The sequence below is a fragment of the Flavobacterium sp. RSSA_27 genome (genome assembly GCF_051547125.1).
Taxonomy (GTDB): Bacteria; Bacteroidota; Bacteroidia; order Flavobacteriales; family Flavobacteriaceae; genus Flavobacterium.
This window is the reverse complement of the sequence record NZ_JBPTTN010000007.1, coordinates 57,672-243,341: the sequence shown is the minus strand read 5'-3', so window position 1 is coordinate 243,341 and position 185,670 is coordinate 57,672. Positions and strand designations below refer to the sequence as shown.

174 protein-coding genes, 1 tRNA gene and 4 pseudogenes (1 of these 179 cut by a window edge) are annotated in these 185,670 nt (G+C 35.1%); 150 read left to right on the top strand and 29 right to left on the bottom strand.

Features of this window, described 5'->3' with window-relative positions; translation table 11 throughout:
* Positions 1-206 precede the first annotated feature (206 nt).
* Positions 207-1,490: a UDP-N-acetylmuramoyl-tripeptide--D-alanyl-D-alanine ligase gene (locus ACSVH5_RS11695; protein WP_438061603.1), complete on the bottom strand. Its 1,284-nt coding sequence runs from the start codon at positions 1,488-1,490 to the stop codon at positions 207-209.
* A 63-nt stretch (positions 1,491-1,553) separates the two neighbouring features.
* Positions 1,554-3,233, bottom strand: a complete 1,680-nt coding sequence (gldJ, locus tag ACSVH5_RS11690) for a gliding motility lipoprotein GldJ (protein ID WP_438061602.1) — start codon at positions 3,231-3,233, stop codon at positions 1,554-1,556.
* Between the two features lie 208 nt (positions 3,234-3,441).
* On the opposite strand from gldJ, the gene porU reads away from it, so the two are divergent.
* The 5 genes from porU (at position 3,442) to ACSVH5_RS11665 (ending at position 11,870) form a co-directional block, all read left to right on the top strand.
* Positions 3,442-7,272: a type IX secretion system sortase PorU gene (porU, locus tag ACSVH5_RS11685; RefSeq protein ID WP_438061601.1), complete on the top strand. Its 3,831-nt coding sequence runs from the start codon at positions 3,442-3,444 to the stop codon at positions 7,270-7,272.
* 36 nt (positions 7,273-7,308) lie between these two features.
* Positions 7,309-8,454: a type IX secretion system outer membrane channel protein PorV gene (gene porV, locus ACSVH5_RS11680; RefSeq protein WP_438061600.1), complete on the top strand. Its 1,146-nt coding sequence runs from the start codon at positions 7,309-7,311 to the stop codon at positions 8,452-8,454.
* A gap of 121 nt (positions 8,455-8,575) precedes the next feature.
* Positions 8,576-9,058 carry a cytidine deaminase gene (gene cdd / locus ACSVH5_RS11675; RefSeq protein ID WP_438061599.1) on the top strand — a complete coding sequence of 161 codons (483 nt, stop codon included), beginning with the start codon at positions 8,576-8,578 and terminating at the stop codon, positions 9,056-9,058.
* A gap of 169 nt (positions 9,059-9,227) precedes the next feature.
* Complete coding sequence (pdhA, locus tag ACSVH5_RS11670) at positions 9,228-10,226, top strand: pyruvate dehydrogenase (acetyl-transferring) E1 component subunit alpha (protein ID WP_438061598.1); 999 nt, start codon at positions 9,228-9,230, stop codon at positions 10,224-10,226.
* Between the two features lie 6 nt (positions 10,227-10,232).
* The gene (locus ACSVH5_RS11665) at positions 10,233-11,870 is read left to right on the top strand and encodes a 2-oxo acid dehydrogenase subunit E2 (protein ID WP_438061597.1); all 1,638 of its coding nucleotides are present in this window, start codon (positions 10,233-10,235) and stop codon (positions 11,868-11,870) included.
* Between the two features lie 56 nt (positions 11,871-11,926).
* Here ACSVH5_RS11665 and ACSVH5_RS11660 read toward each other — a convergent pair whose 3' ends face one another.
* On the bottom strand, positions 11,927-13,159 hold the full coding sequence (locus ACSVH5_RS11660; RefSeq protein WP_438061596.1) for a glycosyltransferase: 1,233 nt from the start codon (positions 13,157-13,159) through the stop codon (positions 11,927-11,929).
* A 111-nt stretch (positions 13,160-13,270) separates the two neighbouring features.
* Here ACSVH5_RS11660 and ACSVH5_RS11655 point away from each other — a divergent pair, with 111 nt between their 5' ends.
* On the top strand, positions 13,271-13,852 hold the full coding sequence (locus tag ACSVH5_RS11655) for a tRNA-(ms[2]io[6]A)-hydroxylase (RefSeq protein ID WP_438061595.1): 582 nt from the start codon (positions 13,271-13,273) through the stop codon (positions 13,850-13,852).
* Positions 13,853-13,874: 22 nt separating this feature from the next.
* Complete coding sequence (locus tag ACSVH5_RS11650; protein WP_438061594.1) at positions 13,875-16,631, top strand: hypothetical protein; 2,757 nt, start codon at positions 13,875-13,877, stop codon at positions 16,629-16,631.
* A 74-nt stretch (positions 16,632-16,705) separates the two neighbouring features.
* Here the strand turns inward: ACSVH5_RS11650 and ACSVH5_RS11645 are convergent, their stop codons facing one another.
* The 3 genes from ACSVH5_RS11645 to ACSVH5_RS11635 all read right to left on the bottom strand — a co-directional run bounded on the left by ACSVH5_RS11645 (position 16,706) and on the right by ACSVH5_RS11635 (position 20,260).
* On the bottom strand, positions 16,706-18,517 hold the full coding sequence (locus ACSVH5_RS11645; RefSeq protein WP_438061593.1) for an AMP-dependent synthetase/ligase: 1,812 nt from the start codon (positions 18,515-18,517) through the stop codon (positions 16,706-16,708).
* 335 nt (positions 18,518-18,852) lie between these two features.
* A tRNA-Val gene (locus ACSVH5_RS11640) sits at positions 18,853-18,930 on the bottom strand.
* An 85-nt stretch (positions 18,931-19,015) separates the two neighbouring features.
* Complete coding sequence (locus ACSVH5_RS11635; protein WP_438061592.1) at positions 19,016-20,260, bottom strand: bifunctional folylpolyglutamate synthase/dihydrofolate synthase; 1,245 nt, start codon at positions 20,258-20,260, stop codon at positions 19,016-19,018.
* 128 nt (positions 20,261-20,388) lie between these two features.
* Here ACSVH5_RS11635 and ACSVH5_RS11630 point away from each other — a divergent pair, with 128 nt between their 5' ends.
* Positions 20,389-21,084 (top strand): MotA/TolQ/ExbB proton channel family protein, encoded by a 696-nt coding sequence (locus ACSVH5_RS11630; protein WP_438061591.1) that lies wholly within the window; start codon positions 20,389-20,391, stop codon positions 21,082-21,084.
* Between the two features lie 2 nt (positions 21,085-21,086).
* Entirely contained in the window at positions 21,087-21,482 is a 396-nt protein-coding gene (locus ACSVH5_RS11625; protein ID WP_064716242.1) for an ExbD/TolR family protein, read from the top strand.
* A 161-nt stretch (positions 21,483-21,643) separates the two neighbouring features.
* On the opposite strand, the gene ACSVH5_RS11620 is transcribed toward ACSVH5_RS11625, so the two are convergent.
* Both ACSVH5_RS11620 and ACSVH5_RS11615 read right to left on the bottom strand, forming a co-directional pair.
* On the bottom strand, positions 21,644-22,537 hold the full coding sequence (locus tag ACSVH5_RS11620; RefSeq protein ID WP_438061590.1) for an energy transducer TonB: 894 nt from the start codon (positions 22,535-22,537) through the stop codon (positions 21,644-21,646).
* A gap of 394 nt (positions 22,538-22,931) precedes the next feature.
* On the bottom strand, positions 22,932-24,158 hold the full coding sequence (locus ACSVH5_RS11615; protein ID WP_438061589.1) for a Glu/Leu/Phe/Val dehydrogenase dimerization domain-containing protein: 1,227 nt from the start codon (positions 24,156-24,158) through the stop codon (positions 22,932-22,934).
* A gap of 104 nt (positions 24,159-24,262) precedes the next feature.
* Here ACSVH5_RS11615 and ACSVH5_RS11610 point away from each other — a divergent pair, with 104 nt between their 5' ends.
* Positions 24,263-24,856: a TetR/AcrR family transcriptional regulator gene (locus tag ACSVH5_RS11610; protein WP_438061588.1), complete on the top strand. Its 594-nt coding sequence runs from the start codon at positions 24,263-24,265 to the stop codon at positions 24,854-24,856.
* Positions 24,857-24,906: 50 nt separating this feature from the next.
* The gene (locus ACSVH5_RS11605) at positions 24,907-25,740 is read left to right on the top strand and encodes an alpha/beta hydrolase (protein WP_438061587.1); all 834 of its coding nucleotides are present in this window, start codon (positions 24,907-24,909) and stop codon (positions 25,738-25,740) included.
* Between the two features lie 84 nt (positions 25,741-25,824).
* Here ACSVH5_RS11605 and ACSVH5_RS11600 read toward each other — a convergent pair whose 3' ends face one another.
* Positions 25,825-26,415 (bottom strand): chalcone isomerase family protein, encoded by a 591-nt coding sequence (locus ACSVH5_RS11600; protein ID WP_438061586.1) that lies wholly within the window; start codon positions 26,413-26,415, stop codon positions 25,825-25,827.
* A 470-nt stretch (positions 26,416-26,885) separates the two neighbouring features.
* Between ACSVH5_RS11600 and ACSVH5_RS11595 the strand changes: the two genes are divergently transcribed.
* Complete coding sequence (locus ACSVH5_RS11595) at positions 26,886-28,025, top strand: acyl-CoA dehydrogenase family protein (RefSeq protein WP_438061585.1); 1,140 nt, start codon at positions 26,886-26,888, stop codon at positions 28,023-28,025.
* 87 nt (positions 28,026-28,112) lie between these two features.
* Here ACSVH5_RS11595 and ACSVH5_RS11590 read toward each other — a convergent pair whose 3' ends face one another.
* A complete protein-coding gene (locus tag ACSVH5_RS11590; protein ID WP_438061584.1) occupies positions 28,113-28,697 on the bottom strand; it encodes a GNAT family N-acetyltransferase in 585 nt (194 codons plus the stop codon).
* 113 nt (positions 28,698-28,810) lie between these two features.
* On the opposite strand from ACSVH5_RS11590, the gene ACSVH5_RS11585 reads away from it, so the two are divergent.
* The 3 genes from ACSVH5_RS11585 (at position 28,811) to ACSVH5_RS11575 (ending at position 31,268) form a co-directional block, all read left to right on the top strand.
* On the top strand, positions 28,811-29,488 hold the full coding sequence (locus ACSVH5_RS11585) for an SDR family NAD(P)-dependent oxidoreductase (RefSeq protein ID WP_438061583.1): 678 nt from the start codon (positions 28,811-28,813) through the stop codon (positions 29,486-29,488).
* An 87-nt stretch (positions 29,489-29,575) separates the two neighbouring features.
* A complete protein-coding gene (locus ACSVH5_RS11580) occupies positions 29,576-30,175 on the top strand; it encodes a SprT-like domain-containing protein (protein ID WP_438061582.1) in 600 nt (199 codons plus the stop codon).
* Between the two features lie 34 nt (positions 30,176-30,209).
* Positions 30,210-31,268 (top strand): mannose-1-phosphate guanylyltransferase, encoded by a 1,059-nt coding sequence (locus tag ACSVH5_RS11575; protein WP_438061581.1) that lies wholly within the window; start codon positions 30,210-30,212, stop codon positions 31,266-31,268.
* Between the two features lie 35 nt (positions 31,269-31,303).
* Here ACSVH5_RS11575 and ACSVH5_RS11570 read toward each other — a convergent pair whose 3' ends face one another.
* From ACSVH5_RS11570 to gcvP, 6 genes are all read right to left on the bottom strand, one after another.
* Positions 31,304-32,065: an ABC transporter ATP-binding protein gene (locus tag ACSVH5_RS11570; RefSeq protein WP_438061580.1), complete on the bottom strand. Its 762-nt coding sequence runs from the start codon at positions 32,063-32,065 to the stop codon at positions 31,304-31,306.
* The gene (locus ACSVH5_RS11565) at positions 32,065-32,811 is read right to left on the bottom strand and encodes an MlaE family ABC transporter permease (protein ID WP_438061579.1); all 747 of its coding nucleotides are present in this window, start codon (positions 32,809-32,811) and stop codon (positions 32,065-32,067) included. Before ACSVH5_RS11565 ends, ACSVH5_RS11570 begins: the two co-directional genes overlap by 1 nt.
* Positions 32,812-32,857: 46 nt before the next feature.
* On the bottom strand, positions 32,858-33,706 hold the full coding sequence (locus ACSVH5_RS11560; RefSeq protein ID WP_438061578.1) for a glycosyltransferase: 849 nt from the start codon (positions 33,704-33,706) through the stop codon (positions 32,858-32,860).
* Between the two features lie 93 nt (positions 33,707-33,799).
* A complete protein-coding gene (locus ACSVH5_RS11555) occupies positions 33,800-34,321 on the bottom strand; it encodes a methyltransferase (RefSeq protein ID WP_438061577.1) in 522 nt (173 codons plus the stop codon).
* Positions 34,322-34,789: 468 nt separating this feature from the next.
* On the bottom strand, positions 34,790-35,848 hold the full coding sequence (locus ACSVH5_RS11550) for a 3-oxoacyl-ACP synthase III family protein (RefSeq protein WP_438061576.1): 1,059 nt from the start codon (positions 35,846-35,848) through the stop codon (positions 34,790-34,792).
* Between the two features lie 272 nt (positions 35,849-36,120).
* Positions 36,121-38,970 carry an aminomethyl-transferring glycine dehydrogenase gene (gcvP, locus tag ACSVH5_RS11545; RefSeq protein WP_438061575.1) on the bottom strand — a complete coding sequence of 950 codons (2,850 nt, stop codon included), beginning with the start codon at positions 38,968-38,970 and terminating at the stop codon, positions 36,121-36,123.
* Positions 38,971-39,204: 234 nt separating this feature from the next.
* Between gcvP and ACSVH5_RS11540 the strand changes: the two genes are divergently transcribed.
* Positions 39,205-40,008, top strand: coding sequence for a hypothetical protein (locus ACSVH5_RS11540; protein ID WP_438061574.1), 804 nt, complete (start codon positions 39,205-39,207; stop codon positions 40,006-40,008).
* A 51-nt stretch (positions 40,009-40,059) separates the two neighbouring features.
* On the opposite strand, the gene ACSVH5_RS11535 is transcribed toward ACSVH5_RS11540, so the two are convergent.
* The 4 genes from ACSVH5_RS11535 to ACSVH5_RS11520 form a co-directional block, all read right to left on the bottom strand.
* Entirely contained in the window at positions 40,060-42,087 is a 2,028-nt protein-coding gene (locus tag ACSVH5_RS11535; RefSeq protein ID WP_438061573.1) for a M3 family metallopeptidase, read from the bottom strand.
* Positions 42,088-42,167: 80 nt separating this feature from the next.
* On the bottom strand, positions 42,168-42,653 hold the full coding sequence (purE, locus tag ACSVH5_RS11530) for a 5-(carboxyamino)imidazole ribonucleotide mutase (RefSeq protein ID WP_438061572.1): 486 nt from the start codon (positions 42,651-42,653) through the stop codon (positions 42,168-42,170).
* Positions 42,654-42,738: 85 nt separating this feature from the next.
* Positions 42,739-43,893: a 5-(carboxyamino)imidazole ribonucleotide synthase gene (locus tag ACSVH5_RS11525; protein WP_438061571.1), complete on the bottom strand. Its 1,155-nt coding sequence runs from the start codon at positions 43,891-43,893 to the stop codon at positions 42,739-42,741.
* Between the two features lie 53 nt (positions 43,894-43,946).
* Positions 43,947-44,492, bottom strand: a complete 546-nt coding sequence (locus tag ACSVH5_RS11520; protein ID WP_438061570.1) for a hypothetical protein — start codon at positions 44,490-44,492, stop codon at positions 43,947-43,949.
* 98 nt (positions 44,493-44,590) lie between these two features.
* On the opposite strand from ACSVH5_RS11520, the gene hpt reads away from it, so the two are divergent.
* From hpt to ACSVH5_RS11495, 5 genes are all read left to right on the top strand, one after another.
* On the top strand, positions 44,591-45,121 hold the full coding sequence (gene hpt / locus ACSVH5_RS11515) for a hypoxanthine phosphoribosyltransferase (protein ID WP_438061607.1): 531 nt from the start codon (positions 44,591-44,593) through the stop codon (positions 45,119-45,121).
* Positions 45,122-45,190: 69 nt separating this feature from the next.
* Positions 45,191-45,763, top strand: a complete 573-nt coding sequence (locus ACSVH5_RS11510) for an adenylate kinase (protein WP_438061569.1) — start codon at positions 45,191-45,193, stop codon at positions 45,761-45,763.
* A 168-nt stretch (positions 45,764-45,931) separates the two neighbouring features.
* On the top strand, positions 45,932-47,206 hold the full coding sequence (locus ACSVH5_RS11505) for a hemolysin family protein (RefSeq protein WP_438061568.1): 1,275 nt from the start codon (positions 45,932-45,934) through the stop codon (positions 47,204-47,206).
* 84 nt (positions 47,207-47,290) lie between these two features.
* On the top strand, positions 47,291-48,292 hold the full coding sequence (gene obgE, locus ACSVH5_RS11500; RefSeq protein WP_438061567.1) for a GTPase ObgE: 1,002 nt from the start codon (positions 47,291-47,293) through the stop codon (positions 48,290-48,292).
* Positions 48,293-48,467: 175 nt separating this feature from the next.
* Positions 48,468-50,612: a S46 family peptidase gene (locus ACSVH5_RS11495; RefSeq protein ID WP_438061566.1), complete on the top strand. Its 2,145-nt coding sequence runs from the start codon at positions 48,468-48,470 to the stop codon at positions 50,610-50,612.
* A gap of 254 nt (positions 50,613-50,866) precedes the next feature.
* Here ACSVH5_RS11495 and ACSVH5_RS11490 read toward each other — a convergent pair whose 3' ends face one another.
* Positions 50,867-51,685 carry a UDP-2,3-diacylglucosamine diphosphatase gene (locus ACSVH5_RS11490; RefSeq protein ID WP_438061565.1) on the bottom strand — a complete coding sequence of 273 codons (819 nt, stop codon included), beginning with the start codon at positions 51,683-51,685 and terminating at the stop codon, positions 50,867-50,869.
* 235 nt (positions 51,686-51,920) lie between these two features.
* Between ACSVH5_RS11490 and ACSVH5_RS11485 the strand changes: the two genes are divergently transcribed.
* The 7 genes from ACSVH5_RS11485 to ACSVH5_RS11455 all read left to right on the top strand — a co-directional run bounded on the left by ACSVH5_RS11485 (position 51,921) and on the right by ACSVH5_RS11455 (position 57,416).
* On the top strand, positions 51,921-52,604 hold the full coding sequence (locus ACSVH5_RS11485; RefSeq protein WP_438061564.1) for a tetratricopeptide repeat protein: 684 nt from the start codon (positions 51,921-51,923) through the stop codon (positions 52,602-52,604).
* A gap of 60 nt (positions 52,605-52,664) precedes the next feature.
* A complete protein-coding gene (locus ACSVH5_RS11480; protein ID WP_438061563.1) occupies positions 52,665-54,068 on the top strand; it encodes a UDP-N-acetylmuramate--L-alanine ligase in 1,404 nt (467 codons plus the stop codon).
* Between the two features lie 122 nt (positions 54,069-54,190).
* A complete protein-coding gene (gene radC, locus ACSVH5_RS11475) occupies positions 54,191-54,883 on the top strand; it encodes a RadC family protein (protein WP_438061562.1) in 693 nt (230 codons plus the stop codon).
* A gap of 54 nt (positions 54,884-54,937) precedes the next feature.
* Positions 54,938-55,441 carry a type II RES/Xre toxin-antitoxin system antitoxin gene (gene parS, locus ACSVH5_RS11470; protein ID WP_438061561.1) on the top strand — a complete coding sequence of 168 codons (504 nt, stop codon included), beginning with the start codon at positions 54,938-54,940 and terminating at the stop codon, positions 55,439-55,441.
* Positions 55,441-55,899 carry an RES family NAD+ phosphorylase gene (locus ACSVH5_RS11465; protein WP_438061560.1) on the top strand — a complete coding sequence of 153 codons (459 nt, stop codon included), beginning with the start codon at positions 55,441-55,443 and terminating at the stop codon, positions 55,897-55,899. Before parS ends, ACSVH5_RS11465 begins: the two co-directional genes overlap by 1 nt.
* 4 nt (positions 55,900-55,903) lie before the next feature.
* Positions 55,904-56,593 (top strand): YjjG family noncanonical pyrimidine nucleotidase, encoded by a 690-nt coding sequence (locus tag ACSVH5_RS11460; RefSeq protein WP_438061559.1) that lies wholly within the window; start codon positions 55,904-55,906, stop codon positions 56,591-56,593.
* A 58-nt stretch (positions 56,594-56,651) separates the two neighbouring features.
* The gene (locus tag ACSVH5_RS11455) at positions 56,652-57,416 is read left to right on the top strand and encodes a hypothetical protein (protein WP_438061558.1); all 765 of its coding nucleotides are present in this window, start codon (positions 56,652-56,654) and stop codon (positions 57,414-57,416) included.
* A 102-nt stretch (positions 57,417-57,518) separates the two neighbouring features.
* On the opposite strand, the gene ACSVH5_RS11450 is transcribed toward ACSVH5_RS11455, so the two are convergent.
* Positions 57,519-58,796 (bottom strand): replication-associated recombination protein A, encoded by a 1,278-nt coding sequence (locus ACSVH5_RS11450; protein ID WP_438061557.1) that lies wholly within the window; start codon positions 58,794-58,796, stop codon positions 57,519-57,521.
* Between the two features lie 502 nt (positions 58,797-59,298).
* Between ACSVH5_RS11450 and ACSVH5_RS11445 the strand changes: the two genes are divergently transcribed.
* Positions 59,299-60,078 (top strand): rhomboid family intramembrane serine protease, encoded by a 780-nt coding sequence (locus ACSVH5_RS11445; RefSeq protein ID WP_438061556.1) that lies wholly within the window; start codon positions 59,299-59,301, stop codon positions 60,076-60,078.
* A 68-nt stretch (positions 60,079-60,146) separates the two neighbouring features.
* Here the strand turns inward: ACSVH5_RS11445 and rlmB are convergent, their stop codons facing one another.
* From rlmB to ACSVH5_RS11425, 4 genes are all read right to left on the bottom strand, one after another.
* Positions 60,147-60,881, bottom strand: a complete 735-nt coding sequence (gene rlmB, locus ACSVH5_RS11440; RefSeq protein ID WP_438061555.1) for a 23S rRNA (guanosine(2251)-2'-O)-methyltransferase RlmB — start codon at positions 60,879-60,881, stop codon at positions 60,147-60,149.
* 66 nt (positions 60,882-60,947) lie between these two features.
* Positions 60,948-62,399 (bottom strand): SusD/RagB family nutrient-binding outer membrane lipoprotein, encoded by a 1,452-nt coding sequence (locus ACSVH5_RS11435; protein WP_438061554.1) that lies wholly within the window; start codon positions 62,397-62,399, stop codon positions 60,948-60,950.
* A gap of 3 nt (positions 62,400-62,402) precedes the next feature.
* A complete protein-coding gene (locus ACSVH5_RS11430) occupies positions 62,403-65,615 on the bottom strand; it encodes a SusC/RagA family TonB-linked outer membrane protein (RefSeq protein ID WP_438061553.1) in 3,213 nt (1,070 codons plus the stop codon).
* A gap of 85 nt (positions 65,616-65,700) precedes the next feature.
* Positions 65,701-67,410, bottom strand: a complete 1,710-nt coding sequence (locus tag ACSVH5_RS11425; protein ID WP_438061552.1) for a hypothetical protein — start codon at positions 67,408-67,410, stop codon at positions 65,701-65,703.
* 178 nt (positions 67,411-67,588) lie between these two features.
* Here ACSVH5_RS11425 and rpsL point away from each other — a divergent pair, with 178 nt between their 5' ends.
* From rpsL to ctlX, 37 genes are all read left to right on the top strand, one after another.
* Complete coding sequence (rpsL, locus tag ACSVH5_RS11420; RefSeq protein WP_007136570.1) at positions 67,589-67,972, top strand: 30S ribosomal protein S12; 384 nt, start codon at positions 67,589-67,591, stop codon at positions 67,970-67,972.
* Between the two features lie 88 nt (positions 67,973-68,060).
* Positions 68,061-68,537, top strand: coding sequence for a 30S ribosomal protein S7 (rpsG, locus tag ACSVH5_RS11415; protein ID WP_298294574.1), 477 nt, complete (start codon positions 68,061-68,063; stop codon positions 68,535-68,537).
* A gap of 11 nt (positions 68,538-68,548) precedes the next feature.
* Complete coding sequence (fusA, locus tag ACSVH5_RS11410; protein WP_438061551.1) at positions 68,549-70,705, top strand: elongation factor G; 2,157 nt, start codon at positions 68,549-68,551, stop codon at positions 70,703-70,705.
* 11 nt (positions 70,706-70,716) lie between these two features.
* A complete protein-coding gene (rpsJ, locus tag ACSVH5_RS11405) occupies positions 70,717-71,022 on the top strand; it encodes a 30S ribosomal protein S10 (protein ID WP_007803605.1) in 306 nt (101 codons plus the stop codon).
* A gap of 154 nt (positions 71,023-71,176) precedes the next feature.
* A complete protein-coding gene (gene rplC, locus ACSVH5_RS11400) occupies positions 71,177-71,794 on the top strand; it encodes a 50S ribosomal protein L3 (protein ID WP_024981507.1) in 618 nt (205 codons plus the stop codon).
* The gene (rplD, locus tag ACSVH5_RS11395) at positions 71,794-72,423 is read left to right on the top strand and encodes a 50S ribosomal protein L4 (RefSeq protein WP_438061550.1); all 630 of its coding nucleotides are present in this window, start codon (positions 71,794-71,796) and stop codon (positions 72,421-72,423) included. The genes rplC and rplD overlap by 1 nt, the downstream gene beginning before the upstream one ends.
* A gap of 6 nt (positions 72,424-72,429) precedes the next feature.
* Entirely contained in the window at positions 72,430-72,720 is a 291-nt protein-coding gene (rplW, locus tag ACSVH5_RS11390) for a 50S ribosomal protein L23 (protein ID WP_438061549.1), read from the top strand.
* 6 nt (positions 72,721-72,726) lie between these two features.
* Entirely contained in the window at positions 72,727-73,551 is an 825-nt protein-coding gene (gene rplB / locus ACSVH5_RS11385; protein WP_438061548.1) for a 50S ribosomal protein L2, read from the top strand.
* Positions 73,552-73,557: 6 nt separating this feature from the next.
* Positions 73,558-73,836, top strand: coding sequence for a 30S ribosomal protein S19 (rpsS, locus tag ACSVH5_RS11380; RefSeq protein WP_024981511.1), 279 nt, complete (start codon positions 73,558-73,560; stop codon positions 73,834-73,836).
* A 6-nt stretch (positions 73,837-73,842) separates the two neighbouring features.
* Positions 73,843-74,256, top strand: a complete 414-nt coding sequence (gene rplV, locus ACSVH5_RS11375) for a 50S ribosomal protein L22 (protein WP_438061547.1) — start codon at positions 73,843-73,845, stop codon at positions 74,254-74,256.
* Positions 74,257-74,261: 5 nt separating this feature from the next.
* Positions 74,262-75,014, top strand: a complete 753-nt coding sequence (gene rpsC, locus ACSVH5_RS11370; protein WP_438061546.1) for a 30S ribosomal protein S3 — start codon at positions 74,262-74,264, stop codon at positions 75,012-75,014.
* 19 nt (positions 75,015-75,033) lie between these two features.
* Entirely contained in the window at positions 75,034-75,459 is a 426-nt protein-coding gene (rplP, locus tag ACSVH5_RS11365) for a 50S ribosomal protein L16 (RefSeq protein WP_017495016.1), read from the top strand.
* 13 nt (positions 75,460-75,472) lie between these two features.
* On the top strand, positions 75,473-75,664 hold the full coding sequence (rpmC, locus tag ACSVH5_RS11360; RefSeq protein ID WP_031456038.1) for a 50S ribosomal protein L29: 192 nt from the start codon (positions 75,473-75,475) through the stop codon (positions 75,662-75,664).
* Positions 75,665-75,681: 17 nt separating this feature from the next.
* Entirely contained in the window at positions 75,682-75,939 is a 258-nt protein-coding gene (rpsQ, locus tag ACSVH5_RS11355) for a 30S ribosomal protein S17 (protein ID WP_438061545.1), read from the top strand.
* A 2-nt stretch (positions 75,940-75,941) separates the two neighbouring features.
* Positions 75,942-76,310 carry a 50S ribosomal protein L14 gene (gene rplN, locus ACSVH5_RS11350; protein WP_007803649.1) on the top strand — a complete coding sequence of 123 codons (369 nt, stop codon included), beginning with the start codon at positions 75,942-75,944 and terminating at the stop codon, positions 76,308-76,310.
* 11 nt (positions 76,311-76,321) lie between these two features.
* On the top strand, positions 76,322-76,636 hold the full coding sequence (gene rplX, locus ACSVH5_RS11345; protein WP_438061544.1) for a 50S ribosomal protein L24: 315 nt from the start codon (positions 76,322-76,324) through the stop codon (positions 76,634-76,636).
* A 2-nt stretch (positions 76,637-76,638) separates the two neighbouring features.
* Entirely contained in the window at positions 76,639-77,190 is a 552-nt protein-coding gene (gene rplE / locus ACSVH5_RS11340) for a 50S ribosomal protein L5 (protein WP_438061543.1), read from the top strand.
* 3 nt (positions 77,191-77,193) lie between these two features.
* Positions 77,194-77,463, top strand: a complete 270-nt coding sequence (gene rpsN, locus ACSVH5_RS11335) for a 30S ribosomal protein S14 (protein WP_026707007.1) — start codon at positions 77,194-77,196, stop codon at positions 77,461-77,463.
* Between the two features lie 110 nt (positions 77,464-77,573).
* The gene (rpsH, locus tag ACSVH5_RS11330; RefSeq protein ID WP_438061542.1) at positions 77,574-77,972 is read left to right on the top strand and encodes a 30S ribosomal protein S8; all 399 of its coding nucleotides are present in this window, start codon (positions 77,574-77,576) and stop codon (positions 77,970-77,972) included.
* Between the two features lie 19 nt (positions 77,973-77,991).
* Positions 77,992-78,534, top strand: a complete 543-nt coding sequence (gene rplF, locus ACSVH5_RS11325; protein ID WP_438061541.1) for a 50S ribosomal protein L6 — start codon at positions 77,992-77,994, stop codon at positions 78,532-78,534.
* An 11-nt stretch (positions 78,535-78,545) separates the two neighbouring features.
* Positions 78,546-78,896 (top strand): 50S ribosomal protein L18, encoded by a 351-nt coding sequence (gene rplR / locus ACSVH5_RS11320; protein ID WP_438061540.1) that lies wholly within the window; start codon positions 78,546-78,548, stop codon positions 78,894-78,896.
* A 6-nt stretch (positions 78,897-78,902) separates the two neighbouring features.
* Positions 78,903-79,430, top strand: a complete 528-nt coding sequence (gene rpsE / locus ACSVH5_RS11315; RefSeq protein WP_438061539.1) for a 30S ribosomal protein S5 — start codon at positions 78,903-78,905, stop codon at positions 79,428-79,430.
* A gap of 12 nt (positions 79,431-79,442) precedes the next feature.
* Entirely contained in the window at positions 79,443-79,625 is a 183-nt protein-coding gene (gene rpmD / locus ACSVH5_RS11310) for a 50S ribosomal protein L30 (RefSeq protein WP_024981523.1), read from the top strand.
* Between the two features lie 11 nt (positions 79,626-79,636).
* Complete coding sequence (rplO, locus tag ACSVH5_RS11305; protein WP_438061538.1) at positions 79,637-80,089, top strand: 50S ribosomal protein L15; 453 nt, start codon at positions 79,637-79,639, stop codon at positions 80,087-80,089.
* 13 nt (positions 80,090-80,102) lie between these two features.
* A complete protein-coding gene (gene secY, locus ACSVH5_RS11300) occupies positions 80,103-81,449 on the top strand; it encodes a preprotein translocase subunit SecY (RefSeq protein WP_438061537.1) in 1,347 nt (448 codons plus the stop codon).
* Positions 81,450-81,453: 4 nt separating this feature from the next.
* Positions 81,454-81,669, top strand: a complete 216-nt coding sequence (gene infA / locus ACSVH5_RS11295; protein ID WP_007136545.1) for a translation initiation factor IF-1 — start codon at positions 81,454-81,456, stop codon at positions 81,667-81,669.
* Between the two features lie 11 nt (positions 81,670-81,680).
* Complete coding sequence (ykgO, locus tag ACSVH5_RS11290) at positions 81,681-81,797, top strand: type B 50S ribosomal protein L36 (RefSeq protein WP_002987490.1); 117 nt, start codon at positions 81,681-81,683, stop codon at positions 81,795-81,797.
* 2 nt (positions 81,798-81,799) lie between these two features.
* Entirely contained in the window at positions 81,800-82,174 is a 375-nt protein-coding gene (gene rpsM / locus ACSVH5_RS11285; protein WP_200107060.1) for a 30S ribosomal protein S13, read from the top strand.
* Between the two features lie 8 nt (positions 82,175-82,182).
* Positions 82,183-82,566: a 30S ribosomal protein S11 gene (gene rpsK, locus ACSVH5_RS11280; RefSeq protein ID WP_007803677.1), complete on the top strand. Its 384-nt coding sequence runs from the start codon at positions 82,183-82,185 to the stop codon at positions 82,564-82,566.
* 92 nt (positions 82,567-82,658) lie between these two features.
* A complete protein-coding gene (gene rpsD, locus ACSVH5_RS11275; RefSeq protein ID WP_024981528.1) occupies positions 82,659-83,264 on the top strand; it encodes a 30S ribosomal protein S4 in 606 nt (201 codons plus the stop codon).
* Positions 83,265-83,285: 21 nt separating this feature from the next.
* A complete protein-coding gene (locus tag ACSVH5_RS11270) occupies positions 83,286-84,278 on the top strand; it encodes a DNA-directed RNA polymerase subunit alpha (RefSeq protein ID WP_064716169.1) in 993 nt (330 codons plus the stop codon).
* 39 nt (positions 84,279-84,317) lie between these two features.
* A complete protein-coding gene (gene rplQ, locus ACSVH5_RS11265) occupies positions 84,318-84,806 on the top strand; it encodes a 50S ribosomal protein L17 (RefSeq protein WP_438061536.1) in 489 nt (162 codons plus the stop codon).
* A 159-nt stretch (positions 84,807-84,965) separates the two neighbouring features.
* Positions 84,966-86,075, top strand: a complete 1,110-nt coding sequence (gene carA, locus ACSVH5_RS11260) for a glutamine-hydrolyzing carbamoyl-phosphate synthase small subunit (protein WP_438061535.1) — start codon at positions 84,966-84,968, stop codon at positions 86,073-86,075.
* 109 nt (positions 86,076-86,184) lie between these two features.
* The gene (eno, locus tag ACSVH5_RS11255) at positions 86,185-87,477 is read left to right on the top strand and encodes a phosphopyruvate hydratase (protein WP_438061534.1); all 1,293 of its coding nucleotides are present in this window, start codon (positions 86,185-86,187) and stop codon (positions 87,475-87,477) included.
* A 152-nt stretch (positions 87,478-87,629) separates the two neighbouring features.
* Positions 87,630-88,913: a citrate synthase gene (locus ACSVH5_RS11250; RefSeq protein WP_438061533.1), complete on the top strand. Its 1,284-nt coding sequence runs from the start codon at positions 87,630-87,632 to the stop codon at positions 88,911-88,913.
* A gap of 64 nt (positions 88,914-88,977) precedes the next feature.
* Positions 88,978-89,892, top strand: a complete 915-nt coding sequence (locus tag ACSVH5_RS11245) for a dimethylarginine dimethylaminohydrolase family protein (RefSeq protein WP_438061532.1) — start codon at positions 88,978-88,980, stop codon at positions 89,890-89,892.
* Between the two features lie 28 nt (positions 89,893-89,920).
* Positions 89,921-90,856, top strand: coding sequence for a citrulline utilization hydrolase CtlX (ctlX, locus tag ACSVH5_RS11240; protein WP_438061531.1), 936 nt, complete (start codon positions 89,921-89,923; stop codon positions 90,854-90,856).
* 56 nt (positions 90,857-90,912) lie between these two features.
* Here ctlX and ACSVH5_RS11235 read toward each other — a convergent pair whose 3' ends face one another.
* Positions 90,913-91,539 carry a MarC family NAAT transporter gene (locus tag ACSVH5_RS11235; protein ID WP_438061530.1) on the bottom strand — a complete coding sequence of 209 codons (627 nt, stop codon included), beginning with the start codon at positions 91,537-91,539 and terminating at the stop codon, positions 90,913-90,915.
* Positions 91,540-92,083: 544 nt separating this feature from the next.
* Between ACSVH5_RS11235 and ACSVH5_RS11230 the strand changes: the two genes are divergently transcribed.
* The 84 genes and pseudogenes from ACSVH5_RS11230 to ACSVH5_RS10815 all read left to right on the top strand — a co-directional run bounded on the left by ACSVH5_RS11230 (position 92,084) and on the right by ACSVH5_RS10815 (position 182,651).
* A complete protein-coding gene (locus ACSVH5_RS11230; protein WP_438061529.1) occupies positions 92,084-92,452 on the top strand; it encodes a CoA-binding protein in 369 nt (122 codons plus the stop codon).
* A gap of 47 nt (positions 92,453-92,499) precedes the next feature.
* A complete protein-coding gene (locus ACSVH5_RS11225) occupies positions 92,500-93,642 on the top strand; it encodes a DegT/DnrJ/EryC1/StrS family aminotransferase (RefSeq protein ID WP_438061528.1) in 1,143 nt (380 codons plus the stop codon).
* A gap of 29 nt (positions 93,643-93,671) precedes the next feature.
* Complete coding sequence (gene recR / locus ACSVH5_RS11220) at positions 93,672-94,289, top strand: recombination mediator RecR (protein ID WP_438061527.1); 618 nt, start codon at positions 93,672-93,674, stop codon at positions 94,287-94,289.
* Between the two features lie 71 nt (positions 94,290-94,360).
* Positions 94,361-95,164 carry a polysaccharide biosynthesis/export family protein gene (locus ACSVH5_RS11215; RefSeq protein ID WP_438061526.1) on the top strand — a complete coding sequence of 268 codons (804 nt, stop codon included), beginning with the start codon at positions 94,361-94,363 and terminating at the stop codon, positions 95,162-95,164.
* Between the two features lie 11 nt (positions 95,165-95,175).
* Positions 95,176-97,644: a polysaccharide biosynthesis tyrosine autokinase gene (locus tag ACSVH5_RS11210; RefSeq protein ID WP_438061525.1), complete on the top strand. Its 2,469-nt coding sequence runs from the start codon at positions 95,176-95,178 to the stop codon at positions 97,642-97,644.
* Positions 97,644-98,615 carry an SDR family oxidoreductase gene (locus ACSVH5_RS11205; RefSeq protein ID WP_438061606.1) on the top strand — a complete coding sequence of 324 codons (972 nt, stop codon included), beginning with the start codon at positions 97,644-97,646 and terminating at the stop codon, positions 98,613-98,615. The genes ACSVH5_RS11210 and ACSVH5_RS11205 overlap by 1 nt, the downstream gene beginning before the upstream one ends.
* Before the next feature lie 88 nt (positions 98,616-98,703).
* Positions 98,704-100,095 (top strand): UDP-glucose 6-dehydrogenase, encoded by a 1,392-nt coding sequence (locus ACSVH5_RS11200; RefSeq protein ID WP_438061524.1) that lies wholly within the window; start codon positions 98,704-98,706, stop codon positions 100,093-100,095.
* Positions 100,096-100,393: 298 nt separating this feature from the next.
* Positions 100,394-100,792 (top strand): nucleotidyltransferase substrate binding protein, encoded by a 399-nt coding sequence (locus ACSVH5_RS11195; protein ID WP_438061523.1) that lies wholly within the window; start codon positions 100,394-100,396, stop codon positions 100,790-100,792.
* Complete coding sequence (locus tag ACSVH5_RS11190; protein ID WP_438061522.1) at positions 100,789-101,103, top strand: nucleotidyltransferase domain-containing protein; 315 nt, start codon at positions 100,789-100,791, stop codon at positions 101,101-101,103. The genes ACSVH5_RS11195 and ACSVH5_RS11190 overlap by 4 nt, the downstream gene beginning before the upstream one ends.
* 524 nt (positions 101,104-101,627) lie before the next feature.
* On the top strand, positions 101,628-102,914 hold the full coding sequence (locus tag ACSVH5_RS11185) for a nucleotide sugar dehydrogenase (protein WP_438061521.1): 1,287 nt from the start codon (positions 101,628-101,630) through the stop codon (positions 102,912-102,914).
* A gap of 262 nt (positions 102,915-103,176) precedes the next feature.
* Positions 103,177-104,223 carry a dTDP-glucose 4,6-dehydratase gene (gene rfbB, locus ACSVH5_RS11180; protein ID WP_438061520.1) on the top strand — a complete coding sequence of 349 codons (1,047 nt, stop codon included), beginning with the start codon at positions 103,177-103,179 and terminating at the stop codon, positions 104,221-104,223.
* 213 nt (positions 104,224-104,436) lie between these two features.
* Positions 104,437-104,709 (top strand): four helix bundle protein, encoded by a 273-nt coding sequence (locus tag ACSVH5_RS11175; RefSeq protein ID WP_438061519.1) that lies wholly within the window; start codon positions 104,437-104,439, stop codon positions 104,707-104,709.
* A 108-nt stretch (positions 104,710-104,817) separates the two neighbouring features.
* Positions 104,818-105,282, top strand: a complete 465-nt coding sequence (locus tag ACSVH5_RS11170) for a UpxY family transcription antiterminator (protein ID WP_438061518.1) — start codon at positions 104,818-104,820, stop codon at positions 105,280-105,282.
* A gap of 1,089 nt (positions 105,283-106,371) precedes the next feature.
* A complete protein-coding gene (locus tag ACSVH5_RS11165) occupies positions 106,372-108,786 on the top strand; it encodes an SLBB domain-containing protein (protein WP_438061517.1) in 2,415 nt (804 codons plus the stop codon).
* 747 nt (positions 108,787-109,533) lie between these two features.
* Entirely contained in the window at positions 109,534-110,607 is a 1,074-nt protein-coding gene (locus ACSVH5_RS11160; RefSeq protein WP_438061516.1) for a Wzz/FepE/Etk N-terminal domain-containing protein, read from the top strand.
* Between the two features lie 180 nt (positions 110,608-110,787).
* Positions 110,788-110,994, top strand: coding sequence for a DUF2683 family protein (locus ACSVH5_RS11155; RefSeq protein ID WP_438061515.1), 207 nt, complete (start codon positions 110,788-110,790; stop codon positions 110,992-110,994).
* Positions 110,985-111,245 carry a Txe/YoeB family addiction module toxin gene (locus ACSVH5_RS11150; RefSeq protein WP_438061514.1) on the top strand — a complete coding sequence of 87 codons (261 nt, stop codon included), beginning with the start codon at positions 110,985-110,987 and terminating at the stop codon, positions 111,243-111,245. Before ACSVH5_RS11155 ends, ACSVH5_RS11150 begins: the two co-directional genes overlap by 10 nt.
* Before the next feature lie 646 nt (positions 111,246-111,891).
* The gene (locus ACSVH5_RS11145) at positions 111,892-112,314 is read left to right on the top strand and encodes an adenylyltransferase/cytidyltransferase family protein (protein ID WP_438061513.1); all 423 of its coding nucleotides are present in this window, start codon (positions 111,892-111,894) and stop codon (positions 112,312-112,314) included.
* A gap of 8 nt (positions 112,315-112,322) precedes the next feature.
* Complete coding sequence (locus tag ACSVH5_RS11140) at positions 112,323-113,510, top strand: UDP-N-acetylglucosamine 4,6-dehydratase (RefSeq protein WP_438061512.1); 1,188 nt, start codon at positions 112,323-112,325, stop codon at positions 113,508-113,510.
* A gap of 2 nt (positions 113,511-113,512) precedes the next feature.
* On the top strand, positions 113,513-114,655 hold the full coding sequence (locus ACSVH5_RS11135; protein WP_438061511.1) for a LegC family aminotransferase: 1,143 nt from the start codon (positions 113,513-113,515) through the stop codon (positions 114,653-114,655).
* Positions 114,645-115,268, top strand: a complete 624-nt coding sequence (locus ACSVH5_RS11130; protein WP_438061510.1) for an acetyltransferase — start codon at positions 114,645-114,647, stop codon at positions 115,266-115,268. Before ACSVH5_RS11135 ends, ACSVH5_RS11130 begins: the two co-directional genes overlap by 11 nt.
* Before the next feature lie 2 nt (positions 115,269-115,270).
* A complete protein-coding gene (gene neuB / locus ACSVH5_RS11125) occupies positions 115,271-116,293 on the top strand; it encodes an N-acetylneuraminate synthase (protein ID WP_438061509.1) in 1,023 nt (340 codons plus the stop codon).
* Entirely contained in the window at positions 116,290-117,393 is a 1,104-nt protein-coding gene (gene neuC, locus ACSVH5_RS11120; protein ID WP_438061508.1) for a UDP-N-acetylglucosamine 2-epimerase, read from the top strand. The genes neuB and neuC overlap by 4 nt, the downstream gene beginning before the upstream one ends.
* A complete protein-coding gene (locus ACSVH5_RS11115) occupies positions 117,390-118,436 on the top strand; it encodes a nucleotidyltransferase family protein (protein WP_438061507.1) in 1,047 nt (348 codons plus the stop codon). The genes neuC and ACSVH5_RS11115 overlap by 4 nt, the downstream gene beginning before the upstream one ends.
* Before the next feature lies 1 nt (position 118,437).
* Entirely contained in the window at positions 118,438-119,160 is a 723-nt protein-coding gene (locus tag ACSVH5_RS11110; RefSeq protein ID WP_438061506.1) for a cytidylyltransferase domain-containing protein, read from the top strand.
* Positions 119,157-120,080: a Gfo/Idh/MocA family protein gene (locus ACSVH5_RS11105; protein ID WP_438061505.1), complete on the top strand. Its 924-nt coding sequence runs from the start codon at positions 119,157-119,159 to the stop codon at positions 120,078-120,080. Before ACSVH5_RS11110 ends, ACSVH5_RS11105 begins: the two co-directional genes overlap by 4 nt.
* The gene (locus tag ACSVH5_RS11100) at positions 120,073-120,813 is read left to right on the top strand and encodes an oxidoreductase (RefSeq protein WP_438061504.1); all 741 of its coding nucleotides are present in this window, start codon (positions 120,073-120,075) and stop codon (positions 120,811-120,813) included. The genes ACSVH5_RS11105 and ACSVH5_RS11100 overlap by 8 nt, the downstream gene beginning before the upstream one ends.
* Positions 120,814-120,860: 47 nt before the next feature.
* The gene (locus tag ACSVH5_RS11095; RefSeq protein ID WP_438061503.1) at positions 120,861-122,006 is read left to right on the top strand and encodes an N-acetyl sugar amidotransferase; all 1,146 of its coding nucleotides are present in this window, start codon (positions 120,861-120,863) and stop codon (positions 122,004-122,006) included.
* Positions 122,003-122,614: an imidazole glycerol phosphate synthase subunit HisH gene (hisH, locus tag ACSVH5_RS11090; protein WP_438061502.1), complete on the top strand. Its 612-nt coding sequence runs from the start codon at positions 122,003-122,005 to the stop codon at positions 122,612-122,614. Before ACSVH5_RS11095 ends, hisH begins: the two co-directional genes overlap by 4 nt.
* Positions 122,614-123,393, top strand: coding sequence for a HisA/HisF-related TIM barrel protein (locus tag ACSVH5_RS11085; protein WP_438061501.1), 780 nt, complete (start codon positions 122,614-122,616; stop codon positions 123,391-123,393). Before hisH ends, ACSVH5_RS11085 begins: the two co-directional genes overlap by 1 nt.
* Positions 123,380-123,934 (top strand): acyltransferase, encoded by a 555-nt coding sequence (locus ACSVH5_RS11080; RefSeq protein WP_438061500.1) that lies wholly within the window; start codon positions 123,380-123,382, stop codon positions 123,932-123,934. The genes ACSVH5_RS11085 and ACSVH5_RS11080 overlap by 14 nt, the downstream gene beginning before the upstream one ends.
* 7 nt (positions 123,935-123,941) lie before the next feature.
* Positions 123,942-125,489: a lipopolysaccharide biosynthesis protein gene (locus ACSVH5_RS11075; protein WP_438061499.1), complete on the top strand. Its 1,548-nt coding sequence runs from the start codon at positions 123,942-123,944 to the stop codon at positions 125,487-125,489.
* Positions 125,479-126,645, top strand: coding sequence for a hypothetical protein (locus ACSVH5_RS11070; RefSeq protein WP_438061498.1), 1,167 nt, complete (start codon positions 125,479-125,481; stop codon positions 126,643-126,645). The genes ACSVH5_RS11075 and ACSVH5_RS11070 overlap by 11 nt, the downstream gene beginning before the upstream one ends.
* 398 nt (positions 126,646-127,043) lie before the next feature.
* Positions 127,044-127,215, top strand: a pseudogene (locus ACSVH5_RS11065) (DapH/DapD/GlmU-related protein); the annotation flags it as partial.
* A gap of 108 nt (positions 127,216-127,323) precedes the next feature.
* Entirely contained in the window at positions 127,324-127,899 is a 576-nt protein-coding gene (locus ACSVH5_RS11060) for an acyltransferase (protein WP_438061497.1), read from the top strand.
* The gene (locus tag ACSVH5_RS11055) at positions 127,884-129,032 is read left to right on the top strand and encodes an NAD-dependent epimerase/dehydratase family protein (protein ID WP_438061496.1); all 1,149 of its coding nucleotides are present in this window, start codon (positions 127,884-127,886) and stop codon (positions 129,030-129,032) included. The genes ACSVH5_RS11060 and ACSVH5_RS11055 overlap by 16 nt, the downstream gene beginning before the upstream one ends.
* On the top strand, positions 129,025-129,999 hold the full coding sequence (locus ACSVH5_RS11050; protein ID WP_438061495.1) for a glycosyltransferase: 975 nt from the start codon (positions 129,025-129,027) through the stop codon (positions 129,997-129,999). Before ACSVH5_RS11055 ends, ACSVH5_RS11050 begins: the two co-directional genes overlap by 8 nt.
* A gap of 73 nt (positions 130,000-130,072) precedes the next feature.
* Positions 130,073-130,501, top strand: a pseudogene (locus tag ACSVH5_RS11045) (adenylyltransferase/cytidyltransferase family protein).
* Complete coding sequence (locus ACSVH5_RS11040; RefSeq protein WP_438061494.1) at positions 130,498-131,814, top strand: UDP-glucose dehydrogenase family protein; 1,317 nt, start codon at positions 130,498-130,500, stop codon at positions 131,812-131,814. Before ACSVH5_RS11045 ends, ACSVH5_RS11040 begins: the two are co-directional and overlap by 4 nt.
* 10 nt (positions 131,815-131,824) lie before the next feature.
* Positions 131,825-132,808: a UDP-glucuronic acid decarboxylase family protein gene (locus ACSVH5_RS11035; RefSeq protein WP_438061493.1), complete on the top strand. Its 984-nt coding sequence runs from the start codon at positions 131,825-131,827 to the stop codon at positions 132,806-132,808.
* Between the two features lie 3 nt (positions 132,809-132,811).
* A complete protein-coding gene (locus ACSVH5_RS11030; protein ID WP_438061492.1) occupies positions 132,812-133,690 on the top strand; it encodes a glycosyltransferase family 2 protein in 879 nt (292 codons plus the stop codon).
* 119 nt (positions 133,691-133,809) lie between these two features.
* Complete coding sequence (locus tag ACSVH5_RS11025; protein WP_438061491.1) at positions 133,810-134,880, top strand: hypothetical protein; 1,071 nt, start codon at positions 133,810-133,812, stop codon at positions 134,878-134,880.
* Between the two features lie 47 nt (positions 134,881-134,927).
* Entirely contained in the window at positions 134,928-135,785 is an 858-nt protein-coding gene (locus tag ACSVH5_RS11020) for a hypothetical protein (protein ID WP_438061490.1), read from the top strand.
* Positions 135,786-135,987: 202 nt separating this feature from the next.
* Complete coding sequence (locus tag ACSVH5_RS11015; protein ID WP_438061489.1) at positions 135,988-136,806, top strand: glycosyltransferase family 2 protein; 819 nt, start codon at positions 135,988-135,990, stop codon at positions 136,804-136,806.
* Entirely contained in the window at positions 136,807-137,841 is a 1,035-nt protein-coding gene (locus tag ACSVH5_RS11010) for an NAD-dependent epimerase/dehydratase family protein (RefSeq protein ID WP_438061488.1), read from the top strand.
* Positions 137,838-138,791: a UDP-GlcNAc--UDP-phosphate GlcNAc-1-phosphate transferase gene (locus ACSVH5_RS11005; protein WP_438061487.1), complete on the top strand. Its 954-nt coding sequence runs from the start codon at positions 137,838-137,840 to the stop codon at positions 138,789-138,791. Before ACSVH5_RS11010 ends, ACSVH5_RS11005 begins: the two co-directional genes overlap by 4 nt.
* Before the next feature lie 431 nt (positions 138,792-139,222).
* The gene (locus tag ACSVH5_RS11000; protein ID WP_438061486.1) at positions 139,223-139,660 is read left to right on the top strand and encodes a hypothetical protein; all 438 of its coding nucleotides are present in this window, start codon (positions 139,223-139,225) and stop codon (positions 139,658-139,660) included.
* 1,559 nt (positions 139,661-141,219) lie between these two features.
* Entirely contained in the window at positions 141,220-142,416 is a 1,197-nt protein-coding gene (locus tag ACSVH5_RS10995; protein ID WP_438061485.1) for an ATP-binding protein, read from the top strand.
* Positions 142,417-143,286: 870 nt separating this feature from the next.
* On the top strand, positions 143,287-143,835 hold the full coding sequence (gene rfbC / locus ACSVH5_RS10990) for a dTDP-4-dehydrorhamnose 3,5-epimerase (RefSeq protein WP_438061484.1): 549 nt from the start codon (positions 143,287-143,289) through the stop codon (positions 143,833-143,835).
* A 295-nt stretch (positions 143,836-144,130) separates the two neighbouring features.
* The gene (gene rfbD, locus ACSVH5_RS10985) at positions 144,131-144,985 is read left to right on the top strand and encodes a dTDP-4-dehydrorhamnose reductase (protein WP_438061483.1); all 855 of its coding nucleotides are present in this window, start codon (positions 144,131-144,133) and stop codon (positions 144,983-144,985) included.
* 104 nt (positions 144,986-145,089) lie between these two features.
* Positions 145,090-145,959 (top strand): glucose-1-phosphate thymidylyltransferase RfbA, encoded by an 870-nt coding sequence (rfbA, locus tag ACSVH5_RS10980; RefSeq protein WP_438061482.1) that lies wholly within the window; start codon positions 145,090-145,092, stop codon positions 145,957-145,959.
* Between the two features lie 610 nt (positions 145,960-146,569).
* A complete protein-coding gene (locus ACSVH5_RS10975) occupies positions 146,570-148,513 on the top strand; it encodes a polysaccharide biosynthesis protein (protein WP_438061481.1) in 1,944 nt (647 codons plus the stop codon).
* A gap of 746 nt (positions 148,514-149,259) precedes the next feature.
* Complete coding sequence (locus ACSVH5_RS10970) at positions 149,260-150,129, top strand: ABC transporter permease (protein ID WP_438061480.1); 870 nt, start codon at positions 149,260-149,262, stop codon at positions 150,127-150,129.
* A gap of 235 nt (positions 150,130-150,364) precedes the next feature.
* Positions 150,365-150,642, top strand: a pseudogene (locus tag ACSVH5_RS10965) (hypothetical protein); the annotation flags it as partial.
* A 73-nt stretch (positions 150,643-150,715) separates the two neighbouring features.
* Positions 150,716-151,300, top strand: a pseudogene (locus ACSVH5_RS10960) (zeta toxin family protein).
* Entirely contained in the window at positions 151,287-151,433 is a 147-nt protein-coding gene (locus tag ACSVH5_RS10955; RefSeq protein WP_438061479.1) for a hypothetical protein, read from the top strand. The pseudogene ACSVH5_RS10960 and the gene ACSVH5_RS10955 overlap by 14 nt, the downstream one beginning before the upstream one ends.
* 61 nt (positions 151,434-151,494) lie before the next feature.
* On the top strand, positions 151,495-152,883 hold the full coding sequence (locus tag ACSVH5_RS10950) for an ABC transporter ATP-binding protein (protein ID WP_438061478.1): 1,389 nt from the start codon (positions 151,495-151,497) through the stop codon (positions 152,881-152,883).
* Positions 152,884-152,888: 5 nt separating this feature from the next.
* Complete coding sequence (locus tag ACSVH5_RS10945; RefSeq protein ID WP_438061477.1) at positions 152,889-153,965, top strand: DegT/DnrJ/EryC1/StrS family aminotransferase; 1,077 nt, start codon at positions 152,889-152,891, stop codon at positions 153,963-153,965.
* Complete coding sequence (locus ACSVH5_RS10940) at positions 153,959-154,606, top strand: acetyltransferase (RefSeq protein WP_438061476.1); 648 nt, start codon at positions 153,959-153,961, stop codon at positions 154,604-154,606. The genes ACSVH5_RS10945 and ACSVH5_RS10940 overlap by 7 nt, the downstream gene beginning before the upstream one ends.
* 1 nt (position 154,607) lies before the next feature.
* Positions 154,608-155,594 (top strand): glycosyltransferase, encoded by a 987-nt coding sequence (locus ACSVH5_RS10935; RefSeq protein ID WP_438061475.1) that lies wholly within the window; start codon positions 154,608-154,610, stop codon positions 155,592-155,594.
* The gene (locus ACSVH5_RS10930) at positions 155,594-156,505 is read left to right on the top strand and encodes a glycosyltransferase family 2 protein (protein ID WP_438061474.1); all 912 of its coding nucleotides are present in this window, start codon (positions 155,594-155,596) and stop codon (positions 156,503-156,505) included. Before ACSVH5_RS10935 ends, ACSVH5_RS10930 begins: the two co-directional genes overlap by 1 nt.
* Positions 156,498-157,514: an acyltransferase family protein gene (locus tag ACSVH5_RS10925; protein ID WP_438061473.1), complete on the top strand. Its 1,017-nt coding sequence runs from the start codon at positions 156,498-156,500 to the stop codon at positions 157,512-157,514. Before ACSVH5_RS10930 ends, ACSVH5_RS10925 begins: the two co-directional genes overlap by 8 nt.
* Before the next feature lie 66 nt (positions 157,515-157,580).
* On the top strand, positions 157,581-158,471 hold the full coding sequence (locus ACSVH5_RS10920) for a glycosyltransferase family 2 protein (protein WP_438061472.1): 891 nt from the start codon (positions 157,581-157,583) through the stop codon (positions 158,469-158,471).
* 4 nt (positions 158,472-158,475) lie between these two features.
* Positions 158,476-159,432, top strand: a complete 957-nt coding sequence (locus ACSVH5_RS10915) for a glycosyltransferase family 2 protein (RefSeq protein ID WP_438061471.1) — start codon at positions 158,476-158,478, stop codon at positions 159,430-159,432.
* A gap of 1 nt (position 159,433) precedes the next feature.
* Positions 159,434-160,579 carry a glycosyltransferase family 4 protein gene (locus tag ACSVH5_RS10910; protein WP_438061470.1) on the top strand — a complete coding sequence of 382 codons (1,146 nt, stop codon included), beginning with the start codon at positions 159,434-159,436 and terminating at the stop codon, positions 160,577-160,579.
* Positions 160,579-161,457: a glycosyltransferase family 2 protein gene (locus ACSVH5_RS10905; protein WP_438061469.1), complete on the top strand. Its 879-nt coding sequence runs from the start codon at positions 160,579-160,581 to the stop codon at positions 161,455-161,457. The genes ACSVH5_RS10910 and ACSVH5_RS10905 overlap by 1 nt, the downstream gene beginning before the upstream one ends.
* Before the next feature lie 3 nt (positions 161,458-161,460).
* Positions 161,461-162,897 carry an MBOAT family O-acyltransferase gene (locus tag ACSVH5_RS10900; protein WP_438061468.1) on the top strand — a complete coding sequence of 479 codons (1,437 nt, stop codon included), beginning with the start codon at positions 161,461-161,463 and terminating at the stop codon, positions 162,895-162,897.
* Positions 162,897-163,793, top strand: a complete 897-nt coding sequence (locus ACSVH5_RS10895; protein ID WP_438061467.1) for a hypothetical protein — start codon at positions 162,897-162,899, stop codon at positions 163,791-163,793. The genes ACSVH5_RS10900 and ACSVH5_RS10895 overlap by 1 nt, the downstream gene beginning before the upstream one ends.
* Positions 163,790-164,947, top strand: coding sequence for a cytidylyltransferase domain-containing protein (locus ACSVH5_RS10890; RefSeq protein WP_438061466.1), 1,158 nt, complete (start codon positions 163,790-163,792; stop codon positions 164,945-164,947). The genes ACSVH5_RS10895 and ACSVH5_RS10890 overlap by 4 nt, the downstream gene beginning before the upstream one ends.
* Positions 164,934-165,818 carry an N-acetylneuraminate synthase family protein gene (locus ACSVH5_RS10885; protein WP_438061465.1) on the top strand — a complete coding sequence of 295 codons (885 nt, stop codon included), beginning with the start codon at positions 164,934-164,936 and terminating at the stop codon, positions 165,816-165,818. The genes ACSVH5_RS10890 and ACSVH5_RS10885 overlap by 14 nt, the downstream gene beginning before the upstream one ends.
* Position 165,819: 1 nt before the next feature.
* Complete coding sequence (locus ACSVH5_RS10880) at positions 165,820-166,647, top strand: polysaccharide pyruvyl transferase family protein (RefSeq protein ID WP_438061464.1); 828 nt, start codon at positions 165,820-165,822, stop codon at positions 166,645-166,647.
* Between the two features lie 386 nt (positions 166,648-167,033).
* Positions 167,034-168,434 (top strand): UDP-glycosyltransferase, encoded by a 1,401-nt coding sequence (locus tag ACSVH5_RS10875; RefSeq protein ID WP_438061463.1) that lies wholly within the window; start codon positions 167,034-167,036, stop codon positions 168,432-168,434.
* 116 nt (positions 168,435-168,550) lie between these two features.
* On the top strand, positions 168,551-169,984 hold the full coding sequence (locus tag ACSVH5_RS10870; protein WP_438061462.1) for an MBOAT family O-acyltransferase: 1,434 nt from the start codon (positions 168,551-168,553) through the stop codon (positions 169,982-169,984).
* A gap of 488 nt (positions 169,985-170,472) precedes the next feature.
* A complete protein-coding gene (locus ACSVH5_RS10865) occupies positions 170,473-170,805 on the top strand; it encodes a GIY-YIG nuclease family protein (RefSeq protein ID WP_438061461.1) in 333 nt (110 codons plus the stop codon).
* A gap of 407 nt (positions 170,806-171,212) precedes the next feature.
* The gene (locus ACSVH5_RS10860) at positions 171,213-172,091 is read left to right on the top strand and encodes a hypothetical protein (RefSeq protein WP_438061460.1); all 879 of its coding nucleotides are present in this window, start codon (positions 171,213-171,215) and stop codon (positions 172,089-172,091) included.
* Between the two features lie 62 nt (positions 172,092-172,153).
* Positions 172,154-173,302, top strand: a complete 1,149-nt coding sequence (locus tag ACSVH5_RS10855) for a glycosyltransferase family 4 protein (protein WP_438061459.1) — start codon at positions 172,154-172,156, stop codon at positions 173,300-173,302.
* Positions 173,302-174,849: a glycosyltransferase family 2 protein gene (locus ACSVH5_RS10850; RefSeq protein WP_438061458.1), complete on the top strand. Its 1,548-nt coding sequence runs from the start codon at positions 173,302-173,304 to the stop codon at positions 174,847-174,849. The genes ACSVH5_RS10855 and ACSVH5_RS10850 overlap by 1 nt, the downstream gene beginning before the upstream one ends.
* On the top strand, positions 174,839-175,837 hold the full coding sequence (locus ACSVH5_RS10845) for a glycosyltransferase family 2 protein (protein ID WP_438061457.1): 999 nt from the start codon (positions 174,839-174,841) through the stop codon (positions 175,835-175,837). The genes ACSVH5_RS10850 and ACSVH5_RS10845 overlap by 11 nt, the downstream gene beginning before the upstream one ends.
* The gene (locus tag ACSVH5_RS10840) at positions 175,837-176,643 is read left to right on the top strand and encodes a class I SAM-dependent methyltransferase (protein WP_438061456.1); all 807 of its coding nucleotides are present in this window, start codon (positions 175,837-175,839) and stop codon (positions 176,641-176,643) included. Before ACSVH5_RS10845 ends, ACSVH5_RS10840 begins: the two co-directional genes overlap by 1 nt.
* 6 nt (positions 176,644-176,649) lie before the next feature.
* Positions 176,650-177,774 (top strand): glycosyltransferase, encoded by a 1,125-nt coding sequence (locus ACSVH5_RS10835; RefSeq protein ID WP_438061455.1) that lies wholly within the window; start codon positions 176,650-176,652, stop codon positions 177,772-177,774.
* A gap of 41 nt (positions 177,775-177,815) precedes the next feature.
* Positions 177,816-178,886, top strand: a complete 1,071-nt coding sequence (locus tag ACSVH5_RS10830; protein WP_438061454.1) for a glycosyltransferase — start codon at positions 177,816-177,818, stop codon at positions 178,884-178,886.
* A 1-nt stretch (position 178,887) separates the two neighbouring features.
* Positions 178,888-180,228 (top strand): O-antigen ligase family protein, encoded by a 1,341-nt coding sequence (locus ACSVH5_RS10825; RefSeq protein ID WP_438061453.1) that lies wholly within the window; start codon positions 178,888-178,890, stop codon positions 180,226-180,228.
* Positions 180,200-181,216 carry a glycosyltransferase family 4 protein gene (locus ACSVH5_RS10820; protein ID WP_438061452.1) on the top strand — a complete coding sequence of 339 codons (1,017 nt, stop codon included), beginning with the start codon at positions 180,200-180,202 and terminating at the stop codon, positions 181,214-181,216. Before ACSVH5_RS10825 ends, ACSVH5_RS10820 begins: the two co-directional genes overlap by 29 nt.
* Before the next feature lie 43 nt (positions 181,217-181,259).
* On the top strand, positions 181,260-182,651 hold the full coding sequence (locus tag ACSVH5_RS10815; RefSeq protein ID WP_438061451.1) for an exopolysaccharide biosynthesis polyprenyl glycosylphosphotransferase: 1,392 nt from the start codon (positions 181,260-181,262) through the stop codon (positions 182,649-182,651).
* 246 nt (positions 182,652-182,897) lie between these two features.
* Here ACSVH5_RS10815 and ACSVH5_RS10810 read toward each other — a convergent pair whose 3' ends face one another.
* Together ACSVH5_RS10810 and ACSVH5_RS10805 are read right to left on the bottom strand one after the other, a co-directional pair.
* The gene (locus ACSVH5_RS10810) at positions 182,898-184,022 is read right to left on the bottom strand and encodes a lipoprotein N-acyltransferase Lnb domain-containing protein (RefSeq protein WP_438061450.1); all 1,125 of its coding nucleotides are present in this window, start codon (positions 184,020-184,022) and stop codon (positions 182,898-182,900) included.
* Between the two features lie 1,381 nt (positions 184,023-185,403).
* Positions 185,404-185,670 carry the end of a PorV/PorQ family protein gene (locus tag ACSVH5_RS10805; protein ID WP_438061605.1) on the bottom strand. Its footprint extends 720 nt past the window's final position, so only the last 267 of its 987 coding nucleotides appear in the window; its start codon lies beyond the right edge, outside the window; its stop codon occupies positions 185,404-185,406.

Genomic DNA, 185,670 nt, shown 5'->3' with positions numbered 1-185,670 from the left:
CAAAATGAAGGGTTTTTTTGTGTGTTTATGTTTCTATCATCACGGAAATATAAGGGATCAAGTTCAAAAGTTGGGGATTAAGCAAAAAGATTGGATAATCTGAATAAGAAGTAATCAATTTTCTCTCACTCCTCTAAATTGACTTCTAAAGGCTTTTAAAAGGGGGAAAATAAAAACGCAACCTTTTTAAAAGTTGCGTTGCTTGTTCATAAAACATCTAGTGTTCGCTCTAATGCCATCCCTCTAGATCCTTTAATCAGAAATGTCGAATTGACAAAGGGATGCTCTTTGAGATAAGCAGAAAAATCATCAAATGAAACAAAAAAGTGCAGGTTTTGTGCAACAGCTTTGTTTGCAAAAAAATCTTTCCCTACAAAAAAACTCTGGACATCTGACTCTTTAATCAACCTATCTACAATTTGTTTGTGCTCCACTAAACTAGCGGCACCTAACTCAAACATGTCTCCTAAAACTAAAATCTTATTAGGTTTATCCAACTGAACAAAATTATCAATAGCAACCGCCATACTGCTAGGATTAGCATTGTAAGCATCTAGCACAATGGAATTGGTTCCTTTCTCTAACAACTGGGACCTATTGTTCTGTGGAATATAATTTTCTAACGCTTCTTTTATTGCAGCTTGTGGCACATCAAAGTAAGTGCCAATAGCCAATGCAGCATTGACATTGTTAGCATTATACAATCCTATTAAATGCGTTGTAATCACACCAAATTCATGAGTAATAACCACAAAAGGATTTGCTGTAACTTTTTCAATTTTTACATCAGCAGTTGACTGAAGAGTACTAAAAGTAAAGCGCTTGAAATGTACTGATTTTTCTGCCTGAATAGGGTCATCAAGATTAATAAATACTGTTTTATCATTTTGACTCAAATAAGTATACATTTCACTTTTCCCTTTAATAACTCCTTCTACACCACCAAAACCTTCTAAATGAGCTTTGCCAAAATTGGTAACATACCCGAAATCAGGTGTAGCAATAGAACACAAGAACTCAATCTCTTTCTGATGGTTGGCACCCATTTCAACTATACCAATTTCAGTATTTGAATCAAAAGAAAGTAAGGTCAACGGAACACCTATATGATTATTCAAATTCCCTACAGTTGCCTTGGTATTGAATTTTTTAGAAAGCACCACTTGAATAAGCTCTTTTGTTGTGGTTTTTCCATTACTACCCGTTAGTGCCACAATAGGAATATTTAAAAATACTCGATGAAAACGGGCTAAATCTTGTAACGCAACCAAACTATCCTCAACAACTATAGTTCTTTCGTCTATATAATAATTAGCATTATCAATCAACACATATTTTGCGCCCTTTGACAAAGCTTCGGTTGCAAAAGTATTAGCGTCAAAATTGTCGCCTTTTATGGCTACAAAAAATGAATTAGGTCGAATTTTTCGAGTATCTATTGAAATAGAGTCGCAGGCAAGAAACAATTCATGAATTTTCGCAATTTCCATAATCAGTAGTTTTAAAAAAACAAAAGCCCTAATTAGGGCTTTTGTAAATATAATATGTGTTTTTTAATTTCTTGGTGATCTTTTCTTTTGTGCTTTAGGTCCTACACTAGACATTGCGCATCTAAAACCAATATAATCTGTTGCCATATCTTGTGGCAAATATCTTCTTTGAGCTGGATCCAACCAATAGGCTCTGTCTCTCCAAGATCCCCCTTTGTATACTCGAACTTTGTCGTCTATTAAGGTTGTTCTTTTGGTTGATTTGTCATAAGTTTTTGTCATTCTTCCTAAACTATCAATTTGAACATTGTGTTTAGGAGAGTTGTACATTTTTTTAGAATCTTTACTATTTTTAGATTCTTCTCCTCCAAAATCATAGTAACGAGTAGATTGTCTATCTCCATCTCTGTAATCAATATTGTTGCTCTTATCGAAGTTTTGTCTTAAATAAGTTTCGTTTTCATCTACTGGAACCTGAGCAATTTGACCAGGGTATGCTCTAGCTACCAATTTACCATTACTCAAAGTATCATACTTAATAGTGCTTGTAGTAACGATTTCTATTTTTCCGTCTTTACCAATTTTGTTTTTGGTATAGTTATTTCCTCTATAATAATTGAAATCATTCCATTCATTATCGATTATAGGACGATAAACATCTGCAACCCATTCAGCAACGTTACCAGCCATGTCATACAAACCAAAATCATTGGCAGGATATTTTTTAACTTGGTTAGTAATATCTGCTCCATCATCTGACCAACCAGCAATTCCGCCGTAATCTCCGTTTCCTTGTTTAAAATTAGCCAATTGGTCTCCTCTACTTACACGTTTTGCCGAACGAGTGTAGTTTCCAGACCATGGATATTTTTTTTGTCCTTTATAAATATTATATTCTCTTTGTCCTACATCAGCCGCCGCCGCATATTCCCATTCAGCTTCCGTTGGAAGACGATATTCTGGCAATAAAATTCCAGAAGAACGTTGAGCATATACATTTTTGTGTTCAGTTACCTTGCCATCTTTACTAGCTTTTGGAGCTTTTCTTTTAGCTTTATCTTTCAGCACTATTTCTTCATTACCTCCGTATACTGAAGTAGGCGATGCTAAATAGGTCTCAGAACTAAAAGGACTTTCTGCAGAAACATCGGTTATTTTTGCGTTTTTCTTTAGATAACCGGTTTTCTCTAACATGTTTTCATTTACACGGTCGGTTCTCCATTTTGCAAACTCATTGGCTTGAATCCAGTTAACACCAACGACAGGATATTCAGCATAGGAAGGATGTCTTAAATAGTTATTGGTCATCGTTTCATTATATCCTAAACGATTTCTCCACACCAAAGTATCAGGAGATGCTCCTTCATAGATATTTTTATAATTTTCTTCAGTTGGAGGGAAAACTTTTTTCAACCATTCTAGATACTCTAAGTACATAGAATTGGTTACTTCTGTTTCATCCATATAAAAGGATTGAACATGTTGTTGTGTTGGAGAATTGTTCCAATCGTGCATTACATCATCTTGAACTCTACCCATAGTAAAAGTTCCTCCTTCTACAAAAACCAAACCAGGGCCAGCTTGATTTTTATTTTTATAAGCAACGTTTTTCTGACGATCTAAGTTCCATCCGGTTGCTCTTGAAGCATTACTAGAGCTAGATTTCTTACTACAACTAGCTAATCCTGCAATCAGTAAAATTGATGTGATCAATTTTAAGTTCAAAATTTTCTTTACTTTCATACTATTAATAGGTCATAATTTGGTGCCGCAATATAACAATTAACCTTATACCTACAACACCGATACTTAATAATTTAAACGGGGCTAATTAAATTTATTCAATTCCTCAATACCAACGCAAAAATATATTTTTTATTGTTAAAACCTAGAGTAATTAAATTATTTTTACGTATTAAAATATACGCTACTTATACCCGTTATAGCACCCATGAAACACAAATTACTTGTCTGGTTAATCTACTTATTCCCTTTATTAGTATTGGGGCAAAACAAGGTTACAATAACCATTAATTGGTTTCCAATACAAACAATATCAATGGGTCATTATTATGTTCGCATCCCTACTTTTGATAGTACTAACTTTCAGTTTGATCCCATCAATAAATCGCTAAATTTTGTCACATTGCTCCCTAACTCTTCAGAAAATAATTTTTCTTTAACCAACATTACTTACGAGAAAATTAGTACTGAAGAGCTGGGTGATTTATCCATAACTAGCATACCAGCCACTCCAAATGAAAACTTTCAAAAATCAACTTCACGAGACCTGACCAAGACTCTATTAACACTTTCTCCCATAATCAAGGATGCTACGGGCTTCAAAAAAATCACCTCTTTTTCTTATACAGCATCCCCAAATTTGAATCGAATTTCAAACCAATACAAAGTCCTCGCTACCAGTTCAATCAGTAATTCGGTATTGGCTTCAGGAGATTGGTTTCAATTTCAAATACAAAAATCGGGGGTATATAAAATATCCAAGAATTTTTTGCAACAACTTGGTTTTTCTACCAATGGTGTTGATCCCAAAAGAATCAAAATATTTGGTAATGGAGGAAAAATGATTCCGCTGAACAACAACAATACCTATCCACTAGACATAGAAGAAACACCAATTGAAGTCATTGGAGAAAATGATGGTGTTTTCGATAATAATGACTACATTCTCTTTTATGGGGAAGGGACTGACACTTGGAATGAAGAGAGTAAAACCTTCAACAACCTATTTGAAGATCAGTCATATTATTACATCACCGCTTCAGGTGGAGCAGGAAAAAGAATTCAATCGCTAAATCAACCAACAGGAAGTCCAACCCTAAGTCTAACAACATTTGATGACACACAATTTCATGAAGTGGATCAAATCAATATTGGGCAATTAGGCCGGCAATGGTTTGGTGAAAAATTTGATAGTAACAAAGAACATGAGTTCGATTTTGAATTTCCAAATATTGACACAACTATACCTGTAAAAATTAGTACAGAAACAGCTTCCGCAGGCTTTACCCCAACATCATTCCTTATTGCTGCAAATAATTCTCCTATTGGAACCATAAATTTCCCAGCTCTTACTATCAATTCAGGAATTTCATTTTATACAGGTAACCTTCCAATTACTGCTTCTTTTTTAGGCTCCGAAAAAAGCAAAATAAAATACACTTATAATAATGGAGGCGTTCCAAACGCAATTGGCTATTTAGATTATATAAAAGTGGTAGCCAAAAGAAAACTAGTAGGTTACGGCAAGCAATTTCATTTTCAATACGACAATGCTTTTTCTACAGGTGGAATTGTAGAATATATATTTTCTAATGCCTCAACAATAAATCAAATATGGGATGTAACCAAACTCAATGCTATTCAAAAAATTGAAAATAACAATCAAAGTCAATTTAGCTTTAAAGCCAATCTAGGCGAAATCAGAAAATATATTGCTCTAGATTCGAATGACTTTTTAACTCCATCCCTTTCAAAAAAACCAAAAGTTGCCAACCAAAACATTAAAGGAACCCTTTTCAAAAACAATCTTGGTCAATTTCAAGACATCGATTACGTAATTATCACACCGAATTCCTTACTTAATCAAGCCGAAAAACTAGCCTCTTTCCACAGAAATTATTCTAATTTGAATGTAAAAGTAATCCCAACCGAGTCTATTTATCACGAATTTGCCTCAGGAAAACAAGATATTGGGGCCATACGAAATTGCATTAAATATATATACGACAATGCTTCATCTGCAGATAAAAGAATTAAATATGTGAACCTTTTTGGAGATGCGTCCTACGATTACAAAAACAGAATTCCAAATAACAGCAATATAGTACCTATTTATCATTCGCTTCGAAGTAATGCTTCAGGAGAATCATCTTTTGCTTCAGATGATTTTTTTGGATTAATGGATGCTAACGAGGGTAATATAGTTGGATCTTTTGGAGGTGTTGATATTGCAGTGGGACGAATGATTGTAAACGACAGTAAGCAAGCAGATGAAATGGTTCAGAAAGTAATCGACTATCACGATATAAAATCTTATGGAAATTGGAGAAACAACTTCGTACTCATAGGTGATGATTCAGATGTTCCCTCAGACGCTTCCCTACAAGAAAAACAAAATAATTTAGGAGACTTAATCACGACTGAAAAACCATTTCTAAATGTCTCCAAAATTTTACTTGACTCCTATATGCAAGAAGCATCAGCTGGTGGATTTCGATATCCAAAAGCCAGAATCGATTTATTCAATTCCTTCGAAAAAGGCGCATTAGTTTTTAATTATTTAGGACATGGTGGTGAAGACGGATTGGCTGCTGAACGTATTTGGGAAAAATCAGACGGGCAAAACTTGAATAATCCATTCAAATACCCACTATTTGTAACGATTACTTGTGAGTTTTCTAGATTTGATAATCCTTTACGTCCAACGGCTGGTGAATTTACCTATTGGAATCCAAAAGGTGGTGCTATTGCAATGATTACAACAATACGCTCTATCGGACAGTTCAGTGCTGAAAATTTCAACCCAATATTGACTCGGAATTTACTTTCTTTCGGTTCGAGCACTTACACTTCAATAGCAGAAGCCCTGCGTGTTTCTAAAAACGCGAGTCCCAATTCTTCAACAAACGTGGTGGTTTTTATAGGTGATCCTGCTTTGCAATTGGCTATCCCCAAACCTAAAATCAACTTAACAAAAGTGAACGATGTCAGTATTTTGCAACCAATAGACGACTTCAAGTCATTGGCTAAAATGAAACTCTCTGGTGAAGTAACTGATGAAAACAATAATTTACTGTCTAATTATAATGGGGAAATCGCAACAATTATAACTGATAAATTAGTAACTAGAAATACCCTTAATAATGATGGAAATAGTCCCAGCTTAGCATTTTCAGTTTTAGGAGAAGCCATTTTTAGAGGAAATGGCACAGTAAAAAATGGTCAATTTGAATTTAGCTTTGTCGTCCCAAAAGATATTCGCATTCCAGTTGGTAATGGAAAGATTAGTTTTTATTCAAAAAAAGACAATGCTTTTGAAAACCAAACCGGACAAAATACTACTATTAAAATAGGAGGAATTAATGAAAATGCAGTTGCAGACAATATTAGTCCAAAAGTGAAGTTATATATGAATGATGAAAATTTTGTTTCGGGCGGTACAACCAATCAATCTCCAATATTAATAGCGCAATTGGAAGACGAAAACGGTATTAATACTGCCAGTGGAATAGGTCATGATATTGTAGCTATTTTAGACGGAGATGAGAGCAATCCTATTATTTTAAATGACTATTATGAAACCAAACTAGATGATTTTACTTCGGGTACCATAAGGTTTCCTTTTCGAAATCTTTCAATAGGACATCATACCTTAACCCTTAAAGCTTGGGATGTATATAATAATCCTGTGATAAGTGAAATACAATTTTTGGTCGTTGGAAACGAAACTATAACCCTTACAAACGTTTTGAATTACCCCAATCCATTTGTAAGTTATACCGAATTTTGGTTCACTCATAATAGGCCATTTGAACCATTAGAAGTTCAAGTGCAAGTGATGACCATCACAGGTAAAGTGGTATGGTCCAAAAACCAAATTGTTACTACTGAAGGCTTTTTGTCGAGAGACATAAAATGGGATGGTAAAGATGATTATGGAGATCGACTTGGGAAAGGGGTTTACGTTTATAGATTAACTGTGAAATCTGCACTAAATAGCAAGAAAGCAGAAAAAATCGAAAAATTGGTTATCCTTTAATTTATTCTATATTTGTTCAATGATTTTAATAGCATAATGAAGAAATTTATTTTGATTTTTATTGGTTTAGTTACTACTAATTTAGTGGCACAAGAAAGAGCCATTACTACAGGAGTTCCATTTTTATTAATTGCTGCCGATGCAAGAGCAGCTGGTATGGGCGACCTAGGAGTAGCTACTTCTCCAGACGCTTATTCTCAACAATGGAATCCAGCAAAATATGCGTTTGCTATTGACAAACAGGGGTTTTCGGTGAGCTATACACCATACCTTACCGATATTGTAAATGACATTTCATTAGGTCAAGTTACCTACTATAACCGAATAAACAACAGAAGTGCTTTCGCTGGTAGTCTACGATACTTTGGCTTAGGAGAAATTGAACTTCGCGAAAATGCCAATGATATCCCAAGACTAGTATCTCCAAACGAATTCGCACTAGACGGATCTTATTCTCTACAATTAAGTGATAAATTTTCAATGGCTGTAGCAGGAAGATTCATTCACTCCAACCTAAAAGTAGCATCAGACAATGGAGATGCTTCGCCAGCTAGCACATTTGCAGTAGACATAGCGGGCTATTATCAATCCGAAGAATTAGCCTATGCTGACTTTAATGGTCGCTGGAGAGGAGGCTTCAATATTCAAAATTTGGGACCAAAAATCAGCTACGACAATGATGAGTTCAGCACAAATTTCTTGCCTGCTAATTTAAAGATTGGAGGAGGATTCGATTTCATTTTAGACGAATATAACAAAATAGGTGTCAATTTAGAATTCAACAAATTATTAGTGCCCACTCCACAATACGAAAGCACCGATACCAATGCAGAATCGATTCAAAAAACAGAAGATTATCGTAGAATTGGATGGGCTTCTGGAATTTTTAAATCCTTTGGTGACGCACCTGGTGGGTTTAGCGAAGAATTAAAAGAAATAACGTATGCCTTTGGAGCCGAATACGAATACCAAGATGCTTTCTCATTGCGTTCAGGTTATTTTCACGAAAGTGACGAAAAAGGAGCGAGAAAATTCTTGTCTTTAGGAGCTGGATTCAAATATAATGTGGTCAAAGTAGATGTATCCTATTTGTTTTCTGCTTCACGAGTTAAAAATCCTTTAGAGAATACCTTGCGCTTTTCTTTAACCTTCAATTTTGGAGACAAATACGAAAATTACTAGAAAACGCATTAAATTGGTAATAAATCCAAATTTCAAAAGCATTAGCCTTGAAATTTGGATTTTTTTTCCTCAACAATGAACACGACTTTTTTATAATGCCTACTTAATAAAATATAGAATTATGAAAGAAATTAATCTCACAACTTCATTCAAACAATTTGATACAATAATTGAATTACCCAATGAAATTCAAGACTTAATGCAAGAAGCGATTGCTATCCGCAAAAGCGCTTATGCTCCTTACTCAAATTTTAGAGTAGGAGCCGCTTTACTTTTGGAAAACAACAAAATAGTTTGTGGTTCCAACCAAGAAAATGCGGCATATCCTTCTGGTCTTTGTGCAGAACGTGTGGCATTTTTTTATGCGGGAGCAAATTATCCTGGTGTGAAAATAAAGAGTATGGCCATTAGCGCTGCCTCTGACACTAACCCAACTACAGAACCCATTCCACCATGCGGCGCTTGCAGACAAGTTATAGCCGAATATGAAATTAAACAAGACCAACCTATTGAAATTTATTTTATGGGAGAAACAGGTGTAATCTACCAGTCTGATTCACTTAAAAACCTACTTCCTTTTATGTTTAACAAAAAATTCCTCTAATCAGAATAAAAACTGGTAGTTAAATTTTATTGCTTACTAGGAATGTCTTATTTTTGCATTTCGCGATTTTGTGTTGGATTAGAAGTTCAGATTTCAGAAACTGTATTTCTATAAAATAAATTTTACACCATTTCGAATAGTATTAACACTTACAAAAGAATTATTTCAGATGAAAGAAGTTACGAAAGAAGTATATTTAAAGTGGTATGAAGACATGCTTCTTTGGAGAAAGTTTGAAGACAAACTAGCTGCTCTTTACATACAACAAAAAATAAGAGGTTTTCTTCATTTGTACAATGGTCAAGAAGCCGTTTTAGCAGGAGCACTCCATGCTATGGATTTGACAAAAGACAAAATGATTACCGCCTATAGAAACCACGTACAACCAATCGGAATGGGAGTTGACCCAAGAAGAGTAATGGCTGAACTTCTAGGTAAAGCTACAGGTACTTCAAAAGGTATGGGAGGCTCTATGCACATTTTCTCAAAAGAACACCGTTTCTACGGAGGACATGGAATTGTAGGAGGACAAATCCCATTAGGAGCTGGTTTAGCTTTTGGAGATAAATACAACAATACAGGAGGAGTTACTCTTACTTACTTTGGAGACGGAGCTGCTCGCCAAGGATCCCTTCACGAAGCTTTCAACATGGCCATGTTATGGAAATTACCAGTGGTTTTCATTGTAGAAAACAATGGATATGCAATGGGTACTTCAGTTGAAAGAACAGCTAATCACTCCGACATTTGGAAACTAGGATTAGGATATGAAATGCCTTGTGGTCCTGTTGACGGAATGAACCCAGTGAAAGTAGCCGAAGCAATGACAGAAGCTATCGAAAGAGCAAGACGTGGCGACGGACCAACATTCTTAGAAATGAAAACCTACCGTTATAGAGGACATTCAATGTCTGATGCTCAATTGTATCGTTCTAAAGAAGAAATTGAAGAATACAAAAAAATAGATCCAATTACGCAAGTACTAGATGTAATTTTAGATCAAAAATATGCAACAGAGGAAGAAATCGAAGTGATTGACCAACGTGTTAAAGATTTGGTAGAAGAATGCGTAAAATTCTCTGAAGAATCTCCATATCCTGAAGTACAACAACTTTATGATGTGGTATACGAACAAGAAAACTATCCATTCATCCCTCATAAATTATAATCCATTATGGCAACAATTATTACCATGCCTCGTTTGAGCGATACTATGACTGAAGGAACGGTAGCGACTTGGCTTAAAAAAGTAGGTGACAAAGTAAATGAAGGAGATATTCTAGCTGAAATCGAAACAGACAAAGCAACAATGGAATTCGAATCCTTTAATGAAGGAACGCTATTATATATTGGAATACCAGAAGGAGAAACTGCACCTGTAGATTCACTACTTGCAATCATTGGAAATGAAGGCGAAGATGTAACGGCATTAATTGCTGGAGGCGCTACAGCACCTGCACCAGCAGCAACAGAAACTCCAAAAGAGACAGCTGTTGCACCAGCAGCTACTACTACCGCTACAGAACTTCCAAAAGGAGTAATCGTAGTAACTATGCCTAGATTAAGCGATACTATGACTGAAGGTACCGTTGCAACTTGGTTAAAAAAAGTAGGAGATACTGTTGCAGAAGGAGATATCCTAGCTGAAATCGAAACAGACAAAGCCACAATGGAGTTTGAGTCGTTCAACGCTGGAACTTTACTTTATATAGGAATTCAAGAAGGAAATACTGCTCCTGTCGACAGTCTTTTAGCTATAATCGGACCTGCAGGAACTGATATTACTGGAGTGGCAGCTGGCTTTACTGCTGGCGGAACTACCGCTGCACCTGTTGCAACAGAAACAGCAGCTGCACCAGCAACAACAGAAAAAAACATTGAAACTGTTCAAGAGCCAAGCGCCGACGGACAAAGAATATTAGCTTCCCCTCTAGCTAAGAAATTAGCATCAGAAAAAGGAATCCAATTATCACAAGTTAAAGGAAGCGGTGAAAATGGACGTATCACAAAAAGCGATATCGAAAACTTTACACCACAAGCAACTACTGCTCCTCAAGCAGCTCCACAACAAGCACCAGCTGCTAAAACAGAAGCTGTAGCAGCTCCAAAACCTTATGTTCCTGCTGGACAAGTAGCAACAGAAGAGATTAAGAATTCTCAAATGCGTAAAATTATCGCAAAACGTTTATCAGAATCTTTATTCACAGCACCTCATTACAATTTGGTAATTGAAGTGAGTATGGACGAAGCTATGAAATCAAGATCCGTAATCAATACTGTGCCAGATACCAAAGTTTCTTTCAACGATATGGTTATTAAAGCAAGTGCTTTGGCATTAAAAAAACATCCAAAAATCAATTCACAGTGGAAAGAGGATGCTATCACTATCAACTATCACGTAAATATTGGTGTAGCAGTAGCTGTTGAAGATGGTTTAGTTGTTCCTGTATTACCTTTTACTGACGGCATGAGTTTATCACAAATTGGTGCTAGTGTAAGAGATTTAGCAGGAAGAGCAAAAAACAAAAAATTATTACCTACTGAAATGGAAGGAAGTACTTTTACCATTTCTAACTTAGGCATGTTTGGAATTACTGAATTCAACTCTATCATCAATCAACCAAATTCAGCTATTCTTTCTGTAGGAGCAATCGTTGAAAAGCCAGTAGTGAAAAATGGACAAATTGTTGTAGGCAATACTATGATGTTGTCATTAGCATGTGACCATAGAACTATTGATGGTGCGACAGGCGCTCAATTTTTACAGACATTAAAACAATACATAGAAAACCCAGTAACAATGCTAGCATAACAAAGTTTTCTTTATTATAATAATCCCGTTTTGAATTTTTCAAAACGGGATTTTTTTTACTTATTCTTAGCTTCAATCCACTTGGACATATATTTTGTACTAGCAAGCGTATGATGTTGCAAAAGTGCACCGTAAAAATTATTCCGTCGATGTTCGGCAATGGTAGCCAACAAATGCTGTAATCGTTCTATAAAAATACCTTCAAAAAGATCTTTTTGATATCTTTTATACAAAATAGAAAAACCATTTTGTTGTGATGTAAGCCAGCTGGATTTATCAGTATACAATTGAACTGCTGCGTCTACAAATTCTTCAACAGCATCACTAACATAGCCACTCCAAGGTAAATCTCCCTGCATAGATTCTGCACCAATAGTAGTGGTTACATTAGGCGTACCTGTTTGCATCGCTTCTAATAATTTTCCTTTTATACCCGCTCCAAAACGCAAAGGAGCCAAAACTACTTTTGATTGTTGAACTACTTCCTGAGCGTCTTCAGCGCGTCCCATAATAAAAAAATTAGTCTTCGGCTGATGAAGCTGCAGTACTTTTTGAGAAGGATACGATCCGTAAATTTTCAAAGTAGCATTCGGTAGTTTTTGAAGAATTTTAGGCCAAATCGTCTCTTTCAAATATTGAACGGCATTCCAATTAGGCTCATGAAGAAAGTTTCCAATAAAGACAAAACCTTCTCGCTCTTCAAAAGAAGGTAATTTTTTCTCAAAAGAAGCTTCAACTGCATCCAAAAGAATCGGCAAATAAAACAATAGCGAGGGATCAATTTTAAAAACAGTCTGCAGAAGATCCATCTCAAATTCGGATATCATTAATGTCAAATCACATCTCAAAATACACGCAATCTCTCGCTTTGCAACATCTTCAACTAGCAAATCATTGATGGAAAATGGTCGATTTTGCTTAAATGCCTTTTGTCGCGCTATTCGCAAACAATGTAAATCTTCTGTATCTAAAAGTCTAACTGCATCAGGACAATTTTCAATTACTCGCCAACCAAACTGTTCTTCAATCATAAATCGATCAAACAAAACCACATTGGGCTGCATTGCTTTGACAAACGCATCAAAACTAGAATCATTAAGCTTTATAGCGACTTTATGAATACCAAAATTTGATAAATCAACCATAAAATCACTATCTTGAGCTGCACTGGCAAAAGTAACTTCATATCCTTGGTTTTGAAACAAACCAATGAGTTGCATCATTCTACTTCCCGCAGCCGAAGAATTAGGCTCTGGCCAAACAAAACCAATTACCAATAATTTTTTCATGTCAAATTAATTGTGGGTACAAAATAATACTATTTCATTCTGATTCTAGCTTTTTGAAAGAAAAATCAAAACTAAAAAGCTAAATTTGTAATCAATAAATTGAATACTATTATGTTAGGTTTAAAATTAGCTACTGACCCAAGATGGGTAAATATCGTTGAATCAAATATTGAAGAGATTCTAACCGATCATGCTTGGTGCGAACAAAAAGCGGCTTCCAATGCCATATATATTATCATCAATAATTCAGAAAAAGAAGAATTAGTGACCGAAATGACCAGAATTGCTTTAGAAGAAATGGAACATTTTCAAATGGTTCATAACATCATTAAAGAAAAAGGATTGACGTTAGGCAGAGAAAGAAAAGACAATTATGTTAATGATTTAGTCAAATTTGCAAAAAAAGACGGTAGCCGTAACGATGCTTTGGTCGAAAGATTACTTTTTGCAGCAATGATTGAAGCTCGAAGTTGTGAACGCTTCAGAGTGCTTTCCAAAAACATAAAAGACCCAGAACTAGCAAAATTCTACCACGATTTAATGGTAAGTGAAGCTGGACACTATACAACTTTTTTGAAATTTGCCAGACAATATGCTGAAAAAATAGATATTGATAAACGCTGGCAAGAATGGATAGAGTTTGAAAGCTCCATCATTGGAAATTATGGAAAATCAGAAACGGTACACGGATAAATAACCCATACTTTGTTTAAAAATGGCGATAAATATAAAAAACATCTTCTTAAAAACAGTTAAGTATTTAGGAATCGTATGGGGTAGTATTTTGGTTATAATGCTTCTTACCCCTCTTATTTTTTCTGATACCATAAAAGAAGAAGTCAAAAAATACGCCAACACAAAACTTGAAGGTGAATTGAATTACGGCGATGCTAATCTATCGTTTTTTAAACATTTTCCATCATTGACTTTAACCTTAAATGATGTCAATTTAAACGGCTCAACCCCTTTTGAAAAAGAAAAATTTGTATCTGCAAAAGAAATCGCTTTTGGAATCAATGTAACCAGTTTACTTTTTGGAAAAGCTATAGACATTGATCAAATAATTCTTATCGAAGCCAACATCAATGTGAAGGTTGATAAAAATGGTCAAGCCAATTACAATGTGTATAAAGCAAGTGAAGAAGCAACCAAGGAAAATGATGATGAAAGCAGCACAGCATTACAACTTGAGAAAATCGAAATCCTAAACAGCAAGGTAGTTTATGATGACCAATCCACAGCGATTCACCTAGATTTGTTTGATTTTAATTATACCGGAAAAGGAGATTTAAGTTCAGACTTATTTGATTTGTATTCAAAAGTTGCTATTTCTAAAATGAATTTCATCTACGAAAACGAACCCTATTTGATGAATAAAAAAGTAGAGGGTGATTTAATTACAAGGGTTAATGTAAACTCATTGTCTTTTGTTTTTGAAGAAAATAATCTGAACATCAACAAATTATTGGTGGATTTCAAAGGCAAATTTGATTTTCTAAAAGACGGGTACAACATTGATTTTAACATAAAATCAAACGATAGTGAACTCTATGACTTGATTAATGCCTTTCCTCCAAAATTTATTACATGGCTAGAAAAAACAGATGTTAAAGGAAAAACGGACCTGCTTTTGACCCTAAAAGGAAAATACATTGCTTCTCAAAAAATAGCACCGGATTTACATTTGGATTTAAAAATAAAAGACGGTTTTGTCAATTACAATAAAAGTAATTTTCCTGTTTCTAATCTAAATTTAGATTTTAGCGCAAAATTACAATCGCTTGACCCGAACCAATTACTTTTAGATGTAAATGGCATTTCGTTAAATATTGAAAAAGAATACCTAAAAGCAAAATGGCATTCCAAAGGAGTTGAAAATATTGAAATGAATGGAGAATTGTACAGCTTTATTGATTTAGAAAAACTAAATAATGCATTAGGAATTCCAAATCTAACCGTAAAAGGGCTTTTGACTGGAAAAGGAACAATGAACGGAACCTATAATGCAAAAACTAACAGTTTTCCAATTGCTGATATTGCTATTGATCTTAAAAATGGATTTATTCAAACAGAATATTATCCCAATCCTATCACCAACATCAATTGCAATGCTACCATAAAAAATCAAAAAGGATCTATTGATGATTTAAAAGTTAAATTGCAACCCGCTAGTTTTACGTTTGAACAAGAACCATTTACAGTCGAAGCTAATTTAGAAAATTTTAAAGATTTGAGTTATGATGTAAAGGCAAAAGGCGTTTTAAACATCAGTAAAATATACAAAGTTTTTTCTCAAAAAGGATTAGATGTTGATGGATACATTAAAACTGACTTGGCTCTTAAAGGCAAACAAAGTGATGCTGAAAAAGGAAATTATAGTAAACTCAACAGTAAAGGAACACTCGAAATCAGGAATATTGCTGTAGCCACAAACTATCTTCCTAAAAAATTTTTAATCAAAGAAGGCATATTCAAATTCAATCAAGACAAAATGTCCTTCAATACATTTATAGCAAGTTATAGTCAATCTGATTTTAAATTGAATGGTTACTTGAAAAATGTATTTAATTTTTTAAGCCCAAGAAAAGGAACACTAAAAGGTGCATTTACTTTACAGTCAAAATATATTAATGCGGATGAGTTTATGAGTTCTAGAGCAACAACCACAGCTACTGTAAACTCAACTAAAGAGAACCCCGCTAAGTCAACAACTAGTACAGGAGTCATAATTATCCCTAAAAATCTTGATTTGCAATTCAAAGCTATTGCTCAAAAAGTAGATTTTCAAGAATTACATCTTAGCAAAGCCAATGGTGATTTGAAAATGAAAAACGGTAAATTATACCTCCAAAACACCAATTTTGACCTGATTGGGTGTCAAGTTGGAATGAACGGATTATATGAAAGCTTAACAACTAAAAAAGCTTTGTTTGAATACCAAATTAAGGCTACAGACTTTGATATTAAAAGAGCCTATAAAGAAGTTAAAATTTTTCGAGAGATGGCAAGTGCCGCTGAAAAAGCTCAAGGAATCGTTTCTTTAGATTATAAACTTAAAGGGCGTTTGAATGTAAATATGGAACCCGTATTCCCCTCTTTAGTAGGAAACGGCATTTTATCTGTAAAAGATATTAAACTCTATGGAATGAAAATGTTTACTGTAGTGGGAAGCCAAACCAATAACGATAAAATGAAGAATCCTGAACTTTCTAAAGTTGACATTAAAAGTTCAATTAAAAATAATATCATCACCATCGAACGTTTCAAATTCAAATTTGCAGGCTTTAGACCAAGAATAGAAGGAACTACAAGTTTAGATGGTCGACTAAATTTAAAAATGAGGTTAGGACTTCCTCCCTTGGGCATAATAGGAATACCAATAACTGTTACAGGCAACAAGGATAATCCTATTATAAAAGTAGGAAAAGAAACCAAAGATTTAGAGGAAACAGAAGATAAAGAGATTGAATAAGCAACCAGTTTTTGATACAGATTGCACAAAAAAAATACCCCAAAAAGAAGAATCTATTTGGGGTATTGCTCTTATTATTGTCGATATAGAGCTTCTATTTGTTCCTTAAAAGTATCTAAAACTACTCTTCTTTTTAATTTTAAGGTTTGGGTTAGAAAACCGTTTTCTATAGTAAAAGGTACATCAGAAAAAATAAACTTTTTGGGTATTTCATAACCTCCATATTTATTTTTCAAACTTTTTCTAATTTCTATACCAACAAATTCTTGAACAGAAGGTAAATGAATTAGCTTTTCGACATTGGTTTTAATATGTAAAAGTTCAGCAGTTTTGCGCAGCATGGCGTGATCTGGTACAACCACACATATAGTATAAGGCCTACCATCGCCATATATCATTGCTGCCTCAACATATGGCAATAAAACAATGTCTTCCTCCAATGCAGAAGGGAATACATATTTGCCGTTTTCTAATTTAAATTGTTCTTTTAAGCGACCTGTTATGTATAAAAATCCATCTGAGTCTAATTTCCCCCTATCCCCAGTTTTTAACCAACCGTCTTGAGTAAATACCTCTTTAGTTGTTTGAGGCTTGTTATGATACCCAACCATCAAGTTGGGGCCCATAACTTGTATTTCACCATCCTCGCTTTGGTCATCCACAACAGTTTTGTCGATACGTATTTTAATAAATTCAAGTGGACTTCCCACGCTCCCATTTCGGTTCAATTCAGGGCTATTCATAGTTATGGCAGGAGAAGTCTCACTTAAGCCATAACAATTATAAACTGAAATGCCAATGTCTGCAAAGAAATGAGTTACTTCTTCATTCATTTGAGCACTTCCTGTAATACTTGCAACTAAATTTCCACCGAAGCGCTCTTTAATTTTAGAAATAACAAGTTTGGAGCCAAGCCAAAACTTGAGTTTAGTAACCATAGAAACTCTTCCTTCTTTAAGACGATATTCACGTGCGGCTAGTAAAGTACTTTGAAAAAGTCGCAATTTAAATCCACCTTCCTCTTTCATTTTCTGATGAATACCAGAGTAGATTTTATTAAAAACTCGAGGAACAGCAATCAAAAAAGTTGGCTTTACCTTGACAAAATCGTCCGAAAGGGTTTCCATACTGACCATAAATCCAATTGAGCCTCCAAAAAAAAGCCAATTATAAAGTTCAGCTGTCTGACCATAACTGTGCGCCCAAGGCAATATAGACAAACTTACCGAATGTTCCCCAAGATGATTACAATAACGTCTAAAACCAGCTCTTGCATTTGAAGTTAAATTGCCATGTGTAAGCAAAACACCTTTAGGGTCAGAAGTAGTTCCTGAAGTATAAATTAAACATGCAATTTCACTAGAAGCGGGAATATATGATGGAACAAAATTAGTACTTCCTATTGCTTCTAGTTGATGCATACTTTGCTCCCCAACGGTATCAATAATGAAAATATCCTTTAAAATTGTTGAATTCCCCTTTAAACTCTGAACCTGATCATAGATTGCAGGAGTAGAAACAAGTAAGAATTTAATATTTGCATCCTTTATTATATACTCCCAAGTACCGTAATTTTCACTTTCATACATGGGTACAAATCGTGCGCCTAAACCATAACTTGCAAAAGCTGCAATAGCCCATTCAGAACGATTACTAGCGATTATCCCCACAGCATCACCTTTTTGAATGTTCAAATGTGCTAAACCACTTCTGAAATCATTAACACGTTTGCCAATTTCTCCATAAGTGACCCAATTAAAAATTCCGGATACCAAATCCTTAGTTCCTAAAAAAGAATTATGAGCAAATTTTTTTGTAGCCAATTCAAATAAAGAAACAAGGTTGTCGGGTTTTTCGAGTATCATCTCACCAGTGTTATTTTTCATATGTATAATATTTTGTAGACAATTTAGTTGAGATAATGACGAAACTTCAAATATAAAATGCCGTAAAATTTAAAATTATGTAAAGGTAAGGTAATTACATTTTGATGGTTCTATTATAGTATAATTTTAAGAATAAAGAGTAATGAACTAATCAGGCTATAGGTATTTTTCAATAAAAGGTTTTTAGAAGTAAATTTAGATGAGTGAGAAAAATTGATTACTTCTTATTTAGATTATCTAATCTTTTTTCATAATCCCCAACTTTTGAACTTGATCCTTTTTTTTTGAGTAGAGGGATAAAAAAAACTCCAAAATCAAAAGACTTTGGAGTTTCTTGGTGGGCGATGAGGGGTTCGAACCCCCGACCCCCTCGGTGTAAACGAGGTGCTCTGAACCAGCTGAGCTAATCGCCCTATTTTACTAGGTTGCTATCATTTCGTGATTGCGAGTGCAAATATACAACCCTTTTCGGGATGTGCAAGTAAAAATGAAAAAAAATTACAAAATTTCTGCAACCACAAAAGTACTTCCGCCTATGTAGATAAAGTCTGTAGGAGCCGCATTTCTCAATGCTTCTGTGTAGGCTTCTGAAACAGAAGAATATACTTCTCCATTAAGACCAATTAACTGCGCTTCGGTTTTTAGTGTGGTTGCATCTAAGCCACGTGGAATATTTGGTTTACAAAAATAATAAATGGCGTTTTTTGGAAACAAAGGCAAGACTCCTTTCAAATCTTTATCATTTACCACTCCCAAAACGATATGCAATTGGTCAAATTTTTCTTTTTGAATTTGACGCATCACTATTTCAAGTCCATTTTTGTTGTGAGCTGTGTCGGCAATTACTTTGGGTTGCTCTTTCAACTGTTGCCAACGACCTTGGAGTCCTGTGTTTTTTATTACATTCGCCATACCAGTTTGGAGTTGTTTTGGTGTAACCAATATGGATTTGTTTTCGTTCAAAACGGCTATGGTTTGCATTACGGTTTTCTTGTTGTGCACTTGGTAATCGCCTAATAAGTCAGATGGATAAGTACTCGAAATCAAATCCGAGGCCAAATGAATTTCAGCAAAACAACTTTTGGCTTTGCTAATAAAAATAGGCAAAGTTTCTGGAGTGTATTCCCCAATCACTACGGGAATGCTTGGTTTTATGATGCCAGCTTTTTCGCCAGCAATAGCCGCTAGTGTATCACCAAGAAATTGAGTGTGATCTAATCCTATATTGGTGATGATCGAAACTAATGGCGTAATAATATTGGTAGCATCCAATCGACCACCCATTCCAACTTCTATGATAGCAATGTCGACCCGTTCTTTTACGAAATAATCAAAGGCCAAACCTACGGTCATTTCGAAGAAACTCATATCCTGTGCTTCAAAAAACGAACGGTGTTGGTTCACAAAATCACACACAAAAGTTTCTGGAATTTCTTCCCAAGCTTGTTCTGGATTGGCATTCGAAATAATTTTGATGCGTTCTCTAAAATCCGTAAGATGAGGTGAGGTGTACAAGCCTACTTTTAGTCCTGCTTCTTTGAGAACAGAGGCTAGAAGGTGAGAGGTGGAGCCTTTACCATTGGTGCCCGCCACGTGTATGCATCGTAATTTTTGCTCGGGATGCCCCAAGTAGTCGGCTAACAAATGTACGTTGGTCAAATCTTTTTTATAAGCCGATGCGCCTTGCAATTGATACATTGGCAACTGATTGTATAGCCAATGAAGGGTTTCTTGATAATTCATTTTTTGAGCAAAAAAGAGGGGTTTAAAATAATTTTCATTTTTTTTAGTTTAATACTAGAACGAAAAGTATCTTTAGTGCAAAATTGAACTATTTTTTAGAATTAATTCGTAAAAATCAAGAATAAAATATGTTTACTTTACTCTCTCTACAAGCCGACTCACTTACTGCTGCGACTTCTACTGCTGTTATTGAAAATGTTGCTCCAAATACTGAAATCTCGGTATTGGAATTTATTTTGAAAGGTGGGGTTTTCCTAATTCCAATTGCCATTCTATTGTTTTATACCTTTTATGTTATTGCCGAAAGATATATGTATATTGATAAAGCCTCAAAAATAGACGATCGTTTGTTGCGCGATGTGGGAGAGCAATTGCAATCCGGAAATATAGAATTGGCTAGAGCCATCGTTGAACGTTCTACTAATGCTTCAAGCACAATTATAAAAGAAGGAATTCTGGTGATTGGTCGTCCCATCGCAGAGATTGAATCGAATATGGACCGCGCCGCCGATATCGAAATTGGTCAAATGGAAAAGCATTTAGGTCATTTAGGATTAATTGCAGGTATTGCTCCAACACTAGGATTTATCGGAACCATTTCGGGGGTAATTAAGATTTTTTATAGCATTTCAGTTACAGAAAACATCAGTATTGGAAACATTTCTGGTGGATTGTACGAGAAAATGATTAGTAGTGGTGCTGGATTAATTGTTGGAATCATCGCCTACAGTGCCTACCATTTGCTGAACGGAAAGATTGATAATTTTGCGCTAAAAGTGCAAAAACAGATTTTAGAATTTGTAAATATTATTCAAAGAGCATAGTTATGGCGATCAAAAGAAAAAGAAGATTTCACGCCGAAGTAGCGACCTCTTCGCTCAGCGATATTATGTTTTTCTTATTGTTGTTTTTCCTAATCATTTCCACATTGGCCAATCCCAATGTGATTAAAATGACTTTGCCCAAAGCCAAGTCCAACGAAAAAACGAATAAGCAATACATTAGCCTTTCGGTTACCGAAGACAAAAAGTTCTACCTCGACAAACAACCCGTTGCTTTCGAAGACCTTGAAACCACTTTGATGGGAAAAATGAGTGGCGAAAAAGACCAAACGGTCATCGTCCGCATTCCATTCAACCTACAAGTACAAGATTTAGTAGACGTCCTTCAAATCGGCGTAAAAAATAACCTAAAGTTTGTCATAGCCACCAGTCCAAAATAAGAATAATTTGGGCGTGACCCCATAAAAGCAAAGGGGCGAATAGCATAGGTGTTATTCGCCCCTTTTCTTTTCTGCGGTCGGGCTATCCGCGCTACTTCGGTAGCCAGCTCCTATCCCTCACGCATTTTAACTAGTCCCAAGACATATTGTTGTTACGATATCTAATTCAAATTGAAATTATATACAATCTTGCCGACTTGTTTCTCTGGTGCGTTGCTGCTAGCGTCCCATTTGGTGTTCATTGCGGCAATCTTGGCTTGGTCCAAAAGACATTTGGCCGTATTGGTGGTTCCTTTGCTTCCTGCAATGGCGCTTATGGTGTTGCCGTTACGGTCTACGGATACTTCTACCACTACTTTGCCTACTTCGTTGCAAGTGTATTTTGGGACAGGTTTTGAAATGGCTCTGCGGTTGCCTAAAGAATAGCCTGCGCCTCCACCGGAGCCACCGCCGCTTCCTGCACCATAACCACTTCCGGTGCCAATGCCATTTCCGGTTCCGTTGCCACCGCCTGTACCACCGCCAGAACCTCCGGAACCATAATAGTCTTTGGCGCTCAAGCTTCCGTTGGCTTTTCCTTTATTGCCCGCTACTTTATCATCGCCATCGCCTCCTTTGTTGGAGCCTTTTAGGATGCTCGACAAGGCATCGTTGGTAGTGTTGGAAACTTTTGGTTTTTCAACCGCGGGTTTTGGTGTTTCTTTTGGAGTAGGTGCGTTGTTTTTTACTTTCTCTTTTTTAGGAATAACTACACTTTCCTCTGTGGCCGTTTCTTGTGATAAGATGGCCTCGTCTGGAGTTGTTGGTGTGGGGGTAACTTTGGTTTGGTTTTTTACGTCCAAAACCTCGCTTTGGTAATCGGCACCTTGTCCCATTTCGCTATCGCCAAAGTTGACCGTAAGACCACCGCCGCCACCGCCAGCAAGTGCTGTAAAAGAATCGGGGTTGTAGGGAGGCCAAAAACGGATAAAAAATAAAATCAACAGCAGTATTCCGTAAATCGCTACGGAAAAGGCGATGGCTTTTTTCTTATCTGAGGTAACTGGGGATTGCATTATGGTTTTGAATTTTAAGTATGGGTTAAAACGCTGAAAAGTACTAAAAATTGTCAAGAAAAGTGGAGCGTTATATTGAAAATGATAGCAAAAATTGAGGTTGTTGCTCTCTAGCAGTCTGTAGAACGATATTGGTCTAAATAGTAGTGGCCGTATAAATTGGTTTTGCCACGTATTTCACTAATGAAACACAAATTGGACTGTGGATTTAATTCCACAAATTCATATAAACGTATTATTTGTAGCTTGAAAGAAAGTAGCAAATTTCATCTCAATTTTGAGGAATTGTAACTGTAATTTGTGAATTCGTGGCTTTTTTGCGACTTTAAAAAATGAAAGTATAAAAAAAGGTGCGATTGAGGAACCGCACCTTTGGGTAATTTGTATGTTGATTTTACACCAATTGTTTCAAAGCGATTTCGAAAGCCGTCGCGCTGATGTTGGTTTTTGCAGTGCTTAAAGCGTGTGCTTTTACGATTGCATTTTTGATGGTTTCGGACGTGTCTTGAAAGATGGCTTCGTCGGTCATTTGTACTTTTTTCTCCATAAAATAGGCGAAAACTCTAGCCATTCCACAGTTGGAAATAAAGTCAGGAATCAAGCTTACTTTGTGGTCTACATCTTCCATAATTGGGCCAAAAAAGATTTCTTTGTCGGCAAAAGGAACGTTCGCGCCACAAGAAATTACTTCCAATCCGTTCGCAATCAAACTGTCAATTTGAGATTGAGTTACCAAACGAGAGGCAGCACAAGGCGTGAAAATTTCTGCTCCAATAGTCCATATTTTTTCGTTGATTGCTTCAAAAGGAATCATGTTTTCGGAAACCAGTTTGTTGCCGTCTTTGTTTAGGAATAAAGTTCTGATTTCTTCGAATGAAAAACCATTTTCGTTGATTACTCCTCCGTCTCTGTCGATGATTCCGACGATTTTAGCGCCCATTTCAGACAAATAAAAAGCTGCTGCCGAGCCTACGTTACCAAAACCTTGAACAATGGCTTTTTTACCTTTGATATCGCCACCGTAGATGTTGTAATAATGACCAACAGCTTGTGCCACGCCATAACCGGTAATCATATCGGCAACGGTGTATTTCTTAGTTACATCAGGGGAGAATTTTGGGTTTTCGATTACTTTGATTACGCCTTGACGCAATTGCCCGATGCGATTGATTTTGTCAGCTTCGGTAGGTTTGAAATGTCCGTTAAAAACGCCTTCTTGCGGATGCCAAACGCCACATTCTTCAGTCATTGGGATTACTTCGTGGATTTCGTCTACATTCAAATCGCCACCGGTTCCATAATAACTTTTTAATAAAGGAGAAACCGCTTTGTACCAACGTTGTAACACGCCTTTTTTTCTTGGGTCGTTAGGATCAAAGTTGATACCTGATTTGGCACCACCAATAGCTGGTCCTGAAACAGAGAATTTTACTTCCATCGTTTTGGCCAAAGACAAAACCTCGTTCATATCCAATCCTTTTCTCATTCTTGTACCTCCACCAGCAGCACCTCCGCGTAAGGAATTGATTACAGTCCATCCTTCGGCCTCGGTTTCAGAATCTTTCCAATTGAAGATGATTTCAGGCTGTTTATTTTCGAATTTCTTTAATAAATCTTTCATTAAAAATGGGTATTGTTTAGTTGAGCAAATTTACTTTTTTCGACATACGAAAAAAATATTTTGGCATTTTTCAAATTATTTGATACCAATCGGTATCTTTGCGTATGAAGTCGTCAGAAATTACAAAAGGCAAGGTGCTACAAGAAGCAATTACTCTTTTTAATACAAAAGGGTATCGGGCTACTTCGTTGAGTGATATTACCAATGCCACTGGATTAACGAAAGGTGCCATTTATCGCCATTTTGAAAATAAAGAGCAATTGGAAATCGAAGCGTTTCAAAATATGATGCATTCGATTTTCAATACATTGCAAAAAAAAATCAAAGCAGAAAACAACACAAGAGATAAGTTGTTTTGTGTTTTGGAGTTGTTTCAAGACTATATCAATAATCCTTTTTTTAGTGGGGGTTGTCCTTTACTGAATGTGTCAACAGAAGTTGATGATACCACAATGGTATTAAAAGGCAAAGCATTACAAGCTTTAACTGTATTTAGAAATTCGATAGAAACGATTGTTATCAACGGTAAAACACATAAAGAAGTGAATGCTATTGTGAATGAAAAATTGGTAGCCATTGTTATGATTTCTTCGCTAGAAGGCGCGATAATGATGAGCAAATTGCAGGATTCTAATAGTGACATTGAGGCGGTTGTGAAGCATCTAAAAAATTGGATTGTGGCCGATGTATTATTATAAAAAAATTTACTCAAAACGATACCGATTGGTATCAAAAAACACAAAATAAGATGAAATTAAAGAAAGTGATTCAAAAAAACATAGGATTTTACTTTAATATTTTAGCCTATGTTCACCCAAAAATGCTACAGCGAAAAGGTTTTGCACTTTTTTGTAACCCCTTTGCTCACAAAGTGAAGCCACACCAAATGCAATTTTTGGAAAAAGGTATTGCTGAGGTAATTGAGTATGAAAACTATAAAATCCAAACCTATAAATGGGGGAATGGTTCCAAAAAAATACTGTTTGTACACGGTTGGGCAAGTCATTCCTTTAGATGGAAAAAATATGTTGAGCAGTTGTTGCAACAAAACTTTACCGTTTATGCGCTAGATGCTCCCGCACACGGATTGTCTACTGGTAAAATGATTCACGTTGTTTTGTACGCTAAAGTCATCGATTTGTTTCTACAAAGGAAGCCAGATGTTACTGCCATTGTGAGTCACTCCATTGGAGGATTTGCTACAACCTATTATTTAGACCATTACAAGTCCCACAAAATAGAAAAAGCAATCATAATGGGCGCTCCTGGTGAGGCTTCTGATTTTTTTGACTTTTACAAGAAAACGCTAGGTTTGAGTTCAAAAGCTTTGGAGATAATAATCAAGGAGTTTGAGTTGCAATTGGGGCAATTGCCTAGCTATTTCTCTACTGCAAAATTTGCGGAGAACCTTACCATTCCAGCTTTAATCATTCACGACAAAGGAGATGAAGCGACACATCATAATTATTCTATTCGATTAAACAAACACTGGAAAAACAGTCAACTGGTCTTAACCGAAGGCTTGGGTCACGATTTAAAAAGTAAGGAAGTGATTCAAATGGTAGTTAATTTTGTTAGCTAATGTACCTAAATAAAAAGTGCCGTTACTGAAAAAATCAGTAACGGCATATTTTTTTTGGGGCAAAAAGGGGGAAATGCAATGCTTTTATTTCACTTTTCCTAAAAGAGCGTCTTTAAGTTCAGCATCGACTGGATTGTTCGATAACCAAATTCCGAAAAAAGCCTTTTTGAAATCAAAACCAGGAATTTTGCCTTCTAATTTTTTGTTTTTGTATACTGAAATGGATTTTTCAGTGGAAGAATAAATTAAATTAAAAGCATCATTTTCAACAGTTGGTTCACGATTTAATAGTTTTTCTAATAAATCCAACTGCGATTTAAATTTTGGAAGGTTTTCTTCACCAACAGACTTCACCATTCCTTTGTGTAAGGACTTAGAAAGTTTTTGTGAACTTACTAAAGCTGAAGTGATTTGCAAACGAATTCCCATATTGGTATCGCTTTCTAAAATGTCTTTGGCATCTTCAGAGAGTACGGTTAAATACAAAGCTTGTACATATACTTCAGTCCAGAATTTAGTACGAGATCCAAAACCGTTTAATTGTAATTTCTCATTTTCAAAATCAATGGTTCTTGGAACCGTTACCCCATTTAGTGAAAATTTTTCCTGCGCATTTCCGCTAAACGAAGAAAGAATAAAAAAGAATACTAAAACTAATTTTATAAAATTTTTCATAGGATGTGGTATTAAAAATTGAGTGTAAATTTAGGCTAAGATGAGTAGTTTTCAATACTGTTTTATTACATGAAATGCACTATTCAATATTTGATATTGTTTTTAAATTCAATCAATTATAATGTTTGAAGTTTGATTCATTACAAATAAAATTGTAATCAATTTTTGTTAAATAGTTGTGTATTTAGAAATGTTAAAACAAGCTTTTTTAGGTAAAAAGCTTTTTTTTGAGTGGATTTTTATTCAAAAAAAAGCATTCAAATGCCTAGAAACGAGTAGCTTCTTTTTTTTTTGAACACTGAATCAAAGTGTAAACTGGGCATTCTGTGCAAATTTTTAGTGATTTTGTCAAAATATTGTCAATTGTTTTGAACAAACGCTAAATTGACGAAATCGTTTGAGTTTTTGATATATAAATTCTACTTTTGGACACAAAATTTGAATACTTACCTAAAAAAACTTTATACAACATGGATTTTAATCTAACTGAAGAGCATTTGATGATTCAGCAGGCAGCAAGGGATTTTGCTCATACGGAACTGCTACCTGGAGTTATAGAAAGAGACGAACATTCAAAGTTTCCAACGGAGCAAGTAAAAATGATGGGAGACTTAGGTTTTCTCGGAATGATGGTTGATCCAAAGTATGGTGGCGCTGGATTGGATAGTGTTTCCTATGTTTTGGCCATGACCGAAATTGCCAAAGTGGATGCATCAGCAGCAGTAATCATGTCGGTGAACAATTCATTAGTTTGTGCAGGATTAGAAAAATACTGCAACGAAGAGCAAAAAATGAAATACCTAGTGCCTCTTGCAAAAGGAGAAGTTATTGGAGCATTTTGTTTGTCAGAGCCTGAAGCAGGTTCGGATGCAACTTCGCAAAAAACAACTGCAATCGACATGGGAGACCATTATCTTTTAAATGGAACTAAAAACTGGATTACCAACGGAGGTACAGCTTCTACTTATTTAGTAATTGCTCAAACTGATATCGAAAAAGGTCACAAAGGAATCAATGCTTTTATAGTAGAAAAAGGATGGGCAGGTTTTGAAATTGGTCCTAAAGAAAAGAAAATGGGTATCCGTGGTAGTGACACACATTCTTTGATGTTTACCGATGTAAAAGTACCTAAAGAAAACAGAATTGGTGCTGATGGTTTTGGATTTGCTTTTGCCATGAACGTGTTAAATGGCGGCCGACTTGGAATTGCTTCTCAAGCGTTAGGAATAGCTACAGGTGCTTATGAATTGGCCTTGAAATATTCTAAAGAAAGAAAAGCCTTTGGTAAAGAAATTTTCAATCATCAGGCTATTGCTTTCAAATTGGCAGATATGTATGTAAAAATCACAGCCGCCAAATTGTTAATAATGAAAGCAGCTTGCGAAAAAGATGCTGGACAAGATATTGCACATTCTGGAGCTATGGCCAAATTGTATGCTTCTGAAATTGCATTAGAAGTAGCCAATGAAGCAGTTCAAATTCATGGCGGAAACGGCTATGTGGCTGAATACCATGTAGAACGTATGATGCGTGATTCTAAAATTACCCAAATTTATGAAGGAACTTCTGAAATTCAACGTATTGTGATTTCGAGAGGACTGACCCTTTAATTTTAATAAAAAAAATAAACCATTAAAAGTTGCAATCGTTGTAAAAACGATGGACTGCTTTTAATGGTTTTTTTGTTTTTAAATAGTTTACTTCTCTTCTATACTTGGTGTTTTTTCTCGCATATCATACGCCAATACATAATAATCATTTCCATTGAATTGGAATTCATCAATCACTTCCCAAACAAGCTTCTTGGTATGTGCCTTATAAGAAGGAATATTCGTTTTGTTGATAAAGGTTAAAGATAAAGGATATTTCTCCTTCATATGAATTCTCATATATTCAAAAAGCGCTGTGATGATGCCTTGTCCTCTATATTTTTTGTCGATACAAATCGGGCCATATTGAAAGCTATTAGTTGTGGTGATTTCGAAGTTTTTAAAATAAAAACTCGGAAACAGTTGCATCATAAACTCAAAAATTGGCCATTGTTTGAAGAACTCCCAATCAGCTGCAATGATAAACCCAATGATGGCGTCTTCCATTTTCGCAATAAAGAGGCCTTGTTGTTTTATTACTGTTTGGATTTGGGCAATGGTTAAAGCGGTGGTCACAAATCCTCCTTGTTTTTCTACTTCGGTTAAGTTTACAACTAAATTAGCTTTGTGTAGGGCTACAATACCTGGAATATCATCTTCAGTAGCTGTTTTTATTATGATGTTTAATGGCATAGTTTCGGATATTAGTTTTTTAAAAATACAAAATTGAAGTTAAAATCAGCATTGTGTGATAAGCTTTTGCATTTTGCAAAGTCAATTTGTTTCGGTTTTGTTATTTTTGCGGTATGAAAAAAATTATTATTACTGGAACATCTAGAGGTATCGGGTATGAAATGGCGTTGCTATTTGCCAATGCGGGTCATCAAGTGTTGGCCATTTCTAGAAAAACACCTCAAGCCCTAATCGAAAACGAAAATATTACTTGCTTGTCTATCGATTTATCTACCGAAGAGGACTTGTATCAAGTAACCGATTTTTTGGATAGCAGCTGGAAAAATGTAGATGCCATTATACACAACGCAGGTGCTTTATTGAATAAGCCTTTTGCGACCATCACTCAAGCCGATTTTGAAGCCATTTATAGAGTCAATGTTTTTGCAGTGGCAAATCTTACGCGAATCGTATTGCCTTATTTGCAAAAAGGAAGTCACGTAGTAACGATTAGTTCTATGGGAGGCGTTCAGGGCAGTTTAAAATTTGCTGGCTTAGCCGCATACAGTTCAAGCAAAGGAGCAGTGATTACTTTGTCAGAATTATTGGCTGAGGAGTATAAAGAACAAGGCATTGCTTTTAATGTTTTGGCATTAGGAGCAGTTCAAACTGAAATGCTTCAAGAAGCTTTTCCTGGGTATCAAGCCCCACTATCTGCTGCTGAAATGGCTGAATACATTTTCGATTTCACGCTTACCGGAAACAAATACTATAACGGAAAAGTATTGCAAGTCACTACGAGTAATCCGTAAGTGATTTAATTTTCAAAATTCCAAATTCCAAATTCCAAATTCTAAATTCCAAAAACAAAATTCCAAAGTCATAACTTAAAGCTCAATTTGTCAGACACACTTTTAAAATATTTGCCTGAACACGCCGTAAAGCCAGTCTTCGAACTGATTGTTGCGAATCAAGTGCATTTGAAAATTGTCAACGAACGGGTTACACGTCATGGAGATTATAGAAGGGCACATAATGGAAAACATGAAATCACCGTAAATGCTAGCTTGAATAAATACCGGTTCTTGATTACATTAATTCATGAGATTGCACATTTGGTGGCTTTTGAAAAATTTGGTAGAAACATTAAACCCCATGGAGCCGAATGGAAATATACGTTTCAGCGTTTAATGATTCCGTATATACGACCAGAAATTTTCCCAAACCATTTGCTGCCCTTATTAGCTAGGCATTTTAAAAATCCTGCAGCAAGTAGTGATACCGATGCTACTTTGGCCTTGGCTTTAAAACAGTATGATCAACAAAACGATAAAAACTTTATCTTTGAACTCCCTTATGGAAGCATTTTTAGAATTCATAATGGGAAAATATTCCAAAAAGGGGCTTTACGAACTAAACGATACGAATGTGTTGAATTGAATTCCAAACGTATGTATTTGTTTAATCCGAATGCCGAAGTAGAATTGTTGCCTCAGTAATTGAAAGGCTTTATTCTAACAAAAAAGAAATACCATGAACAAAAATTATTATGCTATCTTGATGGCAGGAGGTGTAGGATCTCGTTTTTGGCCTGTAAGCACTACAGCGTTTCCAAAACAATTTCACGATATGTTAGGCACGGGGGAGACTCTGATTCAAAAGACGTTCAGTCGATTGTCACAGTTAATTCCAAAAGAGAATATATTGATTCTTACGAATGAAGCCTACAATGGTATTGTACTAGAGCAATTGCCTATGGTGAGTCAAGAACAAATTGTTTTAGAACCTGCCATGCGAAATACAGCACCTTGCATTTTATTTGCTTCTTTAAAAATTAAAAAGAAAAATCCAAACGCAGTGATGGTAGTGGCTCCCAGCGATCATTGGATTGAAGATGAAATGCAATTTATTGCCAATTTGCAATTGTCTTTTGATTTATGTGAAAGAGAAGACACTCTTATGACTTTGGGTATTTTGCCCACTTTTCCAAATACAGGTTATGGGTACATAGAATACGATAAATTAGACAGCAGACCAATCAAAAAGGTAGTGCAGTTTCGCGAAAAACCAGATTATGCAACGGCTCGAAAGTTCATTCAAAGTCGTAATTTTTTGTGGAATGCAGGGATTTTTATTTGGAGTGTAAATGCGATTTTGAAAGCATTCGAAACCTTTCAGCCTCAAATGTTAGCCCATTTTATGGAAGGGTATTCCATTTATAATACTGCCGGGGAAAATGATTTTATCAAAGCATTTTACCCCTTAGCAGAAAACATTTCTATTGATTATGCTATTATGGAAAAAGCAAAGAATACATATGTTTTATCCGCTACTTTTGATTGGAATGATTTGGGGACATGGGGTTCACTGTATGATAAACTACCCAAAGATGACAAAGATAATGCAGTAGTAAATGCTACAGTAGTTTTAGAAAATGCCTCGCATAATATCATTCGTACCGCAACCCAAAAAACTGTGGTCATTGATGGATTGCATGATTTTATTATTGTAGATAAAGAGGATGTCTTACTTATTTATCCCAAAAGCAAAGAACAGGACATAAAGTTGATTGCCAATAAATTGAAGAAGTAAAAAAGGAGGCCTGATTATAAAATCAAGCCTTTTTTTTACCCTCTTAAGTAAGCCTCTCTGACTTTTTTGAATAAGTTCGAAGAGTAAACAAAATCCACTATGGCTTGATTGTCGGTTTTAAAGATTTCTTCTTTAGTACCTTGCCATTCTTTGATGCCGTTTTTTAAGAATAAAATGTTTTCGCCAATTTCCATTACCGAGTTCATATCATGTGAGTTAATTACGGTTGTGATATTGTATTCTTCTGTGATTTCTTTAATCAAATTATCAATAATGGTTGAAGTATTCGGATCTAAACCTGAATTGGGTTCATCGCAAAACAAATATTTTGGATTGTTAACAATAGCTCTTGCAATGGCAACTCTTTTTTGCATTCCCCCCGAAATTTCGGAAGGTAATTTTTTGTGTGCATCAATTAAGTTTACTCTTTTTAATACAAAATCAACACGGTCGTTAATTTCTGATAGAGAATTATTGGTAAACATTTTAAGAGGGAATCCAACATTTTCTGCTACTGTCATAGAGTCAAACAAAGCACTCCCTTGAAAGACCATACCAATTTCTGTTCGCAATTCTCTTTTTTCCTCGGGTAATAGCTCGCTATAAATTCGACCATCAAAAGAAATAGTGCCTTTGTCAGGATAATGAATGCCTAAAAGACTTTTTAGTAATACCGTTTTCCCCGAGCCACTTTGCCCGATTATTAAATTGGTTTTGCCAGCTTCGAAGAGACTTGATACCCCTTTTAAAACTTTGCTGTTACCGAAGGACTTTTCTATGTTTTTGATTTCTATCATTATCCAAGTAGAATTTGAGTTGCAATATAGTTGAAAAGGATAATACTAACCGATGTCCAAACAAATGAAACAGTACTTGCTTTTCCAACCTCTAAAGCCCCTCCTTTCATGTAATAACCATGAAATGAAGGAACGGTTGCTAATAATAATGCGAAAATTAAGGTTTTAATAAAGGCATATAAAATATGAAACGGAATAAAATCCAATTGTAATCCTGTGATAAAAGCTTCACTTGTTGTATAGCCACCATATACAGATGCCAACCAGCCACCAAAAACTCCAAGAAACATGCTTATTCCTATTAAAAATGGATACATTAATAGGGCAATAATTTTTGGAAAAACCAAGTAGTTTAATGAATTTACTCCCATAACTTCTAAAGCATCAATTTGCTCAGTAACCCTCATGGTTCCAATACTTGATGTGATAAAAGAGCCCATTTTACCCGCCATGATAATAGAGATAAAAGTTGGAGCAAATTCTAATATTACAGACTGTCTAGTGGCAAATCCAATTAAAAAAGTTGGGATTAACGGATTGGTTAAGTTCAACGCTGTTTGAATAGAAACTACGCCACCAACGAAAAACGAAATGAAACAAACGATACCCAACGAGTTAATGATGAGGTCGTCGATTTCTTTAAAGATAAGGTCTTTCATTACCGACCATTTAGTCTGTTTAATGAAAATTTCTTTGATCATCAGGAAATATTTCCCGATTTGTGATAAGTAGCGGAGGAGCATCATAGGTTGTAAAATATTGCCAAAAATAGTGATTAGTTTTTATAGTAGGCTAAAACAGTTTTTCTTTCATTTTTTTCCAGCGGTAGTTTCTAAAAAATTTAGCTTGCTCCGGGGTTACAAATAATGGTTTTCCTGATGATTTTGCTTTCCAAAAACCCATTATGTAATCAATAAATAATAGGGGTTTCCCTTTTCGCATGGCCAATTTTAATGATGAAATAGCCGTGATGATAAATCCATAGCCTAAGCTGTAAAAGGCTTCTCCTTGTTTGTATCTAGCAGCTTTGTTGTAGCTTGCGCCGGTTGGTTTAAGGTGCTTTACATGCAAACTTTCGTCGGTGACTACTTTCCATTTGTAAAATTTGCATAACAATTCGTCTACAGTGTCCCAGCCCATAGCTGGTTTTAATCCACCAATTTGTTGGAAAGTTTCTTTTCGATAAGCTTTTAGTGCACCACGAATATGGTCTTTGTCGGTTAAATTTTCTAATATCCACTCTCCATTTTTTTCGATGTAGCAAAAACCACCGACCATTCCTATGCGTTCATCGGATTCGAAATGTTTGATAATGGTTTCGAAATAATTGGGAGGAAATATTAAATCGGCATCAATCTTTACAATTAAATCATAGTTGTCGTCCAAAGTTTCGAATCCTTTTTCAAAAGCTTGAATGACTTTGCTTCCTGGTAGATGTATGTTTTCTGATGATTTATTGACCAAACTGATGTAGGGATTGTTTTTAGCATATTCCAATACAACATCAGCGGTTCTATCTGTTGAATTGTCATTGACCACCACAATTTTTGAAGGCAAAACCGTTTGCGTAATCAGTGATTGCAGTGTCAAACCAATTAAAGCTTCTTCGTTATAAGACGGTATGACGATATAGTATTTCATAAAAAATAAAATTCCAAAATTTTAAAATTCCAAATTCCTAATGATTGGATGAGTCCAAATTGGAAATTGGAATTTCATTTTTGTGATTTGTTTTTAGGCTCGTTCAGCGTAAATAATATAATATCTTGGTGTAAAAAAACGCAATAGCGGACGGAAGCCTATTTTTTTTACGGGATGTGTAAATTTTTCTCTTGCGATAATTTTCCAGCCTGTTTTTTCTAACAACCAGTCCAATTGCCAATCTTCAAATTCGTGGTAATGTCTGTCCCACATATCCGTTTTACTGCGATAAGCGGGTGAAAACCATAAACGAAGAGGGATTGAAATCAATAATTTGTCGCATTTTACATGTTGTAAAACAGTATATGGATTCAATAAATGTTCAAAGATTTCGAAGGCGGTAAAAACCGTATAGTCTTCAGTTTGTAAGGCGTTTTGATTGTTGTCTAAATCTTCGCCAGTGGTGTTCTTTACAGTATATCCATTTTCTTCCATGATTTTTGAGAAAGGGTTGGGAACGCCTAAATCAAAAATGGTTTCAGAAGTTGAAATGTGTTTTTGTAAAAATTCTAAAGTATGTTTGAATCGTTTATTGGGAAATGTTTTTTCGTACATAGTAATGGGTGTTGACCTTTTGGAAACAAGGCGCAAATATACAAATTATATGTGTTTTGAAGGCATTGTAAACAGGGTGTTCTCTTTTAACTATTTTGCCATAGATTACATTATTTCAGCACAAATTTGAATGCGTTTTGATTCCACAAATTCATATATCGTATTATTTGTAAAATTTAGCATCAATTTCAAGAAATTGTTTAAGCTATTTGTGCATTCGTGGCTACTTTTTTTAAATGAATGCCCTGTATTGTATAGCCCAGATAAAAACGAAAAGCCCACAGCACTGGGGTTTAATTTTTGCTGGTGCGTCAAAGCGACTAAAAGAAGCTCTTGAGGCGCCTTGCAAAAATAAACTCCAGGCGAGGACTTGTAGGGATAGCTGGATTGGCTCCTGAAAAATAGTGATTAGTTCATAGTGATTAGTAATTAGCACAATTTGAGCTAAGGACTTAGGACTAATTACTACTAGTAGCGATATACAAAAGCATTGACATTCATTCCGGCACCAACTGAGGCAAACATTATGACGTCTCCTTTGTGAATTTCGTGGTTTTCGATTTGGCCTTTCGTCAATAAGTCGAATAAAGTTGGTACAGTGGCGACACTGCTGTTGCCTAATTCATGTATACTCATGGGCATAATACCTGCTGGTGGTGATTGCTTGAAGAGTTTATAGAATCGTTGAATTATAGCCTCATCCATTTTTTCATTAGCTTGATGAATTAGGATTTTTTTCACTTCACTAATATCGATGCCACTTTTGTCCAAACAACTTTTCATTGCGGCAGGGACTTTGCTTAATGCAAATTCGTATATTTTGCGGCCATACATTTTGATATAGCGAGTATTCGGATTCAAATCTTGATTGTATGATTTGCCGAAAAACAAATAATTAGCTTCGTCTATGGCAAAAGTGCCGCTTTCGTAAGAGAGCATTCCTGTTTCAGAATCTGAGCCTTCGATAATGGCTGCACCAGCACCATCAGCATAAATCATAGAGTCTCTGTCGTGAGCATCTACTACTCTTGATAAGGTTTCGGCTCCAATAACTAAACAACGTTTGGCCATTCCAGAAGTGATAAAGGCATTGGCTTGCAATACGCCTTCAATCCAACCAGGGCAACCAAAAAGTATGTCGTAGGCTACACATTTTGGATTCTTGATTTGTAATTTGTTTTTAACTCTTGTCGCTAGACTTGGCAAAGTATCCCCTTGGATGGTACCGTGATTGACATCGCCAAAATTATGTGCGTAAATAATGTAATCAATGGTTTCGGGATCTATTTTTGCATCTTCTATAGCTTTTTCAGAAGCAAAAAATGCTAAGTCTGAGGAGTTCAAATGATCCTCTGCGTAACGACGTTCTTCGATGCCAGTAATTCCTTTAAATTTGTCAATCACCACGTCATTAGGATAAGCAAAAGCTGATCCATCTTCGTTTAAAAAAACGTGTTGGTCAAAATCGGTATTTTGAATTTTTAGGCTAGGAATGTAGCTTCCAATTCCTGTTATTTTTATTTTCATCGGTCGTAAAATTGGCATTATCATAGCTAAATTAAGCATTATAAAATAATTCGAGCAATAAAATTTATTATGCACGCATATAATTATCAAATAACCTATTTTTTGTTGAATTATTGTTTATTTTTTAATGAATTATGTGTTTTTTCGAAAATCTCAATCGATTGAAATCGGGTGTTTCTAGTTTTTTGATTTTAGGTACTATTTTTATTTAAAAAAAGAAAAGCCCGACAAATAAAATTATGTCGGGCTTATAGTTGTAAAATTGTTATTTCTTAACTTTCCATATACGCTTCAATAGGAGCACAGCTACAAACTAGGTTTCTGTCTCCATAAGCGTCATCGGCTCTGCGCACAGTAGGCCAGAACTTGTTTTCGGCAATGTAATCCAATGGGAAAGCAGCTTGTTCTCTGCTGTATGGGAAATCCCAAGTTTCGGCGGTTAGCATCGCTAGTGTATGTGGTGAATTTTTCAATACATTATTGCTGTCCTCGATAGTTGCTGCATCGATTTCTTTTCGGATGGAAATCATAGCGTCACAGAAACGATCCAATTCTTCTAAATTTTCACTTTCGGTTGGTTCAATCATTAAAGTACCTGCTACTGGGAAAGAAACCGTTGGCGCGTGAAAACCATAATCCATCAAACGTTTAGCGATATCCGTTACTTCGATTCCTTTTTGTTTGAAAGGACGACATTCCAAAATCATTTCGTGAGCTGCACGACCCATTTCACCAGAATATAAAGTGTCATAGTGACCGTTTAGTTTTTCTTTGATGTAGTTGGCATTTAAAATAGCGTGTTCCGTTGCTGATTTTAATCCTTCAGCACCTAACATGGATATGTATCCATAAGAAATCAAGCAAACTAAAGCAGATCCCCAAGGTGCAGCAGATATAGCAGTAATGGCATGTTCTCCACCTGTTGGAATTACTGGGTTTGTTGGTAAAAATGGAACCAATTGAGGCGCCACACAAATTGGTCCAACACCAGGTCCACCACCACCGTGAGGAATAGCGAAGGTTTTGTGTAGGTTCAAGTGGCAAACATCCGCGCCAATAGTAGCTGGGTTGGTTAAACCTACTTGAGCGTTCATATTTGCACCGTCCATGTATACTTGACCACCATTATCATGAATGATTTTGGTGATTTCGCAAATTGCACTTTCATAAACACCATGTGTAGAAGGATAGGTTACCATCAAACAAGACAATTCATCTTTATACTCAATGGCTTTTTGGCGTAAATCTTCCACATCGATATTTCCGTTTTCCAAAGTTTTGGTTACCACGATTTTCATTCCTGCCATAGCAGCTGATGCTGGATTCGTACCGTGTGCGGAGGAAGGTATAAGCGCTACATTTCTGTGGTGATCTCCACGAGATTGGTGGTACGCACGAATCACCATCAATCCGGCATATTCTCCTTGTGCACCAGAGTTAGGTTGTAAAGTTGTACCAGCAAATCCAGTGATTACGTTCAATTGTTGTTCTAATTTGCGCAACATTTCTTGGTATCCTTGTGCTTGATCTAGTGGAGCAAAAGGGTGAATGTTATTCCATTGTGGGTTGCTCAATGGTAACATTTCTGAAGCTGCGTTCAATTTCATAGTACAAGAACCTAAAGAAATCATCGAGTGGTTCAATGATAAATCTTTACGCTCAAGCATTTTGATGTAACGCATCATTGCTGATTCAGAATGGTATTTATTGAAAACATCGTGTTGTAAAAACGAAGATGTTCTGTTTAATTCTTCTGGGAAGTGGTTGGTTACTGTTAATTCCGTAATTTCAGGAGCTTGAGTTCCTTTTGCAGCAGCGAAAATGCTAACAATTTTGGCTACGTCTTCGATGCTTGTGGTTTCGTTGAATGCAATTGAAACTGTTGCTTCGTCGATGTAGAAAAAGTTGATTTGGTTTTGCTCTGCTACTACTTTGATTTTTTGAGAATCTGCTTTCACTACGATAGTGTCGAAGAAAGCGCTGTTGGTTTGCTCGTAGCCTAATTTAGTCAATTCATTAGCAGTTGTTGCGGCTACAGCGTGTACTTTATTGGCAATATAACGTAAACCTTTAGGTCCGTGGTACACTGCATACATACCTGCCATTACAGACAATAATACTTGTGCTGTACAGATATTTGAGGTGGCTTTTTCACGTTTGATGTGTTGTTCCCGGGTTCCTAAAGCCATTCTCAAGGCTCTATTTCCGTTGGCATCAATAGTTACTCCGATAATACGGCCTGGCATAGAGCGTTTGTATTCCTCTTTTGTTGCAAAATAAGCAGCGTGAGGTCCACCATATCCTAATGGAATTCCGAAGCGTTGTGTAGTACCAATTACAACTGCAGCTCCCATTTCTCCAGGAGGTGTCAATTTTGTTAAACTCAAAATGTCTGCTGCAACGGCTACTTTTATTTCGTTAGCTGCTGCTTTAGAGATAAATTGTGAATAGTCATATACTTGACCGAATTTACCTGGATATTGCAACATCGCACCGAAAAACTCTTCTGAAAATTCAAAAGTTTCGTGGTTACCAACTACCAATTCGATTCCGATTGGTGTAGAACGTGTTTGCAAAACCGATAACGTCTGTGGTAAAATTTCTTCAGAAACGAAGAATTTGTTGGTATTGTTTTTCTTTTGATCGCGAGTTCTTACATCAAAAAGTAAAGCCATAGCTTCAGCCGCTGCTGTACCTTCGTCAAGAAGTGAGGCATTGGCAATTTCCATTCCGGTAAGTTCAATTACCATAGTTTGGAAATTCAAAATCGCTTCTAAACGACCTTGTGCGATTTCGGCTTGGTAAGGCGTGTAAGCGGTGTACCATCCTGGGTTTTCAAAAATATTTCTTTGAATTACAGCAGGAACGATAGCCTGATGGTAGCCTAAACCAATATAAGATTGGAAAACTTTATTTTTATTACCTAATTCTTGAATGTGTTTCGCAAATTCATATTCGGTCATTGCGGGATCCAATTGCAGTGGTGCTTTTAGACGAATGTCATCTGGAAGGGTTTCATAAACGAGTCGTTCTATAGAATCAACTCCAATGGTTTTCAACATGTGTTGAAGGTCATTCTCTCTTGGACCAATGTGTCTTAAAGCAAAAGCATCTGTTCTCATTTGTACTAAATAGTGTTTTTTATATTCTAAAACAAATTGGTCTGTAGTGTAATGTTTTGGATTACTTTTGATAATACAATCATCAGACTTTTTTTGAATTAAAATAGTAGGTGTTGTTTGTTTTGTGTTGCAAAAATAAGTATTATTAATAATTCAAGACGTATTTTGTTGGGTAATTTTTATTGATTTTTCAACTAAATCAATGATTTGTTTACAATTGATTAATTTTGTTTAATGAAGATTTTCAGACATTTATTTCGTTTTTATATCAATAGCAGCGTACACGTGGGCTTGTCTTGTTTGGCTTTGTTTTGTAGTACTCAACAACAGTTATTTTTTTCTTCTCCTTTTTCTTTGTCGCTATTTGTTTTTTTTGGGACAATTTTCGCCTACAATTTTATTAAGTATGAGTCTTTAATCAGAAGGAGAAAAAATGGTATTCGGAAGGAATTAAAAGTAATTGGTTGGTTTAGCGCGGTTGTTTTTTTGGGATTACTCTACTATTACTTTCAGTTGCGATTTCAGACACAATTAGGAGGTTTTTTTATTGTAGCACTCACCTTATTGTATGCTTTACCTTTTTTTCCTAATCGAAGCAATGCCAGAAATTGGAAAGGGATTAAGATTTATATTGTGTCTTTGTGTTGGACTCTGGCTACTGTTTTTTTGCCTGCTTTAGAAGCAGATTTTTCATTAGATGTTATGTTGTTTGTTTATGGTTTACAGCGGTTTCTTTTGGTATTTGTACTCATCCTAATTTTTGAAATCGTTGATTTAAAAAACGATGATCCCTTATTGCAGACCGTACCGCAACAAATAGGAGTGGACCGAACGAAGATCCTTGGTTTTGGCTTATTGGTTCTTTTTTTAGTTTTGGATTTTTGGAACGGGAACTTTAGTTTACTTTCTCTTTCTTTTATCTTAGTTACTGCCCTTTTTTTGGCTTTTGCCAATGAATATCGGTTTAAATATTACACCTTGTTTTGGGTGGAGGCGATACCAGTTTTTTGGTGGTTGGCACTTCGTTTATTGCTATAAAAAAAACCGAAGCATTGCTACCTCGGTTTTTTATATGAATGCTGAAATTGATTAAATCAATCCTGCTCTCTTTAATAAAGCATCCGCCTTTGGTTCTTGACCTCTAAAACGTTTGTAAAGTTCCATTGGCAATTCGGTGCCGCCTTTCGAAAGTATGTTGTCTTTGAATTTTGTTGCCACTTCTTTATTGAAAATGCCTTTTTCTTGAAAATAGGCAAATGCATCGGCATCGAGTACTTCGGCCCATTTGTAACTGTAATAGCCAGAAGAATAGCCTCCTGCAAAAATATGAGAGAAAGAAACCGACATACAGTTTTCGGCAACATCAGGATATAAAGAGGTACCTTCAAAAGCTGTTTTTTCAAACGCTTTGATGTCAGTAATCGCGCTTGGATTGTTACTATGAAAGGCCATATCTAAAATACCAAAACTCAATTGGCGAAGCGTAGCCATTCCTTCTTGGAAACTAGCACTTTCCTTGATTTTATCTACATATTCTTGTGGAATGATTTCTCCTGTTTCATAATGTTTAGCAAACAAAGCCAAAGCTTCAGGTTCGTAGCACCAGTTTTCCATTACCTGACTTGGTAGTTCCACAAAGTCCCAATATACTGAGGTTCCTGATAAACTTGGATAAATAGTATTGGCCAACATACCGTGTAATCCGTGACCAAATTCGTGGAATAAAGTCGTTACTTCATTAAACGTTAGTAAGGAAGGTTTGGTGGCGGTTGGCTTCGTGAAATTGCAAACATTAGAAATGTGAGGTCTTTCGTTTATCCCGTCTTTGATATATTGTGATTTGAAAGAAGTCATCCAAGCACCGTTTCGTTTGCCTTTTCTTGGGAAAAAATCGGCATAGAAAATAGCCACGAGTTCGCCAAATTCATCTTTTACTTCATATGTGGTTACTTCTTCGTGGTATTTATCGATGTCGAAAATTTCTGTAAAGGTCAATCCAAATAATTTATTGGCAATGGTAAACGCCCCGTTCAAAACATTTTCTAATTGAAAATAAGGTTTTAGTTTTTCGTCATCCAAATTGAATAATTTTTGCTTCAATTTTTCAGCATAATAAGCGCCATCCCATTTTTCTAATTGTTCTATGCCATCTAATTCTTTGGCGAAAGCCGATAATTCAGCAAACTCTTTTTCGGCTGCGGGTTTGGCTTTGGTCAGTAAATCATTCAAAAACGATTTGACTTTGTCGGGATGTTGCGCCATTCTTTCTTCCAAAACAAAATGAGAATGTGTTTCATAGCCTAATAAATTTGCTCTTTCGAAGCGTAACTTGGCAATTTTCAAGGCAATTTCTTGATTGTCGAATTCGTTATTTTGAAAGGCTTTTTTACCAGCAGCGATGGTGATTTCTTTGCGCAATTCACGATTGTCGGCATAGGTCACAAACGGAAGGTAACTTGGGAAATCCAAAGTGAAAATCCATCCGTCTAAATCCTTGCTTTTTGCCAATGCACTAGCCGCTTCTATAGCACCTTCTGGCAAACCTTTCAAATCAACTTCATTGGTTAAATGCAATTGGTAGTTATTGGTTTCGGCCAAAACATTTTCACTGAAAGTGAGTTTTAATTTAGCCAATTCCGTATCGATTTCACGTAATTTTAGTTTGTCTTCTTCCGAAAGCAAAGCACCATTTCGAGAAAAACTTTTGAATTTTTTATCCAATAGTGTTGCTTGTTCTGGAGATAAATTCAAGTTGTCTTTTTGCTCGTAAACCGATTTTATTCTTTGGAATAAGGCTTCGTTTAAGGTGATATCGTTGCTGAATTCAGTCAACAAAGGCGAAACTTCTTGGGCGATTTTTTGCATCTCATCGCAAGTTTCGGCCGAATTCAAATTAAAAAAAATAGATGATAAACGGTCCAAAGCGTTTCCTGAAAAATCCAAGGCTTCGATAGTGTTTTCGAAAGTCGGAGCTGCTGGATTGTTGATGATGGCGTCAATTTCCGCTTTTGCCGCAGCGATATTCTCGATAAATGCAGGTTGGTAATCCTCCAATTTTATCTGAGAAAAGGGTGCAGTATTGTATTTCGTTTTGAAGGTAGAGGTTAATATTTCCATATATCGAAGGGACAGGTCGCGACCTGTCCATAACTTTTATTGATTAATAATTTAAAATAACCGATTTGTTCGTCAGTTATCTATTTTTTCAATCCTTCAGCCGCTTTGTTTACGGCATCTTTCAATCCTTCTTTATAAAGAACGATTTTATCTAAAACGCATCGATCAGCACTACCAATGATTTGGGCTGCCAAAATCCCAGCGTTTTTAGCACCGTTTAAGGCCACAGTGGCAACTGGAACACCACCTGGCATTTGTAAAATCGACAATACAGAATCCCAACCATCAATAGAATTACTTGATTTTACGGGAACACCAATCACTGGAAGTGGCGACATCGAAGCCACCATTCCTGGCAAATGCGCGGCTCCACCAGCTCCAGCAATAATCACTGAAATACCTCGTTTGTGAGCGTTTTGGCTAAAATCAAATAATTTTTCTGGTGTTCTGTGCGCCGAAACAATATCGACTTCTACTTCTATATCAAATCCGTTTAGGATATCGATGGCGTCTTGCATTACAGGCATATCAGATATACTGCCCATTATTACGGCTACTTTACTCATTATTTTATATTTAAAGATGAAATGATTGAAAAATTTAAAAAGGAATACTCCAATCTTTAAATCTTTCAATCTTTAAATTTTTTAATTATTTTGAAATTACTCTTATCGTATTTTTAACCTCCTCAGCAATTCTTCTTGCTTCAGCCATATTTTCATTGGCAATGGTAACGTGTCCCATTTTTCTAAAAGGGCGGGTTTGCTTTTTACCATAAATATGTGGGGTAACGCCATTCCAACCTAAAATCGTTTCGATGTTTTCGTAAACCACGTCTCCTGAATGACCTTCGGCACCTACCAAATTGACCATAATTCCAGCCACTTTACTGTCGGTATTGCCCAAAGGTAAATCCAAAATGGCACGTAAATGGTTTTCGAATTGCGAGGTATAACTCGCTTCAATGCTGTAATGACCTGAATTGTGCGGACGAGGCGCCACTTCATTTACCAATATGTCGTCGTCTTCGGTTTGAAACATTTCCACAGCCAAAAGGCCAACGTGGTTAAATTGTTGCGAAACATTTAGTGCTATAGCTCTAGCTTTTTCGGCTACTTTTTCATCGATTCTTGCAGGACAGATTACATATTCTACCTGATTGGCTTCGGGATGAAATTCCATTTCGACTACAGGATAGGTTTTGATTTCGCCCGATGGATTGCGGCAAACGATAACAGCCAATTCGTTTTTGAACGGAATCATCGTTTCGGCTATACATTCTACATTAGGTAACAAATCCAAATCCGAAGCTTTTCGCACCACTTTTACGCCGTTTCCGTCGTAACCAAATTCAGTACATTTCCATACAAAAGGCAGAGCGACTTTGTTGGATGCAACAGCCAATTGTAAAGCATCAAGATTTTCAAATCGAGTGTAGGGAGCGGTGGGGATATTGTGTTGTGTATAAAAATCTTTTTGTACGCCTTTGTTTTGAATCAAACGCAAGGTTTTTGGCGAAGGATACACTTTTTTGCCTTCGTTTTCTAGTTTTTCTAAGGCTTCTAGATTTACTAATTCTATTTCGAAGGTCAGTACATCGACTTGTTTTCCAAAGTTGTACACGGTTTCAAAATCCATCAAATCGCCTTGGAAGAATTGGTTGCAAGCGATTTTGCAAGGGGCTTCATCACTAGGGTCTAGTACATAGGTTTGTATGTCGAATTTTCGAGTGTCAAACAACAGCATCTTGCCTAATTGTCCGCCACCAAGTATGCCTAATTTAAAATCAGAAGAAAAATAATTCATGGTTGTGTGTTTGTAAACGACAAAGATACTTATAATGATTGAAACCGAAAATCCTATTTTATTTTCTTCAATAGCTCTTTGGAAACGGCCTTAAAGGCTGCTGATTGGGTAGAATATTCTTTTTCAATTATAATTTGTAATTCGGGATAAATCCAATCATTCGATTTTCCTAACACGAATAGTGTGCGGATACTGTAGCATTTGGCCGCTACTTTAGTGTCGGAAATCAACCAATCAAAGCAGCATTCCGTTATTAGTTCAAGATGTTTTGGGGTGAGTTGTACGGTCTTTTTTTTGAAATGATTTTCAACCAATAACTGCAATACTTTGGCAACCGGACGAATCGCACTTTCATTGTTGAGTTTGTTTAAATGCGAACAAAAAAAATCCAAATGAGGTTGTAACCATTCAAGTTGACTATAAGCCACTTGTTCCAAAACCCAACAGGCTTTGTATGACTTTTCATCATCAGTAGCAAAGCAAAGTTGTAGTAATTCCTCAAAATGAGCGGGATGCTTCAAAACAAATTGTGCCGCCAGCACTCTTTTGTCTCGATAACCACTTACATAATCTAGATGGGACAACAGTTCAGTGCTCATTTTGGAAGGTTTTAATTTTAAAATACAAATTTAAAATCAATTGTTAAATGTCAAATCCGAATTCTGTATCTTTGCGCATTATTTTAAACCTAAAAATAATGATACAACTTCACGATAAACAATTTGTTCCGTTTATTTCTGCTAACGAAATTGATTTTGCTATTGCCAAATTAGCGGCTCAAATTCAAGACGATTTTGCCGATGAGACTCCTGTTTTTGTTGGAGTTTTGAATGGGTCATTTATGGTGGTTTCAGATTTGATGAAAAAATACAAAAAACCTTGTGAAATCACCTTTATTAAGATGGCTTCCTATGAAGGGACATCTTCTACAGAGAATGTTAAACAATTAATAGGTTTGAATCAAGATCTTTCTGGTAGGTCAGTTGTGATTCTCGAAGATATTGTAGACACCGGAAATACTTTGGTAGAATTAAAAGAATTGTTCAAAAGTCAAAAGGTAAAGCATTTCAAAATTGCTACGCTTTTCTTTAAGCCCGAAGCCTATAAGCAAGATGTTAAAATTGATTATATCGGCATCCGAATTCCAAACAAATTCATCGTTGGCTACGGTCTAGATTATGATGGATTGGGAAGAAACTTACCCGAAATTTATCAAGTGCAAGAATAACTAAAAGTAACTATAACTAATTAAAAGGTAATCTTTAAATGTAAGGTTACCACTTTTAAAATTACAAAAATGATTAACATTGTTTTATTTGGGAAACCAGGGGCAGGAAAAGGAACTCAAGCAGAATTCCTAAAAGAAAAATACCAATTAGTTCACATTTCTACAGGAGATGTATTTCGTTATAACCTGAAAAATGATACCGAGTTAGGAAAACAAGCTCGTGTATTTATGGACGCAGGAGATTTAGTACCAGATGAATTAACCACCAAGATGCTAATTGACGAAGTAAACAAAAATTTGGATGCCAAAGGAATTTTGTTCGATGGCTACCCAAGAACCATTTCTCAAGCCGAAGCATTAGATGCATTTTTGCCAACTATCGGTAGTCAAGTAACTGCGACTGTTGCCCTAGAAGCTGATGACGAAGTACTAGTGGCACGTTTGCTTGAAAGAGGAAAAACGAGTGGTAGAGTAGACGACCAAGACGAAGAAAAAATCAGAAACCGTTACCAAGAATACAATGAAAAAACGGCTCCTTTGATGGAGTATTACAAGGCGCAAAACAAATTTCACGCTGTAGATGGTATAGGGAGCATTCAAGAAATTACCGAAAGACTTACACAAGTTATCGATAATTTGTAGGAGCATTTCCAGCTGTACGTTACAAGTCCTCCTCTTGTGGTTTGTTTTTGTAAAGCATCGCCCAAGCTTCTTTCAGTCGCTTAGCGCTACTAACAAAAACTAAACCACAAGAGTCCGGGCTTTTCTCTTCCATCTGGGCTAAAAAAAGTTTAACTAATAAACATAAAATTGGAAATACTGATTATCTTTTTTCTAATACTCTTAAATGGCGTTTTCTCTATGTCAGAAATCGCACTGATTTCAGCAAGGAAAAACAGATTAGAAACAGCGGCCAAAAAAGGAAATAATAGTGCAAAAACGGCATTAGATTTGGCCAATTCTCCCAATAAGTTTTTGTCAACTGTTCAAATTGGGATTACCTTAATCGGGATCTTGACGGGTATATATAGTGGGGATAAAATCACGAATGATGTAGAGCTTTTTGTACAAGGGTTTGAAATCTTTCAACCCTATGCCCATACCATTGCAGTTGGGATTGTGGTTGTTGTTCTTACCTTTTTCTCTTTAGTACTTGGAGAATTGTTGCCTAAACGAATAGGTCTCAACCACCCAGAATCTATTGCAAAGACTGTTGCGATGCCAATGAAATTTATTTCGATAATCACAGCGCCTTTTATCTGGTTACTCACTACTTCTACAGATGCTATTTTAGATATTTTACAAATCAAACCTACGGCAGACGGTAAGGTAACCGAAGAAGAAATCAAAGCCATTATCAAAGAAGGAACCGAAGGCGGTGAAGTACAAGAAATTGAACAAGATATTGTAGAGCGCGTTTTTCATATTGGTGACCGAAAAGTCAATTCCTTAATGACGCACCGTAAGTCTGTAGTTTTCTTGCCATTCAATGCCAACAAAGAACAAGTAAGGCAGTTAATGTTGAAAGAGCTGCATTCTATTTACCCAGTTTATGGAGAAAATTTTGACGACATAGTAGGCGTGGTGAACTTAAAAAACATATTCTCTAATTTTGAAAATGATAACTTCAATTTGGCGGATATTATGACCGAAGCGCCTTTTATTATGGAACAAACTACCGCTTACACGGCTTTAGAGAATTTCAAAAAAACAGGTATTCATTACGCCTTTGTATCCGATGAGTATGGCGATTTTCAGGGAGTGATTACCTTAAATGATATTTTAGAAGCTTTAGTAGGTGATGCAGCTGAGTTTTATAAAGATGATTTTCAATTAATAGAAAGAGAAGATGGCTCTTGGTTGGTAGATGGACATTATTCATTACACGATTTCTTAACCTTTTTCGAACTTGATGAATTAATCAATGATTATGAAGTAACCACAGTGAGTGGCTTGATAATGACCGAGTTGTCACACATTCCAAAACAAGGCGAAAAATTGATTTGGCAAAAGTTTGAACTGGAAGTCATTGATATGGATGGGGTTAAGATAGATAAAGTAATGGTGAAAGCCTTAAATGGTTAATTTGGTTTAGGTTTAAATGTTTACTGTTGTTGGTTCTCAGAACAATTTTAAACTTTTGAATTTTAAACTTTTATACAAGAAAAAATGACAGAAGGAAATTTTGTAGATTACGTAAAAATATTTGTTTCATCTGGTAAAGGTGGAAAAGGTTCTACGCATTTGCACAGGGAGAAATTTATTCAATACGGTGGGCCAGATGGTGGAGATGGAGGTCGAGGTGGACACATTTATCTAGTAGGTAATAAAGGACTTTGGACGTTGTTTCATTTAAAATTTGCACGTCACATCAAAGCGGGTCATGGAGGAGATGGTGGTGGCGACAGAAGTACAGGTGCTGATGGAGAAGATAAATTTATCGAGGTGCCATTAGGAACCGTTGTTAAGGACAAAGAAACTGGCGAAACATTATTTGAAATTACCGAAGACGGAGAAAAACAAATTTTATGCCGCGGTGGAAAAGGCGGATTAGGTAACTGGCATTTCCGTAGTTCGACCAACCAAACACCAAGATATGCGCAACCAGGTTTGCCTGGTGTTGAAATGGATGTAATTCTAGAGCTGAAAGTTTTGGCTGATGTTGGTTTGGTAGGTTTCCCAAATGCTGGAAAATCAACTTTACTGTCGGTATTGACTTCTGCCAAACCAAAAATTGCCGATTATCCTTTTACCACTCTGAAACCTAATTTAGGAATTGTAGCCTATCGCGATTTTCAATCGTTTGTAATTGCTGATATTCCTGGTATTATTGAAGGTGCTGCTGAAGGGAAAGGATTAGGGCATTATTTCTTGCGTCACATCGAGAGAAATTCTACGCTGTTGTTCTTGGTTCCAGTAGATACGCCAGATATCAAAGCGGAATACGATATTTTGGTTAACGAATTGACCAAATACAATCCAGAAATGTTAGACAAAGAACGTTTGTTGGTCATTTCAAAATGCGATATGCTAGACAATGAATTAAAAGCGGAACTAAAAGCGGAACTAGATGTAGCTTTCAAAGACGTACCCTATATGTTCATTTCGTCGGTTGCCCAACAGGGTTTGACCGAATTGAAAGACAAATTATGGCAAATGTTGAACGAATAATTTCTTTTCAATCAAATATAAAAGGTGTTCTTGAAAAAGAGCGCCTTTTTTTGTTTTATAAAATTCATAAAATTAAGTTAATAAAGGGAATGTAAATTATGATTTTGAGTGTTAACCGTTATTTAAAATGCAAAAATGACTTATATTCGCAATGCTAAAATAAATATGTACTTATATGAAAAAGATTGTCTTATTCTTGACCCTTTGCCTTATGGCTTTTCCTGTAAAAGCAGATGAAGGAATGTGGTTCTTGATGTTCATCGAAAGGTTAAACCATAGAGATATGGAAAAAATGGGCTTGCAATTGACAGCCGAAGAAATTTACAGTATCAACCACCACAGCTTGAAAGATGCAATCGTACAGTTCAACGGGGGATGTACTGCGGAAATAGTTTCAAAACAAGGTCTAGTTTTGACCAATCACCACTGCGGGTATGATGCGATTGCAGAATTATCAACAGAACAAAACAACTATTTAAAAAATGGATTTTGGGCGAAAGACAAAAGTCAAGAAATGAAGCCAAAATCGTTGTTCGTTCGTTTCTTTGTGCGTATGGATGATGTTTCTAAACGTATTTTGTCTAAAGTAAATGATAAAATGACCGAAGCTGAGCGCAATAAAGCGATTCAACAAGAAATTGCTTTGATTGAAAAAGAAAACAGCGAAGGTGGAAAATATACCGTTTCGGTTCGTCCATTTTTTCAAGGAAATGAGTACTACTATTTTGTGTACCAAGATTACAAAGATGTTCGTTTGGTAGGAACTCCAACAGAGAGTTTAGGGAAATTTGGTGGAGACACAGACAACTGGGAATGGCCACGCCACACTGCCGATTTTTCTATGTTTAGAGTGTATGCTGACAAAGACGGAAATCCAGCAGAATATTCTCCAGAGAATGTGCCTTTGCAACCAAAACATTATTTGCCAATAAGCTTAAAAGGGGTACAAGAAAACGATTATGCAATGATTTTAGGGTATCCTGGTCGTACCAACAGATGGATGCCTGCTAATGGAATTGAGCAAAACGTGAAGTATGCTTATCCTGCTTGGGTAGAAGGTGCCAAAACTGGAATGGACAATATGAAAAAGTTTATGACCAAAGATGCTACGGTAAATTTGCAATATGCTTCTAAATATGCGTCTACTGCTAACTATTGGAAAAACCGTCAAGGGATGATTGATGCTTTGACTAAAGCTAAAACGGCTCAAACCAAAACGAAAGAAGAAGCTAAATTTAATGCTTGGGCTAACAAAGCGGAGAACAAAGCGAAATACGGAGACGTTATTGCTACAATCAATAACTACTATGCGCAAACCAACTTAAAAGCGCGTCACGATAATTATTTGACACAATTATTGCGTACTGCGACTTACGGAACTTTGCCTGCTAATTTAGGAAATGGTTTAATCGCTTATGCTAAAGAAAACGAAGCAAAAAGAGCCGAAATGTTGCCAAGATTAACAGCAGCAATTGATGGAGCTTACGGAAGTTTGTACGCACCTCTTGAAAAAGAAGTGTTGACCGCACAATTGAATTTGTATGCTGCAAAAGCGGCTGAATATGGTTTGGCACCAAAAGTAGCTGAAATGAAAGCGGCAAATAATGGTGATTTTACCAATGATGTACACAAAGCGGTAACTTCTAGTATTTTTACTTCAAAAGATGCAGTGCTTTCGTTTTTGAAAGAGCCTAAAGTTGAAACTATTACTAACGACCCTTTGTATGTTATTTCTAATGATTTGATGACTAAAATTAGAGCCAAATCGCCAGAACAAGCGAAAGCTGATGATGATTTTGCTATCGCTTTCCGCAAATTGGTGGAAGGTTTGAGAGAATCAAAATTGAATACGATTCAGTATCCAGATGCGAATTCTACTTTACGTTTGACTTACGGAAAAGTTCGTGCTTTGCCTGCTGACAAACGTAACGATGCTAAAATTAACAATTACACGACTATGACAGGAATGGTAAACAAATACAAAGCGGGTGACGCTGAGTTTGATTTACCTTCTCGTTTGTTAGAATTGAACAAAGCCAAAGATTTTGGTCAGTATGCGGATAAAGTAGGATATATGCCAGTAAACTTCTTGACAGATAATGACATTACTGGTGGAAACTCAGGTTCTCCAGTATTGAACGGAAAAGGAGAGTTGATTGGTGTTGCTTTTGACGGTAACATTGAAGCAATGGCAGGTGATGTTATTTTTGATAAAAAACTACAAAGAACCATCAATTTAGATATTCGTTTTGTGCTTTGGATTATTGATAAATATGCTGGAGCTCAAAATATTATTGATGAAATGACTATCGTAAAATAGTTCAAAATAAAATTGAAGGCAAGAAGGAATATTGTGGCTCTTTAGCCCCGATAGCAGTGAAAATCCTTTGGTGACGGTGTTCGACACCAAAGATTGTAAAGGATAGCGGGACGATGACAACTAGAATGCCCATTTTTTCTGCTCCTAAAAACTATAATAGATAAGACCGTCTTGATTCATTTCAAGGCGGTTTTTTTACGGGATTTAGTTGTTGTTTTGGCAATGAAACGGTAATCTTTAGTCTAAGGAAGACCTTATTGAGATAAAATTTTTGAAAGCATGTCATTTTTTGCTTTCACTTCAATGGTTTCCTGATCTTTGTAATGTTCTTTAAGGTATTGGTAGATGCTCCATTTTCCTTTTTTGTATTCTAAAGCGGTGAGATTTTCTACCCAATCACCGCTATTGAGGTAGGTGACTTGTCCGTGTTCGTTTTCTATTATTTTCATTTGAGGTTTATGAATATGTCCACAAACTACATAATGATATCCTTTTTCAATAGCGATTTCGGCAGCGGTCGTTTCGAAATTGCTGATAAAAGCGACGGCCTTTTTTACACTGTCTTTGATGGTTTTGGAGTAGCTTCTTTTTTCTTTGCCGAACAATTCGCGAAACCAATTGATACAACTGTTGATTAGAATCAATAAATCATAGCCTTTGCCACCCAATTTAGCAAGGATTTTGGCATAGCCTCTGGTGGAAGAATCAAACACATCGCCGTGAAAGAACCAGGTTTTTTTGCCATCGATTTCTAAAATCAATTTGTCGACCAACTCAAAATTTCCCAAAACAAAATCCGAATATTTACGAAGAGCTTCATCGTGATTTCCGGTGATGTAGATGACTCTTGTGCCTAAATTGGAGAGTTTTATGATTTGTCTCAAAACATTCATATGCGCTACAGGAAAGTAACTTTTGCTGAAATTCCACATATCAATAATATCGCCATTGAGAATTAAAATTTGTGGTTGAATGGATTTGAGGTATTGTAGTAATTCTTTGGCTTGGCAACCATACGTGCCCAAATGCAAATCACTAATTACGACTAGAGGAATTTTTCGTTTACTTTTCATATGTGTGAATTATATTTTTTCAAGGACACATATGGTATCGACTTGCTTCTCTTCGGTGTTTGCTTAGGCAAACTTTTGGTTATTATCGATTTCATATAAAGTTTTTACGAAAATAAGAGGGTAGTGTTAGGGGAATGTGATTTTAATTTTTTCTTTGTATTATTTATTTCGTCTTAGTTTATCTTGAATGTAAATTATGCGTCTGTTTACTCTAAAATTTATTTATTTTTGAAGAATGAAAAAATCAGCACTGTTTTTTATTCTATTTCCTCTTTTTATGGTTTCTCAATCTAATTTCGAAACCGCTGAAAAATTGTTCAAAGCTGAAAAATATGCACAAGCAACTCCTTTGTTTGAGTCGGTTTTGAAAGTCAACCCAAATGATTTGAAAGCTCTCGAATATCTTGGCGATATTGCAGGAAAACAAAAGCAATGGGATAAAGCGCTAGGCTATTACAATAAATTAAAAAAAATAAAACCCAATGAAGCCGATTATCATTACAAATGTGGCGGAGTTATGGGGATGAAAGCCAAAGAAGTGAATAAATTCAAGGCTTTGGGGATGATTGGTGACATTCGATCCTCTTTTGAAAAAGCCATTGCTCTCGATCCTAAACACATTGAGGCGAGATGGGCACTCATTGAACTCAATTTGCAATTGCCCGGAATAGTTGGTGGTAGTCAAGCCAAAGCGATACAGTATTCTAATGAGTTATTGAAAATTTCTCCTGTGGATGGTTATTTGTCTCGTGGGCATATTGAGGAGTATTTTGACCGCTATTCGGCTGCGGAAATTCAATATAAAAAAGCGCACGAAATTGGCAATTCAAAAGTCACTTTTCAAAAATTATATCAATTATATTTGAAAAAATTAAACAACCCTAAGAAAGCGCAAGAACTAAAAGGGCAAGCCCCCTAGCCCCCAAAGGGGGAACTCATGACATTATAAATAAAATAGGAATAATTATACTCATTCATTATGAATTCAAATACAAACAATACTGCTGCTGTTCCCCCTTCGGGGGCTAGGGGGCTTCATTTTATAGCTATTGGCGGAAGTGCAATGCACAATTTGGCCTTGGCGCTACACAACAAAGGATATCAAGTAACAGGTAGCGATGATGCTATTTTCGAACCTTCAAAATCTCGCTTAGAGAAAAAAGGAATTTTGCCTGCTGAACTAGGTTGGTTTCCTGAAAAAATTACTACTGATATTGAAGCCGTGATTCTAGGAATGCACGCAAAAGCTGATAATCCAGAATTGTTAAAAGCTCAAGAATTAGGATTGAAAATTTATTCTTACCCTGAGTTTTTATACGAACAATCCAAAAACAAAACCCGTGTTGTGATAGGAGGTTCGCACGGAAAAACTACAATTACTTCTATGATTTTGCACGTGATGCACTATCATAATATAGCAGTAGATTATATGGTGGGCGCCCAATTGGAAGGGTTTGATACTATGGTGCATCTTACAGAAGAAAATGATTTTATGGTTTTGGAAGGAGATGAATATTTGTCTTCTCCAATTGATAGAAGACCTAAATTTCATTTGTACCAACCGAATATTGCTTTGATTTCTGGAATTGCTTGGGACCATATCAATGTGTTTCCGACCTATGAAAATTATGTCAATCAATTCGAGATTTTTATTGACAAAATCACCAATGGCGGAATTTTAGTCTATAATGCAGAAGATGCAGAAGTGAAAAGAGTGGCCGAAGCAGCTACGAATCCGATTCGTAAAATGGCGTATAACACTCCAAACTATGAAGTAAAAGATGGAGTAACGCTTTTAGAAACGCCAGAAGGACCTATGCCAATTGAAGTTTTTGGAGCGCATAATTTGAACAATCTCGCTGGTGCCAAATGGATTTGTCAAAATATGGGCGTAGATGAAGCTGATTTTTATGAAGCGATTGCTAGTTTTAAAGGAGCTTCGAAACGATTAGAAAAAATAGCCGAAGGTAAAGGGAAAGTAGCTTACAAAGATTTTGCACATTCACCGAGTAAAGTAGCGGCAACTACAAAAGCCGTAAAAGAGCAATATCCTGATCGTACGTTGGTGGCTTGTTTGGAATTACACACTTACAGCAGTTTGAATGCTGAATTTTTAAAAGAATACGAAGGAGCACTTGAATACGCGGATGTTGCCGTGGTTTTCTATTCTCCTGATGCTGTAAAAATTAAGCAACTCGAAGAAGTGACCTATGAACAAATAGCCAAAGCTTTCAATAGAGAAGACTTAATTATTTATACTAATCCAGCCGAATTCAAGACTTTTTTGTTTAATCAAAATTTAGAGAATTCAGCATTGCTACTGATGAGCTCTGGAAATTACGGCGGGTTGAATTTTGATGAAGTTAAAAGCATAATAGAATAATAAATTCATTTGTATAAAATAAATGTGCTCTTTGCAAATTGTAAAGAGCACATTTTTTATTTTAAGAAATATACTATATATTTACTTTATAAGTAATCTGTTCATTTATAAACATTTACCATTTGGAAGCAACTAATTTCCCTATTACCCATTGGTCTGAAGATGACAAACCTCGTGAAAAATTGATGCTTAAAGGCAAAAGTGCCTTAAGTGATGCCGAATTAGTCGCTATCTTGATAGGTTCAGGAAGTAGAAATGAATCGGCAGTGGCGCTGAGTAAGCGTATTTTAGCTAGTGTCAATAATAATTTGTCTTCTTTAGGAAAACAATCTTTGGCTCAGTTGATGGAATTTAAAGGGATAGGCGAAGCCAAAGCCATTACGATTGCAGCGGCTTTAGAATTGGGAAGACGAAGAAAAGAAGAAAACCCTCTCGAATTGGTAAAAGTAACTTCGAGTAAAGTGATGTATCAAGAAATGTATCCAATTATAGGGGAGTTAGCTCATGAAGAGTTTTGGGTGGTATATCTTAATAATGCGAATAAGATTATTTTTAAAGCACAACTCAGCAAAGGAGGAATTACAGGAACTGTTGTTGATGTGCGATTAGTATTCAAAATAGCATTAGAACAAAATGCAGTAGCAATAATTTTATCACATAATCATCCATCAGGCAAACTTCAAGCCAGCGAAGCCGATATTCAGGTAACTAAAAAAATTAAAAATGCTGGACTACAGTTGGATATTCCTGTCTTAGACCATATAATTGTCACTGAGCATAGTTATTTTAGCTTTGCTGATGAAGGAATTTTATAATTAACGTATTTAATACGGACATTTGTCTTATATTTGCAGACAAATGTCTTTTTTATGGAAGCTATTAAACTAAATTCTCAAACAGCTATCAATGCAATGGTGCGTTCTTTTGTTTCTAAATTAGAGCAAAGTAGTGGCTACAAAGTGTTGAATAAAAAATTGACGTATGCTGATTTTTTAAAGAATAAAATGCTAATTGTTCACGCCATTCGCGAAGGGATTCCCTATGAATTTTTTAAATTGATTCAAGAACAAACGCCTTTTAATGAAGAAGATTGGGCGCTTTTCTTAGGAATATCCACAAAATCTTTACAACGCTGTCGTGCCAAGGATAGTTTTGTTTTTAAACCTTTGCAATCCGAAAAAATAGTAGAACTGGCCGAAGTCACCACCGTTGGCAGAACCATTTTCGATTCAGAAGAACAGTTTTACAGTTGGCTAACACTTCCTTCATATGCTTTAGGCAATCTAAAACCAATTGAGTTGTTGCGAGATTCTTACGGCAAAGAAATGGTTTTACAAGAAATGATAAAAATCGACCAAGGTATTTTTGTGTAATGGAAGTTTTTCGACTAGCCCGAAAGAAGTATCCCATAGAGTTGTCAGGTAAAGGTGCTTCAATCTGTGGTGCCAGATGGAATTCTAAAGGCACAGAAATCATTTACACAGCAGAAAGTAGAGCACTTGCTATGGCAGAGGTTGTTGTACATTTGTCATTAGCTACTTTGCCAAGCGATTTTGTAATGCTAACCATTGTTATTCCTGATGCTATTGAGGTTTTGGAAGTTAAAATGGCCGATTTACAATCGGATTGGAATGTGTTTCCTTCCTCTTTTCATACGGCTGTAATTGGAGACCGTTTTATTCAACAAAATGATTTTGCGATACTCAAAGTACCTTCAGCAGTGGTTAAAGGAGATTTTAATTTCTTAATTAATCCGTTTCATCAGGATTTCAAACAAATTCAAATTACAGATCAGATTGATTTTCCTTTTGATAAACGAATATTCAAATAATAGTATGCTTTTAAAAAATATAACCGATGTCTTTTTTGATTTAGATCACACTCTTTGGGATTTTGACAAAAATTCTGAGATGGCTTTTGATGCTATTTTCAAAAAAAATCATCCTGATGTGGATACGACCTTATTTATAGAAAAATATATCCCGATTAACCAAGCCTGTTGGAAACTGTATCAAAAAGATCAAATTTCGCATAATCAATTGCGTTATGATCGCTTGAAATTGTCATTTGATGCCTTAGGATATGCCATTTCTGACGCAGCAATTCATCAAATGGCAATTGACTATATTGATTTGTTGCCAGAAAATAACTTTCTATTCGAAGGGACTATCGATATTTTAGAATACTTGCATAAGAAATACACTTTGCACATCATTACAAACGGTTTTGCTGCTGTTCAAGATAAAAAAGTTAGAAATTCTAATTTAGAAATTTATTTTAAAACCATCACCAATTCTGAAATGGCAGGAGTTAAGAAGCCGAATCCTATTATTTTTGAGCACGCACTCGAAGTGGCCAATACCAAAAAGGAGCAGAGCGTAATGATTGGTGATTGTCTCGATGCAGATGTTAATGGAGCGATAAATGCTGGTTTAACAGCTATATTTTTCAATCCAAATCAAGTTCCTGTAGCACCCGAAATCAAACAAGTGAAACATTTATTAGAGTTACAAAATTTCTTGTAACTTTAAACCAAATAGAAAGAGGTTTTTTCCTCTGTTTTTTTACTTTAAAATAATGATAATGAAAGTACGTTTTTTATTCTTTTTCGCCCTTCTGACAAATTTTTCTTTCGCTCAATCTATAAATGATTTTAAAGCGGTTATTGTTCCTTTGAAATTTGATTTTCAAAAAAAAACAAACGAATATCGTTTGTCAACAATGACTAAACACAATTTAACTAAAGCAGGTTTTGAAGCGTTTTATGTAGAAGAACCTAATTCTTATGACAAATGCAGTTTGTTGTATATAGATATCATTAATCTTAAATCTTTCTTAGCAACCAAAATGTATTTTGTATTGAAAGATTGTAACGGAAAAGAAATTTTTAAATCAGCGACAGGTTACTCAAAAGAAAAAGAATATCCTGCAGCGTACACGGAGGTTTTAGATGAGGCTTTTAATTCGTTGTATGCAATGCATTATAAATATACTCCTGGAGCAACTCCAGTAGTTGTAACTCCTGCAATCGTAGTTCCTAGTCCAACAGCAGTTGCCGTACCAGTACCAGTTGTATCCAGTGCTAGTGCACCTGTTAGTACTGTAGTAGCAACTAATATAGCAGCCAATACTACAGTCTATTACGCGCAACCTACAGCCAATGGCTATCAATTAGTAGATACGACTCCAAAAGTTGTGATGAAATTGTACAAAACCTCAAAAAGCGATTATTTTACGGCTGTTAGAGACGGTGTTCAAGGTGCTTTACTTTTAAAAGATAACGAGTGGTTTTTTGAGTATTATCAAAATGACCAATTGATGTCTGAAAAAATAGCGATTAAGTTTTAGTTCGTTTAGAATACCAACCACACATATAAAAAAACGAGAATGATTTGATTTGTCAAAGCATTCTCGTTTTTATTTACTTCTAACCTCTAACCTCTAACTTCATTAGTATCCATACTTCTCCTTCCATCTATTTTTCAAAAACTCTCGAATACTATTTTCTCTCGAGTTGTTACTGGGAACATAAATAGGTGTGTTGCTCAGTGCGTCAGGAAGGAATTCTTGTTCGGCAAAATTGTCCGCGTAATCATGCGAATATTTGTATTCTTCACCATAGCCCAACTCCTTCATTAATTTTGTCGGAGCGTTTCTTAAGTGCAAGGGTACGGGCAAATCTCCCGTTTGTTTTACGATTTGTTGTGCTGTGCCTATGGCCATATACGAGGCATTGCTTTTTGGGGAAGTTGCCAAATATACCGCACACTGACTCAAAATAATGCGGCTCTCAGGATAGCCAATTGTAGCCACCGCCTGAAACGTATTATTAGCCATAATAAAGGCCGTGGGATTAGCATTACCAATGTCTTCACTTGCCAAAATTAACATACGTCTGGCTATAAATTTGACGTCTTCGCCACCTTCAATCATTCGGGCCAACCAATATACTGCCCCGTTGGGATCACTCCCTCGAATCGATTTTATAAAAGCGGAAACAATGTCATAATGTTGTTCTCCCGTCTTGTCATACAAAACCGTATTTTGTTGCACCAATTCCAAAACCCGCTCATTAGTTATAATAATCGGTTCCGAGGCCGACGCATTGACCACCAATTCAAAAATATTAAGCAGTTTTCTACCATCGCCTCCAGATAAACGCAACAAAGCTTCGCTTTCTTGTAATTCAATTTTTTTACTGGCCAAAATGGCGTCTGCTTTCATTGCTCTTTCTAGCAGAGCTTCTAAATCCTGTTTCGTAAAAGCATTCAAAATATACACTTGACAGCGCGAAAGCAAAGCGGGAATCACCTCGAAACTCGGATTTTCAGTCGTAGCACCAATCAAAGTAATCCATCCTTTTTCCACCGCAGCCAAAAGCGAATCTTGTTGCGATTTACTAAAACGATGAATCTCATCAATAAACAAAATCGGATTTTTGGTGGTAAACAAACCGCCACTTTGTTTGGCTTTTTCAATCACATCGCGAATGTCCTTCACGCCCGAATTGATGGCGCTCAATTCATAAAAAGGTCGTTTAGATTCCTGTGCAATAATCTGCGCCAGCGTAGTTTTGCCAGTCCCAGGAGGTCCCCAAAAAAGTAGGGAAGGGATAATGCCGTTCTTAATTTGTTGCGTCAACGAGCCGTTGGGGCCCACCAGATGGGTTTGACTTATATAATCCGTCAAGGCTTGTGGCCGAATGCGTTCTGCTAAAGGTGCTTCCATACCACAAAAATAAACATTTTTATAGTTTTCAGGAGCCTATCCAGCTGTACATTACAAGTCCTCGCACCGCGTTCTTTTTTTTCTAGGCATAAAAGGAGCTTCCTTTGGTCGCTCTTTTCTACCAAGAAAAAAATAGAGCGCGGCACTCCGGGCTTTTCATTTCCATCTGGGCTAAACATACCAAGACGCATTGGGTATGACAATTTAGCATTTCTGCTATTTTGGATGTATTTTTGAGAAGTACTAATGAAGTTTATCGGCTTAATGCTATCAATGCAGTACTTAATAAAAAATGTACAACATATAAGTCATTTTAGTTTTACATTAAATAAGTAAAGTGAAAATAGTAGATTATTTAAGTATTTTAGATTGTTTTTAAGGAAGAGTAGGAACTTATATTTCCTTTTAACCAGCAGTCTTAAAAGCTAATTTAACAAACTTACTTGACTTATATGTTAACTATTTAAACGCTGAATATTTTCTAATATAGCACATTTATCCAATGGAAGAAACCCATTTTCAATTTCGTAATCGCGTAGTCTTATTGCCCCTACTTTTTTTATTGACGATTTGGATGGTCTATTGGATAGAAATTCGTTTTCATTTCGATTTTGATAAAAATGGTATTTTACCAAGAACGATATCAGGATTGCAAGGCATTTTTTTTAGTCCTTTCATTCATGCGGATTTGTTGCATCTGTATAACAATTCCCTGCCATTACTCGTTTTGTTGACAGCCCTATCTTATTTTTATCCTAAACAAACGCTAGCAGTTCTATGCTTCGGAATAGTTTTGTCTGGTGGTATTACTTGGGTTATAGGTCGTCCTAATTATCATATTGGTGCTAGTGGACTCATTTATGTTTTAGTCAGTTTTATTTTTTTTAAGGGAATTCAAACGCAATATTATCGATTGGTAGCACTTTCTTTAGCCGTCGTTTTGGTCTATGGTGGTTTGATTTGGTATGTCTTCCCCGAAGTAGACCATACCATTTCTTGGGAAGGTCATTTAGCAGGTTTTATTACTGGATTTTTATTGTCCATCGTTTTCAAAGCCGAGGAATATCAAAAAATCTACAAATACGACTGGGAGCGCCCGGATTATGACCCATCGCAAGATAAATTTATGCAACGCTTTGACGAGAACGGCAATTTTGTCAACCCACCAAAACCTGAGGTAGAGGAGGAGATAGATCCTATAATGGCGTATTTTACTTCCAATTTACCCATTCATTACGATTGTGTGCCCACACAAAAAAAGGAACCAAAACAAGAGTTTTGATTCCTTTAATATTGAGCAATTCGTGAATTTCTACCACGAACAGTATTCTAAAATCTGCCTTCTACAATCTAACTTCTCTGTCTTACTGCTTCATACAAAAATGCACCACAAGCCACAGATACGTTTAGTGAGCCAATAGTTCCAAACATAGGCAGTTTCGCTTTTTCATCTATGATTTTTAAAACGGATGGATTAATACCTCGGTCTTCGGCTCCCATTACAATAGCAGTAGGTCCAGAAAGCGTTACATCGTACAAACTTTGGTCTGTTTTCTCAGTTGCCGCAACCGTGCTAATACCGCTCGCTTGCAATAAGAAAATAGCATCTTTAATATGGTCTACTTTACAAATCGGAATATTAAATACCGCTCCTGCCGAAGTTTTTACAGTATCTCCGTTTACAGGCGCCGAACCCGACTTTTGAATAATAATACCATTCACTCCGGTGCATTCAGCAGTTCTGATGATGGCTCCAAAATTTCTAGCATCAGATATTCCATCCAATACTAAGAATAAAGGATTTTTACCGTTTTCAAGAACGGTTTCAATCAAAGATTCTAAATCAAAAAAGGAAATAGGAGAGATGGTAGCTACCGCACCTTGGTGATTATTAGGTGTGAGTCGGTTTAGTTTCTCAACAGGCACATAAGAGAAATTAATGTTTTCTCTTTTCATTACCTTCATTAAGTCTTTCATCAATTCGCTACTGGCTTCTTTTTGAATATAGACTTTATCTACCGTGGCCCCCGCTTGAATCGCTTCAATGATCGCTCTTATCCCAAATATTTGATGTTCTTTTTCCATGGGGCAAAGATATAAAAAAAAACCACTCCAAATTTTGGAGTGGTTTTAATGAATAATTAAATAAATTTATTGGTTTACCGTAGTCTTAGTCACAATTGATGGAACTGGACTTGGTGTGTTTGGATTAGCGTTTATCTCTACTTGAGGATATAAGAAACGTTGAGGAGTTCCTGCTTTTCCAGTTTTTAATTGAATTTGTGCAGCATTGTTCGTTCTTCTGTAATCTGTAAAACTTTCATAGGTTCCCATTAAGTAAACATATTTTTCTTGAAGAATTTCTCTTAGTAAAGCATTTTGATCTGTTAATGCTGTTCCAGAATTGTTTTCCATTCCTCCAGCTGCAAAATCAGCAGCTACATATGGCAAATATTTGAAAGTTTCACTTTCATAACCTGAGTTGTCAATTCCAATAGAATAACCAGTATTTAATAAGTTTCTATAAGTATTGTAAGATGTTAATCCAGCAGCAAATCCGCTTCTAGCGTCAACTTCGGCAATGATTAATAACATTTCTCCATAAGAAACCATTGGCATATCAGAATCACTTCCAAATTTACCATTTGTTCCACCGTAATCACCGCCATAAATATTTAAAGAATATGGTGAGAAATATTCTTGATTATAGCAGAATGCAAAACGAGCATGTTCGTCAGTTTTTGCATTCCCTCTATACAAGGCATCAGAAGGGTCAATTAAGCGAGCTCCATAACCATCTCCTGACATGTAATCATCTCTGTCGTAAACAAGAAAAGAGTAATAAGGATTAAAGTCTTGGTAACTAGCATTTCCAAATTGTGCATTGAAATCATCTGTAGGACTTGATAAGCCTAATAATGCATTTGCTTTAGCTTGAGCATAGTTTTTAACATGTAAGTAATATCTAGCTTTTAATGAGTAGGCTAATTTTAACCACTTTGAAGCATTTCCAGCATAGTAAATATCTTTATCTGATGGGATACCTTTACCTGTGGTAGCTTTCAAATTAACTATAGCTTTGTCTAATAGAACTTGTAGGCTATTGTAAATGTCTACTTGCTTGTCATATTTTGGAGTTAAATTATTTCCAGTGATGTCTAATTCACTGTATGGTGCATCACCCCATAATGATGTGATAGTACCCATACAATGCGCTTCGATAACTTGAGCAGCACCCGCTAATCTAGGATTTTGCTCTTTTTGTGCTTTTAAAACAGTTATTTTTGCATTAGTAATACAGTTTACATAGCCATTATTCCAGCTGTCATCAAAAGAGGATGCTGTTGATAAGTTCCAATCGTTTAGTGCAACGTATTGTCTATTTTCTCCATTGGCTTGATTTAACCAAATCATAACATCTCTAGTGTTAGAACTAGTATGAAAGAATTGGTCAGCCAGAAGGATACCTTGGAATAAGTTTCTTGCGTCAGAATCGGTTATTAAATCTGGATCCACATTAGAATCTGAAACATAATCCGTACAACTAAAAATGGTTGTAGCTATGAAACATAGACTTATTGATTTTATAAATAGTTTTTTCATTTTTTAAAATTTTAAGTTAACGCTAAATATTAATGATTTAGTGTTTGGAGCATTGAAGTATTGTAATCCACGTCCATTTGATCCTCCAGTAAGGTTTGATTCTGGATCTTGACCTAAATCAGCTTCAGTCCATAACCATAAGTTTCTTCCTGTACCAGTAAAAGTAATACTTTCAACACCTAAATTTTTCTTGCTTAAATTCAAATTATACGATAAAGAAAGTTCTCTCCATTTGATCCAAGTTGCTGATTTAACAAACTGTTCAGAAACAGGGCCAAATCCACCTCCGAGAGATTGGTACCAAGATTGATCTAATAATACTGGGCCTGCACCAAAATCTCTTAGATTACCTCTGTATGTTCCTGGGGCTTTAGTAACACCAGCATAGTTTACAGTTGCTGTAGTTAAGGTAACTTCGTTCGCAGTTTCTAAAGTTTTACCGAAGTTATTTAAAGCACCACTTGTTCCATCCCATAAATCCCCTCCAATTGAAGCGTCGAATAAAGTGCTAATTTTGAAACCTTTGTAGCTAAAAGAAGTTCCTATTGCTCCTCTCCAATCTGGGTTAGGATCACCAATTATTCCTTCTGATTCAGCTGCTGTTGGGAATCCGTTTGCATCTAATATTAATGCACCATCTGTATCTCTATCAAACTTACCACCCCAAAGCACTCCTAATGGTTGTCCTAAAACAGCACGAGAAGAAGAGCCAGTGAATCCGTTAAGAAATAATGAACTTGTCCCATCAAGTTTGGTTACTTTATTGCGGTTGGTACTCCAGTTTCCAAAAAGATGCCATTTTAATTCTGAACTAGATGATAATAAGTTAGCATCAAACTCTAATTCAAAACCTCTGTTTTGAATAGTTGCAAAGTTTCCATAAAGAGTACTGTAAGTAGAACTTCCATTTAAAGGTACATTTACTAATAAATCTTTGGTTTCATTAGAGTAATAAGTAGCATTAATTGTAAGAGCTTTAAAGAATTGCAAATCAAGACCAGCTTCCATTTCTGTTTTAATCTCTGGTTTTAAATTTTTATTTCCTCCAGTTCCTGCTTGTTGGAATGATCCATTATATGCCCCTGAGTCATATGCTGGTCCCCATCCTTCAACACCCGTAGCCGAGTTAAAATAAGTTGTTCCAGCATAAGGTCTTGGAATTGAAGCTATCTGTCCATAAGTAGCTCTTAATTTACCATCTGTTAAAATGTCGCTTTCAAAGCCATTAGTGAATTTATATCCAAATTCAGCTGTTGGATAAAAATAAACTTTTAAGTTAGGATCATAAGTTGAAGAAGTTTCAAAACGACCACCTAACGTTAAGAATAAAAAGTTTTTATAATCAAATGCAGTAGAAAAATACGCTCCACTTAATTTTGAATAAGTTCTGTCTAAGAAAGTTGTTTTGTCTATTAATAAAGCATTGTCATAAGAAAACCCGTTTGAGTCAATAATGAAATTTTTATAAGAACCTCCTCTTTGATCATAATTTGTTTGCGAAAAGTTAATACCTGTCAAATATGACAATCCAATATTTTCTGTAATTTTAGTATCCCCTAAAGCGATTAAATCTGCATTAAACGATTGATAATCAGTTACGCTTTCGGTTGCTCTACCGTTACCTCCGTTTTCGGCTGAATTCATAGGGAACATGGTAATTCTTTTGTCGCTATATCCATCTAAACCTAGTCTAGCAAGAACAGAAATCCAAGAACTAAATTCATGCTTTAATTCAAATCCGCCAATGTATCGGTCAACTGTATTTGGGTTTTTTTGTACATCAGTTGTCCATAATGGGTTGTTATAGCTTGGGTTTAAATCATTAGCCCAAGTACCAACATCTTGTCTGTAAGCTCTATGACTGTTTAATTGTGCTGAGCCATTTGCTTGTATATTTGTTCCAATGAAATCTCTATTGTCAAAATCAGAAGGAGTTCTATATAATCCTAAATATAAACCAGCTAAGTTAGAACCAGTTTGAACACGATTTGAATTTACTGAAGAATATCCAAATTTCGTTTTGAAAGAGGTTTTATCTCCAATTTTTGATTCAGAAGTAAAGTCGATGCTTGTTCTTTCGTAATCAGAATTTCTGATAATACCTTGTTGGTTAGTATTACCTAGTCCTAAATAAAAGTTGGTATTTTCTCCACCCCCACTAACACTAACGTGGTTATCTAGTAAAAGTCCATCTCCAATTACGGCATCCATATTTGACTTTTGAAAGTTTGCAGTACTTCTTTTGCCTCCCGCTGCAATTGGGTAAATTTTTCTTCCATCATTAGTTAAGAAATATTGTCCAGCTGTATTAAATAAGTCGCTGCCACCTGCTCTAGCTGAGATTTTATCACCATAAGAGTTGGCGTTATTTCTTACCCATACACCATTTGACCCTTGTCCGTATTTGTCTTGCAATTTCATTTCAACGTTTACCTTGTCGAAAGATACTGAAGAGTTAACGTCTACTGAAATTTTACCTTTTTTACCTTTTTTTGTAGTTATCAATATAACACCATTAGCAGCTCTATATCCCCATAAAGCTGCTGCAGAGGCACCTTTGAGAACTTGTACATTTTCAATATCATTTGGGTTAATGTCATTTAAACGGCTTTGTTGTCCAACTCCGTCGGTGCTGCTTCCAATTTCGTCATTTGACACGGGAGTACCGTCTATTACGAATAATGGTTGAGTTGAACCAGTAATTGAGTTTTGTCCTCTAATTTGGATGTATGCTCCAGATCCTGGATCACCAGAGTTTGAAACGATTGCAACACCAGAAGCTTTTGCAGAAAGCCCTTTAATAACTGAAGTTTCTCCAGAATTTGCAATTACATCTCCTTTTACTTTTGAAAAAGAAGAAGCCTTTTCATTTCTTTTTACTTCAATACCTAATGTGTTAATTACAACACTTTCTAGTTCCATGGCAGTGCTAGCCATTTTTACATTGATTAAAGTTGATTTTGCAACAACTTCTTGAGTGTTCATACCGATATAACTAAATACAAGCACTTGGCTTGCGCTAGCTTTAATGGTAAATTTACCATCAAAATCAGTTTGAGTTCCAGATTTCGTTCCTTTAACTAATACACTCACGCCTGGTATTGGCAATCCTGCATTGTCAGAAACAGTTCCTGAAACAGATCTTTCTTGCGCAAAGGTTAATTGCGCCATTAGTACTACTAAAAGTACTAAGAGTCCGTTGAACTTTAGTTTCATTATTTAATTGTTTTGAATTAGTGTGCCAAAACTCATAATAATTTGTTAACATTCCTAATTTTTTTAATATTAATTTTTGCTGATTTTAAAATTTAACATTGTAGCATAAATTGATTATACTATTTAATAAAATGATTTTTTTATAGTTATTTGAACCGTTTATAATGGATATTTTAAAGATTCCATTTTTTGTTTGTGCTACCACTCCAATTCCTAAGTTGTTGATTGTGTTAAATTTATTAAGAATTGTTGAAGTGCTTTCATCTTTATAAATAGCGTAGTCAAATACAGAGTGTATGTATAATGACGGATCAAGAAAATATCTATATTCTGTTAATATACTAGTAAATGCATTTCCTTGTAAACTATTTTCTGCAAACCCTCGTATAGAGTATAGTCCTCCAAATCGAAATAATTCATTGGTTAAGTACTTGTTGCTTTTTAAATAGAAGTTTTGGCTTCTTATGTTCATGCTGTTTTTGGGGTTAATTGTGAAGTTGTGTGAGAGATTTAAATTGATAAAATATTGATTTTGATTGCAACTGTTAGTAAGTATGTTGGTGGCTTCTCTTTGTCCTATGCCAAAGCGAAAATCGATTTTTGTTTTGTCATGGAAAAATTGCGCATTGGGGACAGTTTTTTGGTAGTTGAATCCGATAGTGATGAACTGGTTAGTATAATCGCTAATAGTGTTGTTGGTATTTTGGATATCACTTGATCTTGTGGATTCTATTCCAGCATAAAATTTAGTATTGTAATTTAAAAGATAGTTAATGTCTACAAAAGTTTTAGAATTTTGAAAAGTACTATCTTGTTTAAAAATATGTAGTTGTGCTTTTAGTCCTAGGGGTGTTTTGAAAAGATAGTGTAAGGTGATACCGGTTCGAAAAGTCTTTTGGTCGTTCCCATCGCTTTTCCAATATACAAAAAAATCTTCCCCAGCCTTGAGGAGGTTTTGAAGTTGGATGTCTAAGTATCCATTGATTGTTGTTCTCTTTTCTGTGGTGTTTGCTAATCCTATAAATCCATCAAAAGAGTTGGCTTTTCTTTTTTCTAGATAGACATACACTTTTGTGGAATCTTTGCTTAGTAGTATTTCCGGTTTTCTACTTTGTTTAGCAAAAGGATAGGTGTCAAAATCTGTTTGAATGGCCGCAAGTGTATTTTGATTAAAGGTTTTGTTGATGAATTTTTTATTGATTTGATGGGTGTAGTTTTTAGGGAAGAAATTTTTGTCTTTTTCGTCATCGTTGAATTTTAAAACAATTTGATTGACTTTTCTTTTTGTAGCTAATTTAGTTTCTAGTGTCGCGATTAATCGGTTGTCTTTTGTTGTGATGTTGATTAATTGAAGTTTGGCAAGTGTGTAACCTTGTTGTTCAAATTTTTTGACGGTTTCTTCTAAAAAGGTTGTAGTTTCTGAATATTTAAGAATAAGAGTGTCCTTGTTTGCAAGCTCATTGTCTAGGTCTTTAAGGAAATCATTTTTACCTATATATATATGACTGTATTTTATTTGTTTTTTTAGTTCGAAGATTATAGTAAAAGTGCTGTCATTTTTTTGTGTGAGGGCATTACTGATATTGTTTAGATAGCCAATATTTTGTAGTTTTTTCGAAGTGAAAAGAATTTCCTTTTCTAAAGAAATAATGTTTTTATGGATTTTATTGTATTGAAGAGAATCAATTATTTTGCTTTCTGCCTTTGATGATCCATTAATTGCTAAAATGAATTTTTGCGCCATGCTAGTTTCACAAAGCAGTAGTATAACGATAAAGAAGAGTGTTTTTTTCAATTTTTATATTTGAAATAAATGTAAAGCAAATATCTAATGAAAGTTAGTGATTTCATAATCAAAAATAAGGATATTGAAAATTAATGAATTAACGTTTGTATAGTGAAAAATATTTTATACATTTGCAACCCCGTAAAAAGCGGGAATTTAATATAATAAGAAATTTTTAGTATTAATTATGCCAACAATTCAACAATTAGTAAGAACAGGAAGAACTCAGATAACTAAGAAGAGTAAATCGGTTGCTTTAGATTCTTGTCCTCAAAGAAGAGGGGTTTGTACGCGTGTTTACACTACTACACCAAAAAAACCAAACTCTGCAATGCGTAAAGTTGCGCGTGTGCGTTTGACAAATGGTAATGAAGTGAATGCTTACATCCCTGGAGAAGGACACAATTTACAAGAGCACTCGATAGTATTAGTTAGGGGTGGAAGGGTAAAAGATTTACCAGGAGTTAGATATCACATCGTTCGTGGTGCGCTTGATACGTCAGGTGTTGCTGGAAGAACGCAAAGAAGATCTAAGTACGGAGCTAAACGCCCAAAGGAAGCAAAAAAGTAATTTAAAAAGTTAATTGTGTGATTTTTGTAATGGAATTTTTTATTCTGTTTAAAAAGTTATGCTAATGACAAAAAATTAAAAAAAAGACATGAGAAAAAGAGCGGCAAAGAAAAGACCACTTTTACCGGATCCAAGATTTAACGATCAATTGGTAACACGTTTTGTGAACAACTTAATGTGGGATGGTAAGAAATCAACAGCTTTTAAAGTTTTTTATGATGCAATTGACATCATTGAAACAAAAAAACAAAATGATGAAAAATCAGCTTTAGAAATTTGGAAAGATGCTTTAACTAATGTTATGCCTCACGTTGAAGTACGTAGTCGTAGAGTAGGTGGAGCTACATTCCAAATCCCAATGCAGATTCGTCCAGACAGAAAAATATCAATGGCTATGAAATGGTTAATTCTTTATTCAAGAAGAAGAAACGAAAAATCAATGGCACAAAGATTGGCTTCAGAATGTTTAGCTGCGGCTAAAGAAGAAGGAGCTGCTGTTAAGAAAAGAATGGATACTCACAAAATGGCAGAGGCTAATAAAGCTTTCTCTCACTTTAGATTTTAATTCATAGAGAAATGGCAAGAGATCTAAAATATACAAGAAATATTGGAATTGCTGCTCATATTGATGCTGGTAAAACAACAACAACTGAGCGTATATTATTCTACACTGGAAAATCACACAAAATTGGAGAAGTACACGATGGTGCTGCAACAATGGACTGGATGGCACAAGAGCAAGAAAGAGGTATTACTATTACTTCTGCAGCTACAACTTGTGAATGGAATTTTCCAACTGAGCAAGGTAAAATTTTACCAGAATCTAAACCGTATCACTTCAACATTATCGATACTCCTGGTCACGTTGACTTTACAGTAGAGGTAAACCGTTCGTTACGTGTATTAGATGGATTGGTTTTCTTATTTAGTGCAGTTGATGGTGTTGAGCCTCAATCTGAAACTAACTGGAGATTAGCTGATCAATACCGTGTGCCTCGTATGGGGTTTGTTAATAAAATGGACCGTCAAGGGTCTAATTTCTTAGCAGTGTGTCAACAAGTAAAAGACATGTTGAAATCAAACGCGGTTGCAATTACTTTGCCAATTGGTGAGGAAAATGATTTCAAAGGAGTGGTTGACTTGGTTAAGAATCAAGCTATTGTTTGGCATGATGCTACACAAGGAGCAACTTTTGATATTGTTGATATTCCTGCTGACATGATTGACGATGTGAAGCACTATCGTTCAATTTTAATTGAGGAAATTGCTACTTATGATGAAAATCTTTTGGATAAGTATATGGAGGACGAGAACTCTATTACTGAAGAGGAAATCAATACAGCTTTAAGAGCTGCAACTATGGATATGGCAATTATCCCAATGATTGCAGGTTCTTCTTTCAAAAACAAAGGTGTTCAATTTATGCTTGATGCGGTATGTAAATACTTGCCTTCTCCATTGGATAAAGAGGGAATTAAAGGTATTCACCCTGATGATGCGGAATTGTTAGAAGAAGATCAAACTCAAATCTTGCGTAAGCCAGATGTAAAAGAACCATTTGCAGCATTAGCATTTAAGATTGCTACTGACCCATTCGTAGGTCGTTTGGCTTTCTTCCGTGCTTATTCAGGAAGATTAGATGCTGGTTCTTATGTATTGAATACGCGTTCAGGAAACAAAGAAAGAATTTCTCGTATCTACCAGATGCATGCCAACAAACAAAACCCAATCGAATATATCGAGGCTGGTGATATTGGAGCAGCTGTTGGATTTAAAGATATCAAAACTGGAGATACATTGTGTGATGAGAAGCATCCAATTATTCTTGAATCAATGAAATTCCCTGCGCCAGTAATTGGTATTGCTATTGAGCCTAAAACTAAGGCTGACGTAGATAAAATGGGTATGGCTTTGGCGAAATTAGCTGAAGAAGATCCAACATTTACTGTTAGAACGGATGAGGCTTCAGGGCAAACTATTATCTCTGGTATGGGTGAGTTGCACTTGGATATCTTGGTTGATCGTATGAAACGTGAGTTCAAAGTAGAGGTAAATCAAGGTGAGCCACAAGTGGAATACAAAGAAGCATTTACAAAAACTGCTCAACATAGAGAGGTTTACAAGAAACAATCTGGAGGTCGTGGTAAATTCGGTGATATCGTATTTAGAGTTGAGCCTGCTGATGAAGTGGATGGTAAAGTACCAGTTGGATTGCAGTTTGTTAATGAAGTAAAAGGAGGAAACGTACCTAAAGAATACATTCCTGCTGTTGAAAAAGGTTTCCGTGAAGCTATGAAAACTGGTCCGTTAGCTGGTTATCAGGTTGATAGTTTAAAAGTTACATTGTTAGATGGATCTTTCCACCCAGTGGATTCTGATGCGCTTTCTTTTGAATTAGCAGCTAGAATGGGGTATAAAGAAGTTGCGAAAGCAGCTGGAGCTATTATTCTTGAGCCAATCATGAAAATGGAGGTTATTACACCAGAAGAAAACATGGGAGATATCGTAGGAGATATTAACCGTCGTAGAGGTCAGGTAAATGACATGGGTGATAGAAATGGTGCTAAAACTATTAAGGCTGATGTGCCATTGTCAGAAATGTTTGGATATGTTACAACTTTAAGAACTTTATCTTCTGGTCGTGCAACATCAACAATGGAATTTTCACACTACGCTGAAACACCTTCTAACATTTCAGAAGCAGTTATCAAAAAAGCAAAAGGAAACGCATAATCTTTAAGAAAATGAGTCAAAAAATCAGAATAAAATTAAAATCTTACGATCATATGTTGGTGGATAAATCTGCTGAAAAGATTGTAAAAACAGTAAAAACTACTGGTGCTGTTGTAACTGGTCCAATTCCGTTGCCAACTCACAAAAAATTGTTTACAGTATTGCGTTCTCCGCACGTTAACAAAAAAGCTAGAGAGCAATTTGAAGTAATGTCATATAAGAGATTAATTGATATTTATTCTTCTTCATCTAAAACTATCGATGCTTTAATGAAACTTGAATTACCAAGTGGAGTTGAAGTTGAAATCAAAGTTTAAGTAGTTCTAAAGTAATAAGAACGCTGTTTTTGGGCAAAAAAAATATTTTTTGGATTGTGTGTAAATAAGTTATACCTTTGCACCCACAAAAAAAATAGAATTTGCTTAAAAGCTGCGTTCTATATTTATATTTAATAATTAATAATTAATATTTATGTCTGGGTTAATTGGTAGAAAAATCGGCATGACTAGTATTTTCGATGAAAATGGGAAAAACATTCCTTGTACAGTAATCGAAGCTGGACCATGTGTTGTTACCCAAGTCAGAACCAAAGAGGTTGACGGGTATGAAGCGTTGCAACTTGGTTTCGATGACAAAAACGAGAAACATTCCACGAAAGCGGCTTTAGGTCACTTTAAAAAAGCAGGAACTGTTGCTAAGAAAAAAGTCGTTGAATTTCAAGATTTTGCAACTGAGCAAAAATTAGGAGATCTTATTGATGTTTCTATTTTTGAAGAAGGAGAATTTGTGGATGTACAAGGTGTATCTAAAGGTAAAGGTTTTCAAGGGGTTGTGAAACGTCACGGTTTTGGTGGTGTTGGTCAAGCAACTCATGGTCAACATAATCGTTTAAGAGCGCCAGGTTCTGTAGGAGCTTCTTCTTATCCATCTAGAGTATTCAAAGGAATGCGTATGGCTGGAAGAATGGGAGGAGAAAATGTAAAAGTTCAAAACCTTAGAGTTTTAAAAGTAGTTTCTGATAAGAACTTACTAGTTATTAAAGGATGTGTTCCTGGACATAACAACTCTTATGTAATCATTCAGAAGTAATGGAAGTAAAAGTATTAGATTTCAACGGAAAAGATACTGGAAGAAAAGTTCAACTTTCTGATTCAGTATTCGCAATTGAACCAAATAATCACGCAGTATACCTTGATGTTAAGAAATATCTTGCTAATCAAAGACAAGGTACGCACAAGGCTAAAGAAAGAGCTGAAGTTGCAGGAAGTACTCGTAAGATTAAGAAACAAAAAGGAACTGGTACTGCTCGTGCGGGTAGTGCAAAAAACCCATTGTTTAAAGGTGGTGGAACTGTTTTTGGGCCAAGACCAAGAAGTTATTCATTTAAATTGAATAAAAACTTAAAAAGATTGGCTAGAAAATCTGCTTTCTCTATTAAAGCTAAAGAGTCAAACATCATTGTTTTGGAAGACTTTAATTTTGAAACGCCAAGCACTAAAAATTTCATTAATGTTTTGAAAGCTTTAGAGTTAGAAAATAAAAAATCACTATTTATATTGGGTGAGACCAATAAAAATGTATATTTGTCGTCACGTAATTTAAAGGCGTCTAATGTCGTAAGTAGTTCAGAATTAAGCACTTACGCTATTTTAAATGCTAATAATTTAGTGCTTTTGGAGAGTTCTTTGGAAGTAATTGAAGATAATTTAAGTAAATAATAGGATATGAGCATCATAATTAAACCTATAGTAACGGAAAAAGTAACCAAAGAAAGTGAAGTTTTGAACCGTTTTGGATTCGAAGTTAACAGAAAAGCAAACAAAGTTGAAATCAAGAAAGCTATTGAAGCTGCTTACGGAGTAAACGTTGTTAGTGTTAACACTATGAATGTAAGACCAGACAGAACTACTAAATACACTAAAAGTGGTTTAATCAGTGGAAAGACAAATGCAATTAAAAAAGCAATTGTACAAGTACAAGAAGGAGAAACAATTGATTTTTACAACAATATCTAAGATAAAATGTCAGTAAGAAAATTAAAACCTATTACCCCAGGTCAGCGATTTAGAGTTGTGAATGGTTATGACGCTATTACAACTGATAAGCCGGAACGCTCTTTGATAGCACCGATAAAAAACTCTGGAGGTAGAAATAGTCAAGGAAAGATGACCATGCGTTATACGGGTGGTGGTCACAAGCAGAGATATCGTATTATCGATTTTAAACGTACAAAAGAAGGAATTCCTGCTACAGTAAAATCTATAGAATACGATCCAAATCGTACTGCTTTTATCGCTTTATTAGCTTATGCTGATGGTGAGAAAACTTATGTTATCGCTCAAAATGGTTTGAAAGTTGGTCAGAAAGTAGTTTCTGGTGCAGATGCTCAACCTGAAATTGGTAACACTTTACCTTTAAGTAGAGTTCCGCTTGGAACCGTAATTTCTTGTATCGAATTGAGACCAGGTCAAGGAGCTGTAATCGCTCGTTCTGCTGGAACATTTGCTCAATTAATGGCAAGAGATGGAAAATATGCAACTATTAAAATGCCATCAGGTGAAACAAGATTGATTTTGTTAACGTGTTCGGCTACTATAGGAGCAGTTTCTAATTCAGATCATCAATTAGTTGTATCAGGAAAAGCTGGTAGAACAAGATGGTTAGGAAGAAGACCTAGAACAAGACCTGTTGCAATGAACCCTGTTGATCACCCAATGGGTGGTGGAGAAGGACGTTCTTCTGGTGGACATCCACGTTCAAGAAATGGAATACCAGCTAAAGGTTATAGAACACGTTCTAAGAAAAACCCGAGTAACAAGTATATCGTAGAACGTAGAAAGAAATAATAAGATATGGCACGTTCATTAAAAAAAGGACCTTTCGTTCATTATAAGTTAGAAAAGAAAGTTGAAGAAAACATCGCAGGTGGAAACAAAGGAGTAGTTAAGACTTGGTCTAGAGCTTCTATGATTACTCCAGACTTTGTTGGACAAACTATCGCAGTTCATAACGGTCGTCAATTTGTACCTGTTTACGTTACTGAAAACATGGTAGGACATAAATTAGGAGAATTTTCACCAACTAGATCTTTTAGAGGTCATGCTGGAGCAAAAAATAAAGGTAAAAAATAAGAAGCAATGGGAGTTCGTAAAAGAGAAACAGCAGATGCGAGAAAAGAGGCTAATAAGTCTATTGCTTTCGCGAAGTTAAATAACTGCCCTACTTCACCTAGAAAAATGCGCTTAGTAGCAGATCTAGTAAGAGGTCAGAAGGTAGAAAGAGCACTTAACATATTAAGATTTAGTTCTAAAGAAGCTTCAAGAAAATTAGAAAAACTATTATTATCTGCAATCAACAACTGGGAGCAAAAAAATAGTGACGCTAGTTTAGAAGAAGCTGGTTTATTTGTTAAGGAAATCCGTGTAGATGGTGGAATGATGTTGAAAAGACTTCGTCCAGCTCCACAAGGAAGAGCACACAGAATAAGAAAACGTTCCAATCACGTAACAATCGTGTTGGGAGCTATCAATAACACACAAAGCAATTCTTAAGCAGCATGGGACAAAAGACAAATCCAATTGGAAATAGACTTGGTATCATCAGAGGATGGGACTCAAACTGGTATGGTGGAAATGATTACGGTGATAAATTAGCCGAAGATCACAAAATCAGAAAGTATGTTCATGCTCGTTTATCAAAAGCTAGTGTATCAAAAGTAATCATCGAGAGAACTTTGAAACTTGTAACCGTTACTATCACTACTGCTAGACCTGGTATTATTATCGGTAAAGGTGGACAAGAGGTAGACAAGTTAAAAGAAGAACTTAAGAAAATTACTGACAAAGAGGTTCAAATTAACATCTTTGAAATTAAAAGACCTGAACTTGACGCGTATCTAGTTGCTACAAGCATCTGTCGTCAAATTGAAAGCAGAATTTCTTATAGACGTGCTATTAAAATGGCCATCGCAGCCTCTATGCGTATGAATGCTGAAGGAATTAAAGTTTTAATCTCTGGTCGTTTGAATGGTGCTGAGATGGCACGTTCAGAAGGTTTCAAAGAAGGTAGAATTCCTCTATCAACTTTCAGAGCTGATATTGATTATGCACTTGCTGAAGCTCATACTACATATGGTAGAATGGGAATTAAAGTGTGGATCATGAAAGGTGAAGTTTACGGGAAGAGAGATCTTTCTCCACTTACTGGTATGGACAAAAAACAAGCTGGTGGTAAAGGAGGAGATTCTTCTAGAGGAGACAGAAAGCCTTTCAATAAAGGTGGAAAACCAGACGCTCGTAAAAGAAAGTAAATTTTTAAACTAAAGAAAAATGTTACAGCCTAAAAGAACAAAGTATCGTAAGGTACAAAAGGGTAAAATGAAAGGAAATTCTCAAAGAGGACATGAACTTTCAAATGGAATGTTTGGTATTAAATCTGTACATGAAGATGGAATGTTCTTAACCTCTCGTCAAATCGAAGCTGCACGTATCGCTGCAACTCGTTATATGAAAAGAGAAGGACAATTATGGATTAAAATATTTCCAGACAAACCAATCACTAAGAAGCCTCTTGAGGTACGTATGGGTAAAGGTAAAGGTGCCGTTGAATATTGGGCAGCTGTAGTTAAACCTGGAAGAATTATGTTTGAAGTTGGAGGAGTTCCTTTGTCTGTTGCTAAAGAGGCGTTACGTCTAGCAGCTCAAAAACTTCCAGTAAAAACTAAATTCGTTGTTGCAAGAGATTTCGAAGCATAATCTATATTATATTATGAAACAATCAGAAATAAAAGATCTTTCTGCAGCGGAGTTGCAAGAAAAACTAAGTCAAACTAAAAAGGTTTATGCCGATTTAAAAATGGCTCACGCTATTTCTCCGATCGAAAATCCACTTCAAATAAGAAGTGTACGTAGAACGGTTGCTAGATTAGCTACAGAACTTACTAAAAGAGAGTTACAATAATTGTAATCTGCTGAAAGATGGAAAAAAGAAATTTAAGAAAAGAAAGAATTGGTGTTGTTACTTCAAACAAAATGGATAAATCTATTGTTGTTGCTCAAGTAACTAGAGTAAAGCACCCATTATATGGTAAGTTCGTGTTGAAAACAAAGAAATTTGTTGCACACGACGAAACAAACGACTGTAACATCGGTGATACTGTAAGAATTAGCGAAACGCGTCCTTTGAGTAAATCAAAATGTTGGAGATTAGTTGAAATCCTAGAAAGAGCTAAATAATTATGGTACAACAAGAATCAAGACTAAAAGTAGCAGATAACACTGGAGCTAAAGAAGTTTTAACTATCCGTGTTTTAGGAGGTACCAAAAGAAGGTATGCCTCTGTTGGTGACAAAATTGTAGTTTCTATCAAAGATGCAACTCCAAACGGAAACGTGAAAAAAGGAGCTGTTTCAACTGCAGTGGTTGTACGTACCAAAAAAGAAGTAAGAAGAGCCGATGGTTCATACATCAGATTTGATGACAATGCATGCGTATTGTTAAATGCAGCTGGTGAGATGAGAGGAACTCGTGTTTTTGGTCCGGTAGCAAGAGAACTTCGTGAAAAACAATTCATGAAAATTGTATCATTAGCACCAGAAGTGCTTTAATTCGTTTTAAGATGATAAAGCTAAAAATAAAATCAGGAGATATCGTAAGAGTAATTGCTGGAGACCATAAAGGTGCTGAAGGTAAAGTATTACGTGTTTACCGTGAGAAAAACAAAGCGATTGTTGAAGGAGTAAACATGGTTTCAAAACATACGAAGCCAAGTGCTAAAAACCCTCAAGGTGGTATTGTAAAAAAGGAAGCTTCTATACAAATTTCTAACATTGCTCTTATAGATCCTAAAACTAAGGAAGCTACAAGAGTAGGTATTAGAGTAGAAGGAGATAAGAAAGTAAGATTTTCAAAAAAATCTAATCAAGTACTATAGTAATGGCATATATACCTAGACTAAAAGAAGAATATAAGAGCAGAGTTATTGCTGCTCTTAAAGAAGAGTTCGGTTACTCAAATGTAATGGAAGTTCCAAAATTGGAAAAGATTGTTTTGAGTAAAGGAGTTGGTGCAGCAGTATCTGATAAAAAACTAATTGACTATGCAGTTGAGGAGTTGACTAAGATTACTGGACAGAAAGCGATAGCTACTATTTCTAAAAAAGACGTTGCGTCTTTTAAACTTAGAAAAGGAATGCCAATTGGCGCAAAAGTGACTTTACGTGGAGAAAGAATGTATGAGTTTTTGGATAGACTTATTACTTCATCTTTACCTCGTGTAAGAGATTTTAGCGGAATTAAAGCTACAGGTTTTGATGGAAGAGGAAATTATAACTTAGGTGTTTTAGAACAAATCATTTTCCCAGAAATTGATATTGATAAAGTTAATAAAATATCTGGTATGGATATTACCTTCGTAACTACCGCAAAAACTGATAAAGAAGCAAAGTCATTGTTGGCTGAATTAGGTTTACCTTTTAAAAAGAATTAAGATATGGCTAAAGAATCAATGAAAGCCCGTGAGGTGAAAAGAGAAAAAACGGTAGCTAAATATGCTGAGAAAAGAAAAGCTTTGTTAGAAGCTGGAGATTTCGTAGGTTTGCAAAAATTACCGAAAAATGCTTCACCAGTTCGTTTGCACAATCGTTGTAAATTAACAGGTAGACCAAGAGGGTATATGCGTCAATTCGGTATTTCACGTGTAACATTCCGTGAAATGGCTAACAATGGATTGATACCAGGTGTTAAAAAAGCATCTTGGTAGAAAACTAATATTCAGACGTGAGTAATCACGTCTGTTTTTTCACATTTATAAACTGGTTTCAGGTTCGAATTACTAATTTGTTCGAAAACCGTTACCGCAAATTAATACATATGTATACAGATCCAATTGCAGATTATTTGACGAGAGTTCGAAACGCTGTGGCTGCAAACCACAAAGTTGTTGAAATTCCGGCATCTAATCTAAAGAAAGAGATAACTAAGATCTTATTTGATCAAGGTTACATCTTAAGTTACAAATTTGAAGAGAATTCTGTTCAGGGTTCCATCAAAATCGCTTTGAAGTATGATAAAGATACTAAAGAGTCTGTAATTAAAGATATCCAAAGAATTAGTAAACCAGGTTTACGTAAATACGCAGGTGCTTCTAAATTGCCTAGAATCCTTAATGGATTAGGAATTGCTATTGTTTCTACATCAAAAGGTTTGATGACTGGAAAACAAGCTAAGCAATTGAATGTTGGAGGAGAAGTAATTTGTTACGTATACTAATTTTTAAAGACTAGATAAGATGTCAAGAATAGGTAAAAGTCCAATTGTAATCCCTGCCGGAGTAACTGTTGAAGTTAAAGATGGTATTATTACAGTAAAAGGAAAAAATGGTCAACTAACACAGGAATTCTCAGATATTACTGTTACAGTTGAAGACGGTCAAGTTCAAGTTGAAAGAGCGTCTGATCACAAAGACCAAAGAGCAAAACACGGTTTATACCGTTCTTTAATCAATAATATGATTACTGGTGTTAACGAAGGTTTTACTAAATCTTTAGAGTTGGTTGGAGTAGGTTATAGAGCTTCAAATCAAGGACAAAAACTAGATTTAGCTTTAGGTTTTTCTCATAATATTATTTTAGAAGTTGCTCCAGAGGTTACTGTGGAAACTATTTCTGAAAAAGGAAAAAACCCAATCGTTAAGTTAACTTCTTTTGATAAACAACTTTTAGGACAAGTTGCTGCCAAAATTAGAGGTTTCCGTAAACCAGAGCCATACAAAGGTAAAGGGGTTAAATTTGTAGGTGAAGTATTAAGAAGAAAAGCAGGTAAATCAGCTTAAAAAATAAGATTATGTCATTAACAAAACCTGAAAGAAGACAGAGAATTAGATTCAGAATTAGAAAAACGATTAGTGGTTCAGCTACTAAACCAAGACTTTCTGTTTTTAGAAGTAACAAAGAAATTTATGCTCAATTAATTGACGATGTAAATGGAGTTACTTTATTAGCTGCCTCTTCAAGAGAAAAAGAAATAGGGAAAGGTACGAACATTGAAGTAGCTGCTGCTGTTGGAAAACTAGTTGCAGAAAAAGCTTTAAAAGCTGGTATTGAAACAGTAACTTTCGATAGAGGAGGTTATTTATATCATGGTCGTATTAAATCATTAGCAGAAGGCGCAAGAGCGGCTGGGCTTAAATTCTAATATAGTATGTCTAATAGTAAGTACAAGAATATAGAGTTAGTAAAACCAAGTGGTCTTGAATTAAAAGATCGTTTGGTGAGTGTTAATCGTGTTACTAAAGTTACAAAAGGTGGTAGAGCGTTTGGTTTTTCTGCTATTGTTGTAGTTGGTGATGAAAATGGAGTTGTAGGTCACGGATTAGGAAAATCTAAAGATGTGTCAGAAGCTATTGCAAAAGCAGTAGAAGATGCTAAGAAAAATTTAGTTAGAATTCCTTTGAATGGTCAATCAGTTCCTCACGAACAAAAAGGTAAATTTGGTGGTGCTCGTGTATTTTTAATTCCTGCCTCTCATGGTACAGGAGTTATTGCTGGTGGAGCTGTTCGTTCAGTTTTAGAATCAGTAGGTATTCATGATGTATTGTCAAAATCTCAAGGATCATCAAATCCTCATAATGTAGTTAAAGCAACTTTTGATGCTTTATTGCAAATGAGAAGCGCTTATACTGTTGCTAAACAAAGAGGTGTTTCTTTAGAGAAAGTTTTTAAAGGTTAATTCAAGGAAATTATGGCTAAATTATTAGTAAAACAAGTACGTAGTAAAATCAATTGTCCGCTTACTCAAAAAAGAGGTTTAGAGGCTTTAGGTTTACGTAAAATGGGACAAGTTGTAGAGCACGATTCAAATCCTGCTATCCTTGGGATGATAAATAAAGTTAAACACTTAGTTTCTGTTGAAGAAATTAAATAACAAATACTGGTATGAATTTAAGTAATTTACAACCTGCTGAGGGTTCTACACACAATCAAAATAAGAGATTAGGTAGAGGAGAAGGTTCTGGTAAAGGTGGTACTTCTGCAAGAGGGCACAAAGGAGCTAAATCTCGTTCTGGTTACTCTAAGAAGATTGGATTTGAAGGTGGACAAATGCCACTTCAAAGACGTGTTCCTAAGTTTGGTTTCACAAACATCAATCGTAAAGAATACGAAGGTGTTAATTTAGATACACTTCAACTATTAGTAGATAATGGTATTGTAACTGATACTGTAGATATGTCAGTTTATGTGGCAAATCGTTTGGCTTCTAAAAATGAAATCGTTAAGATTTTAGGAAGAGGTGAATTGAAAGCAAAATTAACGGTAACTGCTCACAAATTTACTGCTACTGCAAAAGCTGCTATTGAGGCTGCTGGAGGTGAAGCGGTAACATTATAATTTTTCAACTCATATGAAGAAATTTATTGAATCATTAAGTAATGTTTGGAAGATTGAAGAATTAAAAAACAGAATTCTTATTACTTTAGGACTTCTTTTAGTTTATCGTTTTGGTGCACACGTTACTTTACCTGGAATTGACGCAACTCAATTAACTGGTTTAGCTGGACAAACAAAAGATGGTATCGGATCGATATTGGATATGTTTACCGGTGGTGCATTTTCTAAAGCTTCAGTTTTTGCTTTAGGTATTATGCCTTATATTTCTGCTTCTATTGTTGTTCAGTTGATGGGAATTGCTATTCCTTATTTACAAAAATTGCAAAGTGATGGAGAAAGTGGCAGAAAAAAAATCAATCAGATTACTCGTTGGTTAACTATTGGTATAACCTTAGTTCAAGGTCCAACTTATATCTACAATCTTTACAGAACGTTACCAAGTAATGCCTTTTTGTTAGGTTTTAATTCTTTTGAATTCTTATTTTCTTCAGTTGTTATCCTGGTAACAGGAACAATTTTTGCAATGTGGTTGGGTGAAAAAATCACTGACAAAGGGATTGGAAATGGTATATCTTTATTGATTATGGTTGGAATATTGGCTAGATTTCCACAGGCTTTTATTCAAGAATTTACAACAAGAGTGACAAACAACAACGGCGGTCCAATGTTATTGGTAATCGAAGTTATTATTTGGTTATTAGTTATTATTTCTTGTGTATTGCTTGTAATGGCTGTAAGAAAAATACCAGTTCAGTATGCGAGACGAACTGCTTCAGGAGATTTCGAGCAGGATATGATGGGAGGTAATAGACAATGGATTCCTCTAAAGTTAAATGCTTCTGGAGTTATGCCTATCATTTTTGCTCAAGCGATTATGTTTATTCCAGCAGCTGTTGCTGGTTTATCTAAGTCAGAAACTTCTCAAACAATCGTCGGTGCTTTTAGTGACATCTTTGGTTTTTGGTATAATTTTGTATTTGCTAGCTTAATTGTTATCTTTACATTCTTTTATACTGCAATCACTGTGCCTACAAACAAGATGTCTGATGATTTAAAAAGAAGCGGTGGTTTCATTCCTGGTGTAAGACCTGGAGCTGAAACATCAGATTATCTTGATAAGGTGATGTCTTTAATTACTTTCCCAGGATCTTTATTTCTTGCTTTAATCGCTGTGTTCCCAGCTATTGTAGTAAGTCTTATGGATGTACAACAGTCATGGGCAATGTTTTTTGGAGGTACTTCATTAATCATTATGGTTGGTGTTGCTATTGACACAATGCAGCAAATTAATTCATACTTGTTGAATAAGCACTATGATGGTTTGATGAAAAGTGGTAAAAATAGAAAAGCAGTAGCTTAATTTTATGGCAAAACAATCAGCAATAGAACAAGACGGATCGATCATTGAAGCATTATCTAATGCGATGTTCCGTGTAGAGTTAGAAAACGGACACATTGTAATTGCTCATATTTCTGGTAAAATGCGTATGCATTACATCAAATTATTACCTGGTGATAAAGTGAAATTAGAAATGAGCCCTTACGATTTGTCAAAAGCAAGAATTACTTATAGATATTAAAGATATTCAAAATGAAAGTAAGAGCATCAGTTAAAAAAAGAAGCGCCGAGTGCATTATAGTGCGTAGAAAAGGCAGATTATACGTAATCAACAAAAAGAATCCTAGATTTAAACAAAGACAAGGATAATTATGGCAAGAATAGCAGGGGTAGACATCCCAAAAAACAAGAGAGGTGTAATAGCACTTACCTATATCTTCGGATTAGGAAAAAGTAGAGCAATTGAGATTTTAGAGAAAGCTCAAGTAAGCCAAGATAAGAAAGTTCAAGATTGGAACGATGATGAAATTGGAGCCATTCGTGAAGCCGTTTCTTCTTTCAAAATTGAAGGGGAATTGCGTTCTGAAATTTCTTTAAACATCAAACGTTTGATGGATATTGGTTGTTACAGAGGTATTCGTCATAGATCTGGTCTTCCATTAAGAGGTCAAAGAACTAAAAATAACTCTAGAACTAGAAAAGGTAAAAGAAAAACTGTTGCGAACAAGAAAAAAGCAACTAAATAATAAGTAATATGGCTAAAGCAACTGCAAAAAAACGTAAAGTTATCGTTGAATCAACTGGAGAGGCTCATATTTCTGCTACCTTCAATAACATCATCATTTCGTTAACTAACAAAAAAGGTGAAGTTATTTCTTGGTCTTCAGCTGGTAAAATGGGATTTAGAGGTTCAAAAAAGAACACTCCATATGCAGCCCAAATGGCAGCAGAAGATTGTAGTAAAGTAGCTCTTGAAGCTGGTCTTAAGAAAGTTAAAGTATATGTTAAAGGACCAGGTAACGGACGTGAGTCTGCTATCCGTTCTATACATAATGGCGGAATTGAAGTTACAGAAATTATTGATGTTACTCCAATGCCTCACAATGGATGTCGTCCTCCTAAAAGACGTAGAGTGTAATACTCAAATTAATTTATAGTATAACCTAGATAGAACATAGATTATCGAAGGATATGACCTGAATTCATAATCTCTATCTTAAACAAATTAAAATGGCAAGATATACTGGTCCAAGTACAAGAATCGCTCGAAAATTCGGCGAAGCAATTTTCGGAGACGATAAAGCTTTCGAAAAAAGAAATTATCCTCCTGGACAACACGGGATGGCTAAAAAAAGAGGAAAAAAATCTGAGTATGCTGTCCAATTGATGGAAAAGCAAAAAGCTAAATATTCTTATGGAATTTTAGAAAAGCAATTCAGAAATTTATTTGAAAAAGCATCAGCTACTAAAGGTGTTACAGGTGAAGTTTTATTACAATTGTGTGAAGCAAGATTAGATAATGTTGTTTTTAGAATGGGAATTGCCCCATCTAGAAGAGGTGCTCGTCAAATCGTTTCCCACAGACACATTACTGTAAACGGTGAAGTGGTTAATATTCCTTCTTACCACCTTAAGCCTGGTGATAAAGTTGCTGTTCGTGAAAAGTCTAAATCTTTAGAAGCTATCGAGCGATCTTTGTCTAATTCAAGTCATGTTTATGAATGGATTACTTGGAATAATGATCTTAAGGAAGGAACTTTTGTTTCTGTACCTGCAAGACTTCAGATTCCTGAAAACATTAAAGAACAATTAATCGTAGAGTTGTACAACAAATAATAATTGACTTAGTCGAAATTTATGGCAATATTTAATTTTCAGAAGCCCGATAAAGTTATCATGATCGATTCAACCGATTTTGAAGGTAAATTTGAATTTAGACCTTTAGAACCTGGTTATGGATTGACCGTTGGTAATGCACTTAGAAGAGTTTTGCTTTCAGCATTAGAAGGATATGCAATAACATCTGTTCGTATCGAAGGTGTAGATCATGAGTTTTCCACTATTTCAGGAGTTGTTGAGGATGTTACCGAAATTATCTTAAATCTTAAACAAGTGCGTTTTAAACGTCAAATTGAAGATATAGATAATGAATCAGTTACTATTTCTGTTTCAGGTAAAGATCAATTAACAGCTGGTGATTTTCAAAAGTTTATTTCAGGTTTTCAAGTTTTGAATCCAGAGCTTGTTATCTGTAATCTAGACAGTAAAATCAAATTAAGTTTTGATTTGACTATTGAAAAAGGAAGAGGTTATGTTCCTGCAGAGGAGAACAAAAAACAGAATGCTGCAATTGGTACTATTTTTACAGACTCTATTTTCACTCCTGTGAAAAATGTAAAATATGCTATTGAAAACTTCCGTGTTGAGCAAAAAACAGATTATGAAAAATTAGTTTTTGAAATTAAAACTGATGGTTCTATTAATCCAAAAGACGCTCTTACTGAAGCTGCAAAAGTTTTAATTCACCATTTCATGTTGTTTTCTGATGAAAGAATTACACTTGAGGCTGACGAAATTGCACAGACAGAATCTTATGATGAAGAATCATTACATATGAGACAATTGCTTAAAACAAAGCTTGTTGATATGGACTTGTCTGTTAGAGCTTTAAATTGTTTGAAAGCGGCTGAAGTTGATACACTTGGTGATTTAGTATCTTTCAATAAAAATGACTTAATGAAGTTCCGTAATTTCGGTAAAAAATCTTTAACAGAACTAGATGAGTTAGTGGCTGTGAAGAATCTGACTTTCGGGATGGATTTAACAAAATACAAACTAGATAAAGAATAATCTAATCCGCCTTTAAGGTGCGATTAAATTCATAAAGCAATGAGACACGGAAAAAAAATCAATCACTTAAGCAGACAGACTGCACATAGAAAATCTATGTTAGCTAATATGGCTTGTTCTCTTATTGAGCACAAACGTATTAACACTACTGTTGCTAAAGCTAAAGCGCTTAAACAATTTGTTGAGCCGCTTATAACAAAATCTAAAGCGGATACTACACACAATCGTCGTATCGTTTTTTCTTATTTACGTAGCAAATATGCCGTAACTGATTTATTCAGAGATGTTGCTGCAAAAGTTGGAGACCGTCCTGGTGGATATACTCGTATTATTAAAGTTGGTAATCGTTTGGGAGATAATGCTGATATGGCAATGATCGAGCTAGTTGATTTTAACGAACTTTACAACGGAGGTAAAAAAGAAGTTAAAAAGGCAAAAAGCCGTCGTGGTGGTAAAGCTAAAAAATCAGAAGAAGCTACTGAGGCTCCTGCTGAGAGTGCTGAACCAACTACTGAAGCTGCTGAATAATTATGAAGATAATCATTCTATAAACAAAATGAGGATAAGCTATTTTTAGTTTATCCTTTTTTTTTGCTTTCTAAGAAAACAATTTTTTATTTACTAATTGTAGATTTACATTGTTTCGCCTTCTTTTAAAATTTAAATTTGCAAAATTTTTAACTACATATGAAATATACAACTAGACAACAAGCTTTACTTTTACTTAGTGATGGAACTATTTTTTATGGTAAATCTATTGGATTAAGTGGTGTCGCTTTTGGAGAGGTTTGTTTTAATACTGGAATGACAGGATATCAGGAGATTTTTACAGACCCTTCGTATTTTGGACAATTAATGGTAGCAACAAATGCTCATATTGGGAATTATGGTGTCAATGACAAAGAGATAGAGTCGGATTCTATTAAAATATCAGGTTTAATTTGTAAAAATTTTAGCTTTAATTATTCTCGACCTGATGCCGAAGAAAGCCTTGAGAATTATTTCAAAAAACAAAATTTGATATGTTTATCTGATGTAGATACCAGAGCATTGGTAGGATATATTCGAGATAATGGTGCTATGAATGCTGTAATTTGCACCGACGGCACACCAATTGAGGAATTAAAAACTACTCTTGCTCAAGTACCTGACATGAAAGGTTTGGAATTGGCTTCTAAAGTGTCAACTAAAACTCCTTATTTCTTTGGAGATGAAAATGCTACTTATAAAGTTTCAGCATTAGATTTAGGAATAAAAACAAATATTTTAAGAAATTTAGCTAAAAGAGATTGTTATATTAAGGTGTTTCCTTATGATGCTTCTTATGAGGATTTAGCTTCTTTTAATCCAGATGGTTATTTTTTATCTAATGGTCCTGGTGACCCAGATCCTCTTGAAAGTGCTATTAGTGTTGCAAAGCAAATTATTGAAAATGATAAGCCATTGTTTGGAATTTGTTTAGGCCATCAAGTAATTGCTCTTGCTAATGGAATTTCAACTTATAAAATGTTTAATGGTCATAGAGGAATTAATCATCCGGTTACTAATTTGATAACTGGTAAAGGGGAAATCACTTCTCAAAATCATGGTTTTGCTGTTAATAGAGAAGAGTTGGAAAATCATGCTGAATTAGAGATTACGCACTTGCATCTAAATGATGGCACCGTTGCGGGTATGAGAATGAAGAATAAAAATTGTTTCTCTGTACAGTATCATCCAGAGGCGAGCCCTGGACCACATGATTCGAGTTATTTGTTCGATGATTTTATTAATAATATCAAGAATTCGAAAAACTAAAACGATATCGTTAATAATTTGTAAAATATTGTGCTTTAATAGTTTATATTTTTCAAAAAATAATGTGTAATTTTGAAAATACAAATTATTAATATAAATTATATACAAAATGAGTATTATAGTTAAAGTTTTTGCCAGACAAATTTTTGATTCAAGAGGGAATCCTACCATTGAAGTTGATGTAGTTACTGAAAATGGTATTATAGGTAGAGCAGCTGTTCCATCAGGTGCATCAACAGGAGAACATGAGGCTGTTGAATTGAGAGATGGTGGCAAAGCATTTTTAGGTAAAGGTGTTTTGACTGCGGTAAAGAATGTGAATACATTTATTGCTGAAGAATTAGTAGGTGTGTCGGTATTTGAGCAAAACAAACTAGATCAAATGATGATTGATTTAGATGGCACTCCAAATAAATCAAAATTAGGAGCAAATGCTATTTTAGGTGTTTCTCTTGCAGCTGCAAAAGCAGCAGCTAATGAGCTAGGTCTGCCATTGTATCGTTATGTTGGTGGTGTTTCTGCCAATACGTTGCCTTTGCCAATGATGAATATCATCAATGGAGGTTCGCATTCAGATGCTCCAATTGCGTTTCAAGAATTCATGATCATGCCTGTAAAAGCAACATCTTTTACACATGCATTACAGATGGGTACTGAAATTTTTCATAATCTAAAGAAAGTTTTACACGATAGAGGTCTTTCAACGGCAGTAGGTGATGAAGGAGGTTTTGCTCCAAATTTAGCTGGTGGTACTGAAGACGCGCTTGATACCATTAAAAAAGCAGTAGAAGCAGCAGGGTATACATTTGGAGACGAAGTGATGATAGCATTAGATTGCGCTGCTTCTGAGTTTTATGTTGATGGTAAATATGATTACTCTAAATTTGAAGGTCCAACAGGGAAAGTTAGAACTTCTGCTGAGCAAGTCGATTATCTAACAGAATTAGTTGCTAAATATCCTATCATATCCATTGAGGATGGAATGCAAGAGAACGATTGGGACGGTTGGAAATTATTGACTGAAAAAATCGGTGATAAAGTTCAATTAGTTGGTGACGATTTGTTTGTAACTAATGTAGAACGATTATCGACGGGTATTGAGAAAGGTATTGCGAATTCTATTTTGGTGAAAGTGAATCAAATAGGTACTTTAACAGAGACAATCGCAGCCGTAAACATGGCAAAAAATGCAGGGTATACTTCTGTAATGTCGCACCGTTCTGGTGAAACCGAAGATTATACTATTGCTGATTTGGCAGTAGCCTTAAATTGCGGTCAAATTAAAACAGGTTCTGCATCACGTTCTGATCGTATGGCAAAATACAACCAGTTATTACGCATAGAGGAAGAGCTTGAAGGAACTGCTTATTTTCCTGGAAAAAAAGCTTTTAATTTAAAATAGAATACAAGTCAATTTATTGTTAAGCCATCTGTTGATTCAGATGGCTTTTTTTGTAAACATTTAACAAGTTGGAGAATAAATTCTTTTTTAAATTAGTTCTAAATTCATTAGATTTGGCAAATATTTAATTAAAAGTATATTCAAATAATATTATGTCAAAAATAGCAACATTAGATATTGATGGGCACAAATTTGAGCTTCCCTTTATTGTAGGTAGTGAAAACGAAGGAGCTGTAGATATTAGTAAATTGAGAGATATATCTGGAGTCATCACAATTGATCCAGGGTACAAAAATTCAGGATCTTGTAAAAGTGAAGTAACTTTTCTTGATGGAGAATTAGGAATTTTGCGTTATAGAGGGTATTCTATTGAGGATTTGGCTGATAGAGCCCACTTTTTGGAAGTTTCCTACTTGGTAATTTTTGGGGAATTACCTACTGCAGAACAATTGAACCAATTTGAAAATGACATTCGTAAGCATACCTTGGTAAATGAAGAGATGAAAAACATCATTGATGGGTTTCCTAAAACTGCACACCCAATGGGAGTTTTGTCTGCTTTAACTAGTGCTTTGACTGCTTTTAATCCAAAATCAGTTAATGTTGAAAATGAAAAAGAGATGTACGAAGCAGTATGTAAAACAATGGGGAAATTCCTTGTTATTGCTACTTGGACATACAGAAAAAGCATGGGTTATCCTTTGAATTATTATGATAATACAAAAGGATATGTTGAAAATTTTATGCGACTTATGTTTGAATTGCCTACAGGACCATATCAAGCCGATCCGATTGTAATTAATGCTTTAGATAAATTATTTATTTTGCATGCTGATCATGAACAAAACTGTTCTACATCAACAGTTAGAATGGTGGGTTCTTCACATGCGGGTTTATTTGCTTCTATTTCTGCAGGTGTTTCGGCTTTGTGGGGGCCGCTTCACGGTGGTGCGAATCAAGCGGTTTTAGAAATGCTAGAAGAAATACATAAAGATGGTGGAGATACAGAGAAGTATTTGATGAAGGCAAAAGATAAAAATGACCCTTTCCGTTTGATGGGATTTGGTCATAGAGTCTATAAAAACTTTGACCCTAGAGCAAGAATTATTAAGAAAGCAGCTGATGAAGTACTTACTACTTTAGGAGTGGAAGATCCTATTCTTGAAATAGCCAAAAAATTGGAAGTTGCGGCCCTAGACGATGAATATTTTAAAACCAGAAGCTTGTATCCAAATGTTGATTTCTATTCGGGAATTATATATAGAGCCTTAGGGATTCCTACCGATATGTTTACTGTAATGTTTGCAATTGGTCGTTTGCCAGGTTGGATAGCTCAATGGAAAGAAATGAGAGAAAATAAAGAACCAATTGGAAGACCTAGACAGGTATATGTTGGATATCCTTTGAGAGAATTTGTAGAAACAGATAAGAGATAATTAAAAGTTGAAAAGCTTCACTACTTTGTGAAGCTTTTTTATTGAGCAAAATCAAAATTAAGTAATGTTAAAAGTATATGTAGCCAACGAAACAGGGAAATTAAAAAAAGTAATTCTAGGAATTGCTAATAGTAATGGACCAACACCAAAAGTAGAAGAAGCGTATGACCCTAAATCTTTAGAGCATATTATTGCAGGGACCTATCCATTAGAAGCTGATATGATTCTAGAGATGAATGCTTTTAACGCCGTTTTTGAGAAATATAACGTCGAGGTGCTACGTCCTAAATTAATTCCAAACTATAATCAAATTTTTACGAGAGATATTGGTTTTGTTATTGAAGATGTATTTATAAAATCGAACATTTTACCTGATCGAGAACAGGAATTGGAGGCGATTCAATACATAATCGATACAATGGACCCACAAAAAGTAATTCGGCCATCCGAGGAGGTGCATATTGAGGGTGGCGATGTAATGCTTTGGGGAGATTATATATTTATTGGAACATATAACGGTAGTGATTATAAAGAGTACATCACAGCTCGCACCAACAGTCATGGGGTTGAGTTTATAAAAAAGCTTTTTCCAAATAAAAAAATTAAAGCATTCGATTTAGTGAAATCCAATTTGGAAGCTCGAGATAATGCCTTACATTTAGACTGTTGTTTTCAGCCTGTTGGACTTAATAAAGGAATTATTTATAAAAATGGTTTCCGAGAAGAAGCGGATTACAAATTTCTTATAGATCTTTTTGGGAAAGAAAATTTATTTCATATTACAAGAGACGAAATGTATGATATGTACTCTAACGTTTTTTCTATAGCCCCCAATGTAGTCGTTTCAGAAAAAAATTTCACTAGACTTAATGATTGGCTTAGAACAAACGATTTTATTGTAGAAGAGATACCCTATGCTGAAATAGCAAAACAAGAAGGCTTGTTACGATGTACAACATTGCCTTTACTTAGAGAATAATATTTTTGCCATATAAAAAACACAAATAATGAAACAGACTACAAATGCGATCTTAATGATTCGTCCAGTTGCATTCAGAATGAATGAGCAAACTGCTGTAAATAATTATTACCAAAAAGTTTTAGATGGACTTTTGCCTGCTACAGTTAATGCAAAGGCTCAAGAAGAATTTGATGCATTTGTTGTTAAATTACGTGCTATTGGAGTTCATGTAATTGTAGTAGAAGACACCTTAATTCCAGATACGCCGGATAGTATTTTTCCAAACAATTGGATTTCATTTCATGAAAATGGTGATGTAGTTTTTTACCCGATGTTTGCCGAAAATAGAAGGCAGGAAAGAAGGGAAGATATTCTAGATATACTTGAAGAGGAAGGCTTTGTGGTCAATGAAATAATGGATTACACCGAGGCTGAACAAGACGGATTTTTTCTCGAAGGGACAGGTAGTTTACTGTTAGATCGTGAAAATGGAAAAGCTTATTGCGCATTATCGCCACGAGCAGATGAAGAGTTATTTATTGAGTTTTGCGAAGATTTTGATTTTGCACCAGTGATTTTTGAAGCCTTTCAAACTGTAAGTGGTGAAAGAAAATTGATTTATCATACCAATGTGATGATGTGTTTAGGAGAAACTTTTGCTGTTTTGTGTGCAGATGCAATTGACGATAAGCAAGAACGCAAGATGGTGATTGATAGTTTGAAAAACGATGATAAACAAGTAATTTTGATTACAGAAGAACAAGTGAATAATTTCGCAGGGAATATGCTTGAAGTTAAAGGTGCAGACGATAGAAGATATTTAGTAATGAGTGCAGCAGCTCATCAAGCATTGACCAAAAAACAAATTACACAACTAGAGGAGCATGTTACAATTTTGAGTTCAAGTTTAGATACTATTGAGGCTTGTGGTGGCGGAAGCGCTCGCTGTATGATGGCAGAGATTTTTCTGCCAAGAGCTTAATTAAATATCTTTTAAAAATACAGTCTGTCAGAAACTATTTTGACAGGCTTTTTTGTTTAAAAATTTGCTTTGATGATGTTGATTAGGGCGCTAACAATATATTGTATTCCAATTGCAATTACTATAAAACCAACAATTCTAGAAATAGCAACAATTCCAGAAGCTCCAAGTGCTTTGGCTAAATAATGTGCACTTCTTAAAATAATATAAATAGTAGCTGAAATTGCCAATATTGCCATTAAGGAAATTAAAATTTCATGTGTTGTTTTATGTTGATGATAAAAAGCAATTAGTAATGACATTGATCCTGGCCCAGCTAGCATTGGTATTGCTAATGGAGTTAAAGCGATATCATTTCTTTGCTGAATTTCATTTTCTATTTTTTTATTAATACCTCTTTTTTTGTTGAATTTTCCAGATAATAATGAGAATCCAGAACTCACAATCACTATGCCTCCTGCAATTCTCAAGGAATCGATACTTATCCCAAAAAAAGTGAGTACATATTGTCCAACCAAATACGAAACCACTAATATAATAAACACATTAATTGCAGTCCATAGTGAAAGACGATTACGTTCGGATTGGGTGTCGTTTTGTGTTAATCCTACAAAGATAGGAACGGTTCCGATTGGGTTTAGTACTGAAAATAAAGCTGCAAAAAGATAAATAAATAATTCCATACCCTTGATTTTAAAACAAAGCTACAATTTTTGTCATGATTAATCTTACTTGTATGTTAAATTATTGTTTTTATCCAGAATCCAAATTCGATAGGATAACGAAACGTAATAATTCAATACAACAAGCGTCTTAGACGATTATTTTGTAGTTTGTATTTATCCAGAAAAGTTTCGAAAGGAAATTAATTCTTTGTTTTGAAGAAGACAGCATAGTTTATAGTTGCCTCATAAATAGGAATAAAAATGAAATTGATTCAATAGTATCCTCTGGAAAAAAAATATACAATACTGATGTAACATTGATCATGAATTATTTTGCACCTTAGCTTTAGCTCTGTTAGTTATAATTAGCTAATAATCAATTTTTTTTCTTTTTTTTGGTTTACTATGGAAACTCTTTTGGACTAAACTATTTTGTATTTGGGATAATTTAGTTGTTATAAATTTCTAATGCCGAAGCTGGGTTCAATACTTTAACGTTAAGACTTCAAATGAAGGGATACTTCTTTAATTTTTAACTACTTTTGCAACTAATATTGGAAAGATGGTAAAAAATAAAAAGACTGTAGTTTTGGGTGCAAACGCTAAACCAGAAAAATATGCGTACAAGGCAATTAATATGTTGGTTGCTAAGGGGCATTCCGTAATTGCAATAGGTCAAAATGCTGGAGAAGTAGCAGGAGTGACTATAAAGACAAAAGCAATTCCTTTAAAAAACATAGATACATTTACGCTGTATTTAAATCCAGTTCGCCAACGTGATTATTACAATTATATTATTGAAGCAAAACCAGCTAGAGTTATTTTTAATCCAGGTACCGAAAACCCTGAATTCTATCAATTATTGGAATTAAATAATATAAAAGTTGAAGTCGCTTGTTCGTTAGTGTTATTGGCTACTGATCAATATTAATAGATAAATCAGTATAGTCGAGCATTTATTAAGAAGGCCTTTGTTACATGAAACCATTTGAAATTTTTCTCTCTGAACCCCATCAAAGTGGAGATGAGCAAGACTACTTGCAAAGGGCATTATTGGCTAATAGTATCACTACCGGGGGTGAAATAGTAACTCAATTTGAATTTGAATTGGCTCGTTTTTTTAATCATGAAGTTAGGGTTAATGCTACTAATTCGGGTACTTCTGCCATACATTTAGGTTTATTGCTTTTAGGTGTTCAAAAAGGTGATGAAGTGTTGTGTCAAAGTTTTACTTTTTCAGCATCTGTAAATCCTGTTTTGTATTTGGGTGCCACACCGGTGTTCATTGGTAGTGAGTCCGAAACTTGGAATATGTGTCCCTTGGCACTCGAAAATGCAATTCAAGAAAGGATGGCTAAAGGTAAAAAACCAAAAGCAATAATTGTTGTGGATTTGTATGGTATGCCGTTTCAAGTAGATGCCATTTCGGCGGTTGCAATTAAATATGAAATACCTATTTTAGAGGATAGTGCAGAAGCTTTAGGCAGTAGATACAAAGGTCGGCTTTGTGGAACCCTTGGTTCGGTAGGTATCTTATCTTTTAATGGAAATAAAATTATAACGACCTCTTCGGGTGGTGCAGTGCTTGTTGCAACAGAAAAGCAAAAAAATAAAGTTCAGTTTTGGGCGAGTCAATCAAAAGACGAAGCACCCCATTATCAGCATTCGGAAGTTGGCTATAATTATGGGATGAGTACCATAGCAGCAGCAATAGGTTTGGCGCAATTGCAGTTGCTTGATCAAAGGATTGAGGCAAGACGCGCCAATCATTTTTTTTATGCCCAACTCTTTGAAACCTTTCAGTGTATCAGAATTCAGACTGAACCTAGGGATGATTTTTATTCTAATTTTTGGTTGACAACAATTCTTATTGATAGTGAATTGTCCGAAGGGAAAACAGCAAATGATTTAAGACATTTTATGCAAAAACAGGGTATAGAAACACGACCTTTATGGAAGCCAATGCACTTACAGCCCGTTTTTAATGGCTATGCATATTTTGGAAATAAATTTGAAGAGGAGTTGTTTCAAAAAGGGCTTTGTTTGCCATCAAGTTCAAATATGAGCCATCAACAAAAAAGTAAAATTCGAAATGCCATTCAAGAATTTTTTCGAGTTTAATTGTGTGGTTTTAATTGTATTTTTGTAAAATGGAATTTTCTTCAAAACTATTAGAAAAAGCGGTCAATGAAATGGCCCAATTGCCTGGAATTGGCAAGAGAACGGCCTTACGCTTGGTGCTTCATTTATTAAAACAGCCTAAAGATCAAACTGTTTTTCTGTCAGAATCTTTAGTGGCGATGCGTACCGAGGTCATTTTTTGTAAAAACTGTCATAACGTTTCTGATACATTTTTGTGTGAAATATGTGCAAATCCAAAGCGCGATCATGAGTTGGTTTGTGTAGTTGAGGATATTAGGGATGTAATGGCTATTGAGAATACCCGTCAGTATCAAGGAGTATACCATGTTTTGGGAGGTAAAATTTCACCTATAGACGGAGTTGGACCTAGTCAGTTGCATATAGCATCATTACTACAGAAAATCAAAGAAGGAAAGGTAAAAGAATTGATTTTTGCATTGAGTTCAACCATGGAAGGAGACACCACAAATTTTTATATATACAAACAAATTGAAGATAAAACACTAGTGGTTTCTGCAATAGCAAGAGGCATTGCTGTAGGTGACGAACTTGAATTTGCTGACGAAGTAACCTTAGGACGAAGTATCATGCAAAGAGTGCCTTTTGAAAGTTCCTTCAAGGTGTAAGGCAATTAATTATACAGGCGAACCCTATTATATTAGTACTGAAAAACTATCTTTGTAGTAAATTTTTTTTCATGAATAAATTCCTATTGATTTTTGCGTTTTTGATGAGTTTAAGCTTTGGATCTTGTATTCCAATCAAGGATTTGACCTACTTACAACAAAAAGAAGAGGAGGTACCAGAAAAAGTTATTGTAGCGCAAGGAGCAAAACCCTATCGATTGCAAACCAATGATGTTTTGAGTATTTCTTTAAAAGCAATTGATCCAAAGTTGGTGGCTATTTTTAACGCAAGCAGTGCTTCTGGTGATAATGGGGTTCAAAATCAAAACTCTGAGAGCGGACTTTATTTTAATGGTTTTAGGGTAGACGATCACGGGAATATTAGAATTCCAATATTGGGAGAGATAAACGTATTAGGTTTCACATTAGAAGAAGTTCGATTGAAAATAGAAAAACAATTATTGGAAGATTATTTTAAAAAAGAAGCCAATATATTTGTTAATGTAAAACTCTCAGGTTTTCGATACACAATAAACGGTGAAGTAGGTAGTACGGGAACTAAAACCTTGTTTCAAGATAGTGTTACTATTTTAGAAGCTGTGGCCAATGCCGGTGATATTACAATGGTGGGAAATCGAAAAGAGGTGACAATTATACGAAAAACACCAACAGGAGTCGCGATGCATGATGTTGATTTAACAGACCGAAATGTGGTAAACTCACCGTATTATTATTTGCAACCGAACGATTATATTTATGTAAAACCTTTGAAACAAAAATCGTGGGGTACAGGTAAAACTGGGCTCGAATCTTTAGGTACTATCATTACCGTTTTGTCATTGGTGACCACCACTTATTTATTATTAAGAAACTAATCTGTTTGTAAATGCTTGATTTAAAAGATTTTTCCATTTTTGAAAATCAATCCACCTTTGATTTTAAAGGCTTTTTGATAAAAATAGCAGGATACTGGAAGTGGTTTTTGATTAGCTTAGTTGTTTCTTTTTTTATTGCTTATCAAGTAAATATTCGAAAAGAAAAAATATATGGTTTGGAAACGGTGATTTCTGTAAAGGAAGAAAATAACCCTTTGTTTACATCCAACACTAGTCTGACTTTCAACTGGGGAGGTATTTCAGATGAAGTCCAAACCATAACTACCACACTGCAATCGCGATCCCATAATGAGTTAGTTGTTGAAAAGTTACAATATTATATAGACTATTTGGTTCAAGGTGAATACAATCTGATTGATGCCTATGGTGCTGTACCATTCGAATTGATTTTGGATAAAAAGAAAGGACAATTAGCAGGTACTCTCATCAGCATTACTTTTGTGTCAGAATCAGTTTATGAGATCAAAATTCCTTTTGAGAACAGTACCGTTTCATTAAATCATTATGTTGATAATACTAAAACTAAAACTGCTGTGGCAGTGGGTGAGTTTAAGAAACGATTTAGAGTAGGTGAAACAGTTTCATTACCTTTTTTGAATTTGAAACTTCAAATTATTGACAATCCAGGATTCTATAAAGGGAACGAATATTTTGTTCGATTTAATGATTTTGATGCAACGGTTTCTAATTATAAAGGGATTGGTGTAAGAGCAGATGATAAAGGGGGTTCAATACTTACGTTAAGCATGCAGGGAACCAACAAAGCACGGTTGGTCGATTATTTGAACGCCACCGTAAAAATGTTAATCAAAAGACAATTAGATAGTAAGAATCAATTTGCTACAAATACGATTGCCTTTATTGATAGTACTTTGGTATCCATGGAGTCCCAATTGAAAGAAACGGGTAATGAATTGAAAACGTTCAGAAAAGAAAAGAATATTATTGATGTAGAAGATGGTGGAGCTAAGTTTTCGGATAAAATCCTAAAATATGATGTTCAAAAGGATGAAATCACACGAAAAATTACGTACTACAATTCTTTGAAATCGTATTTGAAGAATAGTGTGGATTATGCTAAGCTTCCAGCGCCTTCTGTGGCAGGAATTGAAGATCCAAATATTGTAGTTAACGTATCTAAATTAATAGCATTATCCACACAACGATCAGAAATGGCTTATGCCGTAAAAAGTGAGAAGATTTTCAAAGATTTCGACAATCAAATGATGGCGATAAAAAATGTATTATTAGAAAATATTGCCACCGCTAAGCAATCGTTACAATATGATTTGGTCACCATAAACAGTAAGATTGGGGAGTCCGAAAGCGTTATAAAACAATTGCCAGAAGATCAACAAGAATTGATAAAAATCAAGCGTAAATATGATTTGAGTGACAATATTTACAATACATTTTTACAAAAAAGAAGCGAAGCGGATATCGTAAAGGCAGCTAATTTGTCCGATATTCACTTTATTGACCCGGCCAAGGACGTTGGAGGGGGGCTCATTGGTCCAAAGACTTCTGTAAATTATGTTTTGGCTTTATTTTTAGGAATCTTACTACCACTACTAGTGGTTTTAATTATTTTCTTTGTAAATAATTCAATTCAAAATACAGACGAGTTAAGTAACTTGACCCAAATACCTATCATAGGAGTAGTTGGTGTTAATAGAGACAAAACAGGTTTAGCAGTATATGATAAACCCAAATCAGCCTTATCGGAATCCTTTCGTGCGATACGTTCCTCACTGCAATTTATGTATAAAAAACAGAATGTAGATGGGGCAAAAACATTAATGATTACCTCTTCTGTAAGTGGTGAAGGAAAAACATTTTGTTCTATTAATATTGCAACTGTTTTTGCATTGAGTGAAAAGAAAACAGTAATTGTGGGGTTAGATTTACGTAAACCTAAACTTTACGAAGAGTTCAAATTGAATAATGATAAAGGGGTAGTCAATTATTTGATTCATCAAAATACTTTAGAGGAGATAACTAATGCTACCGAGGTGCCTTTTCTCGATGTTATTCTTTCAGGGCCTATTCCACCGAATCCAGGGGAGCTAATTATAAGTGAAAGTATGGGTGAAATGATGGCGGCGTTAAAGCAGAAGTACGACTATATTATTTTGGACACGCCTCCTGTGGGATTGGTTTCGGATGCGCTGGAACTAGATCAATATTGTGATGCAACATTATATATTGTTCGTCAAAATTTCTCTAAGAAAGATATGATTACTTTATTGAATAATAGAGTTAAAAGAGGCGAATTGAAGAACGTAAGTATTGTATTGAACGATTTTGAGAATAAGGCTAAATACGGAACGGGCTATGGCTATGGTTATGGCTATGGTTACGGGAACAATACTTATGGGCAAGGCTATCATGATCGCGAACCGGAGAAAAACTTGCTAACAAAAGTTTTAAATTGGATGAAAAAAGAAAGAAAAGTGTAATGGAGGCGACTATTTTAATCACTGGTGGAGCAGGTTTTATTGGTTCTAATTTAACCGAATATTTTTTAGCAAAAAACTACAAGGTAGTGGTATTGGATAATTTTGCTACAGGACATCGGCATAATCTTTTAGCGGTGGCATCTCATCCTAATTTTAGATTGATTGAAGGCGATATTCGTAAGGCTAGTGACTGTGCGCTTGCGGTTGATGGTGTGGATTATGTACTGCATCAGGCAGCATTAGGTTCAGTACCACGTTCTATAGGAGATCCAGTGACGACCAATGAGGTGAATGTTTCTGGGTTTTTGAACATGTTGGTTGCTGCTAGAGAGGCTAAGGTAAAACGATTTGTTTATGCGGCTAGTTCCTCAACTTATGGGGATTCAGTGGGATTGCCCAAAGTGGAAGAGGTCATTGGGAAGCCTTTGTCTCCCTATGCGATTACTAAATATGTCAATGAGTTGTATGCCGAGATTTTCGGAAAGACGTATGGTATGGAGACTATCGGATTGCGCTATTTTAATGTTTTTGGAAGAAAACAAGATCCAAATGGGGCTTATGCCGCAGTAATTCCAAAATTCGTGAAGCAATTGATGGCGTTAGAAAGTCCAAAGATTAATGGGGACGGGAATTATTCTAGGGATTTTACCTATATCGATAATGTCATTCAAATGAATGAATTGGCGATTACTACAACAAATCCAGAAGCCATCAATACCGTTTTTAATACGGCTTTTGGAGATCGCAATACATTGAATGATTTGGTGAATTATCTTAAAATGTATTTAGGTGAATTGGATGAAAGAATTAAAAACATTCCTATTACTTATGGACCTATTCGCTCTGGTGATATCCCTCATTCGTTAGCGAGTATTGATAAAGCCAAACGAATTTTGGGGTATGATCCTAAGTTCTCCCTTCAAGAAGGATTAAAAGAAGCGGTAAAGTGGTATTGGCATCACTTACAATAGTTTCGTAGGAACGACCAATAGTGTAGCAACGGATTTTAGTCCGTTGATGTAGGTTGAAGTTGAAAATTAAAATGATAAATATCAAAAGATGACGATTACAAAAATATGTTGCATTGGCGCCGGATATGTTGGAGGACCAACTATGGCTGTTATTGCCCAAAAGTGTCCCCACATCCAAGTGACGGTGGTGGATTTGAATCAAGAACGAATTGCAGCTTGGAATGATGCGGACGTCAACAATATCCCAATTTATGAACCAGGTTTGTCCGAAGTAGTACAAGAAGCACGTGGACGCAATTTGTTTTTTTCTACCGATGTGGAAAAAGCCATTGACGAAGCGCAACTGATTTTTATTTCAGTAAATACCCCAACCAAAACCTATGGTAAAGGAAAAGGGATGGCGGCTGATTTAAAATACATTGAGTTGTGTGCACGTCAAATTGCTAAAATTGCCAAAGACAATAAAATTGTAGTTGAAAAATCGACTTTGCCAGTACGTACCGCCGAAGCCATCAAAAGTATTTTAGACCATACCGGTAATGGGGTGCAATTTCAAATTTTATCGAATCCTGAATTTTTAGCGGAAGGCACTGCTGTGAACGATCTGCTGTTTCCAGACCGAATTTTAATTGGAGGAGATACTTCAGCCGATGGTCAAAAAGCTATTCAAGCTTTAGTTGAGGTGTATGCCAACTGGGTGGCGCCAGAGAAGATTTTGACGACTAATGTATGGTCTTCTGAATTGTCTAAATTAACCGCCAATGCTTTTCTGGCACAACGTATTTCTTCTATCAACGCGATGTCGGAATTGTGTGAACAAACCGGTGCTGATGTGAATGAAGTAGCTAGAGCGATTGGAATGGATAGTAGAATTGGTCCGAAGTTTTTGAAAGCTTCGGTTGGCTTTGGAGGTTCCTGTTTTCAAAAAGACATCTTGAATTTGGTCTATATAGCCAAATCCTACGGTTTACATGAAGTGGCCGATTATTGGGAACAAGTGATTATTATGAACGACCATCAAAAAAGACGATTTTCCAACAAAATTGTGCAAACCTTGTACAATACGGTAGCCGATAAAAAAATAGCTTTCTTGGGTTGGGCGTTTAAAAAAGACACCAATGATACGCGGGAATCAGCGGCTATTTATGTGGCTGACGATTTGATTAATGAAGAAGCACAACTTTCGGTTTATGATCCTAAAGTGCCGTTTCGAAAAATCTTGGCCGACTTGGATTATTTAGAATCTAGAACCACAACACAAAATCAAAAACATATTGCTGCAGCAACTACCGCCTATGAAGCTTGTGAAAAGGCTCATGCTATTGCTATCTTAACCGAATGGGATGAGTTTACAACCTACGACTGGCAACAAATCTACGATAGCATGCAAAAACCTGCCTTTGTTTTTGATGGCCGTAATATTTTAAATGCTGACCAGATGAAAGCCATTGGTTTTGTGTACTTAGGAATAGGGGCGTAGGTTTCGGTTAATCGGTTATCGGTTAACTGTTTAATATGTTTATTGGTTTATTGTTTATTGTTTGTTGTTTGTTGTTTGTTGTTTGTTGTTTGTTGTTTGTTGTTGATTTTTGTTGTTGATTTTTGTTGTTGATTTTTGTTGTTGATTTTTGTTGTTGATTTTTGTTGTTGATTTTTGTTGTTGATTTTTGTTGTCGATTATTACTAGTTAGTACTTAATTGATTATCGATCTACTTAGACAAAATTGAGGTTGTTTTTTGCAACAAAACGTTTAATTTTATAGCTTAAAATAGCGGTTATGGAAGAAGATATCCGTTGGAAACAACGATTGGTAAATTATCAAAAAGCACTCGGACAATTACAAAAGTTTATTGCAAAAGGTCAATTAAACGAATTGGAGGATCAAGGGCTGATTCAAGCCTTTGAATTCACCCACGAATTGGCTTGGAACGTGATGAAGGATTATTTTGAATACCAAGGTACCACTTCAATCACTGGCTCTCGCGATGCTACTAGAGAAGCTTTTCAAAGAGGGTTGGTTCAAGATGGGGCACAATGGATGGAAATGATAAAAAGTAGGAATCAATCGTCTCATACCTACAATGAAAGTACGGCTAACGAAATTAAAGACAAGGTATTACAACACTATTATGATTTGTTTGTTGCGTTCAATGAGAAAATGAAAACCCTTTTATGATGCAATTTGGCTTACAAGCAGAGGATATTGCTAAAATTAACCGTGTTTTTTCGGATTTTGATGCCATTGAAAGTGTGTATATTTATGGCTCAAGAGCCAAAGGTAATTTTAAGAACAGTTCCGATATCGATTTAACCCTCGTAGAGCAAACGCTATCAATTTCTGATTTTTTAGCATTGGAGAATCAATTGGATGATTTGTTGTTACCCTACAAAATCGACCTTTCACAAAAAAGAAAAATTACTAATTTGGATTTGCTTGCACACATTGATAGAGTAGGACAGTTGTTTTATGTAAAAGAGAATCTTTAGTTGGTTAATTGTTTAATCGGTTAATTGGTTATTTGTTTGTCGGTTGCTTGTTTAAGGTGGTTTAAGAGTTTAATGGTTTAACCGCTAAGTTCGCAAAGAGTTACGCAAGGTTCGCAAAGATTAGATTGTAAATTTGATAATTGGTTAACTGTTTAATCGGTTAATTGGTTATTTGTTCGTGGGTTGTGGGTTTTCGGTTGATTTTTCATGATTTTGGTTTAGAAGAAGTTTGTTTTTTAAACTTTATTGGGAACAAATTTGATTTCTAAGTAAGAAAAAAGGGTTGTTTTTTATTGTACTACTGCCTTTTTTTACCTCACTAAAAATGGTGATTTTTTTTAGTGGTAACGCTAAAAAAGTAACTTTAAGGTCTTTGTATACAGAGGGTTGTGTGATTGCTCTGAAGAACACTGCTTTATTTGTTTGCAGCACTTGTTTTTTACTTTTACTTGCTGCTTAGTTTTCGTTATCTTTGCAATCCTATGAACAAAAAGCGAAAGTGGATTGTTTTAAATTGAAAAGGATTGGATACAAATATAAAAATTGCCGTTATCGGCCTCGGATATGTTGGATTGCCTTTGGCTAGACTTTTTGCAACAAAATATCCCGTAGTTGGTTTTGATATCAATGAAAATAGGATTTCTGAATTACAAAAAGGTACCGATAGTACTTTAGAAGTCGACGACACAGTGCTTCAATCGGTTTTAGTTTCCAATTTTGATGCTGCTACAAAAGGTTTGCTGTGTTCCAATGATATCACAGCCCTTCAAGAGTGTAACTACTATATCGTTACGGTACCTACTCCCGTAGATAAAAACAATCGACCTGATTTAACCCCATTATATAAATCCAGCACTACTGTTGGAAAAGTATTAAAAAAAGGAGATGTCGTTATTTACGAATCTACCGTTTACCCTGGCGTTACCGAAGAAGAGTGTGTGCCTGTTTTGGAGCAAGTTTCAGGGCTACAATTTAATGTAGACTTTTTTGCAGGTTACTCCCCTGAACGGATCAATCCTGGGGATAAAGAACATACGGTAGAAAAAATTTTAAAAATCACCTCGGGCTCTACTCCCGAAATCGGCCAAAAAGTAGATGCTTTGTACCGATCGGTTATCGTGGCCGGGACGCATTTGGCACCTTCTATCAAAGTGGCCGAAGCTGCCAAAGTCATCGAAAATTCGCAACGCGATATCAATATTGCTTTTGTCAACGAATTGGCTAAAATTTTCAATTTACTAGCTATAGATACTGCTGAGGTCTTAAAAGCAGCGGCTACTAAATGGAATTTTTTACCCTTCAAACCTGGGCTGGTGGGTGGTCATTGTATTGGAGTCGACCCTTATTATTTGGCTCAAAAAGCCCAAGAAAAAGGGTATCATCCCGAGATCATTTTGGCCGGTCGCCGATTGAACGACAGTATGGGGGAATATGTAGCCTCCCAAGTGGTCAAATTGATGATTAAAAAAGGAGTGGTCATTAATGGCGCTCATTTGTTGTTGTTAGGAATTACTTTCAAAGAAAATTGCCCCGATGTTCGCAATACCAAAATCGTAGACGTGGTTCGCGCTTTGGTAGATTATGGCATTCAGGTTACGATTTATGATCCTTGGGCTAATCCAGAAGAAGTTGCCCATGAATATGGATTAACCACCACAAACGCGTTACCCCAAACAACTTTTGATGCTATCGTTTTGGGGGTTGCTCATCAAGCTTTCTTAGCTGTCGATTACGCTGCTTTGCGAAATGAGAAAAGTGTGTTGTACGATGTGAAAGGGGTGTTGCAGGTGCCTGTGGATGGGAAGCTGTAAGTTATCGTTTAATTGTTTAATCGGTTAATCGTTAATAGGTAATAAACGCAAAATTTAGTCGATTAACCAATTAACCAGTTAACCTTTATCGGTTAGAGGTAATAAGCGCTAAATTTAGTCGATTAACCAATTAACCAAATAACCAGTTAACCAATTAACCAGTTAACCAGTTAAACGATTAACCTATTAACCAGTTAAACGATTAACCTATTAACCAATTAAACAAAGAATAAAAATTTTTCAATATAAAACAAAATAGAAAATGAAAAAAATACTGATAACAGGGGGTGCTGGATTTATTGGGTCGCATGTAGTGCGTCGATTTGTGACTACTTATCCAGAGTATCATATTTTCAATTTAGATGCGTTGACCTATGCTGGGAATCTAGAAAACATCAAGGATGTTGAAAAGGCCTCAAATTACACTTTTGTAAAAGGGGATATCACTGATGAGGCGTTCATTAACGAATTGTTTGCTACGCATCAATTTGATGGTGTTTTGCATTTGGCCGCTGAATCGCATGTCGATCGTTCGATTACCGATCCTTTGGCCTTTGTGAAAACGAATGTTTTTGGCACCATGATACTGCTCAATGCCGCTAAAAATCAATGGAAGGACAATTTTGAAGGAAAACGTTTTTACCATATTAGCACCGATGAGGTTTATGGTACTCTAGGTACAGAAGGCCTCTTTACCGAGACCACTCCCTATGATCCGAATTCTCCTTATTCGGCTTCCAAAGCGAGCTCGGATCACTTCGTGAGAGCTTACGGAGAAACCTACGGATTGCCTTATGTACTCACCAATTGCTCCAACAATTACGGACCTTTTCATTTCCCAGAAAAATTAATTCCATTGTTTATCAATAATATCATTCATAACAAACCCCTGCCGGTGTATGGTGACGGGAATTATACCAGAGATTGGTTGTTTGTGAAAGATCACGCAGTAGCGATCGATTTGGTTTTCCATAAAGGTAAGAATCATGAAACCTACAATATCGGCGGTTTTAATGAATGGAAAAATATTGACTTGGTCAAAGTCTTGTGCCGTATCATGGATGAAAAATTAGGTCGCCCAGAAGGTACTTCTCAAGAACTGATTACCTATGTGAAAGATCGTCCAGGGCACGATTTGAGATATGCTATAGACGCAAGCAAAATTAATCAAGAATTAGGATGGAAACCTTCCGTTACCTTTGAAGAAGGATTGGAACAAACCATCGATTGGTATTTGAGCAATCAAGAATGGTTGAATAGTGTGACGTCAGGGGCGTATGCATCGTATTATGAGCAACAGTATTTGTAATTTATCAGTTATCTGTTTTCAGTTATTGGTTTTCTGTTATTCGTTATATGATTAGTTGGAGTTTAGAATGTAAGACTGTTTTATATTGATTTTAATTATCTATATTCTATAAATGAAAAGTTACAAAGATTTAGAGATATACAAAAAAGGGTTGAATTTGTTTTTAGAAACGCATAAAATGTCTTTGAAGTTACCTAAATATGAGTTGTCGAATTGGGAAGCCAGTTGAGAAGGTCTTCGGATTCAGTTATTACAAATATTGTTGAAGGTTTTGGGAGGAAAAGATATCAGGCAGATTTTATAAAATTTTTGGTTTATTCTCACAGTAGTAATTTGGAAACAATCAACCATCTTGAGAAAATTTTAGTGTTGTATCCTGAACATTGTGAAATAGTTTCAAAACTAATCAAAGACTATGATGTGTTAGGAGCGCAGATATATAAATTTCTATTATATGTAGAAAATAATTGGAATAAGTTTGAGTAAGGTCGCCAGTTATCAGTTTACATAATAGATAACCGACAACTGAAAACCGACAACCGACAACCGACAACCGACAACCGAAAACTGAAAACCGAAAACTGAAAACCGAGAATGAACTGGTACGTACTCTATACAAAGCCCAAATGGGAGAAGAAAGTGGCGGATAAACTGCTAGAGATGGGGGTTAAGGCTTATTGTCCAACGACTGTCCAAGTAAGGCAATGGAGTGATCGAAAGAAAAAAGTAGAAGTGCCCTTGTTTTCTTCCTATGTTTTTGTTCAACTAGAAGAACGAGAACGAAATGCGGTTTTTGCTGTTACCGGGGTGGTTCGTTATTTGTTTTGGTTAGGTCAGCCTGCGGTAGTTAAAGAAGTGGAGATTGCCGCCATCCAACAGTGGTTATCGGCTCCTGATACTTATGATGTAGCCCTTGATCAATGGCAACCTGGTGAAAAAGTGGTTGTGCCTCATGGTATTTTTAAGGATCAAGAAGCGGTGGTGCAAGAAGTGAAAGGCACTCATTATGTGCTAGTACTCGAAGCCTTAGGTTGTATTTTGAAAGTAGCCAAAAAGTAAGTTGTTTTGTTTAGTAATTAGTGATTAGTAATTAGTGATTGGTAATTGGTGATTAGTTTCAATTGTTCAGGGTGTTGGTATTGTTCCAAAGAGTTATAGGATTTTAGGGAGCGAAAATTAATTACAGAATGAGTAATGTTACACTGAACGAACTCCCCTCTTAAGAGGGGCTGGGGGTGTGTTTTAAAGTTAGAAATTAGCCCTTCGACTTCGCTCAGGATAAACTGCTCGATGAGGCATTAGGATTGTTTTATTAATAACTTGTTTAGTAAAGTCCATTTTGTCAGTTCGAGCGCAGTCGAGAACCATCGTTACCTCTCAACTGTACTTCGACTTCGCTCAGGATAAACTCAGGGTGAGGGTGAGAAGTTAGATGTGAAAAGTTGGAAGTTAGCCCTTCGACTGTACTTCGACTTCGCTCAGCATAAACTGCTCAGGGTGACGGTTAGAAGTTAGAAAATAGAAAATTGTACGTTCCGATTCCGAGGCTTAGGGAGGGGTTATAAGAATGACCTAAAACCAATAGATTAGACGTTTAAGGTCTAAAAGGAATCTTTGTAATGGTAGTTCATTTGTACTGTCGAACCTAGTAAAGATACGTTGTTCATGGAGTGGTACTTTGTGTAGTCCTTTGCTCCCCTTGCGGTTACAATTCAGCTCTGAGTGCTCAGATATATAGGTTAAGTCATTTGTGTTGTAACGGCAAAAGATAATAATAGCTATAAAAACCCTTGTAGGAGTGGTGGGCTTTCTGAACCGTTTGTTTTTTGAGTGTGTTGGGTGTGTTGTTATAATTTGTTTGCCTTGAAGTAGTTGATAAAACTCTTCAGAAAGGTTGCATAAACTTTGTGTTAATTTATAAAATTAAGTTAAAATAAGTAGGGATTTTATTGTGATTTTAAATTACATTTGCCGAAAATTACTGCCGTATGTGATCTCAAATGGGACTCACAGCGGCGAAGCCGTGAGATGAAGTTAGTTCCGAATTTTTTGGTTTGGTAGTTGAAGGTTGTAGCTTTAACTTAATCGAAAGGAAATAAATAGTTTGTATAGCAGTCGGAAAGACTGAAAATAAATACTTTAGTAATAATGAAGAGAATAATATTAGCTTTTGTTGTAGTATTGGCGCTATTGAAGCCGTCGTTGTCGTTGGCACAAGATCTTTTGAAAAGTCAGGATTTGAGTACTTTGAAAGTAGATTATTTGTCGGATGCAGATATTGCCAAAATCAAAGGACAGTTACAATCCAACAATATGACCCTTGAGCAAGCCGAACCTATGGCTTTGGCCAAAGGGATGTCGGCGGCTGAGTTTGCCAAGTTAAAAACGAGAGTAGCGGCCAACACCACATCCAACCCCGCGCTTAAAAAAGAGGGGATGGATAAAAAAGTAGCCTTGCGCGAGCAAGAAACCTATACCAATAAAAAAGTAAAAGATACGGCGAATGCCTTGGTTTTTGGTTCGGAATTATTTGATAATCCTACTTTGAATTTTGAACCCGATTTGAAATTAGCGACACCTGTGAATTATGTGTTAGGGCCTGGGGATGAATTACAAGTGAGTGTGTATGGCGTACAAGAGTTCAATGCTAGTATCCCCGTTTCTGTTGAAGGGAAAGTGAGTGTACAATATGTAGGACAAATTGCGGTTTCGGGTTTGACCATTGAGGCGGCTACTCAAAAAATACGTGCTGCCATTGCAAGAGTGTACAGTACTGTCGCTTCAGGGCAGTCACAAGTTGGGGTGAGTTTGAGTCGCATTCGTACCATTAAAGTCACCTTAATTGGCAGTAAGCAACCTGGAAATTATTCGATTTCTTCTTTAGCAACGGTATACAATGCCTTGTACTTAGGTGGAGGACCTGCCAAAAACGGGAGTTACCGTAATATAGAATTGATTCGTAACAACAAAGTCTACCGAAATATTGATATCTACCGTTTTTTGGTCAACGGCAATCAATCCGACAATATTGGTTTGAAGGACAATGACGTGATTCGCATACCCGCTTATAGCAAAAGAGTAACTATAGAGGGAGAAGTGAAACGCCCAGGTATTTTTGAATTGAAAGCAGGAGAGTCTTTCTCCGATTTGATTCGTTTTGCTTCCGGTTTTTCAGATATGGCCTACACTGCTTCCGTTTCGGTATTGCAAAAAACAAGCAAAGAATTTAAAGTGAAGGATATCAAAGCGGCCGAATTTGGCAGCTATACCCCTTTGGCGGGTGATGTATTTACCGTGACTAAAATTTTGAATCGCTTTGAAAATAGAATCAAGATTTCAGGTGCTGTTTTTAGACCCAATACCTATTCCTATTCGCCTGGCATGCGCATTTCAGATTTGATTTCGCAAGCCGAAGGATTAAAAGAAGACGCCTACAAGCAGCGAGCTCGTATTGTCCGCTTGAAAACCGATTTGACCCCCATGATCGTCAATGTGAATTTAGAAAAGGCCTTACTTGGTGATGCCAACGAAAATATTCCTTTGCAGCGTGAAGATGAAGTAACGGTATATTCTATTTTGGATTTCAAGGAAGACTATACTGTGACTATTGATGGTGAGGTGAAACAAGCAGGGACTTTCCCTTATTATGAAGCGCTAACCCTCAATGATGTCATTCTACAAGCAGGTGGGTTAACCGCTTCGGCCTCTAAAAAAATAGAAATTGCACGCATGATCAAATCAGAAGATGAAGATCCTAGCAATCCCAATCGAGTGGAATTGATTGCTTTTGAGATTGCCTCAGACAATAATGAGCAGCTAAAAAATATAGCCCTGCAACCTTTTGATGTGATCAACATTCGCAGAGTAGCCGTGTATGAAAAACCAGCCCAAGTTACCGTTACAGGGGCAGTACACTACACAGGAAAGTATGTTTTGGCGCAAAAACAAGAAAAAATTGTGGATCTTATCAAAAGAGCGGGTGGATTGTCGAGTTTAGGGGATGTTCAAGGGGTAAAGATCAAACGCCCTATTCAAGCCAAACAGATTGAAGCCCTAGAAACCATTGATTTGAATTTAGGCAAAAACGATAGCATTCAAAATAAATTGGAGAAAAAAATGAAGGAAGAGTTGAAATTTGCCACCCTTCCCGTAGATTGGGAAAAAGCGAATCGTCATCCTTCCAGTTCCGCCAATGTGACCTTGTTTCCTGGAGATGAAATAGACGTTGCCTTTTTGAATGAAAGTGTAAAAGTAACAGGGAATGTGCTGTTGACTTCAGAGATTCCTTTTGCCAAAGGACGTGGTTTTACTTATTATTTAGAAGCTGTAGGCGGAGGTGATGCCAAAGCATGGCGTAAGAAAGCCTATGTAATCTATCCCAATGGTAAAGCGGCAGTATCCAAACGATTTTTGTTTTTTAATATGTCACCAACTGTACTACCAGGCTCTCAAATCGTAGTGCCAGAAAAACCTGAAACTAAAAAAATGTCCACTGGCGAATGGGTCAGTATTGGAAGTGTGATTACTAGTTTGGCGTTGTTGTTAGTGACATCGTTTAAGTAAAGTAGGTTAATCGTTTAATCGGTTAATTGTTTAAGGTTTAAAGTTTAAAGGTTTAAAATTGTTGCCAATTTATCACGTCTAGGATAGTTAGGAGGGATTTGTAAGACGGTTTACTTTGTGTTCCTTGCGTACAACTTTGCGAACCTTGCGGTTAGAGAAGTAGAAGGCAGAAAGCAGAAGGCAGAATGGAGATGATAGATAATAGATAATAGATAATAGAGTATTAAGTAGTAAGTAGTAAGTAGTAAGTAGTAAGTAGTAAGTAGTAAGTAGTAAGTAGTAAGATTGATAGATTAGGTTAAAGTTGAATTAGTTAGTGTTATATTATTTAGCCAACGAAACAGTTAACCGATTAACCAATTAACCAATTAACCGATTAACCAATTAACCGAATAACCAGTTCTCATAAACAATTAACGATTAAAAAGTTAACCAATTAACCGATTAACCAGTTAACCGATTAACCAACAACAGATAACAGAGTGGGGAAGGCAGAAGGCAGAAAAACAGAAGGCAGAAGGCAGAATGGAGATGATAGATAATAGATAATAGAGTATTAAGTAGTAAGTAGTAAGATTGATAGATTAGGTTAAAGTTGAATTAGTTAGTGTTAGATTATTTAGCCAACGAAACAGTTAACCGATTAAACAGTTAACCGATTAACCCTTTAACCGATTAACCCTTTAACCGATTAAAAGTTAACCAATTAACCCATAACAGACAACCGAAAACCGACAACACGGAATTATGGAAGAAACTATACATAACAACAACGACGAAATCTCTTTAAAAGAATTACTAGAAAAAGGAAAGGAGTGGTACCACTATTTGCTTTCGCAATGGAAATTGATTGTATTGGCCGGCATAGTTGGAGCTGTACTAGGCCTTACCTATTCTTTTATTAAAAAACCGGTCTATACTGCAACTTTGTCCTTTGCTTTAGAAGATGAAAAAAGTGGGGGCTTAGGGGGGGCTTTGGGATTGGCGAGTTCTTTAGGATTGGACCTTGGCGGTGGTGGCGGTAGTATGTTTTCGGGCTCTAACCTCACCGAATTGTTCAAATCGAGAGCGATGGTCGAAAAAACTTTGTTGAGTACCGTACCCGATACTGATGGAAAACCCATTACTTTGGCGGAGTTGTATATTAAAAATAATGAATGGCGAGACCAATGGGAAGGCAAACCCAAATTGGAAAAGATACAGTTTTTGCCGAATGTGAAACGTACGTATTTCACCCGTGTACACGACAGTATTTTAGGTGCAATGTATGATAACCTTTCCAAAACCAGTCTAACCGTAGCACAAAAAGATAAAAAGATTGCCATTATTAGTATCGATGTTAACGATAAAAACGAACTATTCGCTAAGCAATTTTGTGAGAATTTAGCGAAAACCGTTTCCGATTTTTACGTGACCACCAAAAGCAAAAAAGCCAAAATGAACATGGATATTTTGGTACGTCAAACAGATTCTATTCGTGGGGAACTGAATGGTGCCATAACAGGGGTAGCGGTAGCTAATGACAATACGTTTAATTTAAATCCGGCATTGAATGTACGCAGAGCACCCTCAGCTAGAAGACAAGTGGATGTGCAAGCGAATACGGCTATCCTAACCGAATTGGTAAAACAAACGGAATTGGCTAAAGTAACCTTGAGAAAAGAAACCCCCTTAATACAAGTGATTGATCGACCCATTTTACCTTTGAAAAAGGAAAAGTTTGGGAAAGCCAAAGGATTGGTCATGGGAGGATTTTTAGCTGGGTTTTTGACCGTTTTGTTTTTGATTGGAAGACGTGTGATGAAAGAGGTGATGGGGTAGAAAGCAGAAGGCAGAAGGCAGAAAGCAGAAGGCAGAAGGCAGAAAGCAGAAAGAAGGCAGAATGAAGCAGTTCTTAGAGAAGAGTTAAAAAGGATATTTGTAAATTTGTATTTCAAACCTTAGGGGAATTGTAATAGTTTGGTGTTTTAAATGCATTGTTTAACTAAATCCTATTGAATTATGGAAGCAGTACACATAAAAGTATATCCGAATGACGAGGGTCAAATAGAAAATTTGAAAGCGGTGATGAAAGCTTTTAAAATTAAATTTAAAGTAGTGGAAGAAAAACCCTATGACCCTGAATTTGTAAAAAAAATACTTAAATCTCGAGAGGATTCAAAACAAGGAAAATCGGTGTCTATTCCTTTAGAAGATTTATGGAAATAAAATACACCCCCAATGCTGTTGCAGATATACAGTATTGGAAGAAATCTGGAAATTTGGCCGTTTGTAATAAAATAACCAAATTGTTGGAAGATATTAAAAAACATCCTTTCACCGGAATTGGTAAACCCGAAGCCTTAAAGCACGAGTTGGCAGGATCCTGGTCAAGACGCATTACCTTGGAACATCGTTTGGTCTATCAAGTGGTGAATGATGAGTATATAGAAATACAATCCGTTAGAGGACATTATTAGAGGTTTAAAAGTTTAAAAGTTTAAAAGTTTAATCGTTTAATCGTTTAAAGTTTAAGGGTTTAAAAGTTTAAAATTGTTGGATTGCGGTTATCAGTTCTCAGTTAAATAGATAATAGACAAATAGATAATAGACAAATAGATAATAGACATCAGATGGGGTAGCTGCTGAGAAAGTAGTAATTTTTAATGTACTAGCAAAAATCTAAAATGCTTCGCCAGTTCGCTACCGCTCGGGTTAAGTATCGTTACTCTTAAATCGCATTAACTTAATGACATTGGGCGATTCGGGTATAAGTAGGAATGCCAATGAGTTATAGAATATCCCTTTAGTTACAGTGCTTTGGTTTTTGGAACATCAAAGTTTAAGCCCATCCCTACAGTGGGAAGACATGCCATAAAACACAGAGGGATTTAAGAAGGCCTATACTGATTCCAACTCATAGTACGCCATTGCCTGAGATTTTTGTTTCTCAACTACTAAAAAACGCTCGGTTTTACTAAAATGTCATTTCCTATTTATAGTAAAGACAATTATTACAATCTAAGAGTTTGTAAGTACATCATTTACCAAATTCGATTAACCGATTTAACTATTAAACGATTAACCAATTAACCAAGTAACCGATTCACCGATTCACCAATTATAATGAAAATAGGAATTACCTTTAGTGCCTTTGATCTATTGCACGCTGGACACATCAAAATGCTAGAAGAAGCAAAGCGCCAATGCGATTATTTAATTGTAGGTTTGCAAACGGATCCTACTTTGGATAGACCTGAGAAAAACCGCCCAGTACAAACCGTGGTGGAACGCTATATCCAATTGAAAGGTTGCAAGTTTGTCGATGAAATAGTACCCTACGCTACTGAGCAAGATTTAGAAGATATTTTGCGTTCTTTTAAAATAGACGTACGTATTGTAGGAGACGAATACCGTGAGCAAGATTTTACCGGCCGTATGTATTGCGAAGCCAAAGGGATAGAGTTGTATTTTAATACACGGGATCACCGGTTTTCGAGTAGTGGGTTGCGAAGAGAAGTGCAAATAAGAGAAATTAATGTTATTTAAAATATAAAATGAATATCCTAAATTTAATTGGACGTGAAGAAGAAATTTTCACCAAAGATATTTTTACTCACGAAGCACAATTATCAGATATTGTAAAGAATAGTTCTTTTCTTGTAATTGGTGGAGCTGGTTCTATAGGGCAGTCAGTTACTAAAGAGATTTTCAAGCGTAACCCTGCGAAATTACACGTTGTTGATATCAGTGAAAACAACATGGTGGAATTGGTAAGGGATTTGAGAAGTTCTTATGGATATATTGACGGCGATTTTCAAACTTTTGCCTTGGATATTGGATCGGTGGAATATGATGCGTTTATTGAATCAGATGGGAAATATGATTATGTTTTAAATCTATCTGCTTTGAAACATGTTCGTAGTGAAAAAGATCCTTTTACTTTAATGCGGATGATTGATGTTAATGTTTTTAATACTGAAAAAACATTACAACAATCAATAGATAAAGGGACTCGAAAATATTTTTGTGTGTCCACCGATAAAGCGGCCAATCCAGTGAATATGATGGGGGCGTCGAAACGTATTATGGAAATGTTTTTGATGCGTAAAAGTAAAGAAATGGCTATTTCAACGGCTCGATTTGCCAATGTAGCGTTTTCCGATGGGTCTTTATTACACGGATTCAATCAACGTATTTTAAAAAAACAGCCGATTGTAGCTCCTAATGATATCAAGCGTTACTTTGTTACTCCAAAAGAGTCAGGGGAATTATGTCTAATGTCCTGCATTTTTGGAGAGAACAGAGATATTTTCTTTCCAAAGTTAAGTGAGAATTTGCATTTAATTTCATTTGCCGATATTGCAGTTAAATATTTGGATGAAATTGGATATGAACCTTATTTATGTGAATCGGAGGAGGAAGCTAGGAATAGTGTTGATGTTTTAATAGCTCAAAAGAAATGGCCGTGTTTGTTTACGTCCAGCGATACTACAGGAGAAAAAGATTTTGAAGAGTTCTTTACAGACAATGAAGTTTTGGATATGGAACGTTTTGAAAATTTAGGAGTCATTAAAAATGAAGCTCATTTTGATGCAGTAAAATTAGAAAATTTCACGGCAGCTATTGCTCAAATGAAATTTCAAAAAAAATGGAATAAAGAGGAAATTGTTGCTTTGTTTCACGAAATGATTCCTAATTTTGGTCATAAAGAGACTGGGAAATATTTAGATGCAAAAATGTAATTATGACGGTTATTGATTCAACTATATCCTTTATTAAGGAGCAATATAAAAGCCAAAATTTTATACCACTACATGTTCCGCATTTTGGAGGGAACGAAAAAAAATATTTGCTTGAGACAATTGATTCGACTTTTGTTTCTTCTGTAGGAGCTTATGTGGATCAATTTGAGATAATGATGCAAGGCATTACGCAAACACAAAAAGCTGTTGCAGTTGTTAACGGTACAGCTGGTATACAGGTTGCGTTGCGTTTGGCAGGTGTGGTCAAAGGAGATGAAGTAATAACTCAAGCTTTAACGTTTATTGCTACTGCAAATGCGATAGTTTATAATGGCGCTATTCCAGTTTTTGTGGATGTTGACCTTGATACTATGGGATTGTCTCCAACAGCTCTTGAGCAATTTCTTGTTGAAAATGCAGAGTTACGAGAAGATGGCGCATATAATAAAAATACAGGTAAAAAAATAAGTGCTTGCTTGCCTATGCACACCTTTGGATTTCCTGTACATATGGATGCACTTTTGGCAGTATGCACTACATGGAAAATTGCGTTAATTGAAGATGCCGCGGAATCTTTGGGGAGCTTATACAAAGGTAAACCTACTGGGAGTTTGGGGAAATTAGGTGTATTTTCTTTTAATGGCAATAAAATAGTTACTAGTGGAGGAGGTGGTGCTATAGTTACCAATGACGTCAGTTTAGGAGCGAAAGGTAAATATTTGACTACCACAGCTAAAGTGCCACATGCTTACGAATTTGTACATGATGAAGTGGGTTATAATTTTAGAATGCCTAATTTAAATGCTGCTTTAGCTTGTGCGCAATTAGAACAGTTGGATAATTTTTTAGACAATAAAAGAAAATTAGCTAAAGAATATGAGTCTTTCTTTGCTGCCAATGGAATAAATTTCAGGACTGAAACACCAGAGACTAAAGCAAACTATTGGTTGATGTGTGTGGAGTTGGAAAATAAAGTTGAGCGTGATTTGTTTTTAGAAACGACAAATGCCAATGGGGTAATGACTCGACCGATATGGCAGTTGATGTATCGTTTGCCGATGTATGCTCATTGTCAGAAAGACGCACAGCACAATGCTGAATTTTTAGAAGAACGAATTGTAAACATACCTAGTAGTGTTAGATAAACAACATATTCTAATTGGGTATTCAGGACATGCTTATGTGGTAGTGGAAACTGCCTTAGAGAATGGTTTACAATTTATCGGTTATTCGGAAAAAGAAGCATCAGACAAAGACCCTTATAAATTGCCTTACTTAGGTATTGAGAAAAGTGATGATTTTATAGGATGGCAAAAAGAAGTTTTTTTTGTCCTTGGAATAGGAGATAACGCCCTAAGGCAAAATATTGCCCATTTGATTGAAAGTAAAGGAAAGACCATTGCATCGATTATTCACAAAACGGCACATATTTCAAGAAATGTGGTTATTGGTGATGGCAGTTTTATTAACAAGAATGTAATTGTCAATGCCCTGGCGGTAATTGGGAAAAATGTTATTTTAAATACGGGTTGTATAATAGAACACGAATGTGTCATAGAAGATGCAGTTCATATAGCGCCCGGTGCTGTTTTAGCTGGCAATGTTGCTATTGGAGAAAGAACATTTGTGGGAGCGAATGCAGTTATTAAACAAGGAATTAGTATTGGAAGTGATGTTGTAATAGGAGCTGGTGCAGTAGTTTTAACCAATATACCCGACGGAAAAAAAGTAGTAGGTAATCCTGGAAGAATAATCTAAAAATGAGTAAAGTAATTATCATAGCCGAAGCAGGTGTAAATCATAACGGGGATATTCAAATCGCTAAAAAGCTTATTGATGCCGCTGTAGAGGCAGGCGTTGATTATGTAAAATTCCAGACTTTTAGAGCAGATAGTTTAGTAAGCAAATCAGCAAAAAAGGCAAAATATCAGAGTGTTAATATTAATGATGGTGATGATTCTCAATATGCCATGTTGAAGAATTTAGAGTTAAGTCATGAGAATCATTTAGAATTAATCTCATATTGTGATGCAAAAAACATTAGTTTTTTCTCTACTGCATTTGATGTAGAAGGAGTTAAATATTTAAATGATTTAGGGCTATCTTTTTTTAAAATTCCAAGTGGAGAAATTACCAACTACCCTTACCTAAAAGCAGTAGCTTTATGTAAAAAACCAGTTATAATGTCTACAGGAATGTGTTCTGAAAAAGATATTGAAATTGCTTTAGATGTATTAATGAAATTTGGATTATCAAAAGAAATGGTTTCAATCTTGCATTGTAATACAGAATATCCAACTCCGATGCAAGATGTTAATCTTAAAGCGATGCTTACAATAAAAGGAAAATTCCAGACTAAAGTAGGATATTCTGATCACACCTTGGGTATTGAGGTTCCTGTGGCTGCTGTTGCTTTAGGAGCGCAAATTATAGAAAAACATTTTACATTAGACAAAACTTTACCGGGTCCAGATCATGTAGCGTCGTTAGAACCTGATGAATTGAAAGCGATGGTGAAAGCCATACGAAATATTGAATTGGCAATGAGCGGTAATGGAGAGAAAATCGCCAGTAAAAGTGAAATAAAGAACATTTCTATTGCCAGAAAAAGTATTCATTTGAATAGGAATTTAAAAAAAGGCCATGTTTTAACTGATGATGATTTAATTTCATTACGACCAGGGGATGGAATTTCTCCAATGTCATGGGAAAATGTTATCGGGAAACAATTGATAGCCGATATGAATGAATTTGACAAACTTTCATTTTCTGATATTCAATGAAAATAGGTGTTTTAACTAGTTCAAGAGCCGATTACGGTATCTATCTTCCCTTACTTCAAAAAATAAAGAGTGATTCTTTTTTTGAATTGGAAATTATTGCTTTCGGGACTCATTTGTCAAAAAGCCACGGATATACATTAAATGATATAGAAAAGGATCAATATACTTGTATTCATGCCATTTCATCGTTGATTTCAAATGATGATGCTCAATCCATAGCATCCTCTTATGGTTTGACTGTTCTCAAGTTTGCAGATTTTTGGGCGAGTCATACCTACGATTTAGTCTTTTGTTTGGGAGATCGTTTTGAGATGAGTGCTGCTATACAAGCCGGAATTCCTTTTGGAGTAAAATTTGCGCATATACACGGTGGGGAAACCACATTGGGAGCCATTGATAATGTGTACCGACATCAAATTACATTAGCATCAAAATTACATTTTGTCGCAACGGATATCTTTAGAGAAAAAGTAATTAATTTGATTGGAACATCAAACGGTATTTTTGATGTTGGTTCATTAAGCTTGAATGATATTAAAAATTTTGTTCCAATTGAAAAGGACACCTTCTTTGAGAAGTTTAATATCGCTAATGAAGAATTTGCTCTAGTGACTTTTCATCCAGAGACGATGTCAGTGCATGAGAATGGACGATTTGCTCAAGAGATGAAAAATGCTTTGGCAAAGATTTCTGAGAAATTATTTATTGTTATCACCATGCCCAATGCAGATACTCAAGGATCAGTTTACAGAGAGGCTATTGAAAAATTAAAGAATGAGTTCCCTGATCGCTTTTTGTTAATAGAAAACTTTGGGAAGGTAAATTATTTTTCAGCCATGCATTATGCCAAAATCTTGATAGGGAATACTTCTAGTGGGATTTTGGAAGCAGCCTCATTTGGAAAGTATGTTGTGAATGTAGGAGATCGACAAAAAGGAAGAGTTCAAAGTGAGAATATTTTGAATTGTGAATTTGAGGAAAGGGCTATGATTACAGCTGTTGCCAAAGCTATGAATTTTGAAAAATACCATGGTACAAATGTTTATTATAAACAAGGAGTGGCAGATACCATTATTAAAATTGTAAAAGAATTTTCATGAGAGTTTTTAAAGACCATTTGATTCTTTCAGGGAGTAATATAAAAGATGCTTTACTTCGATTTAATGAATTATCGCAAGATGCTATACTTTTTGTAGTGGATAATGAAGATAAATTAATTGGAGCATTGACTGATGGTGATGTTAGACGCGGTTTGCTGAAAGGATTTACAATTGATAGTAAAGTTGATGAAATTATTCAAGATAATCCTCGATATATAATTAAGGGAGAAAATAATCTAAAAAAGATTATAGAATATCGCGAAGGCGATTTTAGAATTGTACCCGTTGTTGACGAAAATCGTAAAGTTGTAAATGTGATCAATTTTAGGAAAATTAGATCCTATTTGCCGATTGATGCAGTAATTATGGCCGGAGGTAGAGGGCAACGATTACAGCCTTTAACAGATACTATTCCAAAACCACTTTTAAAAGTAGGAAATAAAGCCATCATGGAACACAACTTAGACAGATTGGCTTTATTTGGAATTGATGATTTTTGGGTATCAGTAAAATATTTAGGAGAACAAATTGAGGATCATTTTGGTGCAGGAGAGCATAAAAACGTAAAAATCGAATATGTTTGGGAAAATGAACCTTTAGGAACAATTGGAGCTGTTTCTAAAATACAAAATTTTGAGCATGACTATATTTTAGTAACTAATTCCGACTTGTTGACTAACATTGATTATGAACAGTTTTTTTTGGAATTCATAAAGCAAGATGCTGATTTAGCAGTGTTAACCATACCATATCAGGTAAATGTTCCATATGCTGTATTAGAAACAAACGATGGTAATGTTAAAAGTTTTAAAGAAAAACCAACCTATACCTATTATTCTAATGGAGGAATTTATTTATTAAAAAAAGAAATGCTAAGTTTTATACCAAAGGATACATTTTTTAATGCTACCGATTTAATGGAAGAGTTAATAAAGAAAAAATTCAAAGTGATTTCTTTTCCTTTTTCCGGTTATTGGTTGGATGTAGGAAAACATGAAGATTTTGAAAAGGCCCATATAGATATACATAATATTAAGTTTTAGCATGAACATATTAATTACCCTTTGTGCTCGTGGAGGTTCAAAAGGAATACCAGGAAAAAATATTAAGTTGATAGCGGGAAAACCACTTATTGCTTATTCAATTGATTTGACAAACAAATTAAAAGAGAAATGGAATATAAAAGTCGCTTTGTCTACAGATGATTCTGAAATAAAGTGTGTAGCAGCTGCGCATGGTGTTCTTACCGAATATGTACGACCAGAGTATTTAGCTACTGATGTAGCGGGTAAAATAGATACTATTAAAGATTTATTGTTATACGAGGAGTCTTTGGTAGATTATAAATATGATTTTGTCCTAGATTTAGACGTTACTTCTCCACTAAGGACATCAGAGGATGTAGAAAAAGCATTAGAGTTGATGATTGATAATCCAAATGCAAAAAATTTATTTTCGGTAAATAATGCGGCTCGAAATCCATACTTCAATATGGTAGAAGAGAATAGCAATGGTTTTTATTCTTTAGTTAAAACCAATCCTGATGGTAGTGTAATGACACGTCAATCGGCGCCAAAAGTCTATGATTTAAACGCTTCATTTTATTGGTACAGAAGGTCTTTTTTTGACTCAGATTCAAAAAGTGCGATTACAGATAAATCTCTGATTTATGCAATGGATCACATTTGTTTTGATTTGGATCATCCAGTAGATTTCTTGTTTATGGAGTATTTGTTGCAAAATAACAAACTAGATTTCGAATTATGAACGTCTTGATTATTGGCTTAGGATCTATTGCAAGAAAACATATTAAAGCTTTGCAATCTTTGAAAGTTGATGCAAAGATTTATGCATTGCGTTCCAACTTAAATGCAGTGATTGAAGAAGGTGTTGAGAATATTTATAATCTAGATAATAACACTATTGCATTTGATTTTGCTATTATCTCCAATCCGACTCATTTGCATCATGAGTTTATTGAAAAATTAGCCCACAAAGGAATTCCTTTGTTTATTGAAAAACCCGCAATTCACAGCCTTGAAAATGTAGATAAATTAGTTAAGTTAATTGAAGATAAAAAAATAATAACTTATGTTGCCTGCAATTTGAGATTTCATCCTTGTCTAACTTTTTTAAAAAACAAATTAGAAAAAGAGATAATGAGGATCAATGAAGTTAATGTGTACTGTGGTTCCTATTTGCCAGATTGGCGACCGGGTAAGGATTTTAGGACGATTTACAGCGTCAATCCAACAATGGGAGGAGGTGTACACTTGGATTTATTCCATGAATTAGATTATACTCATTGGCTTTTTGGAAAACCTCTTAAAGTTCATAGTCTAAAAAGAAATGTTTCCTCCTTAATGATTGATGCTTTTGATTATGCCAATTATGTTTTAGAATACGAAAGTTTCACTGCAAATGTCATTTTAAATTATTATAGGAAAGAAGTAAAACGAACTATTGAAATTTTATTTGAGAATGAAACTTTGACCATTGATTTAATTAAAAACACCATTGTAAATAGTTTTGGTGATTTTTTATATAAAGAGAATGATTTCAATATCTTTGACACCTATAAAAATCAACTTGAATATTTTATTGACGGTTTAAAGGGGAATCGAAAACAAATGAATACTTTTGCGGATTCTATAGAAGTACTGAAAACGTGTTTGAACGATGAATAAATTAAAGGATAGAATTGTTATCGTTACTGGTGGTAACGGTTTACTTGGTAAAGAGATCATTTCAAAAATCAAAGAGGAAGGTGCTTTTTGCATCAATATAGACATCAGTCATGAAACATCAGACGATTTATCTACCATAAAATGCGATATTACAGATACAGGGTCAATAGACACATGTGTGAAATTAATTGTTGATAGATACAAAAAAATTGATGGTTTGGTTAATAATGCTTATCCAAGAACCGCAGATTGGGGAAATAAATTTGAGGAAATTGAATTCCAATCTTGGCAGAAAAATATTGATTTTCAATTGAACAGTTATTTTTATTTTTCCCAACAGGTAGCTAAACAGATGATACATCAAAAATCAGGATCTATCATAAATATGGCTTCAGTTTATGGTATTGTTGGCCCAGATTTTACTGTATATGATGGAACTACAATGACAATGCCTGCCGCATATTCTGCTATCAAAGGGGGACTCATTAACTTAACTCGTTATTTAGCATCTTATTTGGGACCAAATAACATAAGAGTTAACACTATTTCTCCGGGAGGTATTTTTGACAGTCAAAATCCTGTTTTTGTAAAAAATTACAATAAAAAAGTACCTATGAGAAGAATGGGATTGCCTGAAGATATTTCTCCTTCGGTTGTTTTTTTATTGTCAGATGACGCAAATTATATTACCGGTCAAAATTTAGCAGTTGATGGTGGTTGGACTGCGATTTAAAGTTACTAAAAAAAAAATCATTATTAGTTATATTCGAAAAAATTATTATGAGTGCAAATAAAATTACATGGTGTAAGAATTGTTTAAATATGTCTACAAGACCTAGAATTACATTTGATAATAGGGGTTGGTGTAATGCTTGTCAGTGGATGGAAGAGAAAAAAGAAATAGATTGGACTATAAGACAAAAACAGCTTGAAGAGTTAATTGCTAAATATAAGTCCACTAATGGTAATTTCGATTGTATTGTTCCTGTTAGTGGTGGTAAAGATGGTTCATATGTAGCTTATATGTTAAAGCATAAATATGGGATGAATCCATTGGCAGTTACGGTTCGTCCAGCTTTGTCACTTCCTATAGGTGATCAAAATCTTTTTAATTTTATTCAATCAGGATATGACCATATTCATATATCGCCAAATCCAATAGTTTTAGATAGATTAAACAAATATGGATTCATTGAAAAAGGTTTTCCTTACTACGGATGGCTAATTGCTATCATGACTGCTTGCATTAAAACTGCTGCAAACTTCAAAATCCCTTTGATGTTTTATGGTGAAGATGGAGAGGTTGAATACGGAGGTTCTACAGAAAGCAAAAATAATCCTCTATACGATATAGAATATATGAAAAAAATATATCTAGAAGGAGGGCATCAAATAGTTTTTGACAGAATTAGAGCAGATGGCGATATTTCAGAAGCTGATTTGGCATTTTTTAAATTTCCAACAGATGAAGAGGTTTCAGAAATAGGTTTGTCCTTTACACATTGGTCATATTTTGAATCATGGGATTCTTATAGGAATTATGTTGTGGCGAAAGAACATTGTGGTCTAATTGAAAAAGAGGAAGGAAGTGTGGATACTTTTACTAATTTTTCACAAAATGATCAGGCTCTTTATACATTACATGCTTATTTGATGTATTTGAAGTTTGGATTTGGTCGTGCAACTCAAGATGCAGGAATTGAAATTAGAAGAGGTTCTATGACTAGAGATCAAGCTTTGAATTTAGTTAAAATGTATGATAATGCTTATCCACATGATTTAATAGATACTTTTCTTGATTATTATAAAATGACTAAAGAAGAATTCGATGCTGTTTTAGATAAATATGCAAACAAGGATCTTTTTGAAAAAATAGATGGAATTTGGTCGCCAAAATTTACACCCGGAGAAGATTTTACGATATGAAAATTGTGATAGCCGATTACGGCATGGGAAATATAAAATCTATAATCAGTGCCTTAAACTATCTTGGTGCTGAAAATATTGTTGTTTCTGCAGATTATGAAACTTTAAAATGTGCTGATAAAATAATTCTTCCAGGTGTTGGATCATTTAGAAAAGCAATGATTCAAATTAGAGAGAACAATCTGGATAAATACCTCCAGGAAATAGCTGTAAAAGATAAAAAACCGTTAATTGGAATTTGTTTGGGAATGCAGCTTTTAGGTACCTCAAGTACAGAAGATGGTTTTACAAAAGGGCTTGGATTTGTAAAAGCACATTGTCTAAAGTTTGATAATTCAAATTTAAAGGTTCCGCATGTAGGATTTAATCAAGTAAAGACATTGACAAATTCAAAACTGTATGATGGATTAGCAAATGAATCTGATTTTTACTTTACACACAGCTACAAAATGGTTAGTGAGGATGATATAAACCAATCTTATTGTCATTATGGTTCTGATTTTATTGCTAGTTTTGAATTCGACAATGTAGTAGGTGTACAATTTCACCCTGAACTTAGCCAAAAAAATGGCTTAAGATTGTTGAAAAATTTTATTGATAAATTCTAATGTTAAGAAAAAGAATAATATTCACATTAATATATAGCGATGGTTTTTTTAATCAGAGCAGAAACTTTAGATTACAGAAGGTTGGGAATCTAAATTGGCTTGAAAAAAACTACAAATTTCAAAATATAGCCTTTTCCCTGGATGAATTGGTAGTTTTAAATGCAAGTCGTAATAATAAGTCAATTACCGATTTTGCAAAAACTATCGAAAATTTAGTGAACGATGTTTTTATTCCTCTCGCAGCTGGTGGAGGAATTAGATCAATAGAAGATGCTGAATTACTTTTTAACAGTGGAGCTGATAAAATAGTTTTGAATACTGTTTTGCATACAAATCCAGAATTAGTTAGAGCGTTAATAAAGAGATATGGCTCACAAAGCATTGTAGCTTCAATTGATTACAAGAGAATTGATAATAATTTTGAAGTTTACATTAATGATGGGACTACTAAAATAGATCTTGATTTAGAAGATTATTTGCACTACCTAGAAAAACTTGAAGTTGGAGAAATTTATTTAAATTCTATAGAAAAAGATGGTACTGGATTTGGTTACGATTTTGATACAATCGAAAAGTTCGAATCAAAGATTAAGATACCACTTATAATTGCTGGAGGAGCTGGAAATGAATCTCATTTCATGGATGGGCTTAAATATAAAAATGTAAGTGCAGTAGCAACTGCAAATTTGTTTAATTTCATAGGGGATGGTTTGCCTAAGGCCAGAAAAAAAATAATTGAATTAGGAGAAAATATAGCAAATTGGAATGTTGATAATTGATTTAATAAAAAAAATAAAATATAATCTTACAGCTGATAGGATTGGTCCTGACCATCCATTTACGCATTGGCAGTTATATTTTAAAAAAGAGATGATTACTCTTTGTAAAAAAAAATTTAAGCATTTTGCGGATACTGCTGATTTTAGGCCAGGTGCTTATGCTGTAGGTTGTTCTAATATTGAGATTGGACATCGTGTTGTTATTCGTCCTGGAGTTATGTTATTTGGAGAGTCTGAGATTTTAAAAACCTCAATCATAATTGAGGATAATGTTATGATGGGATGTGGTGTACACATTTACATAAATAATCACAAGTTTGATAGATTCGATATTCCATTAATTGATCAAGGATATTATCCTGATGAAATGGTGATTTTGAAAAAAGGATGTTGGATTGGGGCTAATGCAATTATTTTACCAGGTGTGACAATTGGACGAAATTCTGTTGTTGGTGCTGGTTCGATTGTGACAAAATCTGTTCCAGAGGGAGTAGTAGTGGCGGGAAATCCGGCTAGGATTATAAAAGAAATTAAGAATTAGAAAATACATGCAAAATTCATATTCTAAAAATTATTTAAAAATTTATTTTTTTCAAATTTTATCAATTGTTTTAGGTTTTGCTTCGCTTTTTGTTGTAGTTCCGTTTCTTAGTTCTGATAAAGTAATTTATGGAATATATACAGTGTGTGTTTCGATTACTATATTCCTGTCTTATGCTGATTTAGGTTTTTTAGGAGCTGGAATGAAATATGCTGCAGAAAGTTATTCTAGGGGTGAGAGGGATGCGGAATTGGAAATTATTGGATTTACTCATTTTGTATTATTTGTTTTTCTTGTTTTTTTAATTTTTATTTTCCTGTATCTAAGTTTAAATCCTGAATTTTTGATAGCTGACATCAAGCCAGGGCTCCAATCTAACATAGCAAGCGACTTACTTTTAATATTAGCAGTATTTTCACCTACCATTATTTTACAAAGGATTTTGCAAATGATATTTGGAATTAGGCTACAAGATTTCCTTTTGCAAAAAATAAATATTCTTGGAAGTTTATTGAAAATTTCATCTGTGTTCTATTTTTTCGGTTTTAAAGATTATGATATTGTTGGTTATTTTTTATTTATTCAAATTATTAATTTAGTCTGCGCTATAATTGGAATTATTAAGGCTAGGAGTGAATTTGATTATGACTTTACAAAACTAATAAGTTACTTTAAATTCAATAAAAAGATGTTTGTAAAAACCAATCATCTTGCTTTATCAGGCTTAATTGTTACTGTTTCTTGGATTTCCTATTATGAGTTGGATTCATTTGCAATAGGAAAATTGTTGGGGGCTAAAGAAGTTGCGATTTATGCTATAGGTTTTACAATTTTAAGTTTTTTTAGGTCATTATTGGGCGTATTTTTTTCTCCATTCTCATCAAGGTTTAATCATTTTATAGGAGTTGATAAGAATGAAAATTTAAAAAGTTTCTATTTACACGTTTTAACGTTTTCTTTTCCAATAGTTGTACTGCCAATTATAGCAATTATAATTTTTTCAAAACCTTTGGTGATTTCTTGGGTAGGAATGGAATATATAGAATCAATTGAAGTTGTTCAATGGTTAATTGCATGTAATATATTAGCGTTTGTAAGTTATCCCGCAGGGATGTTAATGATTGCTAATGAAAAATTGAAAGAAATGTACATTATTAGTTTTTTAATGCCGATTATTTATTGGACAGGAATTTATTTGACAATTGATTTATTTGGAATTCAATCTTTTGCAATGTTTAAGTTTCTTGCATTTTTTATAAGTGGGCTTATTTATATTTGGTATTCTTTATCTTTTTTGAAAATCTCTGTATATCAATTTATAAAAAAACAAATTATTCCTTATGTGCCTGCAGTCCTTGTTTTGATAATAACTCTATTTTCTCTTAATGATTGTTTTTTGGAAGGGAAAGATAAAATGAATTTATTTATAAACGCATTGATTATTGGTTTTGGAATTTTGTTTTCCTTTGGAATAAGTTTGGTGACTGTTAGTCCATTAAGAGAATATTTTTTTAAAACCTTAAAATTAATTTTACCAGCTAAAAATGAGATTTGATAAAGTAGTTTATTTACGATATATGCCTCTAACAGCTAAGGTATATTCCGATTTCTATATGGGAGAAGCTGATTTGGCAGGTTTGAAAGTTGAGTATTGGGATTTAACTTCGATTTTTTTTGAAGATAACCATGGTATGGAAGACTCTTCCTATCTTGCAAAGGTGCGGAAATTTACTAATTATACCGAATTGGAGTTTGCACTAAAAAATGAAGAGTTATTGTCAAAAACTCTTTTCATATCTATTATGACTTTCGAAGGAAGGATAAGCAAGTTGTATCAGCTTTTGACAAAATACAATTGCATTTTATCAGTTTTTGGCCGTAATATGTTTCCTTTGCCATCGCCTCCAAAAAGTCTTTTAGGAACTCTGGGTAGAATTAAAATAGCAACTGTTTTAAATTATTTTAGATTTAAAAGAGTTTTGAAATTAATGAAGAATGGAAAGATAAAAAAATACGACATTGTTTTTCAAGGAGGTGAGCAGGGATGGAAAGGTATAGGTAGAGTAGATTTTGAATCGATTAAAGATGCCGAAATAGTAAAAGTGAATAGTGATGACTATGATACTTATTTAATGCTAAAAAATGAAATGGGGGAGAAAACCGATCAGTATATACTTTTTTTAGACGAATACTTGCCTTTACACCCAGATACTGTTTTGTTTAATATTAAAAATGTTAAAGTAGAAGATTATTATCCGGAATTGAATAGTTATTTTGATCGTGTAGAAAAACAATATGGACTCCCTGTTGTTATTGCGGCACATCCTAAAGCAATCAGATACAAAACGGAAGATTTTTTTAACGGTAGAAAGGTTGTTTTTAATGAAACGGCTCAATTAACTAATAATGCTTTTTTTGTTCTTGCTCATGATAGTACCTCAATTAATTATCCTATTGCTTCTGGAAAAAAACTTCATTTTATAACATCAAAAAACATTTTGAATGGTATTGGACAGGTTCATAGAAACGTTGTTCATTTTTCGGATTATCTAGGTTGCAATTATCAATTTATGAATATTGACGAGAAAGTCAACTTAGTAGATGAACTTCCAATTAAAAATTATGAAAAATATAAATATAGTTTTCAAACTTCACCAGAAACTGAAGACAAATTATCTAGCAAAATATTTATTGACTTTTTATTAAAATGATTAAGACATTTTTAGTATTTATTAAAGGGCTTTTATTTGACTGTTTTACTGCTTTGCGAAAGAGATATAGCCTTTCGAAATTAATTTCTAATAATCCATCGTGTCTTTTTTACTCTTCTTCCGAAATATCGAATAGTAAATTTGGAAATTATGTTGTGATTTTTGATAAGAACATAATTTTTAACTGTAAAATAGATTCGTATACTTATATTCAAGTTGGAAGTCGTGTTTTTAATTGTGAAATAGGTAAGTTTTGTTCAATTGCATCTTCTGTTTCAATAGCCCCGGGTATCCATGATTTGTATAAAGTAACTACGCATCCTGCATTAATTCAAAAATCTACTCCTCTCCCAAAAGTTTATGCTAAAGTTGATAATGTCAGTAGTTGTCAAAAAGTTTTTATTGGTAATGATGTGTGGATAGGAGAGAAAGCTGTTATTCTGGATGGAATTAAAGTAGGTAATGGAGCTGTCATTGCAGCTGGTGCCGTTGTAGTAAAAGACGTTGCTCCTTATTCGATTGTTGGTGGAATACCTGCTAGGCATATAAAGTATAGATTTGATGAAGAAACGATTTCCATGATTCAAAAGAGTGAATGGTGGAATTACTCTGAAAAATGGTTTGAATCAAATTCTGAGTTAATGCTTAATACAATTAAGTTTATAGAATATTTAAAAAATGATAAAAAGAGTTTTTAATTATGCTCAAAGGAGAGTATTTTATTTTTTGAATAGAAGAAAATATAAATTTCTTTCCCCACAAGCGGTTGTTCAGGAATTGCTTAGGGTTGATGGTAGAGAAAATATTTCAATCGAAAAAGGTGTAATTATACAAAAAATGACATGGATAGCCGCTGTGCCATTGACGAATGAGTCAAGTTGTCATTTGTCAATAGGGGAGGGGAGCATAATAGGGAATTTTAATCATATATATGCTACGGGTGAGATTTTTATTGGGAAAAATGTTCTAACGGCGGATAAGGTTTATATTTCAGATAATCTACATCAGTATGAAAATATAAATGAGCCGATTATGTATCAAGGAATAAAACAATTGCCACATTTGGTTATTGGAGATGGTTCATGGATTGGAGAAAATGTTTGTATTATAGGAGCTAGTATTGGTAAAAATAGCGTTGTTGGTGCAAATTCAGTTGTGACTAAAGATATACCAGATTATTGCGTTGCAGTAGGCTCACCTGCTAGAGTTATAAAAAAATATAATATATTATCACAAAAATGGGAAAAAGTATAAAAAAAGTATTAATTACAGGCGGAGCTGGTTTTATAGGTTCCAATGTTGCCAGAGTATTAGTTAAGGAAGGGTTTGAAATTACAATTTTAGATAATTTTCTCCCGCAAATTCATGGTGATACAAATAAATTGTCCGATGATCTAAATGGTAAAGTAAGATTAATTGTTGGTGATGTAGCGGACAAATCCGTACTTTATGCTGCACTTGATGGGCAAGATGCTGTTATTCATTATGCGGCCGAAACGGGTACAGGTCAATCTATGTACGCTGTTTCGCATTATACAAATGTAAATATTCAAGCAACGGCTAATTTATGTGATTATATCATAAACGAAAACCATCAAATAAAAAGCGTAATCGTTGCTTCATCAAGATCAATTTATGGAGAGGGAAAATATAGTTCTCCAGAACATGGAATTGTCTATCCCGATTCGAGAACTTTTCAAAACGTAAAAGAAAGTTTTGAGGTATGTTGTCCTAAATCAGGAAAACATAATTTAGAAGTTGAGGCTACAGATGAATCTTCCAAAATTCATCCTTCTTCTTTTTACGGGATTACTAAGCAAGTACAAGAGCAAATGATTATTTTGGCTACCCAATTAAAGAATATTAATGGTTGTGCTTTGCGTTACCAAAATGTATATGGACCAGGACAGTCATTGAAAAACCCTTATACAGGTATATTATCTATTTTTACACGTTTGGCTTTGCAAAACGAAGAAATAAATATTTTTGAAGACGGACTTGAAAGTAGGGATTTTGTACATATTCAAGATGTAGTAAATGCTACAATAAGTTGTTTGAAATTAGAGGAAAAAGGGCAGCATATTCTTAATGTTGGTAGCGGAGTGCCTGTAAATGTTCTAGAAGTTGCCCAAGAGATTGTAAGTTATTTAAAAAGTGATTCTGAAATTAAAATTTCAGGAGCTTTTAGAGAAGGAGATATAAGACACAATTTCGCCGACTTAACTTTGATTAGAGAAGTTGTCGGTTTTGAACCAAAATGGAGTTTTAAAGACGGATTACACAGTTTTATAGACTGGGCATTAGAGCAAAATGATATACCAAAAGACACCACCGATTATAGAAAGTCTTTGGGTGAATTAAAAGAAAAAGGTTTGTTGAATGGATAAATTGAATCAACCTTTAGTAAGCATCGTTTTTACGAGTTATAATCATCAGGAATATTTAAGGCAAGCCTTAGATAGCTTGGTAAACCAAACCTATCCTAATACTGAAATTATCATTATTGATGATTGTTCTACCGATGGAAGCCAAGAAATCCTTAGGGAGTATGAAGATTATGTAAATATAAATTTAAAATTACAGTCACAGAATTCTGGAAGTTATGTAAAAGCAAGTAATTTTGGAGCTTCGTTTGCCAAAGGGGACTATATTCTTTTTGCACAGTGTGATGATTTTGCTGAGGCAAACCAAATTGAAGTACTTTTGAAAGCGTTTGAAAGTAACCCTTCCGTAGGAGTTGCTTTTTCTAAAAGTAATCTTGTGAATGAAAAAGGGAAAACCTTTGCAGATGACTTTTATCGAAGAGAAAAAAGTTTTAAGGCAGCTGTAAAAGAAAATGGGTTGATTAAAGCAGATAAAATGAAGGAGTTTCTTTCCTTTTCTTGTGTTATTCCAAATTTGAGTGCCGCTTTAATAAAGCATGAGCTATTTAAAGAAATTAATGGATTATCGGATCAGTATTTGGTTGTGGCCGATTGGGAGTTTTGGCTGGATCTGACAGAGAAAACGGATTTTTATTATGTATCTGAACCGCTTAATTATTTTAGACAACATGCTACTACGATAAGAAGTAGCATAAAAATGAAGACTCAGATTGTTGAGATTTACAAAATGTTTTACAACCACATCGAAAAAAATCAATTAGATCCAATTCAGGAACATAAAATAAAAATGGGTGCTGGAGCGGTTTGGTTTTCTTATTTCGTAGAAAGCAAAAAGGCATGGTTTAAGTGTTTTTCTTCAGTATATCCAGAAATTAACAAAATAGAAAAAAGAGGTCTTTATTATTTGTTTCTTGGAGCAAAGAAGCATGTTTTGGAGTATTTGTTTGTGAAAACAAATAAAATAAATTAGTTTGAATGAAAGATTTAGATTTGAACGTATCTATTTTAAATTAAAAATGAAGTTAGATATGCTCTCAAATAATATTAAAATTGTCTTCACCTTTAGTGCGTTTGATTTGTTGCATGCGGGGCACATCAAAATACTTAAAGAAACCAAAAGACATTGTGATTGTCTAATTATAGGATTGCAACCTGATCCCGCACTCGATCGACCTAAGAAAAACAGACCGACACAAACTTTATTCGAACGCTATATACAACTCAAAGCCCTGCATTCATGTTGATGAGATTGTGTCATATGTAAATGAATAAGATTTAGAGAATATTTTACACTCTTACAATATTGATGTTCGTATTAATTGGATATGATTATAAAGAGAAAGATTTTACTGGTAGAGTCAACTGAGAAGAAAAAAGTATTGAATTGTACTTCAATAAAAAAGGATCATCAGTTTTTGAGTAGCGCATTGAGAGAAGTAGTAGCTAATAAAGAATTATTAAGAAAAGCATGAAAATAGTTGTAGTAGGTACAGGTTACGTTGGACTTGTAACAGGAACGTGTTTCGCAGAAGTGGGTATTGATGTTATTTGTGTTGATATTGATTCAAAAAAAATAAATAATCTAAATAAAGGAATACTTCCAATTTTTGAACCTGGTCTTGAAGCTTTGGTAATTAAAAATGTTTCAAAAGGAAAGTTAAAATTTTCGACTTCATTACAACAAAGTATTCCTGGTGCGGATGTAGCTTTTATTGCTGTAGGAACTCCTCCTGGAGAAAATGGAAGTGCAGATTTGCAATACGTTCTTGCTGTGGCAAGTGAAATAGGGCAGTATATGAATAATTATGGTGTAATTGTAACCAAAAGCACTGTTCCTGTCGGCACTGCTCAAAAAGTACAAATGGCTATACAAAAAGAGTTGGAGAAACGGAAACTCAATATTTCGTTTGATGTGGCTTCAAACCCAGAGTTTTTGAAAGAGGGAGCTGCTATCGATGATTTTTTAAAACCAGATCGAATTGTGGTTGGAGTTTCAAGTAAACAAGCTGAAGAGGTAATGTGTAAATTATACAAACCTTTTTTACTGAATGGTCATCCAATTATATTTATGGATGTGCCAAGTGCAGAGATGACCAAGTATGCTGCTAATAGTATGTTGGCTACAAAGATTAGTTTTATGAACGATATTGCGAATCTTTGCGAAATCATGGGAGCTGATGTGAATATGGTCAGAAAAGGAATTGGAAGTGATGCAAGAATAGGCAATAAATTTATTTATCCAGGAATTGGATACGGTGGTTCTTGTTTTCCAAAAGATGTTAAGGCATTGATAAAAACGGCTGCTGAGAATGGATATTCTATGCAAATTTTACAAGCTGTTGAAGCGGTTAATGAATATCAGAAAACAGTTTTGTTTAATAAATTGAAAAATCGTTTTCAAGGAAATCTTAAAGGTAAAACTATAGCCATGTGGGGACTTTCTTTTAAGCCTAATACAGATGATATGAGGGAAGCTCCCTCTTTAGTTTTAGTGGATAGTATTTTAAAAGCGGGCGGCAATGTACAGGCTTTTGATCCAGTTGCTATGAATGAGGCTAAACACATCCTTGGGAATAAAATTATTTATTGCAACAACGAATACGATACTTTATTAAATGCTGATGCCTTATTGATTGTTACAGAATGGACAGATTTTCGTTCTCCTAATTTTGATAAAATTAAAGCACTTCTTAGTAACCCAATTATATTTGATGGTAGAAATATATTTGATGGGAAGGAAATGAATGTGTTAGGGTTTGAATATTATGGAATTGGAACAAAGTAAAAAAAAAGTAATGAGTAATAGAATTTTAATTACAGGTGCGGCAGGTTTTTTAGGTTCACATTTATGTGATCGATTTATAAAAGAAGGATTTCAGGTTGTAGGAATGGACAATCTTATTACAGGAGATTTGAAAAACATAGAACATTTATTTCCGTTAAAGAATTTTGAGTTTTACAATCATGATGTTTCCAATTTTGTTCATGTTGCTGGTAAATTGGATTATATATTGCATTTTGCATCTCCTGCAAGTCCAATAGATTATTTAAAGATACCAATACAGACTCTTAAAGTTGGTTCGTTGGGAACTCATAATTTGCTGGGATTGGCTAAAGAAAAAAGAGCGAGGTTTTTGATTGCTTCAACTTCCGAAGTTTATGGTGATCCTACTGTACATCCCCAACCAGAAGAGTATTGGGGTAATGTAAATCCTGTCGGTCCGCGAAGTGTTTATGATGAAGCCAAAAGATTTCAGGAAGCAATTACAATGGCATATCATACATTCCACGGTTTAGAAACAAGAATAGTGAGAATTTTTAATACGTATGGGCCAAGAATGAGATTGAATGATGGGAGGGTTTTACCTGCCTTTATAGGACAGGCATTGAGAGGGGAAGACTTGACTATTTTTGGAGATGGTTCACAGACGAGAGCTTTTTGTTATGTAGATGATTTGGTAGAAGGTATTTACAGATTGTTGATGTCAGATTATGTTTTTCCTATAAATATTGGAAATCCAAATGAGATTACGATGAACGATTTTGCTCATGAGATTATAAAATTAACAGGAACTAATCAAAAAATAGTGTACCGCCCTCTACCACAGGACGATCCAAAACAAAGGCAACCCGATATTACAAAAGCAAAATCGCTTTTAAATTGGGAACCTAAAATTTCACGTGAAGAAGGTCTTAAAATAACGTATGACTATTTTAAAAATTTTACAAAAGAAGAGTTAGAAAGAACTAAACTAAATAAAGAATTTTTTAAAAAATAGTCCATGGAAGATTTTTTTGTTTCAGTAATAATACCAACTTACAATAGAGCTAACGATTTAGACAGATGCTTGAAATCATTGCAAAATCAAACCTATAAGAATTTTGAAGTGTTAGTGTGTGATGATGGATCAACTGACAATACAGAAGAAGTTGTAGAGAAATACAATTCTATATTAACAATACAATATATTAAAGATGAGAATTTTGGAGGTCCAGCCAGACCTAGGAATAATGGAATAAAAAAGGCAAATGGTAATGTTATCGCTTTTTTAGACTCAGATGATTGGTGGTATCCAAATAAATTGGAATTTTCTTTACCTTATTTGAAGGATTATGATTTGGTTTATCATAATTTGGATAAATATTATGCTGTAGATAAAGCAAAAGGCCAAGTATGTGGAAGAGAATTATATGGGGATATCACAAAGGATTTGTTGATAAACAGTAATGGAATACCCAATTCGAGCGTGATAATTCGGAAACTGATTGTTGAAAAAACAGGTTTTATTTCAGAAGATAAAGGCTTGATCGCAGTAGAGGATTCTGATTATTGGCTAAGAGCCTCTTTTGTAACCAGTAAATTTAAGTATATTGACCAAAGTTTAGGAGCATATTGGATTGGCGGAAACATATCTGTTTCAGAGAAACAAATTGTTAGAGAAAGAAATCTTTTTGATAAGTACAAGTATTTGCTAAGTATGGACGAGATTGTGAAAGCTCAAATAACGAGATCTCTAAGTACAGCTAGAATATATCATAAGTTAAAAATGTTTGAAGAAGCTAAAAGAGAGTATTTCAAATCTATTAAAAATAATAAATATTCAGTTAAGATGAAATCCTTCGTAGGTATAATTATATGTTCTTTGAAAATTAAGTTATAGTAATTAAATTATTTATGAGGAGAGTTTACACAATTATTTTAATGTTTTATCTGATATTACATTTTGTTTTTCCAATGATATATTATCATTTCTTTGGATTTGTAAACTTATTTTCCCAAATGGAATATGGATCGCTAAGTACTATTAAGGGTATTGGGTTGAATGTAATATCTATATTAGGAACTATATTGGTTATCCGTTTTTTACCAGACAAAAAATTAGCAATAGCCCCTAGATTTAATCATAGTTTTAAATTTTATATTATATCTATTTGTCTGTTGGGCTATACTATCATGGGGACATCTTATGATGCGCTTTTAGAAGGCGCAACACATGGGACTTTGGTTTCTTACCTTTTATTATTTTTTGATGCCACAATAGCTTTTTCAATATTTTTGTTTATGCAAAAAAACATAAAATATGTCACTGTTGCGGTTTTGATGTATATTTTGTTATTAACGTTTGCAGGAAGCCGTTCTGCAATTATTTTTATTTTAATTACTTATCTCAGTCTTTCAATGTTTAAAAATAGCATTGAGGCTAAAGTTAAGATGAAGAAAATAGTGTTCTTTTTTTGTGTTGCTTCACCATTGATGTTTTATTATGCAACTAATGTAAGAAGTTCTGTTGACCTAGATGTTATTGGTAAATTAATAGTTGGTCGTATTTCTATGGTTGAACTTGCATCAATACCAATTGATGCAATAAGTGATAAAACAATGAATGTGGGGCTTTATGATAAAAAGTATGGAATAGCAAATCAGTTAAAGCAGTCTTTTAATGAAGTGTCTCCCATTAATTTATTTGAGATGGATGTGAATCCAAATCAGTATCATCGTCCTATTTTTTTAGGAAATGATGAGTTGAGTATTGTTGATAAGTATATGTCTATGAATATGACATTGCCAACTTATTTTTATATTCAAACAAATTTTTTTTTCTCTTGTATTTTGACAATTTTTTTTCTTTCCCTAATATACTATGTTTGGGTTAGATTAAATGATAATTTATATGTTTTAATTGGAGTTGTGACACAATTGTATTTTATACTTCAATATTTTGATTGGGTTATGTTGATTGCAGGTTTTTACAGGGTTCTTTTAACTGTTTTTATGTTTAAATGTGTTGAGAAATTTTTAAATATATTGTCGAATAGAGGTGTTAGAAAAATAGAGTGTAGTTTGGAATAGTGTTTAATTCGTTGATTTTATAAACAATGAAAAATTTTAACCTTATAATGGCTACTACACATCAAGATGATTTAAATGTTTTTAAATTGATTGATAGTATAGATAGTAATATCGAAAATATAGAAGTATTGTTAGTTGTTGTTTCACAAGAATGTGAAATCAATTACATATCAAAGAATCCATTGCTTTCAATGGTATTTATTCAAGAAAATAAAATGGGACTCTCAAAAGCAAGAAATATTGCTTTGAAATATTTGTTGGAGTATAATATTTCTGCCGAGTATATTATGTTTCCTGATGATGATTCTAGTTTTGATGAAAACTTTTTTTTAAATTTCCCGACTGTTTTAAATACAAATAAATGCTATATAACACCAATATATAATGAGGGTTCAAAGGATTTGTATTTTGGAAAGCAGACTCCTAATAATAATATTATAATCCCCTCTGATCATCAATTAATAGGTTCTCCAAATCAAATTATTTTATATGATAAATTAAAAACGCAAATTTTTTTTAACGAGAAATTGGGTGTTGGAGCATTATATGGTAGTAGTGAAGATATGGATCTGTTTATTAAAATATTTAACCAAGGAGAGGAATTTGTTTTTACAAATGATATTTATAGCTATCACCCAAAAAAAGTAGCGGCTTATAAAAACACCGAATTTAAAAAGATAATCAAAAGATTTGAGAGTTATAGCTCAGGATTTGCATATGTTATTTTTAAGTATCGCTTGTTTAGTTTTATACCAGAGTATCTAATCAGAACTTTTGGTGCATTTATTGTTTTTTTATTAAAGTTTCAATTCAAGTTGGCTTTTGCCTATTTTTTTCAGTTTTTCATTAGGATTAAAATATTACTGACTTTCCTTTTTAATAGGCATTTATATGAAACGAATTAAAGGCTATAATTATGTTTATAAGGTAACATGATTAAGTGTTAATGTAAAGTAACAACGGGTATATAAATATTAATATGGATAAATTTAATAGTATTGAAAATTCTAACGGATTATGTAATTAGAGTAGCAAAACTTGAAAAACAAGTGAAGAGTATAATTTTGACAGGAAGGGGTGGGAGAGTATTTAAGTAAAAGAGAATAAATGAACACAAAAATAACGTCTAGTATTGTTCTATACAGAAACGACATTAATATGTTGCAGGATGCCATCCAATCTTTATTGAAAACTGGCGATATCAATAAATTGTTTTTGGTTGATAATTCCCCTACTAATGATTTAAAAACACTGTTGACGAATTCGAGAATCGATTATATTCACAATCCTTCCAATCCTGGATTTGGAGCTTCTCATAATGTAGCTATTCAAAAAGCGATGGATTTGGGTTCAAAATATCATTTTATTGTTAATCCTGATATTTATTTTGAGGGTGATGTGATAATGCCGATGGTTGAATATATGTCAAATGATGAAACAATTGGAATGATGATGCCACAGATTCTAAATGAAGATGGCACAATTCAGAATTTGCCCAAACTATTGCCAAGTCCTTTTAGTATTTTTAAAAGGAAATTAAAAAAACCAGCAAGGGCATACCAGAAATTCATAAATAAATATGAGCTGCGAAATATAGCTGAAGATATAATTTATAATGCCCCAGTGCTTTCGGGTTGTTTTACGTTACTTAATCTCGAAGCCATAAAAAAAGTAGGGATGTATGATGACGTTTTTTTTATGTATTTTGAAGACTGGGATTTATCGAGAAGAATGCATCAACACTACAAAACTATTTATTTTCCAAAGGTTGCGGTGGTTCATGAATACGAATCGGGAGCCAATAAAAGTTCAAAATTGTTTAAAATTTTTATAAATTCTGCAATAATTTATTTTAATAAATGGGGTTGGTTTTTTGATAAGGAGAGAATAGAAATCAATAAAAAAGCATTGGCTCAATTTAAATAAATGAAAACAACCATAACAGGAGCCAGAGGATTTGTTGGTTCAAATCTAGCAGCCTACTTGAAAACCTCACATGAGGTTTTTTCTATGTCTGTACGTTATAAGACACATCAAGAATTAAAATTAAATGGAGATGCAATAGTTCATCTTGCAGGAAAAGCGCATGATTTAAAAAAAGTATCTCAGCCCCAAGAGTATTATGAGGCTAATTTCGAATTAACTAAGCAATTATTTGATGCTTTTTTGGTATCCGAGGCTAGGGTGTTTATTTTTATGAGTACGGTGAAGGCTGTAGCGGATCGAGTGGAGGGTATGTTGACTGAAGAAGGGGTTTTAAATTCCAAAAGGATAACCGCAAAGACGCAACGGCGCGAAGACCTCTCGACTGCGTTCGAGGTGACAGGGGGAGGAAATTCCAAAACAGAAATTCCAAATTCCAATGTGAAAAATCCAAATTCTAAAGTGGAACCTACTGAACCCAAAACGCATTATGGGATAGCCAAGCAAATGGCAGAGCAGTATATTTTGAGTCAAGAGTTGCCAGAAGGAAAAAGAGTCTATATCCTTCGTCCTTGTATGATACATGGCCCTGGGAATAAGGGAAATTTGAATTTGTTGTATCAATTGGTAGCGAAAGGGCTGCCTTGGCCTTTGGGTGCTTTTGAAAATCAACGCTCTTTTTTGAGTATAGAAAATCTTTGTTTTGTAATCAAGGAGTTGTTGGAAAATGAAGCCATTCCTTCTGGGGTTTATAATGTAGCCGACGATGAGGCACTTTCAACAAATGAATTAATCGAGTTGCTTGGAGAAACTTTGGCGAAGCCTGTTAAAATATGGAATTTATCAAAAAATGTGATCCGTTCTTTGGCAAGAATAGGGGATGTTTTGCCACTTCCTTTGAATTCGGAACGCTTACAGAAATTGACTGAGAGTTATGTAGTTGATAACTCCAAGTTAAAACTAGCCTTGGGTAAAGATTTACCAATTCAAACTAGAGAGGGGCTAATGACAACTTTTCAATCTTTTCTAACAAAATGATATACCTTGTATTCTTTATTGTTCTGCTTCTGGCAGAACTTTTTTATTTTAAAATTGCCGATCGGTTCAATATTATAGATAAACCCAATTTGCGGTCGTCGCATACCCAAATTACCTTGCGTGGAGGTGGGATTTTGTTTCCTATCGCTGTACTTCTGGGTTTTGGGATGGGGTATGTGAGTGGGGCGTTGGCGGTAGCGGTTCTTCTGGTGGCTATTGTGAGTTTTGTGGATGATATCCGTCCGTTGTCGCAATTGCCAAGGTTACTGGCACATGTGTTGGCCATCGGTTTGGTGTTGTATGATTTAGAGCTCATCACCATAGGCTGGTGGTGGTTGCCTGTAGTAGCCATTTTACTCATTGGATGGACCAATGCCTTTAATTTTATGGATGGGATCAATGGGATTACCGTGTTGTATGCGTTGGTAACTTTGGTTTCTTTTCGTTGGTTACCTGAATTGGTTACCGATGTTCCTATGCTCGATATAATGGGACTTGCTTGTTTGGTTTTTGCCTTTTTTAATTTGAGGAAGCGTGCCAAGACCTTTGCTGGTGATGTAGGAAGTGTTGCCATGGCCTTGTTTTTGGGGTATTACATGGTCAAATTAATCAGTACTACCCAACAAATTGGTTATTTGTTGTTCTTTGTGGTCTACGGTATTGATGCGGTACTGACTATAGTGAATCGCTTGCGCAAAAAGGAAAACATACTTGAGGCACACCGTTCGCACTTGTATCAATACCTGGCTAATGAAAAGAAGCTGCCTCACGTGGGAGTGGCTATGGGCTATGCCGTAGCGCAGTTGGTGGTGAATTATTGTACTGTTTATTTGATACAACAGCAGGCTTTGACGCTTGGTGTTTTTGTGTTGATTTTAGTAGGGATGAGTGGAGTGTATTTGGGTATAAGGTTTTGGGCGACTAGTGGGGTTAATGGTTTAATCGATTAACTGGTTAATCGGTTAGGTTGTTTAAAAGGTTAATTGTGTAAAGTTGTTGAAGAGTTGAAGATTTAACCGCGAAGGTCGAAAAGGAATACCCAAAGAACGCTGGGAAAAATATGAAACCATATACAAACTAGATTCGATTGAAAGGATTACTCCCCTCTTGAAATCGAAGATTCAACGACTCCAAAAATAAATAGTTACAGGAGTTATAGGGCTGGGGGTGTGTTTTGAAGTAAGATAATCTGAGTTTACGTTTTGTTTAAGCGCTAAAGAGAGTTGAAAACAAGGCTTAATTGATACAAAAAGCCTCTCGACTGTACTTCGACTTCGCTCAGTATAGACTACTCGAGGTGACAATGGAGCTTAGAAGGTTGAATGCACTAAACATTTATCAGTGAATTTCAGTTAGAAGTTAAAAAAGATAAGAAAATAAGATGGAGGCAAATCTAAAACAACCTAGACTACTAGAAGGGGGTATCCATACCGATCATAGAGGGCAAATTTCGTTTGTCAATGGGATGAAATTTGACGAAATTGTTCGGTTTTACATCATTAGTAATTCGGAGGAGCAACCATTGCGGGCTTGGCAAGGACATAAAATAGATAACAAGTATTTTTATTGTGTGCAAGGTACGATTAGGGTGCATTTTGTGAAAGTGGACAATTGGGAATCGCCTTCGAAAGATTTAGTTGTGGAAAGTGTAGTGCTTTCGGCTAACGAAAGTAAAGTCTTGCATATACCAGAAGGCTATGCCAATGCCATAGAATCCTTGGAACCTGGTTCCAAATTGATTTCCTTTTCCACTTTGCCATTGGATCGAACGGCTGAGGATGATGTGCGGTTTCCTGTTGATACTTGGATGGTAGTTTGAAAGGTTAAAGGGTTAATCGGGTAACTGGTTAATCGTTTAATTGTTTAAGGTTGTTTAAAATTGTTTAATCGTTTAACTGGTTAATTGTTTAAGGTTTAACCGCGAAGTTCGAAAAGTGTTTCGCAAGGTTCGCTAAAAAAAAGCAATTAAAAAAAACAAACGATACACCAAACAAGATGCAATTGGGGAGACTACTCCCCTCTAGAGAGGGGCTGGGGGTGTGTTTTTTGTTTTTGAAAAGATAGCGGGTTGTTTAACCGCAAGGGGCGCAAAGGGTTACGCAAAGGACGCAAAATGTTGTGTGGGGGATGGACGCAGATGCGCTGATTTTTTTTGAAAAGAGGGTGTTAAGGAATGACAGTAGATTACTTCGTCTGTTCGCTATCTCTCGGGTCGCAAATTTATCGAATTAGCATTGCTAGGATTAAGGAATTCCAATCCGATAGGTGTCGGGATAACTTCCAATTAAGAAATCCAAATAGTACCTATACATGATTGTGATTAGGAGGTTGCTCCCCTCTAGAGAGGGGTTGGGGGTGTGTTTTTTGTTTTTGAAAAGATGGCGGGTTGTTTAACCGCAAGGGACGCAAAGGGTTACGCAAAGGACGCAAAATGTTGTGTGGGGGATGGCCGCTGATACGCTGATTTTTTTTGAAAAGAGGGTGTTAAGGAATGACAGTAGATTACTTCGTCTGTTCGCTATCTCTCGGGTCGCAAATTTATCGAATTAGCATTGCTAGGATTAAGGAATTCCAATCCGATAGGTGTCGGGATAACTTCCAATTAAGAAATCCAAATAGTACCTATACATGATTGTGATTAGGAGGTTGCTCCCCTCTAGAGAGGGGTTGGGGGTGTGTTTTTTGTTTTTGAAAAGATGGCGGGTTGTTTAACCGCAAGGGGCGCAAAGGGTTACGCAAAGGACGCAAAATGTTGTGTGGGGGATGGCCGCTGATACGCTGATTTTTTTGAAAAGATTGTGAGGAGGAATGGCCGCAGATAACTTCGTCAGTTCGCTATCGCTCGGGTAGCAGATTTTTTTTAAAAGAGGGTTTGATGGGACGCGGATGGAAACGGATGCAACTGATGGGCGCGGATTTTTTAATAGCCAAGGATGCTCGAATTATTTTGAACCCTTTCTGAGTTTTGGACTCTGAAAGGGTTTTGTTTTGAGGAAAGGATATGAAAATGAGAAAATTTAAAATCAAAATCCAAAATTCTAATTGTATGTTTCCCATAAATCTTTGTGGGGCTTAGTGACTTCTTTGTGTTAAAAGTATAGCCACGAAGGCACGAATTAATTTGAAAGATGGTGAGGAATGGGACACGGATGCAACGGATGAGCGCGGATTTTTTTGGAGTAGAAAAAGGAAATTTAGGGTTATCAATCTTGTGTTCAAGCGTTCAATTTTTCAATCGTTTTACTATTTAAATTAAGAACAGTTGTGTTATAAGGTATTCCTTTTTTATTTTGTATAGTATAATAAGCAAAAAATAACAATTATTGTATAGCGTGTTATGCAATAATTAAACTATTTTTGTATAGTAAACTATACGTTATGGAAGATTTATTTAGAAAATATACGAAGAAGTTACAACGAGTCGAAACCAATTTTGTTAGGAGTTTGATTCATGACATCAATTGGAATGCACGTTTAATTGGGATTAAGGGTGCTAGAGGTGTAGGGAAAACAACACTATTGCTGCAGTATATGAAGCTTAATTTTAGTGATACCTTGGAGGAGTCGTTGTACATTAGTCTAGATACTTTTGGTTTTAAAGATAGGACTTTAGTAGGTTTAGCAGATGAATTTGTAAGAAATGGAGGAAAATATCTTTTTTTGGACGAAGTGCATAAATATGAAAATTGGGCACAGGAATTAAAAAATATTTATGATGATCATCCTGAGTTAAAGGTAGTTTTTACAGGGTCTTCGCTATTGGAAATATTAAATGCTAGGGCTGATTTGAGTCGAAGGGCAATTGTTTATTATATGCAGGGGTTGTCTTTCAGGGAGTTTCTTGAAATGGAAACAGGGCAGCAATTCGAAAAGGTATCGCTAGAAGCTATTTTGAACAACCATTTGAGAATTGCCACACAGATCAATAGTAGGGTAAAACCCTTTCAGTATTTTGAAAGTTATTTGAAGTATGGTTATTATCCATTTTATAAAGAAGATAAGGATTTGTATGAACAACGCTTGGAAGAGGTGATCAATATGATGCTTGAGATTGAATTGCCTCTGTTGAGAGGAGTGGAAGTGGGTTTGGTTCCTAAAATCAAACAATTGATAGCTATTATCTCTGAATCGGTTCCTTTTATTCCTAATGTGAGTAATTTAAGTGCAAAAATTGGTGTCAATAGAGCTACTATGATGACGTATCTGCAGTATTTAGAAGAGGTAGGACTGACGATCAACTTACAAAAAGAGGCAAAGGGAACTGTAAAATTGCAAAAACCCGCTAAGATATATCTAGAGAATACCAATTTAATGTTTACCCTTTCTGCGTCAAAAACGAATATCGGTAACGCTAGAGAAACTTTTTTTGCCAATCAAGTAGGGTATAAAAACAAGTTGAAACATCACGAACAAACCGATTTTTTTGTCAATGATTTGTATGCTTTCGAGATTGGCGGAAAGGGTAAATCTGGAAAACAAACCGAAGGCCTTGAAAATGCTTATGTTGTTGCAGACGATATTGAATATGGTTTCCAAAACAAAATACCATTATGGTTGTTTGGATTCTTGTATTGATTAAGGGTGCAGCTATTTACAGTTGGTTGTTTTTGGAAATGAAACCCTTACTGAGTGCTGGGCTCGGGAAGGTTTTTTTTGTTTTGTGGGGTAGGGCCACGAAAAATTGAAATTCCAAACCAATGGCTATGGGAAAAATTCCAAATTCCAAATTCCAAAAAGGGGGTCTCGCAAAGGCGCAGAGTCGCAAAGTTTGATATGGGAAAGCCACGAATGCACGAATTGATTTTGAAAAGATTGTTAGAAGGGATGGCCGCAGATTAGTTCATGCGTTCGCTATCGCTCGGGTCGCAAATTTATTTTGAAAGGATGGTGGGTTAGGATGACCGCAAATTCGCAAATTATTTTTGAAAAGATGATGAGGAATGGAACGCGGATTGAGGCGGATGCAACGGATGTTCGCGGATTTTTTTGGTGTAGGGATGGCCACGAAGGCTCGAATTGATTTTGAAATGTTAATTTATGTATTTTGAACCCTTTCTGAGTTTTAGACTCTGAAAGGGTTTTTTGTTTTGTGGGGAATAGCATGAAAAGGGAAATTTCAATTCGATTACTGTTGGGATAAATTCCAAATTCCAAAGTTATTACTGCAAGTGCCCCATACTTCTTCGTGGGACTTAGTGGCTTTTTTGTGTTTCTTTGTGGTAAAAGTATAGCCGCGAATGGTTTTTTTAAAATTCTTAAGTTTTGGAGAAGAAATAAACTCATACCTATAAGGTTTGTGCTTGAGACGTATATAAAGTTCATATTATTTATCCTTACACTAAGTTGTCTTAAACGCAGCAACTTTTATAATCTATTGTCAAATTTTTTCTTAAAGAAATGCCTTATAGCTTTGCCGATTGATTTGAAAAAAAATATATTTGCAACATGAATTTAGAAACCACCTTTATCAAAGATTTAGTAGTACTCACCCCCGACGTTTTTGAAGACGCTCGCGGGTATTTTTTTGAAGGCTACAATAAAAATAAGTTGAACGCATTGGGTATTGCCATCGATTTTGTGCAAGACAATCAATCCTTTTCTCAAAGAGGTACGTTGCGAGGCTTGCATTATCAAAATCCCCCCTATGCGCAAACCAAGTTGGTCCGAGTATTACAAGGCGAAATTATGGATGTCGCAGTGGATTTGCGAAAAGATTCTCCAACCTACGGACAGCATTTTGGCATTAGATTAACTGCCGAAAACAAAAAACAATTGTTAGTGCCTCAAGGATTTGCTCATGGTTTTTCGGTTTTGAGCGAAACAGCGGTAGTGTTGTATAAATGCGATCAGTTTTACAACAAGACTAGCGAAGGAGGCATTCGTTTCGACGACCCTACCTTGCATATTGACTGGGGAATGGATTTGAAGGACGCAATTGTCTCTGAAAAAGATTGGGTTTTGCCTGATTTCAATAATTGTAATAGTCAGTTTTAGGAGAAGAGGGTAATTGGTTAACTGGTTAATCGGTTAATTGTTTAAAGGTTTAAGAGTTTAAGGTTTAACCGCGAAGTTCGCAAGGGGTTACGCTAGGTTCGCAAAGATTGATTTAGGGGGTTAATCGGTTAACTGGTTAATTGTTTAAGGGTTTAACCGCGAAGTTCGTATATGAAGGGTAGTGATTTACAGTACTTGATTGATTACCCTTTTCAACGACTAAGTACTAATTACTAGTCACTAATTACTAGTCACTAATCACTAGTCACTAATCACTAATTACTTAAAAAAATAAATGAAAAAAATACTAGTTACAGGGGCAAATGGGCAATTGGGATCAGAATTAAGGGTGTTGTCCAAAACGTATACTCAATTTGATTGGGTTTTTACAGATTACCAAGAATTGGATTTGTGTCAACTAGAGCAATTACCCTTGCGTCTTTCAGAAATAAAACCCAATTATCTAATCAACTGTGCAGCCCATACTGCGGTAGATCGAGCGGAGTCTGAATTGGAATTGTCCGATGTGTTGAATCATCAAGCGGTGGCGGTACTAGCAAAATGGAGTGCCGAAAATGCTTGTAAGATGATCCATATTTCAACGGATTATGTTTTTGATGGCACAGCAGCCACTCCTTTAACCGAAACAGCAGCTACTGGTCCTATCAATGTCTATGGGCAAACCAAATTAGCGGGAGAGTTGGCCTGTACGGCAGCTTGTCCAGAAAGTATCATCATTAGGACCTCTTGGGTGTATTCGAGTTTTGGCGCCAATTTTGTCAAAACCATGTCGAAGTTGATGCAAGAACGCGATAGTTTGAATGTGGTCAACGACCAAATAGGAAGTCCAACGTATGCTGCCGATTTGGCTCAAGCTATTATGACCATTATTACTCACCCCAATTGGCAAGCGGGTGTCTATCATTTTTCTAATGAAGGCGCAATCAGCTGGTATGAATTTGCTTTGGCCATTCAAGAACTTGGAGGATTTGATTGTAAGGTAAGTGGTATTCCAACTTCGGCTTATCCAACACCTGCCCAACGTCCTCAGTATTCGTTATTAGATAAAAGTAAAATTAAAGCTGCTTTTGGAGTAAAGGTTCCGGGGTATAAGGAGAGTTTAGAGCGTTGTATGCTACTTTTGAAGTAGTTATCGGTTATCTGTTTTCGGTTTTCAGTTGTCGGTTGTCTGTTATCTGTTATCTGTTATCTGTTTTCTTAATACTTAATTCATAGTACTTAATACTAAAAAAAATGAAAGGAATAATACTAGCCGGTGGGTCCGGTACGCGTTTGCATCCCCTTACGCTTGCGATGAGTAAGCAAATGATGCCTGTTTATGACAAACCCATGATTTATTATCCATTATCAACCTTGATGATGGCGGGCATTCATGAAATATTGATTATCTCTACCCCACATGACTTGCCTAATTTTCAAAAATTATTAGGGGATGGAAGTCAGATTGGTTGCCAATTTAGCTATGCCGAACAAGCGATTCCTAATGGATTGGCGCAGGCATTTGTGATTGGGGCCGATTTTATTGGCAACGATTCAGTGGCTTTAGTTTTAGGGGATAATATTTTCTTCGGAGCTCATATGCAAGAGTTGTTGCAATCGAATACGAGTCCAGATGGAGGAGTAGTTTTTGCCTATCACGTATCCGATCCAGAGCGATATGGGGTGGTAGAATTTGATAAAGACCTAAAAGCACTTTCGATCGAAGAAAAACCTTTGGAGCCCAAATCAAATTATGCTGTTCCTGGTTTGTATTTTTATGATAATTCGGTAGTCGAAATTGCCCAAAACATTCAACCGAGTGCTCGTGGGGAATATGAAATCACCGATGTAAATAAAGTCTATTTGGCCCAAGGAAAACTCAAAGTTGGGATTTTGAGCAGAGGAACCGCATGGTTAGATACTGGTACGTTTAATAGTTTGATGCAAGCAGGCCAATTTGTTCAGGTACTAGAAGAGCGTCAAGGCTTGAAAGTGGGTTGTATCGAAGAAATAGCTTGGCGTCAAGGATTTATAGATAGTACTCAATTGCAAGCTATAGCCGAACCCTTAGTGAAATCAGGTTATGGCGACTATTTGTTGGGCTTGCTGAAACAAAAAGGGTAATGGGGTTAAAGGTTAATCGGTTAATTGTTTAATCGTTTAATCGTTTAATCGTTTAATTGTTTAATCGGTTAATTGTTTAAAGGTTTAATTGTTTAAAGGTTTAATGGTTAACTGTTTAATGGTTAATTGTTTAATTGATTTAAAGGTAGCTGGTTAATGGTTTTATGGGTTATTGTTTTCTAGGTAGCGATAAGCTGTTGGGTGAAATACAAATAAAAAAAATAACCAAAGTTCGATACCTCAAAGCTGGCTAGCATCCTAGATTAAAATAAATCGACCTAGAAAAAATAAGGAATAGCACTATTTTTCACATGGAAAAGCTAGGTAAATTGAAAAACATCTGTTTTTTTTCATCTGGAATAAAACTACAAATCCTTGTCTATCCTAAATAGTAAGAAACAATTTCACCCAAAAGGTAGTGAAACTAAATTTAGTTCAACAATTAATTAGTTAAACTTAACCTGTTAACCAATTAACCAGTTAAACGATTAACCAATTAACCAATTAACCCACCAATACCAGCGTTAATATATTAACATTTTTCTTGTCCATACTTTCCCTATATTTTGTATTTTTGTTGTCTTAACAATGACTAAAAAAAACTATAATTTTGAGTGTATTTCTACGTGATTTTTTTTCAAGAGCGAACTTGAAATTTAATATTCAGAGTCTGAGTTATTTGCCAAGGTGGATTATCGTTTTGATGGACACCATGGTCTTGAATGTGTCCTTTTTCTTCACCGTTTTAATTTTTAAAGGAACGGGTTTAGAGTATGTGATCACTCCACATTATTTGCTGTTTGTCAGTTTACTGATGGGGGTCAATGTGTTTTTCTTTTGGTTGTTCCGAACCTACTCCGGGATCATCCGACATTCTTCCTATATTGATGCAGTAAAATTATTGTTTTCCCAAATGGCCGTTTTGGTAGTGTTCTTAGTGGCCAACTTTTTTTATGAAATAGGTACTGGAGACAAAGCGATTTTGAACACGGCTTTGTTTATCAATATCGTCCTTTCTTTTTGTGGGTTGTTTCTCTACCGTGTGGTGGTAAAACAAACTTTCGAATTGTATTTTTCAGACAAAGGCACCAATAAATTAATTCGTACCATCATTTATGGAACCGATGCCAATGCAATTTCGGTAGCCAATGCCTTAAAATTCGAAACACCTACCCGTTTTAAGATTGTGGGTTTTGTCGACAAACGCAATATGAATTCCAATAAGCGCATGTTGGATTTGCCTATTTTGGTACAAAAAAAGAAGTTGCCTACGCTAATGCGATCTGTTGGGGCCGAGGCCATCATTATTGCCGATAAATCGCTTACCAAAGAAGAGCAATTGCTTATCGTTGATAAATGTTTAGAATTCAATTATCGTGTGTACACTGTGCCTTTGATTTCGAATTGGGAAAATCAAAAGGAGATCTCAGACAAAGTAAAAAACATTCAAATTGAAGATTTGTTGGAGCGTAATCCAATAATTTTGGATAACAAAACCATTTCCAAAGATTTGAAAGACAAAATCATTATGATTACTGGAGCTGCTGGCTCGATCGGTAGTGAGATAGTGCGACAAGTCATTCAATTTAAACCCAAAACCATTCTTTTAATCGATCAAGCGGAGACGCCTTTGCATCAGCTATCGTTAGAATTGGGCGAAATTAGTACGGATGCACAGCTTCGTTGCATCATAGCCGATGTTCGCAATAAGGAAATAATGAATAAAATTTTCAAGGAATTTTTGCCACAAGTGGTGTATCACGCAGCAGCCTACAAGCATGTACCTTTGATGGAAGACAATCCTGCTCAAGCAATACAAACCAATGTGGAAGGTACCAAAAATTTGGCCGATTTAGCCTGTCAATACCAAGCTAAAAAGTTTGTCATGGTTTCTACTGATAAAGCTGTGAATCCAAGTAATGTCATGGGAGCCAGTAAGCGCATCGCTGAAAAGTATGTGCAGTCTTTGCAATTGCGAAGTTTAAAAGAAAATAACGGCAAAGGAACCAAGTTCATCACTACCCGTTTCGGAAATGTTTTAGGTTCCAATGGTTCTGTGGTCCCTTTGTTTACAAAACAAATAGCGGCTGGTGGCCCTGTAACCATCACCCATCAGGATATTATTCGGTATTTTATGACCATTCCCGAAGCTTGCCAACTGGTTTTAGAAGCAGGCTCAATGGGCAAAGGTGGTGAAATCTATATTTTTGATATGGGTAAACCTGTGAAAATTATCGATTTGGCTCGTAAAATGATCAAACTGGCGGGTTTTATTCCCGATAAAGATATTGCCATTAAAATCGTAGGCTTGCGACCAGGAGAAAAATTATATGAAGAATTATTGAATGATACTTCCAAAACCGTTCCTACCTATCATGAAAAAATCATGATTGCAGAGGAAATTCAAGAAGAGTTTGAGCATTTACATCTTGAAATTGAAGAACTGATCGGTATGGCTTCTTATTTTAGTAATGATGATATAGTGGGCAAAATGAAAATGATCGTGCCCGAGTTTAAAAGCATGAATTCCACCTATCAATTTTTGGATAAATAATTTTTTTGGGTTGAATCGGTTAATTGTTTAAAGGTTTAGTTGTGTTACTTCGTGGTAAAAATAATAACCGCAAGGAACGCAAGGGGTTTAAACATATAAGTCATATAAGTTTTGTTTAAAAAGGTAAGTATTAGGCACCATAGAAGGCAAATAAGGACATATAAGTGTAAAAAACAATTAAACGATTAAACTATAACCGATTAAACTTTTTTCAATCTGTTAAAATCTGTGTAATCTGTGTCCAATAAATTTAACCACAAGGAACGCAAGGGGTTTAAACATATAAGTCACATAGTTTGTGTTTAAAAACGAAAGTATTAGGCACCATAGAAGGCAAATAAGGGCATATAAGTGTAAAGAACAATTAAACGATTAAACTAAAACCGATTAAACTTTTTTCAATCTGTGAAAATCTGTGTAATCTGTGTCCAATAAATTTAACCGCAAGAACCGCAAGGGGTTTAAACATATAAGTCACATAAGTTTGTGTTTAAAAATGAAAGTATTAGGCACTATAGAAGGCAAATAAGGGCATATAAGTGTAAAGAACAATTAAACGATTAAACTATAACCGATTAAACTTTTTTCAATCTGTGAAAATCTGTGTAATCTGTTTCCAATAAATTTAACCGCAAGGAACGCAAAGTTTCTTGTTTTTCGGGTTTAAAGATTAATACTTATCTTTGTCGTCAACAAATTGTAAAAATCCGATAATGTGATTTTTAGCTCTAGTTTTTGCATCCAAAATGAATACCACCCCTTCTCCAAATGAAGATTGGTTGTTTGAAATAACACCCAAAAATTCTTTTTTTTCAATACCTTTTAAAGAGGTGTGGCGCTACCGTGATTTGTTGGTACTATTTGTGAAACGCGATATAGTGACGGTATACAAGCAAACGGTCTTAGGGCCCCTTTGGTATTTGATTCAACCTTTGTTTACTTCCATTACTTTTACCATTATTTTCAATTCGGTTGCTGGAATCGAAACCGGAACAGTGCCTCCATTTTTATTCAATATGGCAGGGATCACGGTTTGGAATTACTTCACCGCTTGCCTAACGGGGACTTCGGATACGTTTCGAGCGAATGCCGCTATTTTCGGAAAAGTGTATTTTCCCAGAATCATCACTCCTTTGTCGATTGTGATATCCAATTTGTTGAAACTGGGCATACAATTTGCAATTTTTTTTGCTTTTTATGCTTTTTACTACTTTCAAGATGCTGCTGTGGGTTTGCATTGGTCGGTGGTATTTCTCCCGATTGTAATCCTTTTCATGGGAGTGTTGGGATTGGGATTGGGAATGTTGATTTCTTCCTTGGTTACCAAATACCGTGATTTCACCCACCTGATAGGTTTTGGTGTACAACTGTTGATGTATTTGTCGGCCGTGATGTATCCTCTGGCATTGATTGAAGACAAGCTGCCTAAGTATGGATGGCTTGTGCATTATAATCCTCTGGCCTATATTATCGAAACCTCCCGTTATATGTTGCTCAACGTAGGCTCGATTTCAGTACAAGGCCTTCTATATACTTTTGTGTTTACCATTTTCGTTTTCTTTGCAGGCCTTCTCGTTTTTAATCGGACAGAAAAAAGTTTTATTGATACAGTGTAGTTTAGTGTTCAGTAGTCAGTTTATAGTATTCATTTGATTTATAGTTCGATACTATATGTATAAAGATATTATTTTAACCCAGAATCCGCATTAGACTTCGTAGCGAAACTGAATTATTCAATAAAAGCAAGAGCTCACGGACTATTTTTAAAGAAGGAATACTTTTGTATTTTGAATTTAAAAATAGGAGTAAGTTCTTGGTTTTGAAGAAGAATTTAGTTGTAGTAGATTTCTAATGCGGAATCTGGGTTTAAAAGCCGAAAACATCTCCTGTACCCTACCGCTTGGTTAGTTTGTTTTGAACTTGTCGAAAGGCTCAGTCACGACTTGAACCGTTGGTGGCATAAGATACGCGGCAAAGAAGATCCCTATTTAAAAATAGGCGACACGAGTCCCGATAATTATCGGGGCGAACTGGCGAAGCAAACCAACGACCGCAGTACTAAAGGAGCATCGGATTATGTTTGTGCCTTACAAGACATCAATTTTGAGGTACAACGAGGTGCAGTGCTTTTATGAAGTTTAAAAAACCAACTAATTTTCATTGTAGTATTTCTTAAATTTTCATTTGATTATCTTTGTATTCATGAATAAAAATTTATACATAATTGCGGGATGTAACGGGGCGGGAAAGACGACAGCCTCATTTACTATTTTACCACAAATATTAAATTGTAAAGAATTTGTAAATGCAGATGAGATTGCAAAGGGCTTATCTCCGTTCCAGCCTGAAAAGGTTGCCTTTGAAGCAGGTCGAATAATGATTCATAGACTAAACGAATTGTTAGCATTAAATCAAAATTTTGCCTTTGAAACGACTTTGGCAACAAAAAGTTATCAATCTAAAGTAAAATAGGCACAAAGCAAAAACTACAACGTAACGTTGCTTTTTTTTTGGTTGCAAAATGTAGACTTAGCGATTGAAAGAGTTAAAACTAGAGTAGAAGAAGGAGGACATGCTATTGAAACAGATGTCATAAAAAGGAGATACATCAATGGGATCAAGAATCTATTTGATATTTATCTGTCGATTGTTAATGAAGTTTTAATCTATGATAATTCTGAAGGGATACCAGAATTAATAGCTGAAAAAACGTTAGACACTGAAATTACAATTTTGAATACATTTAAATACAATAAGTTAAAAAAACACTACTATGAAAACCTATAAAAGAACGCCAAATCAAGAGAAAGTAGTACAGGGTATGGAAAAAGTTTATGAAAAGCTGATTGAATTTAAAAAGAAAATGAATAGTGAAATTGTAATTCTTAAAGATGATAAAATTGTTAGGATCAAACCTTGAAGTAGTGAATAGTATTTAGTGAATAGTACTTAGTGAATACCCCAAATCCTAGACATCAATAATGCGAGAACAAAGTCCTACAAATAATTCCCCTTTAACTCCCCCTTCGGAAGCCAATGAGCTATCCAGTGAGTTCACTCACCCCAACACTACCAAGTCCTCTACATCAACTCCCCCTTTGGGGGCTGGGGGGCCTATCCTAAAAGCCGAAAACATCTCCAAACAATACCGTTTAGGTACTGTTGGGACAGGCACGCTCAGTCACGACTTGAACCGTTGGTGGCATAAGATACGAGGCAAAGAAGATCCGTATCTGAAAATAGGCGAAACCAACGACCGCAGTACCAAAGGCACTTCCGACTATGTGTGGGCCTTGCAAGACATTAATTTTGAGGTGCAACGTGGCGAAGTACTAGGAATCATAGGAAAGAACGGCGCTGGGAAATCGACTTTGCTGAAGATTTTATCCAAAGTAACCGCGCCCACAACTGGGAGCATCAAATCCAGAGGACGCATTGCTTCTTTGCTCGAAGTAGGCACGGGCTTTAATGGCGAACTCACCGGACGCGAAAATGTCTACCTGAACGGCGCCATCTTGGGTATGACCAAAAAAGAAATCACTGCCAAGCTCGACGAAATCATAGCTTTTTCTGGTTGTGAGCGCTATATAGATACCCCCGTAAAGCGCTACAGCAGTGGAATGACGGTCCGTTTGGCCTTTGCCGTGGCCGCTTTCCTAGAACCGGAAATCTTAGTAATCGATGAGGTCTTAGCCGTTGGCGACGCCGAATTCCAAAAGAAAGCCATCGGCAAAATGCAAGACATCTCCAAAGGTGAAGGAAGAACGGTCTTGTTTGTGAGTCATAATATGGCGGCAGTGAAGAGTTTGTGCACTAGGGGGATTGTAATGGAGCAGGGGAGAGTGGTTTTGGATTCTGAAATAGATATTGCAGTGTCTTATTATTTAGGAGGGAACGATGCCGAAAGATCTAATAGTAAAAGGTTTTCTAGTTATAATACTACTGTATTTAGTTTGAAGGAAATAGGACTTCAAAACAAAGGGAAAAGTTTTGATGAACCATTGTTAGAAAATCAAGAAATTGAGTTAGTCACTAGAATTGAAATGCATACTGATGAAGTATCACGATATCATATTACCTATCATTTGATTAATGATCAAGGAGAGTCATTGTTTTCATTTTACAATAGTAATTCCGGGGTAAATTTAGAAAAAGGAGAAAATACATTAGCATGTATGTTCCCAGCAGATTTTTTCCAATCCGGAAATTATAGTTTGTCTATTTTTGTTGTGGAGGACAAAAAGAAATCTATTTTTAGAGAAAATGATATTATTCAATTTACTATTGTTGATGGGGGAAGAGAATTAGGAGTATATATGGGAAGAGAACCTGGGAATATTAGACCAAAATTTGATTGGTACTTAGCATAAATAGTATGATAAACGTAACCAAAACATTTCTACCGCCAATCGAGGAGTATACCGTACAATTACAACGTGCTTGGGATAATCAATGGTTAACTAATAGAGGTGAATTAGTTTTAGAATTAGAAGAAAAAGTACGCGACTATTTGTCTGTTTCGAATATTATTTTGACAAATAATGGTACGGTGCCATTACAAATTGCTTTAAAATTATTAGGAGGTCAGGGGGAAATTATTACTACACCCTTTAGCTATGTTGCGACTACAGCTGCAATTGTTTGGGAAAATTGTACTCCTGTTTTTGTTGATATAAATCCAGAATATTTATCGATTGATGAAACTAAAATTGAAGCGGCAATTACGGATAAAACAACTGCCATTTTAGCTACTCATGTTTTTGGTAATCCTTGTAACATAGAAGCTATTGAGGCTATAGCAAAAAAACATCAATTGTATGTGATTTATGATGCGGCACATGCTTTTGGTGTCCAATACAAAGGGAAGTCAATTTTTGACTATGGTACCATCAGTACTTGTAGTTTTCATGCCACGAAGTTGTATCATACAGGAGAAGGAGGAGCTATGTTTGCCAACGATTCTCAATTACAAGCTAAGTTGTTTTATAGTCATAATTTTGGTCATGATGGTCCTTTGGCTTTTCATGGATTAGGGATTAACGGGAAAATGTCAGAATTGCAAGCTGCTCTAGGATTGACTGTTTTACCTTATATGAAAACTATACTCGATGAAAGAAGAAAAGTAGTTGATTTTTATAATGTTAATTTGGATTTCTCAAATATACAAGCTTTAAAGATTAGAGAAAATACCGACTGGAATTATAGTTATTACCCTATAATTTTTGAAAACGAGGAGCAATTATTGCAAACTCAGAAAGATTTAAATGAAGCAAATATTTTTCCGAGACGTTATTTTTATCCTTCTTTGAATACAATTGAGTATGTTAAATGGAATGCAATGCCAATTTCAGAAAGTATAGCAAGTAGAGTGTTGTGTTTGCCTTTGTATGTTGGATTGGAAAGAAAAGATTTGGATAAGATTTCTGAAATAATAAATAACAAGGTATGTTAATAGTTGGGGCTAAAGGATTTGCAAAAGAAGTTTTGGAGGTAGTATATCAATTGAACCAATTGGATGATTTGGTTTTTTATGATGATGTTAATACAGATGCGCCAGATAAACTTTTTGGACAATTTCCAGTTTTAAAATCTATTGGAGAAGCATCAGTCTATTTTAAAAATGTAGATAATCGATTTACCATTGGAATTGGAAATCCTATATTAAGAAAAAAACTTTACGATAAATTAATAGCAATAGGGGGAGTATTTTGTTCAACGATAAGTCCAAAAGCCAATATTGGAGTATTTGGCAATTATATTGGAGAAGGGGCAAATATTATGACAGGTACAGTTGTTACCGCCGATGTAACCATTGGTAAAGGAGGTTTAATTAATCTAAATTGTACTATAGGACATGATTCTATAATTGGCAAGTTTGTAGAATTATCCCCAGGTGTTCATATTTCTGGAAACTGCTCAATTGGCGATTATTCAGTTTTTGGAACAAATGCTACGATGTTGCCAAAATTGACTGTCGGAAAGAATGTTGTCATTGGCGCAGGATCTGTCGTTACAAAAAACATTCCTGATAATTGTGTTGCTGTTGGAATTCCGGCAAAAATCATTAAATATTTATCTCCTTTAGATTTTTAAAATGAACCACGAGCATAAAGTTAGTGTTGTTATGATTACCTATGGTCACGAGAAATTTATTCGAGAGGCTATTGAAGGGGTTTTGATGCAAGAATGTGATTTTGAGGTAGAACTTATTTTGGCTAACGATTGTTCTCCAGATCAAACAGATAAAGTCATACAAGAAATCATTAAAAATCATCCAAAAGGATGTTGGATTAAATACTTTAAGCACGAGAGTAATATTGGGATAATGCCTAATTTTTTATTTGCGCTGAAGCAATGTCAAGGTAAATATGTTGCAATGTGTGAAGGCGATGATTATTGGATTACCTCAGATAAACTCCAAAAACAGGTAAACATATTAGAAAATAATAAAGACGTCGGGTTAGTTTATACTAACGTCAAACTTTTTATGCAGAAAGGAGGTTTTTTTGTTGATAGTCTAGGAAGATATGTTCAAAAACAATCAGATGTAATTCCGCAGATGTTAAAAAGTAAGTTTGTAGAATTTGCAACTACTGTTTTTAGAAAATCGATATTAGTTAAAGCTATTGGTATACTTGAGAAAGAACTAGAAAATAAGGTAATTGGGGATACAAGAATCATTCTTGAAGTAATAAATTATTCTGAACTTTATTATTTAAATGAGATAACAACTGTTTACAGAATTGTTGACGGTAGTGCAAGCCATCCTATTAATTTAGATAAGTTTATTTTTGCACATATGGATACATATAATTGTAGAAAAAACTTCGTAATAAGGAATAATTTGAATAAAAGTTGGTTATCTGATGCTATATGTAATACCAATAGAGGGTTAATCAACAAAGCTTTTGTCGCTAAAAGTTATATTGATGTTTATAAATTAATGAAAAATCTACTTATTGTTGATACATTAAAATATTGTACTTGGGAAATATTTAAGAGAAAGATAGATATTATTATTATGCTTAAACTAATATTGTCCGTTACATTTGTAGGTATAATTAGACAAAAAATAAGATAATGCAAAGTCCAACTGTAAGTGTTTGTATGATAACGTATGGTCACGAAAAATTTATTCGTGAAGCTATAGAAGGAGTTTTGATACAAGAATGTGATTTTGAAGTAGAGCTTATTGTGGCTAATGATTGTTCTCCAGATCAAACAGACAGTGTTATTCAAGATATTATAACAAATCATCCAAGAGGTTTTTGGATCAAATACATTAAGCAGGAAGCAAACATCGGGATGATGCCTAATTTTATTTTTGCATTAAAGGAATGTAAGGGTAAATACATCGCTTTATGTGAAGGAGATGACTATTGGACTGATCCTTTAAAATTGCAAAAGCAGGTAGATTTTTTGGAAACAAATCCGGATTATGTATTGTGTTTTCATCAGGTGTCAATTTTAAAAACCAATGGAGAACTAGTTGATGATTTTATTACTAAAGTGCCCAAAAATTATGAAACCATTGAAACGTTAGCTAGGCTTGGGAATTACATACATACGCCTTCAGTAATTTATAGAAATATAATCAAAGAGTTTTCCTTTGAATTTAGTCAAACTCCAATTGGTGATTATTTTTTGTATATGATGTTGGCAGAACATGGTAAATTAAAATTTTTAGAAGAGAAAATGGCGGTGTATCGTTTTGGAGTGGGAATACACTCAACACATTCGCCATTAAATATGGTAAGAGCTAATTTTAAGTTATTTACCTTACTGTTGTCGTATTTTAATAATTCTTCTATAAATTCAATTTTTTTAGAAAGACAATTGTCTGTTTTTGATAGCTATGAAAATCAAATACATAACGAGTATAAGGAAGCTTTTGTTTCTCATAATGTATTTTTCAAGGCTTTGAAAGCTTCAAAAGATCCGAAAAAATTCTGGAGTAAGTTTATAAAAAAGATCAAGTATTTTAATGAATAACAACTTCGATTTTTTACGTTTGCTTTTCGCAATGTTTGTAATCATAACGCATTCTTATCCATTGTCAGGAGATAAAGGATGGGATTGCTTAGGGGAGATTACAAATGGCAATCTCCAATTTTCTTATATTGGGGTGAAAGGTTTCTTTGTAATTAGTGGGTATCTTATTTTTCAAAGTCTTTTAAGAAGTAGAAATTGGGTGGGTTATTTTTGGAAACGTATATTACGATTGTTTCCGGGATTGCTCGTGGTGTTGGTTTTGACTATTCTTTTGGCGCCATTTGTATATGAAAGTCCTATGTTTTATTTGGAAAATAGAAAAGTATATACTTATATAATAAGGAACATTACTCTCTTTCAATTGCAATACAGTATTCCTGGTGTTTTTGATACTAATATTTATGGTTCAGCTATCAATGGTTCCTTGTGGACAATCTGTTATGAATTTTTCATGTATTTTTTGCTCTCTTTTTTGATTTTATTTAGATCGCAAAAAAAGCTTTTAGGATTGTTATTATGGTTGGTTTTCGGGGTCTTTTTTGTTTATCACTTTTTCTTATCTACTTCATTTCCATTACATATTTATGATTTAAGAAGTTCGCATTTGTCTGAATTGGGATTGTTTTTTCTGGGAGGATCACTATTGGCTTTTTTAAATTATCGTGTTTTCCCATATTTAAAAACTATTCTTGTTCTTTCAGGAGTATTGATTATCTGTTCAGAAGTTCTTGTTCAGGATCCTTTTATTTTTCGAATTTTATTTTGGCCTGTTTTCATTATTGGTATTGGAGAACATGTTACGCCAGTACTTAGTCAAATTGGTTCTAAAGTTGGTGATTTATCTTACGGAATATATATTTATGGATTTCCCATTCAACAAACATTAATGCATTATTTTAAATTTAATGCCTTAGAACTAATGCTGGTATCATTGCCTATTTCTATGTTATTTGGTTATTGGTCTTGGCATGTAATTGAGAAAAAGATGTTGCGTTATAAAAATATATAGATACTTTATTGGTTTTTAACTACTTTGAAAGTATAATTTTAACTGTAAAAAAATAAATCAAAAGCAATGTTCGCCATAATAATCCCCTACTATAAACGTACCTTTTTCAAGGCTACTTTACAGTCCTTAGCAGCGCAAACCTGCCATAATTTTAAGGTCTATATAGGCGACGATGCCAGTCCAGAAGATCCAAAAGACTTGCTGGAGCAATTTCAAGGTAAATTTGAGTTTGTGTACCACCGTTTTGAATCTAATTTGGGAGGCATTTCATTGACCCAGCAATGGGAGCGTTGTATTGCGTTATCTGAAAATGAACCCTGGCTGATGATTTTGGGAGATGATGATGTGTTGGGGGAGAATGTGGTGGCTGAGTTTTATGAAAATTTGCCCGAGATTGATGAAATGGGGAGTAATGTGGTTAGATTTGCTACGCAAGTCATTAATGGAGAAGGGAAGGCTATATCTGGTTTGTTTGAGCATCCCAAACTAGAAAAGGCAACGGATTCTTTTTGGAGAAAATTCAAAGGGGTGACAAGGAGTTCTTTGAGTGAGTATGTTTTTGCAAGAGTTGCTTATTCAAAATATGGATTTAAAGATTATCCTTTAGGGTGGCATAGTGATGATAGGGCTTGGTTGGAGTTTGCCGATGGGCAACCGATTTTTTCAATAAATAGCGTACTGTTATACATTCGTATGAGTAACAAGAATATTTCTGGCAAAATGGATAATGTAAAAAACAAAATAATCGCCTCGAATTATTTTTATGAAGCTTTTGCAGATGATTATTTGTCATTTTTTGACAAAAAACAACGATTAAAATTAATCGGCAGAGTGGAAAGACAGTTTTTTGAACTCCAAACCAAAAAGTTGTTTTATAAAATTGTAAAATACCACCTAAATTATACTGATTTACTGAATTTGACAAAGTTTTTTAGAAGGATATATCTTAATAGTTAAACATATGCAACCATTAGTTTCCATAATCATCCCCACTTACAATCGAGCACATTTAATTGGTGAAACGCTCGATAGTGTTTTGGCGCAAACTTACACGAATTGGGAATGTATTATTGTGGATGATGGGAGTACTGATAATACTACTGGGGTTTTGATAAGTTATATTGAAAGAGATTCTAGATTTAAGTTCTTTAGAAGAGCAGATGATAGAGCAAAAGGAGCCAGTTCGTGCAGGAATTATGCCTTTAGTTTGTCCAAGGGTAGCTACATACAATTCTTCGATAGTGATGATATCATGCATCCAAATCATTTATTTGAAAAAATAAATTCTATTAATGATGCTGATTTGGTAATTTGTAAACAAAAAATATTTTATGAAGATTTTGATGAAGATTTGTTTAATTTTTCTGATGCCTCAGATTTAAAAATCAATACAAATGTTTTTGATGATTTTGTAACAGGGCAAACTGAAATAATGATGGTGACTCCTTTGTGGAAAAGAGATTATATTAAACAGTTTTTACCGATAAATGAAAGTATGCATATTTTAGAAGATCATGAATTGCATGCGAGGGCTTTTATAGTTAATCCTAAACTTGTTATTTGTAACAAATATTTAATTTTTTATAGAAACAATCACTTAGCATTAACATCTACTTTTTATAAAGATATATCAACTGGATTAGATTCATATTTAAAAGCAAAGCAAACAGTTTTAAACCTGAAGAATACTGATGAAATTAAATTGAGTATATTAAAACAAGTTTTAGGATATTTTCGTTTGGGATTGGCTTCAAGGCAATATAGTGAATCAAAAAAATGTTTAAATTTTATTGATTCAAACGATTTGACGATTAACTATATATTGAAGATTAAACTTTTTCGCATTAAAATTTTGTTTCAATTTATTAAAATTATAAAGCGGGGAGATTTTTTTTTGAAACCATTACTTAAAGTTTAGTATGAAACTCCTATTAGTAGCCATCCCGAATCATCATTTTTTTCAATGGACCAATCAGTTGCAAGATGCGGGGCATGAGGTACATTGGTTTGATATAACCGATGGTGCTGGTTTTTCTGAAAAAATTGGTTGGGTTAAACAATACGCGGGTTGGAGAATGAAATGGGATTATCCTTTTCGACATCGTATTAAAAAATATTTTCCTTTTCTATATTGTTGGATTCAACGATTTAACGAACGTAAGGTTGCTCTTGTTTTTGAGGGCTTGATAACCGATATACAGCCTGATGTAATTCATATATTTGAAATGCAATTGGCGGGTTATCCTATATTTTCGGTTTTACAACACCATTCTACAATTCCTTTAGTTTATTCTTCCTGGGGTAGCGATTTGTTCCAATACGAACGTTTGGGGTTAACCACTAGTTTTGTACAGCAATTTTTGCAACGCACTAATTTTTTAATTACTGATTGTTATCGCGATTATAATAAGGCTTTATCGTTAGGTTTTAACCAAACTTTTTTAGGGGTTTTTCCGGGTAATGGGGGTATTCATTTTTTAAAAGATGCTATAGCGCCGTATTCCCAACGTGCTATAATTATGGTTAAAGGGTATGACGATGGTGTAGGAAAGGCATTAATAGTTTTACAAGCCATAGCAAATCATGCACCTGTTGTGATGAACAACTATCAACTTCTTGTTTATAGTGCAGATGAAATTGTTGTGCAGTATTTGAAAACTTCTAATTTTTATCAAAAGCACGATGTGTTGGTTTTTTCAAGAGCTAATTATGTGCCTAACGAGCAAATTTTAAACTATATGGGGCAATCGGTTGTGCATATAGCGAGTAGTGTTTCGGATGGTATGCCTAATGTGGTTTTAGAAGCTATGGGTATGGGAGCTTTTCCTATACAATCGAACCCGGGACAGGTTACTGAAGAAGTGATTATACATGGAAAAAACGGTTTTTTGCTAACTGATCCTGAAAGCGAAACTGAAATTGCTACTTTACTAGAGTTGGCCTTAAATGATGGACAAATGCGGGAGCAAGCACAACAGTATAATACCCATTATTTACAAAAGCTGTATGATAGGGGAAGACTTCAAACGAAAATAGTAAGTTTGTATTCACAAATGTTTAAGTAATGGAATTTTCTTATTTGATAGTTACGCATGATCGGGTTACCGATTTGACAAAAACGTTAGAAATAATTCGACAAAACATAGATTTATTAAATGAAGAGGTACTGGTTTATATTGATGCTTGTGAGGCAACCGAATATCTTCGTGTTCACTATCCTTGGGTACGATGGTTTTCGGGCAAGACCCGTATTTCGGCATCACCAGCGAGAGCTTTTTTGTATCCGAAAGCAATGGGTACTTATTTGATAGGATTGGATGATGATGCACATATAATTACTTCTAATTACAAGGAACTATTACGGGAGCTATTTGCTGATCAAAAAGTTGGGGTGTTGGCTTTTAAAGAAGTTAGAGGGCTCTTTAAAAATGATGCAGAAGCTCTTGAAAAAGTTAGTGATTTCGAAAAAAATCATGAAACCAATGATTTTATTGGTTGTGGTTTTGCCATAAAAAAAACGGTATATGATGCCACACGAGGATTCCCAACTTGGATAGATATTTATGGAGAGGAGCCCTGTATGTCGTTTGAAGTTATGGAATTGGGTTATGAATTATGGTTTACCAATACTATAGCTGTAAATCATAGAATAGACATTGAACAACGGAAATTACAGGGTAAAAATTATTTTCGATTTGAAAAACAATTGGAAAACTCTTTTTTTATTTTTTTAAATTACTATCCAAAGCCATTTTGGCCAATACTAAAGTTATTACACCATAATTTTAAAAAATATGCGTTGCATGATTTTGTTTATTTTAAAACGTATTTTAGAACTTTAAAGAATATTATCTTCTCTTATTCTTCCAAAAAGAAATACAGACAACCTATCTCCAAAGCGACTTTACAAAAAAATAGAGCATTACAATCGTTAGTTTATTAAGTTATGTTATTCAATTCCTTTACTTTTGCTTGTTTTTTTCCGTTGGTTTTTATTTTGTATTGGTTGTTATATAAAAAGGACTTGAAATGGCAAAATGGTTTGCTAATAGTAGCAAGCTATTTTTTTTATGCCTCATGGAATTGGAAATTTTTATTTTTATTAATTTTTTCCACTGGATTGGATTATACAGCCGGAATACAAATAGAAAAAAGTAGTTCTGAAAAAAGTAGAAATTTTTGGTTTTGGTTGAGTATTTTAATCAATTTAGGTTTTTTAGGGGTATTTAAATATTATAATTTCTTTGCCGATTCGCTAATACAGCTCTTCCAATCTTTTGGTGTTACGATACATCTTTCTACTTTGCAGGTGTTGCTTCCTGTTGGCATTTCCTTTTATACATTCCATGGTTTGTCGTATGTGATTGACATATATAAGCGAAGAATTTCTGCTGAACATGATTTTGTAGTATATAGTTTATTTGTTTCGTATTTTCCTTTATTAGTTGCCGGACCTATTGAACGTGCTACCCACTTACTACCTCAGTTAAAAAAGAAAAGAGTTTTTAGTTATGCACAAGGGGTTTCGGGCTTACGTCAGATTTTGTGGGGTTTGTTTAAAAAAATTGTCATCGCCGATACTTGCGCACGTTATGCAAATCCGATTTTTAATCAAGCTGATGACTATTCAGGAAGTACTTTGTTTATAGGGGCTTTATTTTTTACATTTCAAATTTATGGTGATTTTTCGGGGTATTCCGATATTGCTTTGGGAACGTCTAGATTGTTAGGTATTGAATTACTTAAAAATTTTTCCTTCCCTTATTTTTCAAGAGATATAGCCGAGTTTTGGCGTCGTTGGCATATTTCGCTGTCTTCATGGTTTAAAGATTATTTATACATCCCTTTAGGCGGTAGTAAAGGCGGGAAGTGGATGCAAGTTCGGAATACGTTTATCATTTTTTTGGTAAGTGGTTTTTGGCATGGTGCCAATTGGACATTTGTTTTTTGGGGATTTTTAAACGCAGTATATTTTCTCCCTTTATTACTTACCAATAAAAACAGATCGAATTTGGAAATTGTGGCTAATAATTCTGTATTTCCTACTTTAAGTGAATTTATAGCAATGGCGGTAACTTTTATATTAACTGTTTTTGCTTGGATATTTTTTAGAGCAGAATCTTTGCCAGTTGCTTTTCAGTTAATACAAGGTATTTTTTCTAGTAGTTTTTTTCAACTTCCATTAATTCGTCCTACATATCTCATAGTTTTAATTCTTTTTTTTGTAAGTATTGAATGGTTTGGCAGAAGAGGTAATTTTGCATTAGAGCATTTTTTAGGAAATCGTTCTAGAATTTTGCGATGGAGTTTCTATTTATTCCTTTTAGTATTATTGTTTCTGTTTCAAAGTGAGCCAGAGATTTTTATTTATTTTCAATTTTAATGAAAAAATTAATCACACATATACTCCTATTCTGTTCGTGTTTTTTGATTTTGGATGCCTGTTATTATTTTGTGCTTCAAAAAATTCCAGCTAAACAGCCCGATCGTCGTTTAGAACAATTAATCAAAGGCGAAATTCAAGCCGATGTATTGATCTTAGGATCTTCAAGAGCAGCTCATAATATTTTGGCAGAGGATTTATCGAATTTGACGAAACAGAAAGCTTTTAATTTAGGTTTTAGAGGTACAAGTGTTGATTTTCATCTTCAACTTTTGCAATGGTATTTAGCGCATAACGCTGTTCCTAAAACAATAATTTATACAGCAGATGTTCCTTTTATGTTTGATCGTGATGTTTTGAAATATAGAACCGATTTGTTACTTCCTTTCGTTTGTTATCAAGAATATTGCAATGTTTTAATAGAGAAAGGAGCATTGTCAAAATTGGCTCTCGTATTAAATTTTGCTAAAAGTAATTTTAACACGGTTTTTGTCACTCCTAAAGTAACTATTGAAAATTATACAACAAAGCTAGGATCAAATCCAATTCCAGTAGAACTGTATAAAGGCAATGGGGAACATTTTATAGCAGATAAAAATATAGTAATGGATAATAAGATGATTAAAGCATTTAAACAGTTGCAAGATTTATGTGTTCAAATGCATATTGAATTGCTAGTCGTAATTCCTCCAAATAATAAACCATTAAATTCTAATTTTATTAAAATATTAAAAAAACAGTGTTTTGAATCAACATTATTGTATACTTATTCATCAAATTTCAAAACCTCTAAAAATCATTATTTTTACGATGTTTCGCATTTAAATGTGTTAGGAGCAAAAAAATTCACAAATGAAATTGGTAATTTCATACTTTTAAAACAAAAAAAATCATGAAAAAAATAGCCATTTTGCCTTTACGTAAAGGCTCCAAAAGTATTCCGGGCAAAAACAAAAAGAAAATGGTAGGGCGTCCCTTGTTTTCGTGGGTACTCACTGAGGCTGTTTTTTCGGATTTGGATGCGGTGTATGTGTTTACAGACGATGAGGACATTTTGGCTTTTATTGCCAAAGAATACTATTGGACCTCTAAAGTAAAAGGGTTATTGCGAAGTGATCAAAACGCGACTGATACCGCTTCAACAGAAAATGCCATGAAAGAGTTTGCTGAATATATTAACTACGATTTCGATATTTTATGTTTGTTGCAAGCGACCTCACCCTTAACCACAGCAAAGGACATTAATGCTACTTTAAACCAAATTGAAATGGAGGGAAAAACAGCCGCATTAACGGTGGTCAATACCCATCGTTTTACATGGAATACAGATGGAACCCCTCAAAATTATGATGTGTTTCAAAGGCCTCGACGTCAAGATTTCGAAGGATTATTGATTGAAAATGGGGCCGTGTATGCCACCACAAAAAAAGCCTTTGAAGCAACCCATAATCGGGTTAGCGGAAACATTGGGTTGGTAAAAATGGTGGAAGAATCGTTAGTAGAAATCGATACCCCAGCCGATTGGAACATTGCTGAAGCTTTATTGATAAGTCGTTTGAAAAAGAGTAAAGGACACCAAAGAATTGAATATTTAGTGTTAGATGTAGATGGAGTTTTTACCAACGGGAACGTTTGGTACGGCGAAAAAGGCGAATTGGCCAAAACCTTCGATATGCGCGATGGAATGGGGTTAGAAATCATTCGTCAAAACCAAGTGGAGGTGATTGTAATGACTTCCGAGAATTCAGACTTAGTAGCGCAACGGATGAAAAAACTACAAATCAAAGAGACCTATTTAGGGGTAAAAGATAAATATTCTTTTTTAAAGCAATTGATGTTAGCTAAAAAGAGTAGTTTTGCCGCGGTGGCCTATATTGGGGATGATGTCAATGATTTAGCAAACATCTGTAGTGTAGGATGGTCTTTCGCCCCAGCGAATGCTACAGCAATGGTGAAACAACACGCCGATTATGTACTAACCCATGAGGCCGCTTCAGGAGCCATAAGAGAAGCATGTGAAAAAATTATAACCTACAATGAACGTTATTAAAAATTACAACAAGCCTTTTGTGATTGCCGAAATTGGTTGCAATCACAAAGGAGATATGGCTATAGCCAAAGAAATGATTCGCATGGCCAAAATTTATGCTAATGCGGATTCAGTAAAATTTCAAAAACGGAACAATAAGGAATTGCTGACCGAATCCCAATACAAAGCAGCGCATCCCAACCCAAGTAATGCATACGGTGACACCTATGGGGCACATCGCGAATTTTTAGAATTTGATGTAGAGCAACACGCGGAATTAAAAGCCTATTGTCAGGAAATTGGTATTGTATATGCTTCTTCGGTTTGGGACACTACTTCAGCCAAAGAAATTGCTTCGTTGAACCCTGAGTATATTAAAATACCCTCAGCCTGTAATAACAATTACGAAATGTTAACGTGGTTGTGTGATAATTATAAAGGGGAAATTCATATTTCTACTGGAATGACTACCAAAAATGAGACGGAGAATTTGGTGAATTTCTTTATCACAAAAGGAAGAAACCAAGATTTGGTAGTTTACAATTGTACCTCAGGCTATCCAGTGCCATTTGAAGATGTTTGTTTATTAGACATTACCTTATTAATCCAAAAATACGGAGATAAAGTAAAGCATATTGGTTTTTCAGGCCATCATTTAGGGATAGCAGTCGATATGGCAGCCTATACTCTGGGGGCTTCTATTATCGAACGACATTATACATTGGACAGGACTTGGAAAGGGACAGATCATGCGGCTTCACTAGAGCCTGAAGGCTTACGCAAATTATGTCGCGATCTAAAAGCAGTACACAAAGCTTTATCATACAAAAATCAAGATATTCTGCCCATCGAACAAGTACAGCGTGACAAACTAAAATACCAAAAAGGATAGGATGTTTAAAAACAGGCTTCGATTATTTTGGTGGAATGAGAAAATCATCCAAGGCAAATCCAAAGAAAATTATGGGGATGCTTTGGGGAAGTATTTGGTAGAAAAAATTTCAGGTAAAAAAGTTGTTTTTGCATGGCCTAAAAAATTTTCATTTTTCGATTTTATTGCCCCTATTCATGTAACCATTGGCAGCATTTTGACCAATGTTAATCACAAATGCATCGTTTGGGGGAGTGGGATTATTACTAAAACGACCCCGATAAAAAAGGCTACTTTCTTGGCAGTAAGAGGTCCTCAAACCCGTAAGTACTTATTGGCTTTAGGTTTCGACGTGCCCGAAGTATACGGTGATCCCGCCTTATTGTTGCCTAGATATTATAATCCCAAAATAGAGAAAAAATTCAAATATGGTATTGTACCCCATTATAACGATTACAAAGTGGTGGTGCAATGGTTTAAAAACAGCTCCGATATCCAATTAATCGATATCATGACCAACGATATCGAATCCAAAACCATTGAATTTTTGCAGTGCGAACGGATTATTTCTTCCTCATTACATGGGATTATTGTTGCACATTCTTATGGTATTCCCGCCGTATGGCAAAAATTTTCAGATCAAGTTTTTGGCGACGATATCAAATTCCAGGATTATATGGAATCCGTTCAAATTCCTTTTTATCAAACTAATATAAAAACAGAAGCCTATACAGATGAGGAAATGCATAATTTGTTTACTCAATTTGTTGCCTTACCCAATCCACAAATTATAGAGGATTTGAGAAATGGATTAATGGAGGTTTGCCCTTTTCAGAAAAGTGAGTGGTAGTACTGAAATACAAATAGGGTGTTTTAGTTGCTGGAAATTAGAATAGTATCTAGATTTCATTCCAAAACTGTGCAAATTGAAAATGTCATTTTCAATTTGCACAGTTTTGCCAAAAAGGCCACCTAAAGTCATATAGACATTGGGATTGTGTTTTTTATTTTTTTATTGTTTTTCAAAATTTTTTAGTTAAAAAAAAGACTGAATGAATGTATTCGACCTATTCATAGTTAAATTTTATGTAAATTGAAAGTTTCTTACAAAAAGTAGGCTCCATACAAAAGGAAAACATTGTCCCAATCTTGTGATACAATAAATAAAGTTCGATATCGAATACTCGATTTTTTGTTTGAAAGACTATATTTGCGTTTCTTTAACAGCATTGGTATATGACAAAAAAGGCATTTATTTTTTTACCGGATGGTGTAGGCTTACGTAATTTTGCTTTAACTAAATTCAATGCAATTGGTACAGCCTTAGGGTTTGAAATTGTGTATTGGAACAACACCCCTTTTAAAATAAAAGAGGAATTAGGCTTTGAAGAAGTGCTAATTGAAAACAAAAAATTACATCCTTTAACAACGGTCTATACCCGTGCTCGCAAAAGAGCTGAATTAAATGTTTTTGATAAAAAATTTAACGAAACGGTATACAATACTTATAATTTTCCACAATCTTATAAGGGATTAAAAAATTTAATTAAAAGTATAAATGTCGATTTTTTAGTAGCTACAAATTCTACTGAAAAAGGTTTGGAAAGCATTCGAACCAAAATAAAAAAAATAGAGCGAAGTACTTCCAAATATGAGTATTGTAAAAAACAATTATTAGAACACCAACCAGATATTGTTTTTTGTACCAATCCACGACCCACACAAGCGATTGCACCCATTTTAGCAGCACAAGATCTAGGTATCCCAACAGCCACCTTTATTTTTTCTTGGGATAATTTGCCTAAAGCGACAACACTTATTGAACCTGATTTCTATTTGGTGTGGAGCAATTATATGAAAAATGAATTACTTCAATATTGTCCGTATGTAAAGCCTGAGCAAGTTTTTGTGACTGGTACACCGCAATTTGAAAGCCATTTTGATAGGAGTTTATTGCAGTCTAAAGCAGCATTTTATAAGTCACATCAGTTAGATTTAGCAAAAAAATACATTTGTTTTTCGGGTGATGATATCGTTACTTCTCCTTTAGATCAATATTATTTAGAAGATTTAGCAATGGCTGTTCGAGATTTAAATAATCAAGGTTACAACTTGGGTATTATTTACAGAAAATGCCCAGTCGATTTTACCGATAGATATGATGCAATTTTAAAGCAATATCAAGATGTGGTGGTGTCTATTGATCCATTATGGCGCCCTGTTGGAACCGCTTGGAACGAAATTATGCCAACCAAAGAAGATTTTGCTTTGCAAGCCAATATTTGCGAACATACAGAGTTTGTTGGAAATATTGCATCATCTATGGTGTTTGATTTTGTAGCCCATAACAAACCGTGTTTGTTTTTTAACTATGAGCAACCTCAGTTAAAAAAAGGAATTCGTGATATTGGACAAAATTATAAATACATTCATTTTCGGTCCATGCCTTCAAAGGAAGCTGCTTTATTTGTTGAGGATAAAAAAGAATTATTTCCTGTTATTAAAGGAATTATAGATGGAAAATTATCTAATGTGCCACAAGGAAAAAAATGGTTTGAAGTTGTAGTGGGGTCATCTCCTACAACAGCTTCTCAACGCATTTGGAAAGCCATAAAAACTATCATTTCTAAAGAATAATGCGTTTCTTTGCAAAGCAAAAATCAATTCAAATCAAGACTACTACATTATCTGTAATTTACCCAATGAATTAGTGGAAATTAGTGTAATTAGTGTTAGTTTTTTTACTTTAAAATATGTTTTTCAATTCCTTGGCTTTTGCCATTTTTCTGCCCTTGGTGTTTTTTTTATACTGGTTTGTTTTCAATAAAACCAAAAATACACAAAACGCTTTACTGATATTGGCCAGTTATTACTTTTATTCCTGCTGGGATTGGCGTTTTTTATTCCTATTGGTGTTTTCTACTTTTTTGGATTATTATACCGGTATCCGAATTGAAAAAAGTACCCATGACAAAGGACGAAAGTTTTGGTTTTGGCTCAGTATTATTGTTAACTTAGGATTTTTAGGGGTTTTTAAATACTTCAATTTTTTTGCTGTTTCCTTTGCTCAATTGTTCACTTCCTTTGGATTCCAAGTGAGCCCTTTTGTGTTAGACGTGATTCTTCCTGTTGGCATTTCTTTTTATACGTTTCATGGCTTATCCTATGTGATTGATATTTATTATAAACGCATAAAAGCCGAATACAATTTTGTGGATTACTCTTTGTTTGTGAGTTATTTTCCCTTGTTGGTGGCAGGACCTATTGAAAGAGCCACCCATTTGTTGCCACAGGTCAAAGTACAACGAAGCTTCGATTTGGAAAAGGCAAAAGAAGGACTGGCCCAATTTGTTTGGGGATTGGTCAAAAAAGTAGTCATTGCAGATACTTGTGCTACTTATGCGAATGCCGTTTTTGATAATTATCCCTCGATGAATGCATTGTCTTTGGTTTTGGGCGCTATTTATTTTGCCTTTCAAATTTATGGCGATTTTTCAGGCTATTCGGATATGGCCTTAGGGATGTCAAAGCTCTTTGGTATTGATTTATTGAAAAACTTCAATTATCCCTATTTCTCGAGAGACATTGCCGAATTCTGGAGGCGCTGGCACATTTCATTGTCCTCTTGGTTCAGGGATTATTTATATATTCCGCTTGGAGGCAGTCAAGGTGGAATGTGGTTCAAAATTCGCAATACCTTCATTATTTTCTTGGTGAGTGGTTTTTGGCACGGCGCTAATTGGACGTATGTAGTTTGGGGATTGTTAAATGCCATTTATTTTCTGCCTTTATTGGTGTTACAAAAAAACAGAAACAATACTGGTCCTGTAGTAGTTAACTTTGATTGGAAGGGATTACAAACTATTAGCAACATCTTGATTACTTTTCTTTTAAGTACTATTGCTTGGGTCTTTTTTAGAGCAAAATCCATAACTGATGCGGTTTTGTATTTAAGGCAAATGCTTAGTAACGGGGATTTTAGTTCGCAATATTTGACTAACGAACGCTATAACTACGAAATACTCCTTTTAATTGGTGCTTTTGTAGTGGTAGAATGGAACAACAGAAACAGAGTAGAGCCTTTATCAGGACGCTTTAGTCTTCTTAAATTTGGTGTAGCTGTTGCGGCTATTATGGCTTTAGGGACTTTTTCAGATTATAAGGAGTTTATTTATTTTCAGTTTTAAGGGCCTCGACTGCGCTCGACCTGACAGTTTGAGTCGAGAGGTTTAGATGTCACATCGAGCGCAGTCGAGATTGTTGTTATAAAGGAAAATTGCTGTTTAAAAGGGTCTCGACTGCGCTCGACCTGACAAGGTGAGTTGAGATATATAGTTGTCAAATCGAGCGCATTCGAGATTGTTTGGAAACGGACTTTTGATTGCTAAAACAAAAAATAGTGTTTGAGCAATTGTCAAATCGAGCGCAGTCGAGATTGTTTGGAAAGGGATATTTCTTTGCTAAAACAAAAAATAGTGTTAGGGCAATTGTCAAATCGAGCGCAGTCGAGATTGTTTGGAAAGGGATATTTCTTTACTAAAACAAAAAATAGTGTTAGGGCAATTGTCAAATCGAGTGCAATCGAGATTGTTTGTTTGTAAATAAAATTTCTTGTTATGAGAGGGTCTCGACTGCACTCGACCTGACAGTTGAGGTTATTTTTTAGAGATAAATTATGAAATTCTACTATGTTTATATTTTGTGTTGTAAAGATGATTCACTTTATGTTGGGATCACTTCTGATATCGATAGGAGGTTAATGGAACATAATGCTGGTAAATATCCAGGAGCTTACATACATTCTAGAAGACCAGTAAAATTGGTTTTTTATCAAGAATTTATGGATCCTAATCAGGCAATTGAGTTTGAGAAAAAAATTAAGAAGTGGAGTAGATTAAAAAAGCAAGCTTTGATTGATGGCAATTTTGATAGGTTGCAAAATTTATCAGAATGTAGAAATGCTACTCATTATAAATATGATCCTAATAAGGATGAAGAGTTTGGGTAATGGGTCTCGACTGCGCTCGACCTGACAGCGTGAGTTGAGAGGTTTAGATGTCAAATCGAGCGCAGTCGAGATTGTTTGGAAAGGGATATTTCTTTACTAAAACAAAAAATAGTGTTAGGGCAATTGTCAAATCGAGCGCAGTCGAGATTGTTTGGAAAGGGATATTTCTTTGCTAAAACAAAAATAGTGTTTGAGCAATTGTCAAATCGAGCGCAGTCGAGATTGTTTGGAAAGGTATATTTCTTTGCTAAAACAAAAAATAGTGTTTGAGCAATTGTCAAATCGAGCGCAGTCGAGATTGTTTGTTTGTAAATTAAATTTCTTGTTATGAAAGGGTCTCGACTGCACTCGGCCTGACAGAGAGCATCAAAATATATTAGGAATAAAATATAAGTACAAAAAAAAAAATGAAACATTTTTTGCGATATACATTAAAAATACTACTACTCACAGTACTTATCGCTGTAGTATTGGATTTTGGCTACACTAAAGTTTTTTTGCAATCCTCGAATAGAGGGAAAATTGAAAAAGTCTTCAATTCCAAAGACGAAAAGTATGATGTGGTCATTTTAGGGTCATCAAGGGCGAACAATCATTTTGTGGCCCAAATGTTCGAAGACAAAGGGTTGAAAACGTTTAATTATGGGATGAGTGGCGGGCATTTGTTTGAAGCTTCGTTATTATTGAAATTGATGATAGAGCGCAACTACCAAATTAAAAACGTCATTTTAGAAGCCGATTTGAATTTGTCCAACGACCATCAAGCGGAAGGGATATCAGCGAAGTTCTTGCCATTCCTCCACGAATCCGAAACCATAAGAAACCATTTTGAAAAGGAAAGTGACTTTACAGAGCTCTATTATATTCCATTTTACCGTTATGTAAAGTACGATGCCAAAATTGGAGTGCGGGAGGTTTTCTTTACTTCGATTGGGAAAAAAACATCTCATCTAGACAACAAAGGCTACTATCCTCTAGGGAAAAAACCGAATGCCAACATGAAAAATAATATTGCGAATTTGAATCCTTTACCCAAGAATCCCTATTATTATGAAATTAAGGAACTTTGTGAACAAAAAGGCATTACATTTATTGCAGTCATGACTCCAATGTGTGAAAACACAAAAGGAATGGATTATTTTGACAAAGTGAAAAAATTGTATCCAGAAATTCATAATTATGAAGAGGTAATAAAAGAAGATCGTTACTTTTCGTCTTGTGGACATCTAAATGATGCTGGTGCGAGATTGTTTACCGCTAGAATTTTAAAGGATTTTTTTAATTAATTGAGTTAACCCTTTCAGCGTTCAAAACTCTGAAAAGGTTAAAAACAAAAAAATAGCAGATCATGCACATCGCTTTCTTAACCCCTGAATATCCGCATCCTCGTGTGTTGCATGCAGCAGGAATTGGTACTAGTATCAAAAACTTGGTGGAGGCTTTAGTTACAAAAGGAGTACAAGTTTCTGTTTTTGTTTACGGGCAAAGTGAAGGGGCTGTTTTTGAGGATAAAGGAGTTACCATTCATTTATTAAAAAATAGAAAGTATAAAGTTTTTGGTTGGTATTGGCATCGAAAGTTTATTCAAAACTACCTCAACTCACATATAGTTTCAGAAAAAATTGATTTGGTCGAGGCACCCGATTGGACGGGCATCACTGCTTTTATGCATCTGAAAGCACCTTTGGTCATGCGTTTTCATGGCAGTGACACCTATTTTTGTCATTTGGAGAAAAGAAAACAAAAAGTTAAAAATAGAGTGTTTGAAACATTAGCGGTTTGGCAAGCTAAAGGATATATCGCTCCAACAAGATTTGCAGGCGAAGTTTCTGCGACCTTATTTGGCTTAGATAAAAGACAAATAAAAACGATACATTATGGTTTGGATTTGACACAATTTGACTCTATTTTTCCAAGACGTTTTGAAAAAGGATTGCTTTTATACATAGGGACGATTATTCGAAAAAAAGGGGTGTTAGAGCTACCTGGAATTTTTAATAAAGTGAGAGCAGTAATTCCAGAAGCTCGTTTGGTACTTATTGGAAGTGATGCTGCCGATATTCAAACGCAATCTTCATCCACTTGGGAGTTACTGCAAAAAGAATTTACAGAGGATGATTTAAAGCAAGTGTCGTATTTAGGAAAGATGCCTTATGCTAAGGTACAAGAGTATATTCGAAAAGCCAATGTATGTGCATTTCCTACCTTTGCTGAAACGCTCGGAATGGTAACGATTGAAGCTATGGCCCTACATAAAGCAGTAGTGAATAGTAATATTGGTTGGTCACAAGAATTGATTATAGATGGTGAAAGTGGTTTTTTAATTCACCCTACAAGCCATGCAGAGTTTGCTAAAAGTATAGTAACACTATTAAACGATCAGGGTCTTTGTGAAAAAATGGGTAATGCAGCGAGACAAAGAGTGGAAACTGTTTTTGATATCCAGCAAATTGCACAAGAGAATATTGAGTTTTATAAATCTATAATTAGTAAATAGTGATTGTTATCTATCACAATAATAGGCAAGTTACTCGGGTTGTATCGGATAATCTAGAAGTAATTGATTTTGATGGTTCAAAGTCAATAGCTTCGGTGCTGATGCAAATAGCCCTGCGATTTCCTGATAAAAAAGTAGCTTGGTGCTATGAAAATTTTGAGAAGTTCGTGAACTGGAACGTATTTTCAAAGGTTATGCATCATGATAAAATTATGGTATCCTATACCCCTTCTCCTTCCCTTTATTTAGGAAATAAAATAGGGTATGTAGAAGAGTCTCCTTTTATAAATGTGAATAAAAAGGTGTGCTATCCCACTTGGCAAATGAGTAGTGCAGTCGGAGTGATTCACGCCTCTGTGGTACTACGATTTAAAGGAAAAATTAAGGAGAGCCGTAATTTTGATTATTTTTTAAATAGTATGGCGAAATTGGGTATGCCATTGGGGTTGTTCTGTTATTCGGAGCCTAAATTATTTAAGACTTTTCCCGAATACTATCAACCCAAAGCAACTATTTACACCCTTTTTCAATTCGTATACCAACATTATAAAACGAGATGGTTGTTTTTATTGTTGTTCAATTTGATGGTATACGAAAAACGATTGCCGATTTTTGCTTTTTTGAAGGCACTGTTGTATAAAAAGAGAAATAATAGGGCAATTTCTTTGGACAGTATTGTTGTCCAATCTAGTAAAGAAGTGGTGCATGAAGCTACAATTGATGTAATTATTCCGACTATAGGAAGAAAGAACTACTTGTATGATGTACTAAAGGATTTATCACAACAGACACATTTGCCCAAGCACGTAATCATTGTAGAGCAAAATCCGGTCGAAGGAAGTAACTCTGAATTGGATTATTTAAATAATGAAAACTGGCCCTTCAAAATCAAACATACTTTTACGCATCAAGCGGGAGCTTGTAATGCGAGAAATTTGGCTTTGGCAAAGGTGGAAAGCGAGTGGGTGTTTTTAAATGATGATGACAATAGGTTTGAAAAAGACTTGATAAAAAAAATTATAGAGAATATCAAAAAGTATGGTGAAAAATGTATCACAACATCTTACATACAGCCCCACGAAAAATTACAGCATTTTAGTATTCATCAAACAGGGATCTTTGGTTCTGGATGCAGTTTTGTGAAATCAGAAGTATTACATCAAGTTTCATTTGATAATGCTTTAGAGTTTGGATATGGAGAAGACACTGACTTTGGATTACAAATTAGGAATACGGGGGCAGATGTCATTTATTTCCCAAATCCAAGCATTACTCATCTGAAGGCCCCTATGGGAGGGTTTAGATCCAAGCCTGTGCTACAGTGGCATAAGGAAGTTATACAACCGAAACCTTCACCAACAATTATGTATGTTAAGCAAAAATGCGATACCAAAGAGCAGATTTTAGGCTATAAAACGGTTTTGTTTCTAAAATTTTATAGCCATCAAAATATAAAGAACCCTTTTCGGTATTATACACTTTTCCAATCACAATGGAAAATAAGTGTGTATTGGGCTAAACTTTTAAAACAGCAAAATGAAATTTAGTTTAATCATCTGCACCTATCTGCGTCCCAAACCTTTGTTGCAATTGTTGCAATCGGTTCAGCAACAAACCTTGTATCCCGATGAAATTCTCATAATTGATGGGTCTACTAATGAGGCCACTCAAGTTGTTTTAGAGCAAAATCATTTTCAAAATGTACATTATTTTTTAGTACCCAAAGAACATAGAGGATTGACCAAGCAACGCAATTTTGGTATCGCTAGAGTTGGAACAGCAATAGAAATAGTTTGCTTTTTAGATGATGATACGGTTTTAGAAATGGATTATTTTGAGCAATTGGTTAAAACGTTTCAATCAGATGCAACGATATCAGGTGTTGGAGGAGTGGCGATTAATGAGAATAAATGGAAGGCTAAAGCAAATGGAAAATATTTCAATACTAAGCGCTATTATGAGTGGGAAGGCTATGTTTATAAAGAAGGACAACGGAATGTACTGCGCAATTATTTGGGGCTTCAATCTAATGAAGACCCCGGAAAGATGCCAAATTATTCCCATGGGCGCACCTGCGGATTTCCGTTGAATGGTAAAACATATGAAGTTGATTTATTGATAGGGATGTCTATGGCTTTTAGAAGAGGAGTTTTTGATCAAATTCAATTTTCTTCCTATTTTGAGGGATATGGTTTGTACGAAGATGCTGATTTTAGCATAAGAGCTTTACAATTTGGAAAAAATGTTATCAATACAAAAGTACAATTAAACCATTTTCATCATCCTTCTGGCCGTCCCAATCAATACCATTATGGCAAAATGGTAGTACGCAATGGTTGGTATGTTTGGCGGGTAAAAAATCCCAAACCTCTCTGTAAAGATCGATTGAAATGGCATGCGATTACTTTGTTGTTGACTTTCATTCGATTTAGTAATACCTTTACTTCCAACCAACGCAAAGCAGCTTTTACCGAGGCTTGTGGAAGAACTGTAGGGTGGTGGAGTTTGCTATTTAATAAACCAAAAGAGAAGTAATGAAAACAATTGAATCAACAGTAGCAATAAATAAAAAGCAGGCTGAATTTTACAATACCAAAAAGAAAAATTGGATCACTCAAATTTGGTCTAAATTTAGAAATGGTACTTTGAATAGCATCAAAAAAGCAGTTGGGATACAAGATCAGGCTTATCTAAAACACAAAGAATGGTTTGGTGATTTGAGTTCGAAAAGAGTTTTAGATTTAGGATGTTTTTCTGGGAATTATTGGTCAATGTACTTGGCTGAACATTCAAAATTATACATTGGAGTTGATTTGAGTGATGTGGCTATTGAGAATTTGCGTCAACGGTTAATCAATTTTCCTAATGCTAGTGCTTTAGCTATCGATTTTTTGTCATCAGAATTTAAGGATAGGGATTTCGATTTAATTTATGCCTACGGTGTTTTGCATCACTTTGAAAATACAAAAATCATAATTGATAGGCTCAATGAAAAATTAGCTCCAAAAGGACAAATTATAAGCTATGATCCTTTACAAACAAGTTTACCCATAAAGATAATCCGATGGTTATATCGTCCTTTTCAATCTGATGCTGAATGGGAATGGCCTTTTACAAAAGAAGTGTATTATCAGTATGCAAAGGCTTTTACTGTTATTGAAAGGCATGGGCTTTTGGGTAAATCAAAATGGATGACTTTGCTTTCCATGTTGCCTTTTTCTAAAGAGTGGAAAGCAAAATTAGGACAAAAGTGGCACAAAGAGGATTGGGAAAAATCTAGCACCTCCAATTCTGTATTGTTTAGTTGTATGCACTTAACTATGCTAATGCAAAAAAGATAACTTGAAATGAAATTCGCCATCATCACTCATGTCTTACACAAAAAGCAAAACAATCAGTATTTTGCATACGCACCTTATGTAAGAGAAATGAATGTTTGGTCGCAATTTGTAACACAGCTACTAATTGTTGCAGCGGTTGAAGAACAAGAACCTACAGCTATAGACTGCGCTTATCATCATAAAGAAATCGTCTTTATTCCTGTAGATGCTATAGATGTCTTGACTTGGAAGTCAAGAATAACGACTTTTTTTAAATTACCAGGAATTACTTGGCAAATTTTCAAAGCCATGTACCAAGCCGATCACATTCATTTGCGATGCCCAGGCAATATTGGTTTGTTGGGATGTTTGGTACAAATTGTGTTTCCTTTCAAAGCCAAAACGGCGAAATATGCCGGTAACTGGGATCCAAAAGCCAAGCAGCCTTGGAGTTATCGTTTGCAAAAATGGCTCTTAAGTAATACCTTCCTGACACGAAATATGCAAGTGATGGTGTATGGGGAATGGGAGGGGAGTTCGAAAAATAGCAAACCCTTTTTTACAGCGACCTATCGGGAAACCGAAAAAGCACCGCTAAAACCACTCACTTTTGCTACGGCTATCCGCTTTGTTTTTGTTGGAACTTTATCTAAAGGAAAACGCCCGTTATATGCTATAACTTTGGTTGAGGCCTTATTGAAACAAGGGTGTGACGTTCAATTAGAATTGTATGGCGAAGGACCTGAAAGACTGGTATTGGACCAGTATATTGAGAAAAATCATTTGGGAAGTTGCATCACTTTGAAAGGCAATCAATCTCAAGAAAGCATCAAGACTGCTTATCAAAACAGTCATTTTGTGCTCTTGCCTTCTCAAAGCGAAGGTTGGCCCAAAGCCATTGCTGAGGGCATGTTTTGGGGCTGTGTTCCGCTAGCAACACCGGTTTCGTGTGTGCCTTTTATGCTGGACTATGGCAAAAGAGGGGTTGTTTTAACTACAGATTTAGAACAAGACGTTAAGCAAGTTTTGGCTATTTTGAAGGATGAGGTAGCTTTTTTGGAAAAAAGAAAGTTGGCCTCTGAGTGGTCCAGAAAATATACTTTGGATGTTTTTGAAAATGAAATAAAAAGAATAGTTTCCAGTTCTCAGTAAGTAGTCCTTAGTTTCTTATTCTAGTAAACCTAATACGTTATATGCGCATTCTCCAACTCATAGACTCCTTAGAAGCCGGTGGCGCCGAGCGAATGGCACTAAATTATGCCAATGCGCTTGGGGATGCCCTAGGGTTTTCGGCGCTAGTGGCTACACGAAAAGAAGGGGCTTTGTTAGCGCAAATCGATCCAAAAGTAACCTACCTATTTTTAAATAAAAAAAAGGTATTCGATTGTAGAGCCTTATGGCGTTTGCGTTCGTTTGTTTTGCAACAGAGCATAACCCATATCCATGCCCATAGCACTTCTTTTTTTACAGCGTTTCTATTAAAAATCTGTTGTCCCTCTCTAAAATTGATTTGGCATTATCATTATGGAGATAATAAAGCAATATCAAATAAAAGAATATTTATTTTTAAGGCTTTAATTCCATTTTTCAGCGGAGTAATTTCGGTGAATCAGAATTTAAAAAATTGGATTGAAAAGCAGTTGAAATCTAAAAATGTTATTTATTTACCCAATTTTATATGTATAACTAAAGAAGAATGTAAAACAGTTCTTAAGGGTATTGACGGTAAGAGAATACTTTTATTAGCCAATTTAAGACCAGATAAAAATCATTTTCTACTTTTAGAGGTAGCTCGTTTGCTCAAGGCTTCTCATCCGGATTGGACGTTTCATTTGGTGGGGAAAGATTTCGATGATGACTATTCACAAGCAATAAAACACAAGATAAAAGAATTCCAATTGGAAAATCAAGTATTTTTGTACGGTTCAAGAACGGATATTAATGGCATCTTGAGACAGAGTGCTATTGGGATTTTAACTTCTGTTTCAGAAGGGTTACCGGTCGCTTTGCTGGAATATGGGAGGCAACCGTTACCTGTAGTAGTGACAGCTGTTGGCGAATTGCCGAGTATCATAAATAATGGTGTCAATGGTTCGTTGGTGCCTTCTAATGATGCTGGATCTTTCTGTCAGGCTTTGATTGTTTTAATTTCGGATCCCTTAGTCAGAAATACGATGGCATTGGCTTTAGAACAAACGGTTGTAGAAGACTATGCTTCAAAAGGTGTTTTGCAAAAATATTTACAATGGTTAGCACAACTATAAAATGAAAAAGGAAGAGGTCATTTATCTTTATTTACTAGCCCTACACGCTTTATTTGGCTTTGTGTTTTTTTTATTTCCTTTTTTGAGTAAGGTGTATGGCATTGCGCTCTTGGTTTTTGGAATCTATTTTATTGTTCATTCTAAAAACAAACATAATGAAGCACTGCTTATGGCTGCTTATGCCGTCAGTGCCGAAATCATGCTTCGAATGACAGGAGGTACTTTTGTAAACGAATATGGGAAATACCTCGTCATCTTTTTTCTTTTTTTAGGGATGTTTTTTTCAGGCTTTTCAAGGAATTCTTGGATCTATTGGTTTTTTTTGTTTTTATTAGTGCCAAGTGTGGTACTTTCTACCCTAACCTTAGATATTACTACAGATGTTAAAAAAGCCATCGTTTTTAATATAACTGGCCCTCTTTGTTTGGGAATTTCGGCCATTTATTGCTTCAACAGAGCGCTTACTTTTCAACGCTTACTCGGAGTTATCACGGCTTTTTCATTGCCGTTGCTTTGTTTGGTAACCTATCTCTATTTTTACACCCCCAACATACAAGATGTAGTTACAGGGACGCAATCCAATTTTGAAACATCGGGTGGATTTGGCCCCAATCAAGTATCGACCATTTTGGGATTTGGGATCTTTATCTTTTTTGTGCAATTGATGCTCAACTCTTCTAATGGCCTACTTCAGCTAATCAATGGGGCTTTAGTGTTGGTATTTGCGTTCAGAGGCTTGGTAACCTTTTCTAGAGGGGGTGTTTATACTGGGTTAGCCATGGTGCTTTTGGTGTTGATTATTTTATATTTTCAAGCTAATTTTAAAACCAAACCTAAAATTGGAGGAATTATATTGTGCTCTTTTTTAGCCGGCCTAGCAGTTTGGAGCTATAGTTCGATAAAAACCAATGGTTTGCTAGACAAACGCTATGCCAATAAAGATGCTGCAGGTAGGGAAAAGCAAAGCCAACTTTCAGGAAGAGAAGTCTTAATAGAATCGGAATTGAAGATGTTTTATGAACATCCTTTGCTGGGTGTGGGAGTTGGAAAGAATAAAGAACTTAGAAGAAGTCAAACAGGAATAGATTTAGCCACCCACAATGAAATTACTCGAATGTTGGCCGAGCATGGTTCCCTTGGACTAATCTGTTTGTTGATTTTGATAGTCACGCCCCTTTATTTATTTACGATGGATAGGCAAAACCTTTTAGCACTCTCTTTTTTTATTTTTTGGTTGTTAACCATCAATCATGCTGCCATGCGATTATCGGCACCTGCTTTTGTGTATGCCTTGTCACTTTTAAAAATATATCGTGAAGCACCTACTCTACATAGGAAATAAGTTGGCCCACACAGGAGCAAATCCTACGGGTATAGATACTTTGGGACTGCTGTTGGAAGGTGAAGGCTACCGTTTGACTTATGCCTCAGGGTTTAAACATCCTTTGTGGCGTCTGCTACACATGATGTTCAGAACAGCATTTGTCAGAAAAGTTGATTTTGTTTTGATTGATACCTATAGCACCACCAATTTTTGGTATGCTTACTGGGTCAGTCAGCTGTGTCGACTTAGGAAGTTGAAGTATGTCCCAATTTTGCATGGAGGCAATTTACCCAAAAGATGGCAAACACACCCCAAAAGTTGTCAACGTATTTTCTATAAGGCCTATTGCAATGTTAGCCCTTCAGCCTATTTAAAAGAAATATTTGCCAAAAAAGGGTGCCCCAATCTAGTGGTAATTCCCAATCCAATTGAAATACAACAGTATAATTTTAAAGAAAGAAGTACGATACAACCCAAACTATTGTGGGTGCGCGCTTTTGCCGAAATCTATAATCCATTAATGGCCATTCGAGTGCTAGCCCAATTGGTTCAAGACTATCCAGAGGCTTCTCTTTGTATGGTTGGCCCTGATAAAGATGGAAGTCTTGAAAAAGCCAAAGCATTGGCCAAAAACTTAAAAGTAAACGTTCGTTTTACAGGGCAATTGTCAAAGAAAGAGTGGGTAAGGCTTGCGTCAGAATATGATTTTTTTCTAAACACCACCCATTTCGATAACCTTCCCGTAAGTGTCATTGAAGCGATGAGTTTAGGATTGGCCGTAATTTCCACTCGCGTGGGTGGAATCCCATTCTTGATAGAAGATAATCAAGAGGGAATCTTAGTAGGCGACAACGAGCTTGAAGCGATGGGCAAGGCCATTCAATTTTTATTAAAAAATCCATCGAAGCATCTTGAAATTACCAAAAAAGCAAGAAATAAAGCGGACTTGTTTCAATGGGAACTGCTGAAAGAAAAGTGGGCGGTTATTTTCAATTCTTCTGTTTAAGATTTTTAAAATTCAGTAACTTGCAAACCAATACAGCCCTACTATGAACAATAAAAAAATGCATTTTGAACTTTCAGAAAGAAAAGTACTATTACGTATAGTAGATCTTATCGTTGTGTTAGGTGCGTTGTATTTTTTATCGCTCTTTTTTTCATTTACTTATTTTGAATTCTCATCCACTACTTTTTATTGGCCTTTAGTTTTTTCGGCTTATTTATTGCTCTTTGGTGGTGTATTTGAAATGTATAATCTTCAAGTAGCTAGTAATCCGTTTCAGGTATTAAAAAGCATTATTTTGACTACTACGGCTACAGTTTTAGTATTTTTATTAACCCCCATTTTATCACCACAATTACCCGATAGTAGGCTGCAATTAGTGATTTTTTATACAACTGTATTTGTGGCATTGTATCTTTGGCGTATTTTCTATGTTACCTTTTTGGCTTCCAATCGGTTTGTACAAAATGTGGTTTTGATTTGTGACAAAGGTCAATTAGAGCAATTGGTTCTTGATTTAGAAGAAGCCGATCCGTATTACAAGATCATTGGTTATGTAAACTCTGATAAAGCCAATGTAGAGGTGACAAAGTACAATTTTATAAGAGAAATTCCAGCGGAGGAATTGACCCAATTCGTTTCCAAAAGTGGCGTTTCTGAGATTGTTGTGGCTTCTCAAAAAGCAGACGGAATTACTACAGAATTGTACCAGCAACTGCTGCATTTGCTTGAATCAGGAAGGAGTATTCGAGAATATGTTCATGTGTATGAAAATAAAACACAGCGCATCCCAGTACATCAAATTGCAGAAGATTTTTATCGTTTTTTCCCGTTCAGCAGAAGCAATCAAAACAAATTGTATCTCTATATAATGCGCATGTTTGAAGTGTTGATAGCCATAGTCGGTATTTTTGTAGGCTTGCTTTTAATTCCCTTTTTGCTTTTAGGGAATGCTTTATGGAATAGAGGTTCGTTATTTTATACCCAAGAGCGTATTGGAAAATATGGAGTGCCTTTTGCCATCTATAAGTTTAGAACCATGATTGAAAATGCAGAGGCTGATGGCGCTGTTTTTTCTACTGCTGACGATGTTCGGATTACGCCATTTGGAAGATTTTTAAGAAAAACTCGTATCGATGAATTCCCTCAATTTTTAAATATACTAAAAGGCGATATGGGGGTAATTGGTCCCCGACCAGAACGACCTATGTTTGTCTCCGAAATCTCGGCAGTAATGCCATTTTATGAAACCAGACACATCATTAAACCTGGATTAACCGGTTGGGCTCAAGTGAATTATAACTACGGAGAATCCATTGAAGAGAGCTTGATTAAACTACAATATGATTTGTACTATATCAAACATAGAAGTGTCTTTTTGGATGTAAGCATCATGCTAAAAACGATTTCTACTGTAATTTTTTATCGAGGACAATAAAATTCAAATCCCAAAACCTAAATTCCAAATTCAAAATTGTCATCCTAGCGCACAATGTCATTAAGTTAAGAGATTTTAGATTGAAGATTAACGATTCTTGATTTTAGATTTTTGGAGCAAGTGAGTAAAAATTATATGATTTTCAGCATCTTATACATCAGCAATCAAAAATCGTTAATCAAAAATCAGCAATCATTTAATCCTTAACTTAATGACATTGCCTGAGCGCAGTCGAAGGGCAAATCCTTAAGCCGCTTTGTAAATACGGTAAGTAACTAATGAGCTAACACCAAGTAAAGGCAAAAGGAGCCAAAATGGTGCTTTATTGATAAGCAGTAAGGTATACATCAGTAGGCATGCCCAAGTAAAGTAAATCAGCCATTGTGTAGCTTTTTTGTTTTTTTGACGGACAAAAAAGACCAATAAGAGTAATGCTGGATTGAATAAAAGTACATTGTAATTGTTGGCCAATTCGGGATGCAGCGAATACCATCCCATGAAAAGGAAAAATACTCCCAAGACACCCATTAGGGTTAAAAATGCTAACGCCACACTTCTTTTTTTCCAAAAAACGAGTAATACTAAAAGAGCACCATAAGTATAAGCATTATTCCACCACGAGCGAGCTGTGATGGGAGCCACCGTCAACAATGAAACTACCGGTTCGCTAAGGTTTTTATTTTGGTACTTGGTGACTTTAAGACTTTCCAATAAATCAAAGGGAAGAAAAAGAGTAGTAGCTTTTTCATCTACTTTGGTGCCAAAGATAATGCTGGTGCCCAACTGTTCATAAAAATGATGCTTGAAGTAAGGAAACAACACGGAGCGATAGGTCATGTCGGTAGCTTTGGTTTTGGTGATTACTTTAGTGCCTAGCACTTCATTTAGTAAATCGACTACCATAGTCGTACAGTTTTTATCGATGAATTTATAGGTATAAAACCGCTCTTCAGTCTGTAAAGTGTTATTGAGACGATTCAAAAGGCGTTGTTTTACTGGAAGGGCTAAATGTAATTTTTGTTCGTATACACTTCTCCCTTCGTATTGGTATTGACTGATGAAGTCCAAATAAGAATGAGCCACAACAAAATAGTCTAAATCACCCTTTGCAAATTTTGCTACAAAGTTGGGTGTCGAAAAGTCAAAGGCTCCGTAATTATACACTACATCCAGCCCTTGACTCGGGTCACTAATTCGAAGTGCCGTATGCCCGAAAAGCGAATACGATTCATTTCCTGTCGCACAAGTCAACACACTGACTGTGGCTTTTGGTGAAAGTGGCAAAAGTTGAGCAGAAGTACTTAAACTCCATAAGAAAAACACAAGTAGTAAAAAATTATTGAAAGCAGTAGCTGCAGAAGTCCTAGTCATAAAAACAAGCCAATTAGTTGCGGTGTAAAAATAGCGCATTCTGTTGAGTTGTTAGTATTCGCAAAGAAAATATATTTACGACCTCATCTGGGTTGGTGTTTACTTTGGTTAATCGGTTAATGGGTTAAATGGTTAATCGTTGAATTGTTTAACTGTTTTAAACCTTTGCATTTTACCACGAAGCCGCACAAAGAAGGCACGAAGCTACACAAAGTTATTTAGTAGCCTTTGTGTATTTTTAAACTTCAATGAACTTATTCGTCTGCTTTAGATCAAACACTGCAACATAAAACTTTAGTGACTTCAATGTTTCAACCTTAGCGAACTTTGCGTAAATCTTTGCGTTCCTTGCGGTTAAATTTATTGGACACAGATTACACAGATTTTCACAGATTTAAAATGTAGTAAGTGATTAAATTTTTACTTCTAAAATAAACTTCAATGAACTTATTCGTCTGCTTTAGATCAAACACTGCAACATAAAACTTTAGTGACTTCAATGTTTCAACCTTAGCGAACTTTGCGTAAATCTTTGCGTTCGTTGCGGTTAAATTCATTGGACACAGATTACACAGCTTTTCACAGATTTAAAATGTAGTAAGTGATTAAATTTTTACTTCTTAAATAAACTTCAATGAACTTTTTCGTTTGCTATAATTCATAACACTTCCTATTGAAAAAAAACTTTAATGACTTCAATGTTTCAACCTTAGCGAACTTTGCGTAAATCTTTGCGTTCGTTGCGGTTAAATTCATTGGCCACAGATTACACAGCTTTTCACAGATTTAAAATGTAGTAAGTGATTAAATTTTTACTTCTAAAATAAACTTCAATGAACTTATTCGTCTGCTATAATTCATAACACTTCCTATTGAAAAAAAACTTTAATGACTTCAATGTTTCAACCTTAGCGAACTTTGCGTAAATCTTTGCGTTCCTTGCGGTTAAATTCATTGGCCACAGATTACACAGATTTTCACAGATTTAAAATGTAGTAAGTGATTAAATTTTTACTTCTAAAATAAACTTCAATGAACTTTTTCGTCTGCTATAATTCATAACACTTCCTATTGAAAAAAAACTTTAATGACTTCAATGTTTCAACCTTAGCGAACTTTGCGTAACCCTTTGCGTTCCTTGCGGTTAAGTTCATTGGACACAGATTACACAGATTTTCACAGATTTAAAATGTAGTAAGTGATTAAATTTTTACTTCTAAAATAAACTTCAATGAACTTATTCGTCTGCTTTAGTGCAAACACTGCAACAAAAACTTTAATGACTTCAATGTTTCAACCTTAGCGAACTTTGCGTAACCCTTTGCGTTCCTTGCGGTTAACCGACAACCGACAACCGACAACCGACAACCGATAACCGTTATTACCTTCTAAACTGTCCCAAATCCACTTTTACAGAAAAAATATTCGAATATAAAGCCACACCTTGGTTGCCTATATTGGTCAAAGCATAATCGATTTGAATGCCTCGGTACTGAAATCCCAGTCCGATATTGGGTTGAAAATTGGTTGTTTCGCTGGTGTCTAATTGGGTTACTTTTTGAAAATTCCCTACACCAGCTCTTAGGAAAACCAAATCAGTATAGCCCATTTCGAATCCCAAAGCTGGGTCAATACTTACAAAGTCGGT

Coding starts and splice junctions, on each gene's coding strand:
- ACSVH5_RS11010 (WP_438061488.1), top strand. CDS start 136,807: ATGAAAACAACCATAACAGGAGCCAGAGGATTTGTTGGTTCAAATCTA.
- carA (WP_438061535.1), top strand. CDS start 84,966: ATGAAATATACAACTAGACAACAAGCTTTACTTTTACTTAGTGATGGA.
- ACSVH5_RS10950 (WP_438061478.1), top strand. CDS start 151,495: ATGCGAGAACAAAGTCCTACAAATAATTCCCCTTTAACTCCCCCTTCG.
- ACSVH5_RS11245 (WP_438061532.1), top strand. CDS start 88,978: ATGTTAAAAGTATATGTAGCCAACGAAACAGGGAAATTAAAAAAAGTA.
- rpsG (WP_298294574.1), top strand. CDS start 68,061: ATGAGAAAAAGAGCGGCAAAGAAAAGACCACTTTTACCGGATCCAAGA.
- ACSVH5_RS10995 (WP_438061485.1), top strand. CDS start 141,220: ATGGAAGATTTATTTAGAAAATATACGAAGAAGTTACAACGAGTCGAA.
- rpmC (WP_031456038.1), top strand. CDS start 75,473: ATGAAACAATCAGAAATAAAAGATCTTTCTGCAGCGGAGTTGCAAGAA.
- rpmD (WP_024981523.1), top strand. CDS start 79,443: ATGGCTAAATTATTAGTAAAACAAGTACGTAGTAAAATCAATTGTCCG.
- ACSVH5_RS11225 (WP_438061528.1), top strand. CDS start 92,500: ATGAAACCATTTGAAATTTTTCTCTCTGAACCCCATCAAAGTGGAGAT.
- ACSVH5_RS11165 (WP_438061517.1), top strand. CDS start 106,372: ATGAAGAGAATAATATTAGCTTTTGTTGTAGTATTGGCGCTATTGAAG.
- rplO (WP_438061538.1), top strand. CDS start 79,637: ATGAATTTAAGTAATTTACAACCTGCTGAGGGTTCTACACACAATCAA.
- rplV (WP_438061547.1), top strand. CDS start 73,843: ATGGGAGTTCGTAAAAGAGAAACAGCAGATGCGAGAAAAGAGGCTAAT.
- ACSVH5_RS11190 (WP_438061522.1), top strand. CDS start 100,789: ATGATGCAATTTGGCTTACAAGCAGAGGATATTGCTAAAATTAACCGT.
- ACSVH5_RS11510 (WP_438061569.1), top strand. CDS start 45,191: ATGATTAACATTGTTTTATTTGGGAAACCAGGGGCAGGAAAAGGAACT.
- ACSVH5_RS11480 (WP_438061563.1), top strand. CDS start 52,665: ATGAATTCAAATACAAACAATACTGCTGCTGTTCCCCCTTCGGGGGCT.
- parS (WP_438061561.1), top strand. CDS start 54,938: ATGGAAGCTATTAAACTAAATTCTCAAACAGCTATCAATGCAATGGTG.
- ACSVH5_RS10970 (WP_438061480.1), top strand. CDS start 149,260: ATGAATACCACCCCTTCTCCAAATGAAGATTGGTTGTTTGAAATAACA.
- ACSVH5_RS11140 (WP_438061512.1), top strand. CDS start 112,323: ATGAATATCCTAAATTTAATTGGACGTGAAGAAGAAATTTTCACCAAA.
- neuC (WP_438061508.1), top strand. CDS start 116,290: ATGAAAATAGGTGTTTTAACTAGTTCAAGAGCCGATTACGGTATCTAT.
- ACSVH5_RS10845 (WP_438061457.1), top strand. CDS start 174,839: ATGAAATTTAGTTTAATCATCTGCACCTATCTGCGTCCCAAACCTTTG.
- ACSVH5_RS11000 (WP_438061486.1), top strand. CDS start 139,223: ATGGAGGCAAATCTAAAACAACCTAGACTACTAGAAGGGGGTATCCAT.
- ACSVH5_RS10940 (WP_438061476.1), top strand. CDS start 153,959: ATGTTAATAGTTGGGGCTAAAGGATTTGCAAAAGAAGTTTTGGAGGTA.
- ACSVH5_RS11075 (WP_438061499.1), top strand. CDS start 123,942: ATGCAAAATTCATATTCTAAAAATTATTTAAAAATTTATTTTTTTCAA.
- ACSVH5_RS10955 (WP_438061479.1), top strand. CDS start 151,287: ATGAAAACCTATAAAAGAACGCCAAATCAAGAGAAAGTAGTACAGGGT.
- rplR (WP_438061540.1), top strand. CDS start 78,546: ATGTCATTAACAAAACCTGAAAGAAGACAGAGAATTAGATTCAGAATT.
- ACSVH5_RS11040 (WP_438061494.1), top strand. CDS start 130,498: ATGAAAATAGTTGTAGTAGGTACAGGTTACGTTGGACTTGTAACAGGA.
- ACSVH5_RS11435 (WP_438061554.1), bottom strand. CDS start 62,399: ATGAAAAAACTATTTATAAAATCAATAAGTCTATGTTTCATAGCTACA.
- gcvP (WP_438061575.1), bottom strand. CDS start 38,970: ATGAGAACAGATGCTTTTGCTTTAAGACACATTGGTCCAAGAGAGAAT.
- rlmB (WP_438061555.1), bottom strand. CDS start 60,881: ATGGAAAAAGAACATCAAATATTTGGGATAAGAGCGATCATTGAAGCG.
- ACSVH5_RS11135 (WP_438061511.1), top strand. CDS start 113,513: ATGACGGTTATTGATTCAACTATATCCTTTATTAAGGAGCAATATAAA.
- ACSVH5_RS11050 (WP_438061495.1), top strand. CDS start 129,025: ATGGATAAATTGAATCAACCTTTAGTAAGCATCGTTTTTACGAGTTAT.
- recR (WP_438061527.1), top strand. CDS start 93,672: ATGGAATTTTCTTCAAAACTATTAGAAAAAGCGGTCAATGAAATGGCC.
- ACSVH5_RS10905 (WP_438061469.1), top strand. CDS start 160,579: ATGGAATTTTCTTATTTGATAGTTACGCATGATCGGGTTACCGATTTG.
- gldJ (WP_438061602.1), bottom strand. CDS start 3,233: ATGAAAGTAAAGAAAATTTTGAACTTAAAATTGATCACATCAATTTTA.
- rpsL (WP_007136570.1), top strand. CDS start 67,589: ATGCCAACAATTCAACAATTAGTAAGAACAGGAAGAACTCAGATAACT.
- ACSVH5_RS11455 (WP_438061558.1), top strand. CDS start 56,652: ATGAAAGTACGTTTTTTATTCTTTTTCGCCCTTCTGACAAATTTTTCT.
- rplW (WP_438061549.1), top strand. CDS start 72,430: ATGAGCATCATAATTAAACCTATAGTAACGGAAAAAGTAACCAAAGAA.
- rpsE (WP_438061539.1), top strand. CDS start 78,903: ATGTCTAATAGTAAGTACAAGAATATAGAGTTAGTAAAACCAAGTGGT.
- ACSVH5_RS10945 (WP_438061477.1), top strand. CDS start 152,889: ATGATAAACGTAACCAAAACATTTCTACCGCCAATCGAGGAGTATACC.
- pdhA (WP_438061598.1), top strand. CDS start 9,228: ATGAAAGAAGTTACGAAAGAAGTATATTTAAAGTGGTATGAAGACATG.
- rpsQ (WP_438061545.1), top strand. CDS start 75,682: ATGGAAAAAAGAAATTTAAGAAAAGAAAGAATTGGTGTTGTTACTTCA.
- ACSVH5_RS10925 (WP_438061473.1), top strand. CDS start 156,498: ATGAATAACAACTTCGATTTTTTACGTTTGCTTTTCGCAATGTTTGTA.
- ACSVH5_RS10915 (WP_438061471.1), top strand. CDS start 158,476: ATGCAACCATTAGTTTCCATAATCATCCCCACTTACAATCGAGCACAT.
- ACSVH5_RS11195 (WP_438061523.1), top strand. CDS start 100,394: ATGGAAGAAGATATCCGTTGGAAACAACGATTGGTAAATTATCAAAAA.
- ACSVH5_RS10885 (WP_438061465.1), top strand. CDS start 164,934: ATGAACGTTATTAAAAATTACAACAAGCCTTTTGTGATTGCCGAAATT.
- ACSVH5_RS11485 (WP_438061564.1), top strand. CDS start 51,921: ATGAAAAAATCAGCACTGTTTTTTATTCTATTTCCTCTTTTTATGGTT.
- ACSVH5_RS11620 (WP_438061590.1), bottom strand. CDS start 22,537: ATGCAATCCCCAGTTACCTCAGATAAGAAAAAAGCCATCGCCTTTTCC.
- ACSVH5_RS11170 (WP_438061518.1), top strand. CDS start 104,818: ATGAACTGGTACGTACTCTATACAAAGCCCAAATGGGAGAAGAAAGTG.
- ACSVH5_RS11055 (WP_438061496.1), top strand. CDS start 127,884: ATGGGAAAAAGTATAAAAAAAGTATTAATTACAGGCGGAGCTGGTTTT.
- ACSVH5_RS11085 (WP_438061501.1), top strand. CDS start 122,614: ATGTTAAGAAAAAGAATAATATTCACATTAATATATAGCGATGGTTTT.
- rplN (WP_007803649.1), top strand. CDS start 75,942: ATGGTACAACAAGAATCAAGACTAAAAGTAGCAGATAACACTGGAGCT.
- ACSVH5_RS11460 (WP_438061559.1), top strand. CDS start 55,904: ATGCTTTTAAAAAATATAACCGATGTCTTTTTTGATTTAGATCACACT.
- ACSVH5_RS11430 (WP_438061553.1), bottom strand. CDS start 65,615: ATGAAACTAAAGTTCAACGGACTCTTAGTACTTTTAGTAGTACTAATG.
- ACSVH5_RS11665 (WP_438061597.1), top strand. CDS start 10,233: ATGGCAACAATTATTACCATGCCTCGTTTGAGCGATACTATGACTGAA.
- ACSVH5_RS11250 (WP_438061533.1), top strand. CDS start 87,630: ATGTCAAAAATAGCAACATTAGATATTGATGGGCACAAATTTGAGCTT.
- ACSVH5_RS10930 (WP_438061474.1), top strand. CDS start 155,594: ATGCAAAGTCCAACTGTAAGTGTTTGTATGATAACGTATGGTCACGAA.
- ACSVH5_RS11605 (WP_438061587.1), top strand. CDS start 24,907: ATGAAATTAAAGAAAGTGATTCAAAAAAACATAGGATTTTACTTTAAT.
- rplQ (WP_438061536.1), top strand. CDS start 84,318: ATGAGACACGGAAAAAAAATCAATCACTTAAGCAGACAGACTGCACAT.
- ACSVH5_RS11105 (WP_438061505.1), top strand. CDS start 119,157: ATGAACGTCTTGATTATTGGCTTAGGATCTATTGCAAGAAAACATATT.
- rfbA (WP_438061482.1), top strand. CDS start 145,090: ATGAAAGGAATAATACTAGCCGGTGGGTCCGGTACGCGTTTGCATCCC.
- ACSVH5_RS11490 (WP_438061565.1), bottom strand. CDS start 51,685: ATGAAAAGTAAACGAAAAATTCCTCTAGTCGTAATTAGTGATTTGCAT.
- ACSVH5_RS11215 (WP_438061526.1), top strand. CDS start 94,361: ATGAATAAATTCCTATTGATTTTTGCGTTTTTGATGAGTTTAAGCTTT.
- ACSVH5_RS11535 (WP_438061573.1), bottom strand. CDS start 42,087: ATGGAAATATTAACCTCTACCTTCAAAACGAAATACAATACTGCACCC.
- ACSVH5_RS11635 (WP_438061592.1), bottom strand. CDS start 20,260: ATGAATTATCAAGAAACCCTTCATTGGCTATACAATCAGTTGCCAATG.
- ACSVH5_RS11655 (WP_438061595.1), top strand. CDS start 13,271: ATGTTAGGTTTAAAATTAGCTACTGACCCAAGATGGGTAAATATCGTT.
- ACSVH5_RS11230 (WP_438061529.1), top strand. CDS start 92,084: ATGGTAAAAAATAAAAAGACTGTAGTTTTGGGTGCAAACGCTAAACCA.
- rfbB (WP_438061520.1), top strand. CDS start 103,177: ATGAAAAAAATACTGATAACAGGGGGTGCTGGATTTATTGGGTCGCAT.
- ACSVH5_RS11585 (WP_438061583.1), top strand. CDS start 28,811: ATGAAAAAAATTATTATTACTGGAACATCTAGAGGTATCGGGTATGAA.
- ACSVH5_RS11520 (WP_438061570.1), bottom strand. CDS start 44,492: ATGAGCACTGAACTGTTGTCCCATCTAGATTATGTAAGTGGTTATCGA.
- ACSVH5_RS10935 (WP_438061475.1), top strand. CDS start 154,608: ATGAACCACGAGCATAAAGTTAGTGTTGTTATGATTACCTATGGTCAC.
- ACSVH5_RS10810 (WP_438061450.1), bottom strand. CDS start 184,022: ATGACTAGGACTTCTGCAGCTACTGCTTTCAATAATTTTTTACTACTT.
- ACSVH5_RS11100 (WP_438061504.1), top strand. CDS start 120,073: ATGAATAAATTAAAGGATAGAATTGTTATCGTTACTGGTGGTAACGGT.
- cdd (WP_438061599.1), top strand. CDS start 8,576: ATGAAAGAAATTAATCTCACAACTTCATTCAAACAATTTGATACAATA.
- porU (WP_438061601.1), top strand. CDS start 3,442: ATGAAACACAAATTACTTGTCTGGTTAATCTACTTATTCCCTTTATTA.
- eno (WP_438061534.1), top strand. CDS start 86,185: ATGAGTATTATAGTTAAAGTTTTTGCCAGACAAATTTTTGATTCAAGA.
- ACSVH5_RS10920 (WP_438061472.1), top strand. CDS start 157,581: ATGTTCGCCATAATAATCCCCTACTATAAACGTACCTTTTTCAAGGCT.
- hisH (WP_438061502.1), top strand. CDS start 122,003: ATGAAAATTGTGATAGCCGATTACGGCATGGGAAATATAAAATCTATA.
- ACSVH5_RS11095 (WP_438061503.1), top strand. CDS start 120,861: ATGAGTGCAAATAAAATTACATGGTGTAAGAATTGTTTAAATATGTCT.
- ACSVH5_RS11035 (WP_438061493.1), top strand. CDS start 131,825: ATGAGTAATAGAATTTTAATTACAGGTGCGGCAGGTTTTTTAGGTTCA.
- ACSVH5_RS10855 (WP_438061459.1), top strand. CDS start 172,154: ATGCACATCGCTTTCTTAACCCCTGAATATCCGCATCCTCGTGTGTTG.
- neuB (WP_438061509.1), top strand. CDS start 115,271: ATGAGTAAAGTAATTATCATAGCCGAAGCAGGTGTAAATCATAACGGG.
- ACSVH5_RS10870 (WP_438061462.1), top strand. CDS start 168,551: ATGTTTTTCAATTCCTTGGCTTTTGCCATTTTTCTGCCCTTGGTGTTT.
- ACSVH5_RS11145 (WP_438061513.1), top strand. CDS start 111,892: ATGAAAATAGGAATTACCTTTAGTGCCTTTGATCTATTGCACGCTGGA.
- ACSVH5_RS11025 (WP_438061491.1), top strand. CDS start 133,810: ATGGAATATGGATCGCTAAGTACTATTAAGGGTATTGGGTTGAATGTA.
- porV (WP_438061600.1), top strand. CDS start 7,309: ATGAAGAAATTTATTTTGATTTTTATTGGTTTAGTTACTACTAATTTA.
- secY (WP_438061537.1), top strand. CDS start 80,103: ATGAAGAAATTTATTGAATCATTAAGTAATGTTTGGAAGATTGAAGAA.
- ACSVH5_RS11615 (WP_438061589.1), bottom strand. CDS start 24,158: ATGAAAGATTTATTAAAGAAATTCGAAAATAAACAGCCTGAAATCATC.
- ACSVH5_RS11200 (WP_438061524.1), top strand. CDS start 98,704: ATGACGATTACAAAAATATGTTGCATTGGCGCCGGATATGTTGGAGGA.
- fusA (WP_438061551.1), top strand. CDS start 68,549: ATGGCAAGAGATCTAAAATATACAAGAAATATTGGAATTGCTGCTCAT.
- ACSVH5_RS11110 (WP_438061506.1), top strand. CDS start 118,438: ATGAACATATTAATTACCCTTTGTGCTCGTGGAGGTTCAAAAGGAATA.
- ACSVH5_RS11650 (WP_438061594.1), top strand. CDS start 13,875: ATGGCGATAAATATAAAAAACATCTTCTTAAAAACAGTTAAGTATTTA.
- ACSVH5_RS10830 (WP_438061454.1), top strand. CDS start 177,816: ATGCGCATTCTCCAACTCATAGACTCCTTAGAAGCCGGTGGCGCCGAG.
- rplP (WP_017495016.1), top strand. CDS start 75,034: ATGTTACAGCCTAAAAGAACAAAGTATCGTAAGGTACAAAAGGGTAAA.
- rpsH (WP_438061542.1), top strand. CDS start 77,574: ATGTATACAGATCCAATTGCAGATTATTTGACGAGAGTTCGAAACGCT.
- ACSVH5_RS11205 (WP_438061606.1), top strand. CDS start 97,644: ATGGAGGCGACTATTTTAATCACTGGTGGAGCAGGTTTTATTGGTTCT.
- ACSVH5_RS10815 (WP_438061451.1), top strand. CDS start 181,260: ATGAACAATAAAAAAATGCATTTTGAACTTTCAGAAAGAAAAGTACTA.
- ACSVH5_RS11465 (WP_438061560.1), top strand. CDS start 55,441: ATGGAAGTTTTTCGACTAGCCCGAAAGAAGTATCCCATAGAGTTGTCA.
- ACSVH5_RS11070 (WP_438061498.1), top strand. CDS start 125,479: ATGAGATTTGATAAAGTAGTTTATTTACGATATATGCCTCTAACAGCT.
- ACSVH5_RS11210 (WP_438061525.1), top strand. CDS start 95,176: ATGCTTGATTTAAAAGATTTTTCCATTTTTGAAAATCAATCCACCTTT.
- ACSVH5_RS11590 (WP_438061584.1), bottom strand. CDS start 28,697: ATGCCATTAAACATCATAATAAAAACAGCTACTGAAGATGATATTCCA.
- ACSVH5_RS11630 (WP_438061591.1), top strand. CDS start 20,389: ATGTTTACTTTACTCTCTCTACAAGCCGACTCACTTACTGCTGCGACT.
- rpsN (WP_026707007.1), top strand. CDS start 77,194: ATGGCTAAAGAATCAATGAAAGCCCGTGAGGTGAAAAGAGAAAAAACG.
- rplC (WP_024981507.1), top strand. CDS start 71,177: ATGTCTGGGTTAATTGGTAGAAAAATCGGCATGACTAGTATTTTCGAT.
- ACSVH5_RS11270 (WP_064716169.1), top strand. CDS start 83,286: ATGGCAATATTTAATTTTCAGAAGCCCGATAAAGTTATCATGATCGAT.
- ACSVH5_RS10900 (WP_438061468.1), top strand. CDS start 161,461: ATGTTATTCAATTCCTTTACTTTTGCTTGTTTTTTTCCGTTGGTTTTT.
- rpsJ (WP_007803605.1), top strand. CDS start 70,717: ATGAGTCAAAAAATCAGAATAAAATTAAAATCTTACGATCATATGTTG.
- ACSVH5_RS11695 (WP_438061603.1), bottom strand. CDS start 1,490: ATGGAAATTGCGAAAATTCATGAATTGTTTCTTGCCTGCGACTCTATT.
- ACSVH5_RS10840 (WP_438061456.1), top strand. CDS start 175,837: ATGAAAACAATTGAATCAACAGTAGCAATAAATAAAAAGCAGGCTGAA.
- ACSVH5_RS11015 (WP_438061489.1), top strand. CDS start 135,988: ATGAACACAAAAATAACGTCTAGTATTGTTCTATACAGAAACGACATT.
- ACSVH5_RS11560 (WP_438061578.1), bottom strand. CDS start 33,706: ATGAAATACTATATCGTCATACCGTCTTATAACGAAGAAGCTTTAATT.
- ACSVH5_RS11150 (WP_438061514.1), top strand. CDS start 110,985: ATGGAAATAAAATACACCCCCAATGCTGTTGCAGATATACAGTATTGG.
- ACSVH5_RS11020 (WP_438061490.1), top strand. CDS start 134,928: ATGGCTACTACACATCAAGATGATTTAAATGTTTTTAAATTGATTGAT.
- ACSVH5_RS11595 (WP_438061585.1), top strand. CDS start 26,886: ATGGATTTTAATCTAACTGAAGAGCATTTGATGATTCAGCAGGCAGCA.
- rpsD (WP_024981528.1), top strand. CDS start 82,659: ATGGCAAGATATACTGGTCCAAGTACAAGAATCGCTCGAAAATTCGGC.
- obgE (WP_438061567.1), top strand. CDS start 47,291: ATGACAGAAGGAAATTTTGTAGATTACGTAAAAATATTTGTTTCATCT.
- rplB (WP_438061548.1), top strand. CDS start 72,727: ATGTCAGTAAGAAAATTAAAACCTATTACCCCAGGTCAGCGATTTAGA.
- rpsK (WP_007803677.1), top strand. CDS start 82,183: ATGGCTAAAGCAACTGCAAAAAAACGTAAAGTTATCGTTGAATCAACT.
- ACSVH5_RS11660 (WP_438061596.1), bottom strand. CDS start 13,159: ATGAAAAAATTATTGGTAATTGGTTTTGTTTGGCCAGAGCCTAATTCT.
- ACSVH5_RS10860 (WP_438061460.1), top strand. CDS start 171,213: ATGAAACATTTTTTGCGATATACATTAAAAATACTACTACTCACAGTA.
- ACSVH5_RS11565 (WP_438061579.1), bottom strand. CDS start 32,811: ATGATGCTCCTCCGCTACTTATCACAAATCGGGAAATATTTCCTGATG.
- ACSVH5_RS10835 (WP_438061455.1), top strand. CDS start 176,650: ATGAAATTCGCCATCATCACTCATGTCTTACACAAAAAGCAAAACAAT.
- ACSVH5_RS11450 (WP_438061557.1), bottom strand. CDS start 58,796: ATGGAAGCACCTTTAGCAGAACGCATTCGGCCACAAGCCTTGACGGAT.
- ACSVH5_RS11610 (WP_438061588.1), top strand. CDS start 24,263: ATGAAGTCGTCAGAAATTACAAAAGGCAAGGTGCTACAAGAAGCAATT.
- ACSVH5_RS11625 (WP_064716242.1), top strand. CDS start 21,087: ATGGCGATCAAAAGAAAAAGAAGATTTCACGCCGAAGTAGCGACCTCT.
- ACSVH5_RS11555 (WP_438061577.1), bottom strand. CDS start 34,321: ATGTACGAAAAAACATTTCCCAATAAACGATTCAAACATACTTTAGAA.
- ACSVH5_RS11030 (WP_438061492.1), top strand. CDS start 132,812: ATGGAAGATTTTTTTGTTTCAGTAATAATACCAACTTACAATAGAGCT.
- rfbC (WP_438061484.1), top strand. CDS start 143,287: ATGAATTTAGAAACCACCTTTATCAAAGATTTAGTAGTACTCACCCCC.
- ykgO (WP_002987490.1), top strand. CDS start 81,681: ATGAAAGTAAGAGCATCAGTTAAAAAAAGAAGCGCCGAGTGCATTATA.
- ACSVH5_RS11600 (WP_438061586.1), bottom strand. CDS start 26,415: ATGAAAAATTTTATAAAATTAGTTTTAGTATTCTTTTTTATTCTTTCT.
- ACSVH5_RS11080 (WP_438061500.1), top strand. CDS start 123,380: ATGTTGATAATTGATTTAATAAAAAAAATAAAATATAATCTTACAGCT.
- rplF (WP_438061541.1), top strand. CDS start 77,992: ATGTCAAGAATAGGTAAAAGTCCAATTGTAATCCCTGCCGGAGTAACT.
- ACSVH5_RS11160 (WP_438061516.1), top strand. CDS start 109,534: ATGGAAGAAACTATACATAACAACAACGACGAAATCTCTTTAAAAGAA.
- ACSVH5_RS11115 (WP_438061507.1), top strand. CDS start 117,390: ATGAGAGTTTTTAAAGACCATTTGATTCTTTCAGGGAGTAATATAAAA.
- ACSVH5_RS10890 (WP_438061466.1), top strand. CDS start 163,790: ATGAAAAAAATAGCCATTTTGCCTTTACGTAAAGGCTCCAAAAGTATT.
- ACSVH5_RS11155 (WP_438061515.1), top strand. CDS start 110,788: ATGGAAGCAGTACACATAAAAGTATATCCGAATGACGAGGGTCAAATA.
- ACSVH5_RS11550 (WP_438061576.1), bottom strand. CDS start 35,848: ATGAAAATAAAAATAACAGGAATTGGAAGCTACATTCCTAGCCTAAAA.
- ACSVH5_RS10825 (WP_438061453.1), top strand. CDS start 178,888: ATGAAAAAGGAAGAGGTCATTTATCTTTATTTACTAGCCCTACACGCT.
- ACSVH5_RS11575 (WP_438061581.1), top strand. CDS start 30,210: ATGAACAAAAATTATTATGCTATCTTGATGGCAGGAGGTGTAGGATCT.
- ACSVH5_RS11570 (WP_438061580.1), bottom strand. CDS start 32,065: ATGATAGAAATCAAAAACATAGAAAAGTCCTTCGGTAACAGCAAAGTT.
- rplE (WP_438061543.1), top strand. CDS start 76,639: ATGGCATATATACCTAGACTAAAAGAAGAATATAAGAGCAGAGTTATT.
- rpsM (WP_200107060.1), top strand. CDS start 81,800: ATGGCAAGAATAGCAGGGGTAGACATCCCAAAAAACAAGAGAGGTGTA.
- ACSVH5_RS11005 (WP_438061487.1), top strand. CDS start 137,838: ATGATATACCTTGTATTCTTTATTGTTCTGCTTCTGGCAGAACTTTTT.
- ACSVH5_RS11445 (WP_438061556.1), top strand. CDS start 59,299: ATGGAAGAAACCCATTTTCAATTTCGTAATCGCGTAGTCTTATTGCCC.
- purE (WP_438061572.1), bottom strand. CDS start 42,653: ATGAGTAAAGTAGCCGTAATAATGGGCAGTATATCTGATATGCCTGTA.
- ACSVH5_RS11645 (WP_438061593.1), bottom strand. CDS start 18,517: ATGAAAAATAACACTGGTGAGATGATACTCGAAAAACCCGACAACCTT.
- rpsC (WP_438061546.1), top strand. CDS start 74,262: ATGGGACAAAAGACAAATCCAATTGGAAATAGACTTGGTATCATCAGA.
- ACSVH5_RS10880 (WP_438061464.1), top strand. CDS start 165,820: ATGTTTAAAAACAGGCTTCGATTATTTTGGTGGAATGAGAAAATCATC.
- rplX (WP_438061544.1), top strand. CDS start 76,322: ATGATAAAGCTAAAAATAAAATCAGGAGATATCGTAAGAGTAATTGCT.
- ACSVH5_RS10865 (WP_438061461.1), top strand. CDS start 170,473: ATGAAATTCTACTATGTTTATATTTTGTGTTGTAAAGATGATTCACTT.
- ACSVH5_RS11495 (WP_438061566.1), top strand. CDS start 48,468: ATGAAAAAGATTGTCTTATTCTTGACCCTTTGCCTTATGGCTTTTCCT.
- ACSVH5_RS10895 (WP_438061467.1), top strand. CDS start 162,897: ATGAAAAAATTAATCACACATATACTCCTATTCTGTTCGTGTTTTTTG.
- ACSVH5_RS11540 (WP_438061574.1), top strand. CDS start 39,205: ATGAAGATTTTCAGACATTTATTTCGTTTTTATATCAATAGCAGCGTA.
- ACSVH5_RS11060 (WP_438061497.1), top strand. CDS start 127,324: ATGATAAAAAGAGTTTTTAATTATGCTCAAAGGAGAGTATTTTATTTT.
- ACSVH5_RS11235 (WP_438061530.1), bottom strand. CDS start 91,539: ATGGAATTATTTATTTATCTTTTTGCAGCTTTATTTTCAGTACTAAAC.
- ACSVH5_RS10875 (WP_438061463.1), top strand. CDS start 167,034: ATGACAAAAAAGGCATTTATTTTTTTACCGGATGGTGTAGGCTTACGT.
- ACSVH5_RS11525 (WP_438061571.1), bottom strand. CDS start 43,893: ATGAATTATTTTTCTTCTGATTTTAAATTAGGCATACTTGGTGGCGGA.
- rplD (WP_438061550.1), top strand. CDS start 71,794: ATGGAAGTAAAAGTATTAGATTTCAACGGAAAAGATACTGGAAGAAAA.
- rpsS (WP_024981511.1), top strand. CDS start 73,558: ATGGCACGTTCATTAAAAAAAGGACCTTTCGTTCATTATAAGTTAGAA.
- hpt (WP_438061607.1), top strand. CDS start 44,591: ATGATACAACTTCACGATAAACAATTTGTTCCGTTTATTTCTGCTAAC.
- rfbD (WP_438061483.1), top strand. CDS start 144,131: ATGAAAAAAATACTAGTTACAGGGGCAAATGGGCAATTGGGATCAGAA.
- ACSVH5_RS10910 (WP_438061470.1), top strand. CDS start 159,434: ATGAAACTCCTATTAGTAGCCATCCCGAATCATCATTTTTTTCAATGG.
- infA (WP_007136545.1), top strand. CDS start 81,454: ATGGCAAAACAATCAGCAATAGAACAAGACGGATCGATCATTGAAGCA.
- ctlX (WP_438061531.1), top strand. CDS start 89,921: ATGAAACAGACTACAAATGCGATCTTAATGATTCGTCCAGTTGCATTC.